Here is a 228,302-nt window from a genome sequence, read left to right as displayed (position 1 = left end):
TCGCCTGGTTGCGCGAGGCCGGCTTCGGCGCGCTGCGGGTGCCGCGCCGCCATGGCGGTCTGGGCGTCAGCCTGGTGCAACTATTGCGACTGCTGGTCCGCCTGGGCGAGGCCGACTCGAACTTACCGCAGATTCTGCGCGCGCACTTCGGTTTCGTCGAAGGACGCCTGTCGGCCCGTGACGAAGCCTCGCAGGACTACTGGTTCGCCAAGGTCGCCGCAGGCGAGCTGTGGGGCGCGGCGATGGCCGAACGTACGGACAGCACCGGCAACAGCGTGAGCCTGACGCCTGTCGCCGAGGAGGGCGAGGCCGGTTTGCGCCTGGACGGCCAGAAGTATTACTGCACCGGCACCCTCTACGCCGACTGGGTCGCGGCGGTCGCCAACGATGGCGACGACTTCGTCAGCCTGGCAGTACCGACCCGGGCCCCGGGCGTCGAGGTGGTGGACGACTGGGATGGCTTCGGCCAGCGCCTGACCGGTAGCGGCACCACCCGTTTCAGCGCCGTGCCGGTGTCGGCACAGCACGTCCTGCGCCGCTACAAGAAGGGTGAATTGCGCGCTGAGTCCTACCTGAGCGCCTTCTATCAGGCCGTGCACCTGGCGACCTTGGCCGGCATTGCCCGGGCGGTGCTGGCCGACGCGGTGGCCTTCGTGCAGGGCCGCACCCGCGCCTTCGGTATCCCCGGCCAGTCCCGTCCGGCCGACGACCCGCTGGTGCAGCGTGTGATTGGCCGCCTGTCGAGCCTGGCGTTCGCGGCCCAGGCCCAGGTCACGGCGGTCGGCCACAGCCTGCAGGCGGCCTACGAGGCCGGGCAGGCCGGTGCGGCCCCGGAGCAGGTCTACACCGATGCCGAGGTCCACGCCTACCAGGCCCAGCAGATCGTCCTGCCCCAGGTGCTGGAGGCCAGCACCTTGCTGTTCGAGGTCGGCGGTGCTTCGGCCACCAGCACCCAGCGGCGTTTCGACCGGCATTGGCGCAACGCCCGCACCCTGGCGTCACACAACCCGGCCATCTACCGCGAGCAAGCGCTGGGCAACTACTACCTCAACGGCATCACCCCCACGGCGGCCTGGCGCGCGTTGCACGCCGAGACGCCGGCAGGGCAGGGCGCTGGCGATGAAGCCAGCGCGGTCTGAACGGAGACAGCACATGAGCAAGCAGCAGCCCCAGATGAGCCTGGGCATGAACATCCTCGGTTTCGGCGCGCACTCGGCAGCCTGGCGCCAAGGCGACGCGCCGGTGGGTGCCTACCTGGACGTCGACTACTACCGCAACATCGCGCGGATTTCCGAGCGCGGTTGCCTGGACGCGATCTTCCTCGCCGACGGCCCGGCGTTGGCCGGTGATATCGCCAGCCAGCCGGGTGGACGCCTGGAGCCGACCGTACTGCTCACTGCCGTAGCGTGCGCCACCGAGCGCATCGGTGTGATCGCGACGGCATCGAGCACCTACAACGAGCCGTTCAACCTGGCCCGGCGAATCGCCTCGTTGGACCACATCAGCGGTGGCCGTGCCGCCTGGAACGTGGTCACCAACGCCGGTGACGCCGCCGCGCAGAACTTCGGCCTGGCCGGCGCTCCGCTGCACGTGGACCGCTATGGCCGCGCCGAGGAGTTCCTCGACATCACCTTGAAGCTGTGGGACAGCTGGGAAGACGACGCGATCATCGGCGACCGCGCCGCCGGCCGTTTCGCCGACCCGGCCAAGGTCCACACCCTGGACTTCAAGGGGCGGCACTTCTCGGTCAAGGGCCCGCTGAACCTGCCACGTTCGCCCCAGGGCCGGCCAGTGCTGGTCCAGGCCGGCTCCTCCGAGGGCGGCAAGGCGTTGGGGTCGCGCTATGCCGACGCCATCTTCACCACCCAGACCACCTTGCCCGACGGGCAGGCCTTCTATCGCGAGATGAAGAGCCGCGCCCGTGCCTGGGGCCGCGACCCCGCGCACCTGAAGATCATGCCCGGCCTGTCGACAGTGATTGGCAGCACCGAGGCCGAGGCCCATGCGCGCTTTGACCAGCTCAATGCCTGGCATGGCGAGCATGGCCTGCTGCAGCAAGTGGCCGGGCGCATCGGCATCGATGCTAGTGAGCTGGACCCGGACGCGCCCTTGCCCTGGTCGCGCATTGGCGCGGTGGCTGACTTCGAGCGCGGCTCGCAAGGGTTCCTCGAGGCCCAGTTGAACCTGGCGCGACGCGAAAACCTGAGCATCCGCCAGCTGTCGCGACGGATCCTGGTCGGGCACCGCTTACTGGTCGGCACTCCCGAGCAGGTCGCTGACACGCTCGCTGAGTGGTTTCTGGCAGGGGCGGGAGACGGCTTCAACATCATGCCGGACATGTTTCCGTCCGGGGTGCAGGTGTTTGTCGAACAAGTCGTGCCCCTGCTACAACGACGCGGGCTGTTCCGCCACGAGTACACGGGCCGGACCTTGCGCGATCACCTCGGGCTGCCCAAGGCGCACAACCAGTTCAGCGCAACGGCGCGGCCGCTGGCGGCGCTGACGCCTTGACCGGCGCTGGCGGCCCATGGCGGGCAAGCCCGCTCCTACAGGTGCGGTGTTGTCCATAGGGCAGGGCCACTGTAGGAGCGGGCTTGCCCGCCATGGGATGCGCAGCGGCCCGATCGAATCAACAGCCATACAGAGACCAGAAGGAATCCACCATGCTCTACCGTCGTTTAGGCCACACCGACCTTGAGGTCAGCGTCCTCAGCCTGGGCACCATGACCTGGGGCCACCAGAACAGCGAGCAGGATGCCCACCAGCAGCTCGATGCGGCACTGGCTGCCGGAATCAACTTCATCGACACCGCCGAGATGTACCCGACGCCGACCCGCGCCGAGACCTGGACCACCACCGAGCGCTACATCGGCAACTGGCTGGCGGCGCGCGGCAACCGCGATCAGGTGCTGCTGGCCAGCAAGATCGCCGGGCCCGCCCGCGACCCGGCGGCACAGGGGCATATCCGCGATGGCTTGTCGCACCATGACCGGCACAACATCGTCGCCGCCCTCGAAGGTAGCTTGCGGCGCCTGCGCACCGACTACCTGGACCTCTACCAACTGCACTGGCCCGACCGCACCACCAATATCTTCGGTGCGCGCGAATACCCCTATGTCGACGACCATCCGCAGAGCGCTGCCATCGAGGAGACGCTGGCGGTACTGGACGAACAGGTCAAGGCCGGCAAGATCCGCCATATCGGCGTGTCCAACGAAACCCCGTGGGGCGTCGCACGCTTTCTGCGCCACAGCGAAGACAGTGGCCTTGCGCGCATCGCCAGCATCCAGAACCCCTACAGCCTGCTCAACCGCCTGTACGAGAACGGCCTCTCGGAATTCAGCCACCGCGAAGGCGTCAGCCTGCTGGCCTATTCGCCGCTGGCTTTTGGCGCATTGACCGGCAAGTACCTCGACGGCGCCCGGCCAGAGGGGGCGAGGCTGTCGTCGGTGTACCGCACCTTCAACCGCTACGACAGCCCATCGGCCAATGAAGCCATCGCTGGCTACGTCGACATCGCCCGGCGCCATGGCATCGCGCCGGCGCAACTGGCCCTGGCCTTCGTCATCCGCCAACCCTTCGTGGCCAGTGCCATCACCGGACAGACCACGCTGGCCCAGTTGCAGGAAAACCTCGGTGCGCTGGATCTGCGGCTCACCGAAGAGGTGCTCGGCGAGATCCAGGCCGTGCACCGGCGCATTCCCAATCCGGCACCCTGATCGATGACCTGCCAGGAGACCCCCGCATGAGCGCGATCCTCACCGACCCAGCCTTGCCCGCCCTGGACCTCGCCAGGCCGCGCCCGAACATGCGCTGGCGCCCGGGCCGGCCTGGCCTGTGGCTGGCCTGGGCCACCCTTGGCCTGGTGCTGCTGGCCGTGGCCGTGCCCGGCTGGCTGGCGCCGTTCGATCCGCTGGCCGCCGATGCGCGGCTGGCCTACCAGGCGCCGGGGTCGTCGTTCTGGCTGGGCAGCGACGAGAACGGTCGCGACGTGCTCAGCCGGCTGATCCATGGCGCGCGGCCGTCGCTGTTCATTGGTCTTGCCGCGACCCTGGTGGGGCTGGGCATCGGCACCTTGCTGGGGTTGCTGGCAGGGCTGGCGCCCGTCTGGCTGGACAACCTGCTGATGCGCGCCGTAGACGTGCTGCTGGCGTTCCCCGACCTGCTGCTGGCCTTGGTGATCATCACCCTGTTCGGCCAGGGCACCAGCAACCTGATCCTGGCGGTGGGCATCGCAGCGGTACCGCGCTATGCCCGGTTGGTGCGCGCCCAGACCCTGGGTATCCGCCGCGCCGGTTTCGTCGAGGCGGCCATTACCCTCGGCCGGCGACCCGTCGCGGTGGTGGTCAGCCATGTGCTGCCCAACGCCGTGCAGCCTGTGCTGATCCTGGCGTGCATTGGCCTGGGCGGGGCCATCACCGCAGGCGCGGCTCTGAGCTTTCTCGGCTTCGGCGCGCCGCCACCGGCGCCGGAGTGGGGCGCGATGATGGCCATCGGCCGCAACTTCATGGCCAACGCGCCCTGGCTGATGGCCTGGCCAGCGCTGGCTATCACCTTGACCGTCATTTCCATCAGCGCCATTGGCCGTGAGTGGCTGCGGCGCAGCGAGGGCAAACCCCTATGAACATTCTCAACCCTGCAACGCCGTTGGTGGATATCCGCAACCTGCGGGTCAGTTTCGGCGCCGTGCCGGTGGTACGCAGCGTCAGCCTGCAACTGCACGCCGGGCAATGCCTGGCGCTGGTCGGCGAGTCTGGCTCGGGCAAGAGCGTCACGGCGCGCAGCCTGGTGGGCCTTGCCGGACGCGGCGCGGTCATCGAGGCCGAACGGCTGGCCTTCGCCGGCCAGGACCTGCGGGCATTGGACGAAGGTGGCTGGCAGCGTCTTCGCGGTGGCCGCATCGGCTTCGTCATGCAGGACGCCCTCGGTTCGCTCGACCCCCTGCGGCGCGTGGGGGCCGAAGTGGAAGAGCCGCTCTGGCTGCATACCCGGCTCGGCGCTGAGGCCCGCCGCCTGCGGGTGCTGGAGCTGCTGGGCGAGGTCGGCGTGCCGGAGCCCGGCGTGCGTGCGCAGCAGTACCCATGGCAACTGTCCGGTGGCCTGCGCCAGCGCGCATTGATCGCATCGGCCATCGCCTGCCAGCCGCGGCTGCTGATCGCCGATGAGCCGACCACGGCGCTCGACGCCACGGTGCAAGCGCAGATTCTGCGGTTGCTGGAGCAATTGCGCGCGCGTGACAACAGCCTGCTGATGGTCAGCCATGACCTGGCGGTGGTGGCGCGGCTGGCGGACTGGGTGGCGGTGATGCGTGGCGGCGAAGTGGTCGAGCAGGGCAGCGCCGAGCAGATCCTCCAGGACCCTGTCCACCCCTACACCCAAGGCCTGCTCAGGGCCGCGCGGGCCGTGCACTTCCAGCGCCCGGCGGCGCCGACCCTGGCACTGGTGGCGCCTGCGCGGAATGAGCAAGCAGGCCGTCCAGCGTTGCTCGAAGCCCATGGCCTGGCCAAGGCCTTCGACGGCCCGGATGGCCAGAGGCGCCAGGTGCTCAGTGACGTGTCGCTGCAACTGCAGGCCGGCCAGACCCTTGGAGTGGTCGGCGAGTCAGGCTCTGGCAAAAGCACCCTGGGGCGGATCCTGCTGGGGTTGGAGCGGCCCGACGAGGGCCATGTCCGCCTCGATGGCAACGACTGGCTGGCGCTGTCGGCCGAGCAACGCCGCCAGGCGCGCCAGGGTATCCAGGTGGTCTTCCAGGACCCGCTGGCCTCGTTCGATCCGCGCTACAGCGTCTTGCGGGTGCTCAGCGAAGCCCTGGCACAGGCCGGCGTGCCCCGGGCGCTACGCCGTACCGAAGCGGTGGCGCTGCTGGAGCGGGTGCACCTGCCGCCCAGCGTGCTCGACCGTCGGCCGCTGGAGTTGTCTGGCGGTCAACGCCAACGCATCGCCATCGCCCGTGCCCTGGCCATGAAGCCTCGGGTGCTGGTTTGCGATGAGCCGGTTTCGGCCTTGGACGTGACCGTGCAGGCGCGGATTCTCGCGCTGCTGGCCGAGCTCAAGGCGGAGCTGCAACTGGCGTGCTTGTTCATCTCCCACGACCTGGGGGTGATCGAGCAGGTCAGCGACCAGGTGCTGGTGATGCAGGGCGGCCAGGTGGTGGAGCAGGGCGCCGCCAACCAGGTGCTCGGCCATCCGCGCCACCCCTATACCCGGGCCTTGCTCGATGCTGTTCCCGCGCTGCCAGCGGCCCGCCCGGCCTGGTTCAACCGTATCGCTGTATAAGGCTCAAGGAGAGCACTGTGCCCAAGCAACTGCACGTCAATCTGTTCGAGATGAACTGCGTCAGCCACATCATGCATGGCATGTGGGTCCACCCGGACAACAACCGCCACCGCTTCAACGACCTGGACTACTGGACCGAGCTGGCCCAACTGCTCGAGCATGGCACTTTCGACGGGGTCTTCCTGGCCGATGTGGTGGGCGTCTACGACCGCTTTCGCAACGGCCCGGAAACCGCCTTGCGTGAGGGCCTGCAGGTGCCCAGCAACGATCCGCTGCTGCTAGTCCCGGCAATGGCCGCAGTGACCCGCGAGCTGGGTTTCGGCGTGACTTTTTCCACCACCTACGAGCCGCCGTTCACCTTCGCCCGGCGCATGAGCACTCTCGACCACCTGACCAAGGGCCGGGTCGGCTGGAACATCGTCACCTCCTACCTGCCCAACGCGGCGCGCAACTTCGGCCTGGAGCAGGAAGTGCCCCATGACCAGCGCTACGAGATCGCCGACGAATACCTCGACGTGCTCTACAAACTCTGGGAAGGCTCCTGGGACGACGACGCGGTGATCCAGGACCGCGAGCGGCGCATCTACACCGACCCTTCCAAGGTCCGCTACATCGACCATGCCGGCGAGCACTTCAAGGTCGCCGGGCCGCACCTGTGCCAACCTTCGCGCCAGCGCACGCCAGTGCTGTTCCAGGCCACCGGCTCGCCCGCCGGCACGGCCTTCGCCGGTCGCCATGCCGAGGTGGTGTTTACCGGCGGCGCCAGCCCCGAGGACGTGCGCCGCAACATCGCTACCATGCGCCGCAACGCCCAGGCCCAGGGGCGTGACCCGACGGGGATCAAGTTCATCGTCCAGGCCGGAGTGATCGTCGGGCGCACCGACGAGGCGGTGGCGGCCAAGCTCGACAGCTATCGGCGCCTGGTCAGCGCCGACGGCGCCATGGCCCATGCGCAGCTGGGCATCGACCTGCGCGCCTATGCGCCCCAGGAACGCCTGGCCAACATCATCAAGCGCGGCGACATCGGCTGGGGCGCGCTCAACCGCTTCGACCCGGACACCACCGTCGGCGAACTGCTGGGCAGCTTCGCCGGTTTGCAGGAGGACCGCTACTTCGCCGCCGGCACGCCCACGGTGGTGGCCGACGAGATCGAGCGCTGGCTGGACGTGGATGGCATCGACGGCATCAACCTGCGCCAGTACTTGTCGTTCGAGACCGCGCGCGACTTCATCGAGCTGGTAGTGCCGGAGCTGCGTCGACGGGGCCGTTTCCGCGAGCGCTACAGCCCCGGCGAGACCTTGCGCGAGCGGCTGTTCGGCGCAGGCCAGGCGCGTCTGCCGGGCGATCATCCGGCGGCGCGCTACCGCGACCCGACCGCGCTGGGCCAGCCTTTGCCGCCATTGCGCTTCCCGGCGGGAGTGGGTTCATGAGCGAGGGGCGCGACAGCTGGGACATCCGTCACTTGCCAGACACACCCATGGGGTTCGTCTGGACCTTCGTCCAGCGCTATCGCATGGCCTATGCCGGGATGCTCGGGCTGCAGATCGTTGCGGTGGTCTGCGCGGTGATGGTGCCCTGGGCGCTGGGGCAGATCACCCGCTTGGTCAGCCAGGGGCTGGACGCAGCGCGTGCCGTGGACGTGCTGACCTGGCCGCTGGCCGGTTTCGCCACCTTGCTGGTGCTGGAAATGCTCTGCGTACGCGGCGCCAGCAGCTTGCATGTGTACACGCTGCCGCGTCAGCGTCGGGCCGTGACCCATACGCTGTTTGCCTACCTGCAGCAGCACTCGCACCGCTACATCACCAGCGAGTTCGCCGGCGCCCTGGCCCATCGCATCAGCGAAGTCTCGCTGGGCACGACGCAGACCCTGGCGATCCTGATCTTCGACCTGATCCCGCTGCTGGCGACCCTGGCCCTGGCGGTGCTGTTGCTGGCCACCGCCAGCGGCTGGCTGGCGGCCTTCATGGGCGTCTGGGCCGTGGCCTTCCTCGGCCTGTGCTGGTTCCTCGCCCGGCGCAGCCACCCCCTGGCCCGTGCCTTCGCCGCGGCGCGCAGTACCAGCACAGGCAAGGTGGTGGACGCGGTCACCAACCTGACCAACATCCGCCTGTTCGCCCGCCACCCGTTCGAGCACCAGTACCTGGGCCAGTTCCTCGACCGCGAAGTGGCGGCGGCCAGCCGCTCGTTGGGCTACATGGAGAAGATCCGCTGGTTCCAGAACAGCTGCGGCGTGTTGCTCAAGCTCGGCATTCTGCTGTTGGCGCTGTGGTTGTGGCAGCGTGGCAGCATCGACATCGCCACCTTCGTCACGGCCACCAGCCTGTCGCTGATGATCATCACCGACGTGGCCGGGCTGTCGCGCCGGTTGCTGGAGTTCTTCGAGGCCACTGGCAACATCGCCAACGGCGTGCGCACCCTGGTGCGGCCGCATGAAGTCACCGACCCGCCCGTGGCGCGGGAGCTCAAGGTCAGCCATGGCGAGGTGCGCTTTGTCGACGTCAGCTTTGGCTATCACCCCGGCAAGCCGATCTTCCAGCACCTGGACCTGCATATCCCGGCGGGGCAGCGGGTCGGCCTGGTGGGGGCGTCGGGGTCGGGCAAATCGACCCTGCTTAGCCTGTTGTTGCGCCTGTACGACGTCAACGGCGGGCAGGTGCTGATCGATGGCCAGGATGTGCGCGAGGTGACCCAGCATTCGCTGCATCGCCAGGTGGGGCTGATCCCGCAGGAGCCGGGTCTGTTCCACCGCAGCATCCGCGAGAACATCCACTATGGCTGCCTGGAGGCCGAGGACGACGACCTGCACGCGGCCATCGAACGCGCTGGCGCGCGGGGGTTCATCGAGGCCATGGAGCATGGCTACGATTCGCTGGTGGGGGAGCGTGGGGTCAAGCTTTCTGGAGGGCAGCGGCAGCGTATCGCCATTGCCCGGGTGCTGCTCAAGAACGCGCCTATCCTCGTGATGGACGAGGCCACCTCCAGCCTGGATTCGATTACCGAGCGGTTTATCCAGGACAAACTCGACGAGATCATGGAGGACAAGACCACCATCGTTGTCGCGCATCGGTTATCGACTGTCGCCCATTTGGATCGGATTGTGGTGTTCGACAACGGCCGGATTGTCGAGGATGGCAGTCATGAAGCGTTGCTGGCGCGGCGGGGCTATTACCACCGGCTGTGGAGCCGGCAGGGGGAGGTGGCCTGAAGGGACGGGCCTGTATTACTGACCCTATTGGTCTTATTGGTGGGCGCTGAGGTGGGGTGAATATCGATTTGCTGGGGTGGCCTTAAGTCATCTTTCCACGCTTGCGCTCCCCATCGCGACACAAGGCTGCTCCCACAAGGCAAGCCCTCTGTGGGAGCGGCCTTGTGTCGCGATGGGCTGCGTAGCAGCCCCACCTGAAGGCACTCCAGTTTAAGTGAGCAGCCTTAATCCCTGGCCCTGCACCGGTACGTGTCGGCTGCAAGAGTTCGGTACAGGCCGGCGAAGCCTGTCAGCTTTGGCAGAACCGAATCCGATTACCAAAAGGATCGTAGACTTCCAATACTTGTCCCCAGCCCTGTTGAACGATATCCGGGCGACCATACCCATAGCGCTTGGCAAGTAACTCATCACGAAGCAGCTCGATATTTTGCATAGGGACAAAGATCGTCGATCCGGGGCTGGCGTCGCCATGATGCTCGGAAAGATGCAATTGCAGGCCGTCTCGGCTGAGCCCCAGGTACAGCGGCAAATCAGCTTCGAAGCGGTGCTCGAATTCGACGCTGAAGCCCAGGAAGTCTAGGTAGAACTCCCTCGCCTTGGTTTCGTCAAACATCCGCAAGATCGGGATCGGCTTATCGAAGGTAATGGTGGGTTGGGAGGGGGCATGGGGAAGCAACGCCGAAGCGGTGTTCCAGTCCTTGTATCCCAGTTGCTGCGCTACCAGCTCAAGCGCAGTGGAGTGGGGCACTTCCTGATTGCGAGCCTCCAACGCAGCGCGCAGGCGCTTGGCCATCTGCTTGGCCTTCTCGATTGACAACATCATTCCTCCTGGCGTCGAAGCAACTTGGTGCTCGCATTGCCAAACCTCGACGATCAAGAGAGATGCCATGGGGTTCGGAACAGAGATGCTTTCACCTTTCCTTTCCGGAGCGAGCGGCGGGCAGCATCGGCCGGCGTTGATAGTACACAGTCCTCCTAGCAAATAGCTATTCAGCCAACAGCCGGGCCCTTAACTGTTGCCCCAGAAACAGCCTGCCGACACTTTGCCTGTCTTCAATCATCGAGCCTCCCCTGAAACCCCGATAAATCAAGGTATTACGACCCGGCACGGTCCCTGCAACAGCTTCTGCAACGCCTTTGGGCACTGTTATCCGCAGGAGCGACCTTGAACTTCGATACCCGTCCTTTCATCCCGTGGTTCGCGGCAACGGCCTTGGCTCTGGCGCTGGCCGGTTGCGAGCGTGCGCAGCAGGTCAGCGTGCAGAGCGATGAGCCGGTAAGCGGCGGCACTTTGGTGTACGCCACCGACCGCGAACCCACTTGCCTGGACCCGCATGTGGCTGGCGATATGCCCCAGGTGTTCGTTGCCCAGCAGTACCTCGACTCGTTGGTTTCCATGGACGGCGAGGGGCGCATCGGGCCGTGGCTGGCGAAAAGCTGGGAGGTCTCGGACGATGGCTTGAGCTACACCTTCCACCTGCGCGATGACGTGCGCTTCACCGACGGTACGCCGTTCAACGCCGATGCGGTCAAGGCCAACCTCGACCACATGGCCAATCCCAAGACCCAGTCCAGTACCGCCGGGGGCTATATCCGCCAGTACCGTGGTACCGAAGTGCTGGATGACTATACGGCGGTGGTGCACTTGGCCACGCCGTATGCGGCTTTCCTTGAGGTGCTGGCCCAAGGGTTTCTCGGGATCCAGTCGCCCACGGCGTTGACCCGCAGCCGTGACGAGAACTGCGAGAGCCCGGTGGGCAGCGGGCCGTTCAAGGTGGTGCGTTGGGAGCGCCAGAACCAGGTCGAGCTGGTGCGCAACCCCGCCTACAATTGGGCGCCCCCCACGGCTCAGCACCAGGGGCCGGCTTACCTGGAGCGCATTGTCTGGAAGTTCATCCAGGAACCTTCGGTGCGTTTCGCCTCGCTGCAGGCGGGGGAGGTGGATGTGATCGAGGCGCTGCCGCCGGAGTCCCATGAGGCGGCGCGACGCAACTCGGATCTGGAGTTGATCATCGCCCAGCGCCCGGGCAACCCCACCAACGGCACATTCAACATGCTCCGCGCTCCGTTCGACGATATCCGAGTCCGCGAGGCCTTTGTGCGCAGCGCCGATGTCGAGGGGGCGTTGAAGAGTGTCTATTTCGGCGAGTTCCCCAGGGCCGGTGGGCCGCTCAGCGTGGCCACGCCGTTCTACAGCCCAGGCTTCGAGCGCAGCCAGGACTACGATCCGGCCCGTGCCGCGCAGTTGCTCGACCAGGCTGGCTGGAGCGCACGCGATGCCCAGGGTTACCGCACCAAGGATGGCAAGCGCCTGCAGGCCACGGTGCTGATTGGAACGCGCACGCCACCTTCTGAACAAACCTTGTGGGAGCAAGTGCAGGCGACCGCCCGCCAGTCCGGCTTCGACCTGGTGCTGGAGCAGATGAGCGACACCCAGTCCACTGCGCGTCAGGCGGCGTGGGACTACGACATCCGCATCGGTTACTGGAACACCAACACGCCCGATGTGCTGCGCATCATCTTCAGTTCGGCGTTTGTCCAGCCAGCTGGTGTCGGTGGCTATCACCAGAACACCGCCGGGTATTCCGATGCCGGGTTCGATGCGTTGATCGAAAGCGCCCTGGCCACCCAGGACCCTGAACAGCGCCGGCAGATCTACGAGCAGGCCCAGGCGCAGATCGCCGGGCAGTACCTGCAGCTGACGACCTATCCACAAAGTACCCGCCTGGGCATCTACAAGACCGCCCACGGCGTGCGCTTGGAGCCCTCGCTGGCGGTGACCTACCTCTACGACGCATGGGTGACGAAATGAGCACACGCGCAACGCCCCTGGGCGTGACTGACCCCCGCCGCGAACGCCTGGCCGCCCTCGGCCGTCGTGCCGCCATCCGCCTGGCCGGCGGCGTGCTGGTGCTGTGGGCGGTGGCGACCCTGACCTTCTTTGCCCTGCGCCTGATGCCGGGCGACCCGGTGCTGGCGATTCTCGGTGGCGCTAGCGGCAATCCGACGCCAGAGACCATCGAGGCCACGCGCCGGGAGTACGGCCTGGACCAGCCGCTGCCGGTGCAATACGTGGTCTACCTCGGCCGTTTGCTCCAGGGCGACCTGGGCACGTCCTATTCCCAGCACCTGCCAGTGACCCGGGTGCTGGCCGAGCAGGGCGGGGCAACCCTGGAGCTGACCTTGGCGGCACTGGCGTTGGCCTGGGTGCTGGTGTTGCTGCTGACGGTGATCACTGCCGGGCGCGGGCGCTTGATTGGCGGGGCTGCGTCCATGGCTGAGACCCTCTGTGCCGCCTTGCCGCATTTCTGGCTGGGCGTGGTGTTGCTGGCGGTGTTCGCGTTCGGTCTGCGCTGGTTTCCACCTGCTGGCAGCGACAGCCTGGCGACGCTGGTGCTGCCGGCGTTCTCGCTGGCGATCCCGTTGGCTGGCTTCATCGCCCAGGTGACCCGCGAATCCCTTGAGCTGACGCTGGAGCAACCCTTCGTGCTGAGCGCGCGGACCCGTGGCCTGAGCGACCTGGCCGTGCGCTTCAAGCATGCCTTGCGTCATGCGCTATTGCCGGGGGTGTCGCTGTCTGGCTGGGCCATTGGCGCGCTGATCAGCGGCGCGGTGGTCTGTGAGGTGGTCTTTTCCCGCAAGGGCGTTGGCCGTCAGTTGTACCAGGCGGTGCAGGCCCAGGACCTGCCGCTGGTGATCGGCATCAGCCTGGTGGTGGCGACCGCCTATGTCCTGGCCAATATCCTGGTGGACCTGCTCTACCAGTGGATCGACCCACGGCAACAGGAGCAGAACCCATGAGCGACCTGACCCTCGACCGCGCCTATGGCCCGCTGCGGCGCCAACGCCGTCTGCACCTGCCGCCCCTGGGCGCAAGCCTGGCGTTGGCCTTCCTGGCGGCGCTGGTGCTGGCGGCGCTGGTGCCGCAGTTGTTCACCCGTATCGACCCCTTGGCCATTGTCCCGCGCGAGGCGTTCCAGCCGCCGAGCTGGGCACATTGGCTGGGCACCGACCAGTCCGGTCGCGACATCTTTGCGCGGATCGTCCACGGCGCGCGCCAGAGCCTGTTCATTGGCGTTGCCGCCACTGCCTTGTCGATGAGCATTGCCATCACCCTCGGTCTGCTCGGTGGCCTGGGCGGACCGAGGGTCGATCGTGGGGTGGGCTGGGTGTTGGAGGTGCTGTTCGCCTTTCCTAGCCTGGTGCTGGCGTTGCTGTTCGTGGCGGTGTTCGGCAGTGGCATCGGCCCGTTGATCATCGCCACCGGCCTGGGCGGCGCACCGGGCTATGCGCGGATGGTGCGTGGCCAGGTGCTGGCGGTACGCAATGCCGGCTACATCGAAGCGGCCCGGGCGCTGGGCCACCCAACGTCGCGCATCGTGTTGCGCCAACTGCTGCCCAACGCCATGCGTCCGCTGGTGGTGACCCTGACCATGGGCGTGGGCCAGGCCATCGTCTGGGCTTCGGCGCTGAGCTTCCTGGGCTTGGGCGCACGGCCGCCGGCCCCGGAATGGGGAACCATGCTCTCCATGGGGCGCGACTTCATCGCCAACGCCTGGTGGCTGACCTTCTTCCCTGGCCTGTTCATCGTGCTGACCACCCTGGCCACCACCGTGACCGGCCGCTACATCCAACAACGCCTGGAGGGCCGCCTGCCATGAGTGACAAGACCTTGATCGTCGACGGCCTGAGCGTCGCCTTCGCCGGCCAGCCTGTGGTGCGCGAGTTGTCCTTTAGCCTTGCGCCAGGGCGCTGCGTGGCCTTGGTGGGCGAGTCCGGTTCGGGCAAGAGCGTCAGTGCCCGCAGCCTGGTCGGCCTGGCCGGCAGCCGCGCCGAGGTGTCCGCCCGGCAGTTGAGCTTCGCTGGGCATGACCTGCTCGGCCTCAGCGAACGGCAGTGGCGCGGCGTGCGTGGCAAGGACATCGGCTTCGTCCTGCAGGATGCCCTGGTCTCCCTCGACCCGTTGCGGCCGGTAGGCAAGGAAATCCTCGAAGTGTTGGAAACCCACCGCTTCGGTGACCGTCAGCAACGCGGCGCGCGGGTGCTGGAGCTGCTGGAGCGGGTTGGCGTGCCGGACGTGGCCCTGCGCGCCCGCCAGCGCCCAGGGCAGTTGTCAGGCGGCCTGCGCCAGCGGGCGCTGATCGCCAGCGCATTGGCCATGGACCCGGCACTGGTGATCGCCGATGAACCGACCACGGCCCTGGATGCCACGGTACAGGCGCAGATTCTCGAAGTGTTCCAGCAGATCAAGGCCCGTGGCGCCTCGCTGCTGATCATCAGCCATGACCTGGCGGTGGTGGCGCAACTGGCCGATGAGGTGGTCGTGCTGCGTCACGGTGAGGTGGTCGAGCAGGGCCCGATGCAGCAGGTGCTGCGGGCTCCTCAGCATACCTATACCCAGGCCCTGCTGGCGGCGGTACCGGCGGAGCATCCGCGTGGCAGCCGCCTGTCGCCGGAGCGTTCTACGCAGGTTGCCTTGCCACGCGTGGCGCGAGCCGCGGCGGGCGAACGGCTCCTGCAGGCCACAGGCCTGGGCAAGCGCTACCTGGGCCCGGATGGCCTGGTGCGCCAGGTGGTGCAAGGGGTGGGGTTCGAGCTGCGCGCCGGACGCACCCTAGGCATCGTCGGCGAGTCTGGCTCGGGCAAGACCACTGTCGCTCGCATTGCCCTCGGCCTGCTGCAACCCGACGAGGGGCAGGTGCTGTACCGGGACCAGCCCTGGAACCTGCCGGGCAATGCCATCGACGAAGCCCGTCGCCGCCCGCTGCGCCGGGAGATCAGCGTGATCTACCAGGACCCGCTCGGCTCCTTCGACCCACGCTGGAATGTGGCGCAGATCCTCGACGATGCGCTGCACGTTGCCGGAGTCGACGCCGCCCTGCGTCCGGCACGGATCACCCGCTTGCTCAGCCAGGTGCGGCTGCCGGCGGAACTGGCCGAACGCAGGCCGTTGCAACTGTCCGGCGGCCAGCGCCAGCGCGTGGCGATTGCCCGGGCGATCGCCAGCGAGCCGAAACTGATCATCTGCGATGAGCCGGTCTCGGCTCTGGACGTCTCGGTGCAGGCCCAGGTGCTCGATCTGCTGGCCGACCTGCAGGACGAGTTAGGTCTGGCCTACCTGTTCATTTCCCACGACCTGGGCGTTATCCGTCATGTCAGTGACGACGTGCTGGTGATGCGCCACGGTCAGGTGGTGGAACTGGCCCCGGTGGAGCAGTTGTTCAGCCAGCCCAGCCATGAATACACCCGCCGCCTGCTCGGCTCGGTGCCACGCCTGCCCGGCAGTGGCAGCGAGCTGGTGGTGCCGCCGTTGGACCCGGAACACGAAGCCTTCGACCTGTTCGATGAATCACGCCTCTGGAAAATCGCCATCTAGGCCTTAAGGACTGCTCATGACCACCTTTCAACGTTTCCCCTCCCAGGCCCCGGCCAGCAGTGTGGCGGAGCTCAAGGCGCGGATCGCCGCGTTGCTGCCGGCCATCGGTGCCGGCGCTGCTCAGCGCGAGCGTGAACGCCAGCTACCCTTCGACGCGGTGGCCCAACTGGCCGCCGCCGGGCTTTATACCGTGAGGATTCCGCAAAGCCATGGCGGCCCTGGTGGCAGCGTGCGCGATGTCATCGAGTTGTTGTTGCAGGTCGCCTCGGTGGACTCCAACGTGGCCCAGGCCCTGCGTCCCGGTTTTGCCTTCGTCGAGGGGCTGTTGGCCTCGACGGCCGAGGGCGCTGAAGAGGAGCGCAAGCGCTGGTTTGCCCGCTACCTCGAAGGCGCGGTGATCGGCAATGCTGGCTGGGAGCTGGGTGGGGCCAACGGTGCCATCGCCGCACGGCTGGTGCGCGAGGGCGATCATTACCGGGCCAACGGCAGCAAGTTCTACAGTACGGGGGCGCTGTTCGCCGACTGGGTCAGCGCTGTGGCGCTGGACGAGGACGAGCAACCGGTGTCGTTCATCCTGCCGCGTGACCGTGAAGGCTTGGTGCTGCTCGATGACTTCGACGCCATGGGCCAGCGCCTGACGGCCAGCGGCACGACCCATCTGCAGAACGTGCGGGTCGAGGCCAGCGACATCCGCACGCGCACGGTGGAAGAGGGCAAGCGCACCATTGTCACCCCCTTCTTGCAACTGTTCCTGGGCACCGTGCTGGCGGGCATCGCCCGCAACGCGCTGGACGACGCCAGCCGCTTCGCCCGCGAGCATGCCCGGCCGATCAAGCACAGCAGCGCCAAGCTGTCGGTGGATGACCCCTATGTGGAACTGGCGGTCGGCGACATCGCCGCGCGCGCCTATGGCGCCGAGGCGCTGGTACTCAAGGCGGCCGACACTCTCGATCGGGCATGGGCCGGGCAACTGGCCGAGGCCTATGTCGAACAGGCCGCGCTGGAAGTGGCGCAGGCGCAGTACCTGGTCGCCGAACTGGCGCTCAAGGCGGCCGAGACGCTGTTCGACGTGGGAGGCGCCTCGACCACCGGCCGTAGCCACAACCTCGACCGGCACTGGCGCAACGCGCGTACTGTGGCCAACCACAACCCGCGCCACTGGAAAGCCGCAGTGGTTGGCGCCTGGCAGCTCAAAGGCACCCAGCCGCCCGTATCGGGGCTGTTTTGAGCGCACTGCCGGCGCCCTTCGCCGGTACGGCCCAGGGGCCGAAGGTGCCGGTCATCATCGGCGCCGCGCTGTTCATGGAGTTACTCGACAGCACGGCGGTGATGACCGCCTTGCCGCAAATGGCCGCCGATTTCGGCGAGCCGGCCTTGCGCATGAACCTGGTGGTGTCGTTGTACATGCTGGCGTTGGCCTTGTGCCTGCCGGTCAGCGGCTGGGCGGCGGAGCGCTTCCGCCCACGCCAGGTGATGCTGTTGGCGATGGCGCTGTTCACGGCGGCGTCCATGGCCTGCGCCTTGGCCGGGTCGCTCTTCGAGCTATGCCTGGGGCGGATGGTGCAGGGCGCGGCGGGGGCGTTGATGACCCCGGTGGGCCAGGTGATCATCCTGCGCTGGTCGAGCCGCGAGCAGTTGCTCCAGGCCATGTCCTGGCTGGCCCTGCCGGCGCTGGTCGGGCCGCTGGTGGGCCCATTGCTCGGCGGACTGCTGGTGACGGTGCTGTCGTGGCAATGGATCTTCCTGATCAACCTGCCGATCTGCCTGATCGGTTGCCTGCTGATCCTGCGTCACGTGCCGGACTATCCCCCTCGCCAGGTCGCGGCGCTGGACATACGGGGGCTGCTGCTCAGCGGCGCAGCGTTGGCGTTGCTGGTGTTCGGCTTCGAGTCGCTGGGCATGGGTCAGTTGCCACGCCCAGTCGCCCTGGCCATGGTCGGTGGGGGCGTGCTGTGCGCGCTGGGGTACTGGCTCCATGCCCGGCACCGTCGGCATCCGTTGGTCGACCTGTCGCTGTTCCGCTTGCCCAGTTTTGGTTTGAGCCACGCTGGAGGCGGGCTATTCCGCCTGGGGACTGCGGCGCAACCGTTCCTGATGATCCTGCTGTTGCAGAACTGCCTGGGCATGAGCCCTTTGGCGGCAGGCTGGCTGGTGGTCAGCGGAGGCGTCGGCGCCTTGTTGATGAAGCTGCTGGCGGTGCCCTTGGTGCGGCGTTTCGGCTACCGCCGGGTGCTCAGCGGCAATGCCTTGCTCAGCGCATTGGGCATTGCCCTGTGCGCCAGCTTCGACCGTGACACGGCGGTGTGGTTGATCGCCGTGGTCCTGTTCGCCGCCGGCCTGGTGCGCTCGCTGCAATTCACCACCATGGGCGCGGTGACCTACCGTGACGTCCCGGGCGAGCGCTCGGCGGCCGCCAGCAGCTTGTCGGCGATGTCGGTGCAACTGACCATGAGCCTCTCGGTAAGCCTGGCCGGCATGTTGCTGGGCGCCATGGCCGCGGCGCAGGGGCGCAGCGAGACCGCGGTGGGCGACATTGCCGTGGTGCTGCTGTTGTGTGCACTGGTGAGCGCGACGTCGAGCCTGGTGTTTCGCAGGCTGTAGGACGAGCAAGGGAGCAACGGGAGCGACAGGTCATGTATGAACACGATCGATCCGAGGATTCGCTATCGATCCGCGATGCGACGGAACAGGATAGCGACAGCATCGCCCTGATTCATGTCCAGGCCTGGCAGGAGGCCTATGCGCACCTGCTGCCAGGCAGCTATCTGCAGGGGTTCGAGCGTGAAGAGGGCTCATCCCGGAGCCTGGAACGTGGTGGTGTGGCCTTGCTCGAATGGCGCTACCGGCGGGTGTTTTGAGGGGGCGCCATAGGGCTAGGACATGCGTCAGCAGGGCCTGTAGGAGATCACCTTGCCTTTCGGGCTACGCCGTTGCTCGAACCAGACCATCGCCGGTCCAAGGCAACCCCCTTCAGATCACCCGGGCATCATGCAGGGCCTCCAGGGCTTGGCTGCGTAGGTGCGCCAGGGTGTCGTCGCGGCGGTCCCGGGGGTAGTCCAGCGGTACGCGCAGCTCCCGGCGCACGGTGCCCGGGCGGTTGCCGATCACCAGTACCCGGTGGCTCAGGTACAGGGCTTCGTCGACGTCATGGGTGACCACCAGCAGGGCGGTCCGATGACGCTGGGCCAGGTCGAGCAGCAGGTCCTGCAACTTGAAACGGGTGAAGGCGTCGACTGCGCTGAAGGGTTCATCGAGCAGCAGCAATTGCGGTTGGCCATACAGGCCACGCGCGATGGCCACGCGCTGGGCCATGCCGCCGGAAAGCGATTTGGGCAGGGCGTCGGCGAAACCGGACAGGCCAACCTCGTCGATCAGCCCCGCGACGCGGGCACGGTCGTAGCCGTTGTCTTCACTGAAGCCGATGTTTTCGGCCACTGTCAGCCAGGGCATCAACCGTGGTTCCTGAAACACGAAGCCAACCTGTTCGGGACGGCTGTGCAACTGGCCGCTGAAGTCTCGGTCCAGTTGCGCCACCAGACGCAGCAGCGTGCTTTTGCCACAACCGCTGGGGCCGAGCAGGCTGACGATCTCGCCGGGTTGCAGGCGCAGTTCCAACTGGCCGAGTACGGCGGTGTCGCCGAAGACCTTGCGCTCGACCCGCAGGTCGAGCAGCGGCGCAAGCGAGGCAGTCGGTTGAGGTACGCGCAAGGGATGGGTCATGGGTCAGGCTCCTGAGTCCGCGCCGTCGAAGGTGTCGCGCCAGGCCAGCCAGCGTTTTTCCAGGCCGGCCAGCAGGCCATCGCTGAGCTTGCCGAGCAAGGCCAGGACAATGATTGCGGCAAGCACCAGGTCTGGCCGCGAGGTCTCCCGGCCATCGCTGAGCAGGTAGCCCAGGCCGCGGGTGGCGGCGATCAGTTCGGCGGCCACCAGGAACATCCAGCTCAGGCTCAGAGCACTGCGCAGGCCGGTGAACACGCCGGGAAAAGCCGCCGGCAGGAGGATGCGCCGGGCCAGGCGCAAGCGGCCGAAGCCATACATGCGCCCGACCTCGACCAATTTGCGGTCGATGTTGCGGATCGCTGCCACGCCATTGAGGTACACCGGAAAGAACGCGCCAATGGCGATCAGGGTGACCTTGGAGGTTTCGCCGATGCCCAGCCACAACAGCAGCAACGGCACCCAGGCCAGGCTGGGAATGGCCCGCAGGCTGGCGAAGGTCGGTTCCAGCCAGGCCTCGGCCTCGCGGCTCAGGCCCACCCAAGCAGCGAACAGCAGCCCCAGGCTGGAGCCGATGGCGAACCCCGCCAGGACCCGCGACAGGCTGGCGCCGATGTGTTTCCACAGGGCGCCATCGGCGAGCTGGAATAGGGTCGTGGCCACTTCGCTGGGGGCTGGCATCTGATAAGCGGCGATCCAGCCCAGACGCACCACGGCTTCGAGCAGCAGGATGATCGCCAGGGGCAGGGCCAGGCCCTTGGCCCGGCGCCGCCAGGGCGAGGGCTGCTGGACGGGGCGCTCTACCGGGCTGGAGGCTGACAGGGTTTTGCTGGACAGGCTCATGGCTCGATGCTGGCCTGGCCGAAGGATGGATCGATCAATTGGTCGATCACCTGGTTGACGTCGACGCCGCGCTTGACCAGTGCTTCGGAGACCAGGATCGGTGCTGCGGCCTTGGAGGCGGCGATGTCTTGGTCAGTCAGTTGCGGTGCAGAAAGGTCGGTGCGCGAGAGTTGCAGCTTGGCCACGTCCAGCGGCAGCTTGGATTCCTCCGCCAGCAGCTTGGCGAATTCGTCCGGATGCTCAAGGGCCCAGTGACGCGCTTGTTCGTAGGCCTTGATCACCGTGGCGATGGTCTGCGGGTGCTGTTTGGCGAAGGCCTCGGTAACGCTGACCACGCCGTAGCTGTTGAAGTCCTTGTTGCGGTACAGCAGGCGCGAGCCGGCCTGCAGTTCGCTGGCGGCCATGTGCGGGTCTAGGCCGGCCCAGGCGTCGACGTCGCCTTTCTCCAGTGCCGTGCGGCCGTCCGGGTGTTGCAGGTGCAGCAGTTCCACGTCGTCCTTCTCCAGCCCCGCCTGGGTCAGGGCGCGGAGGGTGAACAGGTACGGGTCGGTGCCTTTGGTGGCGGCGATCTTCTTGCCCTTGAGCGCGGCCAGGTCGTGTAGGGGTGAATCCTTGCGCACCACCAGCGCGGTCCACTCGGCGCGGCTGTAGACATACACCGACTTGATCGGGCTGCCATTGGCCCGGGCCAGCACCGCCGACAGGCTGGCGGACGAGCCGAAGTCGGCGCCGCCGCTGTTGAGGTACTCCAGGGAACGGTTGCTGCCCTGGCTAAACACCCAACTGACCTTCGACTCCGGCAGGGCCTTTTCGAGCCAGCCGAAGTGCTTGAGCACCAGGCTCACCGGCGAATAGTAGGCGTAGTCCAGGCGCACCTCCTTCGGTGTGTTTTCGGCGTAGGCGGCCGGGCTCAGGGCCAGGGCGGCCAGGCCAGCGTAGGCCAGGGTCTTGAGAGGGCGGGGGAACAGGGGCAGGGCCAGGTCGATCAGGCGCATCGCGGTATCCAGTCGGCGTCAGGAGAAAGGTTTCAGTGATGAGGGCAGGTTGCAGGTGTCATGCCAGCCGCTAGGAGCCTGTCGGAAACGGCATTTTGGGCATTCGCGCAGGGGAAGAACTGTTGCGCCAGGAGGCAGTCTGTTGCTCTGTTGTTGCTGGGCGAACAGTTGGGCGCTGGGTTGGGAGGGGCCCCAAGCCGCTCGGGTGGCCCTGCAGGGCGCCCGAGCGATGGCTTCAGATCGACAGGCGTATGACGCGGTTGTCCAGCTCGTAGTCCTGGCTACGGCGTTTGTTCACCACCAGTTCGCCGATGGCGATCAAGCGGGTGCGGGTGACGTTGCGCGACAGCCCGAGCAACTGCGCGGTGTGTACCTGGTTGTAATGGCAGAAGTGATAGGCCGAGCGCAGCAGCGCGGTCTCGACCTTCTCGTGCAGGTTGCCGGGCTGTTCCTCGTAGAGCCTGCGGAAGGCCCGTTGCAGCAATTCGTCGACGGTGTTGCCGTCGTCCTCGGAGCGTCCGGGGAAGGGCTCTTCCTGGCGGTCCAGGCGAAGGTTGGACAGGCGTAGGTCGTCGGCCTGGATATGGCCGTCGCAGCAGGTCAGCAGGCTGTGGTGGATGACGTTCTCGAGCTCGCGGATATTGCCGGGCCAGCTGTAGCTGACCAGCTTGGCCTGGGCTTCGGGGGTGAGTTCCACTTGGCCGTAGCCCAGGCGTTCGCTGTAGGTGCGGATGAAGTGCCGGCTCAGCGGCAGGATGTCGCCGGGGCGTTCGCGCAGGGCGTGCAATGACAACGTCACCACGTTCAGGCGGTAGTACAGGTCTTCGCGGAAGTGCCCGGCATTGATGGCCTTTTCCAGTTGTACGTTGGTGGCCGCCAGTACTCGCACGTTGATCGGGATGCTCTTGCGCGAGCCCAGGCGCACCACCTCGCGCTCCTGCAGCACTCGCAGCAGTTTGACTTGGATGGCCATCGGCAGGTCGCCGATCTCATCGAGAAACAGGGTGCCGCCATTGGCCTCCTCGAACCAACCGGCCTTGGCGCTCAGGGCGCCGGTGAAGGCGCCTTTCTCGTGGCCGAACAGCTCGGCCTCCACCAGCGACTCGGAGAATGCGCCGCAGTTGACCGCGACGAACGGGCCGTTGCGGCGGCCGCTGAGGTTGTGGATGTGACGTGCGACCAACTCCTTGCCCGTGCCGGTCTCGCCGATGATCAGGACGCTGGCCTCGCTGGGGGCGACCTGTTGCAGGTGGGCGAGCAGCGCCTGCGATCTGGGGTCTTCGAAGACCTGTGCGGTCGCCCTGATCGAGGTAGCCAATGTCGGGGAAGGGGGGAGGGTCAGCAATTGCATGGACTTGCCTCAGGAATAGAAGGAAGGTGCGGGGCGCTTGCCATTGAGGGCCCACTCACCCAATTCATGAATCCGGTAGTCCACCGGGTCATGCAGGGTTTGCGTCCTCAGGTTGCGCCAGTGGCGGTCGAAGCGCAGCGAGGCATGGGTGGCCCGGGCGCCGGTGACCTCGAACAGACGGTTGCAGATGTCCAGGCCATGGCGGGTGGCCGCGACCTTGGCGGTGCCGATGGCCAGCGCCAGTTGCGCGCGCTCCTCGGCGCTCAGGGTGTGTTCCTTGGACCAGGCCACATCCAGTTGCTCGGCGGCGCGTTCGATCAACAGGCGTACGCTTTCCAGGCCCACCCAGAACTCGCCGTAGTGATGCAGCACGTAGGGGTCTTCGCCGCTGTGGCTGGCGTTGGAGCGGAACCAGGGGCGGCTTTCCTTGAGGGTGTACTGGCGCGCCTCTTCGAACGCGCCTTCGGCGATGCCAAGGAACAGGTTGGCGAAGTGCAACTGGGCGATCAGCGGGCGCAGACAGGCGAACGGCGTGCTCAACGGGCCGGGGTCGAGCAGTAGTTCGTTGTGTTCCACCCGAACGCGTTCAAAGGTGGCGCTGCCGCTGTCGGTCTGGCGTTGGCCGATATTGTTCCAGTCACCGTGCAGGCTGATGCCGGTACGACCGCTGGGGATCGCGGCGATCAGCAGCTTGCCGCCGGCGCGTTCGTCCACGGCCGAGGCGATGAGCATTTCCGAATCGGTGGCGCCGGAGCAGAAACTCTTCTGCCCGGAGAACTCGTACCAGCCCTCGAAGTGCTTGACCACCGTGCGGGTGTCCAGCGGGTTCAGGGCATTGCCCCAGAACCAGTTCTTGCGCGCGGTCTGTTCGAACCAGGGCTGCCATTGCTCGGGACGCGAGAACAGGCGCACGGTGGCCAGCATCAGGTGATGGAAGCCGAAGACATGGGCGATCGAGCTGTCGACCCGGGCGAACTCGCGGACCGCCTCGAAGCTTTCGCGCCAGCTGGCCCCTAGGCCACCGTATTGGCGCGGGATGGCCAGCGCCAGCAAGCCGCTGGCGCGCAAGGCGTCACGTTCGGCTTTGGGTGTGCCGCCGCGAGCATCGCGTTCGATGGCGGTCAGGGCGAACTCCGCGGCCAACTCGCGGGCGATCTGCAGGGGCGGGTGCTGGGCAGGTTTCAGGTGAGCATTCATGTGGGCGTCCTTGCTCAAGCGGTCTTGCGCAACGCATGGTGGGCGGCGAACAGTGGCACGGCGCGCTCGGCGGCCAGGCGGATCCGCGCGGCCAGGGCCTCGCTGGTGACGCGGTAGTCTTGCAGTTCGCCCTGGCTGGCATAGACGCCGATGGGCAGGGTCAGGGCCTGCAGGAAGCTGAACAGCGGACGCAGTTGGTGATCCAGCACCAGCGCGTGGCGTTCGCTGCCGCCAGTGGCCGCGAGCAGCACCGGTACGTCGACCAGGGCGTCCTGGCCGATCAGATCGAACAGGTGCTTGAAGTGGCCGGGGAAGCTGCCACGGTAGACGGGCGCCGCCACCACCAGCAGGTCGGCCTTCTCGATCAGGCGCAGTTGCTGTTCGACCGTTTCGGGCAGTTCGCTGCGCCACAGGGCGGCACCGAGGGGGCGGGCGATGTCGCCCAGCTCGATCAGGTGAGACTTGATGTGCAACTGCTCACCCAGCTCGGCGAGGATCGCCTCGGTCAGGCTGAGGGTGCGAGAAGGACGAGAGGTGCCGCCGGAAAGGGCAACGACATTCAAAGGGGCGCTCATGGCAGGTCTCCTGTTCAGGTAAGCAAGGGACTTTGCTGGAGCAATCGTCGTGCCGGATAGGAAATTTTTATATGAATCAGATAGTTGCGTGAAATTTCGGCGGGCGGGCAGTGTTGCCTTGGAAACTTCCCTGTTGATCCGGTGTTGCGCTGCAAACAGTTTGCCAAGTGTTGGCGGCTGTACAGTTGAGAAGGTTATAGAGGATTTTGTGCTGTATTTAAAAAGAATAAGAAATCATATTCTTATTCGATAATTGACTTTAAGGTTGCCGCGAGTAACGCCCTTGAGCAGGGGGCGCGCAGGAGCCGTCTCCCTGGCCCCTGCGCAATACAGCCTTTATTGCATCCAGGGCGGAGGCGGCTCTTCGCTCTTCACTGGCCCGCGCTCGGCCTCGGCGCGGGCGGCGCGGCGGCGGGCGTCTTCGATTCGTGCCGCATCGATCTCGCGCAACACGCCACCCACATCGGCAGCGTGGTCGTCATCCTCGAACTGCCCGGTCAACGGGGTGTCTGGCAGCAGCTCACCGGCTTGATAAAGCGACCACATTTCTCGCGCATAGCGGCTGTCCTTGAGTTCGGGGGCGAAGCGGCCGAAGTATCCGGTCATGTTCGCCACGTCACGCTCCAGCATGCTGAATGCGTGATTGTTGGCCGCCGCGTCCACCGCCTGCGGCAGGTCGATGATCACCGGGCCGTCCGGGCCAAGCAGCACGTTGAACTCCGACAGGTCGCCATGCACCAGGCCGGCACAGAGCATCAACACGATCTGGCGAATGATGAACGCGTGGTATTCACGGGCCTGCTCGGGCTCCAGGTGCACGTCGTTAAGCCGCGGCGCGGCATCGCCGTGCGCGTCCGTCACCAACTCCATCAACAGCACGCCATCGTGGAAATCGTAAGGCTTGGGGACCCGCACGCCGGCGCTGGCAAGGCGGAACAACGCTGCCACTTCGGCGTTCTGCCAGGCGTCTTCGGCCTCCTTGCGCCCGTACTTGGAGCCCTTGGCCATGGCCCGGGCCTGACGGCTGTTGCGCACCTTGCGTCCTTCCTGGTACTCGGCGGCCTGGCGGAAACTGCGTTTGTTGGCTTCTTTATAGACCTTCGCGCAACGCAGCTGGGCCCCGCAGCGCACGACGTAGACCGCCGCTTCCTTACCACTCATCAAAGGCCGCAGCACTTCGTCGACCAGCCCGTCTTCAATCAGCGGTTCAATACGTTTTGGCGTCTTCATCGGTTTCTGTTCGGGGTCCTGTTCTTCTCATATACGGGTTGCCAACCATCCTCTCACAGCCAGACGCGATGTGCTTGGTCACGATACAACAAGCGCCCTCCGGGGCAGGCGGAGGGCGCCAGGATATGTCCAGGGGGCTTCTTGCTGGGGAGGGGCTCAGGCCGGGAGCCTGGCGCCTTGGGTGATGCCCAGGCATCCGGCGGGTGCCAGGCCATTGAGCAGCAGGCGGGCCGCAGTGCAGGCGGCGGCGTCATAGTCGATGTCCTGGCCCCGCAGGTTGGGTATCTGCCAGCCCAGGCTGACGCACGACTGGGCGATGGACCAAACCGTCAGCAGCACGTGCTCCGGGTCCAGCGGGGCAAGCAGCCCGCGATCGATCCACTGGCGCAAGGTGGCCAGGCAGTCCTGTGCCTGCGCTGTCCAGCGCGTGAAGTAGTCGCCGGGCAAGCGTCGGGCGCCTTCCCGAAGTTCGATCATCAGCACCTTGGCGGCGAAGGGTTGCTGCTCGAACAAGCGGATCATGCGGATAACCGTCCGCGTCAGTGCCTCCAGCGGTTGGCCATCCGCCAGGCACGGCATGCAGGCGTCCAGGTAGGACGGCGCGATGTCGCCCAGCACCTGGGTGTAAATGGCCTCCTTGGACTTGAAGTAATAGAGCACGTTGGATTTTGGCAGGCCGGCTTTCAGGGCAATGCTGGACACCGTGGTCGCGGCATAACCCTCTTGGGCAAAGGCTTCGCTCGCCGCATTGAGGATCGCCTCGCGCACCGCTTGCGCAGGCTCGCCGGGCCCGGCGCGGACTTTGCTGGCCGGCCTCTTGGCATCGAGGTGTGGATCGAAAGGCATGATGTACATCGCGTAGTCCTTGTTATGCCTGATTCCATGCAGTTGCACGCAGGGAATCGAGATGCGCAATATACAGAACTATATAGCGATGGAGTGTTGAGCGGTACCCAGTCGGGCAAACAGCGTGACAGACATGATCGGGCTTGGCCTGCCCTTGATCGAACAGGCCGTAGTGGACTCGTGCTAGCGGGCTGCGCCTTGTTCTAGCGGGGCAGCCTGCGCACTGCTGGCCGAGATTCGGATGTACGACACGTAGTAGGCCAGCCCCACGAAGACGGCGCCGCCCACGGCATTGCCGAGGAACACGGCAACGAAGTTCTCGGCGAACTGGGCCCAACTCAAGGTGCCAGCGAAAATCGCTGCCGGAATCAGGAACATGTTCGCGACCACGTGTTGGAAGCCGATGGCGACAAACGCCATGATCGGGAACCAGATACCGAGGATCTTGCCGCTGACTTCCTTGCTGGCGTAGGACAGCCAGACGCCCAGGCATACCAGCCAGTTGCAGCCAATGCCGGAAATGAACGCATGGGTGAAATCGGCATTCGCTTTCGCGGTGGCCGCCGTGATGGTCTTGGCCAGGTACGGCCCCTCGGTGAGCCCCAACAGATGGCCGAAGCAATAGGCGACGAAGAGTGCGCCAAGGAGGTTGGCAACGGTGACCAGCAGCCAATTGCGTGCCACTGCCCAGAGCCGGATCTTCCTGGCGAACATGGCCATGGGAAGGCTCATCATATTGCCGGTAATGAGTTCGCCACCGGCAAGAATCACCAGGATCAGGCCGATGGGGAACACCGCCGCGCCCAGCAAATTGCCAAATGAGGCCCATTGCGCGGGGATCATGGTGCTGACGTGGATCGCAAGCAGGAAGCCAAGCGAGATGAAGGCACCCGCCAGAAATCCCAGGATCATTACCGAAAGGGTGGGCAGGTGAGCTTTCCTCACACCGGCTTCGACGACGAGCTTGGCGATTTTGGAGGGCGTATTTACAGGCATATTGATAGGCTCAGGCTCAGAGGCGGGCACTGGCCACGCGCGAAGGCAGCGCGGCAACGGGTGGCGCCGTTAAAAATGATGTGGGGGATTCCAATCCTGATGCGCGCACTTGTTGTTTGAACAAGACGGCATGTCCCTGTGACACATGGCAGGAAAACGCAAGTGGAATGTTTCGGCCTGAAGCAGCAAGGCAGGCCTGTGTTCAGTTCGTCGACTGAATCAGACCAGGAAAACTAGCTGAGCCAAATTGTCGCAGTCCAATCGTTTGTTCCGATGGAGTGATCGACGGTCTCTATGAGCAAAGCCCCTGGAGTGATGCCAGCAGGTTTGGAACGTCTTATATATCGCAGCCTTCGCAAGGGGAGTGAGCGCGCTAGTAGATGTTGGCGGCTGTCATATAAGCCTGTGGTGGTTCGGGCATTGCAGCCAGCACGTCGCGCAGCCCAGCGGCCCATTGTATGCGGACCGCCGTGAAGTACGGATCATCGTGAGTGACGCGGTAGATTGGCATGCTTGTGAAGCTGTCCTTCCGGTACACCAGCAGATCCAGCGGTGTGCTCACCGACATATTGCTGCGCATAGTCTCGTCAAACGAGATCAGCCCACAGCGCAGGCCATCCGCGAGTGGCGTGCGGTGCGTCAGGTTGCGGTCGAGTATTGGCCTGCCGTATTTGCTTTCGCCCAGTTGCAGGAACGGCGTGTCTTCTGTCGCCTGAATGAAGTTACCTTGCGGGTAGATGCTGAAAACGTCCATGGGGCCGTCCGCGATCTGGCCGCCCACCAGAAAAGAACAGCTCAGGTCGGTTTGGCCTGCCAGCTCGGTGCTGTCCCGGGCGACCACTTCGCGGACAGTTTCGGCCACCGTTACCGTGGCGTCATACAGCGTCCGGACATTCAACAGATGTGGGCCAGGGCCGTTGCAGCGTTGTTTGAGCAAGTTCACTACCGATTGCGACGTGGCCAGGTTGCCAGCCGTTTGCAGCACGATCAGTCGCTCGCCTGGCGTGCTGAAGACAAATAACTTACGGAACGTTGAAATCTGGTCGATGCCAGCATTGGTCCGCGAATCGGAGATGAACACCAACCCGTCGGCCAGGTGCATAGCGACGCAATAAGTCATTTGCGTTAACTCGTGAATATTGGAAAGGTCGCCATGATACTGCCTCCAGTCCCATCAGGGCACTGCATGCCTTGATGCTCAAGGGCGACCCAGGGCCTGTGCAGGCGCCCGCTTACGCTGGCGCCTGCACAGGACGGGGAGATGGGTTTATTGATGCTGGGCCAGCGACGCCACCTGCACCCGCGCCAGCATCGATTCGACCCCACCGCCCCGGCGCATGCCACGCACCGGGCAGGCATCGAGGTAGTCGAGGCCCAGCGCCAGTTTCAGGTGGCGCTCGGGCCGGGCCAGGCGGTTGGTGACATCGAAGCTGTACCAGCCGTCGTCGAGCCAGGCTTCGGCCCAGGCGTGGCTGGCCAGATGGCTTTCATCTTCCGTGCACAGGTAGCCAGAGACGTAGCGGGCGGGAATCCCCAGGCTGCGTGCGCAGGCCAGGAAGGCGTGAGTATGGTCCTGGCAGACCCCGGCGCCGCCCGCGAACGCCTCGACGGCCGTGGTGCCGACGGTGGTCGCCCCAGGGCTGTATGGCATGTGGTCGGCCAGGCCGTTCATCAGGTCGATCAGCGCCACCCGGTCGCGTCGCGTACCGCAATGCTGCACGGCAAAGGCAGCCAGGGCATCGTCCGCTTTTGTCAGGTGGCTGCTGCGCAAAAACGGCAAAGGCGAATGGCTGTCGTGCTCCAGCTCGCGATCCGGATCGATGTCTACCTGGCCATGGGCTGTCAGCACCAGCGCGGCGTGGGGCTCGTCTATGGTCAGCACATGCAGGATGTTGCCGTAGGGGTCGATCTGGCTGCGAACTGGACGTGGCAATTCCAGTTGCCATTGCAGGATGTGCTGGCGCTCGCTGTTCTGGGGTGTCAGGCGCAGGAACTGGATGCTGGCGCAGACTTCATTGGCGTAGTTGTAGGTGGTGTCGTGGCGTATGGACAGTTTCATACGACCTCCAGATAGGAATGATGAACGGTCTGACCCAGGTGGCGGATCTGGGCAATGAAGTCGGTCAACCACAGGTGCAGTCCCGCTTCCAGGATCTCGTCGACCCCGGTGTAGCGCAGCCGCGCATTCAGCTCGGCGGCCAAGCGCTGGGCGGCCCGGCCGCTATTGCCCGGCAAGCCGGCGAGGATATGGTCCAGCTCCTCGATGCAGGCGTGTAGCGAGCGCGGCACATCGGCGCGCAACAGCAGCATCTCCGAGACTTGCCTGGCGTTTGGTGCGTTGCGGTAGATTTCGTTGAAGGCTTCGAAGGACGACAAGGCCCTGAGCAAGGCGCTCCATTGGTAATAGCCACGTGCCGAGTTGTCGCTGACCTCTTCCGACTCTTCGCCGAACATTTCGTAGCGCACATCCAGCAGGCGCAGGGTGTTGTCCGCCCGTTCGAGGAAGGTCCCCAGGCGAATGAAACAGTAGGCATCGTTGCGCATGATGGTGCCCGCTGTTGCACCGCGGAACAGGTGCGAGCGCTCCTTGACCCATTCGCAGAAATGGCTGATGCCATAGCGCGCCAGGCCATTGCGGGCGATGTTGCGCATCTCGAGCCAGGTGGCGTTGATGTTCTCCCACATGTCGGCGGTGATGCGTCCGCGTACGGCGTGAGCGTTGGTCCGTGCCGCTTGCAGGCAGCAATAGATGCTGCCGGGGTTGGTCTCATCGAGGGCGAAGAAGTGCAGCATGCGTTCGCTATTGAGTTCAGCGTGACGCTTGTTGTAGTCGTCCAAGGTACCGGCCGCCAGCAGCGACACTGCCAGCTCGGCTTGGCCATCGGTGCGCCCGGCCTGGGGCATCAGCGATAGCGAATAGCTGACTTCGAGCATGCGCGCCAGGTTCTCGGCGCGCTCCAGGTAACGGGACATCCAGTAGAGGTCCGAAGCGGTTCTTGAAAGCATGGCTCAGTCCTCCACCACCCAAGTGTCCTTGGTGCCGCCACCCTGGGACGAGTTCACCACCAGCGAGCCTTCGCGCAAGGCCACGCGGGTCAGGCCGCCGGGCACCAGGCGGGTTTCACTGCCCGACAGGACAAAGGGGCGCAGGTCGATGTGTCGGGGGGCGATGCCGTTTTCGACAAAGGTCGGGCACGTCGACAGGCACAGGGTGGGTTGGGCGATATAGGCTTCGGGGCGAGCCTTGATGCGCGTGCGGAAGTCCTCGATTTCCGCCGCCGTGGCCGCCGGGCCGACCAGCATGCCGTAGCCGCCGGAGCCTTGGGTTTCCTTGACCACCAGCTCGGGAAGGTGGGCCAGCACGTGGGACAGCTCTTGCGGTTTGCGGCATTGCCAGGTCGGGACGTTGTTCAGGATCGGCTCCTCGCAGAGGTAGAAGCGGATCATGTCGCCGACATAGGGATAGATCGACTTGTCATCGGCCACGCCGGTGCCGACGGCGTTGGCCAGGACCACATTGCCCAAGCGATAGACCGAGATCAGGCCGGGCACGCCGAGCATGGAGTCCGGATTGAACGACAACGGGTCGAGATAGGTGTCGTCGAGTCGTCGATAAATGACGTCCACCTGTTTCGGGCCTGCGGTGGTGCGCATATAGACATGGTCATCGCGGACGAACAGATCGGCGCCTTCAACCAGTTCCACGCCCATTTCACGGGCCAGGAACGCATGTTCGAAGTAGGCGCTGTTGAAGCGCCCCGGGGTCAGCACCACGGCGGTGGGGTTATCCAGCGGGCTGGAGCGCTTGAGGGTGTCCAGCAATAGGTTCGGGTAATGATCGATAGGCGCCACGCGCTGGGCGGCAAAGAGTTCGGGGAACAGGCGCATCATCATCTTGCGGTCTTCCAGCATATAGCTGACGCCGCTGGGGGTTCGTAGATTGTCTTCCAGCACGTAATAGCTGCCATCGCCATCACGGACCAGATCGACGCCAGCGATATGGGCGTAGATGCCCCGGTGCAGGTTCAGGCCTTGCATAGCGACCTGGTAACCATCGTTCGCCAGGATCTGTTCGGGAGGGATGATGCCTTCTTTGATAATGCGCTGGTCGTGGTAGATGTCGTTCAGGAACAGGTTCAAAGCCTGGACCCGCTGAATGCAGCCACGCTCGACCATCTGCCATTCGCTGGCCTTGATGCTGCGTGGAATGATGTCGAATGGAATCAGTCGCTCGGTGCCTTGTTCGTCCCCGTACAAGGTGAAGGTAATACCGGCGCGGTGGAACAACAGGTCCGCTTCGCGGCGACGCTGGTCCAGCACTTCCAGCGGGGTGTCGGCCAGCCAGCGCGCGAACTCCTGGTAATGGGGGCGGCAGTCACCATTGGCATCATACATTTCGTTAAAAAAAGCTCGGGACATAACCACTCCTTGCCGCAGTACAAACGGCGTTTCTTATAACTTCGCTAATCCAGCACGATGAAGCCTTACGGTGTTTGGTTAATACAGATAATGTTTCATGAGTTCGCAGTCCCTTGACGTGTCCCGACGTCATTAGGTGGGGCCATTGCGGGTTATTTGTTGGCGCCAGTAAAAGGGCGCTATTCGTCGTCTCGCCTAGTTGAAAACCCTGTGCATGTTGGTTGGGAAGAATGTAGCAAGGGCTGTGCCTAAGTCTTGCGGAGGTGGGGAAAGAGCGGGAAAGGCCTTGTCAAAGGCAGCGGAAAGGCACTTTGCGCTGATTGCGCAGATTCTGGGGCGGGCAAAAATGGTGCAGCTGAAAACACCTGCGTGTTTTTCTGCCCCCTAACGGGGAAGTTTGTATTCCGGTCGCGACATTCAATAAAAGCGCTGGTTTCACCGGCAGTCCGGATGTTTGTGCCGCCTGCCGGTGCTTCCTGGTTACCAGAAGTTGAAGGTGTAGGTGATCAGCACGCGATTTTCATCCACGTCGGTGGTCTGGCTGCCTCGGTACATGACGTTGCGCAGGCGCAGCCCGAGGCCGGAAAGCGGGCCACTTTGGACGACGTAGCCGAGGTCGATGTTACGTTCTCGCTCGGTGGCGGCCACGCCTGCGATACGGAAGTCGTCGGCACGGATGTAGCGGGCCATGAGGGTCAGGCCGGGAATCCCTATGGCGGCGAAGTTGTAGTCATAGCGCAACTGCCAGCTGTCTTCGTCGGCCCGTACGAAGGGTTGGTAGGTGCCGTTGTTGAACGCCCAGGGGTCGGCTACCAGCAGGAACGGCAGGCCGGTGTCTCCGCTCTGGTGCTGGTAGGCCAGCCCCAGCGAGTGGCCTTGGGTCGAGTAAGTGACCATCGCCCCGCGATAGCGGTTGTCCACCGTGGTGTGTCCGCGGCTATCGCTGTCGAAGTAGCGCAGGTCGGTCTTCAGCGTACGGTCGCCACCGAGGGGGAGGGTATAGACCAGGCTAGCGATGTTCTGCTCGTAATTGTCCTTCAGTTCGGAACGATAGAGCGTGCCGGTCAGGCGCGGGGTCAGGGCATATACCGCGCCGGCGTAGCGGAAGCGGTCGGTGGGGACGCCGCCGCTGGCACCGTCGGCGTACATCACCAGGTCTTCGTAGTCGCTGGAGTCGCGCTGGTGCATCTGGCGGAACTGACCGCCGGTCAGGCTCAGCCTGTCGATGTCGTTGGATTGCACTTGTACGCCTTGGTAGGTCTGCGGCAGCAGCCGAGTGTCGTTGCGTACTAGCACTGGTAGCACGGGCTCGTGGTCGCCGATAGTCAGCACGGTCTTGCCCATGCGCACCTTGCCGGTCAGGCCGAGAAAGCTGAACTCGTCGGCGGGGCTGCCTGTGAGCGGGTTGCGGCGTAGTGCGCCGGTTCCGCTGGTGCCGCTGCCAGAGTCGAGCTTCATCCCGACCAGGCCTAGGGCATCGAGGCCGAAGCCGACAGTGCCTTCGGTGTACCCCGACTGGGCGCGCAGCAGAAAACCCTGGGTCCAGTCTTCTGCCTTGCTCTGGCTTTTACCGTCGTGGCGTGGGGTGTCGGGCAGGTCGGCATCGCGGAAGTCACGGTTCATGTAGAAGTTGCGGGTTTCCAGGCGCAGGTGGCTGTCGTCGATAAATCCGGCGCTGGCCAGTTCCGGCAGCAGCAGGGCGGCGAGCAGGGAAAGTGGTCGGTAACGGGGCGATGTGATGGCGCGATGCAGCATGGTGTTTACCTGTAATTGTTTTTGTTGGTGGTAGCTGCGCAGAGCGTCTGGCGGTCATGCGCGTGGTTACAGGCTATGGTGGCATGTCGATTATATCAATATCATTACTTAAATTATCGATATGATTTGTTGGTATAAAAGGTCGACAGAGACTAACTGGCTGAATTTTCGGCGCTGTTCATGGGAAAGCATGAGGACGTTCAGAGGGGGCGAGTAAAGGTCTTTGCGCTTTTTGTCCATGGCACAGCTATGCCTGGCCATTGCGGCCAGGCGTAGGGCGTGGTGTGTCAGTCTTCGCTGGACGAAGGACTGGTGCCGCCGAGGGAGACCCTGGCCAGGTCGACATTGAGCTTGTTCAGCAGGTGCAGCAGGCTGACACTGTCATCGAAGCTGAAGCCTTGCAGGGCTTGTCGGTAGAACTCGTAGATGCGCGTCTGCAGCGACTCCCAGAACAGCTTGCCGGAGTCGGTGAGCAGCACCATGCGCGCGCGTCCGTCCTCTGGGTGCGGCACGCGCAGCACATGGTTATCTCGCTCCAGGCGCTTGAGCACGCCGTCCAGGTTTTGCCGGCTCACCACCAGGTATTCGGTGAGCTGGTTGAAGGAAACCCCTTGTTCGGCGCCTTCGCGGGACAGGGCACCGAGTACCGCCCATTGCACGGTACTGATGCCGAATTCGCTCTGGACCTGACGCTGCAGGGTGTTTCCGGTCTGGAAGAGCCGGAAGAACAACCGGTTGGGGATGCTCTTCGCCTCGTTGGTGGTCATTACCGCTCCTTGTCCGATCGGCTAACGGGTGCGCTGCCGCTCGGGCGGCGCGGGGTTATTTGGGGGTGAGTTCACGGGCGATGATATTTTTCATGATCTGCGCGGTGCCGTCACCGATCTGCAGGCCCAGCACATCGCGCAAACGCTGGGCAAACGGCAGGTCTTCGCCGTAGCCGGTATGGCCGTGGGCCAACAGGCACTGCTTGACCACGTCGAACGCCAGCTTCGGTCCCCACCACTTGTTCATGGCTGCCTCGGCATTGTGCGGCAGATTGTTGTCTTTGAGCCACAACGAGTAGTAACACTGCAGGCGTGCGGCGTGCACATAGGTCTGCAGCTCGGCCAGTGGATGGGTCAAGCCCTGGAAGGCACTCAGTGCCTGGCCGAAGGCCTGGCGTTCGGTCAGCCATTGCCAGGTTTCGTCCAGCGACTGCTGGGCCAGCGCCAGGCATTGCAGGCCGATCAAGGCACGGCTGTAGTCGAAGCCCTGCATGACCTGCTTGAAGCCCTTGCCTTCTTCGCCCATGCGATGGCTCAGCGGTACTTCGACGTTGTCGAAAAAGATCGAGCCACGGCCAATGGCGCGTTCGCCGGCGTCCTCGAAGCGTGTGGTGCTGATCCCGGGCAGGTCCATCGGCACGAGGAAAGCGCTGATGCCGCTGGCACGCTGTTCGGCAGTGCCGGTACGGGCGAAGACCACCGCCACATCGGCCTGGTCGGCCATCGAGATCGAGGTTTTTTCGCCATTGAGCACATAGGCGTCGCCGCGCCGCTCGGCTTTCAGGCGCAGGCTGGCGGCATCGGAGCCGCCACTGGGCTCGGTCAGGGCGATGCAGACCACTTTGCGTCCGGCGGTGATTTCTCCCAGCCAGTAGCGGGCCAGCTCGGGTTCGGCATGCTGGGCGATGATCTGGCCATTGAGCGAGGCCAGCAACGGAATGTAGCCGACATTGAAGTCGCCCCGTGCCAGTTCTTCGATGATGATCCCGGCGGTGACGCAGTCCAGGCCGCTGCCACCGTAGGCTTCCGGCAGTTCGCCGCCGAGCAGGCCCATGTCGCCGAGCTGGGCGATGGTGGCGCGCTCGATGCGGCCGTCGCGGTCGCGTTGTCGGTAGCCGGGGGCGAGCACTTCGCTGCTGAAGCGGGCGACGCTTTCGCGGATGGCGTTCTGTTGTTCGGTGAAGGCGAAGTTCATGATTCTCTCCAGGCCCGCTGGCGATAATGTGCCGCCCTGGGCGGGGCGGCGCAGGGGGTTACTTGTAGAACTTGCGGAAATCCGGCTTGCGTTTTTCCTTGAAGGCCGTAACGCCTTCGCGGGACTCCTCGGTTTCGTAGTACAGGCTCAGGGCCTGCATGCCAAGGCCGCCGATGCCGGCGATGTTTTCGCTGTCGGCGTTGAACGAGCGCTTGGCGATCGACAGGGCGGTGGGGCTCTTTTCCAAAATCTCGTCGCACCACTTCTGCACTTCGGCATCCAGTTGATCATGCGCTACCACGGCGTTCACCAAGCCCCATTCCAGCGCCTGGCGGGCGCTGTACTTGCGGCACAGGTACCAGATTTCGCGGGCGCGCTTTTCGCCGATCAAGCGCGACAGGTAGGCCGTGCCAAATCCCGGGTCGACCGAGCCGACCTTGGGGCCGACCTGGCCGAAGATCGCTTGCTCGGAGGCGATCGACAGGTCGCAGACCACGTGCAATACATGGCCGCCGCCGATGGCGAAACCGTTGACTCGGGCAATCACCGGTTTCGGCACTTCGCGGATCAGTCCCTGTAGCTCTTCGACTGGCAGGCCGATCAGGCCACGGCCGTCGTACTGGCCCTCATGGGCACCCTGGTCGCCACCGGTGCAGAACGCCTTGTCGCCGGCACCGGTGAAGACGATGACGCCGATGGACTTGTTCCAGCCGGCACGGTTGAAGGCGTCGATCAGTTCCATGCAGGTCTGGCCACGGAAGGCGTTGTAGCGCTCCGGGCGATTGATGGTGATGGTGGCGACGCCGTCTTTCTCTTCGTAGAGGATGTCTTCGTAGTTCATATCGGTGTTCTCTCCTGGATGTTTGGTGGGCTCAGCCGGCCATGGTCAGGCCACCGGACACACTGATGACCTGCCCGGTGATGAAGTTGGCGTCGTCGCTGGCGAGCAGGGCGATGATCCCCGGATAGTCTTCCGGCTGGCCGAGACGGCGCATCGGCACGGCGTTGCGGAAGGCTTCCAGCAGTTTCTCCGGGTTGTTCGAGGTGGCGGCCACGCTCTTGAGCAGGGCCGTGTCGGTCGGCCCCGGGCAGACCACGTTGAAGTTGACATTCTTGGTCGCCAGTTCCCGGGCCAGGGTTTTTGACAGGCCCACCAGGCCGGCCTTGCAGGCGGCGTACACGGCTTCGCCGGAGGAGCCTACGCGGGCGGCGTCCGAGGCCACGTTGATGACTTTGCCACCGCCGGCTTCGAGCATTTTCGGCAGCACCACGTGGTGCATGTTCAGGGCACCGGTGAGGTTGATCGCGATCAGTTGTTCCCAATGTTGTGGCTCAGTCTTGAGGAACGGCAGGAAGCGGTCGAAACCGGCGTTGTTGACCAGTACGGTCGGCACGCCCAGGTCGCTTTCGATGGCGGCGACAGTGCTGGCGATGGCCGCGTAGTCGGTGATGTCGGCCGCATAGGCCTTGGCCTTGCCGCCCTGTTCAAGGATCAGGTCCACGGTCGTCTGGGCTGCTACCGCGTCACGGTCGAGCACCGCGACCAGGCTGCCTTCCTCGGCGAAGCGCTGGCAAACGGCGCGACCGATGCCGCCGCCGCCGCCGGTGATGATTACAGTTTTACCGTTAAGGCCTTTCATGGTGATGTCCTCTATAAGGATGGCTTGGGGTCAGGCAGATCTGGCCGGATTCAGGCGAATGTCCCGGGCGAGCTCGCGCAGCTTGAATTTCTGAATCTTCCCGGAGGGAGTGCGGGGCAGCGCCGGCAGCACTTCGAGGTGCTCGGGCAGGTAGTTCTTGCTCAGGCGGTGTGCGAGCAGGAACTCCACCAGGGCGTCCAGGCTCAGGTCAGGTTCACCGTCGTGCAGGGTCACGTAGGCGCAGACACGCTCGCCCAGGCGTTCGTCCGGGAAGCCGACCAGGGCCACGGCGGTCACGGCTGGGTGGGCGTAGATCAGGTTTTCGACTTCCACCACGGGAATGTTCTCGCCACCACGGATCACCACGTCCTTGGTGCGCCCGGTGATGCGGATGTAGCCGCGCTCATCCATTTGCGCCAGGTCGCCGGTGTCGAACCAGCCTTCGCTGTCCACCGCGTACCACTCGGGGCGCTTCAGGTAGCCGATGAACAGGCTGGCGCCGCGCACCATCAGGTGGCCTTCGATCCCAGGGCCGGCAGTCTGGCCTTGGTCGTCGAGCACCCGCACTTCCATATAGGGCAGGGCGCAGCCATCGGTGTGTATGGCGCGCTCGACCTCGTCTTCGGGGTAGGTCATGGTCACCGCACCGGTCTCGCTCATGCCCCAGGCGGAAACGATGCGCGCTTCGATGGCACTTGCGGCCTTTTCTACCAGGATGCTGGGGATCGGCGCACCGGCGGCGGCGAACACCCGTAGCGAGGCCATCGCCGTGCGATGCTGTGGGGCAATCTCCACCAGGTCGGCGAGAAAGGGCGTTGACGCCATGGTGAAGGTCGGTCGTTCGGCGGCCGCCACCCGCACGGCGAAATGCGGGTCCCAGGTATCCTGCAGGACGGCAGTGGCCTGCAGGTAGACTGGCATCATCAGGCCGTAGAGGAAGCCGGTCTGGTGGGCCATGGGCGAGGCCATGAAGACGATGTCGTCGCTATTCAGATGCAGGCGTTCGGCATAGGGCCGCACGTTGGCGAACAGCGTGTTGGAACTGTGCAGCACGCCTTTCGGCTCGCCTGTGGTACCCGAGGTATAGAGCAGTTGCACGACATCGTCGGCATGCGGGCGGCGGGTGTCGAACAGGGCCTGGACATCGGTTTCCTGCTCCCAGGCACGTTCCAGCAGCAGCTTCGCGAAGCTGTCGTCGCCACCGATGGTCAACACATGTTCGAGGCGGGGCAGGGTCGCGCTCAGGGTATTGGCCATCTCGGCGTAGTTGAACCCGCGAAAACTGTGCGCAACGACCAGTACACGACTTTGCGCATGATCGAGGATGAAGCGCAGCTCTCGTTCGCGGAAGATCGGCATCAGTGGGTTGAGTACCGCGCCGATGCGGACGCAAGCCAGGTGCAGGGCAAACATCTGCCACCAGTTGGGCAGTTGGCAGGACACCACATCGCCTTTTTCCACGCCCATCGCAGCCAGGCCCACGGCAATCCGGGTCACGTGGCGGTCAAGTTCGCGGCGGGTCATCTCGGTGCGCTGCTCTTCGCCTACCCGGTAGGCCACCAGGGCGGTGCGCTCTGGTGCTTCTTTCAGTCCGATATCCCAATATTCTGTAATTATCTTGTCATTCCATGCTCCCGAAGCGAGCAGGTGTGGACGACGTTCAGGAAGCTGGCTTGTTTTTGTTTTCATTGTCTGTACCAGTGATTAGTACGAGGCGTTGTCGACAACGAGGGTGCGTTGGCGATGAGCAGACGATACGCTTTCAAAAAATAATATGTCAACATGTTGTCTTTATCTTTTGCTCTGGATAGACTCGCTCCAAGGTCGGCGCCTTGGCTTCAGGGTGGCGTCGAAATCAGCAGAGGGAGGAACGCCCCATGGCCTATAACAACATCCTCGTCGAGCAGCACGGCCCAGTCGGCCTGATCCGGCTTGACCGGCCGGCGGTTCATAACGCGCTCAATGGCGCCTTGATGAGCGAACTGGGAGAGGCGCTGCGCGGCTTCGAAGACGACACGCACATCCGCGCAATGGTGATTACCGGCAACGACAAAGCCTTCGCCGCCGGTGCCGATCTCGCCGAGCTGCAGTTCAAGGGCTTCGCCGACGTCTATATGGAAGAGTTCGTGACCGCCAACTGGGAGGCTGTCTGCCGTTGCCGCAAGCCGGTGATCGCCGCCGTGGCCGGCCTGGCGCTGGGTGGCGGCTGCGAGCTGGCGATGATGTGCGACTTGATCATCGCCGCCGACACGGCCCGTTTCGGCCAGCCCGAGGTGCGCGTCGGCACCTTGCCCGGGGCCGGTGGCACGCAACGCCTGACCCGCGCCATCGGCAAGGCCCGGGCGATGGACCTGTGCCTGACCGGGCGTTTGATGGATGTCGCCGAGGCCGAACGCTGCGGGCTGGTCAGCCGCGTGGTGCCGGCCGCACGATTGCTGGAAGAAGCCATGCAGGTGGCCGCGCAAATTGCCGGCTACTCGGCGTTGGCGGTCAAGCTGAACAAGGAAGCGGTCAATCGCGCCTTCGAAACCACCTTGGCCGAAGGCGTGCTCTACGAGCGGCGCCTGCTGCATGCCAGCTTCGCCAGCGCGGACCAGAAGGAAGGCATGCAAGCCTTCATGCAAAAGCGCGAACCGGTCTGGAGCCATCGCTGAGGCGAATGCCCCATATGACGGCCCCACCAGAACGAAAGCAGGTGTGTGCCTGCAGGAGCTGTTCGATGTCCTCTCCCGTTAAATTGACGTTAATCGACAACCTGGCGCTGATCTGCGTCGACAACCCTCCAGTCAATGCCCTGGGTCAGGCCGTGCGTGCAGGCCTGCTGGAGGCCTTGCGCAAGGCCGAGGCCGATGCCGCGGTGCACATGCTGCTGTTGTATTGCGCCGGACGCACCTTCATCGCCGGGGCCGATATCCGCGAGTTCGGCCAGCCACCCCAGGCGCCCACGCTGCCGGAGCTGACCCAGGCCATCGAAGCCTGTCGCAAGCCGGTCCTGGCGGTGTTGCATGGCTCCATCCTGGGTGGTGGCCTGGAAGTGGCGATGGCCTGTCATTACCGCATCGCCCAGCCTTCGGCGCGGCTCGGCATGCCCGAGGTGAAGCTTGGCCTGCTCCCTGGCGCCGGTGGCAGCCAGCGCCTGCCGCGCTTGGTCGGGGTGGCGCGGGCGCTGGAGATGATTGTCGATGGCGAACCCATCGACGCGGCGCTGGCGCAACGCTGCGGCCTGGTCGACGAGCTGTTCGAAGGCGAGCCCGCGGCGCTTGGCCAAGCCCATGCCGAGCGGCTGCTGGCCGCTGGTGCGGGACCACGGCGTAGCGGTGAAATCAGCCTCGCCGTGGATGCGGTGGATACCGCATTACTTGAAGCGCGGCGGCAGTTTGAACGCCGTGAGCGCCCCGATCTGTTTGCCCCTCTACGTTGCATTGCCGCTGTCGAAGCCGCCACCTGCCTGCCACTGGCCGAGGGGTTGCAACGGGAGCGGGCACTGTTTCTCGAATGCATGCAATCACCGCAACGCGAGGCGCTGGTGCAGCAGTTCTTTGCTGCGCGCCAGGCCGCCAAGGCCAAGCGTACCGTCGGGTAGGACGCCACCGACCTTTTCTATTGAGGAGTGCTTCATGGACATCGACTACACCCCGGACGAGTTCGACTTCCGCGATCAGGTCCGCGCTTTCCTGGCGGCCCGGCTGCCAGCTGATATCGCCGCCAAGGTGCGCCTGGGCAAACACCTGGGTAAAGCCGACCACCAGCGTTGGCAGCGTATCCTTGCCGAGCAGGGCTGGTACGCCGCCAATTGGCCGGTGGAATACGGTGGTACCGGCTGGAGCGTGGTGCAACGGCATATCTTCGAGGAAGAGTGCGCGGCGGCCGGCGCGCCACGACTGATTTCCTTCGGGGTCAATATGGTCGCGCCGGTGATCATCAAGTTCGGTACGCCGCAACAAAAGGCGCACTACTTGCCACGCATCCTCAACGGCCAGGACTGGTGGTGCCAGGGCTATTCCGAGCCGGGCGCCGGCTCCGACCTGGCCAATCTCAAGACCCGTGCCGTGCGCGAAGGGGATCACTATGTGGTCAATGGCCAGAAGACCTGGACCACCCTTGGGCAGCACGCCGACATGATTTTCTGCCTGGTGCGTACCGATCCCCAAGCGCAGGCGCAACGCGGCATCAGCTTCCTGCTGATCGACATGCACAGCCCCGGCATCACTGTCCGGCCGATCATCACCCTGGAGGGTGAGCATGAAGTCAACGAAGTGTTTTTCGACAACGTGCGGGTGCCGCTGGAGAACCTGGTGGGGACGGAGAACGAAGGCTGGACCTGTGCCAAGTACCTGCTCACCCACGAACGTACCGGGCAGGCCGGGATCGGCGGCTCCAAGGCAGCGCTGGCGCACCTCAAGCAGGTGGCGGCCTGTGAGCGTCGAGGTGGTCGACCGCTGCTCGAGGATCCGCTGTTCCGTGCCCAGGTCGCCGAACTCGAAATGCAATTGCTGGCCATCGAGATGAGCACCTTGCGCATTCTGGCTGCTGCCGAGGATGGTGGCGTACCTGGCGCGCAGAGTTCGATCCTGAAGATCAAAGGGTCGCAAATCCGCCAAGCCATCAGCCACCTGCTGCGCAAGGCGCTTGGCGTGCACGCTTTGCCTTTTGTCGAGGAGGAGCTGGAGCTGGACGAGGGCGTCGAGCCGTTGCACACCGGTTATAGCGCGGCGCCGGCCAGCCAGTACTTCAACTTGCGCAAGCTGTCGATCTACGGCGGCTCCAATGAAATCCAGAAGAACATCATCGCCAAGATGATTCTCGAGCTCTGAGAGAGGCACGCCATGGACTTCAAACTGACTGAAGAGCAGCAGATGCTGCAAGACACGCTGGCCCGTTTAGTGCGCGATGCGTATCCCTTCGAGCAGCGTGAACAGCACGCCCGCAGCGCGCTGGGGTACAGCGCCGTATTTTGGCAGCAACTCGCCGACCTGGGCTTGAGCGCGGTGCCGTTCGGCGAGGCGGTGGGCGGCTTCGGCGGCAGCGGCGTGGAGAACCTGCTGATCATGACCGAACTGGGCCGTGGCTTGTGTCTGGAGCCTTACCTGTATTCGCAGATCTACGCTGGCGGCCTGCTCGAACAATTGGGCGGCAGTGGGCCACAGGCGGCGCTGTTGGAGCAGGCGGTCGCTGGCCGGCTGCAACTGGCGCTGGCCTTCGAAGAAGCACAGAGTCATTACTGCCTCGAAGATGTCGCGACTCGCGCTGAACCCGTGGCCGGCGGCTGGTGCCTGAAGGGACGCAAGGTGGTGGTGATGGGCGGTGGCAGTGCCGGGCGCATTCTGGTGAGTGCCCGCACTAGCGGCGCCGACCGTGACGAGCAGGGCATCAGCCTGTTCTTGATCGACCCGCAGGCACCCGGTGTCAGTCGGCGTGAACATGCCAATATCGACGGGCCGAGGGCCTGCGAGCTGCTGCTTGAGGACGTGCAGGTGGCCGCCGAGCAGTTGCTCGGCGTGCCGGGCCAGGCATTACCGGCCATGCGTTACCAGCAGGGCAGAGCCATCGCCGGGCACTGCGCCGAGGCGTTAGGCAGTATGCAGGTGGCCTGCGAGCTGACCCTCGATTATCTGAAGACTCGTAAACAGTTCGGTGTGCCCATCGGCAAGTTCCAGGTATTGCAGCACCGCATGGCCGATATGCGAGCCGAGTTGGAGATGGCCACCTCGATGGCGATCCTGGCTGCCTGCGTTGCCGACCAGCCGGACAGCGTGGCGCGCAGCCAGCGCCTGAGCGCGGCCAAGTTCATCGTCACCCAGGCGGCGCGCTTCATCGCTGAGCAGGCGATCCAGTTGCATGGTGGCATTGGCATGACCTGGGAGTACGTGTTGGCGCATCACGCCAAGCGCTTGGTGATGCTCAGCCATCAACTGGGTGACGACGATCACCATCTGCAAGCCTACGCCGCGTTGTTGGACGCGGCCTGATCCATCCTGGCGAGCCTTCGGGTGCAAGGCCCGAAGGCCGGTATGTGACATGAGGATTCGTGTATGAAAGTTCTGGTTGCGGTGAAGCGTGTCGTGGATTTCAACGTCAAGGTGCACGTCAAGGCGGACAACTCCGGCGTCGACCTGGCCAACGTCAAGATGGCCATGAACCCCTTCTGCGAGATCGCCGTGGAAGAAGCCGTACGCCTGAAGGAAAAGGGCGTAGCCAACGAGGTCGTAGTGGTCAGCGTCGGCCCGGCACTGGCCCAGGAACAACTGCGCACCGCGCTGGCCCTGGGTGCCGACCGTGCCGTCCTGGTCGAAGCCAATGAAGAACTGAACTCCCTGGCCGTGGCCAAGCTGCTCAAGGCTGTGGTCGACAAGGAGCAGCCGCAGTTGGTGATCCTTGGCAAGCAAGCCATCGATAGCGACAACAACCAGACCGGCCAGATGCTCGCCGCGCTGACCGGCTTCGCCCAAGGCACCTTCGCCTCCAAGGTGGAAGTGGCTGGCGACAAGGTCAATGTCACCCGCGAGATCGATGGCGGCCTGCAGACCGTCGCGTTGAACCTGCCGGCGATCGTCACCACCGACCTGCGCCTGAACGAGCCGCGCTACGCGTCGCTGCCGAACATCATGAAGGCCAAGAAGAAGCCGCTGGAGAACATCACGCCAGACGCGCTGGGCGTTTCCACCGCCTCCACCAACAAGACCCTGCAGGTCGAAGCGCCGGCTGCACGCAGCGCGGGCATCAAGGTCAAGTCGGTGGCCGAATTGGTCGAGAAACTGAAGACTGAAGCTAAGGTGATCTGAATGACTATCCTGGTTGTCGCTGACTTTTCACAAGAGCAGGAAAACCGTGCCGTTGCACCGGCTACCCTGAACACCGTTGCCGCTGCCGCCAAGATCGGTGGTGACATCCACGTGCTGGTCGCAGGCCAGGGCGTCGGTGGTGTCACTGAAGCCGCTGCGAAGATCGCTGGCGTTTCCAAAGTACTGGTGGCTGACAATGCCGCCTATGCGCACCAACTGCCGGAAAACGTCGCCCCCTTGGTCGCGGAGCTGGGCAAGGGCTACAGCCACGTGCTGGCTGCTGCCACTTCCAACGGCAAGAACATTCTGCCACGCGTCGCTGCGCTGCTGGACGTGGACCAGATCTCGGAAATCATCTCGGTCGAATCCGCCGACACCTTCAAGCGCCCGATCTACGCCGGCAACGCCATTGCCACCGTGCAGTCGAGCGCTGCGGTCAAGGTCATCACCGTGCGTGCCACCGGTTTCGACCCGGTTGCCGCTGAAGGTGGCTCGGCGACCGTCGAAGCCGTCGGCGCTGCGCACGATGCCGGCCAGTCGGCCTTCGTTGGCGAAGAGCTGGCCAAGTCCGACCGCCCAGAGCTGACCGCTGCCAAGATCGTCGTTTCTGGCGGTCGCGGCATGCAGAACGGCGAGAACTTCAAGCATCTGTACGCCCTGGCCGACAAGCTCGGCGCTGCCGTCGGCGCTTCCCGCGCTGCGGTGGACGCAGGTTTCGTCCCCAACGACATGCAGGTCGGCCAGACCGGCAAGATCGTTGCGCCGCAGCTGTACATCGCCGTCGGTATTTCCGGCGCGATCCAGCACCTGGCGGGGATGAAGGACTCCAAGGTGATCGTGGCGATCAACAAGGACGAAGAGGCGCCGATCTTCCAGGTCGCTGATTACGGTTTGGTGGGCGATCTGTTCGAGGTCGTACCGGAATTGGAGGCAGCCCTGTAAGGAGGCCGCATGCGCACATTCAATCGGATTGGCATTATCGGTTGCGGGGCGATGGGGCGTGGTATCGCCCAGCTGTTCGCCTCTGCCGGGGTCGAAGTGCTGTTGCATGACAGCCGCCCTGACGCCATCGAACAGGCCCTGGCCGACAACCGCCAGCAGCTCGAACGCCAGGTGAGCAAGGGCAAACTGGATGCCCGGGCGCTGGATGCGATTCTGGCGCGCCTGCACCCGGCCCGCACCCTGGCCGAATTGGCTGGCTGCGATTTGCTGATAGAAGCGATCGTCGAGCAACTGGATGCCAAGCAAGCATTGTTTCGCGAGCTGGAAGCCCTGGTTGCGCCCGACGCCGTGTTGGCCAGCAACACCTCATCGCTGTCCGTCGGCGCTATCGCCAGCGTTTGTCAGCACCCGCAGCGGGTGGCGGGGTTTCATTTCTTCAACCCGGTGCCCCTGATGAAAATCGTCGAGGTGGTACGCGGTGAGCGCACCGCGCCCGGGGTGGTCCAACGGCTTTGTGCGCTGGCCGCGCAGGCCGGACACTTTGCCGCGGTAACGCCGGACTCACCTGGCTTTCTGGTCAACCACGCTGGCCGAGCCTATGGCCCGGAGGCCCTGCGTATCCTGGATGAAGGCATTGCTACGGCGGAGCAGATCGACCGCATCCTCAAGGACAGCCTGGGCTTTCGCATGGGGCCGTTCGAACTGTTCGACCTGGTTGGGCTGGATGTGGCGCATGCGGTCATGGACTCGGTGCACCGGCAGTTCTACCAAGACCCGCGCTACGCTCCCTGCGCGCTGGTGCCGGCGCGGTTGGCGGCCGGCTTGCTCGGGCGCAAGACCGGCCAGGGCTTCTACCGCTATATCGATGGGGTTATCCAGGCGCCAGTGGTCGAGCAGACCTTACCGGTGGCGATCACCCGGCCGTTCTGGCTGGACAGCCGCGACCCGTCGGTGCGCGAGCAGGTGGCCGCGGTGTTGGCCCGGGCCGGGGCGTTGTTAGAGGAGGGCGACCAACCGAGCGCGCAAGCGGTCTGTTTGGTGACGCCGTTGGGCGAAGATGCCAGCACCCTGATTTCCCGCAAGCTGCTGCCGCCCCGGCGCAGCCTGGCGCTGGAAACCTTCGCGGGGTTCGACAAGCGCCGCGTGCTGATGCGCCAGCCGGCCCTCGATGCCCAAGTGCTGGCCGAGGCCCGTACCGCCCTGGCCAGTGACGGTGTGCCGGTGGAGGTGATCAACGACTCACCGGGTTTCATTGCCCAGCGCGTGTTGGCCACCATCGTCAACCTGGGTTGCGAGATCGCCCAGCGTCGCATCGCCGATCCGCAGACCCTGGACCGGGCCGTGCAACTGGCGCTGGGGTATCCCCACGGCCCGCTGAGCTTCGGTGACCACTATGGCGCGGAGCTGATCGCGCAGATTCTCCAGGAAATCCACGGCCTGTATCAGGAGCCGCGCTACCGCATCAGCCCCTGGTTGCGCCGGCGCGTGCAACTGGGGCTGCCTCTGACCACAGCGGAGCAATGAATATGACCGCGTATCTCTACGATGGCCTGCGCACCCCCTTCGGCCGGCATGCCGGTGCTCTCGCCAGTGTGCGTCCGGACGACTTGCTGGCCGGTGTGGTGCGGGCCCTGCTGGCGCGCAACCCGTTCGCCGCTGATGCCTATGAAGACCTCATTGCCGGCTGCGCCAGCCAAGCGGGTGAGGACGGACGCAACCTGGGGCGGCATGTGGCATTGCTTTGCGGTTTGCCGGTGTCGGTGGGCGGGCTCACCGTCAACCGGCTGTGTGGCTCCGGGCTGGCGGCGGTACTCGACGCAGCGCGGGCCGTGCGTAGTGGCGAGGGCGAGTTGTTCATTGCTGGCGGGGCCGAAAGCATGAGCCGGGCGCCCTTTGTCATGGCCAAGGCGCAGAGTGCCTATGCGCGGGATATCCAGGTCTACGACAGCTCCATTGGCGCACGCTTCCCCAACCCGCGGATCGAGTCTGGATTCGGTGCCGACAGCATGCCTGAGACCGCCGACAACATCGCCCGTGAGCTGGGTATCAGCCGCGAGCAGGCAGATATTTATGCGGCGCGCAGCCAGTCACTGTACGCAGCAGCAGCCCGTGAAGGCTTTTTCAGCGCTGAGATCCATCCGGTCGAAGTGCCCCAGGGACGCAAGCAGCCGCCCAAGGTGATCGACCGTGACGAGCATCCGCGTCCGGCCAGCACCTATCAGGCGTTGGCTGCGTTGCGGCCATTGGCAGAGGGCGGAGTGGTAACGGCGGGCAATGCCTCGGGAGTCAACGATGGCGCTGCAGCAGTGCTGATCGGTTCGCGGGCGGCGGGCGAGCGGGCGGGGTTGGCGCCGCGTGCGCGCATCCTCGCCGGCGCGGTGGCCGGGGTCGAGCCGCGGCTGATGGGGTTGGGGCCAGTGCCGGCCTCTGCCAAGGCGCTGCAACGGGCCGGGTTGAACTTGTCGGACATGGATGTCATCGAGATCAACGAAGCCTTCGCCAGCCAGGTATTAGGTTGCGCCCGCCAGATGGGCCTGGCGTTCGACGATCCGCGCCTGAACCCCAACGGGGGGGCGATCGCTATCGGCCACCCGCTTGGCGCTTCCGGCGCGCGGCTGCTGTACAGCGCTGTGCGACAACTGGAGCGCAGCGGCGGGCGCTATGCCTTGGTCAGCCTGTGTATTGGCCTAGGGCAGGGGATAGCCTGTGTAGTCGAACGGCTCGGTTGAGCGCGTCATGTCGTTCACTTGAGTATCGCGTCCTCTGTAATTGGGGCTGCTTTACAGACCATCGCGGGTGCCTGCCTATTTGCCACATGCTCGGCTATGAAGACCTCAAGCGTGCTCTGGACCTGATCACCGACAACAGTGAGTGCGCGAACCTTGCACTTGGGTGAGCGCTATGGCCTGCAAGCCGGGCGCCCGGCCAACTTGTTGATCCTGTCGGCCCCGGACGACTACGAAATGATCCGCAGCCAAGGTCAGGTCTTGGTATCGGTCCGCGCCGGCAAGGTGCTCATGCAGCGCAAACCGGCACGTGTGGAGCGGTTCGTAGGTTAGGTGCTCAACCGCTGATCGAGTGGGCGCGTGTTGCCGTGTCGGTCAGTACTTGTTCGCTGCCCGCGCGCAGGATGGCCAGCCGGCGTTGTTCGTATTCCGCGTGGGACAGGCCCTGGCGCTGCAAGGCTTCGAGTTGCAGTTGCCGGGTTTCCTCGGCGGTATAGGGGCGTAGTTCAGGGTGGTTGGCGCAACCGCTCAGCACGGTGATGGCGAGAGCGGTCAGAGCGGCGAGCAACAGGCGGGCGGTGGTGTTCATCGGGCGGCTTCCATGTTTCGTGGATTCGCAGATGTGGAATCGATGAAACAAGGTTATGGGGCGCGCTCGATCAGTAGAAATTGCCTTTCTCGATAGTGACTATTGAGGCGGCTGTTGGTACGGGGGAGGCCCGTGCGCCAGAGAAGCGTCAGGGCTTGGAGCTCACGTTGGCCTCCGGGCTGTATAGCAGCCCGGGGAGCGTCGTTTTCTATTGTTCATGTGGCGAGCGATGCCCCCTCACGCCCACCCTCTTGAGTGATGTTGGCAGGAAAAGTGATCGGAGCGGGTTTTCGCCACAGGTTTGACAAGGTTTACAGCGTCATGTCGCGGTTAACGTTTTTGTACAGCAAGTATCGGGCAGTCTCCCATCCGGTGGCATAGAAAAACTGCGGACAGAAGGGCGCCATGTAGATGAAATCCTTGGTCCAGCACTCATGCCAATCCCCCTGCAAGAGATACATGCCTTGGCCCTCCAGCATGTACAGCCCGTGTTCCATGACATGGGTTTCAATCATCGGGAAGTAAGTGCCAGGCTCGAAACTGAGAATATTGACCGCGAAGTCGAACTGGATGTCATCCGGTAACAGATGCTGCCATGTCCGGCCTTGGGTGTGTTTATTCAGCTTTTCCACTTCGTCGCTATGGCCTACCAGCGCGCTGGGCAACTCGATGCCAGCGACCTGTTCGTAGGCTTTCCTGATCCAGATGACTTGACTGCCGAGATCAGTGTCGTTGTGAAGTTTGAATGGCGTGCCCGGCGGAACATAGGCAAAGGCTCCAGCGGATAAGTCATGCCTTTGCTCCGCAATGTCGAGTACCACGTCGCCTTCGATTACATAGAAGAACGATTGCAGCGGCTCATTACGTGGCGCAGTCATGCCGCCGTGGGCCTGGATATCCAAGAGAATCTGGATGAATTCGGCACCAAGGCCTTTAGAGGCTTGGACATGGATAGACGTGCGTTCGATGCCTGGAATACAACTTGGCAGGATACCCTCCGGGGGCATGACCGCATAATGAGTGGTCAGGGCAGCGCGGTGATGGGCGAAGACTCCGGGTGGCTGGATCTGTTTGTTTGACATTGTATTTACCTTGGTTAAAGGGTGAGATATGGTCCTACTGGTAGGGCCGGTGTAGTTATGCTGATGCGGGTTGTAGCGTCATGCCATCCAAGCAGTCACGCGCTTATCAGGACAAAACAGATGGACGAATCGCAGGGCAAGACCCAGCGGGTTAACATGCGGCTGGAGCGTCTTCCGGTAAGCCATTACGCAATCGAGAAAATCCAGGAACGGATCCTTAGTGGGGAATGGCCGGCAGGTCATCAGTTGCCGCCTCAGCGCGACTTGGCGGAGCAACTTGAGGTCAGTCGCAATTCGTTGCGCGAAGCCATGAGCGCATTGGAGTCGTTGGGGTTTCTGCGGGTTGAGGCCGGCAAGGGTACGTTTGTCTTGAACGACGAGCAGCGCCAGGCCCAGCTCAATGATCAGTGGCAGCCTCCCGGTAAATTCGACCTGGAGGAGATTTATCAGATGCGCTTTGGCCTCGAGGGCTTGGCGGTAATGTTGTTGGCGCGTTCTTGCAGCGATAAACAGCAAACCGAGTTGCGCCGGATTGTTGAGCATATGCACGCGGCGGCGCTGTCCCGCGATTTGCATCAATTGAGCCAATGCCATATCGATTTTCACTTGCGGATACTTCGTTGGTCTAACAACCGGATGCTCGAGCAGGCCGGCGAGAATCTCCGCTCGGCAATTGAACGCAGTAACCAGTGGGCTTTTGCCGACCAGCGTTTCAATTCCATCGTGGCCTCTATCGAAGAGATCGAAGACATCATCGAGGCGCTTGTCGAGCATGACCCACTGAAAGCTCGCATGGCAGTTGAAACTCATATCATGTATTCCGCGGAGCGAGCCGGCGTAGTGCTCGGTTTGCCTGTCGATAAAGTAGGTGCCTGACATGCACACTGATACTTTGACGCTTGAGCCCCTGACCCAAGCGCGTTTCAAACCCTTTGGCGACGTCATCGAAAGTACCGGTAAGCAGGGCTTCAGCTTGAACGACGGTATGGCTGAGCGCTTTCACGACCTGGCGACCATCGACGTGGACAAAGCCCGCGGGCGGCCGATTGTCAGTCTTCTCAATTCCAGGCCCCAACAGTTCCCGTTCGTTGTGAAGTTTCTGCAGCGGGCCCCTTTGTCCAGCCAAGCCTTTATTCCTCTGACTGCCCATCCTTTCATCACAGTCGTGGCATCCACGGACGAGCAGGGGCTGCCTGGCGAGGTGCTGGCGTTTATCAGTGATGGCCAACAGGGCATCAATTATCGGCCGGGAGTTTGGCACCATACCGTTCTGGTTCCTTATCATGCCGCGCGCTTCCTGGTTCTCGATCGGGGTGGCCCCGGAAAGAATTTCGAAGAGTTCTGGTTCGCTGAGTCGGATCGGCTGTTGTTGGGCTTGCCCTAAGGCGCCACGGGTTCTTCTGGGCGTACGAACGCCTCTTGCCCCGCCAGTACCCGGCGCGCCTTGTCCACGTCCAGATGCCCCTCCCAGCGTCCAACCGCCACGGCGCCCACACAGTTGCCAATCAGGTTGAGCGCAACCCTGAAGAAGCCCAGAAGTTTATCGATGGGCAAGATAAGGGCGATGCCGATCACTGGCAGGGAAGGGATGGCGGTTAGTGTTGCGGCCAGCACTACGGTGGCGGCCCCCGGTATTCCATGAGAACCCTTGGAAGTAAGGATCGACACCAGGAGGATCAGCGCCAGAGCCTCGAAAGTCAGCGGGGTGTTGGTTGCCTGGGCAATGAAAATCGCAGCGCAGGTGAGCCAGATCGAGAAACCGTCCAGATTGAACGAGTAGCCCATGGGAATTACCAGGGCCACGGTGGTGTTCTTGACGCCCAAGTGATCCAGTTTTTTCATGACGTTAGGCATGACGGCATCGGAAGAGCCAGAGCCCAGCGCGATCAGGATCTCGTCCTTGAAGTAAACGATGAACTTGACGAGGCTCAACCCGCATAACCTCATCACCAGGCCCAGCACGGCGAACAAGAAGAAGGCGCAGGCCAGGTAGTAAGTCAGGACCAAGGCAAGCAGTTGTTGAAGCGTGCCGAAACCGAACTTACCGACTGCGAACGCCATCGCCCCCATGACACCCAGCGGCGCCAACTTGACAATGTAGCCGATGAGGTTGAGCAGTACTTCGGTAATGCTCTCGAACAGCCGCCCAACTCCCGTGGCTTTTTCCCCTGCGGCTAGCAGGGCACAGCCAAACATTATGGAAATCAGCAGGACCTGAAGAATATCCCCGGTGACGAACGGTGCGACGAACGTACTCGGTATGATGTTCAGGAGAAAGCTTTTAATGTCCGTTACTTTATCCGCGTTACCCACGAAACTGGCGACGGAGGATGCGTCCAGTGTCGTCAAGTCGATATTCATGCCGGCACCGGGTTTGAGCATCATTGTGGCGATGACGCCGATCAGTAACGCCAGTGTGGTAATGATTTCGAAATAAACGATGGTGCGAAAGGCCACCCGCCCCGCGACCCGCAGAGATCCCGCTCGAACAATCCCATTAACGACGAAGCAGAATACGATGGGCCCCAGGCACATCTTGATCAGCTTGATGAACCCTTCGGCCAATGGCAGTAATTGCATCGCGATGGGAGGATATGAATAGCCGAGTATGCAACCTAGAACGAAACCTATCAAAACTTGCACATATAACTTTCTAACGTGTGAAAGCATTTTCAATTTCCCGGTATCAAGGCACGCTCTTATTACCTAGCGTTTTGCTGCGAATAGAATGTTCCTTGCCATACGAGAGAGCATGGCCAAGGGCTGGTCGGTGGGCAGAAATTGAAAGATGGTTCTTGTTTTAGTATTTGGTCCGACTGGTAGGACCACGGAAATAACTCTACGGCTGGCTTGATGCAGCGTCAAGGGGGCGAGTGATTGGCAAGTGCAGCGCAGGAGCGGCCATAGGTGTTTGACTTATCCAGTCTGACGCGAATGTGCGCACCAATATGGGGCCGCTAGAGTTTGAAAAAATCGAATAGACAACCAGTAGGAAGTCCGTAGGACTCAATCCAAAGCATGTCGGCGCGTCCAGTGGTCAAAGAGCTGGTTTGGTGCGAGTCAGGATAACGGCTACCCAAATAGAGGCAAATAAACCGGCACGACGTTTGTGCCGAGGGCAAAAAAATTTATCTCCATTGATAAGGCCGTCGGTAAAACCGAAAATCTGCGGGTGGGCTAAACCTTTACCAGGAAAGCCACGATGATCAGGCCCACTGAGCGTGCGCCACTACATCACACATGACGACGCAAACGACGCGACCTATTCGAGGACAACATGGCTGATGAAGCTCCAGGCATGAGCAGCAATGACAGTATCCAAGCGTCGGTCTATACCCGCTGGCATCAACTCGCGGTGCCTTTGGCCTTTGCGCTGGCTGCGGGGGGCTTCATGTTCGTGGTGTTCAACCGTGGGCCGTTGGGGCTGGCGGCCGTGGTCGCCTTGATTGGCTTGCTGCTGCCGCCCATCGTCGCTTTCAAGGGCTTTCCCACCCGCAACCAGGTCAAGGTGACGCCTGAGGGGCTGGCGTTCTCGCACCGTGCGCCGGTCGCTTTTGCTGAGCTGACCAGTTGGGGCACCGACGATTTCCTCAAACTGGTTCGCCCGGGCCATCCCACATTGCTCGTTAGCCCCGTGGACCTCCCGAGCCGCGAGCGCTTGCTGCGTGAATTCCAGGCCTCGCTCCAAGCCTGGCAGAAGCGGCAACCCGCCGGTACGCTGGCTGCGCGGCGGACTCATTTCTACGGTTCCATGGGGGCTCGCGCCATCGGTGCGATGATCGCCGTCTTGGGCTTCGGGTCGGCGATCATGGCGCTGAGTCTGCGCGAGCCATCATTCTCGCTGGCCTTGGTCGCAGGCCTGGGGGCGTTGTTCGGCGTGGTGATGTTGCTGGGCAAGCGGGCTTGAGTTGCGAGTTGTCCGGTCTTGACGGTCTTCAGCGCAGGCGTGTCATATGGAACGTCAACTTGGCCGGAATCTAGAACAGGAAGACCATGTGGCAATTTGATCCAGTTTCGCTGCGGCTCTTCATCGCGGCCTGCGAGGAGGGCAGCATCGCTGCGGCGGCAGCACGGGAGTTCATCGCGCCCTCGGCTGTGAGCAAGCGAATCTCGGATATCGAGTCGGCGTTCGCTACAGCGTTATTGAAGCGCAGCAAGAAAGGCGTGACTCCCACGCCGGCAGGGCAGGCGTTGCTTCGCCATGCGCGTAAGTTCATGCGCGATATCGAGCGCCTGCAGGGCGAGCTGAGCGAATATGCCGAAGGCGCTCGGGGTCATGTGCGGGTGCTTGCCAATGTATCGTCGCTCATGGAGTTCTTGCCGGAGGAACTCGCCCGCTTTCTGGCCGACAACGAAAATATCCAGGTCGACGTCGAAGAGCGGTTCAGCTCGGACGTGATTCGCGGCATAGAGGAGGGGCACGCCGATATCGGTATTTGCCGCAAGTCCATGGCTGAAGGTGACCTGGAGTTCCATCCGTACCGCACGGATCACCTCTCGGTCGTGGTCAATGCCGGTCATCCCCTGGCTCATCGTGAAAGCATCAGCTTCGTAGAGACACTGGATTTCCACCACCTGAACATCTCCGCCTTTTCCACGCTCGGCACCCAGATGCAGAAACTGGCCCGGGCTGCCGGCAAGGATCTGCAATATCGAACCTGTGTGTCGTCCTTCGATGCGGCGCTTCGCCTGGTGGAAGCGGGAATGGTGCTGGCCATCTTTCCCCAAGAGGCCGTCGCCCGTTACGTCGAGTTGTTTGGGCTTCGGGTCATTCCGCTGACGGACGACTGGGTGACGGGGGAGTTCGTGATCTGCGTACGGGATAGCGCCAGCCTTTCGCTGTCGGCGAGGCGTCTGCTCGATCATCTGCTGGCGGCCCCTGCGTCTGCCTAGGTCACAAGCGCTATCCATCTCAAGCGGAGATGGATAGCACCGCCAAAAACGTCTTTTCGATGGGGAGCAAGCTACTTAGGCTGGCATCACTTCCGCTCGCCCGAGAGCCCGCATGAACGAAATAAGAATAAACGAGGTGGGTATGCGTGACGGCCTGCAGAGCCTTCGCAGCATCATGCCCACCTCGGCAAAACTGAAATGGATCGACACGGCCTACGAGGCTGGTGTGCGGCATATGGAAGTCGCTTCGTTCGTGCCGCCAAAGCTGCTGCCGCAAATGGCCGACGCCGCCGAGGTCGTCGCGCATGCCCTGGCTTATCCCGATCTGACCGTGACTGTGCTGGCGCCCAACTTGCGCGGGGCGCAGAACGCGCTCGCTTCGGGCGCCCAGCGCATCATCGTACCGGTGTCCGTTAGCGCAGCCCATAGCCAGTCGAACGTGCGCTGCACTCCGGAGCAAATGGTGGAGGTGTTGGCGCGCATAGGTGAACTCCGTGATCAGGCGGGTCATCCAGTGCAGGTGATCGCCGGCATGTCGACCGCCTTCGGGTGCACCCTTCAAGGCCAGGTTCCCCTCAGCGATCTTGTTTCGTTGACTTCGAAGGTCCTGGCGGCCGGTTGTGACATCGTTTCCCTGGCGGACACTACCGGCCATGCCACCCCAGGCCAGGTCGAGAAAACGCTGCAGGCGGTGCGGGCCGTTGCGGGCGAGAAGCTTCAGTCAGTTCATTTCCATGATACCCGCGGGCTGGCCCTGGCCAACTCACTGATCGCTGTCCAGCACGGCATCCGTGAGCTGGACGCCTCCTTGGGAGGCATCGGTGGATGCCCATTCGCCCCTGGGGTTTCGGGGAATGCGGTCACCGAAGATCTGGTGTTCATGTTGCAGGGCATGGGTTTTCGAACCGGTATCGATATCGAGCGTTTGCTGGCGTGCCGAGCGCTTGTCGAGTCTGCGCTGCCTGATGAAGCACTGTATGGCCACATAGCACGTGTCGGCCTGCCCAGGAACGTCCAAACCATCGCTTGATTTCATGCAGGCCGCAATGCCTGGAACGGAGTACGTCAAATGTCAAAACTGCCGCTTGAAGGTATTCGTGTCGTCGAACTGTCTCATATGGTGATGGGGCCTGCGTGTGGCATGGTGTTGGCCGATCTGGGCGCGGAAGTGATCAAGGTCGAGCCTGTCAAAGGGGACAGCACGCGGCACCTTCCGGGGGCCGGCGCAGGTTTTTTCAGAATATTCAACCGCAACAAGAAAAGCGTTGCCGTGGACTTGAGCAGTGCGGCTGGCCGGGAAGCGATCCTTGCCTTGGTCGACACTGCCGATGTGTTCATCGAGAATTTCAAACCTGGGCGCATGGCCGAACTCGGGCTGGACTACGACGCCCTCAGCGCGCGCAACGCCGAGCTTATCTACGTTTCTCATAAAGGATTCCTGAAGGGGCCTTATGAGAATCGCCTGGCTTTGGATGAAGTCGTGCAGATGATGGGCGGGCTCGCCTACATGACAGGCCCTGTGGGGCAACCGTTGCGTGCGGGGAGTTCGGTAAATGACATCATGGGGGGCATGTTCGGTGCGATTGGAGTGCTGGCCGCACTGAATGAGCGGAACCGGACGGGTAAAGGCAAAGTGATTCAGAGCGCCTTGTTCGAGAACTGCGTACTGCTTTGCGCCCAACATATGCAACAGTACGCCGTCACCGGGCAGGCGCCCGCGCCAATGCCCAGCAGGATCAGCGCCTGGTCGATCTATGACGTTTTCAGGTTCGCAGGTGGCGAGCAGATGTTCGTTGCGGCCACCGGCGATGGTCAGTGGGCGGCCTTGTGCAAGATCCTCGGCCAGGAGGCGCTGCTGGATGACCCCAGCCTGGCGACGAACACGGCGCGCGTGGCGCAGCGCCCTCGACTGCTCGCTCACTTGGCGGAAATCTTCGCCACCCTGGATGCAAAGAAGCTGGCCGTCGAGCTGGAACTCAGCGGCATTCCATTTGCAGCGATATGCAAGCCTGAGGACCTGTTCGACGACCCCCACTTGAAGGCAAGTGGGGGGCTGGCCACCTTGCATCTGGACGACGGCTCTCGAACCGAAGTGCCGTTGCTGCCCTTGAGCTTCGATGGGGACCGGCTCCAGGCCCGCCTACCGCTCGCGCGCGTGGGCGAACATACCTGCCAGGTCATGCAAGACCTTGGTTATGACGATGTCCAGATCGAGCGCCTTCAGGCGGCGGGCGTTTTCAGGGTGGACGATAAAGGTGATGCGCTTCGCGTCGTCAAGCATACGTAGATGAACAGATGACACTGAAGTCGACTGTCTGGACTTCTACTCAGATTAGGCAAGGAAAGAGAGCAGCAACTTCTCTCAATCTCCAACAACTAGAAAAACTGGAGAAATCACATGGTCAGCGCTACCCATACATCGGCTAACCAGGCCTCGGACGAGGAGCATCTAAAAGAGTTGCTGCTCTACCGCAGGGTGGCCTGGCGTATCGTCCCTCTTGCCATCATCTGCTTCCTGTTCTCCTATTTCGACAGGATAAACATCAGCTTCGCCAAGACGCAGATGCAGGCTGAGCTGGGCCTGAGCGATACGGCCTACGGTTTAGCCGCGAGTATGTTCTTCATTGGCTATGTGCTGTTCGAAGTGCCCAGCGGCCTTGGCTTGAGGAAGTACGGCGCGCCGGCATGGATCTGTCGCATCATGATCTCGTGGGGATTGGCGACTGCCGCCCTCGTGTTCGCCTACTCACAATACACCTTGTACTTCTTGCGCTTTCTGATCGGAGTCATGGAGGCGGGGTTTGGGCCGGCCATTCTTTTCTACATGGCGTGCTGGTTCCCCAAGAAGCAGTTGGCCGGCATCAACGGGATCTGGTTTCTCGCCATACCGCTGTCTGGCGCTATTGGCGCGCCACTCGCAGGGCTTGTGCTCAATGGCATGGACGGCTTCCTGGGGCTGGCGGGTTGGCACTGGTTGTTCGTCCTATCCGGCCTGCCGTGCTGCTTGATGGGGCTTATCGTCCTGTGGAAATTGGATCGGGACATCCAGTCCGCCAAATGGCTTACCCAGGAAGAAAAAGACTTGCTGCAGAAGAATGTGGGGGTAGGGCGCGAGAACGTGCCTGAAAGCCACTCCTCATTCTGGAAGGTGCTGGTGACGCGAGAGGTGGCGGTTTTCGCGTTCGTGTATTTCGGCATCAAGATGGCGAGCTACGGTCTCAACTTCTGGATGCCACATCTGATCGCCCAGTCAGGTGTCGAGGACATGCTGCATGTCGGCGTTCTAACGGCCTTGCCTTACGCTGTCGCGTGCGTTGGCATGGTCTGGATGACGCGGCGCTCTGACCGTACAGGGGACCGCAAGTCCTATCTGATGCTGTGCATGCTGGCGTCCACGGTCGGTTATATCCTGGCCTGCTTGTTCTCCGACAGCCCGGTGGTGTTGATGGCGGCCTTGGTCCTCGCGACCTCGGGATCGTTCATCGCGATACCGATCTTCTGGTGCCTGCCTCAATCGACGTTCTCTGGAATAGCCATCGCCAGTGCCGTTGCCGCCGTGAACTCCATGGGGCAACTGAGCGGCATGATCGCACCCGCCATGGTGGGTTTCATCAACGACCTGACGGGGCAAACCTACATGGGCATGCTGGCGATCGTTCCGGTATTGATCGCCAGTTGCTATGTCATTTTCCGCTATGTGCGCAATCCGGCGCTGGGCTGATTGGCTGTTGATGCAAGGGCGGTCAGAACGTCTTGCCGACCGCCACCAGCACGGTGATCGTGAAGCCCATGTAGCTGGCGCACTCAGCCTGGGACAGGTCGGTGTCGATGTAGCTCAGCGACCAGTCCAGTGACAGTAGCGCGCCTGCAGGCCAGTGTCGTAGGGCAGTTGCGTACCATACGTAGTCGAACCCCCTAACGAGGGGTGAAAAATGATAACCAGAAGGGGCTGGTATGCGAAAACGATAATCGGGTGGGTGCGAACACGCTAACACTCACCTAAATTTGCTAACGAATCAGCTATTCGCGCCGAAAATGATAACGACTAGGCACCGTTGGACACTTGCCCTGGAGGCAATGTCAGGGGAGCTCAAGACTTGGTAGCACTTGGAGTGCTGGGTCTGCAATCGCCGAGCAAGCGGATGCGATTTGCGCAAGGTGCACCCTTGATGGAGTTCTCTCCGGCCCAGGCCGCGCTTTTCATGGAAAGCAAAGATGGCTACTTCCTGGTTGCGAACAGCTTCGGCAATGAGGCGAGCTTGTCGAAGAACGCCTCCGGAAGCTCGGGCAGCGCCTGCCTCAATGCGCTGATCGGGTCCTTCATGAAATATTCCATGCGTGATGCATCACCACCTAGCCAGGCAAAGAAGCGCTGTTCGTTCGCTGTCATTTCCTGGATCAGTCGCTCTACCGTGTCCGCTGTCGCGGAGTCGGTTTCAGCAAGCTTGCGGATGAGGGGATGGTTCTCCCCGGTTATCGGCGGCCTTGGTCCTCGGGAAGAAAAAGTGACGTAGTGCTCGCCCTGGGCGCCATCTTTCATGCGGTACTTCACGAAGTGAGTCGACTGGTTTGCCATGGCAGGCCTCCTGTTGTTCCGTATGTATCCACGAACGCTGGCCTTGGGTTGAGCGGCCCTAACCCGTGAGTGTGACGCGGGCTAGACGAACAGTGGATCACCGCCCAGTTGCAATGAAATGTTCGGATGGACGTAATCGAGCTTGAACGAGTCGCTGCCCGTCCATTTGATCGGGTCGACAGCGTTGATCATAAGCAGGTCCACGGCAGGGGAGGTGTCCTTGTTGACTGACTCGATGGTCGCCGTGGCGATTTGTGATGCTCCCAGGAGCAGCCCGATCACCAGGCCGCCGACGACGATCGATGCGCCGTCCGTGAGCGGGGCGCAGATCAGCGAAACCAGGCCAATGATGATCGACAGGATGATCTCGGTGACGATCACGCCAGGATCCTGGTGGACGGCGTACTGCTGATCCGTTGGTTGTGTCTGGATGAAGGTAATGGTTTGCCCGTTGTTGGAAGTGCCGAGGTCGAGGGTGTACCAGTTGGTGGCTGTCGTCTGCGATGTGACGCCGAAGGTGATGTAGGTGTTGGTGGTGCTGGTGACGGTGAATGTTTCGCCGTCGGTCTCGACAGTGAGGGCGGTGAGCTTCGGATAGTAGGTCGATCCGTCATGTTCCACTGGCGGCATGTCGACGGACACGCCTTGCACCAGGTAGAGGCGGGTCTTGTCGTCGCTCATCAGGAAGTTGTCGTTGGTCAGCCCCGGATAGGCGACCATGATCGCCGGTCGCACCAGGTCGTAGAGGGTTCGCTCCTGGGACACCAGAAACCCAGCTTCACTGCCCCCGGGAATCGCCGACGGAGAAATCTGTTCGCTCAGGGATTCACCGCTTCGGTCACCGGTCATGGTGAGAACGCCCAGGACACTGTCCTCGAGGGTGCTGCCGTCGAGGTAAGCGTAGCTGGTGTAGTTGGGGGTCACGAACCCCCACTGTTGCTGATCGATCATCCGGTTGAGATCGACCACCGAGAAGATGTGGTTGAACTCATCCAGATGATCATTGATCCAGTCCAGCAGCGCTTGGCCAAAGACTGCGCCGGTGACGGTCCCAGGGTCGGGAGACAACGTCACCTGCCCGACCAGGGCCGCCACGGGGGTCGAAGGGTCGTCCGAGGTGGTTTTCGCTACCAGCGCAAAGGGATTGGAGGCGACATCACCCGATGCTTCATGGGGAATGTAGTGAAGGTTGATTTCAATGACCGCGGTACCCGTGTCGCAGGTCACCCGCGCTCCACTGCTGTAGTCGACCACGATCCCGGTCATGGGGATGGAAAAGCGCACGTTCTTTCCATCCCCTCCCATGCAGACCTGCCAGTCGCAGAAATTGGCCGAAACCGTGTAGGCGTCAACCGCCGTGATCGTGAAAGCGGGCGGTGACGACTTCTGGTCGACAATGGTCTTGTTTACGTCCGGGATCGGGATGGCGAAGGCGGTATCCCAATTGTAGGTGTAGACCCCCGCAGTGCTGATCGCCATGAAGCCTCTCCTTTTCCGTGCGCCGTTGCGTTTATTTCGTTTTCAGACCGATCTGAAGTGAGTCGGCAAGCCACGCCGACGTGAGGTCATAGCCATTGATGCCAGGGAAGGTGTACGGCTCGATGGCGTCGTTGGCAAAGTCGTCGAACCCGGGCACATCATCCCATTCGTTCTTGTACGCCGCTGACATGATCGCGGAAACGGCTATCTCGACACCGTAGGCGGCGCCGATGGCGGCAGTGATGCCGCCAAACACCTTCCAGCGGGTGGAGTTGAAGGCATTCTTGATGCGGGTCATCCGGCCTGCGACCTGCTCGGCGCCATTGGCCAGGGCATTCTCCTCGTTGGCGATGTTCTGCTCCTGCGCCTGCTCGCTGCCACTGAGCTCGTCGACGAACGCGGCTTCATCGATGATCGCGCTGCCTTCATCGACGCTGGCAACAGTCACCTCCGCCGCGCCGGCCAGGCCGTCGACGATCGGACCGAGCACGGCGATCAGGGCAAGGCTGGCGGTTACAGCCCCCATCACGATCTGGAAGGTGATCTCCGCCTGGGTCTTGGTGACTTCGACGGTCATGTTGCGCACTGACTGGGTGAAGTTGAAGATCTGCTTCGTCGCACCCGTCGATGTGGTGACCGTTTTCAGGCCAAGGTTTACCTGCTCGGTGTAGTTGATGTGCACGTCGTACTGCCAGCTTTGCGAGTAGGTCAGGTCAATGAACTTGATTTCGAGGAAACTGTGCTCCAGGTTCATCTCGAACTGTCCGGCGGCGATGGTGACCTGGGTCGCCGTGTAGAACTCGAGCTGACCGTCGTTGAGGTCAACGATGTACTCGGAGCCGTTGCCACTGAGGAACCATTGGCTGCCCGCGACGTTGACCTTGACGGTATCGCCGCGCAAGTCAGGGTTGTAGTAATAGCCGCCTTGGCTATCCGAGTGCTTGAAGGCGTCGACCAGGCCCTGGGGCAGCGAGCCATTGTCCAGCTCGGCGGAGTAACCATTGTCCGCGGTGGTGGCGTCGGGGTCGTCTTCCATCTTGAAGTAGCCGTAGGTCAGCGCGTTGACGTTCTTGATGGACAAGCCATCGTTGAATATCGAGAAATCATCATCGCTGGCATCGTCGAACAGGTTCTTGGCGCCTCCGAGCATCATGTTCTTCATGAAGTTCTGCCCGCTGATCAGCAACCCCACGTCGGCGCCGTTCGCGTCGCTCCCTGAGGGAATGGCATTGGGTGATACCTGATGGTTCGAACCGGGTGTGTTGTTCTGGACCATGGTCAGTACACCCATCACCGAACTGGCCATGCTCTGCTCGTCAATGACGGCATAGCTGGTGGCTGTCGGGTCGATCCAGGTGTAGCTGGGCGACTGCTCAAGTTGGGGTGTCAGGTCGATGACCGAGAAAACGAAATTGAAATAGCTGATATTGCTGTTGAACCATTCGCTCAGCAGGTCGGGGAGCACCGCGTTGCCGATGCTGCCGGCGTTTGGCGGGTTCAGAATATTTATCACCACGACAGCTGGCGTTCCGCCGGCTTCCGTGCTCAGGGCGCGAAGCTGGCTGGTAAACGACTCGGTGTACTGATAGACAGAAAGGAACTTGTTCTGGTCCTTGTCCTCGCTGAAGAACAGGTAGTAGAACGTGTTGTCGGTGGCGGCGATCAACCAGGCGGCGTCCGGGGTAACCGTCGAAAGCTTCGACTCGCTGGTGATCGTGACACCGTTGGCCGCGAAGTCGGCAATGAGGGCCGCATCGACGATGTTTTGCTCGAGGTCGGCGACGATAGCATCCACCCCGCTGTTGATCACGAAGGACTTCTGGTCAGGGTCGGGGATCCAGTCCATGTTGATCTGGATGATTACGCTCATGCCCAGCCCGTCCAGCGAATAACTATTACTGCCGGCCTGGTAGACACCGCTGGCGATTGGAACGCTCATGTTGATGTTCTTGCCGTCACCGCCGGTGGTCAACTGCCAGGCGTCTAGGCTGGCCTGAATCTGATAGGACGGATCGTCGCTGGCTGCCTGCGAAATGGTCTTCGCCCGGCTGTCGACGCTGCTCCAGTTGTCGGTGAGCGCAGTATTGGTAGTGTCGAAATGCAGGGCCACCACCGTATCCCAGTCATAGGTATCAGCCGTTGGACGGGAGGGGATTTCTGATACGGGCTCAGGGGCGAGCGAGGTGTTGTCGGTGGAGTTTGCCATTGGCTGTTTCCTCCTGGGTGGGCGGATCTATTTCCCGGCATGGAGCCTGGGCCGGGTACTTGGAATGCTCAGGAAAGGTTTCCCCGGAAGTAGAGGGCACCGTCGAGCCCGCCGTCGGTCAACTTGAACGATTGGCCATTGGCCTGCCAGTCGAGGAGGTCGGTGACGTTCACCGCATGGTTGCCGAGGGTGGACTGCAGCGCCTTATTGATGTTCGACACGCCTGCATCGTTGACCTGGTCGCCGAAGTCGTTGACGGCATCGGTGATGTCGGCAATCAGGCCTACCAGCGTCAGGCCCAGCCCCACCAGGATGATGTAGTCGTACCAGGGAATATCCTGGTCGTGGGTGGTCTTGGGGGTCGGGTCCTGCCTGAAGATCATTGTTCCGCTCGAAATGTCCAGCGACAGCGGGTTGACCGTCTGGGCGGTCCAGCTGTAGGAGGCATCGGGGAGATTGGCCAGGCCGAAGAGGAAGGTCAGGGGGCCGCCGCCCGCAGAGGAGGTCTGCAATCCATCCCCGGCATCGGAGGGCCATAGGGAAAATCTGTTGGTGTTGATCGCGTCGCCGCCAACTTTCACGGTAAAGGAGCCATTGTTGGAAATCAGCGAATGTTGGTTCGATTGGCTGACGGAAAACGACCCTCCCGGAAAGGTAGCCTCGACACCGGGTAATAGCGTGTTTTTGAAAAAGGCCTCCTGCGAGACGAGGGCCACAGCGTTGGCGCCTGGCACCAGTGCCGTCGAGTCGAACGCGGGGGTGGACGGAAACGGCGTATCGTCGAGCATGGACAGGAAGCAGAGTGCTTCGATATCACCCGATGCAATGTAGTACTGCCATTTGTACGGGCGCAGCCATGTCGTCGCCCCGGCGGGCACCGGAACGACCCCGGCGAATACATACTGCAGGTTGTCCCGGTTCTCGTAGAAGGCCGCTTGGATGATCTGCTTGAGCATACCGATGGCGGCACTCGTCAACTCGCCGGAAGGATCTGTAACCGTGAGTACTGCAACGTAGCCGGGGTCGCCAGGTGTTGCGTCTTGAGCAGGAGAGAACACCAACTGGGTCAGTGACCCTTCACCGTTGAGTTCCTGTTGGTTACCGGGGCCCATCCAGCCCAGCGTTATCTCCAGCAACAGGGAGACCCCGGACATATCCCACTCGCCGTTGACGCCGGGGAGATTGGAAATGCTCAGGTTGCCATCCTTGATGGGCACGTTGAGCTTCATCAGACTGTTCTGGCCACCGTCAGCCATGCTCCATACATCCAGATGGACATCGAGGGTGGTGATCGCCCCGGTGATGGGGTCGTGGTCTGTATAGGCGATAGGCATCGAAACGGATGCCAAGTTCTTGCGCATGATGTCGTTGACCTTGTCCTGGGTCAACGCATAGGAATAGTCATATCGATAGGTATCCATAAGAGCATCCCTGTCTCTTGTTTTCCGCTCACCCGATGAATAACGAGTGGTGTTTCTAGGCTAGTCGCTTTCCTGTGTGGGTCAACTCTTTTCAATAATAAAAAGTGGTGCCGGTTAAGACTTGGCCGGAGGCGAAGAGGGCGGCGCAAGAGCTCTTCAGATAGAATCTGAACTATGTGGCAAGGCATCATCGCGGTTCGGCATAAGGACGCCCCATGGCCGCAGCGACGCTCGATCTCAACCAAAAAACTTTGCTTGAATGGAATAACTTAATCTCGGCGACATCCTCCTCAACAATCGCCGTTATATGACGTCAGCTGGCAGGCAGTTTCGCTTGCAATAACCCCGCCGTAAGTATCGGGGAATATGACTCATAAGGAAGACAGGATGAAATGGCCGAATATTGATCAAGTGCGCAACTTCACTCCCTTGCCCGAACATTATGTTTGGGATTTCTTGAGAGCCGATGAAATTGACGTCGCTATCGCATTTTTCGAAACGTGGTTTCCCTCCATTTCGGTGGGTTTGGGCAGCCCGTCGCTAGGTGGTATGCGCAAATTTTCAATGATGACGGGCCGGTTTCGTCGTAACAGGGGAGCAGATGAAGAGCGGATTGGATGAACTGCGCTTCCCCGCTAGCGTCGACAGCCCCCAGGAAGGTGGGTAAGGGCAGGGCGTTGATCAGGTTGTGCCAATCATCTCGCCCGCCAGGTCGGCGAGTGCGCGAAGCCGGTCCATCTGTCGCATATCGTGGTGATAACCCATCCAGATATCGCGCCCGGGCGGCGCCTCGTCGGTGTCCAGCAGCCTGAGCGCGGGCAATTGGTCACCCAGGACGCGGGGCAGTACGGCAACGCCCAACCCAAGTGCGCACATCTGAGCCTGGACCGTACGGCTACTGCTGGTGAATACGGTTCTGGCCCGCGGGTACAGCTCTTGCAACCAGAGCACGTCGGGGTAATGCGATTGTGCGATGTTCATGGTGATCAGGCCGACACCCTCACCATCAGCTCGTGGCAGGAATGGTACCCGTGCACTCGCGTACAGCCCGTAGCTCAGCGTAGTGAGCCGTCGTTGGACGATGTCGGGTTCGGTGAAGGGAACGATGCGGAATGCAATATCCGCTTCTCTGCGTGTCAGGTCGAACAACCGGTGTCCGGCGATCACCTCGGGCTCGATCAATGGATACCGCCGCAAGAGCTCGCTCAAGACGGGGCCGAGTACGTAACAGGCGAACCAGTCCGCTGAAGAGATCCGTAACAGGCCTTCAGGCTGGTCGCTTTCGCCCGCGATGCGCCGCTCGATCGTCAGCGCGCTACGTTCCATTTCCTCGGCCAGTTCGAAAATACGTTCACCACTGTCGGTCAGCACCAGTCCCGACGCAGTACGGCGAAAGAACACCTGGCCGCTGGCCTGCTCGAGCACATGCAGGCGCCGTCCCACGGTGGGGTGGCTGACGCCCAACAGCTTCGCCGCTGCGCCCAGCGAGCCGCCCCGCGCGATGGCGAGGAAGACACGCAAGTCATTCCATTCCATGGCGTACCTCGTACAAATGTGAACGGCGAAGATGCAGCAATGACAGTCCCGCCGCAACCCTTCGGTTCGCACAATGAACCCATGAACGCAGGCAACGACAGCGGGAGGTATTGATGCACATCGAATTCAATGGCATGGGGGCAAGGGGATGAGCACCGACCTCGAGAAAAGCGCGGCCATCCCGAACCGTTGCGCACAGCCGTGGTTTGACGCACCGCTGACCACCTCGCGCCGTGGCTATTTCTGGATCACCGGAGAGCGAGTGGCCAAGGCGGGTAAACATTTTCAGAAAGGGCCCATGTTCGTCGCGTGGGAGTCCCCCGAGCGCATTACCCGGCCATACCCGGTGGTTCTGGTGCATGGCGGCACACTGCAAGGCACTGAGTGGCTGGCAACGCCGGACGGCCGCCCCGGATGGGCGCAGCGCTTTATTGAAGACGGCTACGTGGTGTTTTGCGTCGATCGGCCGGGCCACGGCCGCTCACCTTACCATCCCGAGATCATGGGACCGATGGGGCCGGCCTTTTCCTATGAGCGCGCCCGCGAGGTTTACTTTCCCGAAGGTGGTGGTGAAACCCAGTGGCCGTTCGCGACAGAGGACGAGGTGGCCTTCGATGCCTTCATCGCGGCCTACGGGCCCATGCCTGCCGACCTGGCGGCGTCCCAGGCCCTCGATGCCGATCGCCTGGCTCAGTTACTGGATCGCATCGGCAAAGCCATCGTCATCACGCACTCCGCTTCTGGCCCCGACGCCTGGCTGTTGGCTGACCGCAGGCCAGGTATGCTCGCCGCCATCGTCGCGGTCGAGCCAATGGGCCCGGTGTTTGGTGAAACACCCGGTATCGGCTCCCTGGACTGGGGGCTGACGGCGGCGCCGATCACCTTCGATCCACCTTGCGCAACGCCAGCTCAGGTGCGCACAGCCGATCCCTCGGCGTTGAAGATTCCCGCGCTTAAGGGCGTTGCTGTCGGGCTGGTGACCGGGGAAACCTCCGTGTTCGCCTCCTTCGCGAGCAGCATCGTGCCGTTCCTGCGCAATGCCGGCGCCAACGTCCACCACCTGGATCTACCATCCCTCGGCATCCATGGCAACGGGCACGGGTTGATCTATGAACGTAACTGCGACGATGTCTTCAAGGTGGTTTCGCAGTGGCTGGACACAACCGTCAGCCGGGCCGAACAGGCCTGACCTATCCACTCACAGAAGAATGTAACCATGAATATTGAAACCCTGGCTGCCCGCCTGGAGGCATTGGAAAGCCGCATGGCAATCGAATCGCTGATTTCCGGTTACGCCAATGCATTCGATCTTATGGACATCGATCTCTTGCGCACCCTTTGGCATGACGACGCCACTCTGGACCTACCTGGCTTCGGCGCCGGGGGAAACCCTGAAGAGATACTGGTCATGGCCCAAAGGAGCTGGCGAAAGATGCCCCACATGCATCATTGGATGTCCAACCCCATGATTCACATCGAGGGTGCCGTGGCTGCGGCAACCGTCGCGGCCGACTGCTTGTTTCATGACATCGAAAAAGGGCCGGTGCAGGTCAGCGGCCTCTATTACGACCGCTTCGAACGCCGCGAAGGTCAATGGCGATTCACGTCGCGACGCTTCGAACTGCACTTCCTGACACCGTTGGCAAACTGGAAGCCGATTGCCGGTTCGGAAAAGTTTGAGGGCGTTTAACACATAACCCCCGTCGTGCTGTGGGTGCATCGCATGGTCAGTACGGCGATGCGCCCCTTGATTGATTCCGTATGAAGGCTGCCCATGTTCCGAGATGATGTTTCCCAACCCGACCCACGCCGCTGGGCGATGTTCGTGGTTCTATTGATGGGCGCGTTCCTGCCACCGCTCGATTTCTTTATTGTCAACGTCGCACTTCCGTCGATCCACGAAGAATTGGGCGCCTCGGCCTCCGCCGAGCAGTTGGTCATTTCCTCGTATGCCGCGCTTTATGCCGTGACGCTGATCACTGGCGGACGGCTCGGCGACCTATACGGAAGAGGCCGTGTGTTTTTGCTCGGGCTGATCGGCTTTGCGGCCGCATCGATGTTGTGCGGTTTCGCCGCGTCGCCCGGGGTATTGATCGCCGGACGCGCCTTGCAGGGCGTGACGGCTGCGGTGATGGCGCCGCAGGCGCTGGCGTCGGTGCAGGCCATCTTCCCCGAATCGGAAAAGCCGCTCGCACTTAGTCTATATGGCGCTGTCTTCGGCCTGGCCTCAGTGATTGGGCAGGCCTTGGGCGGTATCCTGATTTCGCTCGACCTCATGGGCCTGGGGTGGCGGGCAATTTTCCTCGTCAACTTGCCGGTGGCGGCGCTGGTCGTGCTGTTCGGCATTCCCTTGTTGAAAGAAACACGCGTGCGCCACGCCACCAAGCTGGACATGGGCGGCATGGCCTTGTCGATGATCTGCCTCGGTGCGCTCATCGTGCCGCTGATTGAGGGGAGGGAAGCAGGCTGGCCGTGGTGGTCGTGGCTGTCTCTCATCGCAATGCCGGTGCTGGCGTGGCTGTTCTGGCGTTATGAGGCCCGCCTGGGGCGCTTGGGCGGTGCGCCTCTACTCGATCCCGATGCATTGAAGGCTCCGGGGCTGGGACGTGCGCTGCTGATCGCATTGTTGCTCTACTCGATTGGGGTTTTCTTCCTGCTGTTCTCGATCTATCTGCAGCAGGCGCTGCACGTATCCGCGCTGAGCGCCGGGTTGGTATTCCTGCCGTTTGGTGCAGGGTTTCTGCTGGGACCGCTGCTGACGCCGTTGGGCAGACGCATGCTCGGCGCCTATGTCAACCCACTCGGCATGGCCCTGGAGTCCATCAGCTTTCTCGGCCTGGTCTGGCTCATCCTCGCGACACCGGCCGGAGTGCAGCCGGCCCCCGTACCGCTTGGTGTCGTTCTGTTCGTGATTGGTTTTGGACAAGGGCTGGCGCTGCCGACCTTGATGCGAATGGTCACCGGCCGCGTTGCGCCGGCGTATTCGGGCATGATTGCCGGCATCGCCAGTTCGACCCTGCAAGTCAGCACCGCACTCAGCGTCGCGGTGATTGGTGGAGTTTTCTACACCATCCTCGGCTCGCGCACCGATCCGGCAGCTATCACCCAGGCATTTATCGCCGCGGCCCTTTGCATTGCCTTCTGCCTGGCCGCGGGTGCGGTACTGGGCCTTACGCTCGCTCGGTGGCCCGTTGCGAGCACGCCCGGGCGCAGTACGAGTGCCGGTGTACGAGCAAGCATGGACCAGCAGTACCGGGGCGGGGCCGAGCAGAAGTTGTAGCAGGAGAGGAGCGGGGGGGCTTGCACCCGCTCCCCCGGTTTCAGCTACGGATGACGGTCAGCAGACGGTAAGGCGTTGTTCAATGAACTCGTCGACGGTGATGACCTTGAGTAGCCTTGGCTCGGCCAGATTCCGGATTTCGAAGTGGGTGTTCGCCCAATGGGTACACGTTGCCATCGTGGCTGTACACCAGGGCTGCGCTACTGGCATCGGCGGGGAGCCCAGGTCGACCTAGCCGACGGAGTTTGATTACTCACAGTTTTCAGGAGTGAACGGCGAGAACAATCTTGCCGATATGTTGGCCTGAGTCCATCAGCTCATGCGCGGAACGAGCATCCTGCAGGTCGAATGTCTTGAAAACGAGAGGTTTGATTTCGCCTTTATGGATGTGCGGCCATACCTGATCTTCCAAGGCGTCGATGATCAGCTTCTTCTCGTCGTGACTGCGTGAGCGCAAGGTCGAGCCGATGTGGGTCAGTCTCTTGACCAGCATGGGGAATAGGTTGACGTTGGTCGCTGGACCTTTGATGACCCCGATCTGCACAATGCGCCCATTCATGGCCGCGGCTTCGAAGTTGCGACTCACATAGTCGCCACCAATGATATCGACTACCACATCGGCGCCTCGTCCATCGGTTTCTCGCAGGACCTCTGCGACAAAATCCTGCTCGGTGTAGTTGATCGGGTGGTCGGCACCCAGGGATCGACTGGCGCGTTGCTGTTGTTCATTCTTGACCGTGGTGAAGATCTTCGCGGCGCCGAAGGTCTTCGCGAGCATCGTCGCGGTGGTACCTATGCCAGAGGCGCCGCCATGGATCAACACTGTTTCCCCACGCTGGAACTGGCCGCGTTGGAACATGTTGACCCATACCGTCATGAACGTTTCCGGGAGGGCCGCCGCTTCCTCCATGGTCAGGCCCTTGGGCAAGTGCAGGGACGTGCGTTCGTCCGCGACCGCATATTCGGCATAGCCGCCACCCGGAACCAAGGCGATGACCTTGTCGCCCAGGGCGAACTGCTTCACTTCAGCACCCAAGGCGACGACCTCGCCGGAAACCTCCAATCCGGGGATATCCGACGCCCCAGGTGGTGGGTCATACAGCCCCTTGCGTTGAAGTACGTCCGGACCGTTGACGCCTGCGGCCTGCACTTTGATCAGTACCTCGCGTACGTCGGGTTGGGGGACTGGTCTTCTGACCGCTGCCAGGACCTCTGGACCTCCCGGACAGCTGATCTCGATCGCAGTCATGTCTGCGGGAATGTGGGGCTGATTCATTAGGAGAACCTCCTGTACGAAATACACTGTGAAAGCGGTCTTGCTTGCGCCGACAATGGCGCCACATCCGTTCGGTGGGCATTGAGTTGACGTGCAAGGCGAGGGAGCGGGGCGGGCTTGCACCCGCTCCCCCTTGGTATCAGCTGCGGATGAAGGCCAGCAGATCGGCGTTTATCTCGTCTGCGTTGGTGGTGGGCATTCCATGTGGGAAGCCGGCGTATGTCTTCAGTGTGCTATTGCGCAGCAGCTTGGCGGAGAGTGGACCCGAGTTGTCATAGGGCACGATCTGGTCGTCATCGCCATGCATCACCAGAACCGGGACCGTTACGCTTTTCAGGCTCTCGGTGAAGTCGGTCTGGGAGAATGCGACGATCCCGTCATAGTGTGCCTTGGCGCAGCCCATCATGCCTTGCCGCCACCAGTTCAGGATCACGCCTTCTTGCGGTGTGGCGCCAGGGCGGTTGTAGCCATAGAACGGGCCTGCCGGAATGTCGTGGTAGAACTGCGCCCGATTGGCTTTGAGCTGGGCCTGGAGGTCATCGAACACCGACTTGGGTAGCCCACCCGGATTGTCGGCCGTTTTCACCATCAGTGGTGGGACTGCGCTGATGATAGCCGCCTTGGCTACGCGGTCTTCTCCATGGCGAGCAATGTAATGGATCACTTCGCCACCGCCGGTCGAATGCCCCACGTGCACGGCGCCCTCGACCCCGAGGTGTTTGACTACCGCCGCCACGTCGTCGGCGTAGTGGTCCATGTCATGCCCATCCCAGACTTGGCTGGAGCGCCCGTGGCCTCGTCGGTCGTGGGCGACGACACGATAACCTTCGGCCAGGAAGAACAGCATCTGGGCATCCCAGTCATCGGCGCTCAGTGGCCATCCATGATGGAAGTAGATCACTTGGGCATCGCGTGGGCCCCAGTCTTTGTAGAAGATCTCAACCCCATCTTGTGTTGTCACGTATCCCATTTCGCGTCTCCTGTCATAAGGCATGCAGCCGGAACATCTGCTCCGACCGTGGCCTTGCGTGAAGTAAGTTCAGCTCAGTCTTCCTCCGTGAAGGCAAGCTGATGCGGTGCGGATAGTTTCAGCAATCTGACCCCTTGGCCGCTAAACGACTTTAAGATTAAAGTAGGCTTTAAGGTCAATGCATATTTGGAAGGTGCCTCATGAGAATAGGAGAGCTGGCCAAGATCACCGGACTGGCCCCTTCGCGCATCCGTTTCTACGAGGCGAGTGGGCTGATCCAATCGGTCGAGCGCAAGGCCAATGGCTATCGTGATTATTCAGAGGAGGCCGTGTGGATGCTGGAGTTGATTACCAGTGCCCAGGCGGCAGGGTTTTCCTTGGAAGAGATCCGACAGTTGTTGCCGCTCAGTTCGAACGGTTGGCGGCATGACGAACTGCTCCACGGGCTCAAGCGCAAAGTCGAGGAAATCGAAGTGCTGCAACAGCGCCTGGCACGCAACAAGGAGCAGTTGCTGGTGGTAATCGAGGGCATTGAAAGCAAGCCTGAGGGCATGCCGTGCGTCGACAACTCCCAGCGGGTGCTTGAGCGGCTGCGGGAAGAGATCGCGTTGAACAAGGCGAGCGCCGCGCCTGCCAAATGAGCCTGGAAAGGCCTGAATCAAAGCAGGCGCCGCCCCTGGGAGGCGACGCCTGTGTCTCGTCAATCGCCGGCGTTCAGGGCCGCCAGCGGCTTGGGCGCATAGAGCGCGCTCTGGAACTCTGGCACGTATTCGTATTTCACCATCTTGCCCAGCTTCAACGAGCGAATGTAGCTCGACAGGCTGCCCTCGCCGAGCACGAGCTCTGCCGAGTCCGCGTTCGTGCTTGACCCGTGGCTGGTTTGCCGGGAGGTCGCATAGCCGTAGCTCAGTTGGCCATTGTGGTCGAGATTGGTGAAGCTGTTTGTCACCAGGCTGGCGTCGCTGGACAGGTCGTCTAGTTTCTTCGCCTTGAAGGTCACATCGACCTTGCCCGTCTGGGCATCGACGATGTCGTACGACACTGTCGCGGTTTCTTCGCGGCGGTTGATGTCCGTCAGCCACTTCGGCAGGTTGTAGCCCACCACGCCTCGAACACGGGCAAGTTCGGTGTTCACGGGCAGCTTGAGTACGTAACCCCAGAAGTCCTTGGACATCGACTGCCCGATCAGAGTGAAGGGCCCGAGATTGGACTTGCCTGGCTTGTTGGTGATGATCGACAGGGCGATTTCGTTGTAGCTGTCGTTGTCGCAATAGTCGTAGGTGTAAGCAGTGAAAGCCACCAGGCCGCGTCCCGGCCACACTTGGAGGGGCTGGACCTGTTCGAGCACTTCGGCGGGTATCAACTCGCGCAGGCGATCGAGGTCCGCCGTGTAGACCGCGGTTACCCGGCTGTTCTTGTAGTAGAAGTTCGGTGAGTACGACTCGAACCCCATGTCGACCTTGGTCTTTTCCAGGCCTTTGAACCAGCTCAAGTCCATTTCCGGCGCTTCGGCCTGGATCACAGACAAGGGAGGGTTGGAGCGATAACGGTCGTACAACCCTCCTTTGAGGATTGGTACCTGGTGGCCTGCAATATCGATCACCGTGGTCTCGGCATGCTTAGGGATGCCGCTGGTATCCGCTATAGCGGAGTTGGCGGTGGGCGTCAGGAGTACACCTGCCATGGCGGCGACGGTTCCGAGTTTCACTTTTCAGTTTCTCCAGAGAGTTGCATCACGCTTGATGAATACGGCCAGGGCATTTTGCTTGGCACCATGCTTGGGGCTTTCACGCTCACCTTAACTTTCAACTTAACTTTAATGTCAAGGCTCCGGGTTCCGGTTTTTCAGCCATTGAAGGCGACATTACGACCGCGCCCGCAGCGTGAAGGCGATGACGAACTCGGCCAGCTTGCCGAAAGGTGCCCTGAGCAAGCTGGGTAGGCTCCAGCGGCCCTGGACGAACACACCCTTGGCATGGCTCATGGAGCGCAAGCCCTCGATGCCGTGATAGGCACCCATGCCGCTGGCCCCTACGCCGCCGAACGGCAGATCGTCCACGGCAACGTGCAGCAGGGTGCTGTTGATGCCGACATTGCCGGAGGTGGTGTGCCTGAGTATTGCTTCGCTGTCGGCATCCACATTGCCGAAATAGTAGAGCGCGAGTGGGCGCGGCCTGGCGTTGATGTAGTCGATTACCTCACCGAGGGAGCGGTAGGTACGAATCGGTAGCAGAGGGCCGAAGATTTCTTCGCGCATGACCAGTGCCTCATCCCCAGCTCCCACGATCAACATCGGGGCCAGTGTCCGCGGCCGCTCTGCCGCTCGTTCGGGGACCACGCCTGCTTCGATCACATTGGCGCCCTTGGCGCGGGCGTCTTCGATGAGTGTATGCAACCGTATGTAGTGCCTGTCGTTGATGATCGAGGTGTAGTCCGGGCTGGTCGGGCCCTGCGGATAGCTACGGGCAACAGCGGCGCGGTATTGGTTGATGAACTCGTCCAGGTCGTCCTCATGGACCAAGGCATAGTCCGGCGCGACACAAGTCTGGCCGGCATTGGACAGCTTGCCGAAGACGATGCTCTCCAGTGTGCCGCGCCCGGCATGGCCTGGCGCCACCACCACGGGGCTCTTGCCGCCCAATTCAAGGGTCAGTGGCACCAGGTTGTCACTGGCGGCGCGCATCACCATTCGGCCCACCTGGGTGCTGCCGGTGAACAGCAGGTGGTCGAAGGGCAGGGCGCTGAAGCAGGCGCCTGTCTCAGGGCCACCGAGCACCACCGCAACCTCATCGACGGAAAAAACGCTCGCCAGCATGCGCTGGATTAGATCGCTGGTGCGTGGCGTCAGCTCGGAAGGCTTGATCATTACCCGGTTGCCCGCCGCGAGCGCGGTGGCCAGGGGGATGAAAGTCAGGGAAAACGGGTAGTTCCAAGGCGCCATGACGCCAATCACGCCCTTAGGCTGGTACTCCACATAGGCACTGCCGGCGCGATGGAATGCCGCGACGTGACGACGCTCGGGTTTCATGAAGCGGCGCAGGTGCCGTAATAGGTAGTCGATGGCCTGCACCACGCCAAGCAGCTCCATGATGTCTGTCTCGTGGCGCGAGCGATTACCGAAATCGGCGCTGATCGCATCCTCCACTTCACGCCGGTGAGCGAGAACTAGCGCGCGCAACTTGACCAGGTTGGCCTTGCGTCGCTCGAGGTTGGGTGGCCCGTCATTGAGAAACGCTCGTCGCTGTTGCTCAAGCGTTGTTGCTGCGTCGATAACTGATGGGGCTTCTGCGGCGATAGTCATCTTGCACCTCTCAAGATCATTGCAATGTAGACAGTGTCAACTTGATTCGGGCGGATCATAGGAAGACAATGTATTCACTGTCAACATTTGGAGGCGCTGCCGTATGTCACTCGACCCTGACTCTTGCCAGGCCAAGCCTTATCACCATGGCGATTTGCGTCGCACCATCATCGATACCGCCTTGGCGACCCTGAAGGAGCAGCAAGGTTGGCAATTCACTTTGCGTGAGATAGCCCGCCGCGCCCAAGTGAGCCACTCGGCGCCGTATCGGCATTTCCCGGACAAGGCGGCGCTGCTCTACGAGCTGGCTTTACTCGGCTTCGAGCGATTGTGCGAGGCGATGCGAGCCTCGCTGCAGCCCGCAATGCCAGCTCCCGAACGCTTGCAGGCAATGGCCTATGCCTACCTGGAGTTCGGCGCGGACAACCCAGACCTGTATCGGTTGATGTTCTCGACGCAAGCAGGAGAGCCATCGCAGCTCCATGTCGACCCCCGAGCCCAGGCGCCTTTCCACCTGGTGATCGAGGTGCTGGAGCAGGGGCAGCGGGAAGGGACGATCCGCACCCGTTCCGCCTTGGGGCAGGCCACCGCCAGTTGGGCACACCTGCATGGGTTGACCATGCTTTCGATCGATAGTCGGCTGGTGCCGGAAAAGGTCGGCGATCACGCCATCGAGGATGCGTTGACGACCTTGCTCGATGGCCTGGTACGTGACCGGGCAGATCAATGACCTGCCGCCTGGCTTCAGGGCTAACGTTAAAAGACCGTGTCGCCCCGACGCAGGGCGATGCTTGGCCATTCACATGCGATCAGGTACCTGAGCATGACTAAACGCATCTTGCACGTCGTTACCAACGTCGCCCATTACAGCGACCCAGACCAGCCCACGGGGTTGTGGCTGGGTGAGTTGACCCATGCATGGCATGTGTTCGCTGGCAGGGGCTACGCACAGCACTTGGTGAGTCCACGAGGTGGAGCGTCGCCCCTCGAGCCTCGCTCGCTCAAGTGGCCGCTGCTCGATAGCACGGCCAAGGCTTGGTTGAATGACCCGGCGGCCATGGCGCGTCTTGCCAGTACCTCGCGGCCGGAGGAGTTATTGTCATCCGATTTCGATGCCATTTACTTTACCGGTGGCCACGCGGTGATGTGGGACTTCCCCGAAGACATGGGGTTGCAGCGCCTGACCCGAGAGATCTACGAGCAAGGTGGAATCGTCTCATCGGTGTGCCATGGGTATTGCGGCCTGCTCAACACACGGCTGTCCGACGGTCGCCTGTTGGTTGAGGGGCGCCGCCTCACTGGCTATGCCTGGGTCGAAGAGGTGCTGGCGGGCGTTGCCAGCAAGGTTCCATACAACGCCGAGCAAGAAATGAAGCGCCGTGGAGCGCACTACGAAAAAGCCTTGTTGCCGTTCACCTCCAAGGTCGTCGTCGATGGCCGGCTGGTGACAGGGCAGAATCCACAATCGGCCAAAGCGACTGCCGAGCAGGTAGCGGCGCTGCTTTAGGAGGACCTGCCGACAAGGGCATTGACATTAAAGTTAACTTTAAAGCTAATGTCTGGGCACGCTCACATTGAGGTGCCCCCGATGAACGTGTTCACCCCCCTGACTCTCCCTAACGGTTCGACCGTTGCAAACCGCATTGCCAAGGCTGCCATGGAAGAAAACATGGCCGACACCAACCATGCGCCTTCTGCTCGACTGATGCGCCTTTATCAGGCGTGGGCGGACGGTGGTGCAGGCTTGATCATCACCGGTAATGTCATGGTCGATAACCGTGCGATGACGGGCCCGGGTGGCGTGGTGCTGGAAAATGACCTGCACATCGACAAGTTCCGTCAATGGGCTGGGATTGGTCGATCGAAGGGCGCGCAGTTCTGGTTGCAGATCAATCATCCCGGCCGGCAGATGCAGGCCAACCTCGGCCAGATGACTTGGGCGCCCTCTGCCGTACCGTTGGAGCTGGGCACGATGTCCCGTCATTTCGCAACTCCCCGGGCCATGACCCAGGAAGTCATCGATGATGTCATCCGCCGCTTCGCGCATACCGCGCTGCTGGGTGAGCAGGCTGGTTTTACCGGGGTGGAGATTCATGCCGCGCATGGTTACTTGCTCAGCCAGTTTCTTTCGCCGCTTACCAACCAGCGGACGGATCAGTGGGGCGGCTCCCTGGAGAACCGCACCCGCTTGCTGCTCGAGATCGTCAAGGCTGTACGTGCAGTGGTTTCGCCCGGCTTTGCCGTGGCGGTCAAACTCAACTCGGCCGACTTCCAGCGTGGCGGCTTCAGTGCTGACGACGCCAAGCAGGTCGTGCGTTTGCTCAACGAGCTCGATGTCGACCTGGTGGAGCTTTCTGGCGGCAGCTACGAAGCACCGGCGATGCAGGGCGAGGCCCGTGATGGTCGGACCCTGGCCAGGGAGGCCTACTTCCTGGAGTTTGCGCGTGACATTCGAGCGGTAGCGAAGATGCCGGTGATGGTGACCGGTGGCATTCGTCGGCGACCGATCGCGGATCAGGTGATACAGAGTGGCGTGGACATGGTGGGGATCGGCACTGCGCTGGCTATCGATCCTTCCTTGCCGCGTGACTGGCAAGACGGCAAGAGCAGTGCTCCTGAACTTCCACCGATCACTTGGAAGAACAAGGCGCTTGCCTCACTGGCCAACATGGCTGTGGTCAAGTTCCAACTGCGTAAATTGAGTGAAGACAAGGCGTCCAATCCACGCGTTTCACCCTGGTGGGCCTTGATTGTGCAGCAGGTGGCGAACGCCACCCGCACTCGCCAGTATCGTCGTCGAATGGCCCGTCGAGCCGGGTAGAACGCTCGGCTGGGTGGTGATCATGGTTCATTAACGTGCGGACCGGAGCTGTCGCCACAAGGTGGTCTGGCTGATACCGAGGCGACGCGCGGCTTCGTCGAGGTTGCCCTGGCAGCTTTCCAGCGTCTCTTGTGTGGCGTAGCTGCGCGGCCTTGCCAATGGTGTGCAGGTCCGTTTCGCGTGATGGTTTTTTCTGGACTGGCGAAAGGGATCGCTCTTCGCACAGTTCGGGTAGCACGCGAGCCAGGTACTGTTCGTTCACGACGTTGTCGTGCATGAGTTCACGGGCCGAGAGCATGGCGCGCTCGATCACGTTCTCGAGTTCGCGGACGTTGCCCGGCCAGGTATAACGTGTCAGGTAAGGCTGCAAGGCTACTGGCAAGTCCGCGGCGCCCGGAGGCTGGCCCTGGACCCAAGCGCTGGCTGATGCCGCGACTGATCAGGGCGATGTCTTCAGGCCGCTCTCGCAACGGCGTGGTCTGCAAGCGAGGGTATCGGCACGATTCATGATGTTTTCCTTTTTGTTCGTTCCCGCCAGCGATTGACACTCTTTTCTGGTGCATCAGGAAATCGCCACGGCACGCCGTGGCTGGATGGTTACTTCGTCCCTAAGCGGCTTGTGAGCCGATGAAGTTCTTGCCCCGAGAGCCCTGCATGGCGAACGCAATGATCTGCTCGGCTTCCTTCGCCGAGACTCCGTAGTCGGCGAACTCGGTCTTCACTTGGAGTGCATGGAGGAAGGCGCGCAACCGCGTCTGGGCGGTGGCTAGGTCACTGCCGAACACCTGCTGCAAGGTACGGTCGCGCGCCTCATCGCGCCCCCAGGCCAGGCCCAGGACCAGCGGCAAGGTAAAGGAACAGGCGATCCCATGGGGCAGGCCATGGCGCAGGGTCATCTCGTAGGAAATGGAGTGGGCAAGGGCCGTCTTGGTGTTGGAGAAGGCCATCCCGGCCTTAAGTGCTGCTAGTGCCATGCGTGACCGCAGTTCTTTGTTGGACAGGTCCCTGGACAATTGCGGCAGGCATTCGAGAATGTCGTGAATCGCCGAAATTGCGAAACTGTCGGAGACGGGGTTGGCATTGACGTTCCAGATCGACTCAAGCGCGTGGGACAGTGCGTCCAGCCCCGTGGAGACGGTCACGCCGGTGGGAACGGTCAGCATTAGTTGCGGATCGATGATTGCCACCTTTGGCCAGGTGCATTCCAGGTGCAGGGAGTACTTTCTCTGGCTGGCACTGTCCCAGATCGTCGCCCAGGGTGTGACTTCGCTGCCAGTGCCTGCGGTGGTAGGTACGGCGATCAATGCCTTGCAACGAGCGGGTACGAACGGCTTGCCCGTTGCCAACAAGCCCAAGAGCTCGTCGAAGGTGCCGCTTTCGGTCCCTACGATCAGTACCTTGGCTGTGTCGATGGCGCTACCGCCACCGACGGCGATCACCGTTTCACACTCCGCTGCTTCACGCCAGAAGCGCTCATAGGTGCCGCGCAGTTGAGCGACATCAGGGTTGGGCTGGACATCTTCTATGAGGTAGGCCAGGCGATCGCCCAACAGATCCTGAATGCGCCCCAGCAAGCCCAGGCCACGCGCCTCTGGAAAGATCACCAAGGCTACCTTCTGCTGATCGGTAAGGGATACCAGTTCCAGCAGGCTGTCATAGCCATAGCGTGTATCGACCGGGTTGTGAAAACGAGCAGTCATGGCGACTCCTTAGCCTGCCTGTCACGCGTCCCAGATACGCGCGAGGCAGGAAAACGGGGCAGCGGGTCAGTGACGGGTGTTGCCCTGGATGGCGTGACGCAGACGGTTGGAAACCAGATCGGCAAGCACCACCATCAGCGTGATGACCAGGATGCAGGTCGCGGTTTCCTGGTACTTGAACAGCTTCAGGCTGCTCACCAGTTCAAAGCCCAAGCCGCCGGCCCCGACCATGCCCAGCACTGTGGCTGAGCGCAGGTTGACCTCGAAGCGATAGAGCACCACGGCAATCCAGGCGGTTATCACCTGCGGCAGTACGCCGAACACGATCACCTGCAGCGGTCGCGCGCCGGTGGCCTGCAGGGCTTCGATGGGGCCCTGGTCGATTTCCTCGATGCTTTCGGCGAAGAACTTGCCGAGCATGCCTACCCCATGCAGGGCCAGGGCCAGCACGCCGGGAAAGGGGCCCAAGCCCACCGCCGAGACGAATACCAGGGCGAGGATCAGCTCGTTGATGCTGCGGATCACGTTGAGCAACTGGCGGGTGCCCTGGTAGAGCCAGCGGTTGTCGTGCAGGTTACGCGCGGCTAGCAGGCCCAGCGGCACAGCTAGGATGATTCCTAGCAGGGTACCCCAGAGGGCGATTTGCAAGGTTTCCAGGGCCGGGCGCCAGAGACTCGGCAGGATGCTCAGGTCCGGCGGCAGCGAGCGGCTGAGAAAATCAGCGATCTGTGGCATGCCGCTGGCCAGTTCGCGCCAGCTCAGTTGCGCGCCTTCGGCGCTCCAGTGCAGGCCATACAGCAACGCCAGCAGCAGCGTGGCGGTGCTTACCCAGCCGCGCGGGGTGCGCGGGGTATCGACCATCCAGCGATGGCTTTGCAGGTTCATGTTCAGGCTCCTGTTTCGCGGCTGTACAGCGCCTGGATACCGACGTCCGGTACCGGTGGCTCGCTGGCCGGCTGGCTGTGGTAGATGCGCTGCAGCGCGACATCGTCGAGTTGCTCGCGGTGCCCGTCGAATACCAGCCTGCCGTTGGCCAGGCCGATGATCCGGTCGCCAAACTCAAGGGCCAGGTCCACCTGGTGCAGGTTGCACACCAGGGTGATGCCCAGGGTGCGGGTCGCCTCGCGCAGGTAATGCATGACCAGCTGTGCAGTCTTCGGATCGAGGCTGGCCACCGGTTCGTCGGCGAGGATCACCTGGGGCCGCTGGGCTAAGGCGCGGGCGATGCCGACGCGCTGCATCTGCCCGCCGGACAGGGTGTCGGTGCGGACCTCGGCCTTGTGTTCGAGCTCCACTCGGCGCAGGCATTCACGGGCCAGGCTGATGTCCTCGTGGCGGAACAACTGCAGGATCGAGGCCAGCGTGCTGGTGTAGCCGAGCCGGCCGGTCAGCACGTTCTTCAGTACCGACAGGCGCGGCACCACGTTGTGATGCTGGAAGATCATCGCCACCCGGCGGCGCAGTTCGAGCTGGTTGCCGGCCAGCATGGCGTCCAGCCCGGCAACCTGCAGGCTGCCGCTGTCGGCCTGGGCCAGGCGGTTCATGCAGCGCAGCAGGGTCGACTTGCCGGCGCCGGACTGGCCGAGGATCACCACGAACTCGCCGGCTTCGATGTCCAGGTCGATGCCGCGCAACACCGGGTTATCGTGGTAGGTCTTGGTCAGTCGTTCGATGCGGATCATTTCAGGCTCCGCAGATCGAGGTCGAGCACCCTGGCGGTGTCGCGCACCACGTCATAGGCGCTGTCGCCGGTGGGCTGGAAGCCGTTGAGCATGCCCTGGTCGCCCCACGGCACATCCTTGATCGCGGCGAAGGCGATACGCAGTTTCTGCTGCAGGGCCGGGTCGAGGTTCTTGCGCCAGACCATCGGTGACTCGGGGATGTCGCGGGAGGTCCAGACCACCTGAAAGTCGTCCTGCTTGACCTGACCGGCGTTCACAGCGCCGCTGAAGATGCGATCGGCAACTGCGGCGGCATCGACCTTGCGATTTTCCACGGCAAGTATGCTGGCGTCGTGCGAGCCGGAGAAGATCACCCGCGAGAACAGTTGCTTGGGGTCGTGGCCGGACTGCTCAAGGCCGGCCTTGGGGAACAGGTGGCCGGAGGCAGAGCTAGGGTCGACGAAGGCGAAGGTATGGCTCTTGAGGTCGTCGAGGGTGCGGATGCCGCTGTCTTTGCGGGCGATGATCAGGCTGTGGTAAGCGCTGCTGCCGGTCTTCTTGGTGACCGCCACGGCGAAGGCTTCCGCGCCGGCGACCTGGTTGGCCAGCACGTAGGAGAACGGGCCGAGGTAGGCGACATCAAGTTTGCCCGCGCGTAGCGCCTCGATCACGCCGTTGTAGTCGCTGGCGACGAAGGGCTTGATCGGCATGCCCAGGCGCTCCTGCAACTGGTCGAGGACCAGTTGGCTGCTCTTGATCATGGCCTGGGAGTCCTCGGAAGGGATCAGACCGACGGTGAGCGCCTGCTCGGCCTGCACGGCAGGGGCGAGCAGCAATGACAGCAGAGCGAGGCGAGCGCAGCGGAACAGTCGGGTCAGGGGCGTCATGGTGATACCGGTAGGTTGTTGTCGGTAGCGTCAAACTAGGGTTGTCATGTGACAGTCACAGCACCGATTCAATATGGGTTTTCACAGCAAATCATTGATTGGAGCTATGGATGTCCAGCGCCCGTCTGCGTACTTTCCTCGCCGTCGCCCGGCACGCCAGCGTCAGCGCCGGGGCGCGGGCGATCGGCCTCACCCAGCCGACGGCGACCACCCAGATCCATGGACTGGAGCGGGAATTCAACGTCGAGCTGTTCCATCGCCGCGGCCGACGCATCGAACTGACCGCTGTCGGCCGTGCACTGCTGCCGATCGCCCAGCAGATCTCGCTCCTCGAATCCGAGGCGCACAACCTGCTGCGTGATTCCGGCAAGCTCAATCGCGGCCAGTTGAAAGTGGGGGCGGTGGGGCCTTTTCACGTGATTGAGATGGTCGACCTGTATCGCCGCGAATACCCGCAGATCGAGGTATCAATCCGCATCGGCAACTCTGCGACGGTGCTCGCCGACCTTGAGAACTACGTGATCGATGTCGGCGTGCTGGCCGGGCGGCATAACGATCCGGCGTTCGTCGCCGAGCGTTACGCGCACCATCCGGTGATTCTTTTCGCGCATGCCGATCATCCCTTTGCCCGTCACGACGTGGCACCGCTGCGCGCCTTGCAGGGGCAACCGTTGCTGCGTCGCGAACAGGGCTCCACCACCCGCCTGGCGCTTGAGCGGGCGCTGGAGGAAGCCGACGTGACGCCGCGTATCACCATGGAGATCGGCAGCCGTGAGGCGCTGCGCGAGGCGGTGATTCGCGGCATTGGCATCGGCGCGGTGTCCGAGGCCGAATACATCCCCGACCCGCGGCTCAAGGCGATCCGCATTGCCGATGACCAGGTGTTCACCGAAACCTATCTCTACTACCTGGCCGAGCGGCGCAGCAGCCAGGTGATCGCCTCCTTCCTGCGCTGTCTCGCGTGCTCAGCTAGCACGTAAGGCTTGCTCTGCGGGCTGGATGCAGGGTACTCGCGTCCCCTTCGCACGGCTTTACGGAGCTCTGTGGAATTCCGTCACAGACTATCCGGGTCGCCAAAAAACATCTGAATCCTTGACCGCAACCAACGCTCAGCCGGGTCGTTGTCCTGGGCGCCGCGCCAGGCCATGTGTAGTTCGAAGCTGCGCACTTCGATGGGCAGGTCTTCGGCGCGCAGGCCGCCGGCGGCGGTGAGGGCTTCGGCGGTGTAGTCAGGGACGGTGGCGACGATGTCGGTGCCGGCCAGCAGGCTGCCCAGGCCGTTGAACTGGGGGACGGCGAGGACTACGTGACGCTTGCAGCCGATTTCCTCCAGGGCCTCGTCGATGAAGCCAGAGAGGTCGCCGGCAAACGACACCAGGGCATGGGGGCGGGCGCAGAAGTCTTCCAGGCTGATGCTGCCGGGCATGCTGTCGGCACGCAGCAGTTTGGGCTTGCTGCGGCGCAGCACTTTGCGTTTGGCGTTGGCTGGCAGGTCGCTGGTGTAGCTCACGCCCACGGAGATTTCGCCCGAGGCCAGCAGTGCTGGCATCAGCAGGTAGTTGACCCGACGCACCACCAGGACGATGCCAGGGGCTTCGGCACGGATGCGCTTGAGCAACTGTGGGAGCAAGGCGAACTCGGCATCGTCGGACAAGCCAATGCGGAACACCGAGGTGCTGGTGGCCGGGTCGAACTCGGCAGCACGGCTGACCGCGGTCGAGATCGAGTCCAGCGCCGGGGAGAGCAGGGCGAAGATCTCATGGGCCCGGGCTGAAGGCTCCATGCTACGCCCGGTGCGTACGAACAGGGGGTCGTCGAACAGGTTGCGCAGGCGTGAAAGCGCGGCGCTGATGGCCGGCTGGCCGAGAAAGAGTTTCTCGGCCGCGCGGGTCACGCTACGCTCATGCATCAATGTCTCGAAGACGATCAGCAGGTTCAGGTCGACGCGACGCAGGTCGTTACGGTTCATCGGTGCTCTTCGCAATGAAGTGGGGCAGGGGTGAATCTTAAGGCCAAAGACTGGTAACCTGCACCGATTTCCAGGTGCCAATGCCGATAAATTCCAGGAGCCCAATCAATGACAGGCATGTCGACTATTAATAGCCACTGATGGCCGAACGCGCAAAGCCCGGATAGAGTCCATGGTATTAGAGGTTCACAAGGCGAGGTTTGCGATGTCCCGCATGATCCGTTTCCACAAGTTCGGCGCGGCCGATGTGCTCAAGTGCGAAGAGCAGGCCGAGCCGTCACCCGCTGCGGGCGAAGTGCAGATCCGCGTCGATGCGATCGGCGTGAGCTGGTATGACGTACTCTGGCGGCAGAACCTGGCGCCGTCCCAGGCGCGGCTGCCAGCCGGTATCGGCCACGAGATGGCCGGTGTGGTCACGGCGCTGGGCGAAGGCGTCGAGGATCTTGCGGTCGGCGACCGGGTGGCCAGCTTCCCGGCCACCAGTGCCAACGACCATCCGGTCTACGGCGATGTGATCGTTCTGCCGCGCACAGCCCTGACCCGTTACCCCGACATCCTCACGCCGATAGAGGCGAGCGTGCACTACACGCCATTGCTGATCGCCTACTTCGCCTTCGTCGATCTGGCCCGGGCCAAGGCCGGGCAGACCGCCCTGGTGACCGATGCCAGCCATTGCGCCGGGCCGGCCTTCGTGCAATTGGGCAAGGCCTTGGGGCTCAAGGTGTTTGCCGCCACCAAGGAGCCTGAGCAGCGCGAGTACCTGCTGGGGCTGGGTGCCGACAAGGTGATCGTCACTGAAGAGCAGGACCTGCTCCTGCAAATCGGCAAGTACACCGAAGGGCGTGGAGTGGACATGGTCCTCGATGGCTTGGGTGGCCCGCAGATGTCGCTGCTGGGCGATGTGCTGGCGCCACGGGGTAGCCTGGTGCTGTACGGCTTGCAGGGCGGCAACCAGACACCTTTCCCAGCCTGTGCAGCGTTCCAGAAGAACATCCAGTTCTTCGTCCACTGCATCGGCAACTTCACCGGCAAGCCCGAGCTGGGCATCTGCCAGGACCAGGTCGCGCTGCAGCGCGCCCTGCGCGATATCAACCAGTTCACCGCTGACAAGCTGCTGACGCCACAGATCATCAAGGTCTATCCGTTCGAGCAAGTGGTCGAGGCCCATCGCTACATGGACGAGTGCCCCTGTGGCGGCCGGGTCGTGCTGGACATGGGAAACCACTGACTTTATTGCCTCCCTCGTCTGAAGAAGCCCGAGCATTGTCTCGGGCTTTTTTTCAGCTATTTCAGGCGGCTTCTTGAGAATTTTCTTACGCGTTCGGCGCGGTTTTTCCCCAATACATCCACTATGGTCAGCGAGTGGGAAAAATCCTTTCAGCTACCGGGAATAGCGGCAGTGCTGAGAGATTGCTCAGCGAGCCGCAGTGGCGAACTGGGCAGGGAAAAGTTGGGGATGCTGAAGGAAATCAGCCATGAAGAGAGGGATGACACCATGAGCAACATGCATGACCAAGCCATGCAGTTTATCTATCAGCAGGTGTTGCAGCGCTTGCTCGAGCATATGTCACAGGCGCAACGCGCCTCGCTGCAATTGCTGATTCAGCGCTTGGTGGTTGCCGCTGGAGGTCTGGAGTACATCGATAATTTCAGGTTGCTGGTGCTGGACGGCGGCGATCGACGCAGCGCCCATGGCCTGGCCTGTCTGCGTGCGGCACAGTTGAGCATTGCTTCACGTGCCCAGGGGACCTTTGCGCTGCGGGTTGCCGTGGCCCGGCAGGCCGAAGCCGGCCAGTCGCTGCTGACCCATTGCGAACGCCGTTACGGCGCCTTGTTCCTGCATGATGACCCTCGGGTAGAACTGCTCATGATTGAGGATGGCCAGGTGTTGCCCTTCGACGCCAGGCGGCCGCTACCGGACAGCCTGCAGGCGCAGGAGCGCGAGGCGCTGCTGCTTTTGGGGCACCTGGCCCGTGGCCGGCCCATCGACCTCCTGGGCAGCCGGCGGCACCTGGCGCTGGCCGACGCTTATGGCAAGGTCCTCCAGTGGCACAACGGCGTGGATGCGCTCATCACGGTCATGTCACCCCTGCAACGGCAACGCTTTCTCGCCTGGGCCCGGCGTTGCTTGCGCGTGGCGGGACAGCCAGCGGGCTGGCCCTTGCAGCAATGCGCGCGCTCCTTGATCGATGGCTTGGGCAAGGTCCATCAGCAGCTCATCCATCACCTAAGGGGGATAGAACCTGACGAGGGCTGCGCCAGGCACTGTAAACCGGTCGAACGGCCTTTGCGGGTCATTGCCATCGATGATCTGCTGCAGGACATGACGGGGCAGGGGAGGCTCGACAAGATGCTCGGTGATACCGCTCCTTGGCCCTGTGCGCCAGCGTTGTCGCCGCCGCTCGATTCGTTATTACCGGCTCACCTACATGGCCTGCATGCCCAGTTCGTCTTGCAGCGTGGCTATCACCAGGGGCTCGGGGCGTTCGCAGGCCCTGCCCAGCAACTTGGGGCCAGGCAAGCTGCCGAGGCGTTGCGGGCCGATGCCGAAGCTCAGCTGTACCAGGCGTTTGGTGTGAATGACACGCATCTGGGTTGTCTTTTGTTCTCGCCCTTCATCGGACGAGGAGAGCAGTTGGAGCTGTTCCTGCGGCGTTGCCATCCGGCGATGCGGGTGGCCTTGCCCTACCTGCACAAGGCGTTGCAAGGCAGGGCCTGCCCAGAATCGGTAGAGCAATGGCTGGTGAAGGTCAGCGGCTTGCCTTTGCCCCGGTTGCAGATGCTCTACCGGCGGCGGCCCTGGCGAAAGACCGGTGATTCGCTGCTGGCGGTCCTGGCTCGGCGGGATATCGACTTGCGCTATGCACGGCAGGCCACCTTCGCGACCAAGTTTGAGGCCGAACCCATGGTGCCGTGCTGAAGGCGGCGATGGCCGTTCGGCGCTGGCAAGCGACCGTCGATCCGCGGCACTTGCCAGTGTAACGAGTCTGTATGTATAACCAGTGTCCGACTGCTGACCTGACCTGGACCCGTGATTGCCCATTCCGTCGAAGATCCCTTCTACTACCTGCATAACTTCCAACAGGTGCTCGAGTGGGTCGAGCTACGTTATGCCGACCTGCTGAGCAGCGACGAGCGCTCCTTCATCCAGGCGTTCGGCCCGTTGCCGCTCGCATCGCGGGCGCTGCTGGTGCGCATGGTCATGCGCAAGGGCCAGCTGTTTCGCGCCAGCAAGTTGGACTATACGGAAATCGGCAGCACCCATGAGGCATTGCAACCACTGCTGGCCCTTGGCTGGGTTGCTGTCGATGCCGAACTGAGCCTCGAGCAACTGTTCGCCCTGCTGCGCAAGGACGAGCTGGCCCTGTGTTTCGCTGACCAGTTGGCCCGACCGCGCGCGGGCAAGGCCGAGCTGCTGGCCCAACTGCAGCTACAGGGCCTGCCAGCCCGGTCGTTCGCGCAGTGGTATCCGGCGTGCCCCGACCTGATCGTCGAATGGCGCCTGCAGCCCCTGTGCGACCGCTTGCGCTTGCTGTTCTTCGGCAACCTGTACCAGGACTGGTCCGAATTCGTGCTCGCCGACCTCGGTCTGCTGCGCTACGAGCAGGTTGCTTTCAGCGATGACTCGCGGGCCTTGCGCCAACGGGCCGATCTGGAGCTGGCGATGGCCTTGCACGCTTGCGCCGAACGGCTGGAGCAGGGCGATCCACCTGATCAGGTACTGATGGCCCTGGAAGGCCTGCACAGCGACAATCCGTGGCTGGCTCGGCGGCGCTCGCGCCTGTTGTTCCACATCGGGCAGCAGTGCGAGCGGCTGGGCGACTGGGACCTGGCGCTGCGGGTCTACGCCGACTGCGCCCATCCCCAGGCGCGGATCCGCCAGGTTCGCGTGCTCGAACGCAGCGAGCAGTGGCCGAAGGCGCTGGAGCTGGCCTCGCAGTTGGCGGCGGCCCCGGCCAATGCCCTGGAGGTACAGGCCTTGGAGCGCATGCTGCCGCGTCTGCGGCGCAAGCTGGGCGGGCCGGCGCAGCCTCGACGCAGTGCCTCGGCGGTCAGCCTGATCGAGCTGCAACTGCCCGTCGAGATGGCCACGCTGGGGGTGGAAGAAGCGGTGCGGGTCTATCTGGAGCAGGAGGGTGGCCAGGTGCACTATGTGGAGAACACCTTGCTCAACAGCCTGTTCGGTCTGCTCTGTTGGGATGCACTCTTCGCCCCGGTGCCGGGCGCCTTCTTCCACCCGTTCCAGGCCGCGCCGCTGGATTTGCATGACCCTGGCTTCCAGGCACGGCGGCGTGAGTTGTTCGACGCCTGCCTGGCGCAGTTGGACGACGGTCGCTACCGCAGCAGCATTCGTCAGTGCTTCACGGCCAAGCAGGGCCTGCAATCCCCCTTCGTGGCCTGGCAGGTGCTCACCCCGCAATTGCTCGAGCACGCTTTGGCCTGCCTGCCGCCGCAGCACCTCAAGCAGTGTTTCCTGCGCCTGCTGCAGGATGTGCAGGGCAACCGTGCCGGCATGCCCGACCTGATCCAGTTCTGGCCCCAGGAGGGGCGCTACCGCATGGTCGAGGTAAAGGGCCCTGGAGACCGTCTGCAAGACAACCAACTGCGCTGGCTCGACTTCTGTCGCGAGCATGGCTTGCCGGTCGAGGTCTGTCATGTGCGTTGGTGCGATGAGACGGCATGAGCTACACAGTTGCTGTCCGCGCCCTGTGCGAGTTCACCGCCAAGGAAGGTGACCTGGACCTGCGCTTCACCCCGTCGCCCACTGCCCAGGAGGGTGTCAGTGGCCATCAGCGGGTGGTGGCGCGGCGCGACCCGGGGTATGAAGCTGAGGTTGTGCTCGAAGGCCAGTTCGCCAGCCTGCGCGTGCGCGGGCGTGCCGATGGTTATGACCCGCAACGCAACCGCCTGGAAGAAATCAAGACCTACCGCGGCGACCTGACGCGCCAGCCGGCCAACCACCGGCTGCTGCACTGGGCCCAGGCCAAGGTCTATGCCTGGCTGTTGTGTCAGCAACGCCAGTTGGCCGAGATCGAAGTGGCCCTGGTGTACCTGGATGTCGACAGCGACCGCCAGACCCTGATCAGCGAGCGCCATACAGCCCAGGCCCTGGAGCAGTTCTTCCAGCACCAGTGCCAGGTGTTCCTGTGCTGGGCCGAGGGCCAGGAGCGGCGTCTTGCCGAGCGCGACCGCGGCCTGCAGGCCCTGGGCTTTCCCTACGCCAGCTTTCGCCAGGGGCAGCGGCAACTGGCCGAGACCCTGTACAAGGCTGTCAGCACTGGCCGCTGCCTGATGGCCCAGGCCAGCACGGGCATTGGCAAGACCCTGGGCACCTTGTTCCCGCTGCTCAAGGCCATGGTGCCGCAGCGCCTGGACAAGCTGTTCTTCCTGACGGCCAAGACCCCAGGCCGCGCCCTGGCCCTGAATGCCCTGCGGCAAGTGATGGACAGCGCCCCGCAACCGGGCTTGCGCTGCCTGGAACTGGTGGCTCGCGACAAGGTCTGCGAATACCTCGGCAGCGCCTGTCATGGCGAGTCCTGCCCATTGGCCAAGGGCTTCTACGACCGTTTGCCCGCCGCCCGCGAGGCAGCGGCGCGGCAGCCGATGCTCGATCAGGCCAGCCTGCGCGAGGTGGCGTCGGCGCACCAGGTCTGTCCTTACTACCTGGGGCAGGAGATGGCGCGCTGGGTCGATGTGCTGGTGGCCGACTACAACTACTATTTCGACGCCCATGCCCTGCTGTTCGGCCTGACCCAGGCCAACCAGTGGCGGGTGGCGGTGCTGGCGGACGAGGCGCACAACCTGGTCGAGCGCGGCCGCCAGATGTACAGCGCCAGCCTCGACCAAGGGCAGTTGCAGGCTTTGCGCCAGAGCAAGCCGGCAGGGCTGGGCAGCGCCCTGGACCGTCTCAATCGCCAGTGGAATGCCCTGTACAAGGCACAACTGGCGCCTTACCAGGCCAGCGAGCAATTGCCGCTGGCCTTCCTCAAGGCCTTGCAGCAGTGCGTCGGTCTGATTCAGGAACGCCTCAACCAGGCGCCGGCCGAGGTGGAGCCGCAGGTACTGCAGTTCTTCTACCAGGCTTTGCAGTTCAGCCGTGTCAGCGAACTGTTCGATGAGCACTTCATTTTTGACATCAGCCTGCGCACCGGGCCACGCAAACGCCGCTTGGCAACGCTTTGCCTACGCAATGTGGTACCGGCCAGGCAATTAGGGCCGCGGATGCGTGCGGCGCGCAGCGTTACGCTGTTTTCCGCCACCCTCAGCCCCCGGCATTTCTACACCGACCTGTTGGGGATGCCAGAGGACACTGCCTGGCTGGACGTGGCCGCACCGTTTCGCGCCGAACAGTTGCAAGTGCGCATTGCCAGCCAGGTGTCGACCCGCTACCACCAGCGGCAGGCCTCGCTGACGCCGATCGTCGAGCTGATCGCCGAGCAGTACCAGGCTGCGCCGGGCAACTACCTGGCGTTCTTCAGCAGCTTCGAGTACCTGGACCAGGTCGCCACCCTCTTGGCTGAGCGCAACCCGGCGATCCCGCACTGGTCCCAGGCGCCGGGTATGGATGAGGGACAGCGTGAAGCTTTTCTTGCGCGTTTCGTGGCGGGCGGGCAGGGCGTGGGCTTCGCCGTGCTCGGTGGCGCTTTCGCCGAAGGGGTAGACCTGCCCGGAACGTGCCTGATCGGGGCCTTTGTCGCCACGCTCGGGCTGCCTCAGGTCAACCCGGTCAACGAGCAGCTCAAGTTGCGTATGGGGCGGCTGTTCGGCGCTGGTTTCGACTACACCTACCTGTACCCGGGCATCCGCAAGGTGATCCAGGCCGCAGGCCGGGTCATCCGGGGCGACGAGGACCAAGGCGTGCTCCTGCTGATCGACGAGCGCTTCGCCGAGCCCAGGGTGCAGCAGATGTTTCCCGCCTGGTGGCGGCTCGACGACCAATAAACCCATGCGGCCAAGTTCCGGTGCATCGCACACCGCTGCAACTCTCAGTACACTGCGCGTTCTAAATCCCCACATTCTCTTGAACTCGAGGTTTCTGCATGACGCTCAGTCCTTTGGCAGGCAAGCCGGCACCCGCCAGCGTGCTGGTCGATATCCCCCGACTGTTGACCGCTTACTACACCGGCCGGCCCGATGCCGCCGTGGCGGCCCAGCGCGTGGCGTTCGGCACCTCGGGGCATCGCGGCACATCGTTCGAGCTGAGCTTCAACGAGGACCATGTGCTGGCGATCACCCAGGCGATCTGCCTGTATCGCCAGGCCAAGGGCATCGACGGACCGCTGTTCATTGGTGCGGACACCCATGCCCTGTCGGCACCGGCCTCGGCCAGCGCCCTGGAAATACTCGCGGCCAATGGCGTGCAGGTGATGCTGTCGCAGGACGACGAGTACACTCCGACCCCGGCGGTGTCCCACGCCATCCTCTGCTACAACCGTGGCCGCCAGCAGGGCCTGGCCGACGGTATCGTCATCACCCCATCGCACAACCCGCCGCAGAGCGGTGGCTTCAAGTACAACCCGCCCAATGGCGGCCCGGCCGACAGCGACGTGACCAAGTGGATCGAAACCAAGGCCAACGAGTTGCTCGCCGCCGGGCTCAAGGACGTCAAGCGCATGGACCATGCCCAGGCGCTGCAGGCCGCTACGACCCAGCGCCATGACTACCTGGGCAACTACGTCGCGGACCTGGAGAGCGTCATCGACTTCGACGTAATCCGCGAGGCCAACCTGCGCCTGGGCGTGGACCCACTGGGCGGCGCCGGCGTGCGCTACTGGTCGGCGATCGCCGAGCGCTACCGGTTGAACCTGGAAGTGGTCAATACCGAAGTCGATCCGACCTTCCGCTTCATGACCGTGGACTGGGACGGCCAGATCCGCATGGACCCATCCTCGCCCCATGCCATGCAGGGCCTGATCGGCTTGCGCGAGCGTTTCGACGTGGCCTTCGCCTGTGACCCGGATCACGACCGCCACGGCATCGTGACCGCCGACGGCCTGCTGGCGCCGAACAACTACCTGGCCGTGACTATCGACTACCTGTTCCAGCACCGTCCGCAGTGGCGCAGCGACGCCGCGGTGGGCAAGACCGTGGTCAGCAGCGGCCTGATCGACCGCGTCACCGCGCGCCTGGGGCGGCGGCTGTATGAGGTGCCGGTGGGCTTCAAGTACTTTGCCGAAGGCTTGTTCGACGGTTCGCTGGGCTTTGGCGGCGAGGAGAGTGCGGGCGCGTCCTTCCTGCGCAGGGATGGTAGCGTCTGGACCACCGACAAGGACGGCTTGATCCCGGCGCTGCTGGCGGCGGAGATGACCGCGCGCACCGGGCGCAACCCAAGCCAGGCCTATGCCATGTTGACCGAGGCGCTGGGCACGCCGTACGCCACCCGCGTCGAGGCCAAGGCCAATGCGCAGCAGAAGGCCCAGTTGAGCAAGTTGGCGCCGGAGCAGGTCAAGTCCACGAGCCTGGCTGGCGAACCCATCGAACAGATCCTCAGCCATGCGCCGGGCAACGGCCAGGCCATTGGCGGCCTCAAGGTGATGACCGCCAACGGCTGGTTTGCCGCGCGGCCGTCCGGTACCGAGGATATCTACAAGATCTACGCTGAAAGCTTTGTCGACGAGGCGCATCTCCAGCGCCTGGTGAGCGAGGCCCAAGCGTTGGTGGATGCGGCGATCGCCTGATCATTCCGACACGCCCCCACAGGTTCCCTGCATGGACGCAGGGCCTGTAGGAGCCGTAGGGTCAGGCGACATCCACCAGGACGATCTCGCTGTCCTCCAGCGCCACGACCTTCAGCACTTCTTCCTGCTCGATGGCCACGCCATCCCGGGCTGCAGCCCGCAGTCCATTGATCTCCACCTGCCCCTTGGCGGGCACCAGGTAACCCCGGCGACCGGCGTCGAAGCGGTATTCGGCGCTTTCACCGGCGCGCAAGGTGGCTGCCACCAGACGCGCATCGGTGCGGATGCGCAGGCTGTCTTCATCCCCCTCGCGACCGCTTGCCAGGGTCACGAAGCCTTCGCCACGCTCACCTTTAGGGAAGGGCCGGGTGCCCCACGACGGCGCTTCGCCAACCCGCTCCGGCACGATCCAGATCTGGAAGATCCGTGTGTCGACCTTTTCCAGGTTGTACTCGCTGTGGACGATGCCGGTGCCGGCACTCATTACCTGTACATCGCCGGCTTCGGTACGGCCCTTGTTGCCGAGGCTGTCCTGGTGGGTGATGGCACCTTCACGCACATAGGTGACGATTTCCATGTCGCGATGCGGATGCGGTGGGAAACCGCTGCCAGCGGCGATCAGGTCGTCGTTCCAGACCCGCAGGTTGCCCCAGTGCATGCGCGCCGGGTCGTAGTACTCGGCGAACGAGAAGTGATGGTGAGCGTCAAGCCAGCCATGGTTGGCGTGGCCGAGGCTATCGAACGGTCGCAGTTGCAGCATGGCGTTGCTCCTTGAATCAGTGGAATGAAGCCATGATGCGTCATTGAAAGATCGAAAATAAGCGTAAATATCGGCTAATTATTATCTGTTTAGTGGATGTATAATCTTGCCGTTGTTTATGCGATTCATCGCCTAATCAACTGATCTGCAAGCATTCGCTGGCGATTTTCGACGGATAAGGCGAACATGGTCGCTGATTCATTCTTGAGTGTGGAGTGGCTGTGTCGCACGAGCATCCCCAGCCGCCGGTGGAGCTGACGCCGCCGGCCCAATTGCCCTGGTTTCGCCGCCTGGCCGCGCGCCTGCTTGGCCGGGGCCTGAGCCGGCTGCAGGCGCAGCATCGTGATTCCTGGTTTCTCGGCCATGCCACCGGGCAGCGCAACGGCCATGCCGATGGCCTGCGCGAAGGTTATGAGCAGGGGCGGGTGGATGGCTTCGAAGCTGGCCGCCAGGTCCTGGTGATCCGTGATACGCGCCCGCAGACCCATGGCGTGCCCGGGCAGGACGACAAGCTGTTCGACGACTGGCGCCTGCCGCTGAGCAGCGAGCTGAAGAAGCGTTTCAAGGCCGACGTCGCCCGGCGCCTGCCCGCCGAGGCCCAGCCTAGCGCGGCGCAGTGGAAGATGATCTTCAGCGACACGCCATCCACTTGCGTGATCGCTGGTGCCGGTGCTGGCAAGTCGACCTCGCTGGTGCTGCGTATCCTGCTGCTGCACCACTACCTGGGCCATGAACTGGACGCCATGACCGTGGTGACCTTCACCCGCGAGTCGCGCAAGGATTTCATCACCCGGCTGGTGCAGGTTTTCGCTCGCTGGGAACTGGCCCTGAGCCCGGCCCAGGCCCGGGAGTTGGTGCGTACCTTCCACTCGCGCATCCTGCCGTTGGTGCGCAGCCTGCCAGGCTTTGGCCAGGTGCGCGCCTTCGAAACCCTGGGCAGCGAGATGCCAGCGGGCAGCGAAGCCAACGCCCAGAGCAACCCGTTCGATCTGCGCCTGAACGACGCCCAGCGCCAGCAGTTGAACCTGTGCTACCGCGACCTGCTGCACGACAACCCGCGTTTTGCCGAGCTGATTGCCAGCCTGCGGCGCGAGGCTTTGCAACTGAAGTCCCTCGACCGTGACCATCCCGACGTGCAGAAACGCGTGGCCGTGACGCAACTGTCGGCCCAGCGCGACGAGGAGCTCTGCGACCTGATCGAGGACCTGTGGTTCTCGGCGGGGGCTTGGCCGATCAAAGGCATCGAGCCGAGCCGCCAGACCGTCGAGATCAACGGCAGCCGTTTTCACGTCCATGGCCATGTAGCCGAGCTGGACGCTTGGGTCGTGCTGGGTTTCGACCCAGGGGAGAGCCAACAGTACAAGCGTCCTGGCGCCAAGTTACCGGTCTGGGCGGAATGGGTGATAAAGCGCACCCTGTTTCAAGCTTTCTGCGATAAGCCAGTGATCTGGCTGGAAAACTATGCTGCAGCCAGGCGCCTGGCCTCATCCTTGGCCGGGGATGCAGTGGCCGGTCCCGGCTTCGAGTACAAGGTCAAGGGCGAACTTGCGGCCGTGCCCTTGCTCGATGCGTTTGTCGGCGCGGCTGGCTTCATCGAGAACCTCGGGCTGGAAGTCTCGACGGCGGTGGCCGGCATGAGCTTCCCGGCGGGGGACAACGATGCGTTGTTCTTCGAAGCCCTGAGCCTGTACTGGAAGGCCTTGGAGGCCCACCTGCTGGCGCAGTCGCCACCGATCATGAGCTACAACCGCATGTTCGCCCTGTTCGGCGAGAACAACCCGGAGAACCTGCAACTGCTGCCGGACCCGTTGCTGCGTCCACTGGCGCACCTGATGATCGATGAGTTCCAGGACGTTTCGCCGCAGATCGTCAGCTGGCTGCGCGCTTGTCTGCGCGAGATCCGCCGTCGTGGTCCGGCCTTGCACATTGGGCGTAGCGCGCAGCATTCGTCGCTGCTGTGCGTGGGGGATGATTGGCAATCGATCTATGGCTGGCGTGGCAGTTCGCCGAAGTACTTCATGGAGTTCGCCAAGGAGTTTCCGGCGCCGTCCAACACCCGGGTCATGTTGGTCGACAACTACCGCAGCCACCAGTACATCATTGACGCCGCCGAGCACCTGGTGAAGCCAGCGCCAGCGATCAGTGGCAAGAAAGCCAAGGCCTGCGGCCCGGCGGCGCAGCTGTCCCTGTCACCGGTAAAGGTGCTTGAACGCGACGACGCAAGCTTGGCGCAGACCGTGTTGGAGCATTACCAGCAAGGTGAGTCGGTGATGATCCTGTTTCGAAAAAGTAGCGATAAGTTGTTGATATCTGATCATTTAAAGTCAGTTATTAATCTGGATTCTAGCTTGCCTGCCGGTCAGCGCCGGCTGCGCCAGCTGACCTACCACAGTGCCAAGGGCCTGCAAGCCGACGCGGTGTTCATGCTCGGTGATTGCCAGCACCTGACCAGTTCTCCCTATAAGAACCAGGCCTATCGTATGGCCGGGTTGGGGCGCGACGGCGACGCCCAGGCGTTCGACACGGCGCAAAAGGACGAGGTCCTGCGCCTGGCTTATGTCGCGGTCACGCGCGCGGTCAAGCATTGTTACTGGTATGTGGAGGCGCCGAGCACAGAGGCGGCAAAGCTGCCGCGCGCGTCCAAGCAGGTGGATGGCCGGCAGGCCTTCTTCGAAGACCTGCGCAATCAGTGAAGGCGGCGGCCCCGTAACCATAGGGTAATGCGACACCTTGGAATTACCTTGACATCAAGGCAGTGACCATCCCAGAATTCCCAAAAACTTTGCGCGCAAAGTTTAGGGTCTGCCCTCGTCGTGCCAGCGATGAGCAGGGCGAGCGCACCGTATAAGAAACAAGGGAGCACCCCCATGCAGCTTTCTAGGGAAGTAGTACTGCAGGCCAAGGCACAGTTCGGCACGCCAACCTACCTGTATGATGAGGCGGTCTTGCGCAGCAGTTACCTTGAACTGCGTGACGCACTGCCCGAGTACGTAGACATCTTCTACGCGCTCAAGGTCAACCCGAACCTGTCGTTGGTCAGGCTGATCCGGTCTTACGGCGGCAATACCGAGGTCTGTTCGCTCGCGGAGCTGGAAATCGCCCTCAAGGCAGGGGTAGCACCGCAAGACATCATTTTCCTGGGCCCCTGCAAGAAGCCCGAGGAACACCGCCGGGCCCTGGAGGTCGGGGTCTACGCCATCGTCGTCGAGTCCGAGAGCGAGCTGCTCAGGCTCTCCGCCCTGGCCGGGCAGATGGGCTGCGTCGCCCCGGTGGCGATCCGTATCAACCCCAATTTCAGCGCGGCCGGCTCGCCCTGGAAAATGGGCGGTCGGCCTACCCATTTCGGTATCGAGGAAGACACAGCGGTGGCCGGCTTCGCCCGCTACCTGGCCTTGCCGAACCTGCGCATCCGCGGCATCCACGTCTATAACGGCACCAAGATCCTCGATGCCCGCGCGGTCTACGAAAACACCCGCTACATCCTCGAACTGTTCCGCAGCCTTTGCCGGACCCACGGCGTCAGCCTGGACATGGTCGATGTCGGTGGAGGCCTGGGCATCAAGTACTACGCCAATGAACAGGAGCTCGACAGCGCCGCGCTCAAGGTGCTGCTCTGGCCGTTGTTCGAGGCATTCCACCAGGACTTTCCGCGGACGCGGATCCTGCTCGAGTCCGGGCGTTTCATCGCTGGCCGTTGCGGCGCCTTGCTGGTCACGGTCGACCATCTCAAGGACAACCATGGCAAGACCTTCGCCGTGACCGACGGCGGCACCCACTGCCACGGCGCGGCGGTCGGCAGTGGCCAGGTCCTCAAGCGCAACTTCCACATCGTCCACGCCGCAGGCGGCCGAGGCGGGCCGCGGCAGCCTTATCACATCTCCGGTCCGCTCTGCAGTCCGGATGACCTGCTGGCGCGCGACTTGATGATCGAGCCTCTGCGCGAGGGCGACTTGCTTGCCGTGACCGCCTCCGGTGCCTATGGGCCGACCGCTTCGCCGACCTTGTTCCACAGCCAGGGGCACCCGGCGGAGGTGCTGGTCAGCCAGGGGCGCCTGGTGCTGTTGCGGGCGCGACAGGAAGCGCTGCAGATCCGCGATAGCCATGCCGATGTGCCGCTAACCGAGTTGCTCGGCCAGGCGCCGCAGGCGGACGTGGCCGTGCAAGCGCAGGACACCTCGGTGGCGACCCAGCAACAGTTGATGGAGATCCTGCGGGAGGTCCTCAAGTTATCGGCGCAAACGCCGATTCGCGCTGACTCGCATCTGCGTGACGACCTCGGCCTGGATTCGCTGACGTCCATGGAATTGCTGCTCAGCCTGGAGGACAGCATCGACGGCTTCCAGGTCGACCCGGACACCCTGACGCCAGCCCATTTCAACAGCGTGGCCAGCCTGGCCGCCTATATCGACAGCCACCGCCATACGGCCTCCGGCCAACCGGCCTCGGGCGAGGTTCATCATGCGTCAGCCTAACCTGCTGTCGCAGGTTCTGGAGAACACGGCACAGCTGTACCCGGACAAGGCGGCGATCATCTATGCCGATGAGACCTACACCTACGCTCAGCTCGACGAGGCCAGCACCCGTCTGGCCGCTGGCCTGCAAGGCTGCGGCCTGCAGCGCCAGGAGCGGGTGGTGATCTGCCTGGGCAACCGGGTCGAGACCGCCTGCGCTTTCTGGGGTGTGCTCAAGGCGGCCGGTGTGGTGGTCAATGTCGGCTTGGAGGCCAGCGCCGAAAGCCTCGGCCACATCCTGCGCGATGCCGAGCCGACGGTGCTGGTCACCACCTCGGAGAAGTTCGCCGCCCTGGGCCGTGACAGCGGGCGGCTGGCCAGCCTGCGCGCCATTGTGCTGCTCGATGGCGTCGCCGACGCGGTCGATACCTGCACCTTCGAAAGCCTGCTCAGCCACGAACTCAACCTGATGTCAGATGCGCCGAACCTGGACCTGGACCTGGCTGCGATCATCTATACCTCCGGCTCCACCGGCGCGCCCAAGGGGGTGATGCTGACCCACCGCAACATGTTGGCCGCGCTCGATTCGCTGCACACTTACCTGCGCTACAACGAGAGTGACCGGGTGCTCTGCTCCTTGCCACTGGCGTTCGACTACGGCCTGTACCAGATGATCATGTCCCTGGCCGTTGGCGCCACCCTGGTGCTGGAGAAAGAGTTCACCTGGCCGATCTTCCTCATCCGCAAGATCCGCCAGTACCAGGTCACCATCATTCCTTTCGTGCCGACCCTGCTGACATTGCTGCACGAATATGCCTTCCGCCGTGGCGCGCGTTTCAGCGATGTGCGCATGGTCACCAACACCGGTGCGGCGCTCAAGGCCTTGCACATCACCCAGATGAAACAGCTGTTTCCCCAGGCGCAGATCTACTCCATGTACGGTCTGACCGAATGCAAGCGCTGCACGTACCTGCCGCCGGAGGACATCGACAGCAAGCCCGGCAGCGTCGGTATCGCCATTCCCAACACCGAACTCTGGCTGGTGGATGATGAGGGCCGGCGTATTGTCCAGGCGCATCAGGTTGGCCAACTGGTGATTCGTGGCTCGACCGTCATGGCCGGATACTGGCGTAACCCCAGGGCCACGGCAGAGAAGCTCAAGCCAGGGCCCTATCCGGGGGAGAGCGTGCTCTACACCGGGGACTACTGCAGTCTCGATGAAGACGGCTACCTGTACTTCCACGGGCGCATGGACCATGTGATCAAGTCGCGGGGCATGAAGGTGCGCCCCAGCGAAGTGGAAGACTTTCTCTATGGGGTGGCCGGCGTACAGGCTGCGGCCGTGGTCGGTGTCGAACATGCCACGGTCGGCGAAGGACTCTGGGCGTTCGTCAGCCTGGAGGACGGTATCGAGCTGGATGCCGCACAATTGCTCGAGCGGTGCCGGGCTGGCCTGGAGGCGCACAAGGTACCCTTGGTGATCCGCGTCGAGCCCCATTTGCCCCGTACCCCCAATGGCAAATTCGATCTAGAACAGCTGCGTCAGGTGGCAGCCAGGGAGAGTACTCATGAGCCCACCGTCTAGTCCCCGGGACCATGCCCTGGACCTCAATGGCATCGAGTTCGCGGTACGCACCTGGGGCCCACAAGATGGAACGCCAGTGTTGGCCTTGCACGGCTGGCTGGACAACGCCGCCTCCTTCGAGCGCCTGGCCCCCTTGCTGGAGGGCTGCTTCGTGGTGGCGCCGGACTTGATCGGGCATGGCCGCTCCGATCACCGTCGTGGCGACAGCGGCTATTACCTCTGGGAGCATGCCGAAGACATGCTGGCCCTGGTCGACAGCCTCGGCTGGTCACGTTTTCATGTGCTGGCCCATTCCATGGGCACCGGCGTGGCCTCGATCCTCGCCACGCTGACCAGCGGTATCGCCAGCATGATGTTTATCGATGGCATGGGCGCGCCCTTCACCGTGGCGGAGGATGGCCGTCTCGAGCACTTGAGGCGCGCCTACCGCCTCAAGCGCCTGGCCCAGCGCACCCGGCTGCATGGGTTCTCGGCGCCGGGCAGCGTCCAGTTCGATAGCCTTGAGAGCGCGCTGCAGCAACGGCGTAGCAGCATCGATGGCAATTTGTCCCTCGAAGCCGCTCGCATCCTCGCCCTGCGCGACCTGCTGCGGGTGGGCGATGGCTACCGCTGGCGCCACGACCCACGCCTGGTGTTGCCCGAGCCCATGCCCCTGACCGAACGCGAGGCTTGCGAGCTTCTGCGGCGCATCCGTTGTCCTCTGTACCTGATGCTTGGCCGCCAGGGGTTGTTCGCCGGTGATCTGTTCGACAAGCGCCAGCCCGCTTTGCCCAGGCACGCTCAGGTGTTCTGGCATCCTGGCGGCCATCACTTCCACCTGGAATCAGCCAGCCCGGCATTAGCTGGCCAGATCCTCGGCGTGCTGACAATGCACGGCCCGGGGACTCTACGGCGCTTGGTCAATGAATGAGACCGTAGGTCCCGGCGAGGGCCGTGGACGATTCCTTCGGGGCCAAAGGCCGCGTTACCATCGGCCTTGGCCCGTGAAACTTCCGGGTTGCCTGACCGTGTCCCGTTCTTTGCCTACCCTGCGTGAGTTGACTGTCCTTGCACACTGATGACCCGACCTTCGATTTCGAGAAGATGCTCTGCTTCTCACTGTACGCGACCGCTAATGCCATGGTTCGCGACTACGCGGAGCCCCTCAGGCGCCAGGGCGTGACCTACCCGCAACTGCTGGTGATGGCCGGCCTTTGGGGGCAGGACGACCTGTCCATCAGTGCCTTGAGCGAGCTGACCCTGTTCGACCTCGGCACCCTGACGCCTATTGTCCGGCGCCTGGCTTCCAATGGTTTCGTCACCGTCTACCTGGACCCGAAAGACCGCCGTCGGCGCAACCTGCTGCTGACCGACAAGGGCCGTGCGCTGAAAGAGGAGGCGGCCAAGGTGTTCAACAGCATGGCTTGCAGGGTCGACCTGGAGGCTGAGGATGTGGAGCGGGTGCTGAAGGTGTGCAAGCGGATCCGCTCGCGCTTGCAGTAGGGCGTCGCGACGAGCTCCTGCGTCCGCTGATCAAGGCCCGGAAGCATTGACTCTGGGCCGTTGTGCGGGTCGTCCTCCCTGGGCGCCCGGCAGGGCCAGTCCCCCGATTCAGGGGAAGCCTTGGGGAATGCCCCCCAGCGCGCTCTGGTCGTTTCCATATCTTATTGATCTGAAAGGATAATTTTTCTGGCACGCGGCTTGCTCCGGGGCTTGCAGAGTTCCTGTGTCCCGGAGGCGCGCCATGATGACCCCGTTAAAAGGCTCTGTCCTGACTTCACTTGTGCTGGCCATGTTCGGCTGGCACATGACCGGCGAGGCGGCAGTGCAGTGCCAGCGCACGTTGGTCGCCAATGTGGTGGCGCTGGACCAGCCACTGATGTTCAACCGCCTGGGCGCGCAGAACGCCAATGGCATGATGTTCGCCCTGCGCCAGGACGTGGTGGACGAGCACCAGGTGCCCCTGGGCAAGGGCGGCGCGGCGGTGCCGGGCAAGGTCAGCCTGCGTCCGGACAAGCGTCCGCGCCCGATCGTGCTCCGGGTCGCGGCCGGTGACTGCCTGACGGTCAACCTCACCAACCTGCTGGCTTACCAGGCCAACCCGAACAAGCACGGCATCGGCCATGACGAGAACGAGGACGAGGAAGAGGAGGGCGCCAACAATCATGAAGGCGGCGAAGACTTCGTCGCCGACGAGCAGGTCACCGACCGTCATGTGGGCTTCCAGGTCAACGGTATGCAGGCGGTCAACAGCATCGGCGACATCGCTGCCAACACCGGTCGTAACGGCAACTTCCTGATCGCTCCCGGCGCCACCCGTAGCTACACCTTGTACGCCGAGCGCGAAGGCGCTTTCGCCGCCACCAGCCTGGGCGCCACCTTCGGCGGCCAGGGCACGGCCGGCAACGTCTCCAATGGTCTGTTCGGCCAGGTGGTGGTGGTACCCAAGGATGGGCGGACCTATCGCAATACCCTGACCGAAGAAGAAATGCGCCTGGCTACCACTGGCCGTACCGCGACCGGCCAGCCAGTGATCGACTACGAGGCCCGCTATCCGCAGCAGGCGCCATGGATCGCCGAGGGTAAGGCCGGGCGGCCGATCATTGCCATGGTCGATGGCAACGAGATCATCAACAGCGAGAGCGACGCCATTGTCATGGGCCCTAATCCCGATGGCAGCTTCCCGGCTTCGACCTACCCGCTGGAGCGCATCGGCAAGCGCAACCCGGCGCTGCCCAACCGCCTGGAAGCCTTTCGCGACTTCGCCTCGCAATTCACCGACGAGGTCGCCGCGACCCAGGCGTTCCCTGGTTACTGGGCGGACCCGGTGATGGGACATGTGCTGGAGCCGACCCGCGACTCCTTCATGATCAACTACGGCTCCGGCGGCATGGGCGCCGAGGTGGTGGCCAACCGGCTCGGTGTCGGGCCGATGCACGATTGCTTGTCTTGTGCCTACGAGGAGTTCTTCCTCAGCGCCCACACTGTGGGCGACGTGGCGATGCTGGTGGATGTACCGGCCAACGTCGGCCTGGAGAGCATCCGCCCGGGTGAAACCCCGCATGCCAGCCGGGTGGGAGTCAAGGCCAGCATGGCCCTGTACCCAGCCGAACCTGCCAACGTCAACCACAGCTATATCGGCGACTTCGTCAAGTTCCGCAACACTCACAATGGTCACGAGCAGCACATCTTCCACCTGCACGGCCATCAATGGCTGTTCAACCCCAACGACGACAACTCCGATTACATCGACGCCCAGGGCATCGGCCCGGGTGTCGGCTACACCTATGAAATCGCCAACGGCGGCTCGGGCAACCGCAACCGCGTGGCTGGCGATGCCATCTACCACTGCCACTTCTACCCGCACTTCGCCCAAGGCATGTGGGCCATGTGGCGGATCCACGACGTGTTCGAAGAAGGCACTCGCCTTGAAGTCAGCGAACAGGGCGAGCAGGGCTACCACAGTACGCCGTTCGCCCTGCGCAGCGGCAAGCCGGCTGCCGGCGCACGGGCTTTGCCGGATGGTGAGATCGTCGCGGGCACACCGATTCCGGCGGTGGTGCCGCTGCCGGGCAAGGCCATGGCGCCGATGCCGGGCAAGGTCGCGGTGGTGCCCAAGCTGGCTGAGCCGATGATCGCTGGGCATGACGATGACGACGATGATGATGAGCACGATGACGACCATGGCTACGGTTCCTCGGGCCCACGCGCCATTGGCTCCCTGGCCCTGGTGGACCGCAGCGAGAGCAACCGCAATGCCGACGGTAGCCTGAAGAACCCTGGCTTCCCGTTCTGGATAGGCGGCATGGAAAGCAGCGTCGGCCAACGTCCGCCGACCCCGCCGCTGGACATGCTTGACCCGGCCCTGGCCCAGCAGCTCAAAGACAGCGGCAACGCCCTGTGGGCCGACCTCGACCCGGCCCAGGTGGATGGCTGGGACGGCGGTTTGGGCCGGCACGCGCTGGACGGCTTCGCCTCCGGCGGCGATGCCCAGGTCACCACCACCCGGTTGGACTTCTCCAAGGTAGTGACCAAGGCCAAGGCGATCTACCTGCCGGAAGAGGGCACCGAGGTCGAGCAGGCGGCCATGAAGTTCCATGCCCAAGCTGAACACCCAAGCTTCGCCCTGTTGCCCGGCAGCCAGCCGGTGGCGCGCAACTTCCGCACCAATGGCGCGTTGCCGGCTGCGGGCGCACCGTTCTACGAGCCCTGCATGGACGACCGTGGCAAGCGCCTGACCCAGTCTTCTGGCGTCGGCGAGTACTTCAGTGGCGAGCGCCTGGACGGCATGAACTTCCGTGGCACTTCGGCGTTCACCGCCGACCGTCCGCGGATCTACAAAGGCGCCAACATCCAGTTCGACGCGGTGTTCAACAAGGTCGGCTACCACTTCCCGCAAGCCCGCATCACCGCCCTCTGGGAAGACGCCTGGCCGGTCATCACCAAGCAGCGCCCGCCAGAGCCGCTGGTGATGCGCATGAACACCTTCGACTGCACCATGTACCAGCACACCAACCTGATCCCGGCCTTCTATGAGATGGACGACTACCAGGTGCGCACCCCGACCGATGTGATCGGCCAGCACATCCACCTGCCCAAGTGGGACCTGACCGCCTCCGACGGCTCGGCCAACGGCTGGAACTACGAAGACGGCATCCTCTCGCCCGGCAGCCTGGTCGAGCGTGTCCATGCCATCCGCGAGTTCAACCAATGTACCGAAGGGGATTCGCGCGACGGCACCAGCGCCTGCCCGAAAGCCAAGCAGCACCCGTTCTTCGGCCGCTATGGGCGTGCCGACTGGCTCGGCGCACGCACGGCCATGCAACGCTGGTTCGCCGACCCCGTGGTCAACGTGTACAACGTCGACCGAGGCCTGGGCACCATCTTCACCCATGACCACTTCGGCCCATCGACCCACCAGCAACTGGGTCTGTACGCCACCGTGCTGGCCGAGCCGGCGGGCTCCACTTGGTACCATGCCGAGACCGGCGAGCAGTTGTACAACCCGGCATTGCGCCAGGATGGTGGGCCGACCTCGTGGCAGGCGGTGATCAGCACCAGCGACCTGGACGGGGACGGACGAAACGACAGCTACCGCGAGTTCTTCCTCGAATACAGCGACTTCCAGCATGCCTACGAGGCGGGCGTCTATGTCGGCGCCGGCCCTGACGGTGTCCCCGATGCTCAGGCCTACCCAGCGACCGCCGACAGCTTCCGCTTCGCGATCAACCCGCCGGTCCGGCAGAAGGCTTCCAACCTGCTGGAAGCTGTGGTCGAGTCCCGTGGCGGCCTGAGCCCGGGCTGCCCGAGCCGGCCATGCCCGCAGGCGATTTCGGTGGATGACCCGGGCATGTTCGTCGTCAACTACCGCAACGAGCCGCTGGCCCTGCGGGTGTTCGACCCGAACAAGGTGGGCCCGGACGGCAAGCGCGGCATGCAGGCCGACGGCCTGGCCGGCGACCTGGCCTATGCCATGCAAAGCCGTACCGACCGTGTCATCCCGGCGATGAACCTGGCGCCTTCAGCCGTCACCTCGGCCGTCGGCCCGACCGGTGGCACCACACTGTTCCCACCGCACATCAACAAGGGCGGCAGTGAGCCGGGCGATCCATTCACGCCAATGCTGCGTACCTACTCCGGTGACAACGTGCGCCTGCGCATGCATGCCGGCGGTCATGAAGAGGAGCACAACGTCACGCTGCACGGGGTGAAGTGGCTGCAGAACGGCTCCGGCTACGGCAGCAGCTCCAACTCTGGCTGGAAGGCCTCGCAAATGGTCGGTATCTCCGAGCAACTGGGCTTCATGGCGCCAGTGGCGATGATCTCCAGCTCCGCAGCCAGCGACGGCGACTACCTGTACTCCCTGGATGCCGCCCTGGAAGGCTACTGGAACGGAATCTGGGGCATCATGCGCAACTACACCACGGCGCGCAGCGACCTGTTCCCGCTGCCGAACAACCCGCAGCCGGTGTCTGCGCGCAACACCGTGGCCTTCGACGGCATCTGCCCGCGCTACACCGCCAACCCCACTGGCATCGGCACCCGGCCGACGGTCAAGCGCAACTACGAAATCGTCGCCGCCCTGGCCAACGATATCCTGGAGAACCGCCACGGGGTGAGCATCACTGACCCTGCCGGCAACGGCCAGCACGTCGGGGGGCCGCTCAAGGTCAACGGCGGCACCCTGGTGTTCAACAGCCGCAACACGGCCATCCCGCAAGCCACGGTGATCGACGAAGAGGACGGCGAGGTCTTCACCATCGGTGGCCACAGCGCGCCGCTGCATGATCCGACCGCCATCCTCTATGTGCGCAAGGCCGACCTCGACCTAGTCAGCGGCAAGCTCAAGCCTGGTGTGCCGGTGGAACCGCTGGTGCTGCGTGCCAATGCCGGCGACTGCATCAGCGTGACCCTGGAGAACCGCCTGCCACTGGTGATGCCTGACCTGGCCAGCACGGCGGTGATGCAGAACGTGGTCAAGCGCGACCGCAATGGCAGCGAAGGCTCCACCGCCTTCAACAACAACATGATGCGGCCGTCCAGCCATGTGGGCCTGCACGCCCAGTTGCTGAGCTATGACATCACCAAGTCCGATGGCGTCAACGTCGGCCTCAACCCGGTGCAGACCGTGCCGCCACGCAACGGCAGCAGCGGCGCCTACCCGACCAAGGTGTACCAGTACTATGCCGGGCACCTGGAACGCGAAGGCAAGCCGGTGGTCCAGCTGGGGCGCACGGTGGACAACATCAACACCACGGCCATCGAGTTCGGCGGCCTCAACCTGACCCCGGCGGATGTCATCAAGCAGCCGCAGAAGGGCCTGGTCGGTGCCATGAGCATCCTGCCGCAGACTGCGACCTGGACCGAAGACACGGCTAGCCGCGCCTCGGCCACGGTACAGCTCAGCGGGCAAGCCGCCTACCGCGACTTCGTCACCGTTTGGCAGCGTGCGCTGAACATGCGCTGGGCCGATGGCCGGCCGGTGGAAGGCATCGCCACCGAGGGCAATGGTGTGCCGGGGGATCCGAAGGACAACTCCGACATGGCCATCAACTACAAGACCGAGCCTCTGTGGCTGCGCTTCGGCCTGGCGCCGGACGCGCCATTCGGCCATGCCGATGGCCATGGTTGGGCCGATGTGCCCAATGCCCACATGGCCTACAGCAACGCCCTGGTCGGTGGCGACCCGCAGACCCCGATACTTTGGGCCAAGCCCGGCCAGCCCGTGCGCAACCATGTGCTGATGCCCAGCGGTGGCAGCCGTGGCATTACCTACCAGCTCGACGGACACCTGTGGCCGCTGCATGCCTTCCAGGCCGAGAAGAATGACCAGGACGGCTACCCCATGTGGCTGCCGGGCATCGGTTCGGTGCGCTTCGGCTACAACCCGATGTCGATGTACATCGGCGCCCAGGAGAGCGTGCTGCCAGCGGCGCACTTCAGCTTCATGCTGCCGAGTGCCGGAGGGGCCAACGCGGTGCCGGGGGACTACCTGTTCCGCGACTACGCCGCCTATGGCAATGCCGCCGGTCTCTGGGGCCTGCTGCGGGTCACCAACGAAGCGCCGCCGGCCACGGCTCCGGCGCAATAGGACACGAGGAAAAGGGGAGCATGGGCATGGACAAGAAGAATCGCCCCGCGTACCTGGGGGGGCTGTTGGGTGTGGCGTTGATCGGTCTGGGTGTGGCCTACGAGCAGCTCTGGTGCGACCCGCGCGAGCTGCTGCAACAGCCGGCGGCCGACTCCCAGGCCCTGCACCGGCTCAGCCGGGACGGCGTGACCGTCGAGTTCGAGGCCAAGCCGGCGGATGGCAGTGGGCAGTTGCGTGAAGGCGGCTTCGCCAGCATCCGCTTCAAGGTCACCGACCAGAGCAGCGGCCAGCCGCTGTCCGGCATGGCGCCAGGGGCCTGGCTGGACCCGGCACAAAGCGCGCCGGCCAGCGGCGGACGCGATGCCAGTTGCAAGGCGCGGGTGGCGCTGTTCCTCAAGAGCAGCATTGGCGCACGGCCCTTGCTCGACCTCAACAGCTACTTCCTGCTGGTGCTGAACAAGGACGCCAGTCTGACGGTGATCGATCCAACGGTGTCGGTGGGTGGGGTCACCAGCACCCTGGCGCGTATCGAGTTGCCGGGCCAGCCGATGGACTGGGTGGCCAGCAGCAATGACAAGCAGGTGTTCGTGTCCATGCCGGAGCGGGGCCAGGTGGCGTTGATCGACACCGAGACCTTCCGCCGCGTGGCCAACCTGGAGGCTGGCGAGCAGCCGTTGCGCGTGGCCCTGCAGCCGGACGAGCGCCGGCTGTGGGTTGGCAACAACAGCCAGGACCCGGCGCGAAGCGGGGTCACGGTGATCGACGTGCCCAGCCGCCGCACCCTGAAGTTCTTCGCCACTGGCACCGGCCACCATGAAATCGCCTTCAGCGCCGACTCGCGCTATGCCTACGTCAGCAACCGCGACAGCGGCACCCTGAGCATCATCGATGCCGCCGAGATGCGGGTGGTGAAGACCCTGGACGTTGGCCCGCACCCGTTGTCCGTCGCCTATTCGGCGTTGTCCCAGGCGGTGTACGTAGCCGATGGCCGCGAGGGCAGCATCCGGGTCATCGATGCCCGCAGCCACAAATTGCGCCATCAGGTTCAGGCCGGGCAGGGCCTGGGGCCGATGCGCTTCAGCAGCGACGGCCGCTACGGCATCGCGCTCAACACCCTGGAGAACCAGGCGCTGGTCATCGACGCCAGCACCGATCGGCTGATCCACCGCATTCCGGTGGCGGCCGAGCCCTATCAACTGATCTTCACCAAGGCCTATGCCTACGTGCGCGGCCTGGCGTCGCCCAAGGTCAGCATGATCAACCTGGGCAGCCTGGGCGAGGGCCGCGAGCCCATCGTCCAGGGCTTCGAAGCCGGAGCGGCGGCACCGCGCCAGGCTGGTGACCTGCCGCTGGCCCAGGGCCTGAGCGTGTCACGGGACGACAATTCGGTGTTCGTGGTCAACCCGGTGGACAACACCACCTATTTCTATGCCGAGGGCATGAACGCGCCGATGTCCGGCTATGCCAACCGTGGCCATCAGGCTCGCGCTGCGATCGTCATCGACCGCAGCCTGCGCGAGCTGGCACCAGGGGTCTACGGCTCGACGGTGAAGTTGCCGGCGGCCGGAGCCTTCGACGTGGCCTTCCTGCTCAACCAACCGCAGATCATCCACTGCTTCAGCACCGAGGTGGCTGCCGCTCCGGGGGCTGTGCAACGCAAGGGCGTGCGCGCCGAGTTCCTCAGCGACGGCCAGCCCTTACTGCAACACAGCGCCTACACCGCGCGGGTGCGCATCCTCGGCGACGATGGCCTGCCTCGCACCGGCTTGCGCGACATCAGCCTGCGCTACTTCCTGGCGCCGTCTTCGCTGGCCCGCAGCCTGCCGTTGGAGGAGGTGGGCGATGGCGTCTACCAGGCCCCGCTGGAGCTGCCCGAGGCGGGTGCCTGGTACCTGCATGTGCAATCGCCTTCCCTCGGCCGGCGTTTCGCCGAGAACAACTACACCAGCCTGCGTGTCCTGCCGGCCGCAGCGCCTACCGCTTCCCAAGGGGAACCCAGGAGTGTGCGATGAACCTCGGTCAACACGGCAAACTGCTCGGCTTGAGCCTGCTGCTGGCGAGCAACCTGGCGCTCGCCCATGCCGGTCACGATCATGACGGGCACGTCCAGCCGCCGCCCGCGGCTCATCAGGAGAAGGCCAGCGTGCGCTTCGCCGATGTCTCCCTGCTGAACCAGGACGGCATGCCAGTGCGCCTGGAAAAGGACCTGGTCGGTGACAAGCTGGTAGTGATGGGCTTCATCTACACCAGTTGCACCACGGTATGCCCGGTGGTCTCGTCGATCATGGGCAAGGTCCAGCAGCAGTTGGGCGGCCGGGTTGGCGAGGAGGTGCAGTTGGTATCGATCAGCGTCGACCCGCAGCGGGACGATCCCAAGCGTCTGCAGGGCTATGCCAGGACCTTCCAGCATGGCCCGGGCTGGAGCTGGCTGACTGGCTCGCCCTATGCGATCAGTGAGACCCTCAAAGGCCTGGGCAGCTTCAGCGCCAACCTGGCCGAGCACCCGCCGTTGATCCTCGTGGGTGACGGTCGCAGCGGCCATTGGACGCGGTTCTATGGCTTTACCGACCCCTCGGCGCTGATCAGTGAGATCGATCGCTTGAGCGCCCGCCGGGTGCATGCCCGGCACACCGCCATTGCCGGGACGGAGGTGCAACCATGAGCAGCGATGCTTGCCGGCGCCCAGGCATGCGCGGCCTCGACTGGCTGGCCCTGGTCGGTTGCCTGTGGATCCTCGCCTCGGTCGCCTTCGCCCATGAGGGCCACGCCCCGGCCACGCCCACGCTGCCAGCCGAGGCCAGCAACGCCACCGGCACCCGTGACGCCCAGACCTGGTTCACCGACACCGTGCTCAAGGACCAGAACGGCCGAGAGCTGCGCTTCTACAGCGATGTGCTCAAGGACCGGGTGGTGATGCTCAACGTCATCTTCACCCACTGCAATGACGCCTGCCCGCTGATTACCCGCAAGCTGCGCGAGGTGCGCGAGGCAATGGGCGCCGAACTGGCCAGCCAGGTGACCTTCATCTCGATCAGCAGCGACCCGCAGAACGATACCCCGGCGGTGCTCAAGGCCTTTGCCGAAAAGCAAGGGGTGGATGGGCCGAACTGGCTGTTCCTCACTGGCGACAAACCCCAGGTCGATCTGGTGCTGGGGCGCCTGGGGCACTTCCTGCCCAGCCCCGAGCAGCACTCGACCCAGTTGCTCGCCGGTGACGTGGCCGGTAAGCGCTGGAGCAAGATTCGCCCGGATGCGCCGCCAGCGGCCATTGCCCAGCGCATGCAACTGCTGGCCCAGCCTCTGGCGGGGCGGTGAACGCCATGGCCCGGCTGCTGGCGCTGTGGCTGGGACTGGCCTTGGCCTGGCCTGTCGCCGCCCTCGAGCTGAGCGCGGCGGAGCAGGCAGGCAAGCGTCTGTACCGGGAGGGGCTGTCGAGCAGCGATGCCCAGGTGGTGGCGCGGGTCGGCGCCAGCGGCATGAGCGTGCCGGCCAGCGTGTTGCCCTGTGCCAGCTGCCACGGCAACGATGGCCGTGGTCGTGCCGAGGGTGGCGTGCGGCCGGCGGTGCTCGACTGGCAGCGCCTGGCCCTTGGGCAGGGCAATCGTCAGGTCAATGGCCGTCAGTACCCGGCCTATGGCGACGCCAGCCTGGCCCGGGCCATCCAGGAGGGCGTGGACCCAGCCGGTAATCGCCTGGACCCGGCCATGCCACGCTTCGTCCTGAGCACGGCCGACCAGCGCAACTTGACCGCCTACCTCAAGCGCTTGGGCGAAGAGCGTGACCCGGGCGTAGAAGACAGCAGCCTGCGCCTGGGCACCCTATTGCCAGGCAAAGGGCCGTTGGCCGAGGCGGGGCGGGTGGTGCGCGCGGTGCTGGAGGACGGTATCGAACAGCTCAACCAGCAAGGCGGCATCCACGGCCGGCGCTTGGCGCTGCGGGTGCTCGATCCCGGCCCGGACCAGGCCAGTGCCGAGCGGGCCCTGGTGCGTTTGCTGGAAGAGGAACAGGTGTTCGCCCTGATCGCCCCGCTGGCGCCGATGCTCGACCAGCGACTGGCCGGCCTGCTGGAGCAGGCCCAGGTGCCGCTGATCGGCAGTACACCGCGAGGTGGCGGCAGTCCGCAGATCTTCGACCCGTTACCAGGCCTGCGCGAGCAACTGCTCAGCCTTGCCAGCTATGGTCGGGACGCCCTGGGGCTAGTGTCGGGGCAGGTGCGGGTGGTGTATGCCGGAGAGGAGCAAGCCGTCTTGGCCGAAGCCCTGCAGCAGCGCCTGCGACAATTGGGCTGGGCGCCTTTGCCGGTAGAGGCCTTCGACGGCCAGGCGGTGGATGGGCAGGCGCTGTTCTTTCTCGGTCGTGCCTCGGCCTTCGCCGAGCTGGCCGAGGCACTCCAGGCGGCGGACCGCAGGCCCTACCTGTTCGCGGCCTCCAGCCAAGTGGCCAGCGAACTGCCCCAGCTCTCCGCCGTTTGGTCGGAACGGGTGTTGTTGGCCTATCCGTTCGTTCCCAGTGACTGGAGCGAGCAGGGCCGGGCGGTACTGGCGGCGTTGCAGCAGCGTCAGGGCCTGGATGGTCGCCAGGCGTCGCTGCAGGTCAGTACCTGGTGCGCCCTGCGGTTGTTCAGCGAAGCACTCAAGCAGGTGGGCCGGGACGCTAGCCGGGAGCGACTGGTGCGGGCGCTGGAAGGCCTGCACGACGTCCCCACCGGACTGACCCCGGCGCTGGGATTCGGCCCAGGCCGCCGCCAGGGCTTGGCCGGCGCCCATGTGGTCACGGTGGCCATGCCCGGCCCGCGTTTCCGGGCTGTCGCCCCTTACCGGCCCGTGCCGGATAGCCCTTGATCGGAGGTTGCCATGCGCGTCCTGCTGTTGTGCCTGTTACTTGGGGTCGTACCGTTGGCGCTGGCCGAGCTGGTGCCGGCGGCGCGGGTCAATGGCGTGGATATCAGCGTCCTGCGCCTGGAGCGCTATTTCGCCGAGTACCTCCAGGCCCAAGGCCGCGCCGTGGCCAGCATCCGTAGTCCGAGCCTGTACCGGCGCCTGCGTGAACAGGCCCTGGATGAGCTGATCGACAAGGAACTGCTCTGGCAGGAAGCCCAGCGCCGCGATGTACAGGTCAGCGAGGCCGAGGTGTCGGCGCAGGTGATGCGCTTCGAGCAGGCGTTCGGCAGCGCCGAGGCGTTCGAGCGGCGGCTGGCCGCGGCCGGCTTCGATCGGGCCAGCTTTGCCGACTACACTCGTCACGAGTTGGCCGCGCAGCAGGTATTCGCTCAATTGAGCGCGGTTGACGAGCCCAGCGACGAGCAGGTACATGCCTTCTATCAGGCCAACCGGGAAAGGTTGCAGGGGGACCAGAACCAAAGTGATAACACTTTGGTCGAAGCGGAACAGGGTCTTGCAATGGCCAGGGCGACGCTCACCGGACAGTTGCAGGCCCAGGCCCGGCAGGCGGTTCGACAGCGCCTGCGGGACGCGGCGCAGGTGGAGCGGCGGGAGTGAAGCCAGCGCCAATTTCCAGGGTAGGTTGCAGGCCTTTGCCGCACCTGCGCAGCTCAAGCCACCGGGGCCTACCTGACGACAGGGTTTTCCCCAGAGTTGGGGACAGTAGCTGGGGTCATAATGCCATCATCTTCCCCGCAGTTGGGGAACGCTGTGCTGACCCTTCTGGGGGGACCCAGAAAAATCAATGACATACAGTGGTGCAACATGACACTTCATGCCTGGCACGAAGCCTGCTCAAGCCTATACAAGGCCGCACTTCACAGACCGGGTTCCCGGGCAGTTCTCAGGAGTCGACCTTGGTGAACAGAGTATTGGTAGTCGATGACGAGCAGACCCTCGCGCAGAACCTGCAGGCCTACCTGCAAGCGCAAGGCCTGGACGTCCATGTTGCCCACGACGGCGCCAGTGGTATCGAACAGGCTGCAAGCCTGGCGCCGGAAGTGATAGTGCTCGATTTCCGCTTACCCGATATGGAGGGGTTTCAGGTTCTGGAGACTGTGCGCAAGAACAGGAGCTGTCATTTCGTGCTGATCACCGCCCACCCGACTGCTGAGGTCCGTGAGCGGGCCGCCGAACTGGGTGTCAGCCATGTCCTGTTCAAGCCATTTCCCCTGGTGGAACTGGCCCGTGCCGTCTTCGACCTGATGGGCATCGAGCGTCAGCGCAGGGCAACGGACAATCCGGCCGAGGGTTTCGTCGAACGACGCCATACGAGGAACGAGACGTTCCCCCTGCAGTTGTACGATGGCAGCTGGGTCCTGGCCGACCGCCGACGCAACGGTGCCAAGCCACCGGGGCCTGACGACGACCAACTGCTCACGGGGGAATAGAGGCGCCAGCGGCGTTTCCGGCTCCCGCCGAGAAGGCTTGCGACGCGCCCTTGAGCGGAGTCGCAAGCCATGTCCAGGTCGCCTGTCGCAGTCCCCGAAGCCCCGCTGGCTGGCTACCCCCGCGAGTTGCTCGCCCAGGCCCGTGCCGAGTCTGGCGACGAACGCCTGTTGCAGTGCCTGGAGCGCCTCAGTGGCGACAGCGCCGAGTGCTTCACCCGGCGCCTGGGCATCACCCTGCATTACCCGGTGCTCGACAGCCAAGCGCTGTTCGCCACCAGCCCCTTGTTCGAACGGGTCAGCCTGGCCCACTGCCTGAAGCGCGAGTTCATCCTGGTGGAGCAGGGCGGCCAGGCCATCGGCGTGTTCGCCGACCCTTTCGACCCGGCCCGCCTGGCCTGGATCGACGACTGCCTGCAAGACGCGCCCCTGTTCCTGGTGCACGCCAGCGACCTGGCCGGCTACCTGGCCCGGCACGAAGAAAGCTTTCACGCCGTCGACTCCCTGGGCCATGAAGGCGAAGCCAGCGCCGAGGCCGACAGCCTGCAAAGCCTGTCGCTGGCCAGCATCAGCGAAGACCAGAGCCATGTGGTCAAGCTGGTCAATTCGACCCTCTACGACGCCCTGAAGATGCATGCCAGCGACATCCACCTGGGCATGACCGGCACTGGTCTGGTGATCAAATACCGCGTCGACGGCGTGCTCAACAGCGCCGGCAAGGCCAGCGGCAGCAGCTTCGCCGAACAGGTGATCTCGCGGATCAAGGTCATGGCCGAGCTGGACATCGGCGAGAAGCGCGTCCCCCAGGACGGCCGCTTCAAGGTCGCCATCAGCAATCGTCAGATCGACTTCCGCGTTTCGATCATGCCGAGCATCTTCGGCGAGGACGCGGTATTGCGGGTGCTCGACAAGCAGGACCTGGCCGACCGCGTCAGCGGCGTGCAGTTGCAGGCCCTCGGCTTCGAAGAGCAGACCCTGCGCTGCCTGCGGCGCCTGGCCGCCGAGCCCTACGGCATGATCCTGGTCACCGGCCCCACCGGCAGCGGCAAGACCACCACCCTCTACGCCATGATCAGCGAGATCAACCACGGCGTGGACAAGATCATCACCATCGAAGACCCGGTCGAGTATCAACTGCCGGGCGTGCTGCAGATCCCGGTCAACGAGAAGAAGGGCCTGACCTTCGCCCGTGGGCTGCGTTCGATCCTGCGCCATGACCCGGACAAGATCATGGTCGGCGAGATCCGCGACCCGGACACCGCGCAAATCGCCGTGCAGTCGGCGCTCACTGGCCACCTGGTGTTCACCACCATCCACGCCAACAACGTCTTCGACGTGATCGGCCGCTTCAGCCAGATGCAGGTCGACCCCTACAGCTTCGTCTCGGCGCTCAATGCCGTACTGGCCCAGCGTCTGATCCGCCTGGCCTGCCCGCACTGCGCCACGACCTGGCAGCCCGACAGTGAAATCCTGGCCGCCTCGGGACTGGCCGCCGAGGCCGTGTCCGCCTGGCGCTTCGTCCGCGCCCAGGGCTGCGGCCAATGCCGGGGCAGCGGCTACCGCGGCCGTACGGCGATCGCCGAGCTGCTGCAACTGGACGACGACCTGCGGCAGATGATCGTCGAGCGCCGTCCCCTGGCACAGATCAAGACGCTGGCCTGCCAGCGTGGCCTACGCCTGCTGCGTAGCTCGGCCCTGGACCTGGTCCGCGAGGGCCGTACCACTTTGGAGGAGATCAACCGTGTCACATTTATTGCCTGAACGGTATTGCGCCGTACTCGGCGCCGAAGGTGTCGGCCTGGGACGCTGGCACGGGCGCGAACATCAATGGCTGGGCAGCCAGGCCTTCACCTGTGGCGCTGGCCAACCCGCCTGGGAACCCGCCCTGGCCGCGCTCGCCGGCTTGCTCGGCGAGCACGCCGGGCAGGCCGGCCAGTTGCGCGTGTTGCTCTCGGCCCGCTACAGCCGCTTTTGCCTGGTGCCCTGGAGCGAGGCCATCAACCACCCGGACGAGTTGCAAGGTTATGCCCGGGCCTGCTTCGAGACCCTCTATGGCCAGCGCCTGGACGACTGGCGGATTGTCCTTTCACCTGAGCCCGCCGGCGCTGCGCGCATCGCCACGGCGTTGCCCCATGCCCTGCTGCAAGGCCTGCAGGAGCTGAGCAAGGACGCCCGGCTGAGCCTGCGCTCGGTGCAGCCATACCTGATGGCGGCCTACAACCGCTGTTCGGCGCAGTTGGGGCAGAGCGACTTCCTCTTCGTCCTCGCCGAGCCACGGCGCAGCGTGCTGCTGTTGGCCGCTGGCGGTGTCTGGCAGCAGGTGCTCGCCCAGGGCTGCGCCGACAATGACCAGGCCCTGCAGGCGCTGATCGAACGTACCTGCGAGCTGTACGGTGCGCAGCTGCCACGGGTATTCCTGCATGCCCCTGGCCGGCAGGATCTGCCTGCCGTGCCTGCCGTGCGCTTGTGCCCGCTGGCCGGCGACGCGGACCCGCTGTGCGCCATGTGGCGGGCGGTGGCCTGAGATGCGTTCCCTCGACCTGGAGTTCCAGCCCCGGCGCGATGGCCCTGTGGCCTGGTTGCTGCTTGCTCTTGGCATCGGTCTGCTGGCGCTGTTGCTGGTCGCCCGGCAGCAGTGGCAGGCGGAACAGGCCGAACTGGAAGCACAGGTACACCGCCTCGAGCAGCAACTGGGCCGGCGCTCGGCCAGCAGCGTGCCACAGAGCAGCGCCGCCAGCCGCGAACAGGCCGAACGCCTGGCGCAGATGCGCTCGGTCTCGCAGCAGCTCAAGCGCCCCTGGGAACAGCTGTTCGGCATGCTCGAAGCCTTGCCCCAGGATGACGTCGCCCTGCTGACCCTGACGCCGGACGCCCGCAAGGGCCAAGTACGCATCAGCGCCGAGGCGCGCAACCTGCAAGCCATGCTGCAGTTCCATCAGCGTCTGGAGCAGAGCGCCGAGCTGCGCGACGTGTCGCTGCTCAACCACGAGATTGTCGCCAGCCAGCCCGAGCACCCCGTGCAGTTCAACCTGTCCGCTACCTGGGAGACCGGCAATGCGCATCCCTAGCCTGATCCTGCATGAACAGGCGCGGCGCCTCGGCCGCGCCGGCTTGGCAGCTGTACTGGTGGCGACCCTGGCGCTGCTGGTCGCGTTCTTCGCGGTACTGCCGCAGTGGCAGCAAGTGCGCCAGCTGCGAGCTGCCGAGGCCGATGCCAGCCTTCAGGTCCAGCGCCTGCAGCGCGGCGAGTTGAAGATTGTCGTCAAGCCTGAGCAGCAGGCCCTGGACGACCTGCGCCAGCAACTGCCGGACCAACCCCAGGCCAGCGAACTGATCGAGCGCCTGTACCGCCTGGCCCGTGCCGAGCGCATCAGCCTGGCCCGTGGCGAATACGCCTTGGGCGTCGACCCCAAGACCCATCTGGCGCGCTACCAGATCGTGCTGCCGGTGCGCGGCAGCTACCCACAGATCCGTGGCTTCCTCCAGGCGTTGCTAGGCCAACTGCCGACCCTGGTGCTCGAAGACCTCGAACTGCAACGCAAGCGCATCGGCGACGACGAGCTCAACGGCCGCCTGCGCATGACCCTTTACCTGTCGAGGTCGTGATGAACAGCCAACGCGTGGTGATGTGGATCGGTTTCCTTGGACTCAGCGCCGCCCTGGCCTGGGCGCCCGGGCACTGGTTCGGCCAGCCGGAAGACGAGGGCCTGTTCGTCGACAAGCCGGAACGCCGCACAGATACAGCGTCGACCGCAGAAGCCGGAGCGTTGCCGGGGCCTGTGGCTGACGCGCCAGCGAATGGGCCCGTACGGCGCGCACGCAACCTGTTCCCCAGTCAGCGCTGGAGCGCGGCGCCGACCCTGGCCAAGGTCATCGAACAACCTGTGGTGCTGGCCGCCCCGGTGGTCGCCGCGCCCAGCGCGCCGGTCCTGCCATTCCAGTTCGTCGGCCGCCTGGATGACCGCCAGGACCAGCAAGTGTTCCTGCAGCACGGCGAGAAGCTCTATGTCGTGCGCCAGGGTGATGTGATCGAAGACACCTACCGGCTCGAGCAGATCTCCGCCACGGAGCTGAACCTGGTCTACCTGCCACTGCACCTTTCCCAGACCCTGTCTGTTGGGAGCGCACCATGAAGCCATCGACGCTGTGCAAGCCTGCCCCGTTCGTGCTCCTGGCCCTGTGCGTGGCCTTGGCCGGTTGCGGCTCCAATGCCGCACGCAAGGACGGCCAGGCACTGATCAAGGAAGGCCAGTACGAGGCCGGCATCGCCCGCCTGGAAGACGCCCTGCGTGACGACCCGCGCAACACCGAGCTGAACATCGCCCTGGCCCACGGCCGCCAGGAGGCGGTGGAGGCGCTGCTGACCCAGGCCGACAGCGACCGCTCGCGCCATGACTTCCCCGGCGCGCGCATGGGCTATGGCCGGGTGCTGACCCTGGAGCCGAACAACCGCCGCGCCTTGGAAGGTGTGCGCCAGATCGAGCAGATGCGCAACCTTGGCGAACGCATCGCCCTCGGCCAGGCGGCCTTGCGCCAGGGCGACCTGTTCGGCGCCGAGCGGCACATGCGCGAAGTGCTGCGCCTGGACCCACAGAACGAAGGTGGCCTGGCCCTGCGCCGCGATATCGAGACTGTCCAGGCCCGTACCGCCCAGCCTTACCCACAGTTGCGCAGCAAGCTGGAGCGCCCAGTCACCCTGGAGTTCCGCGAGGCCAACCTGAAGACCATCTTCGAAGTGCTGGCCCAAGTCGCCGGGATCAACTTCATCTTCGACAAGGACCTGCGCCCGGACATGAAGGCCACCATCTTCGTCCGCGAGGTGCGCATCGAGGATGCCGTGGCCTTACTGCTGGAGCAGAACCAGCTGCACCAGAAGATCGTCAACGACAACACCTTGTTGATCTATCCCGACTCGCCGCAGAAGACCAAGGACTATCAGGAACTGGTCATGCGCACCTTCTACCTGACCAGCATCGACGCCAACACCGCGCTGAACATGGTCAAGACCATGCTCAAGACCCGCGACGTGTTCGTCGACGAACGCCTGAACACCCTGACCATGCGCGACACCCCCGATGCCGTGCGCATGGCCGAGAAGCTGCTGCAGTCCCAGGACCAGTCCAACCCGGAAGTGGTGCTGGAGGTGCAGGTGATGGAAGTGGCGCGCTCGCGCATCCTCGACCTGGGGCTGCAATGGCCCAACACCTTCGGCGTACTCAACAGCGAAGGCAACGCGGTGACCATCCTCGACCAGTTGCGCGGCATCAACTCCGGGCGCATCACCATCTCGCCTTCGCCACAGGCCAAGATCAACGCCCAGGACAAGGACATCAACACCCTGGCGAGCCCGGTGATCCGCGTCAGCAACCGCGAGCAGGCGCGCATCCACATCGGCCAACGGGTGCCGATCGTCAGCGCCACCTCGGTGCCTTCCACCCAGGGGCCGGTGATCACCGAGAGCGTCACTTACCTGGACGTGGGCCTGAAGCTCGAAGTCCAGCCGACCGTACACCTGAACAACGAAGTGGCGATCAAGGTGGCCTTGGAGGTGAGCAACGCCACGCCGCTGGAGCCGACCCGCCAGGGCACCATCCCGGTCCAGGTCGACACCCGTAACGCCCAGACCAGCCTGCGCCTGCACGATGGTGAAACGCAGATCCTCGCTGGCCTGGTGCGCAACGACAACAACGCCAGCGGCAACAAGATCCCGGGCCTGGGCGACATTCCCGGCCTGGGGCGGCTGTTCGGCAGCCACAAGAACGACATGAACAAGTCCGAGCTGGTGCTCTCGATCACGCCGCGCATTGTCCGCAACCTGCCGTACCAGAGCCCCTCGGACATGGAGTTCGCCACCGGCACCGAGACCAGCATGCAGATCCGCCAACTGTCGCAGCCGGTGGAACTGCCCGTCGAGCCTGTGGCTGCCGTGCCCGTCGGCAGGGGCCTGTAGCCATGAAAGGGCGCATGGGTGGTTTCAGCCTGATCGAAGTGGTGCTGACCCTGGCACTGCTCGGCTTGCTCGCCTCCATGGCCGCGCCGCTCACCGAGACCGTGGTGCGCCGTGGCAAGGAACAGCAACTGCGTGAAGCGCTGTACCAGATCCGCGATGCGATCGACGCCTACAAGCGCGCCTTCGACGCCGGTTACATCGAGAAGCGCCTCAATGCCAGCGGTTACCCACCGAACCTGCAGGTGCTGGTCGACGGCGTGCGCGACGTGCGCAGCGCCAAGGGGGCCAAGTTCTACTTCCTGCGCCGCATCCCACAGGACCCGATGCTCGCCGCCAAGGCTGGGGAGCAGGGCGGCTGGGGACTGCGTGCCTACGACAGCAGCGCCGACAACCCACGCGAAGGCGAGGACGTATTCGACGTGTATTCCAAGGCCCCGGGCAAGGGCCTCAACGGTATTGCCTACGGGCAATGGTGAACAGCATGGGCCGCAACCGAGGTTTCACCCTGATCGAGCTGCTGGTGGTGATGGCGATCATTGCCACGCTGCTGACCATCGCCATGCCGCGTTACTTCAACAGCCTGGAAGCCTCCCGCGAAGCGACCCTGCGCCAGAGTCTGGCGGTACTGCGCGAGGCCTTGGACCACTACTACGGCGATACCGGGGCCTACCCCGACTCGCTGGAGCAACTGGTGGAGCAGCGCTACCTGCGCAGCACCCCCGTAGACCCGATCACCGAGCGCCGCGATGCCTGGCAGATGGTGGCGCCCCCGGAAGGCGTGGACGGTGGGGTCGCCGACATCAAGAGCGGGGCAACAGGGAGGGCGCGCGATGGCAGCCTCTATGCCGAATGGTAGCCGTGCCGAGGCCGGCTACACCTACCTGGGCACTCTGTTGCTGATCGCCGTGAGCAGCATGGCCCTGGCCGCGACGGGCACGCTCTGGGCCACCAGCGCTCAACGCGAGCGCGAGCGCCAGTTGCTCTGGGTCGGTGGCCAGTATGCCCAGGCCTTGCGCAGCTTCTATCGCAGCTCGCCAGGGCTGGCCCAGTACCCGCAGGATCTGGGCGAGCTACTGGAAGACAACCGCTTTCCCTCACCGAAGCGGCATATCCGCAGGCTCTACCCCGACCCGATCAGCGGCAGCGATGACTGGGGCCTGTTGCGCGAGATCGATGGCCGCATCACCGGCGTCTACAGCCGCTCGCAGCAGACCCCTCTCAAGCAGAGCGGCTTCACCGCTCAATGGTCCGGTTTCGAGGGATTGCAGCAGTACAGCGACTGGCAGTTCGTCGCCGAGCAGGCCTTCGCCGAAGGCGCCGCTGGAGCGCGCCGGCACAACGGTCCGGGAGGTGCGCCATGAGTCGCTGGCTGGCTGCGTGCGTCCTGGGACTGGGCTTGATGCTGGCCAACCCGCTGGCACGGGCCAATGCCGAGGACGAGATGATGGGCTTCATCGTCGACAACACCATCTCGCACATCGGCCACGAGTTCTACGCCAATTTCACCGACCGCCTGCGGGCCACCAGCCGCCTGGACTTCAACCTGGTGGTCCGCGAGCGGCCAGATGCCCGCTGGGGCAGCCTGGTCACCGTCGAGTACGAACGCGAAGTGCTGTACCGCCGCTTCCTGCCACCGAACACCACGCAATTGAAAGAAGAGGCCGTCGAGGCCGCCGACCTGGTCAAGCAGCAGATCATCCAGCGCAAGTTGCAGAGGCTGCTGCAGGACACCACCGATCTGGAGAGGGACGAGCTATGAATACCCACATTCCACGCGCTCTGGCCGCATGCGTCCTGGTTGGCGCCCTCGGCAGCCAGGCCCTGGCCACCGAGCTGGTCTACACCCCGGTCAACCCGTCCTTTGGCGGCAACCCGCTCAATGGCACCTGGCTGCTCAACAATGCCCAGTCCCAGAACGACCACGAAGACCCGAGCCTGAAGAAGCGCGCCTCGGCCTTTGCCGGCACCTCGGCCTTGGAGCGCTTCACCAACCAACTGGAGTCGCGCCTGCTGTCGCAGTTGCTGGACAACATCAACAACGGCAACACCGGCAGCCTGTCCACCGACTCTTTCATCATCAACATCATTGACGATTCCGGCGCATTGAGCATTCAGGTCACTGACCGCGCCACAGGGGAAGTGTCGATCATCGAGGTCAGCGGCCTGAACCCCTGAGAGGGACAGGTCAACGGGGAGAAACCACCATGAAACGCCTGCTGAGCACACTACTGATCCTCGCCGCCCTGCAGGGCTGCGGCACCCGCGATCCGATGCCGGCCGAACAGGACAGCGAGATTCCGACCCTCACGCCACGGGCCTCGACCTATTACGACCTGCTCAACATGCCACGGCCCAAGGGGCGGTTGATGGCGGTGGTGTACGGTTTCCGCGACCAGACCGGGCAGTACAAGCCGACCCCGGCCAGCTCGTTCTCCACCAGCGTCACCCAGGGCGCGGCGAGCATGTTGATGGATGCCCTGAACGCCAGTGGCTGGTTCGTGGTGCTCGAACGTGAAGGGCTGCAGAACCTGCTCACCGAACGCAAGATCATTCGCGCCTCGCAGAAGAAGCCCGACACCCCGGTGAACATCCAGGGCGAGTTGCCCCCGCTGCAAGCGGCCAACCTCATGCTGGAGGGGGGCATCATCGCCTACGATACCAACGTGCGCAGTGGCGGCGAGGGCGCCCGCTACCTGGGCATCGGCGTTTCTCGCGAATACCGCGTCGACCAGGTCACGGTGAACCTACGCGCCGTGGACGTGCGCACCGGTCAGGTGCTGGCCAACGTCATGACCAGCAAGACCATCTACTCGGTCGGGCGCAGCGCCGGGGTGTTCAAGTTCATCGAGTTCAAGAAGCTGCTCGAAGCCGAAGTGGGCTACACCACCAACGAACCTGCGCAGCTTTGCGTGCTCTCGGCCATCGAGTCAGCGGTGGGGCACTTGCTGGCCCAGGGCATCGAACGGCGGCTGTGGCAGGCAGCGGGGGATGAGAGTGGGGACAAGGCCGCGCTGGAGAAGTACCTGAGCCAGTATCAGCAGTGAAGCGGCATGACTCTGCAAGGGGCTTGGCCTGCGCTCAGCCCGCTTTGCGCAGGGTCAGGTTGATCCGCCGCTCTCCCAGGCGCGGGTGGGCGCCGGGCTTGAGTGGCAACACTCCATGAAAGCGCAGGCGGTCCTCGCCGCCCCAGACCAATACGTCGCCGTGGCTCAGCGGGATGCGCCGGGCCTGCTCGGAGCGTTCGAGCCCACCCAATAGGAACACCGCCGGCAAACCCAGTGAAACGGACACGATCGGTTGGCCAAAATCGCGTTCGTTGCGATCCTGGTGAAGGCTCAGGCGGGTGCCGGGACGGTAGTGGTTGATCAGGCAGGCGTCGGGATGGAAGTCGGTAAAGCCTGCGAGGGCCGCCGCACGGGTAGCCAGCTCGGCAAGCACCGGCGGCAAGGCGGGCCAGGGCAGGCCGCTGAGCGGGTCGGTCGGGCTGTAGCGGTAACCCTTCTGGTCGCTGATCCAGCCCAGGGCGCCGCAATTGCTCAGGGCGACCGCCATCGGCAGGCCGCCTGGAGTGCGCATATACCGGAAAGGCGCGGCGCGCAGCACTGGGCGCACGGCATCGAGCACGGCATCGGCCTGCGCCAGGGCAAAGCCCGGCAGCAGCACGGTTTGTGTTGCAAGCTGCAACGGCTGGGGGCCGAACAAGTCGAGGTCGGACTGGATCATGGGGCAGGCCCGGAAAGGTGGATGATAGGCACTGGTCTACCGCTCGCGCATGAAGAAGCCGGCAACGTACTTGCGAAAGGTGTCCAGGCTCTTGAAGTCGGCATAGCGCTTGAAATTCTCGGTGTCCGGTTCCGGGCCCAGGGGTTGCTGGGTGAGGGATACCGAGAGAACCCGGTCCTGGTCGGAAGTCAGCACCAGTTCATCCATCACCTGGCCACCGATCACCGGTCGGCGCATCAGCACTTTGACGCCCTTGCTGGCCATCCAGTCGATCAGCGACACCAGCATCTTCAGCGGCTCGCGCTCTTCGTCGCGGTACACCGGGAACAGCTGCCCGCGCGACAACACTGGCACGCTGGCCACGTGGATCAGCTCGTAGTAGTGGCTGCCGGCGCTGGTTGGCGAATACAGCGCCAGTGCCAGCAATGGCCCTGGCGTCTTGTTGCCGCCCCAGATCAGGTGATGGCCCTGGAAGTCGAAACCGTCTTCGCTGCGCGCGTTGAACAATTTGCGGCCCTTGATCTGCTCGACACAGTCGAGCAGCAGGCCATGGCGGCGCTGGTTGCCGAACACCGAGGCCTCGCGCAGACGGGCCTTGAGCATCATCATGTGCTTCATGTCCAGGCGGGTTTCCAGGTAATTGCTGGCAGGCACCCGCTCGATCAACGGATAGCGGCTGGCGACGCTGCGCAGCTCGGCGAACTGGCCGGTGAGGTCCTTCTTCAGGTGCGTGGCATAGAGGTTCAGGCCGCTGGTCTCGATCAGCGTCAACAGCAGTGACAGCAGGCGTTGCTGCTCGCGCCGCTCGCCGTTTTCGCCAACGCCAGGGCCGCTGCTGTCGGTGGTGCGGCGGAAATCGCCGATCAGGCGCAAAGGCGTGTCTGGCGGCAGCCAGGCCGGTGGTGGCGTGGTGTCGCTCTCACGCTCGGTCGTTTCACGTTCGTCCTTGGTGAAGGCGCAGCCGGGCGCGTGCTCGGCGGTGCCGGGGTTGTTCTTCAGGAACAGGGTGCCGGTGTGGCCGTTGAGCGTGACGTTGAGCACCGGCAGGGCATCGTTGCGGCAGTCGCAGGCCAGCCAGTGACCGGCGTTGCGCACCTTCATCAACAGTTGGTTGGCCTGCAGCAGGCGAGGGCCGCCGAGCGTGCCGAGGGCGAAGCCGCGCAGCAGCTCTTCTTCGGCCGGAGTGAGGGTGCGCACCAGCGCCGCGTTCTTCTCGATGATTCGCATAAAGCAGCTCCAAGCTTCAAGCGACAAGCTTCAAGCAAAGCCGCACCGCTTTCAACTTGAAGCTTGGGGCTTGCAGCTTGTCGGTCAGGCCCCGCCGAACAGCTTGGCGGCGCGGGCACGGATTTCTTCGACCGTGAGGTCTTCCTTGTGGGTGGCGACGAACCAGAGATTGCCGAACGGGTCCTTCAGGGTGCCGCTGCGGTCGCCGTAGAACTGGTCCTGCACGGCACTGACCTGGGTAGCCCCGGCCGCGATGGCCTGGGCGAAGCGCGCATCGACATCCTCGACGTACAAGTGCAGGCCGATGGCCGTACCGCCGAGCGACTGGCTGCTGGTCAGGCCGCCGTCCTGGTCGCAAGGGTCGGCGAGCATCAGCGAGGAGTCACCGATCTTCAGCTCGGCATGGCCGACACGGCCATCAGGGCTGTCGAGGCGGAACATCTCTACTGCGCCAAAGGCCTCCTTGTAGAATTCGATGGCCTTGCCGGCGTCCTTGATGCCCAGATAGGGAGTGATGCTGTGTTGCCCTTCGGGGATGGGTTTGGCTGCCATTTTGTTGTTCCTCCTGCGGGGTGGGCGAAACTGTATATTTGTACAGTTTTTGGCTTTGTGCAAATGGCTTTTGCCATTGGAGGACCAACGGTTTTCTTGGGGGGATCACCAAGTGCATGCCTTGAGTCTTGTGGTGCCCTGAAGACCCCGCGCCGCCCGCGCGGCGCATCGCTGTGCATGTCGAGAGTTTTGTAGCGCCCTCAAGATCCCGCGCCGCCCGCGCGGCGCATCGCGACACAAGGCCGCTCCCACATCGATTGCAACGTGCCATGGCCTGATAGACCGAAGTTTTAGCCTTTGTTTGTACGACAGAGGTATCGAGGTGGGCGTAACAAGCCCCTACATAACCTTTCGCCTAGCACCAAGGCTACTGTGGGAGCGGCCTTGTGTCGCGATGCGCCGCGTGGGCGGCGCGGGGTCTTGAGGGTGCCGAAGGGCTCAAGGCATACACCTGGTACCCTCCAGCATCCCCCTAAAAAACCTAGAAGATGTAATCCGTAGTCAAGAAACTCGACTGGCGGTTGCGGATGATCTCGCTGATCAACTGCTTGTTGGCCTCCTGGAACTTGGTCGCCACCAGGGTACGGATGGAGAAGACACGCAGGGCGTCATGCACCGACAGCGTGCCTTCGGCGCTGTTCTTGCGGCCGTTGAAAGGGTAGGTGTCGGGGCCGCGCTGGCATTGGGCATCGCGACACAAGGCCGCTCCCACATCGATTGCAACGTGCCATGGCCTGATAGACCGAAGTTTTAGCCTTTGTTTGTACGACAGAGGTATCGAGGTGGGCGTAACAAGCCCCTACATAACCTTTCGCCTAGCACCAAGGTTACTGTGGGAGCGGCCTTGTGTCGCGATGCGCCGCGTGGGCGGCGCGGGGTCTTGAGGGTGCCGAAGGGCTCAAGGCATACACCTGGTACCCCCCAGCATCCCCCTAAAAAACCTAGAAGATGTAATCCGTAGTCAAGAAACTCGACTGGCGGTTGCGGATGATCTCGCTGATCAACTGCTTGTTGGCCTCCTGGAACTTGGTCGCCACCAGGGTACGGATGGAGAAGACACGCAGGGCGTCATGCACCGACAGCGTGCCTTCGGCACTGTTCTTGCGGCCGTTGAAAGGGTAGGTGTCGGGGCCGCGCTGGCATTGGGCGTTGAGGTTGATGCGGCCGACCTGGTTGGCGAAGGTGTCCACCAGCATGCCGACGGTCTGCGGGTCGGTGCCGAAGATGCTCAACTGCTGCCCGAAATCGGAGTCCAGTACGTACTCGATCACGGTCTCCAGGTCGCGGTAGGGCACGACGGGTATCACCGGGCCGAACTGTTCTTCCTGGTATACCCGCATGTCGGCACTGACCGGATAGAGCAGGGCCGGGTAGAAGAACGAGCCACGGCTCTGGCCGCCACCTTCGTTGAGCACCCGCGCGCCCTTGGCCAGGGCATCGGCGACCAGGCCATCGAGGTAGTCGACCTTGCCCGGCTCCGGCAGCGGCGTCAGGGCCACGCCCGGTTCCCAGGGCATCCCCGGCTTGAGCGCCGCCAGTTTGCGCTGGAACTTGTCGAGGAAGCTGTCGACCACCTGCTCATGGACGAACAGGATCTTCAGTGCGGTGCAACGCTGGCCGTTGAACGACAGGGCCCCGGTGACCGCTTCGTTGACGGCGTTGTCCAGGTCCACCTCGGGCAGCACGATGCCTGGGTTCTTGGCGTCCAGCCCCAGAGCGGCGCGCAGGCGGTGCGGGCGCGGGTGCAGTTTTTTCAGGTCGCTGGCAGCCTTGTTGGTGCCAATGAAGGCGAATACGTCGATCTTGCCGCTGGCCATCAGGGCGCTGACGGTCTCGCGGCCACGGCCATAGATGACGTTGATCACCCCGGCCGGGAAGCTGTCGCGGAAGGCTTCGAGCAGCGGGCGGATCAGCAGCACGCCGAACTTGGCCGGCTTGAATACCACGGTGTTGCCCATGATCAATGCCGGGATCAGGGTCGTGAAGGTTTCGTTCAGCGGGTAGTTGTAGGGGCCCATGCACAGCGCCACGCCCAGCGGCGCACGGCGGATCTGGCCAAGGGTGTCCTGCTCCAGCTCGAAGCGGCTGGAGCGACGGTCCAGGTCCTTGAGGGCGTTGATGGTGTCGTTGATGTAGTCGCAGGTGCGGTCGAACTCCTTTTCCGAATCCTTGAGGTTCTTGCCGATCTCCCACATCAGCAGCTTGACCACTGCCTCGCGTTGCTCGCGCATGCGCGCCAGGAAGGCTTCCACATGCTGGATGCGCTCGGCCACGCGCAGGGTCGGCCAGGCGCCGCGGCCCTTGTCATAGGCTTGCACGGCGGCGTCGAGGGCTGTCAGGGCGGTGTCGGCATCGAGCAATGGCGCACTGCCGAGGATGACCTGGCGGTCGCCGTCATCCTCCTTGAGCCACACCGGGCTGCGCACCGTGGCCAGCGGACCGTCCCAGCGCCTGAGCTGGCCGCCGACCAGGTATTCACGTTGCTCCAGCGGTTCGCCCAGGCGCCAGGCCTCGGGGATCTCGTTGGCAGTGGGGAACAGCGAGTCGAGCAGACGGTCCATGGGCGCAGCACCTCTTGTATTGTGTTGATGAAGCGTTTCAGCCCGAGCATAAACCCAGCAGGGAGAAAAAGACCAGTCTGGTCCAACATTGCCGGTCGTGCGCCGCTAACGGATGAAGGACGTGCCCAGGGACGATGGCGCGCTGGCCAGCTTCAGGGGGGCGAACGCAAGTAGACAGGTGTCGCCAGACCGGCGGCCATCGGGGGGGCTATGGCTCGCTCAGGGGCAGGTCGCTTTGTCGAGGGGCGCTGTTGAGGCAGTAGCCAGTACGGCATACCCCACCCGGGGCACCCCGGCCAGTTGCTGCTCGATCAAAGCCTTCAGCGATTCCCCGCTTTCAAGGTAGGCATCGCCAAAGTCCTGCCCGCCCAATGCGCTGGGATGGGCCACCACTTCCAGCAGGCCCTCTCTGGGCGCGAGTCCTGCGCGCAGGTCGGCGGGCGTGCAGACATAATCCGCCGTCGCCCCGCAGAGCTGCCGCAAGCGTCGGTTGAGCAGTGTCTTGAACGCTCGCTTGAGCGGTCCGATGTTGTGTCCCAGGTTGCGGGCCAGGCGCACCGGCACGTCATGCTCGGCCGCAAAGCGCGCCACGATTTCGCCGATGGGCCAGATGTTGTGCACGTGCTGGTGCGAATCCAGATGGCTGGGTGTCAGCCCTCGATCCAGGCAATGCTGCCATTGGGCCTGGAGTTCTTGTTCAACGGCTTCGCGTTCGCTACGGCTCAGGCGCAGGGTACGGCGCTTGAGGCGCAGCGCGAACTCGCCATGGGCGGCGCAGAAGCGCGGTTCGGCCAGGATCGCCTGGCTCAGCGGCCGGCCATAGGTCAGGTTGAAATGCAGGCCGACCCGCCCACGCAGGGCCGCTTGCTGACTGAGCACGCAGGCCGCGGCAAAGGCCGGCATGTTGGCCATGGCCGTGGCCGAACTGATCAGCCCGGCCTGGAAGGCATGCAGGATGACCGCGTTGGTGTGGGCGCTGAGGCCGAAATCGTCAGCGTTGACTATGACCTGGGATGGCATCCGGGCGCTCCTGTGACGGGGAAAGGGGGGCGCTCGCGGGCGCCGGCTCGACCTCGCGGCGCTGGCGCAAGCGTGGCTTGAGCCACTGCCAGAGGCGCAGGACCAGGCCCAGGGCGAGGCCGTCGGGGCGCCAGCTGTAGTAGCTCAGGCGCCATTGCTCGAGTTGTGTGGTCATGCGTTCGTGCAACTGATGGCTGGAGTTCGTCAGGCTGACCCGCGAAGCGTCGACCCAGTCCCAGCCATCGTCCAGGCCCCAGTGGATCCACTCTTCCAACAACACCCGACCACTGCCCAGGTCGCGGTAGGCAGGCTCGAAGGCCAGGTTGTAGTCGTAGACCCGGCCCCGTTCGAGCAGGCCCAGGCGGTAGCTGATGCAGCGGCCGTTGAGTTCCAGCAGCACCAGGCACACCAAACCTTCGGCGGCCAGGGCGGTGAAGGCTTGGTACATCCATTGCCGGCGTTGACGGCCTGAAAAGATGCCGACCTCGTCGTCGCCTTTCCAGCTCGCCGCCTCGACGGCGCTAGCGGCATCGAGCAACGCCTGGATGTTCTGCGGCGTGGCCAGTACCCGGCGTACCTGAGCGCCGCAGGCGGCGATGCGCTTGCGCGCGCGGCGTAGCTTGTAGCGTGGGTCACCGCTGACTTCCTGGCGGTCGCTGTCGCTGATGCGGTGCACCGGCACCTTGCAGGTCAGGCGCTGTTCATGGGTGGAACTGCGCCGGGCCCAGCGGCGCAGCCAAGTGTCGCTGCCGGGGGCGGTAGGCACCTCGCTCATTTGCAACAGGGCATGGGGCAGGTGTTTGCGGATGGCCCGCAATACCTGCCCGGCGGTGCTGGCTGGCAAGTCGATCAGCAAGCCGATGCGGTCGCTGAGTGGATAGCCCAGGTGGCGGACCACCGGCAGGCGCACGGGGCCGAAGGCCTCGCGTTCGCGCACCAGGGGCAGGCACAGGCACAGCCGGCCTTGGCGGCGCCCGAGCAGGACTTGCAAGCGCTGCCCAGGCAGCAGCGCCTGCTCGGCAGCGCGCAGCCAGCCAAGGTGGTTGAACGGCGTGCTGCCGGGCAGGCGCTGGCGCAGCTGCTCGTACTCGGCGGCGGGGAAGTCGTCGGCGTGCAAGGAATCGCACCAGGTCAGTTGCACTGTCATGAGGTCAGGACACCGTGGCTGTGGCGGCTTGTGGCTCCGGTTTGCGCAGGGCATCCAGGCGTGAGCCGCTGTAGCGGGTCTCGCGATAGAACTTCCAGCGCCCGAACAGGCAATACACGTTCATGATCCGCCCTTGCTCCTTGTAACCCATGCGCAGGTGCAGCTTGAGCGCCGGGATGTTGTGGTTCTCGCAGACGTCCACTACCTTGGTGCAGCCCTGGGCCGCCATGGCTTTCCACAGCGCCAGTTGCAGGTCCACCGAGAGCTCGCTGCCCCAGTATTTGCGGATCAACTCGCCGCCGAACTCGAAGAACTCGCCAGGGCCGACCGGGAACCAGCAGCCATAGAAGTGCCGGTCATGGTAGTGGCGCGGGCTGCCCCAGATGAATGCCACGGTGTCACCAGCCTCATCGAGGAACATCAAGCCGGTGTGGCCCTCGGCGGCCAACTCGCGCATGGTCTCGACGCGGTCGCCGAAGTGCCGGGCAAACGCCTGCACGTTGTGCACGGCGATCGGCTCGACCCGCAGCGGTGGGTACGGCCTGAGCCGGTGTGGCGGAACCGGGCTCACCAGGTCGCGCTCCATCCACAGCAGCTCCCAGTGGTAGAAGACGCAGCGCTTGTAGGCGCTCTTGAGGGTGTCGCGCAGTCCCTTGCGCTGGATGCGGTCTCGGATTTTGCTCATTGCATTCATGGTGCCTCCTGTTTCTTGCAGGTCGAGGTGCCCCTTATGCCGGCCTCCGTTGCAGCATTTGGCGAAGCGGGGCGAGGTCGCTGGGCAGGATGACCAAGGTTTGCAGCAGCGGCACACCGCTGAGCCGGCAATACAGCACCAGCATGGCCAGGGTCACGACCAGGTAGGCGATGGACGAGGCTGCTGCCGCGCCGACGATGCCCCAGGTCGGGATGAGTACGATATTGAGCAGCAGGTTGAGCACGGCGCCGGCGCCCATCATCAGCGACACCGTGCCAGGACGGTTCTTGCCCAGCAGGTCCAGGCGCAGGATGCTGGCGTAGCACAGTCCCAGCAGCCCCGGCAGCAAGGCCAGCAGGGCCGGATAGGCCGGCTGGTACTCGGCGCCGAACAGCGTGACGATCAGCCATTCACCGATCAGCGCCATGCCCAGGCAGGCCCCGAGCATGACTGTGGCGGTCAGGCGCAGGGCCAGCGGCGTGAGCTTGTCCATGCCTTCGTCCTGTTGCAGCAGGCGCTTCATCAAGGGCGTGGTCACCGCTTCGGGGACGATCAGCAGCAGCTCGGCGGCGGCGCTGGCCATGGCGTAGTGACCAAGGGCCGTGCTGCCGAGCATGGCGCCGATGAGCAGAAAGTCCGAACGCAGGATCAGTTGCTGGAACAACAGGTCGGGGTGGCTCTTGACGCTGTAGGCCAGCAATTCGCGCTGGCCGCTGCGATCCCAGGTCAGGCGGATCGAATGTTGCCGACCCAGCCACCACAGGCCGAGCGCCACCACCAGGGCGATGCCCAGCAGCCAACTGATCAGCGCCGCCTCCAGGGCCTGGTCCCGCCACATCCAGAACAACCCGAGGAACAGCAACAGAGGCAGCAGCGATTCGGCCAGGCGCAGGGCGTTGAAGGCGCCGACACCGCCGCTGGCGTTGTGCAAGGTCAGCAGGCCGCTCTTGAGCACGGTCAAGGGCACCGCCAGCAGCAACAGCCAGGCCAGCAGGCCGAGCTGTACCGTCACCTCCAGGTCGGTGCCGAACTCACGCACCAGGAAAACGCAGATCAGTGTCAGCAGCGCCGCCAGCAGGGAGCCATAGACCAGCACCTGGGTCAGCAGCAGGCCCATCGGCCGCTGCTTGGCCGCCTGATAGCCGACAGCGCTGTTCAGGCCGCCGCTGGTGGCGGCGCTGATCAGGTCCGGCAGGATGCTGAGCAAGGCGAACAGGCCGCGTTCGCTGGGGCCGAGGATCCTGGCGAGCAAGACGTTGCGCAACAGGCGCAAGGCGATCATCGCCAGGCGCGTGCCCATGCTCAGCACAAGGTGACGCAAATAGTGATTGCGGCTCATGCCCGGCCTCCACGGCTGATGCGCCAGGCCAGCAATGAAGGGCGACTGGCGTTGCGCTGGCTGACGCCGATGCGCGGCAGCGCAAGGGGATCGTCATGGCCCTGGCAGATTCCGGCGCGGGTGCTCAGGGCATAGGGGTAGCGATGTGCGGCCAGGCGTTCGCGGACGCGGGCATCGTGGTCGCCGTTGGGGTAGCAGTACACCGGCAAGGGTTGCTGGCAGCCATGCTGCAAGGCCTCGTGGCTGCGCCGCAGTTCTTCTTCCAGTTGCTGGTCGTCGAGACCCGGCAGCAGGGCATGGCTGGCGCCATGGGGGCCGAAGCGGATCAGCCCGGTGTTTTCCAGCTGGCGTACCTGATTCCAGTCCAGGGCCTGGGGCAGCGACTCGGTCGGGCAGGCGTCGGTCAATAGGCGCAGGGCCTGGGGGGACAGGGACTTCAGGCTTTGCAGATAGCGGGCCAGCACCTGGCTGCGGGCGTGCGCGCGCTCATGAATGAAGTAGGTGGCCGGCACTGGCCGGCCGATCTTGCGCAGGTGTTCGATCAGGGCCCGGCGCGGCGCTTCGCCATGGCTTCCCCACAAGGTCTCGCCCAGGCTTTCCCACCAAAAGCGCTGACGGCTGCCAATGTAGTCGGTGGACAGGAAAATGCTCGCCGGCACCTGGTATCGCTGCAGCAAGGGAAAGGCGTGCAGGGCATTGTCGCGCCAGCCGTCATCGAAGGTCAGGGCGACCTTGGGACGCTGCTGGCCGCGAGGGTGTTCATGGGTCTTGAGCAGGTCCATCAGGTGCACGCAGTCGAAATGCCATTGCAACCAGCGCAGCAGGCGCTCGAAGGCCTGGGGCCCGACGCAGAGCTCGTTGCGGTGGGGCAGGGCCGCGCTGCTGTCGTCGGCCAGCACCCGGTGCAGCATGAGGATCACGCCGGCGCCACGCAGTTGACTGCGGCCCTTGGGGGAGTTCAGGTACAGCCAACCGCTGGCACGCTTGATACTGGTCTTGATCGGCATGTCAGGCACTCATCGAGTCTGGTCGGGGTTCCATTGGTTGTAGCTGTGCCCGCGCAAGAACTGCCACAAGCCGACGCTCATACCGGCCAGGGTCACCAACACGAACGCCGCCAGGCGAAATGGCTTGGGCAGGCGGTGACGCACATCCAGCAGGCCCGCCACGGCAATGGCGTAGCAAAGCAACTGGGCGGCCAGGGTCAGGCGGTAGAAGCCGTGCCCGTCGAGCAACCAGAGGTTGGCTATCAGCAAGGGCAGCAGCAGTACAGGGGCCAGGCGGCGGATCAGTTTGTGGCTGATCAGGGCAATGGCGTACAGGCCGTGGCGCAGCGGGTTGAGCAGTTCGCGCCGGGCGGCGAGGCTGATCAGGCCGCCGACGGTGACACGCTGGCGGCGGCTGAATTGCCGGCCAGCCTCGTCCACGCCTTGATCCAGCACTTTGGCCTGGTCGACATAGACAACGCGCTTGCCCGCGACCGGGGCGCAGGTGTTGATGAAGAAGTCGTCGTTGACCCGAGCCGGAATCGCTTGGTAAAGCTCGCGGCGCAACGCCTGCAGGGCACCGTCGGCCGAAACCGTGCAGCCGGTGCGGCTCTCCACCCGGCGCAGCCAGGCTTCGTAGTGGCGGTACAGACTTTCCCCCAGGCTCAGGCCCTTGCCGGCGACGGGGATGACCATCTTGCCGACGGTACCGCCGACATGCGGATCGGCAAAGGGCGCCAGGAGCGCGGCGAGGGTGCCATCGAGCCAGTGCACATCGGCATCGGTGAATACCAGGATATCGCCTGTGCAGTGTTCGACAGCGGCGTTGAGCACGCTGTTCTTGCCTTGGCGCGGCAGGTCGAGCACCAGGATCCGCGGGTCGTCGAAGCTATGGGCGAGGGGCACGGTGCGATCGCTGGAGCCATCGCTGGCCACCACGATCTGCACGCTGACGCCTGGACAGTCCTGCGCCAACAGGTTGCGCAGCTTGTCTTCGATATGACATTCCTCATTGTGCGCGGCGACCACCACGCTGACCTGTTGCGGCGGCAAGGGGCCTGGCTTGTGCCGGGGAAAGAACGGCCCGGCGGCGGTGAGCAGCAGCGGGTAGCCGAGCCAGGCATAGAAGGGCAACAACAGGCATAGCCAGAAAATGGATTCAGCCACGGGCGGGCCTCCTTGCGTTCCAGTTGAACAGACTGAGCACGAAGGCCGCTCCGGCCAGGTGCAGGCGGACCCAGTGCAGGCCCCAGAGCTGCAGGGTGAGCAACGGGTCGCGGTGTTTCAGGCTCTGGCGCAGGCTCAGCACCAGGGCGGGCAGGGCGCCGACCAGCAGCAGGAGCAGAGCGGCGTGCCCATTGCCAGCGAACAGCATCGACAGGGCCAGGGCATCGAGCAGCCAGATCGCCAGGGACAGCAGCGGGAAGCGCAGCAGGCGCAGGCTCGGGCCATTGCTGCGCAGCAGTTGCAGGTGGCTGCCCTGGCGCCAGAGTTCTTTGCCCAGCCACTCCGCCCAACTGCCCTCGAAGCCCCAGTGCAGGGCTACCGGCTTGCGCAGTACCCGCAGGCGCGCACCGGCCTGGCGCAGGCGCAAGGTGAAGTCTTTGTCTTCCCCGGTGCGCAGGCGTTCGTCGAAGCCACAGACCCGTTCGAACCACTGTCGCTGCATCAACAGGTTGGGGGTCGGCAGCCAGTTGCTGTCCTGCAGCAACTGCCCGGCGCGTAAGGTACGGCGCTGCCAGGCGTAGGCGAACCAGGGCGCCTGACTCGGGGTATCGCAGTCCAGGGCGAAGACATCGCCTTCGCCTTGGCGGTGCAGGTCGAGCAGGCGGCTGAGCCAGTCGCTGGGCACCTCGATGTCGGCGTCGAGAAACGCCAGCCATTGCCCCTGGCTGGCCCGCGCGCCGTGGTTACGCAGGGCGCCGATGGCCATGCCCGGCAGGCTCAGCACGCGGGCGCCAAGGGCCTCGGCGATTTGTGGGCCGGCGTCGCTGGAGCCGTTGTCCACCACCAGCACTTCACAGGCAAGGCCCGCTTGCTCGGCAGCGTTGTGCACAGCTTGCAAGGTCCGGGCGATGTGCCGTGCCTCGTTGAACATGGGAATCACGATGCTGACCAGGCTCATGCCGCCCCCTTCTGCGTACGTGCCTCGGCGGCCTCACGCCAGGCCACACTGGACAGCGCCATCATCAACCACAGGTACTTGAGGCTCGGAGAGCTGAGGAACATCAGGAACAGCGCGATGGCCAGCATGCTGATGGTCAGGTGGGTCATCATGTCGGCCTTGTCCTGCTCGCCGGCGGCCCGCCAAGCGGCACGTGCCTGCCAGAAGTTGCGCAGGGCCAGGGCGATCATGCCGACGAACAGCAACCCGGCCGGCAGCCCGACTTCGCTGAAGATCTCCAGATAGGTGTTGTGGGCCCGACGGTAGAGGTCGGTGGGTTGGCTGTTGACTGGGGCAAAGGCCTTGGAGAAGCCGGTGTCGGCATAATGCAAGGGGAAGGTGCCTGGGCCGGTGCCGAGCACCGGACTGTCGCTGATCATCTGCTTGCCCACCACCAGGTAGGAGGCGCGGCGGCCCAGGGACTCGTCCTTGTGCGCATTGACGCCGGACTTGAGCAGGGCCAGCGTCTGAATGCGCTCGATGTAGCTGGCCGGGATGACCGCGGCCCCCAGCGGCAGCACGATGGCCAGGCCGAGCATGGCGAAACCGAGGTGGCGCGGGCGGATGTGCTTGAGTTGCTCGCGGTAGTTATAGAGCATGATGCCCAGGCTGATCATCAGCACCACCAGGCCCGAGCGCGAATCGGTCTTGGTCATGCCGGCCAGCAGCAACAGGCAGCAGCCGGCCCAGAACAGTTTGAGCAGCAGCGTGCGACTCTTGATGGCCAGCCACAGACCCATCGGCATGGCCACGGTGATCATCATCGCGAACAGGTTCGGGTCGAGCATGGCGGTGGCCCGGCCGCCCTCCTGGTATTTGCTGGAAAAGATGCCGAACAGGCACATCACGCAGACGCTGACGGTCACCAGTCGCGCCAGCATGGCCAGGTTCAGCTCACGGCCGATCAGCAACGTGATGACGAACAGCACCAGGCCGACAGTGAGCTCGCGCAGGTGGCCCAAGGACAAGGTGAGGTTGTCGCTGGTCCACAGGCTCAGCAGGTAGAGCGCCATGAAGGCGACCAGCAGGCGCCAGTGACTGCTGCGCAGGCGTTCGCCGGGCAACTGGCGGATGGCCAGTTGCAGGGTCAGGATCAGCGCCAGGCCGATCCCGACCAGCTTGGCGCCGGAGAGCAGGCCGTCTTTGAGCAGCCCTTCCAGCGGTACCAGGGTGACGATCGCCAACACCCCCCAGGCGGGCCGCCGGTACAGCGTCAGCGCCCCGGCCAGGCCCAGCACTGCGCCTGGTGCCAGATAGGGGTAGGGACTGGCCAGCAACCCCAGGCACAGCAGGGCGACCAGGCTGACCAGCGACAGTGGAATGATCATGCGACAACCTCCTGTGTAGCGCCCCGGTAAACCTGGGCCCAGCGTTGGGCCAGGGTCGGCAGGTGGTAGCGTTCCTGTTGGGTCCGGCGGGCCCGGGCGGCCAGTTCGGCGGCCTGCGCCGGGTCATCGAGCAGGGCTTGCAGGTGCTGCTCCAGTTCGTCCACCGCCAGGGGCCTGGCCAGCAGGCCATTGCGGCCATGTTCGATGACATCGGGTATACCGCCGACGCTGAAGGCCACCACCGGCACACCATCCTGCATGGCTTCGAGCAGGATCATGGGCGTGCCCTCGGTGCGCGAGCTGATCACCAGGGCATCCAGGCGTGCCATCCAGACGCGCATGTCGCGCTGGAAGCCGGGCAGGGTGATGCGCTCGGACAGGCCCGCGGCGTCGATGCGCGCCTGCAGCGTGGCGCGCTCCGGGCCCTCGCCGAGCATCACCGCGTGGACCCGGGGCTGGCGCTGGCACAGTGGGATCAGGGTGTCGAGGAACAGGTCCGGGCCTTTTTCGCTGCTCAGGCGCCCCGCATAGCCAGCCATCCAGTGACCGTTGCCGTGGGAGCGCTCGGGCAGATCGAGGGCCTGGGGCAGGCCATTGGGTATTACTTGCAGCTTGTTTGCTGCGACACCGGCCTGACGGTGCAGGCGGGCGATGCTTTCGGCCACGCAGACGACCCGGTCCACCGTGGGAGTACGGCACAGTTGCAGGGTCAGCCAGGTATAGAAGCGCTGCTTGCGACTGCGCGGGGTGAAACCGTGTTGGGTGGTCACCAGCGGCAGGCGCCAGAGCGTGGCGCCCAGCCAGCCGTACAGCAGGCCCTTGAAATTGTGGCTATTGATCAACGGCCGCTCGCCGCGCTGCCGGCGCAGCAGCGCCAGCAACTGGCCCAGGCCCTGGCAGGACTGGCACTCGACGCCGGCCTCGCGAAAGCGCGCCACCAGCTCGGCCGGGGCACCGAGGAACAGCACTCGGTGCTGCCCCGGCGTGGCCTGGCAGTGGTCCAGCAACATGCGCTCGGCCCCATAGAAACCACCACTGCTGAGCAGGTGGAGGATCGGTGGGTGGCCGGCGGGCACGGCGGCGTTCAATTGCGTACCCAGTGCATCAGACGTGGGACCGACCACGACCGGTGCGGATTGGGCAGGGCCGGGGTCTGGTCGTTGATCACCAGCAGCACCGGCAGGTCGAGTTGCTGGGCGATCTGTGCCGGATGCTTGAAGCGGCGGTCGAAGAACTCCTTGACGTAGACCAGGGCGATCGACAGCAACATGGCGGTGAGCAGGCCGAATGGGATGATCAGGCCGGGTTTCGGGAAGGCCGCCGAGGTCGGTTCGTACGGCGCGCTGAGGATCCGGGCGTTGGACTGGCTGCCATCGAATAGGCCCTGGCCGCGGCTTTCTTCATAGCGCTGGGCGTAGGTGGAGAAGGCCTTGTGCAGGGCATCGATCTCGGTGTCCAACTGGCGGGTCTTGCTCTGGGTCTCGCGCAGTTGATGGATGCGCGCCTTGTAGTCGGCGATGCGCTGGGTCTTCTGGTCGATCACTTGCTGGGTCACGGCCAGGTCTTGTTGGCGTTCGCGGATGCGGTTGTCGACGATCTTGAGGAACTGCTGGCGGGTGCGGACGATCTGTTCACGCAGCAGCAGCATGGGTTCAGCGTTGGCTTGGAACACGGCCAGGTCGGCGCCGTAGCGGGCCACCTGAGTGGTCAACTGCTCACCCAACTGCTTGATCTCGCGGTCCTCGAAGGCAACGTTGTCGACGGTGGTGGTAAAGGTGTAGGGGAAGCTGTAGTCCGTCATCCTGGCTTTGTTGGCCAGACTCATGCTGCTCTTGAGGTAGTCCAGCCATTGCTGGTTCTGCAGCTGCCGGTCGCGGTACAGGTTCAATGCCTGTTCCTCGGTGCTGATGGCGTTGAGACGGAAGGTGATCTCCTCTTTCGGGTCCGACGATCCGACTGCTTCGAGCAGGCCGAGGCGCTGGCCCTCGAGGTCGCCGAGGCGGGCCTGGTAGTGCATTTTCTTCTGCTCGTAGAAGGCTTCCGGCAGTTCGTTGGACTGCAGGTCCTGGCGGTTCTTCAGGAAGTTGTCCAGCAACCGGGCGACGAACAAGGTGCCCAGCTTGGGATCGTCGGCGCTGTAGATCACCGAGATCACATTGGAGCCGGGCAAGGTCTCGACATTGAGGCCCTTGATCGCCTGGTCGGTGAGGCTGTCCAGCTCGGTATCGCGCTGCTCGGCCACGTCGTTGTTGAGCAGGCGCTTGAGCGGGTCGACCACAGTCTCGCGCAGAGGCGTGAACACATAGCGTTTGAGCAGGCCGGGCTCGGCTTGGTAATGGCCCTCCTTGCGCAACTGGTCGATGGTTTGGCGGATCAGGGTCGGCGAGCGCAGGATGTTGCTCTCGGTCTCCATGTCGGCCAGCGTCGGCGGAACGAAGCGGTCGGCCTCTTGCGACAGGGCCGAGCTGGTGTCGCTCTGCGAGAGCTTCTTGGACTGCACGATGACTTCGGCAGTGATGTCATAGCTCTGCTTGAGGGCCAGCGGCAGCACGACGGCGATCACGGCGAAGACCAGGAACACCCGTTTGACCAATTGGCGGTTGGCGAAGAAGATCCGGAAGAACTCATGCACATAGTTCTCTTTGGGCTGCGTAGTCATGGACCTTTCTCCGATCATTGGCCTGCGGTTCCAGCTGGAGCGCCGGAGCCATCGCTGTTGCCGTTGTTGTTACTGCCGTTGTCATCCTTGCTGTCGAGGCGGTAGCCAAAGCTGACACCGATCCCCTGGAACAGCACCACGTCGGCCAGTTGCCGGGCCAGTTCGCCGGCGCTGGCCAGCTTGGTCTTGGGCACGTAGAGCATGTCGTCGGGTTGCAGGTAGGCGATGCGTTGGTTGTCGCCCGTCAAGGCCTTGTCGACGTCGTAGTTCACCGCCTGCACCTGGTTGCCGTTGCGGCGCATGATCACCACCGAGCCGAGCTGGGCCTTGAGGGTCGGGCCACGGGCCAGGGTCAGTGCCTCGAGCACCGAGACCGGGCGACGGATGGAGAAGACGCCGGGCTGGCCGACTTCACCGAGCACATAGATCTCGTTGGCCGAGGTGGACTTGAGCAGTACGTCCACGGTCATGCGTCCGGGCAGGTTCGCGTAACGTTCGTTGAGAAAGTCGCGCAACTGGTTGACGGTCATGCCCTGCAGCGGAACCGAGCCGATCTCCGGGAAGGTGGCGCGGCCATCGTTGCCCACGGTGATGTCGCGGCTCATGCCAGTGCCAGGGTGGGTCAGGGTGTTCTTCAGGTTCACCTCGTTGCTCATGGGGCTGAGCACCCGCACCGTGACCTGGTCGCGGTTGCGCTGGAACACGCGCTTGTTGCGATAGGCCTGCTGGATGGCGTTCTCGGCTTCGCTGGCGGTCATGCCGGCGACGGGCACGCTGGCGTTGGTGCTGGGCAGGGTGATGGTGCCGTCGGGCATCACCAACTGGCTGCCATTGAGGGAGCTGGCGGCCATGAAGTTGAGGTCGACGGTGTCACCGGACTGGATGCGGTAGACGCCTGGCGTGCTGTTGCCGATATGGAAGATCACTTCCAGCACGTCCTGCGGCCGCAGCACCTGCTCGCGATGGGCGATTTCGGTGTTCTGCGCCTCGGCCGGCGGTGCGGTGAGGATCTGTACCGGCATCTGCCGGGTTTCCTGGCTGGCGCAACCGGCCAAGGCCAGCAGGCACAGGGCAATCGATGGGTATTTCATGGTGGGTTTCCTGTGCAGGCCTCAGAGGTTGTTGTACAGCCACTTGGGCATGTAGTACTTGCGCCGGTTGAAGACGCTGCCGACTAGCCGGGCGCCGGCCTGGGTCAGGCGTTGGGCCGCGGCCTGGGCCACCTCCCAGCGGGTTTCCTCGGCGCATACCACCAGGATCACGCCGTCGACCAGCGTGCTCAGTACCAGGCTGTCGGCACTGGCGTAGACGGCATCGCCGTCGACCACCACGAAGCGGTACTGCTCGCTGAGCCTGCGCAGCAGCACCCGCAGCAGGTCCGGGTTGAGCCGCTCGCGGCCACGCTTCCAGGTGCCGCCCGGGAGGATGTCGAACGGCTGGTCGGACAGCCGCACGATGCAGTCCTGGGCCAGGGGCGGAGTGTCCTGGTCGAACAGCAGGTCAGTGAATCCCGGCAACTTGTGCAGGCCCAGTTGCTGGCTGAGGTTGCTGCCACTGTTGCTGCTGTCGATCAGCAGCACGGAGCCCGCGCTCATCAGCGCCAGTTGGCTGGCGAAGGCCAGGGCACTGGTGCTGGTGCCGCTGCCGGTGTTGGCTGCGGTCAGTAACAGGATGCGCTGGTCTTCATCGAGCATCGTGGCGGTCAGGTTGGCTTCGCTCGGGGTGGCGATGCTCAGGCTTCTTGAAGTAGAACCGTCCATATCAACTTGCTCCGTGGCCGCTGAAGACTTTGAAGGGAGTCTTGAAGAGGATCTTCAGGTCCAGCATCAAGCTCTGTTCGTTGATGTAGCTCAGGTCCAGCTCGACGCGCTGGTCGAAGTCGATGTCGCTGCGCCCAGAGATCTGCCACAGGCCGGTCATGCCGGGATAGATGCTCAGACGTGCCAGGTGGTTGTCCTTGTAGCGGTAGGCGTTGAAGGACGTGGGCCGGGGACCGACCAGGCGCATGTCGCCGGTGACCACGTTGATCAGGTTGGGCAGTTCGTCGAGGCTGGTACGGCGCAGCCACCTGCCGATGGGGGTGACGCGCGGGTCCTTGTCGATCTTGAAGTCGATGGCGTCGGCGCCGTGCTTGTTCAGGTGGCGCAGCGAATCCTTCAACGCTTCGGCGTTGACGACCATGGTGCGGAACTTGAACATGCCGAAAGTGCGGCCCCGGTAGCCGGTCCTTTTCTGGACGAAGAACACCGGCCCAGGACCGCTGGACTTGACCAGTACCGCCAATACCAGCAGCAGGGGTGCGATCAGCACCAGCAGGACCAGGGCGCCGAGGCAGGACAGCAGGCGGTTGGTCCGCGACAGGGTCCAGGGCCTGCCACCGACGCGGCGGGTGAGCCAGCCGCGCCCCTGCATGTGGATCGCCGCATCGATGCGTTGCCGATGCGCCGGGTCCATGCGCTTGTCCTGGTATAGCGCCTGCAGTTGCGCGCTTTTAGGTTGTCCTGTCATACCGCCCTCCGTTGATGCCTGTGCTCGCTGGCCTCCAAGGGGTGTGCGAGTAGTAGCGATGAAACCAGGCGACGAATCGCCCGAGCCCTTCATCCAGGGAAACCTGTGGGGTGAAGCCGGTGAGCTGCTCCAGCGCGCTGGTGTCGGCGCAGGTGGCCAGCACATCGCCCGGCTGCAGTGGCAGTAGCTCGATTTCGGCTTTGCGCTGCAGGTGCTTTTCCAGCAGGGCCAGGTAGTCGGTGAGCTCCACTGGCCGCTGGCCGCCGATGTTGAACAGGCGCCAGGGGGCATGGCTGCTGGCCGGGTCTGGCAGGTCGTGGTTCCAGCCCGGGTCGGCTTGCGGTGGCAGGGGGATGAGCCGCACCAGGCTTTCGACGATGTCGTCGATGTAGGTGAAGTCGCGCTGGTGGCAGCCATGGTTGAACAACTGGATCGGTCGGCCTTCGGCGATCGCTCGGGCGAACTGGATGGGCGACATGTCCGGGCGGCCCCAGGGGCCGTAGACGGTGAAGAAGCGCAGGCCGCTGCAGGGGATGCCGAACAAATGGCTGTAGCTGTGGGCCATGGCCTCGTTGGCCTTCTTGGTGGCGGCGTACAGCGACAGCGGGTGATCGACCGCATGCTGGACCTGGTAGGGCGTGCGCTGGTTGGCGCCGTACACCGAACTCGACGAGGCGTACAGCAGGTGCCGGACCGGATGACGGCGACAACCTTCGAGGATGTTGAGGAAGCCGCACAAGTTGCTGTCGATGTAGGCCTGGGGGTTTTCCAGGGAATAACGCACCCCGGCCTGGGCGGCCAGATGCACTACCACCTCGGGTTGTTCGCGGGCGAACAGCGTGGCGATGCCATCGCGGTCGCCCAGGTCGAGGCGGTGCAGCGGGAAGGGCCCGGCCTGGCTTTCGATCCAGTCCAACCGCGCGTGCTTCAGGGCTGGGTCGTAGTAATCGTTGAAGTTGTCCAGGCCCAGCACCTGATGCCCGTCGCGCAGCAGGCGCAGGCTGGTGTGGGCACCGATGAAGCCGGCCGCGCCGGTGACCAGGATCTTCATGGTGCGCTCACCTGCGGCGGGACGTTTACCTGTGGTGGGACTTGACGCAAGCCGATCCCGGTGTAGCTCAGGCCATGGGCCGCGACCTGCTCGGGGTTGTACAGGTTGCGTCCGTCGATGATCAGCTTGGCCCGCAGTTTCTGGGCCAGCAGGGTGAAGTCGACCACGCGAAAGTTCTTCCACTCGGTGCAGATCACCAGGGCGTCGGCGTCCTGCAGGGTGTCGTCACGGGTAGCGCACAGTTGCAGGTCGTCGCGGTAGCCATAGAGGCGCCGGCATTCATCCATGGCTTCCGGGTCATAGGCGCGTACCGTGGCGCCTTCGGCCCATAGAGCTTCCATCAGGTAGCGGCTGGGGGCCTCGCGCATATCGTCGGTGTTGGGCTTGAAGGCCAGGCCCCACAGGGCGATGGACTTTCCGCTCAGCGGGCCTTGCAGGTGCTGCTTCAGCTTGTTGAAGAGGATTACGCGCTGGCGGTCGTTTACTTCGCTGACCGTTTGCAGCAGGCGCAGTGGCATGCCGCTGTGCTCGGCGGTGTGCAATAGGGCGCGCAGGTCCTTGGGGAAGCAGGAGCCACCGAAGCCGCAACCGGGGTAGATGAAGTGGTAGCCGATGCGCGGGTCCGAACCGATGCCCTTGCGCACCGACTCGATGTCGGCGTCCAGGCGTTCGCTGAGGTTGGCCAGTTCGTTCATGAAGCTGATACGGGTGGCGAGCATGGCGTTGGCCGCGTACTTGGTCAGCTCGGCACTGCGGTTGTCCATGAACATCAGCTTTTCATGGTTGCGGCAGAAGGGGGCGTAGAGTTCGGCGAGCTGGTCGCGGGCCTGGTCGTCGCTGGTGCCGATGATGATGCGGTCAGGGCGCATGCAGTCGGCCAGGGCGCTGCCTTCCTTGAGGAACTCGGGGTTGGAGACCACGCGCACGTTCAGGTGGCCCTTGCCCAGGCGCTGCAGTTCATCGTGGGCGAGGGCGATGACCTTGTCGGCGGTGCCCACCGGCACCGTGGACTTGATGATCAGGGTCCGGTCCGCTTCCATCAGGCCGGCGATCTGCCGGGTCACGCTGAGCACATGGGAGAGATCGGCCGAGCCATCCTCGTCGGGCGGTGTGCCGACGGCGATGAAGATCAGTTCGGCATGGGCCACCGCATCGCTGCCTTGGGTGCTGAACAGAAGGCGGTCTTCCTTGATGTTGTCTTCCAGCAGGCTGGAGAGGCCGGGCTCGCTGATCGGGGGGACGCCCAGGCGCAGCTGGCTGATCTTGTGTGTGTCGACATCCACGCAGAGTACGCGGTGCCCCACATCAGCCAGGGCTGCTGCTTGAACAAGACCGACATAGCCGGTGCCAAATACGCTCACATCCATGCCGGCGTGCCTCGTATGGAGTAGTAAGGGGAATGAAACAGCGGTGTGATTTCGGTATAGCTCAGCTCGACGGAATTGCGTCAAACCAATGGCATGTTTCGTTGAACTTACAAGCGCTAACGTTCCCGGCCTTTTGCCACCAACCCTTTTCTAATCCGTGCCTTAGCGACGAAAGCTACTGGCACTTAGCCGGATTACGAGGCGATAAACGGTCGTAGGCCGCGAAAATACTGGTCTCTGGGTAATAGATTGTTTCACTGGCGTATCACTTTAAGCGCCAAAATATGGCGTTGTGGTATCGCCGGAAAATTGACTATTTCCGCCTTGTGATTTGTTACAGGACTGCTACGGTTTGAGGAAGGCTCGATGACCGGGGTGGATAATCATGCGCGGATATATCAAGGGACTGCTGCTGGTCATCTACCTGGCAAGCTTCCATGACTATTACTTCGAACGTCTTCAGGCCCTCGGTTTCGGCTTGCCGCTGATGCTTTATCTGGGGGTGTTCGCGGTGCTGGTGCTGGCCCTGTTGTTGAGCGCCTGGATACGCCTGGCCGCCTTGCGCTGGTCTGTGGCCGTGGTGTTTTCGGCCAGTGCGCTGTTCTTCGATGCCTATACCCACATCACCGATTCCTACCTGACCTACAGCGCCTTCGTTTCCATGGTCTATTCCGGTGGTTTCATCGGCGAAGCGCTGCAGCAGTACCACGCGGCGATCCTCCTTGCGCTGGCCAAGGCCTGGCTCCTGCTGTTGGGCATCGGCCTGCGTCCGGCGCCTGTGGCGCGCTTGCCCCGGGGCCTGCCCTGGAGCGCGCCTGTACTGGCCTTGCTCCTGCTGATCGGCATCCTCTTCGTCCGCGCGGGCGAGGGCGCGCGCGGGTTACCGGTGATGTACACGCCGCTGGCCTACATGAGCCTGTTCACCTACGAGTCGCTGCACAGCAGCGTCGGTCCGCGCCAGCCGGTCAGCCTGGCCCGCTCGGGGCCGCCTCTTGCGCGGGATATCGTGCTGATCATCGACGAGAGCATTTCTGGCAATTACCTTGATCTGAACACTCCGGCCGGAGTGACCAGCCACCTCAACCAGCCCCAGCCCGGGGCGAGCATCTTCAACTACGGCTATGCCGCGTCCGTCGCCAACTGCAGCGCGGACACCAATGTCACCTTGCGCTATGGTGGCACCCGCGACGACTACCTGCGTATCAACTCGACCCAGCCCTCGATCTGGCAGTACGCCAAGCAGGCCGGGTTGGGCACGGTGTACATCGATGGCCAGCGCACCGCAGGCAAACTGCAGAACCTGATGACCGAGACGGAAAAGCACGACATCGATCAGTTCATCCAGTTCGACGACACCCCTGTGCTCGAACGCGATATGGCGGCGCTGGCCAAACTGCTGGAGCTGCTCAAGGACGACACGCCCCAGTTGATCGTGATCAACAAGGTCGGCGCGCACTTCCCGGTGCACGACAAATACCCCGATGACTTCATGCGCTATCAGCCGGCGTTGTCCCGTGGGCGCTTCACCGACGTCGCCGACACCGGCACCCGTGATGGCTTCGACGGCGCCACGGCGGACTGGGTGCTCTACCGCAATGCCTACAAGAACACGCTGCTATGGAACGTGGGTGAGTTCTTTCGTCGGTTGTTCGCCGAAGGCGACTTGAGCCAGGCAGTGGTGATCTACACCTCCGACCATGGCCAGGATCTGCATGAGCGCGGCAACCCTGGCTTGAACACCCACTGCGGCAGCGATCCGGCCATGGAGGAGGGCCTGGTGCCGCTGGTGGTGATCCAGGGCCAGGGGTTGCAGACCCTGGACTGGCAGGCGCACCTGGCGCAGAACCGCAATGCCTCCAGCCACTACAACATCTTCCCGACGCTGTTGCGCCTGCTGGGGTATGACAGCTCGGCGATCACGTCGCTGTATGGGTATGCGCTGGATGTGCCGACCCAGGACCCGTTCAGCTTCAATATCCGCTTCAACGCCCGCCTGGGCGCGACACCGGAGTTCCGGCATATCGACCTGCAGCAGATCGTCACGCCCGCCGATGAGCGGGTGGCACCGACCACGACACTGGGTGGCAACAAGCAGGCAGTGAAGTGAGCGCAAGGCTGCCAAAGGCAGGTCCGCTGCGCGCCCCATCGCGACACAAGGCCGCTCCCACAAGTGCGGCGGCCTTGTGTCGCGATGGGCTGTGTAGAAGCCCCAATGCGGACACTCAGCTTAAGCGAATCAGACCTCGGGCAGCGCCAGCGGATGCAGCGCCCTGAACCCTTGGGCTTCCTCCACCAGCCAGTCATGCACTGCCCGCGCTCCGGGCTGGGTCAACCCACCTGGCGGATACAGCAGCACATAGCGTTTGTGATTGGCGATCGGTACCCCGAACGGCACGATCAGCGCACCCCGTTCCAGCTCGTCATTGAGCAAGGTGCGCCGGGCAATGGCCACGCCGATCCCGGCGATGGCTGCTTCGATGGTCAGGTGGTTGCGGTTGAAGGTATGCCCGCGTCGTACGTCCAGCCCGCTGGCGCCGATGCCGTCCAGGTAGAACTCCCATTCGGCATATTCCGAACTGCCGCGCCAGGCGGTGATGTCGTGCAGCAGCGGATAGTGAGCCAGGTCGGCAGGGCCGTGCAGAGGCGGGCGGCCACGCAGCAGCGCGGGCGAGCAGACTGGGAAGATCTGTTCGTCGAGCAACGGGGTCGAGTGCATGCCCGGATAGCTGCCGTCGTTGAGGTCGATGGCCAGGTCGAAGTCGCCTTCGTCCAGGGCCTGGCTGCTGTCTTCGGCGACCAGGCGCAACTCGATGTCCGGGTAACGCTGCTGTAGCCGCGGCAGACGTGGCGTGAGCCATTTGGCCAGGAAGGAGGGCACCGAGCGCAGGCGCAGGGTGCCCCGGATCTCGCCGGCATCCAGGCGCCGCAGTTCCGCGTCGATGCTCCCGTAGGCATCGCTGACGGTTTGTGCCAGGCGCTGGCCTTCGGCGCTCAGCTCCACGCCACGGGCGCGGCGCAGGAACAGGCGGAAACCCAGGCGCTCCTCCAACTGGCGGATCTGCTGGCTGACTGCGCCAGGGGTGATGTGCAGTTCTTCGGCGCACCGGGTGAACGACAAATGCCGTGCCGCACAGGAGAACACATGCAGCCAGACGTACATCTGGCCATTCAATTGCCGTCGCATCGTTTAGTCCTGCTAAAGGCTTGCTTAGAAACTTTCGTTGGTCATCGCCGAGAGGGCACGGCAGTATCGCGTAAATTCGCGGTTCCCTTCAATTTTCCCAGAGGGCCGGTTGGCGAGATTCAACATCGCCACGGTCAGGCATTAGCATGGCTATCAGTGTTTTCGACCTTTTCAAGATTGGCATCGGCCCATCCAGCTCCCACACCGTGGGCCCCATGCGTGCGGCGGCGACCTTCGCCCAGGCCTTGCGTGAACGAGGCCTGCTGGCGCAAGTGAGTCGGGTGCAAGTGCGCCTGTATGGCTCGCTGTCGGCCACCGGTGTCGGCCATGCCACTGACCGTGCCTGCCTGCTGGGCTTGATGGGGCAATGGCCGGATCGCATCGATCCGCAGAGCATCGGTCCACGCATCGATCAACTGATGCAGGAGCGTTGCCTGATGCTCGATGGCAGCCATGCCATCGCCTTCGATTACAGCCGTGACCTGCTGTTGCTGGACGAAAGCCTGCCTTATCACCCCAACGCCATGACCCTGGAGGCGCAGGGCGAGGCTGGCAGTCTGTTCAAGCAGACCTACTACTCGGTGGGCGGCGGTTTCATCATCGAAGCCGCACAGGTAGGGGCTGCCGAGAACGACGGCGAGCAGGTGCACTTGCCTTACGACTTTTCCAGCGCTGCCCAGTTGCTGGCGTTGTGCAAGGCCCATGGCCTGAGCGTCAGCCAGTTGATGATGGCCAACGAGTGCGCCTGGCGTCCTGAAGCCGAAGTGCGTAGCGGCCTGTTGCAGCTATGGGCGGTGATGCGCGAATGCGTCGACAACGGCCTGCGCAACGAGGGCGTGCTGCCCGGCGGCCTGAACGTCAAGCGCCGTGCCGCGCGCCTGCACCGCAGCCTGCAGGAGCTGGGTAAACCCAATGTGATCGGCTCGACCCTGAGCGCCATGGAGTGGGTCAACCTGTTCGCCCTGGCGGTCAACGAAGAGAACGCCGCCGGTGGGCGCATGGTCACCGCGCCAACCAATGGCGCGGCGGGGATCATTCCGGCGGTATTGCACTACTACATGAAGTTCAACCCAGGTGCCTGTGACGAGGATGTGGTGGCTTTCCTGCTTGGGGCCGCCGCCGTGGGCATCCTGTGCAAGAAGAACGCCTCGATCTCCGGGGCCGAGGTCGGCTGCCAGGGCGAGGTCGGTTCGGCTTGCGCCATGGCCGCCGCCGGCCTGGCCGAAGTGTTGGGTGCGACCCCGCCGCAACTGGAGAACGCTGCCGAGATCGCCCTGGAGCACAACCTGGGACTGACCTGCGACCCGGTCGGCGGCCTGGTGCAGGTGCCCTGCATCGAGCGCAACGCGATCGCCGCGGTCAAGGCGATCAACGCCGTGCAGATGGCCTTGCGCGGTGATGGCGAGCATTTCATTTCCCTGGACCGGGTGATCCGCACCATGCGCGACACCGGTGCGGACATGCACGCCAACTACAAGGAAACCTCGCGCGGCGGCCTGGCCGTGGCGTTTGTCGAGTGTTGAGCCGCCACCCGGCTATGTGAGCGGGCGCGGTCGCTGCGCGGCCCCGACCTGCTGTTTGACCCCGCTGTACCCAGCAACAAAAACAACTACAAGGCGATACTGATGACTGATGTAAACAACACCACGACTGTTCGTGTGGATTCGGCTGCCTGCGAGCAATCCCAGGCCTGGAGCCGCCATGACACCACTTGGACGCTGGGCCTGTACGGCACGGCGATCGGTGCCGGGACGCTGTTCCTGCCGATCAACGCTGGGGTAGGGGGCTTCTGGCCGCTGCTGATCCTGGCGCTGTTGGCGTTCCCCATGACCTTCTACGCCCACCGTGCCTTGACCCGCTTCGTGCTGTCCGGGCGCAAGGGCACCAGCGAAGACATCACCGAGGTGGTCGAAGAGCACTTCGGCGTTGGCGCCGGCAAGCTGATCACCTTGCTCTACTTCTTCGCCATCTTCCCGATCCTGCTGGTCTACAGCGTGGCCTTGACCAACACCCTGAGCAGCTTCCTCGAGCACCAGTTGCACATCACCCCACCGCCGCGCGCGTTGTTGTCGTTGCTGCTGATCTGCGGCCTGATGATCGTGGTGCGTTGCGGCCAGGGCATCATCGTCAAGGTGATGAGCGTGCTGGTCTATCCCTTCGTCGCCTCGTTACTGCTGCTGGCCCTGAGCCTGATTCCCAACTGGAACGGCGCCTTCTTCGCCCAGGCAAGCGCCGGCATCAGCCCGTCCTCGCTGTTCATGACCCTGTGGCTGGCGATCCCGGTGATGGTGTTTTCCTTCAACCACTCGCCGATCATCTCTGCCTTCGCCGTTGACCAGAAGCACCGTTATGGCGCCCAGGCCGAGCAGAAGAGCAGCCGCATCCTGGCCAGCGCACACCTGATGATGGTGTTGACGGTGATGTTTTTCTGCTTCAGTTGCGTACTGGCCCTGAGCCCGGCCGACCTGGCGGCGGCCAAGGCGCAGAACATCTCGATCCTGTCCTACCTGGCCAACCACTTCCAGACACCGGTTATCGCCTTCGTGGCGCCGCTGATCGCCTTGGTGGCTATCACCAAGTCTTTCCTTGGCCATTACATCGGCGCCAGCGAGGGCTTCCAGGGGCTGATCGTGAAGAGCCTGCGTGGCCGTGGCAAACAGTGGCCGGCCAAGCGCCTGGAGCGCCTCACCGCATTGTTCATGGTGGTGACCTGCTGGGTGGTGGCGACCCTCAACCCGAGCATCCTGGGCCTCATCGAAGGCCTGGGTGGGCCGATCATCGCCTGCCTGCTGTTCCTCATGCCCATGTACGCGGTGCGCAAAGTGCCATCTCTGCGCCAGTACTCGGGCAAGCTGTCGAACGTTTTCGTGGTGCTGATCGGCTTGATCACCTTGTCGGCGATCCTTTACTCGTTCGCTGCCTGACGCCTCTTGCAAGACCCCGGCGCCTGGCAGGTTTGAGCAAGGCGCCGGAGCTTGGACGCAAGAAATAGCCAAAAAAATGACTGAAACTCTGGAGTAGTTAAGCGGGTTTAACAGGGCTAGGTGTACGATCGTCGGCTTTTTGACTTTTCGCCTTGGCGAGCGGTGAAATCCGGCCTACAACTGTGGGGGTGGCACATTGCCTCGAAGAGTCCGTCTTCAACACCATAGGGAAGGTCAGGCGCATGATTCGTGAAAAGTACCGCACCGATATCGATGGCTTGCGCGCGGTGGCGGTGATCGCTGTGTTCGTGCATCACCTCAATACCACGTGGCTGCCGGGCGGCTTCATCGGTGTCGATATCTTCTTCGTGATTTCCGGCTTCCTGATCACTTCCCAGGTCTTCGCTGAAGTGCGCGAGGGTCGGTTTTCCCTCAAGCAGTTCTACCAGCGGCGCATCAACCGTATCGTACCGGCCCTGGCCACGGTGCTGCTGGCCACTGTGATCGTCGGTGCTTTCCTGCTGTCGCCGGTCGACCTGATGCGGCTCAACGCCACCGCGCTGTTTTCCTTGCTGGGGGTGTCCAACCTCTATATCTGGGTCAAGTACGGCAACTATTTTGCCGCTGACGCCAGCGAAGCGCCCTTGCTGCACACCTGGTCGCTGGGTATCGAAGAGCAGTTCTACGTGGTCTGGCCGCTGCTGGTGATGCTGGTGTTCCGCCTGGCCCCCCGTCACCTGTTGCTGACCCTGGGTGTGGGCGTGGTGCTGGCAGTCGCGTTCTCCCACTACGCCACCGGTGTGTTCGCCACGGCCTCCTACTACCTGTTGCCGACGCGCTTCTTCGAACTGATGCTGGGTGGCTGGCTGGGCATCTACCTGCAACAGCCGCAGACCATCGGCCGATTGCGGGCCGGGGTGTGTACGGTACTTGGCTACCTGCTGATCGGCGTGTCGTTGGCGTTGCTCGGCGAAGGGCTGCCGTTTCCGGGGCTCAACGCACTCTGGCCCTGCCTGGGGGCGGCGTTGCTGATCTATGCGGGGGCTAGCAGCATGTCGTCGCCCTTGCTGGGCAGTCGGCCCATGGTGTTCATCGGCTTGATCTCCTACTCCCTGTACCTGTGGCACTGGCCGCTGATCGCCTACCTCAACTACCTGGGTGTGCCGATCACCCTGGGTGTGGGTTGCGCTGTGGTGGTGGTCGCGGTGGTGCTGTCTTGGCTGTCCTGGCGCTATGTCGAAAAACCGATGCGCCGCAGCGGGGTACGACTGCGCTTCGTCCAGGTCTTTACCCGGCGCTTCGCCGTGCCGGCTCTGGGGCTGCTGCTGGTGGCGGGGTTGACCCAGCAGTTCGACGGCTTTCCCCAGCGCTTCAACGCCAATGTCGAAAGCCTGGAGGCCATGACCCTGGACAAGCCGGCTGACGTGCGCCGGGGCTGTCATGTGGTCAATGCCCTGTACACCACCGGGCCGAACAGCGACTGCCGCCTGGGCGCCGAGAAGCCGGCCATCGACGGCATTCTGGTGGGCGACTCTTTCGCCAACCATTTCAGCGGCATGGTGGACATCCTGGCGCGGCCAGACAACATCAGCCTGATGGACTACACCATCGACAACTGCCTGCCGGTGCTCGGCTACAAAGGCGGCATGCCGCCGGTGTACGCGGCGCACTGCGCCTTGCGCAACGAGCGGGTGTTCGACCTGATCGAGCGCAACCGCTACCGTTATGTCGTGCTGGCCGGCAGTTGGCCACGCGACGAGGCCGCCGAAGGCATCATCGAAGCCAGCATCCGCCGCGCCGTAGAGCACAGCGGCCAGGTCATCGTCATCCTTAACAACCAACCCATCGACAAGGCGGCCACCTGCCCGATCCGCCGTCTCATGTTCGACCTGCAGCGCCACTGCGAAACCGACGAAAGCACCCGGCCACGCTACTGGACGCAGATCCGCGCCAAGTTCCCTCAAGTGCGCTTCATCGACCCCAACCAGGTGATCTGCCCCGATCAGCGCTGCAGCCCGTTGATCGACGGCAAGCTGCTGTACCTGGACAACGCCCACCTCAACGAGGTCGGCTCGCGCTTTATCGGCCAGACGTTGCTGGAGCGGGGCTATTCGCTGTTGCGGGACCCGGCGGGGCGGTCGTGATGGGAGGCTAATGCGTCGGAGGGAGCGAAGCCGCCTACGCGGCGGCTCCTTTCAGCCCAGCGCCTCCCGCAGTCGGTACCACAGCATCCCCAGCGCCAGCAGCGGCGAGCGCAGGGCCTTGCCGCCGGGGAAGGTCAGGTGCGGCACGGCGCTGAACACGTCCAGGCCCTGGCTCTGGCCGACGGCGATGGCCTCGGCCAGCAACTTGGCGGTCCAGTGGGTGACGTTCAGGCCGTGGCCTGAATAGCCTTGGGCGTAGAACACGTTGGGATGCTGGCTGAGCCGACCGACCTGGGGGAAACGGTTGGCCGTGATGCCTATCATGCCACCCCACTGGTAGTCGATGCGCACGTCGGCCAACTGCGGGAACACCTTGAGCACCTTGGGCCGCATGTAGGCGGCGATGTCGCGTGGGTCGCGGCCGGAGTAATGGCAGGCGCCGCCGAACAGCAGGCGGCGGTCGGCAGTCAGGCGGTAGTAGTCGAGGCCGACCTTCTGGTCGCACAGGGCCATGTTCTGCGGGATCAGTTCGGCAGCCACCGCTTCGGGCAGCGGCTCGGTCGCCACCACATAGCTGCCAGCTGGCAGCACCTTGCCGGTCAGACGTGGTTCCAGTTCGTCGAGGTGAGCGTTGCAGCCGAGCACCAGGCTGTTGGCCCGTACCCGACCATGGGCACAGTGCAGGGTGACCGTGCTGCCGTGCTCGATACGCAGTACCGGGCTCTGCTCGAAGATGCGCACGCCCAGGCCATGGGCTGCCCGTGCTTCGCCCTGGACCAGGTCCAGCGGGTGCAAGTGGCCCGAACCCATGTCCACCAGGCCGCCGGCATAATTGTCGCTGGCCACCACTTCACGCATTCGCTCAGGGCCGACCAGGCGGGTCTCGTGGCGGTAACCGAGTTCGGCCAGCTCTTGTTGCTCGGCCTGGAAGGCGGCGAACTGCGCCGGCGTGTTGGCCAGTTCGCAGAAGCCCCAGCGCAGGTCGCAGGCAATGCCGTACTGCTCGATGCGCTGGGCGACCAGGGCTACCGAATCGATCCCGGCCTGCTTGAGGTAGCGCACGCCATCCTGGCCGACGTAGCGGGCGAAGCCGCTGACGTCATGGCCGATGCCGCGGATCAGCTGGCCGCCGTTGCGCCCGCTGGCGCCCCAGCCGATGCGCCGGCCCTCCAGAAGGATGACCGAGAGGCCGCGCTGGGCCAGCTCCAGCGCGGTGTTGACCCCGGTCAGGCCGCCGCCGACCACGCAAACATCGGCGCTCAGGTCCTCGGCGAGCGCCGGGTAGGGCGCGGTGTCGCGAGCCGTGGCGGCGTAGTAGGAGGCAGTGTGTTGGTTAGTCTGGACCATGGGTTGTACTCGGCTCATCGATTGGACTTGATCTTGCTCCAGGAGCGGGTCATCAGGCGCATGATCTTGGGGGTTGGGGTGTTGGAGATGTACAGCTTGTCCAGCACCTCCTGGGGTGGGTAGATCTCAGGATTGGCTACCAGCTCCGGGTCCATGAATTGCTGGGCGTCCGGGTTGGCGTTGGCGTAGCCGACGCTGGCGCTGACCTTGGCGATCACTTGTGGGTCGAGCAGGTAGTTGATGAAGGCATGGGCCTGCTGCGGGTTGCTGGCATCGGCAGGGATGGCCAGCAGGTCGAACCAGAGGTTGCTGCCTTCCTTGGGAATGCTGTAGGCCACCTTCACGCCGTTCTTGGCCTCGACGGCGCGGTTGGCCGCCTGGAACACATCGCCGGAGTAGCCGAAGGCCACGCACACGTCACCGTTGGCCAGGTCCGATACGTACTTGGAGGAGTGGAAGTAGGTCACGTAGGGGCGCAACTGAAGCAGTAGCTTCTCGGCCTCGGCATAGTCCTCCGGCTTGTCGCTGCGTGGGTCCTTGCCCAGATAGTTGAGCACCGCCGGGAACAGTTCGTCGGCCGAGTCCATGAAGGCTACGCCACACTGCTTGAGCTTCTTCAGGTTCTCCGGCTTGAACAGCACGTCCCAGGAGTCGACGTGGTCGATGCCCAGCACTTGCTTGACCTTGTCGACGTTGTAGCCGATGCCATTGGTGCCCCACAGGTAGGGCACCGAGTAACGGTTGCCGGGGTCGTTTTGCTCCAGCAGCTTGAGCAGCGCCGGGTCCAGGTGTTTCCAGTTCGGCAGTTGCTCGCGGTCCAGCGGCAGGAAGGCGCCGGCCTGGGCCTGGCGCGCAAGGAAATGGTTGGAGGGCACCACCACGTCGTAGCCGGTGCGACCGGCCAGCAACTTGCCCTCCAGGGTCTCGTTGGAGTCGAACACGTCGTAGACCACCTTGATCCCGCTGCTGGCCTGGAAGTCCGCCAGAGTGGTGTCACCGATGTAGTCGGTCCAGTTGTACACGCTGACGCTGGGCTGGGCCTGGGCGGCCGCGCCGAACATCAGGGCCAGGGTTGCGGGTAACAGGGATTGCAGCAGACGCATGTCGACACCTCGTGGGTTCTTGTTGTGTTGTGCGATGTGGTTGACGCGGTACGGATCAGACGCTGAGCAGCAGGAACTCACGCTCCCATGAGCTGATCACTCGTTTGAAGTTCTCGTGCTCGGCGCGTTTGACCGCCACGTAGCCCTGGACGAACTGGCGGCCCAGGTAGCGCTGCACGGTCTCGCATTCTTCCATGTGCGCCAGGGCATCCTCGATGGTGATCGGCAGGCGCAGGTTGCGCCGTTCGTAGGCACGGCCCTGGACCGGCGCGCTGGGGTTGATCTTCTCGATCATGCCCAGGTAGCCGCACAGCAGGCTGGCGGCGATCGCCAGGTAGGGGTTGGCATCGGCGCCGGGCAGGCGGTTTTCGACCCGCATCGCCTCGGGGCTGGCGGTGGGCACACGCAGGCCGACGGTGCGGTTTTCCTCGCCCCACTCGACGTTCACCGGTGCTGAAGTGTCCGGCAGGAAGCGACGGAACGAGTTGACGTTGGGGGCGAACATCGGCAACAGCTTGGGGATGTACTTTTGCAGGCCGCCGATGTGGTGCAGGAACAGCTCGCTCTTTTGCCCTTGGTCATCGACGAAGACCGGCTTGCCGGTGGCGATGTCGATCACGCTCTGGTGCAGGTGCATGGCGCTGCCGGGCTCGTCGGCCACGGGCTTGGCCATGAAGGTGGCGGTGACGTTGTGCTTGAGCGCCGCCTCGCGCATGGTGCGCTTGAACACGGTGATCTGGTCGGCCAGGTCCAGGGCGTCGCCGTGACGGAAGTTGATCTCCATCTGCGCCGGGCCGTCCTCGTGGATCAGCGTGTCCAGGTCCAGGCCCTGGATCTCGCACCAGTCGTAGACGTCCTCGAACAGCGGGTCGAATTCGTTGGCCGCGTCGATGGAGAACGATTGCCGGCCGCTTTCGGCCCGGCCCGAGCGACCCAGCGGCGCCTGCAGCGGCAGGTCCGGGTCTTCGCAGCGTTGGGTCAGGTAGAACTCCATCTCCGGCGCGACGATCGGCTGCCAGCCTTGCTCGGCATACAACTGCAGGACCTTCTTGAGCACGTTGCGCGGCGACAGGGCGATGGGGTTGCCCTCTTTGTCGAAAGTGTCGTGGATAACGATGGCGGTCGGCTCGATGGCCCAGGGCACCAGGTAGACCGCCGACGGGTCGGGGCGGCAGACCATGTCGATGTCGGCCGGGTCGAGCAGATCGTAGTAGATGTCGTCGTCGACGAAGTCGCCGGTGACCGTCTGCAGCAGCACGCTCTCCGGCAGGCGCATGCCGCGCTCATGGAGAAACTTTGCCGTGGGGGCGATCTTGCCGCGGGCAATGCCGGTCAGGTCGCTGACCACGCATTCGACTTCGGTGATCCGGTGTTCTTTCAGCCAGGTGGACAGCTGATCGAAGGGGGCGTTCATACAGACCTCTTGGTTGGGTTTTATAGGCGTCGTTTCCGCTGGAGCTTCCCCTGCGGCGCGCTGAGGACTATCTTGGCCGCAGCACATGGATAGGATCTATCCACTTTCTTCGTCAGTAAATGCACCAAAAGAGTGCATAAAGGATGGCGCGTGACAAGCTCCAACGCCTTGCAGGTTCAGGCTTATATCACTACCGACGTAACGGAACAGGTGCGTGCCACGCCGGGCTGGCAGCAGCAGTACCGGCAGATGTCGCCTGGGCATTTCAATGGCCAGCTACGCTGCCTCGGGCTCGATGGCGTGGAGGTCTACGAAGAGCGGCTGAACACTCGGGTCGAACAATTCTTCCGGGCGCCGAGCGGTTCGCTGGCGTTTTGCTTCGACCGCAGCGAAAACAGCCTTTATCTGCTCAACGAAGAAAGCCGCAACATCTGGATCACCCCGGAGAACTACCAGGAAGTGGCGGTGGTGTTCGACCAGGCCTTCCTGCAACGCCATGGCCTGGATGTGCAGCGCCTCGAAGGCTTGTTCATGGTGCCCTTGGGCAGTGTGCAAAACGCTCTGTTCGGCGGTTGGCTGAGCGCCACCCTGACGCGCATGGCCCAAAACGCCGAGGGCCTGGATGAACAGGCCCTCGGCGAGCAACTGCTGGACGACTGCCTGTTCATCCTCGACAACGCCTGCCAGCGCTTGCAAGGCGATGCCCTGGGGCGGCGCGGCGAAGAGCGGGCGATCATGCGGCGGGTCAGCGAATGGGCCGCCGACTCACCGGAAGAAACCCTCAACCTGATGGAACTGGCCCAGGTCGCCGGGGTGTCGCTGCGTCAGTTGCAACAAGCGTTCAAGGCCTTCACCGGCATGCCGCCAGCACATTGGTTGCGCCTGCGCCGGCTCAATGGCGCGCGGCGCGACCTGCTCCGGCAGGGGCCGGGAGAGGTGACCGTGGCCGAGGTGGCCATGCGCTGGTCGTTCTGGCACCTGGGGCGGTTTTCCGAGAGCTACCGGCAGTTGTTCAAGGAGTTGCCGAGCGAGACGCTCAAGCGCGGGCGAAGGTGTCGTCCTCGCTAACCGCTAACCCTCGATTGTTGATATGGTGCGCGCCCCATCGCGACACAAGGCCGCTCCCACAAGGGGCTTGCCGATACGTAAGGCCCTTGGGTCGCGATGGGCTAACGTAGCAGCCCCACCTAAAGGCACTCCAGCTTAAGTGAACAGCATTACCCCGAGGTCCCGATGTTTTATCTGCCGTTGACCGTTGAGCAGGCCGAGCGCTTGACCGATGCCCAGTCCCCGGGCGAACGGTCCTTGACCGATGCGACCACGCTTGAAGCCGCTGCGGTGCTGTTCATCCAGAACCTGCCGCGCCAGGTGCAGGGCAAGCCTTCGCCCGAGGCGTTGGAACGCCGGTTTGCCGAGGTGGTGGCGATCGCCGATGAGGTGGAGGCCGCGGCGCCGGGACGTTTCCAGGACCAGGTGGCCCAACGCTTCGAGATCGAGACGTTCGCGGCCGGGCTCGGGCTGCTCGGCGCCCATGGCATCGGTCTGCTGTTGGCCGACGTGCCGCTGCAAAGCAGCGAACTGCGCAATGCCGATGGCCATTGGAACCTGCAGTTTTCCAGCACGTACCAACAACGGGTCACACCGTTTCACCCGGTCGAGCTGCCTTCGCTGGGCTGCAGCCTGAACCTGAGCGATCAGCAGTACCGGCTTCTGCGCGAGTTCCAGGTGGGCATGGAAGAATCGGTGGCGGTGCAGGGCTTTGCCGGTACCGGCAAGACCTTCCTCATCCAGCAATTCGCCCGCCTGTTGCCTGCGCAACGGACCTTACTGCTGGCACTGACCGAAGGCCAATTGCGGGCGCTGCAGGCCAGGGTGGCCGGTGCTGGCCAGTTCACCGCCTGTACGTTCGGCCAACTGGCCGATGAGATCCTCAACCGCAACCTGACCAGCAACGGCTGGCGCCTGCGCGACCCGCACCGCACCCGGCGCTCGTGGCGTCCGCTGGAGACGGACGTGATCCGTTGGCTGGCGCTCCCTGACATCGGTCCGCTCACCGCCCGCGCCGTGGCCGGCCTGTGCCTGAAGGCCGTGCGCAGCTTCTGCTACAGCGCTGACACGCAACTGCAGGCGCATCACCTGCCACGGGTAGGGCTGGCGCCGGGCAGTCTCGATGAGCGCGTGCTGCTGGAAAAGGCCCGGCTGTACTGGCAGGAGCTGATCCGTCCCTCGGCACGGGAGATCCAGTTGCCGGTGCGCGACTATCACCGGGTCAAGCTGCTGTCACTGACCCGTGAAGTCATCGATGAGCGGTTCACCCACATCATCGTCGACGAGGCCCATGAGCTGTCCGCGCCGATGCTGGATATCCTCGACCGTAGCCCACAGTCAGTCCTCGCCCTGGGCGACGAGTTGCAAAACCTCCAAGGGCTCTCATCGCAGCATGGTTCGTTCATCCGCCAGCGCTACATCGACCATTCGGTGCGGGCCGGCCAGGCCATGGAAACGGTGCTCAATCCCTTGATCCAGGCACACCCCGCCGCCATCAGGGCAGCGTTCAGCGGCGCCGCCGAGCACTACACGCGGGTGAGCTACTACGACGGGATCAAGGTGCCAGAGCAGCCCACCATCCTGATCGTCGAGGATGAATGGGGCTTGTTCGGCTGGTTCCAGCGCCTGAGCCACCAAGGTGTGCCGTTCGTGCTGCTCAAGGGCGCGCGCCAAGACTTCGAACTCTTCGTCGAGGACTGTATCGAGCTGTACCGGCACGGTACGCGGCCGCGTCACAACATGCTGTTCCGCCATGCCAGTTGGCAGGCGCTGGAGCAGGCCATGGGCGATGACAAGGCATTCGTCGCCGTGGCCAACATGCTGCGCAAGGGCTACACCTCGGCGCATTTCGCCCAGGCCAAGAGCCGTTACCGCTGGACCAAGGAGCCGAAGTTGTTCCTTGGACGGGTCAGGGATGTGAAGAACATGGAGTTCTCCCGGGTCATGGTGTCGCCAGAGCTGATGGTGGCGCCTGCGCCGGGGCAGGGCCGCAATGAGCTGGCCAGGTTGCTGGCAGGGCTTTACACCGCATGCTCGCGGGCGCGGCATGAGCTGATCGTGCCGGGGGACATGCTCGATTGGGTCAAGGACAGGACGCGCAATTAGCCCCGGCCCTGGGCTGCATACCTCAGTTCCTATGGCCGACGCTGTCCAGCGTCGGCCGCAGGAATTAAGGTAGGCAGGCGTCGAGCGAGAACCTCAGTTGCGATCCAGCCATACCGTCTGCACGTTGCAGAACTCCCGCACGCCGAAGTGCGACAGCTCGCGGCCAAAGCCACTCTTCTTCACACCGCCGAACGCCACGCGGGGGTCGGAGGCGCAGTAGCCGTTGATGAAGACGGCGCCGGTGTCGAGGGCCTCGGTCATGCGCTCGGCCAGGGCGGCGTCGGCGGTGTAGAGGGTCGAGGCCAGGCCGAAATCGCTGTCGTTGGCCAGCGCCACGGCGTGGTCGGCGTCACGGGCGCTGATGATCGCGGCCACCGGGCCGAACAGCTCCTGCTGGAACGCCGTCATGTCGCGGGTCACGCCAGCCAGTACGGTCGGCTCATAGAAGTTGCCCACGCCTTCGGCTTTCTTGCCGCCCAGCAGCAGGGTAGCGCCTTCGGCCAAGGTCGCCTGGACCTGGCCATCGAGTTCGTCACGCAGGTCGAAACGCGCCATCGGGCCGATGTAGGTGTCGTCCTGCAGCGGGTTGCCGACCTTCAGTTGTCGGGTGGCTTCGACGAACTTGCGGGTGAACTCGTCGATGACGCTGTCCTCGACGATCAGGCGCTTGGCCGCGGCGCAGACCTGGCCAGTGTTCTGGTAACGGCCGATGACCGCCGCCTTGACCGCCGCGTCCATGTCCGCATCCGCGAGGACGATGAACGGATCGGAACCGCCCAGCTCCAGCACGCATTTCTTCAGGGCGGCACCGGCTTGGGCACCGATGGCCATACCGGCACGCACGCTCCCGGTCAGGGTCACGGCGGCGATGCGCGGGTCGTTGATGGCGCGGGTGACGCCTTCGGGAGCGACGTTGATCACTTCGAACACGCCTTGCGGCAGGCCGGCTTGCTTGAAAGCCTCCTGCAGCAGGTAGGCGCTGCCCATCACGTTCGGTGCATGCTTGAGCACGTAGGTGTTGCCGGCGATCAGGGCCGGAACGGCGCCGCGCAGCACTTGCCAGATCGGGAAGTTCCACGGCATGACGGCAAGGATCGGGCCCATCGGGCGGTACTCGATGCGCGCCTTGTCGTTCTCCACCATCGTTGGCTCAGAGGCGAGCATGGCCGGGCCGTGCTCGGCATACCACTGGCAGAGGTTGACGCACTTGGCGACTTCGCCACGGGCCTGGGCGATCGGCTTGCCCATCTCACGGGTGATCATCTCGGCCAGGGCTTCGCTGTTGGCGGCCAGGGCGTTGGCCAGGGCCAGCAGGTATTCGCTGCGCTGGGCCAGGGGTTGGCGGCGCCAGTGGGCGAAGCCGCGCTTGGCGCGCTCAAGCGCGGCGTCCAGGGCGGCATCGCTGTCGAAGGCGTAGTGGCCGATCTGTTCGCCGCTGTAAGGGTCGACGGAGATGGCGTGGCTCAGGGGGCTGATCTCAGGCATGGCTGGGTTCCTGTTGTTGTTCGAAGTGCTGCCAGCATAGGGGCCTGTGTCTTTATTAAAAACTGAATAATAATGATCGAAACATTCACGAATGGAGAATGACCGTGGACTTGGTGCAACTGGAAATCTTCAAGGCCGTGGCCGAGCAGGGCAGCATCAGCGCCGCGGCCCAGCACATCCATCGGGTGCCCTCGAACCTGACCACGCGGATCAAACAGCTGGAGCAGGACCTGGGCGTCGAGTTGTTCATCCGCGAAAAGCACCGCCTGCGCCTGTCACCCGCCGGCTGGAACTTTCTCGAGTACACCCGGCGCATTCTCGACCTGGTGCACGAGGCGCGCTTGACCGTGGCCGGTGAAGACCCCCAGGGCACCTTCGCCCTCGGCTCGCTGGAGAGCACGGCGGCGGTGCGCATCCCGGCCTTGCTGGCCGCCTACAACCAGCGCTACCCCAAGGTCGATCTGGACCTGTCCACCGGGCCCTCGGGGACCATGCTCGAAGGTGTGTTGGCCGGTCGTCTGGTGGCTGCTTTCGTCGATGGGCCGCTGCTGCACCCGACCCTGGAAGGCATGCCGGTGTTCGAGGAAGAGATGGTCATCATCGCGCCGCTCAAGCACGCCCCGGTCACTCGCGCCAAGGATGTCAATGGCCAGAGCATCTACGCCTTCCGCGCCAACTGCTCGTACCGCCATCACTTCGAGAACTGGTTCGTTCAGGACAAGGCCGTGCCGGGCAAGATCCACGAGATGGAGTCCTACCATGGCATGCTCGCCTGCGTCAGCGCGGGCGCGGGCCTGGCGCTGATGCCGCGGAGCATGCTCGACAGCATGCCGGGTTGCAGCACCGTCAGCGTGTGGCCGCTATCGGAGGATTTTCGTTACCTCAAGACCTGGCTGGTATGGCGCCGGGGCACTGTCTCGCGCAGCCTGAGCATGTTCGTCAAGCTGCTGGAGGAACGCAGGGCAGTCGGGTAGGGAGGAGCCATTCCTGACCCCTCCCCCCCTAAGAACCGTACGTGCACCTTTCAGCGCATACGGCTCAAGCCTTTACGAAGCTCCCATGGGGAGCCGGTTTGCTCACGTGCAGACCACGCGTGTGGAGCTGGCTGTGACAGTTGGGGTGCAAGAGTACCCGATTGCCCAATTCATCGCCACCGCCCGAAGCGCGGTGAATGATGTGGTGGTCATGCCACCCTGTTTCCCTGGTTATCGGTTGCTTACACAGCAGACACAGTCCATTTTGACTGGCGAAGAGGCTGTTGATTTGTTTCCGGTACTTGAGCTTGCTCAGCATCCGGTCCATCCGCAGTTTCTCGCCTTGAGCCTCCATGGTGGGATCGTAGGGGTTATAGTCCCCACTCACCTTCCTGTGCCGTTCGATCGGAGTACTCGCGAGCGAGTACAACTCGACCTCCCTTTTACCTCCAGCTTCGTCTACTACCGTGGTGGCAAACACCCAGCTCCTGTCGCCTGAGGTCCGGAAATATTTCTTCCTTACCCAGTCGAGGGACTTGTTGGGGTGTCGCCTTTTCGCCCAACGCCAGAGTTTGATAAACACTCTGTGGTCCATTCGGCTGTACGCCTGTTTCGCGACAACTGGTTGGTGGTACAGCGCCCAGCCCCTCAGTTTCGGGTTGAGCAGTCGGATCAGATCCTCCTGCTTGACCGTCTTGTGAGAGTCAATCGCCTCTCTGATCTTGCTGTAGAACGCTTTGACGTTCTTCTTGCTCGGCTTGATCAGTAACGTTCCGTCGTACTTCCGGAAATTCCATCCAAGAAAGTCGAAGCCTTCGTCGATGTGGGCGATACGCGTTTTCTTGAGTGACAGCCGCAGCCCACGCGTTGCGAGGAACTGCTCTACCCAAGGTTTAACTTCGTTTTCCAGAACCTCCGGAGAGGCCCCTGTGATTACGAAGTCATCGGCGTATCGCACCACGTTCACCTTCAGCTTCTTCGCCCTTGTCACTCCTAGGTGCTGCTTAAGGAGTCTTTCCAGACCATCCAGTGCCAGATTCGCTAACACGGGGGAGATAATTCCCCCTTGTGGCGTACCTGCGTCCGTTGCGTGTAGCTGCCCCTTGTGGATAACTCCAGCTTTTAACCACTGCCGGAGAATCCGTGCATCCGTGGGGGCGTTCCTTAATAGCCATTCGTGGTTGATGTTGTCGAAGAATCCCTCGATGTCCGCGTCTAATACCCAGCAGGCCGAAGCCCGCTTGGATAGGCACAAGAACAATTGCGCCATCGCATCCGCCGTACAGCGTTCGATCCTGAAGCCGTAGCTGTTCGGATCTCCTCGGGTTTCAGCGATGGGAGACAGGGCCAGCATGTACAGCGCTTGCATGGCTCTGTCCGTCATGGTCGGTATTCCCAGTGGGCGTTCCCGTCCGTCCGACTTCGGGATGTAGACTCGCCGTAGTGGCCGAGCCTCGTATCCCCGCGTCTTCAACTGACCAACCGCAATCCATTTTGCGTTGGGTGTATCCCAGAGTTGCTTATCGACTCCCGCCGTGCGGCTCCCCTGATTTTCCGTGACTCTCCGTACAGCCAGGTATCTGGCCGACTTCGAGCGGGTGAGCATCCGTTGCAGAGATTTGACTCTGCGCCATTTGCCTTCCCGACAAGCCTTCGCAATTCGCATCTGCATTCCCCGGACATTCCGGTGGACTCGGCGCCAATCGACGTCGTGCCACTGTTGCGGAGTGCCGGAAAGCGCAGACTCACCTTGCTGGCTGAGCTCTTTCATGCTGCTTTCCTCTCAAAGTGAAACCACCCGAGCGGAAGGCGCACGTACCCCCTGAGGGGTGCATGCACCCCGTCAGGGTAGGATTATCAAGGGCCAATGGAGCTAGGCCCTGAGGTTAATGAGACGGTCTCAGTCAGAGTTATTGCGACGAAAGACCACGCAGAAGTCTGCCCGGTTTCCCGTGAGGTGATGTTTCAACCTCTATCCAGAATATTACGGTCTGGCATTCGCTTTCTCTGCGATCCCATACCCGCATAACTAACAGTGTTCCTTACGGTCCACCTGCCCTGAGGGCAGATATACGGGCTTACCACGTTCCCTGTCTGTCACACGACTGGGTTAGGCCCCGCCTTTTCACCGGAGGTTATGATGGCGACGTATCCCCACATCCCACAGGGATATCCAACCTCGTACCATTTTGGTTCATGCCTAACAGCAGCTTTGGCATGGTTATCCTTACGGTGTTTATCAGCGATTCACTTGTGTTGGCCGTACCAGCCAGCCTAGCGCCTCAACCCGGTACTGCTCCGAGTCTCTGCATTCTTCCTCGCGGGAGAGATGCACCCATATGGGGGCTACGTTGTCTGACGGGCTTCACACACCACCGTTGTCAGTGATGCATGCCGTCGTAGGCTACCGTTGGTCGCACAACGAGTCCGCTACTGCTCCATAGAGGCGGCAGTTGGACAATGACAGACAGAGCTTTCGCTCATGTCTCCTGGAAGACCGAACCAAGACAGCAAGATAGCCGTTGGTCGGAAAGTTGATGCCTCCTGGTTCAAAATGAGCAGGAGGAGACCCCTGCGGGGGTCAGATCCCCCGCTTGGGTTGGTATGTAGAGGGCTCTCCAAAACCGGATGTTGCTGGTTTTGCGGTCGTGCTACCGAGAGCTGAACGACCTTGGGTTTTGCCATCCGCCGCAGCGGTAAGTTCTTGAAGGCAATGAACTTCTGGGCTGGTTTTGTTTCTTGGGGATGGATACCCAAGTATTCGATTTCCTCCCGGAAATCCCATCAAGCTGACCATACAGCTTGGTGGAGGAGACACGCTACGCGTGTCGCACGGGGAGGTGGATAATAGGGCGACCAGTCCTTGATGAAGGAGCGGCCCCATGCACGATTCATCCAAGGTGGAGGCCTGCATTGGTGTTGAATAGCAGATTTCCGATAAGAGTACATCTGTACTCCTGTCGCGGCCAGGTGCCCTGCCATGAACCTTGACGCGCACCTGCAGGCGTTGCAGGACGAAGGATTCGTGTTGATTACCAGCGTGCTGGACAGCGCGCAGATCGCGCTGTTGCGCCAGGCTATCGATGCGCTGCGGCCCATCCACTGGGATTACCAAGGCCTGCTTGAACACTACAAGTGCGTGTTCAACCGGGACCCGCTGTGGTTGCCGTTTCTCGACCTGCCGCCGCTGATCGCGCTGGCCGAAGCGGCCTTGGGCGATGACTGCCACATCATCGGCCAGACGGCCTGGCGCAGCCATCCTGGCTATCCGGGCATGGGGCTGCATCTGGACTATCTGCCCATGGCGCTGCCGGCGTGGGTCTGGGCCCGACCAGGATTCAGCCTGCCCCTGCAAGTGTTCACCGCGCAGCTGTACCTCACAGATATCGACGAAGCCGTCGGACCTACCTGGATAGTACCCGGCAGCCATCGTGCCGGGCGTGCGCCGGAGGCGGATGAAAGCGGTTGGCAAGGGCAGGCCGCACGACCTGTGCTGTGCCAGGCGGGGGACGCCCTGGTGTTTCGCAGCGATGTCTGGCATGCCGGTGGCGCCAACATCAGTCCGGACCGGGTACGCGACATGCTCCAGGTGCATTACGGGCGGCGCATGGTGGCGCAGAAGTTCTCGCCATACCTGTACTGGCGGTTCAACCCTCGGGTACTGGAGGCCGCAACTCCGCGTCAGCGCCGGTTACTGGGGGAACATGGGGAGGCGGAGTACGACTAGGGGCGCACGGCCGCAGTGCGGCGATTTTTCCTACGCACTTCACACTTTTGTATTAGCCATTAGTACCAAATGACTTCCAACTTTTTGAGTAACTGATTGATAATCCGGGGACTATTACGACTTGTAAACTGGCCGGTTTCGCCAGCGTCAACAAGCTGAAAACGAGAGGCCCAAGCCTCCAGTGCCAACAGGCCAGCGCCTTGTGCGCTGGCCTGTCCGTGAAGACATCAGGAGATTGTCATTGATGAAAACCCGTCTCGCTGTTTCGTTGGCTGCTGTCCTGGCCTTTGCCGGAGCCAACGTCGCTCAGGCCGCGCAAGTCTCCGGCGCCATTGGCGCCACCGGCCAAGGTGATATGACCTATCGCATCGGCCTGTCCTTCGACTGGGACAAGAAGTGGTTCGAAAGCAGCACCGGCCACCTGGGGGGCTACTGGGACGCTGCCTACACTTACTGGGAAGGCGGTGAGGCCAGCGGCGCCCACTCGCTGTCGTTCAGCCCGGTCTTCGTCTACGAGTTCAGTGGCTTCACCTACACCCCCTTCATCGAGGCCGGTATTGGCCTGGCGGCGTTCTCCAAGACTGACGTCGGTGACCAGCGCCTGGGCTCCTCGCTCAACTTCGAAGACCGCCTGGGCTTTGGCCTGAAGTTGCCGGGCGAGCAGAAAGTCGGCTTGCGCGCCATCCACTACTCCAACGCCGGCCTCAAGCAGCCTAACGACGGCATCGAGTCGTACTCGCTGTTCTACAGCAAGAGCTTCTGACCGCCTGGCCTCCGGGTGTAGGGAGCCTGGCTCCCTGCACCCACGCTAAATGCCTTTTGCACTCGTTCAGAGCACCCCCTTGATCGCCAGCACATTGCACAGCGGATGTTCCAGCACATGTTCCGTGGTGCTGCCGAGGAAGGCCTGCATCGCATCGTGCCGGTGGTTACCCATGACGATCACATCGGTGCGGCTGTGGCTGACGAAGTCGGCGATGGCCCGGGTCGCGGTGCCTTCGAGGAAGTGCCGTCGTTCAAGTGCGATCTCATAATGATCGCCCAAGCGATTGAAAGCCTTGCGTTTTGCTGTTCGCACACTCTCATTGAAGCCCGGCATGGTGACCGTGCCAGCACCGAAGTCGGAGATGTGGGTCTGCGCCGCATCGCAGACATGCAATAGATGCAGTTCGCCGTTGCATTGCAGGGCCAGGGCATGGGCCGTGCGGATCACCTGTTCGTCCAGGCTTTCACCGTGGCCGGCAGCGATGAGGTCGACGGCAGCGGCGATCTGGCGCGGCAACGGGCAGCGGATCTCGCTGACCAAGTGCACAGCGACCGGACTGTCCTTGAGCAACTGCCAGTCCAGTGGCGTGACCAACAGGCGCTTGAGCACCGGCTCGTGTTGCACATCCTTGATCAGGAGGTCGCAGCCCAGCCGCTCGACTTGCTGCAATACTGCCGCGAGCGGGTCACGGGTCACCAGCAGGTCAGTGGACACGTCCAGGCCGTTGTTGCGCAGTTGCTCGCTTTCGTCGGCCAGCCACTGGCGATTGTCGCTCAGCAGCCGCTCGCGTTCGCGTGGGTCGCTCATCAGGCCAAAGGTGTCGACATCATCGACGCAAACATTGATATCCAGCAGCGCGCCACTGGACTCGGCCAGCGCGGCCGCCCGTTGCAGGGCGGGTGTATGGCGCATCTGTGGGCCGAGCATGACGAACAATCGTTGGAACTGGCTCATCTCACACCTCCACGTGCGGCAGCCCCCCGTTCGTGCCTGTCAATGGTCACCGGCGCCGCACGGCGCCGGTGTCCTCCTTCAGTCTAGTCTGGGTTGGGCGCAAGGCAGGTCGGCGGGGTGGTCGATGTCCATGAGGATGCCGGGATCGTCGACCTCTACGCGGTGAACCGCCTCGTGGTGCCGTTGCAGGACGGTGCGCGCGCCGCTGTCGCCCTCCAGCTGGCACAGCTGCGGCCAGAAGGCGCGGCCGAACACTACCGGATGCCCCATCCGGCCCTGGTGGCTGGGCAGGCAGATGCGCCCGGCAGCGCTGCGGGCGAGCAAGGCATCGAGGGTGCCAGGCTGGATGAAGGGCATATCGGCGAGGAAGATCGCCACGGCCTCGGCTTGTGAGGCCAGGGCAAGCTGCTCGACACCTGCGGCAATGCTATGGCCCATCCCCAGGCGGGTACTGGCGCCCTGGACGACCCGCACCCCGGGCGGCAGTTGCAGCCATGCCTCATCGGGCCGCAGCACCAGCCAGACCTCATTCAGCCGCGCGCAGGGCAGGGCAAGGCTGGCCTCCAGCAGGCGCTGGCCGTTGTCCAGGCGCTGCTGGCGCTTGTCGCTGCCAAAGCGCTGGCTGTAGCCGGCGGCCAGTACCAATGCGGCGACTTCACAGGGCATCTGGAGGCTCCTTGGCCTTGGGGATCGCAGCCAAGCCTACCGGAGCCGTGCCAAGCGATCATTAAGTTTGCCTTCATGGCGCTTGCAGGCATTCAAGGTTTCCTGTGCTCGCTGCAGTTACTACGCTTGCAGGAATCTATTGTCCAGGCAACTGACCTGGACGCCCGCCAAGAACACGGCGCCCGAGCGCCGGCATGACGTGATAGCCAACCGATAACAGGTCCGTCCGCGGACCGCGAGGAGATTGCCATGGTCCACAGGCTGATGATCAACGGCCGCGAGCATCAGGTGGATGTCGAGGACGACACCCCGCTGCTCTGGGTACTGCGTGACGTGCTGGGCATGACCGGCACCAAGTTTGGTTGCGGCATGGCCCTGTGCGGGGCTTGCACCGTGCATATGAACGGTAGCGCCATCCGTTCTTGCATGATGCCGGTCAGCGCCCTGGCGGGGGCGCAGATCACTACTATCGAAGGCATCGGCGAAACCGAGGTCGGCAAGCGTGTCCAGGCTGCCTGGCTCGCCCATGAGGTGGTGCAGTGCGGTTATTGCCAGCCGGGGCAGATCATGTCGGCCACGGCCCTGCTGGCCAGCAACGCGAAACCGGATGACAACGCTATCGACAGTGCCATGAGCGGCAATATCTGCCGCTGCGGCACCTATGTGCGCATCCGCGAGGCGATCAAGAGCGCCGCCGGCCATGCCCCGGCGCAACAGGCGGAGGCATGACCATGACCCTTCCTGAAACCATCCCGAGCCTCAGCCGGCGGGGCTTTCTCAAGGCCAGCGCCGCAGTGGGCGGTGGCCTGCTGATCAGTTTCGCCTTGCCCATGACAATGCGTGGCGCCCAGGCCGAGGAGGGGAGCTTCAACCCCAATGCCTACGTGCGTATCGACCGTGAGGGGCGGATCTTCCTGACCATCCAGCCGGTGGAGATGGGCCAGGGCACCTACACCTCGATGCCGGCGCTGATCGCCGAAGAACTCGAGGTCGGCCTCGATCAAGTGACCATCGAACATGCGCCGGCCGACGACAAGCGTTACGCCAACCCCATGCTCGGCTTCCAGGTCACGGGCGGCTCGACTTCGGTGCCGGGCAACTGGAAACCCCTGCGCGAGGCGGGCGCCGCTGCGCGCATCCTGCTGATCGGCGCTGCGGCGCAGCAGTGGAACGTCGACCCCGCGAGCTGCAAGGCCGAACAAGGCAAGGTCGTGCACACGGGGAGCGGCCGCGAGCTCGGCTACGGTGAACTGGTGGACGCCGCCGCCGGCCTGCCGTTGCCGGAGTCTATCGCGCTCAAGGACCCCAAGGACTTCAAGTTGATCGGTACCCCGGCCCGGCGTACCGATTCGCCGGTCAAGGTCAATGGCTCGGCGGTGTTCGGCATCGACGTCCACCCCGAGGGGATGAAGATCGCAGCCGTGATGCTCTGCCCGGTGGTCGGCGGCACCCTTGCCTCGGTCGATCCGGCACCGGCCATGGCGGTTAAGGGCGTGCATCAGGTGCTGCGCACCGACAACTCGGTGGCGGTGGTGGCCGACCACACGGGAGCGGCCCGCAAGGGGTTGGCGGCATTGCAACCGGAATGGGACGGGGGCGCCAATGCCGGGCTGTCCAGCGCCCAGATGCTCGAAGCCATCCAGAAAGCCTCCGAGCAACCCGGGCTCCAGGTGCGGGCCGAAGGCGACGTCGAGGCAGCCATGGCCAAGGCCGCCAGGAAGGTCGAGGTCGTGTATCAGGTGCCGTGGCTCGCCCACGCCTGCCTGGAGCCGGTCAACTGCACGGTGCATGTGCGCAAGGATGCCTGCGAGTTGTGGCTGGGGATCCAGGTCCCGGCACGGGCCAAGGCGGTGGCGGCCCAGCTCACCGGCCTGCCGGAGGATGCCGTGGTCGTGCACAACCACTTGATCGGTGGCGGTTTCGGTCGACGCCTGGAAGTGGATTTCGTCAGCGACTCGGTGAAGCTGGCCAAGCAGGTCGACTACCCGCTCAAGGTCATCTGGTCGCGTGAAGAAGATACCCGCCATAGCACCTTGCGGCCGTTCCACTACAACCACCTCAGCGCCGGTCTGGACGAGCAGGGCAGGCCCGTGGCCTGGACCCACAAGGTCACCGGTGGCTCGATCCTGGCGCGCTGGGCGCCGGCGGCCTTCATCAATGGCATTGACCGCGATGCCGCGCGCGATGCCTGTGGCCCCTATGCCTTCCCCAACCTCAGCGTGCACTACGTGCGCCATGATCCTCCGGCGGGAATATTGCCGGCCTTCTGGCGAGGTGTCGGGCATACCCAGAACGCGTTCATGGTCGAAGGCTTGATGGACGAGCTGGCGCACTTGAGTGGCAGCGATCCCTTCGAATACCGCTACCCCTTGCTGCAGGATCATCCGCGCGCGCTGAAAGTGCTGGAAATGCTCAAGGACAAGTCCGACTGGGATTCGCCGCTACCAGCCGGCCAGGGGCGCGGATTGGCCCTTACCTACTGCTTCAGTACCTATGCGGCGCAGGTGGCGCAGGTCAGCGTCGATGCCGCCGGCAACGTCAAGGTCGAGCGCATCACCACCGTGGTCGACTGCGGCATCGCCATCAACCCCGACAGCGTGGTCGCGCAGATCCAGGGCGGCACGCTGTTCGGGCTGACGGCGGCGCTGTTCGGCAATATCACCTTCAAGGAAGGCCGGGTCGAACAGGGCAATTTCGATACCTACAGGTTGTTGCGCCTGAACGAGACGCCGCAGATCGATACCTTCCGGATCGACAGTGGCGAGTCGCCGGGGGGCTTGGGCGAGGTGTCGACCGTGACGGTGGCGCCAGCGGTGGTCAATGCACTGTTCGCGGCGACCGGCAAGCGCTTGCGCAGCCTGCCGATCGACCCCGAGGCCTTGCGCCAGGCCTGACGCCGCTCAGCCGCGCAATGCGGGCAGCGCCTCATGGATGGGGGCGTTGCGCTGCTTGAGCGGGCGGCCGTCGCGGCCATTGAAGTAGCCGGTGATCTCCGCCAGCACCGACAGCGCCACGGCTTCCGGTGCCTCGGCGCCGATGTCCAGGCCCATGGGGTAGTGCAGGCGCTGTAGGGCATCGGCAGGCGCGGCGATCTCGGCCAACAGCCGTTCAGTGCGGTCCCGCGGGCCTAGCTGGCCGATATAGGCGCTGCGGTGGCGCAGTGCCTGGGCCAGCCAGTGGCGGTCCTGGCTCAGGCTATGACTCATCACCACCACCGCCGCGCCGTCGAGCAACGCCTCCAGCGAGGAGGGCTGCGCCAGGTCCAGGTGCAGCACTTGGTCTGCCTCGGGAAAGCGCTCTGGGCGGGCGAAATGGCGGCGCGCATCGATCACGCTGACCAACCACCCTTGTTGCGCCGCCATGCGCGCCAGCGGCTGGGCATCGTGACCGGCGCCGAACAACACCAGGCGGCGCGGTGGTGCCAGGTACTCGAACAGCACTTCGCAGGCTTGCCCACGCAGTTGGTAGTGCTGGGACGCAGAGCGGCGCTGGGCGAGGATGGTGTGCAGGTCACTGTCCAGCTGTTCCGCCAAGGCCACTGGAAGGCCAGGTGGCAGGTCGACTCCGCGTGGGTCAAGGCCGGCCCGCTGGCCGAGGCCGAAGCCGTCCAACTGGCCGTCGATCACCGTGGCCAGCACAGCCGCTGAGCGGGTGCTGCGGACGTGCTGCAACAACTGCGCAGGCAAGTATGGTTCGCCTGTGCGCACGCGCTCCAGCAGGATCTGCACAGTGCCATTGCACCCCAGCCCGAACGCCAGGGCTTCTTCCTCGTCGGCGTCCCCGTCCTTGATGCCGGTACGGTAGGTGCGCACCACCGGTTGCCCGGACTCGGTCAGCCACCAGGCGCGGCGCGCCAGCTCCCCCTCCAGGCAACCGCCACTGACGGTGCCCACGGTACCGCCATGACGGGCGATCAGCATGCGCGCGCCGGGGCGCCGATAGGCCGAGCCCTGGACCTTGACCACCGTCGCCATCACCCCTTCCTCAGCGTCGCGGGCCAGGGTCTCCAGAGCCGCCAGTAACCTGCAGATCTCGCTCATCTTTATGGTTTTCCGCTTGTGCAGATAAAGCTTGATTATTCACCAGGAATGGCCGGGCATTGGCCAAGCATCCTTGCAAGGGCTTTTAAGGCCGACTTCATATTGCTCAGGCGAGGCTGCGCAGGCGCGCCCGGTCCTTGAGCGGCGAGGCGCCGAATAACCGGCTGTATTCGCGGCTGAACTGGGAAGGGCTTTCATAGCCGACCTGGTATGCCGCGCTGGCCACGTCGATGGGCTGGCTCAGCAGCAAGCGGCGGGCTTCCTGCAGGCGCAGTTGCTTTTGGTACTGCAGCGGGCTCATGGCGGTGATGGCTTTGAAGCGGTGGTGCAGGGTCGAGACACCGAGGTTCACCCGCTGGGCCAGGGCCTCGATGCGCAAGGGCTCGACATAGTGGTGATTGAGCCACTCGATGGCGCGGGTGACCCGGTAGGCCTGGCTGTCGACCACGGCGATTTCATAGAGGCGTTGGCCCTGTTGCCCGCGCAGCAGGCGGTAGAAGATTTCACGCAAGGCCATGGGGGCGAGCGGGGAGATATCGTCGGGGTTGTCGAGCAGTTGCAGCAAGCGCAACAAGGCATCGAGCAATGAGCCGTCGACCTGGCCCAGGTACAGGCCGCGCCCGGCGTCCTGGCTGGGTACGCCAATCGGGCTGCTGTCGGCGATCAGTTGACTGATCTGGGCCGGGTCGATGTCAATGCGCGCACACAGATAGGGCACCGACGGCGAGGCCTGGATGACCCGACCGGCGAGCGGCAGGGTGACCGAGACCACCAAATAGTTGAGCGGGTCGTAGACATAGCGCTCACCGTGCAGATGCACCTCCTTGCGGCCTTGCACCAGCACACACAGCGCGGGCTTGTGCACACTGTGCAGTGTCTCGGTCGGGGTGTCGCTGCGAATCAGGCTGAGCGCTTCGATGGCCGTGCAGTGGACGCCGCAAGCCGGGGCGTAACGTTGGATGATCGCGGCAATCTCGGCACGGCGCGGGGCAAGGAGGTCGTCAGAGAACTGGGCTGTGTTCAGGTTGGATCCGGACATGGCGGGCTACCCCAGGAACATCGACAGAGGCAGCGTAGACCATCGAGTATGGCGTGGTCTGCAAGCAGGGCAGCCCGGACGACAAAAGGCCCGGTGTCTGCCGCCGGCTGATGTATTGCCAGTGCCGGCCCAATCGCTGCGATTGGGCCGTTACAGGATTATCCGCGGATCTTGTTGGCCAGGCGGTCCGAACCGCCTTCGGCGATGCGCTGGAAGCCTGGGGTACGGTCTGAACCACCTTCGGCAATACGCTGGAAGCCCGGGGTGCGGTCTGAACCGTCCTCGGCGACAACAGGTTGCTGGCTGCTGCGGGCTTCGCTGAGCAGAGGTTGTTCCTGACGGCTGTGGGCGGCGAAGACATTGGCGCTGAAGGCAATCAGGGTGGCGCTCAGGATGACGGACTTGATCGATTTCATGGCGGCGACTCCAGTTGGCTGAGTGAAGTGCGGGTTGCGCAGCCAGTAGAAGTTCGCTGCTGACCCGTTGCAGAGGGAGACATCCCTTGCTGCATGGGTACAGATTAATTTTCCGTATCGATTGGCGTTATCTGATAAATGCCGGTGTTTTGCCTGATCCTGCCGCGGGTGGTGACCGCTGCGGACCTTGATCATAGTTTTCGTGGCGCAGGCCTCAGCAGTCCACTAGATCAGGAGCTCTTCCCCCTGTGGCCCCCAGCTTTTTTCTTCACGCAGAAAATCGATCAACGCCCGCAGCTTGGCAGGCACCCGTCGCCGGTCCGGGTAATACAGCTGCAGGCCCGGGAACGACGGGCTCCACTCTTCCAGCAGGCGTACCAGGCGGCCCTGCTGGAGAAAAGGCTCGATGTAGCCGTTGATCATGTAGGCGATACCCAGGCCATCGAGCGCTGAACGGACAAGGATCTCCGAGTCGTTGACAGTCAACCGCCCGTGCAACTGCAACTCGAACTGCTCTTCGCCCTGGGCGAAGGCCCAGCGTTCGATCTGCCCGGTGCTGCTGTGGCGGAAGCCGATGCAGTCATGCTCCAGCAACGCGCGCGGGTGCCCTGGGCGGCCATGCACCGCCAGGTAGTCCGGCGAGGCGATGACCTGGGCTTGCAGTGCGGGCCCGACCGTCAGCGCGACCATGTCCTTGTCCACGGGCGCGCCAAAGCGGATACCGGCATCGAAACCCTGGGCGACGATGTCCACCAACTGGTTCTCGACCCGGATCTCCAGGCTGATTTCCGGGTAGCTGGCAAGGAACCGGCGCAGGATGGGCTGCAGCACGATGAGGTAGGCCGCACGCGGTACGTTCAGACGCAGCAGGCCGCTGGGATGCTCGGCTTCACGGCCCAGCTCGCGGGAAGCGCTGGTCAGTTGCTCCAGTGCGGGCTGCACACGTTCGAGGAAGCGTTCGCCGATCTCGGTCAGCGCGACACTGCGGGTGGTGCGGTTGAACAATACCAAGCCCAGGCGTTGCTCCAGGCTGCGAATGCTCTGGCTTACCGCCGAGGGTGAGATGCCGAGCCTGACGGCGGCGGTAGAGAATCCCTTCTCCTCGGCAACGGCGAGGAACGTCACCAGGCCGTCGAGGTGGTCTTGACGCATGAGAGAAATCTCCACATCCAGGTGGCCCGGCCAAGCGCCGTGCCTCTTGTAAGTAAAAACTGGCCCCCGGCCAAGTGCTAGCACCAGGTGCAGCGGGGCCGTCGGTAGCTGTAACCAAGCATTACAAAGAAGCATCCCGCTGGCTGCGGGCGAATTCGATGAAGGCCTTGAGCGCGGCGGGCACCTGGCGGCGGCTCGGGTAGTACAGGTGCAGCCCCGGATAGAAGTAGCACCAGTCGGCCAGCACTTGCTGCAGTCGCCCGCTGGCCAGGTGATCCTTGACCATGTCCTCGAACACATAGGCCAGGCCCACGCCTTCCAGGGCCGGCCCGAGCATCAGGCCGACCTCGCCGAGCACCAGTGGCCCTTGTACATCCACCTCCAGGCGCATGCCTGCGCGTTCGAACTCCCAACGGTACAAGGCACCGCTGGGAAAGCGGTGGCCAAGGCAGGGCAGTTGGCGCAGGTCCTTGGGGTGCTGTGGCACAGGGTAGCGCTCGAAGAAGGCCGGCGAGCCGACCACTACCGAGCGCATATAAGGGCCGATGGGCAGTGACACCATGTCGGCCTGCAGGCGCTCGCCCAGGCGTACGCCGGCATCGAAACCCGCGCCGACCATGTCCACCAGGGCATCGTCGCTGACGATTTCCAGGCGCACGTCCGGGTAGGCGGCGAGAAAGCGGTTGGCCAGCGGCAACAGCGCCAGTTCGGCGGCGACGCGTCCAGCGGTGATGCGCAGGTTGCCGGAGGGCGTGTCGCGAAAGCTGTTGAGGTCTTCCAGGGCATCGGCGATGTCGCGAAACGCCGGCTGCAATCGCTGGTACAGGCGCTCGCCGGCCTCGGTAAGCGCCACGCTGCGGGTGGTGCGGTTGAACAGGCGCACGTCCAGGCGGTTCTCCAGGGCACGCAGGGCGTGGCTCAGGGCTGAGGGCGTGAGGCCCAGCTCAACGGCGGCGCGACTGAAGTTAAGGTGCCGGGCGATACACAGGAAAAGGGACAGGTCGGCAGTACTGGGTGATTTCATTGCTGAACAATCCTCACAGCCTCATGCAAGATTATTGGGATTATCACAAGAATCCCGGAGTTTTACAGTGGCCTCAACTCATCGAGAAGGCCCTGCATGGTGCAGGGTCCGATACAGGAGGAGTTGACATGCGTACTTGGCTCATCACTGGCGCTTCCCGTGGTTTTGGCACCCTGATCGCACAACAGGCCTTGCAGGCCGGCGACGCGGTCATCGCCACCGCCCGCAAGCCTGAAGACATCGAGGCCCGCCTGGGCCAGCACCCGAACCTGCTGGCCGTGCGCCTCGACGTCACCCGAGAGGACGAGGCCCTCCAAGCGGTGTCCGCCGGCATCAAACGTTTCGGCCGTATCGATGTCCTGGTCAACAACGCCGGTTTCGGCGTGCTCGGCGCAGTCGAAGAGACCAGCGCCAGCGAGACCGAGCGGCTGTTCGCCACCAACGTCTTCGGCCTGCTCAACGTGACCCGTGCTGTATTGCCGCACATGCGCCGCCAGCGCAGCGGGCATGTGATCAACATTTCCTCGCTGGGCGGCTACCAATCCTACATGGGCTGGGGCGTATACGGGTCGACCAAGTTCGCCGTCGAAGGCATCAGCGAAGCGATGCATCAGGAGTTGTCGCCACTGGGCGTCAAGGTGACGGTCGTCGAGCCGGGCTTCTTCCGCACCGACTTCCTCGACGAGCAGTCGCTGGTCAAGACCGCCCTCGAACTGCCTGACTACGCTAGCACCGTTGGGGTCATGCGCGGCTTCGCCGAGGCGGCCAACCATGCCCAACCCGGCAACCCGGTGAAACTGGCCGAGGCCCTGATGACCCTGGCCAACGCCAGTAACCCACCGCTGCGCCTGGCGCTGGGCAGCGATGCCGTGGCCCGTATCGAAGCCAAGCATGGCTTCGTCGAACAGGAACTGGCGCAATGGCGTGAACTGTCGCTGTCCACTGACTTCCCCCAGTGAGCTGAGCGCACAGAGCCCACGACCCTGGACCGGGGTCGTGGGTGTTTGGCATTTAAAGAAGACGGCCACCAGGTTGATCTTCCTGACGCCCGACTCGGGTATGATGCGGGCCCCTTTCCCAGAGCGAGGCCTTTGCCCATGTCCCTGACCCGCGAGCAGATCGGCGAGTACCGCACCTTCGCCGAGCAACTGGCCGATGCCGCGGCCACCGCTATCGAGCCTTACTTCCGTGCCAGCCTGGATGTCGAGGACAAGGGCGGGCGCCTCTACGATCCGGTGACCGTCGCCGACAAGGCTGCCGAACAAGCCATGCGCGCGCTGATCCAGGCCCGTTATCCGGAACACGGCATTCTCGGCGAAGAACAGGGGGTGGCCACCGGCAGCAGCCCGTTGACCTGGGTGCTGGACCCGATCGATGGCACCCGCGCCTTCATCACCGGCCTGCCGCTGTGGGGCACGCTGATCGCCTTGAACGACGGCACCCGCCCGGTGCTTGGCGTCATGAACCAGCCGTTCACTGGCGAGCGCTTCATCGGTACGCCGGAAGGCGCCTGGCGCAGCGGCACGCCACTCAAGACCCGGGCCTGTGCAGACCTGGCCTCGGCCACCCTGATGTGCACCACGCCGGATATGTTCGATACCCCGCAGCGCAAGGCGGCGTTCGAATCGGTGGCCGGCCAGGCGCGGTTGATGCGCTATGGCGGTGACTGCTATGCCTACTGCATGCTGGCGTCCGGGTTTGTCGATGTGATCGTCGAAGCCAGCCTGCAGCCTTATGACGTGCAGGCGCTGATCCCGATCATCGAAGGGGCAGGGGGAGTGATCACATCCTGGGATGGCGGTACTGCACAGAACGGCGGTGCCGTGGTGGCGTGCGGCGACCCGGCGTTGCATGCGCAGGTGCTGGCGCTGTTGCGCCACGCGGCCTGACGCTTTGCTGCTGGCAGTCGGGGGCTAGGGCGCAGCCCCTCGTCTGAAGAGTGCACGCTCGCTCAGCGGTTCACATCGACCACCACGCGCCCACGCACCTTGCCCTGCAACAGTTCACCCGCGACTTCGATGCTTTCGTCCAGGCCGATTTCCCGGGTGATCAGTGCCAAGCGGTCCCGGTCCAGGGCTGCGCTCAAGCGCTCCCAGGCCTCGACACGCCGCGCATAGGGCTGGGTGACGCTGTTGATGCCCAGCAGGCTGACACCGCGCAGGATGAAAGGCGCCACGGTGGCAGGGAAGTCCATGCCCTGGGCCAGCCCGCAGGCCGCCACCAGGCCCTCGGCGCGGGTACCGGCGCAGACGTTGGCCAGGGTGTGGCTGCCCACCGAGTCGATGGCGGCGGCCCAGCGCTCCTTGCCCAGCGGGCGCCCTGGTGCGGACAGCTCACCACGCTCGATGATGCTGCTGGCGCCCAGGCGCTTGAGATAATCCGCTTCTTCAGGCCGGCCAGTGGCGGCGATCACTGAATAGCCGGCCTGGGCCAGCAGGCTGATGGCAAAACTGCCAACGCCGCCACTGGCACCGGTGACCAGGACCTCGCCCCGGTCCGCTGTCAGCCCATGACGCTCCAGGGCCAGCAGGCACAGCATCGCCGTATAGCCCGCCGTGCCCACGGCCATGCACTGGCGTTCGTCCAGGCCCACAGGCAGCGGGATCAGCCAGTCGCTACTGAGCCGCGCTTTCTGCGCCAACCCGCCCCAATGGCTTTCGCCCACGCCCCAGCCATTGAGCAGAACCCGGTCACCCGGCTTGTAGGCGGCATGGGTACTGGTCTCGACCGTACCGGCCAGGTCGATCCCTGGCACCATGGGAAACTGCCGGACCACCGGGGCCTGGCCGGTGATGGCCAGGCCATCCTTGTAGTTGAGCGTGCTGTAGGCCACGCGTACGGTGACGTCGCCTTGGGGAAGGCGGGCGTCCTCCAACTCGTGGATGCGGGCCTGGTACACGCCGTCGTGCTGGTCGATCAGGACTGCCTTGAACATTGCGGTCTCCTGTCTGCGTCGTTCTTGCACTGGGGCGGGTCAGGCCCCTTGGTCATGGGACATCGCACTTTTTCACATTTTGCGGCTCTATGCATGGCCAGGCCGTGCCGATTCCCGGTACGGCTGTTGATTTCACACCCGGTGCCGATGGTCGCTTCGCTCTCGACAACCCTGCTTCGAACCTCACGCCTGCCGCTGTGCGTGGCCGCGTTCATGTGCCTTGGCGCCTGCACCCAGCAGCAGGGGCGCGACATCATCACCCAGTTCGGTGAGGGCACTCCCCACGAGCTGTTCCAGACCAGCGTCGACCGCATGGCGACCCTGTCCATGCGTGACAACCTGGACAGCCTCTACCTGCTGATGAACAAACTCTACTTGCGCAATCCCAGCCAATGGAAACAGTCCGGCTTCATCGACGCCGCCACCGCCGAGCGGCAGATCCGCCAGGCCATCGAACGGCGCCAGCCGTTGCCGCAACTGGGCGACCGTCGCGATCTGGTGGCGCTGAGTTATGCCTTGAGCCCGGAGTTCCGGGGGGACCGCGTCGGTGCATTCATCTACGCCATCGGCAGCATGTTGATCACGGCCCACGGCGGGCATACCGAGTTCTACATGACCGATACCATCGACCCGCTGTTCGTCAACAACGCCGCGCGCAACATCGAAAAGGCCACTTGGATGCTCAGTCAGCGCCAGGATGCCAATGGCGTGCTGTTGCTGTTCTCCAACGAGATCTCGGAGGAGGGCCGCAACCTGAGCTTTGCCGTGGAGTTCGGCAAGATCGTCGCGCGCCTGGACCTGCTGGCGCAGATGTTGGATGAGCGCTACCGGAGGATTGGCCTCAACTACGCGCAGAGCCTGCTGCTGATGAACTTCCTGCCGGTGCAGTGAGGCTAACGCCCTTCAGGTGGCCGGCGCAGCGCTTGATGGCAACGCAGAGACATTGCTGTGCAGCAGGGCATCGATGGCCTGGCGATAACGCTGGCCGGCCAGGCTCATGCTGTTGTTGTGGCTGGCGCCGGGCACCAGTAACAGGGTCTTGGGCTGCTGCGCGGCCTCGAACAGCTGCTCACTGAAACGCGGCGGGACGTAGCGGTCGTCCAGGCCGTGAACCACCAGCAGCGGCATGGCGATGGCGCCGATCTTGTCGATGGAGTCGAACTTCTGCGACAGCAGCCAGCGCACTGGCAGGTTGGTGTTCGCTACCACGGCGGCCACATCGCCCAGGGAGGTGAAGGTGGATTCCAGGATCAGGCCCCGTGCAGGCATGGCGCCGCCGTCCTTTTCGGCCTGGCGGGTCAGCTCGGCAGCCAGGTCGACCGCCACCGCGCCACCCAGTGAGTGGCCATAGATCAGGCGTTTGCCCGGGTCGGGCTGCAACTGGCTGAAGCGCTCCCAGGCGATCCGTGCATCCTCGTAGACCGTGGCCTCCGACGGCAGGTCGCCACGGCTCTGACCGAACCCACGGTAATCGACCGCCAGCACCGAGTAGCCCATGGCATGCAACTGCTCGATACGGAACAACTGACCAGTAAGGTTCCAGCGCACCCCGTGCAGGTAGAGGATCGCCGGCGCATTGGCGCGTTTGGCCGGCCACCACCAGGCATGCAGGCTCTGGCCGTCCTGGAAGGTGCGGGGGCGCAGTTCCAACTCCTGCACCGTGCTCGGCAACCCGCGATACCAACTGGCGTTGCCGGGCTCGATGCGGAACACCAGCTCGCGCTCCTTGTGTTCGAGCACGCTGCAGCCGACCGGCAGGCCAACGACCAGGGCGGCCATGCACAATGTGGAGAGCCAGCGGCGCTTGATGCGGTCGAACAGCGATACAGCCATGGACACCTTTACCTCCGGGAATATCGAGGCGTTGTAACAGATGCCTTGGGCTTACTGTACGAAATTTCTCCCAACGGCAGGGTAGGACAGTTGCAAGCTGTGTCAGAGTCTTCAGTGTGCGGTATTCGCACGCTGATCCTTCCGGCGCATTGCCAAGGCTCGGGGATTTTGCTTAGTGTGAAGCAGCGGTGCCGACCGTCGACTGCCATTCCGACCCGGCCGCAGCTGTATAGAATGACCGTGAACGACCGCATCCACAGGCCTTGGCCGGTAGGAGGCGGCGACTAGAACAATAACGATATCGAGTGCCTTGCCTATGGAAAGCCGCCTGCTGAGCGAGCGCAGCAACGTGTTCCGACACGCCGACCCCTATGCCGTCTCCGATTACGTGAACCAGCACGTCGGCCAGCATTGCATCGGCCTTTCCCGTACCACCCATCCCCAGGCCAGCCTCAATCACCGCAAGTTCGCCGAGCTCGACCTGTGCCGCATCAGCTATGGCGGCAGCGTGCGGGTCACCTCGCCGGCGCTGGAGACCATCTACCACCTGCAGGTGCTGCTCAATGGCAACTGCCTGTGGCGCGGGCACAAACGTGAGCACCACTTGGTGCCCGGCGAGCTGCTGCTGATCAACCCGGACGACCCGGTCGACCTGACCTACTCGGAAGACTGCGAGAAATTCATCCTCAAGGTCCCGGTGCGCCTGCTCGAATCCATCTGCGACGAACAGCGCTGGCAGCGGCCCAGCGGTGGCGTGCGCTTCTTGCGCAACCATTACCGGCTGGAGGAGCTGGACGGCTTCGTCAACCTGCTGGCCATGGTCTGTCACGAGGCCGAGGTCAGCGATTCGCTGCCACGGGTGCAAGGGCACTACAGCCAGATCGTCGGCAGCAAACTGCTGTCGCTGATGAGCACCAACATCTGCCGGGAAAACCTCAGCTCGCCGACCGCCAGCCTGGAACGCATCCTCGACTACATCGAGCGCAACTTGAAGCTGGAGCTGTCCAGCGAGGCACTGGCCGAGCAAGCACGCGTGAGCGTGCGCTCGCTCTATGGGCTGTTCGACCGGCAACTGGGCACCACGCCCAAGCAGTACATTCGCCAGCGCAGGCTGGAGCGCATCCATGCCTGCCTGAATGACCCAAGCTGCCCGGTACGCAGCCTGACCGAACTGGCGCTGGACTATGGCTTCCTGCACCTGGGGCGGTTTTCCGAGAGCTACCGGCAGCAGTTTGGCGAGTTGCCGTCCGAGACCCTCAAGCGCCGGGGCTGACACCCAGCACGACACTCCCCCTGCAAGAACCAGCGTCAGTTGGCGAAGCCTTGCCGACTGACACTTGCCTCGAACCACGCATACCTCAATGTCCATGGGCCACAGGCCTTGTGCAGAAAACGGATAACGATCTGCACGAACTGGATATTGCCCCCTGACCGATCGCCCTAACCTGACCTGGCCTGAACAATAACAACGGAGGCCCTGGCCATGTCCCTGGGAATCGACTATCTGAATGCCATGCTCGAGGAAGATAGGGAAAAGGGCGTCTACCGCTGCAAACGGGAGATGTTCACCGACCCCCGCCTGTTCGACCTGGAGATGAAGCACATTTTCGAGGGCAACTGGATCTACCTCGCCCACGAAAGCCAGATCCCCAACAAGAACGACTTCCTGACCACCACCATGGGGCGCCAGCCGATCTTCATCGCGCGCAACAAGGACGGTGAGCTCAATGCCTTCCTCAATGCCTGCAGCCATCGCGGCGCCATGCTCTGTCGACACAAGAGCGGCAACCGCTCCAGCTATACCTGCCCGTTCCACGGTTGGACCTTCAACAACAGTGGCAAGCTGCTCAAGGTCAAGGACCCGAGCGAGGCCGGCTACCCGTCGAGCTTCAACTGCGAGGGTTCCCATGACCTGACCCGGGTCGCGCGCTTCGAGTCCTATCGCGGCTTCCTGTTCGGCAGCCTGAATGCGGACGTTCTGCCGCTGGTCGAGCACCTGGGCGAGTCGGCGAAGATCATCGACATGATCGTCGACCAGTCGCCGGAAGGCCTGGAAGTGCTGCGTGGCTCCAGCTCCTACATCTACGAAGGCAACTGGAAGCTGACCGCCGAGAACGGCGCCGACGGCTACCACGTCAGCTCCGTGCACTGGAACTACGCCGCCACCCAGAACCAGCGCAAGCAGCGTGAAGCCGGCGAAGAGATCAAGACCATGAGTGCCGGGGCCTGGGCCAAGCAGGGCGGCGGCTTCTACTCCTTCGATCACGGCCACCTGCTGCTCTGGACCCGCTGGGCCAACCCCGAGGACCGTCCGGCTTATGAGCGCCGCGAGCAACTGGCTGCCGATTTCGGCCAGGCCCGTGCCGACTGGATGATTGAGAACTCGCGCAACCTGTGCCTGTACCCCAACGTCTACCTGATGGATCAGTTCAGTTCGCAGATCCGCATCGCCCGGCCGATTTCGGTGAACAAGACCGAGATCACCATCTACTGCATCGCCCCCAAGGGTGAAAGCGCCGAGGCACGGGCCAAGCGCATCCGCCAGTACGAGGACTTCTTCAACGTCAGCGGCATGGCGACCCCGGACGACCTCGAGGAGTTCCGCTCCTGCCAGACCGGCTACGGCGCCGGCACCGGCTGGAACGACATGTCCCGTGGTGCCGACCACTGGGTCGAAGGCGCTGACGAAGCAGCGCGGGAAATCGAGTTGCAACCGCTGCTGTCGGGCGTGCGCACCGAGGACGAAGGCCTGTTCGTACTGCAACACAAGTACTGGCAGGACACCATGCTCAAGGCCATCGCCGCCGAGCCCACGCTGATTCCCGTGGAGGCCGTGCAATGAGCAGCACTTACGAGACCGTGCGGGACTTCCTCTACCGCGAGGCACGCTACCTGGATGACGGCGAATGGGATCAGTGGCTGGAGCTCTACGCCGCCGACGCCAGCTTCTGGATGCCGTCCTGGGACGACAACGACCAGTTGACCGAGGACCCGCAGAGCGAGATCTCGCTGATCTGGTACGGCAACCGCGGGGGGCTGGAGGACCGGGTGTTCCGGATCAAGACCGAGCGCTCCAGCGCGACCATCCCGGACACGCGCACTTCGCACAACCTGAGCAACATCGAGATCGTCGAGGAGGCCGACGGGCTGTGCCAGGTGCGCTTCAACTGGCACACCCTGAGCTTCCGCTACAAGACCACCGACAGCTATTTCGGCACCAGCTTCTACACCCTCGACCTGCGCGGCGGGCAGCCGCTGATCAAGGCCAAGAAGGTGGTCCTGAAGAACGACTACGTGCGTCAGGTCATCGACATCTACCACATCTGAATCGACCGGAAGGCGAGCGTTCGACGGTGCATCTGCGGGTACGCCGAGAACCTGCTCGCCAGCGAGGTGCAACATGAGCTTCCAGATCGCACTGAATTTCGAAGACGGGGTGACCCGCTTCATCGAGGCCGCCGGCCACGAGACCGTTGCCGACGCGGCCTACCGCCAGGGCATCAACATCCCACTGGACTGCCGTGACGGCGCTTGCGGCACCTGCAAATGCCAGGCCGAGGCGGGCCGTTACGACCTGGGCGACAACTTCATCGAAGATGCCCTGAGCGAGGAGGAGATCACCGAGGGCTACGTGCTGACCTGCCAGATGCGCGCACTGAGCGACTGCGTGGTGCGGATACCGGCGTCGTCGCAAGTGTGCAAGACCCAGCAGGCCAGCTTCGAGGCCGCCATCAGCGACGTGCGCCAGCTCTCCGAGAGCACCATCGCCCTGTCGATCAAGGGCGAGTCCCTGAGCCGCCTGGCGTTCCTGCCTGGCCAGTACGTCAACCTGCAGGTGCCGGGCAGCGAGCAGACCCGCGCCTATTCCTTCAGCTCGTTGCCGAAGGACGGCGAGGTCAGCTTCCTGATCCGCAACGTGCCGGGCGGGCTGATGAGCAGCTTCCTCACGGGGTTGGCCAAGGCCGGCGACAGCATGACCCTGGCCGGCCCCTTGGGCAGCTTCTACCTGCGCGAGATCCAGCGGCCCTTGCTGTTGCTGGCTGGCGGTACCGGGCTGGCGCCGTTCACGGCGATGCTGGAGAAGATCGCCGAGCAGGGCAGCGCCCATCCGCTGCACCTGATCTACGGGGTTACCCACGACTTCGACCTGGTCGAACTCGACCGCCTGGAAGCCTTCGCCGCGCGGATTCCCAACTTCAGCTTCAGCGCTTGCGTGGCAAGCCCTGAGAGCCAGTACCCGCAGAAGGGCTACGTTACCCAGCACATCGAGCCGCATCACCTCAATGACGGCGATGTCGACGTGTACCTGTGCGGCCCACCACCAATGGTTGAGGCGGTCAGCCAGTACATCCGCGAACAGGGCATCACCCCGGCCAACTTCTACTTCGAGAAGTTCGCCGCCGCGGCCTGAACCTTTTCATGGGGCCGCACGCATCGTGCGGGTACGGGCGGCCTCTTTTTTATTCCGAACTGTGTAGGAGCGGGCTTGCCCGCGATAGCGAACGACCATACGGCATCGCTGCTCTTGCGGACGCTATCGCGGGCAAGCCCGCTCCTACAGGGGCGTGGCGAACGGGAGAACACACATGAACAAGCGATTCCAAGGCAAGGTCGCCCTGGTCACCGGCGCGGCCCAGGGTATCGGCCGCCGGGTATGCGAACGGCTGCGGGGCGAGGGCGCGCAGGTGGTGGCGGTGGACCGCTCCGAGCTGGTCCACGAACTGGAAGGCGAGGGCGTGCTGACCCTGACCGCCGACCTGGAGCAGCACGACGATTGCGCCCGGGTGATGGCGTCAGCGGTGCAGGCCTTCGGCCGCTTGGACGTGCTGGTCAACAACGTCGGCGGCACGATCTGGGCCAAGCCGTTCGAGCACTACGAGGTGGCGCAGGTCGAGGCGGAAGTGCGCCGTTCGCTGTTCCCCACCCTGTGGTGTTGCCATGCCGCACTGCCGTACATGCTGGAGCAGGGCAGCGGCGCCATCGTCAATGTCTCGTCCATCGCCACCCGCGGCGTCAACCGCGTGCCCTATGGCGCGGCCAAGGGCGGGGTCAACGCACTGACCGCCTGCCTGGCCTTCGAGACCGCCGAACGCGGTATTCGCGTCAATGCCACCGCGCCCGGTGGCACCGAAGCACCGCCCCGACGCATCCCGCGCAACAACGCCGAGCCGAGCGCCCAGGAGCAGGCCTGGTACCAGCAGATCGTCGACCAGACCGTCGACAGCAGCCTGATGAAACGCTACGGCACGATCGACGAACAGGTCGGCGCGATCCTCTTCCTGGCCTCCGACGAGGCCTCCTACATCACCGGCGTGACCTTGCCGGTGGGTGGTGGCGATCTGGGTTGACCACGCCGCCAGCAAGGGTTTCTAGACAACAAAAACAACAGAGACAGATGCCATGCGAAAAATAGACGTGTACCCGATCATCGATAACGCCCGTTTCACGCCCTTTCACTGGATGGTCATGGGCTGGTGCGCCTTGTTGCTGGTTTTCGACGGCTACGACCTGTTCATCTATGGCGTGGTGCTGCCGGTGATCATGCAGGAGTGGGGCCTGACCCCATTGCAGGCCGGCGCCCTGGGCAGCTATGCGCTGTTCGGCATGATGTTCGGTGCCCTGGCGTTCGGCAGCCTGGCCGATCGCATTGGTCGCAAGAAGGGCATCGCCATCTGCTTCGCGCTGTTCTCCGGCGCGACCATCCTCAACGGTTTCGCCAGCAGCCCGAGCGAATTCGGCGTCTATCGTTTCGTTGCCGGCCTTGGCTGTGGCGGCTTGATGCCCAACGCCGTGGCATTGATGAACGAGTACGCGCCCAAGCGCTTGCGCAGCACCCTGGTGGCGATCATGTTCAGCGGCTACTCCCTGGGCGGCATGCTCTCGGCGGGTGTCGGCATCTACCTGTTACCGCGCTTCGGCTGGGAGTCGATGTTCTTGGTCGCCGCGCTGCCGCTGCTGCTGTTGCCGGTGATTCTGCATTACCTGCCCGAGTCCATCGGCTTCCTGGTCCGCCAGGGACGCACCGACGAGGCCCGCCGACTGCTCAAGCGCCTCGACCCGGCCTGCGATCTGCAAGCGGACGATGAACTGCAATCGCACGACGCCAAGGGCAAGGGCGTGTCGGCGCTGGCGTTGTTCCGCGATGGCCTGGCCGTGCGCACTTTGGCGCTCTGGGTGGCGTTCTTCTGCTGCCTGCTGATGGTCTATGCGCTCAGTTCCTGGTTGCCCAAATTGATGGCTAATGCCGGCTACAGCCTGGGCTCCAGCCTGTCGTTTCTGCTGGCCCTGAATTTCGGTGGCATGGCCGGGGCGATCCTCGGAGGCTGGCTGGGCGACCGCTTCAACCTGGTCAAGGTCAAGATCGCCTTCTTCATCACGGCCGCCGTGTCCATCAGCCTGTTGGGCCTGAATAGCCCCATGCCGGTGCTCTACCTGCTGATCTTCATCGCTGGCGCCACCACCATTGGCACGCAGATCCTGCTCTATGCCGGGGCCGCGCAACTGTACGGCCTGTCGATCCGCTCCACCGGCCTTGGCTGGGCCTCAGGCATCGGCCGCAACGGCGCTATCGTCGGGCCGCTGCTGGGCGGGGCCCTGATGGGCATCAACCTGCCACTGCAACTCAACTTCATCGCCTTCGCCATTCCCGGCGCCGTGGCTGCGCTGGCCATGGCCGTGCACGTGGCCAGCGGCAAACGCCAGCGCCTGACGGCAGCGGCGGCCGGGGCGCAGGCGTAACCCCATTCGCTCAACTGGAGGCCTTTACATGACACACGCACTGATCGAACGGCTGGACGCGATCATCGTCGACCTGCCGACCATCCGCCCGCACAAGCTGGCGATGCACACCATGCAGCAGCAGACCCTGGTGATCCTGCGCCTGCGCTGCAGCGACGGCGTGGAGGGCATCGGCGAGGCTACCACCATCGGCGGGCTGGCCTACGGCTACGAAAGCCCGGAGGGCATCAAAGCCAACATCGATGCGCACCTGGCGCCAGCGCTGATCGGCATGGCCGCGGACAACATCAATGCAGCCATGCTCAAACTGGACAAATTGGCCAAGGGCAACACCTTCGCCAAGTCCGGTATCGAAAGCGCGCTGCTCGACGCCAAGGGCAAGCGCCTGGGCTTGCCGGTCAGCGAACTGCTGGGCGGGCGCGTGCGCGACAGCCTGGAGGTGGCCTGGACCCTGGCCAGCGGCGACACCGCCCGCGACATCGCCGAGGCCGAGCAGATGCTCGAAGCGCGGCGCCACCGCATCTTCAAGCTGAAGATCGGTGCCAACCCGCTGGAGCACGACCTGCGCCACGTGGTGGCGATCAAGAAGGCCCTGGGCGATCAAGCCAGCGTGCGGGTTGATGTCAACCAGTACTGGGACGAGTCCCAGGCCATCCGTGGTTGCCAGGTGCTGGGCGACAACGGCATCGACCTGATCGAGCAGCCCATCTCACGCATCAACCGTGGCGGCCAGGTGCGCCTGAATCAGCGCAGCCCGGCGCCGATCATGGCCGACGAATCCATCGAGAGCGTCGAGGACGCCTTCAGCCTGGCCGCCGACGGCGCCGCCAGTGTGTTCGCCCTGAAGATCGCCAAGAACGGCGGCCCGCGTGCCGTGCTGCGCACCGCGCAGATCGCCGAGGCAGCGGGCATTGCCCTGTATGGCGGGACCATGCTCGAAGGCTCGGTCGGCACCCTGGCCTCGGCCCATGCCTTCCTCACCCTCAAGCAACTGACCTGGGCCACCGAGCTGTTCGGCCCGTTGCTGCTGACTGAAGAGATCGTCACCGAGGCGCCGCTCTACCGCGACTTCCAGCTGCATGTCCCGCGCAGTCCGGGGCTTGGCTTGAGCCTGGACGAAGAACGCCTGGCGCGCTTTGCCCGCCGCTGAACCCTCTGCCCGTTGAAGGAGAACCACCATGCTGTTCCACGTGAAGATGACCGTGAAACTACCGGTCGACATGGACCCGGCCCAGGCCGCCCGGCTCAAGGCCGACGAAAAGGAGCTGGCCCAGCGTCTGCAGGGCGAAGGTAAGTGGCGCCACCTGTGGCGCATCGCCGGCCACTACGCCAACTACAGCGTGTTCGACCTGGCCAGCGTCGAAGAGCTGCACGACACCCTGATGCAACTGCCGCTGTTCCCCTACATGGACATCGAGGTCGATGGGCTCTGCCGCCATCCCTCGTCGATCCACGCCGACGATCGTTGAGCGGCGGTTTTTCAAGCATCCCTTGTACAAGAACAACATGAGGTAAGCACCATGACCGTGAAGATTTCCCACACTGCCGAGATCCAGGCGTTCTTCGAAGAGGCCGCAGGCGTTGGCAACGACAACGGCAACCCGCGCCTCAAGCGCATCGTTCTGCGCGTACTGCAGGACACCGCTCGGTTGATCGAGGACTTGCAGATCAGCGAGGACGAGTTCTGGCATGCGGTCGACTATCTGAATCGCCTGGGTGGTCGTGGCGAGGCCGGGCTGTTGGTCGCGGGCTTGGGCATCGAGCACTTCCTCGACCTGCTGCAGGATGCCAAGGATGCGCAGGCCGGCCTCACCGGCGGTACCCCGCGTACCATCGAAGGCCCGCTGTACGTGGCCGGCGCGCCCATCGCTGAGGGCGAGGTGCGCATGGATGACGGCAGCGAGGAGGGCACCGCCACCCTGATGTTCCTCGAAGGCCAGGTGCTCGACCCGCAGGGCCAGCCGCTGGCCGGTGCGACCGTCGACCTGTGGCACGCCAACACCAAGGGCACCTATTCGTTCTTCGATCCGAGTCAGTCCGAATACAACCTGCGCCGGCGCATCATCACCGATGCCGAAGGCCGCTACCGCGCCCGCACTATTGTGCCGTCCGGCTATGGCTGCGACCCGCAGGGGCCGACCCAGGAGTGCCTGGACCAGCTCGGCCGCCACGGCCAGCGTCCGGCCCATGTGCACTTCTTCATCTCGGCGCCGGGGCACCGCCACCTGACCACCCAGATCAACCTCTCGGGCGACAAGTACCTGTGGGACGACTTCGCCTATGCCACCCGTGACGGCCTGGTGGGCGAGGTGGTGTTCCGCGAGGACGGCGCCCGTGGCGTACCGGGTCGTTACGCCGAGCTGAAGTTCGACTTCCAGTTGCAGAAGGCGCCCGATGTCGCTGCCGAGCAGCGCAGCGCACGGCCACGGGCGTTGCAGGGGGCCTAAAAACAGAAGGTTCTGCGTCGGCCACAAGAACAGAGGTATGTAGGGGCCCTGTGGCTGCTGCCGCAGCCTGCGCGATCGAGGGCGTAGCCCTCGCCGTTTTCCATAGCTTGCGAGAGGTCCCATGAAAGACCTGTTCAAGGATTGTTCGCTGTCCGCCTTGGTGGCCGGGATGATCGCCACGCTGATCTCCTACTCCGGCCCTCTGGTGTTGGTGTTCCACGCCGCCGAAGCCGCGCACCTGTCCCGCGCCATGCTGTCGTCCTGGGTCTGGTCCATTTCCATTGGCAGTGCCGTGCTGGGCGCCGTGCTCAGCTTGCGTTACCGGGTGCCGGTGGTGATCGCCTGGTCGATTCCGGGGTCGGCACTGCTGGTCAGTGCCTTGCCGCAGTTCGGCCTGGAGCAGGCGGTCGGGGCTTACCTGGTGGCCAACCTGATCCTGCTGCTGATCGGCCTGAGCGGTGCCTTCGACCGCATCATCGCGCGTTTGCCCGGTTCGATCGCTGCCGGCATGCAGGCAGGCATCCTGTTCAGCTTCGGCACCGAGGTGTTCCGCGCCTTGCCGGTACAGCCCGTGCTGGTCCTGGCAATGTGCGTGACTTACCTGCTGATGCGCAGGGCCTGGCCACGTTACGCGGTGGCGGGTGTGTTGCTGGTAGGCGCGGCGATCACCCTGGGGAGTGGCCAGTTGCGCAGCGAGGCACTGGTGCTGGAGCTGGCTTCGCCGCAATGGATCACACCTGAGTTCAGCCTGCCGGCGATGGTCAGCCTGGCCTTGCCGATGGTGCTGGTGGCCTTGACCGGGCAGTTCATGCCGGGCATGGCGGTGTTGCGCAATGCCGGCTACGCCACCCCGGCCAGCCCGATCATCAGTGCCAGCGCCATCGGCGGCGCGCTGCTGGCGCCCTTTGGCTGCCATGGCCTGAACCTGGCCGCCGTCACCGCCAGCTTGTGCACCGGCCGCGAGGCTCATGAAGATCCACGGCGGCGCTACATCGCGGCGTTGTCCGGTTGTGCCCTCTACCTGCTGCTGGGCATCGCCGGAGCGACTTTGATGTCGCTGTTCGCCGCCTTTCCCGCCGCGCTGATCGCCGCGTTGGCCGGGTTGGCGCTGTACGGAGCGATCAGCGAGGCCTTGGCACGCAGCCTGGCCGAGCCCAACGAGCGCGACGCGGGGCTGTTCACCTTCCTGGTCACGGCGTCGGGCGTGTCTTTCCTGGGCCTGTCGGCAGCCTTCTGGGGGCTGCTGTTCGGCCTGCTGGCCCATGGGCTGCTGGCCGCGCGACGGCCACCTGCCGAGGTGGCGCTGCGTCGCAGCCACTGAAAAGGAGCCATCACCACAAGCGACATCCTTGCTGTCCCGGGCCGCGTGCCAACCGGCGCGCCGCCTCGCTAGCTGCTTCCCAATAAAAACAAGATCAGAGAGCTACCGAAATGAACCACACCCCTTGCGTTGCCCTGGGCATCACCTTGCTCAGCCAACCCCTGCTGGCCGCTGAAAGCGATTTCTTCAAGGACGCCAAGGCCAGCCTGAGCGCCCGCAACTACTACTTCAGCCGCGACTTCTCCGACATCGTCGGGGCCAACCAACAGTCCCGGGCCGAGGAGTGGGCCCAGGGCTTCATCCTCGACTTCAAGTCCGGCTACACCCCTGGTGTGCTGGGCGTTGGCGTGGATGCCATCGGCGTGCTGGGCATCAAGCTCGACAGCAGCCCGGACCGGGCCAACACCGGCCTGCTGCCGGTGCACGGCGATGGCCGCGCCGCCGACGAGTACAGCCGCCTGGCGCCAACCTTCAAGGCGCGCTTGTCGAAGACCGAACTGCGCATTGGCGAACTGCAGCCGAACCTGCCGGTGCTGACCTTCAGCGATATCCGCCTGCTGCCACCGACCTACCAGGGCTTCAGCCTGAGTTCGGCGCAAGTCGAGGGCCTGACCCTGCAAGGCGGCCGCCTGCGTTCGACCCACCTGCGCAACGAAGGCGGCGACGGCAAGATGGCGGCGATGCTCGGCCATGTGCCCATGCGCCAGGCCCAGAGCGATGGCTTCAACTACCTCGGTGGCGACTATGCCTTCAATGGCAATCGTAGCAGCGCCAGCCTGTGGTACGGACAGCTCGAAGATATCTACGAGCAAGGCTTCATCGGGTTCAAGCACAGCGAGCCTGTGGGCGACTGGCTGCTCAGCGCCAACCTGGGCTATTTCACGGCCAAGGAAGACGGCGATGCGCGGCTGGGCAAGATCGACAACCAGGCGTTCTTCTCCCTGTTCACCGCCAGGCACGGCGGCCACAGCGTGCACCTGGGCTACCAGGGCATTTATGGCGACAGCCCGTTCCCACGGGTGTTCGCCAATATCACGCCGCTGGGCAACGAGGTGCCGACCTATGAGTTCGCCTATACCGATGAACGTTCCTGGCAATTGCGCTACGACTACAATTTCGCTGCCATGGGCGTGCCCGGCCTGACGGCGACGGTGCGCTACATCACCGGCAACAACGTCGACACCGGGCAGGGGTTCGAAGGCAAGGACCGGGAGCGGGATATCGATATCGGCTATGCGGTCCAGGGTGGGGTCTTCAAGGGCTTGGGCATCCGCGTGCGCAATGCCGTGGCGCGCTCGAACTACCGCAGCGATATCGATGAGAACCGCTTGATCCTGATGTACAGCTGGCAGTTGTTCTGAGGCGCTCGACAAGCCCACACGCCCAGAACACATGTGGTAGGTTTCCCTGACTGTATTCGCAGGGGACGCACAGTGGATTCATTGACGCAGGCCGTACTGGGCGCAGCCCTTCAGGGCGCGGTGTTGGGGCGGGTACAGGGCCGGCGTTCGCTGATCTACGGCGCGGCCCTGGGCACGGTGCCGGACCTGGATGTGGTGATCAGCTACGCCGACCCGGTGTCGCAGATGACCTACCACCGAGGCTTCTCCCATTCGATCTTCGTGCTCAGCGGTCTGGCCCTGGTGCTGGCCTGGCTGGTCGCCACGGTCGCGCGCAAGCGCTGGCCGAACCGGGGCTACAGCGGCCCCAGGCTGTTCTTGGCATTCTGGCTGGTACTGGTCACCCACCCGGTGCTGGACTCGTTCACCGTCTATGGCACCCAACTGTTCTGGCCGCTTCACAGCATCCCGGAAAGCTGGGCGGCGGTGTTCATCATCGACCCCCTCTACACTGTGCCGTTGCTGGCCGCAGTCATCTACGCCGCGCTCAAGGGCATGGCCGGGCGTAGCGTGCCGCTGCTGGTCGCGGCCCTGGCGTTCAGCACGGCCTACCTGGGGTTCGGGTTGACGGGACGGGTCATGGCCGAGCAGCGCTTCAAGGCGGCGCTGGACGAGCAGGGTATCGCCGTCACCGAGCTACGTGCCGTGCCCATCGCCTTCAACAGCCTGGTATGGCGGGTGCTGGCCAAGACCCCGGATGGCGGTTACTACGAGGGCGTCAGCAGTTGGTTCGACCGTGGCCCGCCGGAGTGGCAGCGCCAGCCCCTGAACCTGGACGCCGCAAGGATCTTGCACGACGACCCCCTGCACGAGCGGCTGCGCTGGTTCACCGGCGACTGGCTGCGCTATGACATCGTTGGCGACGCGCTGGTGGTGACCGACCTGCGCATGGGGATTCCCGGCAACTACACCTTCCGCTTCAACATGGCCACTCGGGATGATCAGGGGCGCTGGACGCCAAGCACGCCATCGTTGTGGATCGGCGCGGGGGCTGGCTCGATGTTCAATGCCGATGACCTGGCGTTGATCTGGCGGCGTATCGTCGCCCAGCAACCGCCGTTGCCCTTGGCCCGCTGGACCCACCAGTACCTGGACCGAGCGACACTGCCGGGCGCGGAAGAACACGGCCAGTGACCAAGCTGCCAGACACCACGCGCCGAGCCGGCCTGGACCTGCTCAAGTGGATCGCTATCGTCAGCATGATCGCCGATCACCTGCGCTACCTGTGGCCCCGGGCCGAGGCCTTGTTCGTCGTGGGTCGCCTGGCATTCCCGCTGTTCTGCCTGGCGATCGCCGCCAACGTCGCCCGCACCCGTCCGGACGCAGTCTGCACCCAAGGCAACGCCCGCTACCTGGGTTGGCTGCTGGTGTTCTCGGTGATCTCCGAACTGCCTTACCGCTGGCTGGACAACGGCTCTGTGACGCTCAACGTGATCCCCACCTTGACCCTGGGCCTGTTGGTCGCCTGGGGAGTGCATCACCGCACCGGCATGGCCGGCAGGGTGGCGCTGGCAGCGGTGCTGGTGGCGACCCTGGCCAGCGATGCGCTGATGTATGGCGTGCCGGGCGTGCTGCTGCCCTCGGCATTCCTGATCGCGATGGGGCGGGGAGGACTGTACTGGCTGCTGCCGGGGCTGCTGGCTGTGGCCGGCAACCTGACCAATGCCTGGGTGCTGGAGAATGCCAGCGAACCCTTCTCGGTCATGGTCCTGGCCAGCGCCTTGTGCTCGGTGCCGTTGGGGGCGTGGCTTCTCCGCTTGGACGACCGGCATCGCATCTGGCCTGTGGGGCGCTGGGGTTATTGGTTCTATCCGCTGCACCTCGCGGCGATCAAAGGCTTGAGCCTCCTGGCGTGAGGCCGGGAGCGCACTTGCAAGGAAACGACATGATCAGAATCTTATGGGCAGCCGCCTTGTTGCCAGCGTTGGCGATGCCAGCCATGGCCTGCGAGGTGCAATTAGCCGATGGACTGTGCAGCCAGCGATCGATCGCAAGGCGGTCGCGGTACTACAGGCGACGATCATTAACCTGAACGTAACGATCACCCACCCTGCTTGATTGATGGTCTTTCGGCCAACGGCCTAAGGTGGCTCCACGACAGCGCAACAGTGGAGCCCACAATGACAACAAGACCCAATCCTGCGCCGCAATGGTCGCGCCGGCGTGCCGAGAAGCAGCGCCGCCTGGCCCTGGTGCGCCACCTCGCCGACGGCGCGGTGCTGCCCGGAGAGCGCATCGTCGAGGCCCTCGAAGCCTTGATCGCTCCGGGCGATCGGGTGGTGCTCGAAGGCAACAACCAGAAGCAGGCGGACTTCCTCTCGCGCTCGCTGGCCAAGGCCGATCCGGGCCGTTTGCATGACCTGCACATGATCATGCCCAGCGTCAGCCGCGCCGAGCACCTGGACCTCTTCGAGCGCGGCATCGCCCGCAAGCTCGACTTTTCCTTCGCCGGCCCACAAAGCCTGCGCATCAGCCAGTTGCTCGACGACGGCCTGCTGGAAGTGGGCGCCATCCACACCTACATCGAGCTTTACTCGCGCCTGCTGGTCGACCTGATCCCCAATGTGGTCCTGGCCGCGGGCTTCATGGCCGACCGCGAAGGCAACATCTACACCGGGCCCAGCACCGAAGACACGCCAGCGCTGGTGGAGCCGGCAGCCTTCAGCGACGGCATCGTGATCGTCCAGGTCAATCAACTGGTGGACAGGGTCGAGGACCTGCCACGGGTGGACATTCCCGCGTCCTGGGTCGACTTCGTGGTGGTGGCCGACAAACCGTTCTATATCGAGCCGCTGTTCACCCGCGACCCGCGCCATATCAAGCCCGTGCATGTGCTGATGGCGATGATGGCGATCCGTGGCATCTACGAGAAGCACAATGTCCAGTCGCTCAACCATGGCATTGGCTTCAACACCGCCGCCATCGAGTTGATCCTGCCTACATACGGTGAATCCCTTGGCCTGAAAGGCAAGATCTGCCGCAACTGGACGCTCAATCCGCACCCGACGCTGATTCCGGCCATCGAGACCGGCTGGGTGCAGAGCGTGCATTGCTTCGGTACCGAACTGGGCATGGAGGACTACATCGCCCAGCGGCCGGACGTGTTCTTCACCGGCCGGGACGGCTCCATGCGCTCCAACCGCATGATGTGCCAGCTCGCCGGCCAGTACGCCGTGGACCTGTTCATCGGCGCCACCTTGCAGGTGGATGGCGATGGCCATTCCTCGACGGTCACTCGCGGTCGTTTGGCCGGCTTCGGCGGGGCGCCGAACATGGGCCACGACCCCCGTGGCCGCCGCCATGCGACCCCGGCATGGCTGGACATGACCACGCCGGACACCTTGCTCGAGCGCGGCAAGAAGCTGGTGGTGCAAATGGTCGAGACCTTCCAGGAGGGCGGCAAGCCGACCTTCGTGGAAACCCTGGACGCGGTCGAGGTGGCGAAGAAGGTCGGCATGCCCCTGGCACCGGTGATGATCTATGGCGACGACGTCACCCACCTGCTCACCGAAGAGGGCATCGCCTACCTCTACAAGGCCCGCAGCCTGGAAGAGCGGCAGCGGATGATCGCCGCCGTGGCCGGGGTGACCGCCATCGGCCTGCGCCATGACCCGAAAGACACCCTGCGTATGCGCCAGGAGGGGCTGGTCGCCTTGCCCGAAGACTTGGGTATCCACCGCAATCAGGCCAGCCGCACGCTGTTGGCGGCGAAAAGCATCGCCGACCTGGTCGAGTGGTCCGGCGGCCTCTACAACCCCCCAGCGCGTTTCAGGAGTTGGTGATGAGAGCCCTTGTCCACAACCCGGCGTTGCCACTTGGCGACGCACTGGCCGACCTCGCCGTCGAGGCGCTGATCGATGAAGCCGACCTGTCGCCCAAGCCCGGCCTGGTCGACCGCCGTGGCAGCGGCGCGCACCAGGACCTCAGTCTCGGCCTGATGCACGCCTCGGCATTGGCTTTGTGGCCTTGTTTCAAGCAGATGGCCGAGGCGGGCCAGGCGCACGCCGCCATTGGCGCCCCCTTGCGCGAGGCGCTGGGGCGTATTGGCCGCGAAGGCGAGCTGGCGATGCTGGCCACCACCGGCGGGGTCAACACCCACCGTGGCGCGATCTGGGCTCTTGGCCTGCTGGTCGCGGCCAAAGCGCTGAACCCTGCCACGACCGACGCCCGGACCCTGGCACTGCGTGCCGGGCGCATCGCCCTGATCGAAGACTCGGCTGCCCCGCGAACCGACAGCCATGGCAGCAAGGTCCGCCAACGCTACGGTGTGCGCGGCGCGCGGGAAGAAGCGCAACTGGGCTTTCCAACAGTGATCGGCCACGGTTTGCCGCAACTGTTGCGCAGCCGTGCGGCCGGGGTCAGCGAGGCCCATGCGCGGCTGGACGCGTTGCTGGCGATCATGGCGGCCTTGACCGACACCTGCGTGCTCTGGCGTGCCGGCATGCAGGGCCTGGCCGCCATGCAGCAAGGGGCCCACGCGGTGCTGGAGGCCGGCGGCAGCGCCAGCCTCGCTGGCCGTCGCCAACTGCGCGCGCTGGACGCCCGCCTGCTTGAACTCAACGCCTCACCGGGTGGTGCCGCCGACCTGTTGGCCGCCTGCCTGTTCCTCGATAACGCCGGGAGCCTGTGATATGGAAACCCTTGAATTTCAATTTCCCGCCGGCCAGCCGGCCCGGGGCCGCAGCCTGGTGGGCTGCGTCAGTTCGGGTGACCTCGAAGTACTCATGGAACCGGGCACGGCCGGAACCCTGGATATTCAGGTGACCACTTCGGTCAACGGCAGTGCGCCGCGTTGGGCGCAGGTGTTCCAGCGCCTGTTCGAAGGGCGCGCCTTGCCCGCCCTGAAGATCGACATCCATGACTTCGGCGCCACCCCGGGTGTCGTGCGCCTGCGCCTGGAGCAAGGCTTCGAGGAGATCGCCCATGACTGATACCACACGCCTGCTGCAAGCGCGCAGCTTCGTTGAACTCGGTGCCCGCCAGCGGGCCAATGCCTTGCTCGATGCCGGAAGTGGCCGCGAACTGTTGGGCCCCTTCGACCGGGTCATGTCGCCTTGGCTGTCGCAGCAGGGCATCGTGCCCCAGGCCGATGACGGGGTGATCATCGCCAAGGGCCGTATTGCCGGGCGCCCGGCCGTGGTCGCGGCCATCGAGGGCGGGTTCCAGGGAGGCAGCCTGGGGGAGGTCGGCGGCGCCAAGATCGCCGGTGCCCTGGAATTGGCCATCGAGGACAATCGTCAGGGCATACCCACCTGCGCCGTGCTGCTGCTGGAAACCGGTGGTGTGCGCCTGCAGGAGGCCAACCTGGGGTTGGCGGCCATCGCCGAGATCCAGGCCGCGATTGTCGAGCTGCGCGAGTATCAGCCTGTCGTCGGCCTGATCGCCGGGCCGGTGGGTTGTTTCGGCGGCATGTCGATCGCCGCCGGATTGTGCAGCCACCTCATTGTGACCCAAGAGGCGCGGCTGGGCCTCAACGGTCCACAGGTGATCGAACAGGAGGCTGGTGTCGAAGAGTACGACTCGCGTGACCGGCCATTCATCTGGAGCCTCACTGGGGGCGAGCAGCGCATGGCCAGCGGCCTGGTGGATGCCTATGTCGCCGATGACATCGAGACCCTCCGTACCACCTTGCAAGGCCTGCTGGCCGAGCCGGGGACAGCGCAACCGCGCAGCCGCCGGCATGCCTGGTTCCTCGAACGCCTGGCCCGCCTGGGCAACGAGTGCGAGCAACTCGACGCTACCAGCGTGCGCAACCTGTACCAAGGAGACCGGACATGAGCCGAGGACTGAACTGGCTGGCCGCCCTGGCCGGTAGCGAATCTTTGCCGGGCTTCCCAGCGTCGCTGCGGGTGGCTGATGGCGAGCTGGACAACCGCCTGGCGCGTTTCATTGCCGTGGTGCCCGACGCCAGCAATCCATTCCCACGTGCCCGCAATGGCGAGGCGGGCCTGCTCGAGGGCTGGGGCCTGGCCAAGGCGGTGGACGAGGCAATCGAGGCGGATGCCGGGCATGAGCAAAAGCGGGCGCTGGTGGCGGTGATCGATGTGCCCAGCCAGGCCTATGGCCGCCGCGAGGAGGCCCTGGGCATCCACCAGGCCCTGGCTGGCGCAGTGGACGCCTATGCCCGCGCCCGGCTGGCGGGTCACCCGGTGATCGGCCTGCTGGTGGGCAAGGCGATGTCTGGCGCCTTCCTGGCCCACGGTTACCAAGCGCAACGCCTGATCGCCCTGGAAGACAGCGGGGTCATGGTTCATGCGATGGGCAAGGCTGCCGCCGCGCGCATCACCCTGCGCAGCGTGGAAGAGCTCGAGGCCCTGGCCGCTAAGGTGCCGCCAATGGCCTATGACCTGGACAGCTACGCCTCGCTGGGACTGCTCTGGCAACGGCTGCCTGTCGAGGCGGCGGAAACGCCAACCGCCACCGACCTGGCCCGGGTGCGCGAGAGCCTGGCCCAGGCGGTGCAGGATATCGGCACCTCCAGCGACCTGTCCTGCCGCCTGGGCGGGCCCAACCGCCACGCTTCGAGCCTGGTCCGCGAACGCCTGCGGACGCAGTGGCGGGAGGCTTGAGCATGGACGCGCCACGTCCTCACGACCTGCTCTGGGGCCTGTCCCCGGAGGCGCTGCCTGACGCCGCGCCGACCTGGGCGCGCCAGGTGCTGGCCGACGGGCAGCCGGTGGTGGTGCGGCGTGCCCGGTGTGCCCCAGGCTGGGTGGCGGTGGGCGTGCGCGGGGGCTGCCGCGAGCAGCGCCTGGCCTGGCAGATGGCGGTGGAGGATATCCAGCGCCTGGTCGCCCCCGAACACCTCAGGCAGGAACGCCCTGGCGGCTTGCCGGCCTTGCAGGCGCTGGCCCATGTCGCGCCGTTGCTGGACTCGACCGGGCTTGCCTGGGGGCCGACAGGTGGCGCGGGCTATCAGCTCGCTACGGGTGTCGCGGTGTTGCATGCCGCCAGTGACCTCGACCTTGTTCTGCGCACGCCGTGCGTGTTCGACCGGCAGCAGGCCCGGCGGCTGTTGGCCAAGCTCGATCCGGCGCCGTGCCGGGTCGATCTTCAGTTGGAGACGCCACAAGGCGCCGTCGCTCTGCGGGAGTGGGCCGGCGGCGCTCGCCGTGTCTTGCTCAAGTCTGCACAGGGAGCACGTTTGGTCGCTGATCCTTGGCAGGCGTTGGAGTGCGCGGCATGAGCAGCCTGTTCGCCTTCCCGGGCCAGGGCGCCCAGCAGCCGGGCATGCTGCACCGCCTGCCCGACGAGGCCTCGGGGTATCTGGAGGAGGCCAGCGATGTGCTGGGTGAAGCGGTCCTGGCCCTGGACAGCGCCGAGGCTTTGCAGTCGACCCGGGCGGTGCAGCTCTGCCTGCTGGTCGCTGGCGTTGCCAGCGCGCACTGGCTAATGCAGCGCAGCCCTGAACCGGATTACGTGGCGGGGCTGTCCATCGGCGCCTATGGTGCCGCCGTAGTGGCCGGCGCCCTGGGTTTCGCCGATGCCGTGAGGCTGGTGGCCTTACGCGGGGAGCTGATGCAACGGGCCTATCCCCAGGGGTACGGAATGACCGCGATCGGCGGCCTGGACCTGGGGCAGGTGGAGCGACTGCTGGCCGAGGTGGGCGGCGAGGTGTTCATCGCCAACCTCAATGCCGACAACCAGATCGTCATCGCGGGCAGCGAGGTGGCAATGGCCGCGGTGGCTGAACGTGCGCGTCAGCGTGGGCCGGGCGTGGCCAGGCGCCTGGCGGTGAGCGTGCCTTCCCATTGCCGGTTGCTGGCAGCACCGGCGCGGGAGCTGGCCCAGGCTTTCGCGCAGGTGGCGCTACGCCGACCCGGCATCGCCTACCTGAGCGGCAGCACAGCGCGGCTGTTGCTCGACCCTGAACGCCTGCGCGAGGACCTGGCGTTCAACATGGCCAGGGTCGTCGACTGGCGTGGTACGTTGCGCAACGCCTATGAGCGCGGCGTGCGCCTGCACATCGAGATGCCGCCCGGCAACGTGCTCAGCGGCCTGGCGCGGCGGGTGTTGGAACAGGGCAGGGTGGTCGCTTTCGACGGCACCCGGGCCGATACGCTGGACGCCCTGTTGCGTCAGGAGGTGAACCAGGAGCGATGACCGCGTTGCAACTCGAAGGACAAGAACAAGCAACTTCGACCTAAAACCGAGGACAACAACAATGATCATTTATGGTGTGGCCCTGTTGGCCGTCTGCACGCTTGCCGGTGTCATCGTCGGCGACTTCCTGGGCGTGCTGCTGGGTGTGAAATCCAATGTGGGTGGGGTCGGCATCGCCATGATCCTGCTGATCTGCGCGCGGCTCTACATGCACCGTCATGGCGGCATGAGCAAGGAATGCGAGTTCGGCGTCGGCTTCTGGGGCGCCATGTACATTCCTGTGGTGGTGGCCATGGCCGCCCAGCAGAACGTGGTGACCGCGCTGCACGGCGGCCCTGTGGCCCTGATCGCGGCGGTGGGCGCGGTGCTGCTCTGTGGTGTCACCATCGCGGTGATCAGCCGGACCCACCGTGGCGAACCCTTGCCGCAAGCCGAAGAACCGGGCCAATCCACCGCGCACGCCGCGCCTGCAGGAGGTCGCTGATCATGTGGTCGCTCATCGAAAACGCTTTGGAACACAACGGCCTGGTCACCGCCTTCGCAGCGGTGGGCGGGATCATGTGGCTGTCGGTCGTGCTGTCGAAGTACCTGACCTTCGGCCGGGTGCATGGCTCGGCCATCGCCATCGTTATCGGCCTGGTGCTGGCCTGGGTCGGCGGTACCCTTACCGGAGGGCAGAAAGGCCTGGCCGACCTGGCCCTGTTCTCCGGCATCGGCCTGATGGGCGGGGCGATGCTCCGGGACTTCGCCATCGTCGCCACGGCCTTCGAAGTGCAGGCCACCGAGGCGCGCAAGGCGGGCTTGGTCGGCGCGGTGTCCCTGTTGTTGGGCACGGTGCTGCCCTTTATCGTCGGTGCCGCCGTGGCTTGGGTCTTCGGCTACCGTGACGCGGTGAGCATGACCACCATCGGCGCGGGCGCGGTGACCTACATTGTCGGGCCGGTGACCGGGGCGGCGCTGGGCGCCAGTTCCGATGTGATGGCGCTGTCGATCGCCACCGGGTTGATCAAGGCGATCCTCGTCATGGTCTTCACCCCGGTCTCGGCGCGCTTGCTAGCCTTGGACAACCCGCGCTCGGCGATGGTCTTCGGCGGCCTGGCTGGCACCGTGTCCGGTGTCACCGCAGGCTTGGCGGCGACCGACCGACGCCTGGTGCCGTATGGCGCCTTGACCGCCACGTTCCATACCGGGCTGGGTTGCCTGATGGGGCCGTCGATCCTGTACTTCTGTGTGCGGGGGCTGGTGGGCGGCTAGGCCTGGCGCAGCATCAGGCAGGAGCGGCGGTTCGGCGCTCCTACAGATTCATCGCCAGCTCACGCTGGCTGCTACGGGGATAGCGTCGGCGCCAAGAGGTCCCGCTCGCGGCTGTACATGCGGCATTCGGCAACCAGTGCCAGCAGGTTGGGGTCGCGTTCCCGGGCCTTGAGGAAGACCACGCCGATGTGCTGCTGCAGGTGATAGCGGCGTTGCAAGCGGATCAGCCTCACCCGGTTCTCATAGACCGCCGCGATGCGCCCCGGCAGCAGGGCGTAGCCCACACCGGAACTGACCATGCTCAGCAAGGTGAAGATGTCGTTCACCTGCATCGCCACCTTGGGCTCGAAGCCCGCCTGCTCGAACACCCGCACGCCATCGCGGTGGGTGGCGAAGCCCTGGGTCAGGGTAATGAAGGTGGAGTCGGCGAGGTCGGCCAGGTCGACTTCATCCTGCAGCGCAAAGGGCGAGTCGGTCGGTACGGCGAGGAAGATGTCGTCGGAGAACAGTGGCAAATGCTCGCAGGCAGGGTCGTTGACGCTTTCGTTCAGCGACACGAGGATGGCATCGAGCTCGAAGTTCTTGAGCCGGTACATCAAGTCCACGTTGGAACCCAGGGTCAGGTCGATATTGAGCTCGCTGCGCCGCAGCTTCAGGCCCATGATCAGCTTGGGCACGGTCTTGACCGTCAGCGAGTAGAGCGCGCCGAGCTTGAAGCGCTCGGAAGAGAAACCAGCGGCTTCACGGGTCAGGCGCACCATCTCGCCGGCATCCTGGATCAACTGGCGGGCCTGTTTTTCCAGAACATAGGCGCTTTCCAGCGGTATCAGGTTGCGCCCCTCGTGCTTGAACAGCGGGCAACGCAGTGCGCTTTCCAGCGAGTGGATCGCCCGGTGCACGCTGACATTGCTGGTCTGCAGCTCGCTGGCGGCCCGAGCCAGGTTGCCGCTGTGCATGAAGGCGAGGAAGATCTCCAGCTTTTTCAGGGTCAGTTCTTCGTCGATGAGCATGGGCTGCATCCGGCCAGGGTGAACCCCGATAGTGCCAGAATGCAGCCTGCTGTGGCATCGAAGCGCATCCTTCTATTGCGTCACAGCGCGGTTCTCTTCGCGGCGCAGGGCCAGGTGTTCGGCCAGCGGTGTCCTGCGGATCACCAGTTTCTCAAGCTCAACCACTGTGTAGACCAGCGCGCCCGCGGCAATCACTTGAGCCCATTGCGCCCATGTCAGGTCGGTGGAGCCGAAGATCTCCTGCATGATCGGTGCATGGGTGAAGAGCAGCTGCAGCGGGATGCAGGCGGCGATGGCCAGCAGCAGGTAGGGGTTGCCGGTCAGTCCTTCACGGTTGGTGACCGGTTCGATCAGCGAGCGCGAATTGATCAGGTAGAGCATTTCGGCGGCGACGACGGCGTTGACGGCCATGGTCCGCGCTGTCTCGATGCTCGAGCCTTCGCTGAGCTGCCAGAGGAACAGACCCAGCGCGCCGCACATCATCAGCACCGACACCATGAGTATGCGCCAGATGAAAAAGCCGGAGAGCAGGGCTTCGTTCGGCGCGCGCGGGGCGCGGCGCATGATGCCGCGTTCCGCCGGCTCGAAGGCGAGCGCTAGCCCCAGGGTGCTGGAGGTCACCATGTTGATCCACAGGACCTGCGCCGGGGTCAGCGGCAAGGCCAGCTCGAACAGGATGGCGGCAATCACCACCAGCGCTTCGCCGCCGTTGGTGGGCAGCATGAACAGAATGAATTTCTTCAGGTTGTCGTAGACCGCGCGGCCTTCGCGCACGGCGGTGGCGATGGTGGCGAAGTTGTCGTCGGCCAGGACCATATCGGCGGCTTCCTTCGCCGCTTCCGAACCCTTCATGCCCATGGCGATGCCGACATCGGCGCGCTTGAGCGCGGGCGCATCGTTCACGCCGTCGCCGGTCATGGCCACGATCTGGCCGTTGTCCTGCAAGGCGGTCACCAGGCGCAGCTTGTGTTCCGGGCTGGCCCGGGCGAACACATCCACGCCGGTGACTACCTGGCGCAAAGCTTCGTCGCTGATCATCGCCACCTCGGCGCCGGTCATGGCCGGCTTGCCCACGCCGATGGCGAGTTGGGCGCCGATGGCCCGGGCCGTCTCGGCGTGGTCGCCGGTGATCATCTTCACCCGGATACCGGCGCGGTGGCATTCGCCAACCGCCTTGACGGCCTCCTCGCGCGGAGGGTCGACGATCCCGACCAGGGCCAGCAGGGTGTAGCCGCTGTCCATGTCTTGCAGGCTCAAGCCGCCATCCCGTGGTGCTGAGCGCTTGCAGGCCAGTGCCAAGAGGCGCAAGCCTTGGGCCGCGGTGTCGGTGGTCATGCGCCGCCAGTAGTCGACGTCGAGTGGCTGCTCGCCCTCGCGGCCCCATTGCAGGGTGCACATGTCGAGCAGACGTTCGGGGGCGCCCTTGACGAAGATCCAGGACTGGCCATCGCCGTCGCGGTGGTGGGTGGCCATGAAGCGGTGTTCCGACTCGAACGGAATGGAGTCCAGGCGTGTCCAGGCCGAGGGCTCGAAGCCGGTCTTTTCGCCGAGTACCAGTAGGGCGCCTTCCGTGGGGTCACCCTCCACACGCCAGGTGTCGTTTTCATTACGCAGGTGCGCGTCGTTGCACAGCACGCCGGTGCGGATGGCCAGGGCCAGCGCCGGGTACTGAGCTGGGTCGACGATACGGCCCTCGATGCTGCAATCACCCACCGGCGCATAGCCCACTCCACCGATGTCGAACACATGCCCGGCGCACACCACCCGCTGCACGGTCATTTCATTGCGGGTCAAGGTGCCGGTCTTGTCGGAGCAGATCACCGTGACCGAGCCGAGGGTTTCCACCGCAGGCAGCCGGCGGATGATCGCGCTGTGCCGGGCCATGCGTTGCACGCCGAGTGCCAGGGTCACGGTCATGATCGCTGGCAGGCCTTCGGGAATCGCCGAGGCGGCGAGGGCGACGACCATCATGAACATGTCCGCCGCTGGGTGGCCGCGCCATAGGGTGCCCAGGACGAAGGTCGCGGCGCAGGCGCCGAGGATCGTCACGGCCAGGGCCCGGCCGAAGCGGTCGACCTTGCGCAGCAGCGGCGTGGCCAGGCCGCGGATGTCGGCCAGCATCTGGTTGATCTTGCCGAGCTCGGTCGCCGTGCCTGTGCCGACGACGATGCCGGTGGCCTGACCATAGACCACCACCGTGCCCGAATAGGCCATGCCATGACGGTCCCCCAGCGGGGCATCGGTTTCCACGGCGTGGGTGTCCTTTTCCACTGGCAGGGACTCGCCGGTTAACGCGGCTTCTTCGACGCGCAGGTCCTTGACGCTCACCAAGCGCACGTCGGCAGGTACCCGGTCACCGGAGGCGAGCAGCACCCGGTCGCCGGGCACCAGGTCGGCGGCATCGATTTCGCGTGGGTTGCCGTCGCGCACCACGGTCGCATGGGGAGCGAGCATTGCGCGGATGGCGTGCAGGGCGCTTTCGGCTTTGCCTTCTTGAATGAAACCGATGATTGCATTGATCACCACGGCGGCCAGCAGGACGCCGGTGTCGACCCAATGGCCGAGCAGCGCAGTGATAACAGCCGCCGCGATGATCACATAGAGCAATATGTTGTGGAACTGCGCCAAAAAGCGCATCAGCGGGCCACGGCGCTTGGGAGGGATCAGCTTGTTCTGGCCATACTGGGCGATACGGCTTGCCGCTTCCGCCTCCGGCAACCCACCGGGGCCTGTCTGCAGGTTTTGCTCGACTTCTTCGACGCTGAGCGAATGCCAGGCGGCGGGCGTCTGGACAGGAGGAGGGGTAAAGGGAGCTGTCATGGGATCAGGCCTTTTCCGTGCCGGGAAGTTGAACGGTGCTTGCGTTTACAGTAAAGGCCGAAATGTCCGAAAGTACTGACAGATATCAGTGAATAGATTGGAATAGGCACCGGCGCCCATGGATGCCGGTGCCTGGCGCATCAGAGGAACCAGCGATATTCCCGGGCGCTGACCTCATGCATGAACGCCAGGTGGTCCTGGCGCTTGTTCTCGCAGTACACCATCACGAACTCCTCTCCTAAGCCCTCCAGCAGCGGCGGGTGATCGCGCATCGCCGCCACCGCGCTCAGCATGTCCTTGGGGAAGTCGATGCCGCTGCCACGGTCTTCATTGAGGGGCGCAATAGGCTCCTGGCCGGCATCCAGGCCATGCTCCATTCCGCAGAGGATTGCCGCCAGTACTAGGTACGGGTTGGCGTCGGCGCCGGCCAGGCGGTGCTCGATGCGCAGGTTGCGTGGCTCCGACTCGGGGATACGGATGCAAGCATCGCGGTCTTCGAACCCCCAACTGGCACGGCTGGCGGCATTGACCATGGCGCCATAGCGGCGGAAGGCATTGTGGTTGGCGGCGAAGACCGGCATGCAGTGCGGCAGCAGCGACAGGCAGCCCGCCACCGCATGGCGCAGCGGCCGCTGTCCGTGCGCCGCCAGCAGGTTGTTGCCGGCGTTGTCGTAGAGGCTGACGTGCACATGCATGCCACTGCCCGGCGCCTCCAGGTAAGGCTTGCTCATGAAGCTGGCACGTAGCCCATGCTTGAGCGCCACGCCACGGGTGCTGCGGCAGAACAGCGCCGCCCAGTCCGCCGCCCGCAAACCATCGTCGCAGTGGCCGAAATTGATCTCGAACTGGCCGGGGCCCAGTTCGGCGGTCATGACATTGGCGTCCACCCCTTGCTCGTTAGCCGTGTCGACCATGTCCCGGAGCACGTCGGAGAACCGCGAAAGGCGTTCGATGTGCATGTTCGGCTGGTCGTCCGGATCGTCGCTGAACGGGTCGCGGGGAAACTGCGGCAGACCGTCCCGGAGGGCGCGGTCGAACAGGTAGAACTCCAGCTCGAAGGCCACCACCGGGTGGATACCGCGCCGCTGCAGGCGTTGCAGGACACGGGCGAGCACCTCGCGCGGCTCGAACTCGATGGGCGCCGCAGTGCCGTCGGAGGTGATCAGCATCTGCCCCAGGGGCTGGCTCTCCCAACTCACCGGCTTGAGGGTGCCGGGGACCAAGCGCCGTGGCGCGTCCGGGTCGCCATCGTTGAAACAGTAGTCGCCAATCGGGAAGAGCCCGCCCTGAACGCCGAGCAGCACGCAGTTCTGCGGCAGTTTCAGGGGGCTACCGGCGGCCACCTTCTCGAGCATGTCCACGGGATAGCGCTTGCCGTAGAAATGCCCCGGAATATCCAGGCTGATGAGGTCGACATGACGCACCTGGGGATGGCGGGCGCGGAACGCGCGAACTTCACTGAGCAGATCGGGGGAGCCTTTTGTTGTTGTCATGGCGTGCAATCCTGCGGCATGGGGTCATCGGAATACCCAGAGGACCCGGGTCGGTTGGTCGGTCAGGTTGGCGTAGCGGAACTGGCTGTGCGCCGGGAGCTGGAAACTGTCGTTCGGACCGAGGGTGACCGGGTCGTCCTGGCCCTCGAGCCACAGGCTCAGGTAGCCCTCGAGAACGAACCCGCCTTGTTCGGAGCTGTCGTCCAGATGGCCCTCGCCACTGCTGGCGCCGGGTGCCAGATGGCTCTCGAGCATGGAGAATTTGCCGGTAAGCGTGGGCGAGACCAGCACGTCGGTGATGCCGCTGGCGTAGTAGAGCGTGCGCCGCTCGCCGGGGCGGGTGACCCAGTCCAGCGCGCGCGGCTTGCTGGCTTGGTAGAAGTAGGTGGTGGGCACGTTCAGGGCTTCGCTGATCGCGGTCAGGTCAGCCACGGTCGGCCTCGACAGGCCGCGCTCGACCTGGGACAGGAAGCCGAGCGAGCGCTTGACCCGGCTGGCCAGCTCGCCGAGGGTCAAGCCCCGGTGCTTGCGCAGGTCGCGGATCAGGATGGCCAGGCCTTCGATTTCATCTTGCATGTGTGGGGGTGTCCTTGGTTCAGACATGGTCACGCAGCCGGTACCAGGCCTTGGCGGCCGCTTCCAGCGGGGCGGCCATCAACTCGCCGCCGGGGAAGCGACCATTGTCGATGCCTTGGTATAGCGCCAGGAGGTCCTCGTCACCGAGGATCGCATCGGCGACCGCCCGTGCCCCGGCCAGGGTCGGTAACACGCCATGGCCGGAAAAACCCTGCAGCCAGTAGCGCTGACCCTGGCGGCCGATATCCGGGGTGCGACGGATGCTGCAGTCGATGTGACCGCCCCAGGCGTAGTCGATGCCGACGCCCTTCAGTTGCGGGAATACCCGCTCCAGGTAGGGACGGGTGGCGCTGGCGACGTCCTTGGGAATACCGCCCAGGTAGGTGCAGCCACCGCCGAACAGAAGACGGTGATCCGGCGTCAGGCGGAAGTAGTCGGGCACGAATTGGTTGTCGATCACGCAACTGTTGCGTGGCAGCAACGACTGGGCCAGTGCCGGGTCCAGGGGGGCGGTCGCCACCTGGTAGGACCCCACCGGCAGCAGCCGGCGCGAAAGGGTGCGGTCCAGGCGGTCGATGTAGGCATTGCAGGCCAGCACCAGCACGTCGCTGCGCACCTCTCCCTGAAGGGTGTGGGCGACGAAGCCGGTGGCGGTTTGCTGATAGTCCTGGACCTGGCTCTGCTCGAAGATGCGTCCGCCGGCGGCCTCGATGGCGTTGGCCAGGCCCTGGGCCAGTTTCAGTGGATTAAGGTGCGCGCCGTTGGGGTCATAGAGGGCGGCCTGGTAGCGTGGGCTGTCGATCCATTCGGGCAAGGCGTCGCGCTCGATCAGACGCAGGCAGTCGTAACCCCATTTCGCTTCGGCTTCGCGCTGGGCCTCCTGCAACTGCTTCACCCGGCGGGGCAGCACGGCGGTCCACAGGCTGCCTGGCCGGTAGTCGATATCGAAGCCGTGCCGCTGAGGTAGCTCGCGCATCTCGGTGGCGGCCCAGCACATGCTGTCCCAGAGCCGTCGGGCACGCTCCTGACCCAGGGACTTCTCCAGCGGGGGCATGTCGCAGGACCAGCCCAGCAGCGCCTGGCCGCCATTGCGCCCGGAGGCCGCCCAGGCCACGCGGCTGGCTTCCAGCAAGGTCACGCGCTTGCCAGCCAGGGCCAGGCGCAGCGCGGTGTGCAGGCCGCTGAAACCGGCGCCGATGATCAGCACCTCGGTTTGCGCGCAGCCTTGCAGGGTCGGGCGCAGGGGGATGGCCGACGGGTAGGTCTGGGCGTAATAGCTGCCAACGTGTTGCGCGGATTGCTTGAACATGGCGGGCCTCGTGAAATTCATCTTGTTTTATTTCATGAAAAAATAGCAAAGAAATTTCACGGCGCCAATTGTGTTTCTTGCCAAGGCGTCAGCTGACGCTGGCGCCTACATCCGTCCCAAGACAGGCACTTGCGAGTATGATCGGCCCCTGGTCTCGCTTGGATGTTCTACCCACAGGAGTGCGACATGCGTCGGCTGCCGTCCCTCACCGCTTTGCGTACCTTTGAATGTGCTGCCCGGCATGGGCATTTCGGCCGTGCGGCGGCCGAGTTGTGCGTCACCGACAGCGCCGTCAGCCACCAGATTCGCCAACTGGAAGAGCAACTGGGCGTCGCTTTGTTTGAACGGGTGGGGCGTCAGGTGCGTCCGAGCACCGAGGCCGAGCGCTTGCTGCATCACCTGCAGCAGGCCTTCGAGCTGATCGGCAAGGCCTGCGACGAGCTGCGCGATCCGGCGTCCCAGGCTGTCCTGCGGGTAGCGGTGACCGCGGAGCTCGCGCAGAAGTGGCTGGTCGCCCGGCTCGCCGACTTCAGCAGCCGCTACCCCCATATCACCTTGCACCTGCACGAACAGCCGATCAGTGCCGGGGCGCCGGCGCTGGACATCGATATCGCGATCACCTACGGCACCAGCGCCCTGGACGCGAGCACCCACTTCGTCCGGCCATTGCCGCTGTTGCAATTCTTTCCGGTGTGCAGCCCAGGGTTGTTCAACCAGGGCGGGCTCAAGCGTCCGCGTGACCTGGTACGCCACTGCTTGCTGCACGACGACCAGGATGGCAGGACCTGGACCACTTGGCTGGCCACCCATGCCGACGATGCCTTGCCGACTCGCCAGTTGTATTTCCCCCACGCGGCGCTGGCCCTGGAGGCGGCGGTGCTGGGGCAGGGCGTGGCCATGGGCGATAACCTGACCTGCCAGGGCGACTTGCAGGGAGGCCGCTTGGTGCGCCCATTCAGCGCCAGCGTGACGGCGCAGGGGCAATACGCGCTGGTCTGTGAACGCTTGCGCCTGGAGCGGGGCGCTGTGGCGCAGTTCATCGAATGGTTCACCGAACAGATCAGCGAATCGTGAATTAAATTCAACTATCGCTTAGTTTTCATCGTTGGAAGCCCATGCCAGGGCGGCGTAGCGTTCAGTCATCCCTATCGATGACGAGGTTCAGCATGGCACGTTCGCTCACCACCACCCCCAAGGCCGATGGTTTCCGCTTGCCCGGCGAATTCGAACGCAAGGCCGGCTGCTGGCTTGGCTGGCCGGAGCGCCCGGATGTCTGGCGCAACGGTGCCAAACCTGCACAGAAGGTTTGGGTCGAGATCGTCAGTGCCATCGCCTCTAGCGAACCGGTGACCGTTTGCGCCTCTGCCGCGCAGTACGCCAACGCCCGGCGCCTGCTGCCAGCCCATGTGCGGGTGGTGGAAATGACCTGCAACGACACCTGGTTCCGTGACAGCGGGCCTTGCTTCGTGGTCAATGACAGCACCGGCGAGGTGCGCGGCGTGGACTTCGAGTTCAATGCCTACGGCGGGCTGGATGGCGGCCTTTATTATCCTTGGGACAAGGACGACCAGATCGCCCGCAAGATCCTCGAGATCGAGAACCTGGACCGCTACCGCGCCCCGCTGATCGCCGAGCTCGGCGGCATCCAGAGCGACGGTCAGGGCAGCCTGCTGACCACCGAGCAATGCCTGCTCAACCGCAACCGCAACGCCCACCTGGGCAAGGAGGAGGTGACCCGCAGGCTGCAGGACTACCTGGGCGCCGAGCAGGTGATCTGGCTGCCCCGTGGCTGCAAGTTCGACGAGACCGACGGCCATGTGGATGATCTGGCCTGCTTCGTGCGCCCGGGTGAAGTGGTCCTGCAGTGGACCGACAACCGCGATGACCCGCAGTGGGAAATCTACCAGGAAACCTACGACATCCTGCGCAGCACCCGCGACAGTCGTGGCCGCGAACTCAAGGTGCACAAGCTGCCACAGCCCGAGGTGCTGCAGTGGACGGCGGAAGAGGCGGCGGGCCTGGACCATATCGAGGGCACCCATGTGCGCGAAGCGGGCACCCGGATCTGCGCGTCGTACATCAATTACTACGCGGGCAACTCGGCCATCGTGGTGCCGCTGTTCGGCGACCGTAACGACAGCGTGGCCCAGGCAACCCTGGCAGACCTGTTCCCCGGCCACCGCATCATCGGCATCGAGAACTCCCGGGAGATCCTGCTGGGGGGCGGCAACGTAGCCTGCATCACCATGCCTCAATATGCCGGAGAACGCCGCTGATGAAGACCCTTGCCCTTGCTATCGCCCTGGGCTGCGCAGCGTCGGCGGCCCAGGCGGCCGACGCACAACAGCCGACCGTCAACCTGTACATCTGGGGCGAGTACCTCGCCCCGGATACCCTGGCCAACTTCGAGAAACACAGTGGGATTCGCGTGGTGGCCGACCATTTCGACTCCCTGGAAACCGCCGAGACCAAGCTGCTCACCGGCCGCAGTGGCTACGACCTGGTGCTCAGTGCCGGCCAGCACCTGAGCCGAGCCATTGCCAGCGGCGCGCTACAGCCGCTGGACAAGGAAAAGCTGCCGCACCTGCAGGGCGTGGGTGAGGAGTTCCGCCAGCACATGGCGGTGTTCGACCCGGGCAACCGTTACGCCGGCACCTATGCCTGGGGCACCACTGGCGTGGGTTTCCAGGAGCAGGCGGTGGCGGCGCGGCTGCCGGATGCGCCGCGTGACAGCTGGGCGATGCTGTTCGATCCGCAGGTGGTGGAGAAATTCGCCAACTGTGGGGTCAGTCTGCTCAACGACCCCAACGAGGTGTTCGCGGCAGTGATGCGCTACCTGGGCCTGGACATCAACCAGCAGCGCCTCGAGGACCTCAAGGTGGCCGAGGCGCATTTGCAGAAGATCCGCCCTTACATCCGTTACTTCGACAACGACCGCAACATCAACGACCTGGCCAACGGCGAGACCTGCGTGGCGATGTCCTGGAATGGCAACGTGGCTATCGCCCAAGCCCAGGCGCAACAGGCCGGCAAGGCCTTTACCCTGGACTACAGCATTCCCCGCGAGGGCACGCTGATCTGGCTAGATGCGCTGGTGGTGCCCAAGGACGCGCCGCACCCCGAGGCGGCCTGGGCCTTGATGGACTACCTGATGCGGCCGGAGGTGATCGCCCCGGTCACCAATACGATTCACTACGCCAATGCGATCAGCGCAGCCGATGCGCTGGTCGATCCGCAGATTCGCAATGCCCCCGGGACTTATCCGCCAGCCGAGGTGCGGGCGCGGTTGTATACCAAGAATGACAATAGCAAGGCGTTCAATCGGGCGTTGACGCGGGCGTTCAGTCGGTTGAAGAGCGGGACTTAGTGCTCGCTGTACTGGGCAGGAGCGGCGGTTCAGCGCTCCTGCAGGCTCAGTATTGACGCGATTGCGAATAGGCCGTTGCACCGGCCCATCGCTTCCGCTCCGTCACAGCTGCTGCGCTGCCTTGCGCAACAGCGCTTCGGTCGATGCCCAGCCCAGGCAACCGTCGGTGATCGACACCCCGTACTTCAGCGCGCCCTTGCCCAGCGCCTGGCATCCATCGAACAGGTGACTCTCCAGCATCACCCCCACCAGCGAGCGATCACCGGCCACGCGCTGGGCCAGTACCTCTTCGAGCACCGCCGGCTGACGCGCCGGGTCCTTGCCACTGTTGGCGTGGCTGCAATCGACCATGATGCGCGCTGGCAACCCGGCCTTGGCCAGCCCCTGGCGCGCCTGCTCGACACTTGCCGCATCGTAGTTGGGGCCTTTGTGCCCACCACGCAGCACCAGGTGAGTGTCGCCGTTGCCGAGGGTTTCGACGATCGCCGGGTGGCCTTGGGCATCCAGGCCGAAGTGGCGGTGCGGATGCGCGGCGCTGCGGATCGCGTCGCAGGCGATGCCCACGCTGCCGTCTGTGCCGTTCTTGAAACCCACCGGCAGGCCCAGGCCACTGACCATTTCACGGTGGATCTGCGACTCGGTGGTGCGCGCGCCGATGGCCGCCCAGCTCAGCAGGTCATCGAAGTAGCCGGCGGCCATTGGCTGCAGCAGTTCGGTGGCGATCGGCAGGCCGCGTTCGAGCATGCCCAGCATCAGGCCACGGGACAGGCCGAGGCCGGCGTGCATGTCATCGCTGCCATCGAGGTGCGGGTCGTAGGCCAGGCCTTTCCAGCCCACCGTGGTGCGGGGTTTTTCGACGTAGGCGCGCATCACCAGCAGCAGCCGGTCGCTGACTTCTTCGCTGAGCGCCGCGAGGCGGTCGGCGTATTCCAGTGCCGAGCGTGGGTCGTGGATCGAGCAGGGGCCGACGATCACCAGCAGGCGCGGGTCGCGGCCTTCGAGAATGGCGCGTACGGCCTGGCGGTGTTGTTCGACCTGGAGGGCAAGGGCAGTGGAGAGCGGCATCTGCTGCTTGAGCAGGTGCGGGCTGGGCAGACGCTGGCTGACAGCGGTGTTGGCAGCTTGGGGCTGGGTCAGGGGCAGAGCGAGAGAAGACGATTGCATGGCGATTGCTTCCTGGGCGGACGGCGGGTTCATGCCCGCGCTGCCGGTCCTATCGAGGTGTTCGACAATTGGCCGGATTGGCATTCAGTGTTGTGGTGCCACCAGTGACGGACCGAACGGAGGCGGCAGGCTGGCCCGAACGGGATTGGCTAAATCGCCAGGCGTAGGTGCGGTAAGCGCGGTAGGTGACGTAGTTCATGGTTCGATCCTCGGTGTGAATGCGTTATGGACGGCCTGAAAAGCAAAACCCCCGGTCGGGGAGCCGACCGGGGGTTGAGTATTCTCGTATTCGGCGGCCCCTCGAAAGTGGGCGCCGTTGTGGGTATCAGCGGCGCCTGTGGCTAAACCAATACCCAAAATAAAAGCTGGCAGGAGCGACCGCCTGGCAACCGACGACAGCCAGCACAGGACGCGCGGTGCGACCAGTGTGACGAGCGTGGTTGAGGATGGCGTTTGACATGAGGCTCTCCAGTTGATGGCTCCGAGCTTACTGCAGCCTGGGCACGGCTTTCAATGGCTAATTGCGATGGCGGTAATTATTTACGCCTATCGTCGTAGGTAGGCGCTGAAGTCGATGTCACCGGCGCTGAGGATCGCCTGTACCCGATTGTGCACGTTGAGCTTGCGCAAGATCGCCGAGACATGGGCCTTGACCGTGGTTTCGGCGATGTCGAGGTGGTAGGCGATCTGTTTGTTCGACTCGCCCTTGGTCATGCGTTCGAGCACCAGCAGTTGCTTGCGGGTCAGGGCTTGCAGCAACTCGGGGGCGAAACCGTGGGGTTCGCTGAGGCTGCGACGGCTGCCAGGCTTTTGCGTGCGGATGATGTCGGGTGGCAGGTAGACGTTGCCGTTGAGGATCTGCTCGATGGCCTCAGTCATCTGCGAGCGCGGCGAGGACTTGGTGATGAAGCCCACCGCGCCGTAGGTGATGGCCTGTAGCACCACCTGTTTGTCTTGCTCGGCGGAGACGATCACCACCGGAATGGTCGGCGCCTCGTTACGCAGGTTCATCAGCCCGCCCAGGCCGTGCATGCCGGGCATGTTGAGATCGAGCAGGATCAGGTCGAGGTCGTCATGGGCCTGGGTCAGTTCCAGGGCGCTGTCCAGGTCGGCGGTTTCCATCACCTCGCTGCCGGGAAAACCGTCCGCGATCACATTGTGGATGGCCTCGCGAAACAGCGGGTGATCGTCGGCGATCAGGATCTTGTACATGGCTTTGCACCTTATTGTTGTGGTTGTACCTGCCAGCATCGTGTTGCCGGTGCTTCGGGCTACGGTAGCAGCAAGGCAAGGGTCAGCCCAGCGCGGACGCACGCGTGTCCACCTATAGGGTATTAAGGGCGAGTAGCAAGGCTTTGTGAATGCGACCATCGACAGCCGAAGCAGTACCAAAGTAGTAGAGGATGCCGGGCCACCCACTTTTAGCATGGAGGTCGTCCTTGAATTAGGGAGAGACAGGACCATGGCCATCCTGCTGGTCGACGATCATCCGCTGCTGCGTCTGGGGCTGGCCACCAGCCTGGCGCAGGCCTTGCCCGAGGTGCCGCTCGCCCAAGTCGGCAGCGGGGAGGAGGCATTGCATTGGGTGCAGGCGCAAGTTCCAGGGCTGGTCATCATGGATTTCGACCTGCCCGGTATCAGCGGCCTGGAAACCACCCGCCGCCTGCGCCAGCGCCTGCCGCAACTGCGTGTGTTGTTTCTCAGCGAACATACCGAGCTGGGCCTGGTACGCCAGGTGCTGGAGGCGGGCGCCTGTGGCTTCCTGTCCAAGGGCGTGGCACCCGAGGTGCTGGTCGAGGCGGTGCGGCGAATCCTGGCAGGACACGCCTATATCGAACAGGCCCTGGCCACTGCGCTGGCCTGCCAGCCGCAACAGGCCGGTACGAGCCGCTTGCAAGGGTTGACCCAGCGCGAAACCGAAATCTTCCTGATGCTGGCCAAGGGCACCTCGACCCGGCTGATCGCTGAACAGCTGTGCATCAGCAGCAAGACCGTGTCCAACCACCTGACCTTGCTCAAGAGCAAACTGCAGGTCAGTTGCCAGGCGGAGTTGGTACACCTGGCGATCGAGGCGGGGCTGCTCAAGGTCGCGGCCTGACGGTTTGCCAGTCAGTTCCAGCTGTCGGGGCAGCCCTGGCAGCCTTCCATGTTGCTGTCCTGGAAGTTCGCATAGTGCTGCCGGCTGCCGCGCAGGTCGGCATTCTCCAGGTTGCTCTCGCCCAGTTTGGCTTCCTGCAGATTGGCATCGGCCAGGTTGGCGCCCTTGAGGTCAGCCTTGCTCAGCCAGGTCATCTCCAGGTCCGCCGCCTGCAGGTTGCTGCCGTGCAGTTTGGCCCCGGAGAGACGGCCGAACTCCAGGTAAGCGGCGCGCAAGTCGGCCTGGTCGAAGTTGGCGCCCTGGGCGAACACGCCCCAGGCCTGGGTCGCCACGAGGGTGGCACCTTGCAGTTGGGCTAGGCGTAGGTTGGCCTGCTGCAGGCTTGCCCGGGTCAGGTTGGCGCCACGCAAGTCGGCCTTTTCCAGGTTGGCCAGGTCCAGTTGCGCATGGCGCAGATTGGCCTCACGCAGGTCGGCGCCCGCCAGGTTTATCTTGCGCAGGTCTTGGTTGCTCAGGTCGGCGCCACGCAGGTTGGCGTTGGGGCACTGGCTCTCCGGAGCGATGATGCAGCCGTTCACAGTCAGCGGGGCATCGCCTTGATCGTCGGCCAAGGCGGAGGAGAGGGCGAGGGTGAGGAGCAGGGGCAGGTACTTCATAGCAGATCTCCTTCGGAGTTGTCGCAGCCGGGCTTGACGCAAAACCTATGGGAGCGGTCTTGTGTCGCGATCGAGGGCAAGGCCCTCCCAGGGCACCGGCTCAACGTCGGATCAGGGCCAGCCCACCCATCCAGGGCGAGCTGGCCTCGGAGCCCTTAGCGCTGGGCGGTCTTGGTGTCCCAGGCGGGGATCTTGAACACCCAGAACGAACCACCCTGGGCCACCGGCTTGGTCAGCTCGGCCATGTCGCCACCCCAGAGCGGCACGGCGCCGCCGTAGCCTACGGTCACGCCGATGTACTGCTCACCGTCCTGTTCCCAGGTGATGGGCGGCGAGACGATGCCGCTGCCGGTCTGGAATTTCCACAGTTCCTCGCCGGTCTTGGCGTTGAAGGCCTTGAAGTAACCGTCGCCGGTGCCGGTGAACACCAGGTTGCCCTTGGTCGCCAGGACCCCGGCCCACAGCGGCAGGCGCTCCTTGTGCTCCCAGACCATCTTGCCGGTGGCCGGGTCCATGGCACGCAGAGAGCCGACATGGTCGTCGTACATGCGCTTGATGCGGAAGCCCATGCCCAGGTAGGCCGAGCCCTTCTTGTAGCTGACTTCCTCGGTCCAGTACTCCTCCTTCCACTGGTTGGAGGGCACATAGAACAGCCCGGTGTCCTGGCTGTAGGCCATGGGGTTCCAGTTCTTGCCGCCGAGGAAGGGCGGCGAGACCTCCACCGCCTTGCCACGGCTCTCGCCGGGTTCAGGCTTAGGCGGACGCTGGCCTGGGTTCTCCACCGGACGTCCGGTCTTGAGGTCGATATGGCTGGCCCAGGTGATGTTGTCGGCGAAGGGGAAGGCGTTCTTCAACTTGCCGTTGGTGCGGTCGACCACGTAGAAGAAGCCGTTGCGGTCGGCGTGGGCGGTCGCTTTGTATTGCTTGCCGTCCTTGTCCTTGTAGTCGAACAGCACCAGCTCGTTGTTGCCAGAGAAGTCCCAGGCATCGTTCGGTGTGTGCTGGTAGAACCATTTCACTTCCCCCGTGCTCGGGTCGACGCCGACCTGGCCGGAGGTGTAGAGGCTGTCGTAGTCGTGCGGGTTGCCGTCTTTCGAGGTGCGGGCCCAGGTGTTCCACGGGCCGGGGTTGCCGGCGCCGACGATGATGGTGTTGGTCTCGGCGTCGAAGCTCGCGCTCTGCCACGGGGCGCCGCCGCCATGGCTCCAGGCTTCGACCTTGCCGGTCTCGGTGTTCGGGTCGTCCGGCCAGGACGGGGCCTTGACGTCACCGGTGGGGGTGCTGTCCTTGCCGTTGAGGCGACCCATGTGGCCCTCGACGAAAGGCCGCATCCACACCTCTTCACCGGTGTCCGGGTCACGGGCGAACAATTGGCCGACCACACCGAACTCATCGCCGGAGCTGCCGTGGATCAGCAGCACCTTGCCGGTCTTCTGGTCCTTCACCAGGGTCGGTGCGCCGGTCATGGTGTAGCCGGCGCTGTGGTCGCCGAACTTCTTGTTCCACACCACCTTGCCGGTGTCTTTGTTCAGCGCCACGACCCGGGCGTCGAGGGTGCCGAAGAAGATCTTGTCGCCATAGATGGCGGCGCCACGGTTGACCACATCGCAGCACGGACGGATGTTGTCTGGCAGGCGGTGGTTGTAGGTCCACAGGCGCTTGCCGGTCTTGGCGTCGAGGGCGAACACCCGCGAGTAGGAACCGGTGACGTAGATCACCCCGTCGTTGACGATGGCCTGGGATTCCTGGCCACGCTGCTTCTCGTCGCCGAAGGAGAAGGACCAGGCCGGGGTCAGTTTGAATACGTTCTGGTCGTTGACCTGGGCCAGCGGGCTCCAGCGCTGGGCATTGGTGCCCATGCCGTACTGCAGCACGTTGTGGGTGGTCTTGTGGTCATCGGCGATGTCTTCCCAACTGACCGGCTTGGCCTGCACAGCGCCAGCGAGGGCAAGGCTGCCGACCAGCAGTACGGTGTGCACGGCAGCGGACAAGGGCGAAAGCGTGGCGGGTAACGATCTTATTGTCATGGTTGGAGTTCCCAGTGAGGTTGTGGCCTGCATAGCCTGGAGCGCCACCGCTGACCGGGATACGGAAAACTTCCCGCCTGTGCCGGGAAAACTTCCCAGTCCGGGCATGATTTGGCACTGCCCCTCAAGCGCTACTACCAACGGAGGAGGGCGCGGCCACCAAAGCAGCATGGGGACTGGCCTGGAAGCTTTCTAGGATGCTTGCACCGCCTTTCAGCCGAGAGGTGGCTGCGTGCAACCTGAGAAGTCGAGGGCAGAATAATGACAATCGTGAAGAACGCCTGGAACAGCGCCCTGCTGGCCGTATGCCTGTGCAGTGCCGGGGCGGTCCTGGCCCATGGCAACGTGACCCCGTCCGCGGTCAATACCGACGGCCTGGAACCACTGGGGAGCGAATGGCGCGAGGAAAACCCCTACCGCAACAGCAAGGACCACGACAAGGCACTGGCCATCGGCGCCTCGGCCTATAACCAGAACTGTGCGGCCTGCCATGGCCTGGAAGCGAAGTCTGGCGGAATCGCGCCGGACCTGCGCCTGCTCGATGAAGGCGCCGCCGGTGACGAGTGGTTCGTCGAACGCGTGCGCAATGGCGCGGTGCGCGACGGTCGGGTGTACATGCCGAAGATGGCTGACTTCCTCAGCCAGGAAGCCTTGTGGGCCGTGCGCACCTACTTGGACAGTGTCCATGTGGACGAGTGAGCGGCGCGCCTGCCGGCAAGGCCGCTAGCGCACGGCCCTGCCTGCTGGACCCGGCGTCACAGCGAATAGTGCTTGAGCTCCCGGGCAATCAGCATCCGCTGGATCTCGCTGGAGCCTTCGTAGATCTGGGTGATGCGCGCATCGCGGTAGTAGCGTTCCACCGGGTAGTCCTCCAGGTAGCCGTAGCCGCCGTGCACCTGAATCGCCATGGAGCAGACCCGCTCGGCCATTTCCGAGGCGAACAGCTTGGCCTGGGAGGCTTCGCTCAGGCAGGGTTTGCCGGCGCTGCGCAGGCGGGCGGCATGGAGGATCATCAGGCGAGCGGCATTGACCTGAACCTGCATATCGGCCAGCAGGTTGGCGATGCTCTGGTGCTCATTGATCGGCTTGCCGAACTGGATACGGTCGCGCGAATACACCAGCGCCGCTTCGAACGCCGCGCGAGCGATGCCCAGGGCTTGGGCGGCGATGCCGATGCGCCCCCCTTCGAGGTTGGACAGGGCGATGGCCAGGCCCTTGCCGCGCTCGCCGAGCAGGTTGGCGGCGGGGATGCGGCAGTTGTCCAGGGTCACCGCACAGGTGTCGGAGGCGCGGATGCCCATCTTGTGTTCGCTGCGTTCGACTACGAAACCTTCATTGGCGGTCGGCACGAGGAAGGCTGACAGGCCTTTCTTGCCCAGCTCCGGGTCGGTGACGGCAAAGACGATGGCCAGGCCCGCACGGCGGGCATTGCTGACGAACTGCTTGGCGCCGTTGATCACCCAGTGGTCGCCCTGCAGCTCGGCACGGGTACGCAGATTGTGCGCCTCCGAGCCGGCCTGGGGTTCGGTCAGGCAGAAGCAGCCGATCACCTCGCCACTGGCCAGGCGCGGCAGCCAGGCCTGTTGCTGTTCCGGGCTGCCGTAGGCCAACAGCGGGCCGCAACCGACCGAGTTGTGGATACTCATCATGGCGCCGGTCGCGCCGTCGCCGGCGGCGATTTCCTCGACCGCGAGGGCATAGGCCACATAGTCGGTGTAGCTGCCGCCCCAGTCCTCGGGCACCACCATGCCGAGCAAGCCCAGCTCGCCCATCTTTTTCACCACGTCATCGTCGATCCAGCCGGCCTTCTCCCAGGCCTGGGCATGGGGGGCGATCTCGCCACGGGCAAAGTCCCGGGCCATGTCGCGGATCATGATCTGTTCTTCGCTCAGTTCCAGGTCTTGCATCTGTGTACTCCCTTGCTCACAGGCCTTCGAAGAATTGCTCGACCCGTTGGCGACTGACGCCGGACAGGGTCGGTGGATTCCAGCGTGGTTGCTTGTCCTTGTCGATGATCAAGGCCCGCACGCCTTCGATGATGTCACCGTGTTCGAACCACTGGCGGTCCAGGTGCAGTTCCATGGCGAAGCAGTCTTCCAGGCTCAGGTGACGGCCACGGCGCAACATCTCCAGGGTAACCGCCATGGCCAGGGGCGAGCGGGTTTCCAGCTGATCGGCGAGTTTCACCGCCCACTCGTGGCTGTCCGCGACGGTCACCGTGCGCAGTTGCTCGACGATGCTGGCGACATCGGGGAGGGCGAAGAAGTGGTCGATCGCCGGGCGCAACTTGGCCAGCGGGGCGTCTTCCAGCACCTGGGAGCCGAGTTTCGCCAGCAAGCCCTGGAGGTCCTTGAGCGGGTGCTCGCCGAAACGCAGGCGGTCGAGGCCGTCATCCAGGTTGGCGAGTTTTGCGCTGTCCAGGTACCAGTCGGCCAGGCCGCAGTACAGCGCGTCGGCGGCCTGGATCTGGTTGCCGCTGACCCCCAGGTAGGTTCCCAGCTCGCCGGGAAGGCGCGACAGGAAATAGCTGCCGCCGACATCCGGGAAGTAACCGATGCCCACCTCGGGCATGCCCAGACGGCTGCGCTCGGTGACGATGCGCAGGTCGGCGCCCTGGGCCAGGCCCATGCCGCCGCCGAGGGTAAAGCCATCCATTAGTGCCAGCACGGGCTTGCGGTAGTGGTGCAGGCACAGGTCGAGGGCGTATTCCTCGACGAAGAAGTCCTTATGCAAACTGTCCCCGGTCTTGAAGCTGTCATGCAGGGAACGGATATCTCCCCCGGCGCAGAAGCCCTTGGGGCCTTCGCCACGCAGCATCACGGCATGCACTTGCGGGTCATCGGCCCAACGGTCTAGGTGGCGTTGCAGGTCGCGGACCATATCCAGGGTCAGGGCATTGAGGCCTGCGGGGCGGTTGAGGGTCAAGTGACCGATATGGTTGCGGACTTCGGCCAGGACCTGGTCCGGCGCTGGGGTATGAGCTTGCGCGGTCATCGCGGTCTCCCTGCTTTGTTATTGATTTTCCAGGTGAAGTCTGGGGGCGCTGGAGGATCGAAGGATCCTAACAGTGCAATTTTGCCTAGCACAATTGGCAAAACTGCAGTGGCTTTCTGCATTTTTACCTCAGGCTGCGCCTTCCGGACGGGGTAGTGCCACTTTAGCGCTGTGACACCAGCGGACAAGGTATTACTTCACCCCGCCCCCTGTCCGGGCCTCCCGGCCAAGGCACTGGCGTTGTGCTGCCAAGGCAGCGTATGGCCGTTGCCCGGGCCTTTCGATAATCGCCTCCGACACCCGTCCCCAAGAATGCGGAGCGCGCCATGTACAACAATAACAATGCCCAACGCCGTATCCTGCCGCTGGCCACTGGCTTGGCGGTGCTTGCCCTGAGCCCCCTGGCCAATGCCGAGATCATGCTCTACGACAAGGACCAGACCACCTTTTCCACCGATGGCTATATCAACGCCTTCTACGTCAACAGCGATATCGACCGCGCCGGCGAGCAGTACGACCGACGCCAGTCGCGAGTGAAGATGGGCTTTTTGCCCAACACCCTCGGCTTCAACATGACCCGGCAGATGGACGCCCTCAAGCTGGGAGGGCGTGCCTCGTTCTGGGTGACCATCAACGATAGTGAAACCAACGGCACCGACACCGACATCGATGTGCGCCAGTTCTACGGCACCGTGGCCAACCCGGAATGGGGCGAGGTGCTGATCGGCAAGGACTTCGGTCTCTTCGCCCGCTCCAACATCCTGCTCGACGAACTGCTCGCCGGTTACGGCCAGGTCAGCGACACCCTGGGGCTGGTGGATGGTGGCGGGGTGTCTTTTGGCAATATCGGCAGCGGTTACCCCTATCCGTTCCCGACCTCGCAGATCACCTATCGCACGCCGCTCATGGAGGGCCTGCGTATCGCCGTAGGTATCATGGACCCGGTCGACACCAACGACGACAGCGCCGTGGGCAAGGCCTACCAGAAGAACCCGCGCACCGAGAGCGAGATCACCTATCAGTTCGACCTGGGGGGCGCGCAGATCTACAGCTGGCTCAACGGCAGCTACCAGACCTCGGACAATACCGACAGCAACGTCGATTCGGTGACGTCCAAGGGCCTGGGTTATGGCGTGCAGGCGAAAATGGGCGCCTTCTCCCTGACCGGCTCGGGCTTCACGGCCAAGGGCATCAACCCGTTCTTCACCAACAACGCCGGTGAAGCGACCCTGCGCGAGGTGGACAGCAAGGGGTATCTGCTTCAGGGCTCCTACCGCTTCGGCAAGAACCGCCTGGCGCTGTCCTATGGCAAGACCAAGGACGACGGCAACGGCGCGGTCAACACCGGCGCCGACTATGAAACCCGCGGCATCGCCCTGTTCCATGACATCAACGACCACCTCAAGCTGGTCGCCGAGTACAACCAGTTCGAAATCGACGGGCACCAGGGGGATGCGCAGAACGAAGACACCGATACCTTTGCCGTGGGGGCGGTGCTGACCTGGTAGAGAGACTCAGCGCAGGCCTCGACTCATTCCCCGAAAGGCTCAGGGGCAATCGCCTTGGCCGCGGCCAGCACCAGGCTGCGCAGCCACTTCGAGGCCTGCGAACGATGTTTGCGCGCGTGCCACAACTGGTAGTACCTCAACGGTTGGGCCGGAACCGGAAAAGGTTCGATACGCAGTGGCAACAACTCGGTGTAGTGCTTGGCAAACGACCGCGTGGTGGTGAACAGCAGATTCGATTTGACCAGGGCGTAGGGCGCCAGGCAGAAGTAGGGCAGGGTCGTCGCCACCCGCCTTGCCAGGCCGCTTCTTGCCAGTTCCGCACCGATCGTGCCTTGCCCAGAGGCGTTGTGGGTCATGACATCAAGGTGGTCCGCCTGGGTGTAGGCGTCCCGGGTCAGGTCGCCTGGGCGGATGGGGTGCCCCTTGCGCATCAGGCACACCAAGTCATCGTCACACAGCGGCTGCAGATGGAGATGTTCCGCCGGGGTTCTCCAGTTGCCTATCACCAGGTCCAGATAGCCGTCCTCCAGGCCGCGCGAGTATCCACCCTCTGCCTGCAGGTGCTTCAGCTCCAGCGTGGCGAAGGGGGCCTGGGCATGGAACAGCTCGATGATGGCCGGCACGAAGAACACGCTCAGGTAATCCGGTGTGCTGATGCGGAAGGTCTGCCGGGTTGTGGTGGGATCGAAGTGGTCGACCGGATGCAAGATCTGCTCGATCCCGCTCAATGCCTGCGAAACAGGATCGATCAAAATCTGCCCATGGGTAGTCAGCACCATGCGACTGCCACTGCGCACTAGCAATGGGTCGCCGGTAATCTCACGCAGCCGGCGCAAGGCGACACTGACTGCAGGTTGGGTCTGTCCAAGCAGTTCGGCAGTGCGCGAAACGCTGCACTCCGTGAGCAGGGTGTAGAGCGTCCGGATCAGTTGGACGTCGCAATGTGGTACGGGCTTGGGCACTGCAGCCTCTATTGTTATGGGGTCAACGGCAAGATGGTCCTTCATCTCGAGTTGGGTAGGGGAATTACGCTATATAAAGATTTATATAGCGTAATTCCCGAGCGCGGTCTATGCAGGCCGCTACCTCCAGTCCGGCAAACTTTTCAGCAGTTCGGCTTTTTCCTGAGTCGCAGCCCCCATCAGCACAAAGCCTTGCATCCGGCTCTGCCGATCATGGTAGATGGCGCGCACATCCGCGATGCCCTTGTGGCAGCGGCCCACCAACTCGGTCGACCACAGCCCTTCGTTGTCCATCGGCGATGCCACGACCGTGGGCAACACGCTGGTCTTGATGGTCACCGGCATGGCGGGGTAGGTGACCGGCGTTGGCTGACCGGCCAAGGTTCGGGCCAACGCGCGCGCTTGCAGCATGATCGGCATCACGTAAGGCAGCACCAGGTCGTGGACCTGCGCGCAATCACCCAGGGCATAGACGTTCCTGGCGCTGGCACGCAGGTAGGCATCGGTGACGATGCCGCTGGAAACCTCCATGCCTGCCGCACGTGCCAGCTCGACCCGTGGCGCCAGGCCAATGGCGCAGAGCACGTAGTCCACCTCGAGCACACGGTCGTCAGCCATCTGCAACTGGAGCCCCTTGCCGTTGCGATGGACTGCGACAGGAGCATTGCCAAGCTCCAGGCGCACACCAATGGACTGCAGCGCATTCGCCATCTCTTCGCCGGCCTCCGAAGGTAGCAGGCGACTCAACAGCCAGGTGGCGCGGTCGACTATGCATACCTCATGGCCGGCATGGCGCAGATCATTGGCGAACTCACAGCCGATCAGCCCACCACCGAGGATGGCGATTCGGCTGTCTACGCCGATCTGTTGGCGAAAGCCCCGGTAGTCTTCCAAGTCGTTCACGGTGACGATGGCGTCCACCCCCTCGCCTTGCAGGGCAGCCCGGCGCGCATCGGCACCCACTGCCAGCACCAGCGCGCTATAGCCATGTGGTTGGCCATCGATATAGACCCGCTGCGCGTCGGCGTCGATCCGTTGGACTGCGGTGTGGGTCCAGATTTGCGCTTGTAGTTGGTTCGCCATCTGCTCGGCGCTGGAGGTGACCAGTTGATCCGGCAGGCGTCCGGTCTGGAAGGCGTTGGATAGCGCCGGCTTGGAGTAAAACTCCCCACCATCGCGGGTTACGATCACGATCGGGGTGTCGGCATCCAGCTTGCGCAGCTCACGTGCGACGGTGTACCCGGCAAGCCCGGAGCCCAGAATGATCACCGGGTCAGGCGGTGCTGGGGATTGCGCTACCGTTTGGTTTGCCTCGGCACTCCCTGAGACCTGAACCATTTCAAAGTCAGCTTTGCCTACGCCGCACTCCGGGCAATACCAGCTGTCCGGCACATCCTCCCAGCGGGTACCCGCTGGGATATCGTGCTCTGGCATGCCCAAGGCTTCGTCATAGATGAAGCCACACACAAGACATTCCCACTTATACATGGTCGATACTCCCTTCAATCGGTCCGCAGCCAGGTCATCAGCTCGTGAAAGCTCGACCCAGGCCAAGTGCGCTCAGGGCGCGGCGGTAAGCGGTGGAGGAACGATCGGCGGGAATGTGGATTTCCAGCGAAAGGTCCAGTGGCAGGTCCTCCGGACGGCACAGTTCAACGATATCGCGGTCCTCTTCGAATACCTGTTGGTTGAAGGCGTACACGTCCTCCAGCGGCATCTCCTTGTCGAAGTTGCGTGTGATGGCGCAGAACATGCGTGTCTTGCGAGCCGAGATCGGGCTGGCCGCGTTGAGAATCACCAAGCGGTGTTCCGGGTCGGGGAAGTTGACGGTCAGACGCGCGGTAAAGGGTGCGAAGACATCGAAGGTGCGGGTCCAGAGAAAGTCGCTCGGTGCACGGTGCTGCATCTGCTTGGGGAAGTTGCTGACGCTGCTGACGTATTCGGCGCGTATCCCGTAGGGTGTGACTTCGGCCTTGTAGGTCGGCACCACGGGATTGTCGCGCTCGGCAAAGGCCTCGTGGTGAATCCAGGCGAAGTGGGCGACATCGATGAAGCCTTCTACCTGGCGACCGGCCGAGGCGGCGATGTCGATCGACGGCGGCAGGATGCGCTGGAAGTTGTCGTCATGCCACGAAGGCATCTCGGCGAAAGGGGCGCTGGTACCGGACATCAGCACCCAGATCAGCCCGTAGTCTTCGCGGGTCGCGTACATCTGGATGCGGTGGCGCTCGGTCAGGTTGGCGTTCGGCTCCGAGGGGATGCGGGTGCAGCGGCCATCGGTGCCGAAGTGCAGGCCGTGATAAGGACAGATGATGTTCTCGCCCTGCACCCAGCCCCTGCTCAGCGGTGCGCCACGGTGGCTGCAGATATCACGCGCGGCATTCACCTTGCCGCCGGCGCGGTAGAGCACGACAGGCTCATCCAGAAGGGTGACGGCGTATGGCTTGTCGGTAACCTCCGCTGAAAAGGCGACGGGGTGCCAGTGCCGGCAAAGGATCTCGCGATCGTGCGCCGTGAATGTACTGGTCTTGGTGATCGGGTTCCAGGTAACGGTCTGGCAGGCTATGGCGGCAGTGGACATTTCGGTTCTCCTTATTATGGAAATGGCACCGGGGTAACGCGTCCGTGAAGTGCCTGGCAGGTGGCTTGCCCAGCCAGGTGGACACCGAATGCGAAATCCATGCTAGAGAACCGGGGCAAGCGTGCCCATGGCGTGGGGAACATAGTGGTTATGTGGAATGGGTTATGTAGGTTCGGCTCTAGGGGGGGTGAGACTCATCGAGAGTTGGCTTGGACGCTTGGCGGCCATCACCCAAGGGGACGGCAGAAGGCATGGACCTGCTGGCCATCTCAGTGGATGTCGCTCGCTCATCGCCTGAACTTCGCCGGTTCTCCCAGCAACATCTTTTGTCGCCAAGCCGGTGCGCTGGTAGGGAAAAGTACTTCGGCCGGGCGAAAGCGGGCAATGCCACAGGCGGCGGCAATGCGCTGGCGTTGCTGGCCCCGGGCAAGCGCTCGCTGAAAGCTGCTTTCGCTCTGCTGCAGCCCCAGCACATAGCCGACGCCCGCCTGGAAATCGCCTCCATGGGCCTGCCACCAGGCTGCGATTGGCTGCGGGTCAGGCCAGGGCAGATCCTCATCGGGGTCCATGACGACATTGGGATCCTCAGGGGCATCGCTCGGGCCGGCATCGAAGTCGGGCAGGTCCTGCAATTCCAGATCGAGCAGCACCAGGTCAGCGCCGGTAATCAGGCTGAAGGCTTCCCCGGCGACGCGAGCATAGGGCAGATTGTTCATCTGCTGGATCAGCCACGGCACGCTGACCGGATCACCCAGCAGCCCAATGGCCTGGATACCAATGCGCCGCTGCTCAGGGTTCTGTATCAATTGGTGTATCCAGGCGATGCTGCGCTCGCGCTTTTGCCAGGCCAACAATACACAGAGCGCGCGGTACTGGAACTCGCCCGGTCGCTCGGCGAACTGTCGCAGCGGTTCCAAGGCGTGCTCATCGCCCATCTGTGCGGTGGCCCAGTTGGCCCAAAAGCGTGTGGCGGCATCCTCATGTAGACGGTGGGCACGAATCGTTGGCATCAGGTCGCGCCGACGCAACTCCCCAGCAGTACGGGCGGCACGTGCCAGTACGCCTGGGTCGGCATGGGAAAGCTCGGAGAGTAGGGTGGGGCCAGGATCGTGGCGATGCATACCACAGGCGGCCAGGCCGAGGCGGCGGAACAAGGGAGCAGGGGAGGCGAGCATGCGATCGATCCAGGGAGATACCCGCTCCCAGTCGAGCCACCCCAAGGCCATCAAATAACCGCGCTCCGTTTCCACGGTGCTTTTCAAGTGCTCGCTGAGGCGCGACAACACTTCCGCATTTTTCGTCTCGAAGGCCAGTAACGCACTGGCGAACATTTCGCCAAGAGCGTGCGGACCAAGCTGGGCCAGCAGAGTCTCCAGGCCCACGGGGTCGGCGATACGCAGGCCATCGAGATGAGCGTCGATGCGTTCGTCCAGTTTGCTGAGGTCATCAAGGTCGTAGTGGGGCGCGTGCACGGCGTAGTCGTGAAGAAGGATGAGGAAGCAAGCTTCTTCGGCGTGCTGGTCTATCATTGATGGAATTGGGACCATGACGTCTCTGCTTCCTGCTTGTTACGGAACCAGGTTACCAAAGAAGTAACGCTCTCCTACTTCAAAGTGCATGGGGGAAGCCATGTATCGATCTAGAATAGCTGTTGCATTAAGAGGTTGGAAATCACCGTTTTTTCCGTAGAAGCTAGAGCAGTCCACTCCAGAATACACCTCGAATTTACGCCTCCAGATCAGGAAGTCGCTCCAATTAACCCAGTCGTCATTGTCTTTGGGGATCAGGGACTTTCTCATGAGCCAGACTTGTTTGTTCATATCGACAGGCACTCCCCCAAGGATCGAGAATCTATCGCTCCCATAGGTGTCCTGCAACTTGGCAAGTCGTGAGTCGACCGCGGCCCTGTATTCGGTTTCGGTCGGGTTATCACCGTAAAGCTCGGGCTCACCCTCGATGGGTTCAAGGAGGTTTGATATATTCGCTTCTACGGCTTCTCGGTCGGCTAGACGATCGAGCATACTCCAAGCCTCAACCATGAAAGGTACCAACCAGAGAACACCAGACCACTGGGCGGCCAGGCAAGCCTCAATGCGCACATAGTCTGGTCCCTCGATCATGAGTTCGGCAAGAAAGTCCAAGTCTGTATCAAGTCCTGCATCAGCCGTAAGACCTAGACAGGCAGACACCAGCGTCGGCGCGCTATCCTTGTCTAATATCCACTTTCTCAGTTGGGATATGTGACTGTAATCTGCATGCTTTGCACCTTCCAGGATCGAAGCAAGCGCAATCCAAGGGTCATTATTCTGCCACCCGTCAGGTGACAATATTTCTCTAGGTGCAGGGCTAGAGTAGTGGTATCCGCGTCCTTTCCAATAGAAGCAGCCTTGAAGAAAATTTGGCCTGTCAGGGTGTTTATAAGTGGTGAAATTCATCGTTAGCTCCCTCGGAAACTATTAGAGCACTTGCCTTGAAGCGAACTTAACTCTAATTCGAGTTTGGCACATTTACGTCCAGTGGGCGCAAGATTGCCTTGCCCGGCCGGACAACCTCCGGCCGCCTTGGGTACTCTATGCGCAACAGGGGCTCCCTGGCTCATTCCTTTCCAGTAAGTATAGCTTGGCTTATTCATTGCCCAGTCGTTTTCAATGTTCTTTTTCTCCCGCTTACTAGTTTTATAATATTTATTACATCCGCTCGGTGGTTTCCCGGCGGGTGGTAGAAGGTGCCTGCACTTGGGGTTCGCACGGACTTTGGCGAGGAGGGCGGCGTTATCAGGATTTTGTGCTGTATCGTAGAATTCATCTTCCGACATATACTCCCCCTTCGCTTGCGCGTCGGTATGCGCTGCGCCGCCACAACACTCACATTTATGTTTGCCCTGCACCTTGGCGTCTTGTTGCACCGGGGCATATTTAGCGGTATTTACCATGGGGACTGCAGCGTTTGCCGCAGGGCTGGCATGATTTGATGTCGTGATATCCGTATGTCGGTCTATGTTCTGGCCTTCGAAAAGAACATCCATTGACCACGAAACAAAATATGTCTTGCCGGTGATAACGTGGG

General features: G+C 63.9%; 198 protein-coding genes and 4 pseudogenes (2 of these 202 cut by a window edge). 110 read left to right on the top strand and 92 right to left on the bottom strand.

The genetic code is table 11. From position 1 onward, the window contains the following. From ACYU03_RS14030 to ACYU03_RS14000, 7 genes are all read left to right on the top strand, one after another. On the top strand, positions 1–1,139 hold the 3' portion of the coding sequence (locus tag ACYU03_RS14030) for an acyl-CoA dehydrogenase family protein (protein ID WP_461885171.1). 127 nt of this gene lie to the left of the window's left edge; the window shows 1,139 of its 1,266 coding nt (coding positions 128–1,266); its start codon lies off the left edge, out of view; its stop codon occupies positions 1,137–1,139. Positions 1,140–1,152: 13 nt separating this feature from the next. Next, the gene (locus ACYU03_RS14025; RefSeq protein WP_461885170.1) at positions 1,153–2,511 is read left to right on the top strand and encodes an LLM class flavin-dependent oxidoreductase; all 1,359 of its coding nucleotides are present in this window, start codon (positions 1,153–1,155) and stop codon (positions 2,509–2,511) included. Between the two features lie 152 nt (positions 2,512–2,663). Beyond that, positions 2,664–3,719, top strand: coding sequence for an NADP(H)-dependent aldo-keto reductase (locus ACYU03_RS14020; RefSeq protein WP_461885169.1), 1,056 nt, complete (start codon positions 2,664–2,666; stop codon positions 3,717–3,719). An 89-nt stretch (positions 3,720–3,808) separates the two neighbouring features. Further along, a complete protein-coding gene (locus ACYU03_RS14015; protein WP_461891466.1) occupies positions 3,809–4,624 on the top strand; it encodes an ABC transporter permease in 816 nt (271 codons plus the stop codon). Continuing rightward, positions 4,621–6,276 (top strand): dipeptide ABC transporter ATP-binding protein, encoded by a 1,656-nt coding sequence (locus tag ACYU03_RS14010; protein ID WP_461885168.1) that lies wholly within the window; start codon positions 4,621–4,623, stop codon positions 6,274–6,276. Before ACYU03_RS14015 ends, ACYU03_RS14010 begins: the two co-directional genes overlap by 4 nt. 17 nt (positions 6,277–6,293) lie before the next feature. After that, on the top strand, positions 6,294–7,706 hold the full coding sequence (locus ACYU03_RS14005) for an LLM class flavin-dependent oxidoreductase (protein ID WP_461885167.1): 1,413 nt from the start codon (positions 6,294–6,296) through the stop codon (positions 7,704–7,706). After that, complete coding sequence (locus tag ACYU03_RS14000) at positions 7,703–9,481, top strand: ABC transporter ATP-binding protein (protein ID WP_461885166.1); 1,779 nt, start codon at positions 7,703–7,705, stop codon at positions 9,479–9,481. The genes ACYU03_RS14005 and ACYU03_RS14000 overlap by 4 nt, the downstream gene beginning before the upstream one ends. A 289-nt stretch (positions 9,482–9,770) precedes the next feature. Here ACYU03_RS14000 and ACYU03_RS13995 read toward each other — a convergent pair whose 3' ends face one another. Then, a complete protein-coding gene (locus tag ACYU03_RS13995; RefSeq protein ID WP_461891465.1) occupies positions 9,771–10,301 on the bottom strand; it encodes a glyoxalase superfamily protein in 531 nt (176 codons plus the stop codon). 393 nt (positions 10,302–10,694) lie between these two features. Here ACYU03_RS13995 and ACYU03_RS13990 point away from each other — a divergent pair, with 393 nt between their 5' ends. The 7 genes from ACYU03_RS13990 to ACYU03_RS13960 are packed head-to-tail and all read left to right on the top strand — an operon-like array spanning position 10,695 to position 18,715. Continuing rightward, on the top strand, positions 10,695–12,293 hold the full coding sequence (locus ACYU03_RS13990) for an ABC transporter substrate-binding protein (protein WP_461891464.1): 1,599 nt from the start codon (positions 10,695–10,697) through the stop codon (positions 12,291–12,293). Beyond that, positions 12,290–13,282, top strand: a complete 993-nt coding sequence (locus ACYU03_RS13985; RefSeq protein WP_461885165.1) for an ABC transporter permease — start codon at positions 12,290–12,292, stop codon at positions 13,280–13,282. The genes ACYU03_RS13990 and ACYU03_RS13985 overlap by 4 nt, the downstream gene beginning before the upstream one ends. Beyond that, the gene (locus ACYU03_RS13980) at positions 13,279–14,142 is read left to right on the top strand and encodes an ABC transporter permease (RefSeq protein ID WP_461885164.1); all 864 of its coding nucleotides are present in this window, start codon (positions 13,279–13,281) and stop codon (positions 14,140–14,142) included. The genes ACYU03_RS13985 and ACYU03_RS13980 overlap by 4 nt, the downstream gene beginning before the upstream one ends. Next, on the top strand, positions 14,139–15,857 hold the full coding sequence (locus ACYU03_RS13975; RefSeq protein ID WP_461885163.1) for a dipeptide ABC transporter ATP-binding protein: 1,719 nt from the start codon (positions 14,139–14,141) through the stop codon (positions 15,855–15,857). Before ACYU03_RS13980 ends, ACYU03_RS13975 begins: the two co-directional genes overlap by 4 nt. A gap of 16 nt (positions 15,858–15,873) precedes the next feature. Continuing rightward, the gene (locus ACYU03_RS13970) at positions 15,874–17,085 is read left to right on the top strand and encodes an acyl-CoA dehydrogenase family protein (RefSeq protein ID WP_461885162.1); all 1,212 of its coding nucleotides are present in this window, start codon (positions 15,874–15,876) and stop codon (positions 17,083–17,085) included. Further along, positions 17,082–18,458 carry an MFS transporter gene (locus tag ACYU03_RS13965; protein ID WP_461885161.1) on the top strand — a complete coding sequence of 459 codons (1,377 nt, stop codon included), beginning with the start codon at positions 17,082–17,084 and terminating at the stop codon, positions 18,456–18,458. Before ACYU03_RS13970 ends, ACYU03_RS13965 begins: the two co-directional genes overlap by 4 nt. A gap of 32 nt (positions 18,459–18,490) precedes the next feature. Continuing rightward, positions 18,491–18,715 carry a hypothetical protein gene (locus tag ACYU03_RS13960; protein ID WP_461885160.1) on the top strand — a complete coding sequence of 75 codons (225 nt, stop codon included), beginning with the start codon at positions 18,491–18,493 and terminating at the stop codon, positions 18,713–18,715. A 112-nt stretch (positions 18,716–18,827) separates the two neighbouring features. Here the strand turns inward: ACYU03_RS13960 and ACYU03_RS13955 are convergent, their stop codons facing one another. From ACYU03_RS13955 to ACYU03_RS13865, 19 genes are all read right to left on the bottom strand, one after another. Next, positions 18,828–19,577 carry an ABC transporter ATP-binding protein gene (locus ACYU03_RS13955; protein ID WP_461885159.1) on the bottom strand — a complete coding sequence of 250 codons (750 nt, stop codon included), beginning with the start codon at positions 19,575–19,577 and terminating at the stop codon, positions 18,828–18,830. Between the two features lie 3 nt (positions 19,578–19,580). Continuing rightward, positions 19,581–20,417 carry an ABC transporter permease gene (locus ACYU03_RS13950; RefSeq protein ID WP_461885158.1) on the bottom strand — a complete coding sequence of 279 codons (837 nt, stop codon included), beginning with the start codon at positions 20,415–20,417 and terminating at the stop codon, positions 19,581–19,583. Beyond that, positions 20,414–21,412: an aliphatic sulfonate ABC transporter substrate-binding protein gene (locus tag ACYU03_RS13945; protein ID WP_461885157.1), complete on the bottom strand. Its 999-nt coding sequence runs from the start codon at positions 21,410–21,412 to the stop codon at positions 20,414–20,416. Before ACYU03_RS13945 ends, ACYU03_RS13950 begins: the two co-directional genes overlap by 4 nt. 235 nt (positions 21,413–21,647) lie before the next feature. After that, on the bottom strand, positions 21,648–22,763 hold the full coding sequence (locus ACYU03_RS13940) for a sigma-54 interaction domain-containing protein (RefSeq protein ID WP_461885156.1): 1,116 nt from the start codon (positions 22,761–22,763) through the stop codon (positions 21,648–21,650). Positions 22,764–22,772: 9 nt separating this feature from the next. After that, the gene (locus ACYU03_RS13935; protein ID WP_461885155.1) at positions 22,773–23,960 is read right to left on the bottom strand and encodes an acyl-CoA dehydrogenase family protein; all 1,188 of its coding nucleotides are present in this window, start codon (positions 23,958–23,960) and stop codon (positions 22,773–22,775) included. A gap of 14 nt (positions 23,961–23,974) precedes the next feature. Next, a complete protein-coding gene (msuE, locus tag ACYU03_RS13930) occupies positions 23,975–24,535 on the bottom strand; it encodes an FMN reductase (RefSeq protein WP_461885154.1) in 561 nt (186 codons plus the stop codon). Positions 24,536–24,871: 336 nt separating this feature from the next. Continuing rightward, positions 24,872–25,765, bottom strand: a complete 894-nt coding sequence (locus ACYU03_RS13925; RefSeq protein ID WP_461885153.1) for a PA4780 family RIO1-like protein kinase — start codon at positions 25,763–25,765, stop codon at positions 24,872–24,874. A gap of 156 nt (positions 25,766–25,921) precedes the next feature. After that, positions 25,922–26,620, bottom strand: a complete 699-nt coding sequence (locus ACYU03_RS13920) for a TetR family transcriptional regulator C-terminal domain-containing protein (RefSeq protein WP_461885152.1) — start codon at positions 26,618–26,620, stop codon at positions 25,922–25,924. Between the two features lie 174 nt (positions 26,621–26,794). After that, a complete protein-coding gene (locus tag ACYU03_RS13915; protein WP_461891463.1) occupies positions 26,795–27,607 on the bottom strand; it encodes a formate/nitrite transporter family protein in 813 nt (270 codons plus the stop codon). 373 nt (positions 27,608–27,980) lie between these two features. Further along, positions 27,981–28,727: a peptidase gene (locus ACYU03_RS13910; RefSeq protein WP_461885150.1), complete on the bottom strand. Its 747-nt coding sequence runs from the start codon at positions 28,725–28,727 to the stop codon at positions 27,981–27,983. Positions 28,728–28,874: 147 nt separating this feature from the next. Beyond that, positions 28,875–29,666, bottom strand: coding sequence for a transglutaminase family protein (locus ACYU03_RS13905; protein ID WP_461885149.1), 792 nt, complete (start codon positions 29,664–29,666; stop codon positions 28,875–28,877). Next, positions 29,663–30,613, bottom strand: a complete 951-nt coding sequence (locus tag ACYU03_RS13900; RefSeq protein WP_461885148.1) for an alpha-E domain-containing protein — start codon at positions 30,611–30,613, stop codon at positions 29,663–29,665. The genes ACYU03_RS13905 and ACYU03_RS13900 overlap by 4 nt, the downstream gene beginning before the upstream one ends. Positions 30,614–30,616: 3 nt before the next feature. After that, positions 30,617–32,026, bottom strand: a complete 1,410-nt coding sequence (locus tag ACYU03_RS13895) for a circularly permuted type 2 ATP-grasp protein (RefSeq protein ID WP_461885147.1) — start codon at positions 32,024–32,026, stop codon at positions 30,617–30,619. Between the two features lie 480 nt (positions 32,027–32,506). Next, positions 32,507–33,781: an OprD family porin gene (locus ACYU03_RS13890; RefSeq protein ID WP_461885146.1), complete on the bottom strand. Its 1,275-nt coding sequence runs from the start codon at positions 33,779–33,781 to the stop codon at positions 32,507–32,509. 287 nt (positions 33,782–34,068) lie between these two features. Next, a complete protein-coding gene (locus tag ACYU03_RS13885) occupies positions 34,069–34,548 on the bottom strand; it encodes a MarR family winged helix-turn-helix transcriptional regulator (protein ID WP_461885145.1) in 480 nt (159 codons plus the stop codon). Between the two features lie 55 nt (positions 34,549–34,603). Beyond that, positions 34,604–35,743, bottom strand: coding sequence for a cyclohexanecarboxyl-CoA dehydrogenase (aliB, locus tag ACYU03_RS13880; protein WP_461885144.1), 1,140 nt, complete (start codon positions 35,741–35,743; stop codon positions 34,604–34,606). Between the two features lie 58 nt (positions 35,744–35,801). Further along, positions 35,802–36,584, bottom strand: coding sequence for a 2-ketocyclohexanecarboxyl-CoA hydrolase (gene badI / locus ACYU03_RS13875; protein ID WP_461885143.1), 783 nt, complete (start codon positions 36,582–36,584; stop codon positions 35,802–35,804). A 31-nt stretch (positions 36,585–36,615) separates the two neighbouring features. Then, positions 36,616–37,383, bottom strand: a complete 768-nt coding sequence (locus ACYU03_RS13870) for an SDR family NAD(P)-dependent oxidoreductase (protein ID WP_461885142.1) — start codon at positions 37,381–37,383, stop codon at positions 36,616–36,618. A gap of 30 nt (positions 37,384–37,413) precedes the next feature. Next, a complete protein-coding gene (locus ACYU03_RS13865; protein ID WP_461885141.1) occupies positions 37,414–39,072 on the bottom strand; it encodes an AMP-binding protein in 1,659 nt (552 codons plus the stop codon). 188 nt (positions 39,073–39,260) lie between these two features. Between ACYU03_RS13865 and ACYU03_RS13860 the strand changes: the two genes are divergently transcribed. From ACYU03_RS13860 to ACYU03_RS13820, 9 genes and pseudogenes are all read left to right on the top strand, one after another. Beyond that, positions 39,261–40,037, top strand: coding sequence for an enoyl-CoA hydratase (locus ACYU03_RS13860; RefSeq protein WP_461885140.1), 777 nt, complete (start codon positions 39,261–39,263; stop codon positions 40,035–40,037). Positions 40,038–40,102: 65 nt separating this feature from the next. Further along, positions 40,103–40,945 (top strand): annotated as a pseudogene (locus tag ACYU03_RS13855) (enoyl-CoA hydratase-related protein); the annotation flags it as partial. Between the two features lie 55 nt (positions 40,946–41,000). Further along, positions 41,001–42,197, top strand: coding sequence for an acyl-CoA dehydrogenase family protein (locus tag ACYU03_RS13850; protein ID WP_461885139.1), 1,197 nt, complete (start codon positions 41,001–41,003; stop codon positions 42,195–42,197). A gap of 12 nt (positions 42,198–42,209) precedes the next feature. After that, a complete protein-coding gene (locus tag ACYU03_RS13845; RefSeq protein ID WP_461885138.1) occupies positions 42,210–43,352 on the top strand; it encodes an acyl-CoA dehydrogenase family protein in 1,143 nt (380 codons plus the stop codon). Positions 43,353–43,415: 63 nt separating this feature from the next. Next, positions 43,416–44,165 (top strand): electron transfer flavoprotein subunit beta/FixA family protein, encoded by a 750-nt coding sequence (locus ACYU03_RS13840; protein ID WP_461885137.1) that lies wholly within the window; start codon positions 43,416–43,418, stop codon positions 44,163–44,165. Beyond that, positions 44,166–45,107 carry an electron transfer flavoprotein subunit alpha/FixB family protein gene (locus tag ACYU03_RS13835; RefSeq protein WP_461885135.1) on the top strand — a complete coding sequence of 314 codons (942 nt, stop codon included), beginning with the start codon at positions 44,166–44,168 and terminating at the stop codon, positions 45,105–45,107. 9 nt (positions 45,108–45,116) lie between these two features. Further along, complete coding sequence (locus tag ACYU03_RS13830; protein ID WP_461885134.1) at positions 45,117–46,631, top strand: 3-hydroxyacyl-CoA dehydrogenase; 1,515 nt, start codon at positions 45,117–45,119, stop codon at positions 46,629–46,631. Positions 46,632–46,633: 2 nt separating this feature from the next. After that, positions 46,634–47,836, top strand: a complete 1,203-nt coding sequence (locus ACYU03_RS13825) for a 3-oxoadipyl-CoA thiolase (RefSeq protein WP_461885133.1) — start codon at positions 46,634–46,636, stop codon at positions 47,834–47,836. Positions 47,837–47,907: 71 nt separating this feature from the next. Further along, positions 47,908–48,166: pseudogene (locus ACYU03_RS13820) on the top strand (cytosine deaminase); the annotation flags it as partial. Positions 48,167–48,170: 4 nt separating this feature from the next. On the opposite strand, the gene ACYU03_RS13815 reads toward ACYU03_RS13820, so the two are convergent. Together ACYU03_RS13815 and allE are read right to left on the bottom strand one after the other, a co-directional pair. Continuing rightward, positions 48,171–48,422, bottom strand: coding sequence for a hypothetical protein (locus ACYU03_RS13815; protein ID WP_461885132.1), 252 nt, complete (start codon positions 48,420–48,422; stop codon positions 48,171–48,173). 311 nt (positions 48,423–48,733) lie between these two features. Continuing rightward, the gene (gene allE / locus ACYU03_RS13810) at positions 48,734–49,504 is read right to left on the bottom strand and encodes a (S)-ureidoglycine aminohydrolase (protein WP_461885131.1); all 771 of its coding nucleotides are present in this window, start codon (positions 49,502–49,504) and stop codon (positions 48,734–48,736) included. A 120-nt stretch (positions 49,505–49,624) separates the two neighbouring features. Between allE and ACYU03_RS13805 the strand changes: the two genes are divergently transcribed. Together ACYU03_RS13805 and ACYU03_RS13800 are read left to right on the top strand one after the other, a co-directional pair. Further along, positions 49,625–50,380: a FadR/GntR family transcriptional regulator gene (locus ACYU03_RS13805; protein ID WP_461885130.1), complete on the top strand. Its 756-nt coding sequence runs from the start codon at positions 49,625–49,627 to the stop codon at positions 50,378–50,380. A gap of 1 nt (position 50,381) precedes the next feature. Next, on the top strand, positions 50,382–50,888 hold the full coding sequence (locus tag ACYU03_RS13800) for an ureidoglycolate lyase (protein WP_461885129.1): 507 nt from the start codon (positions 50,382–50,384) through the stop codon (positions 50,886–50,888). Here ACYU03_RS13800 and ACYU03_RS13795 read toward each other — a convergent pair. Beyond that, the gene (locus ACYU03_RS13795; RefSeq protein ID WP_461885128.1) at positions 50,885–52,174 is read right to left on the bottom strand and encodes a cation:dicarboxylate symporter family transporter; all 1,290 of its coding nucleotides are present in this window, start codon (positions 52,172–52,174) and stop codon (positions 50,885–50,887) included. The genes ACYU03_RS13800 and ACYU03_RS13795 overlap by 4 nt on opposite strands. 607 nt (positions 52,175–52,781) lie before the next feature. Between ACYU03_RS13795 and ACYU03_RS13790 the strand changes: the two genes are divergently transcribed. From ACYU03_RS13790 to ACYU03_RS13770, 5 genes are all read left to right on the top strand, one after another. After that, on the top strand, positions 52,782–53,411 hold the full coding sequence (locus ACYU03_RS13790) for a hypothetical protein (protein WP_461885127.1): 630 nt from the start codon (positions 52,782–52,784) through the stop codon (positions 53,409–53,411). An 86-nt stretch (positions 53,412–53,497) separates the two neighbouring features. Continuing rightward, positions 53,498–54,397, top strand: coding sequence for a LysR substrate-binding domain-containing protein (locus ACYU03_RS13785; RefSeq protein WP_461885126.1), 900 nt, complete (start codon positions 53,498–53,500; stop codon positions 54,395–54,397). Between the two features lie 112 nt (positions 54,398–54,509). Next, positions 54,510–55,427, top strand: a complete 918-nt coding sequence (locus ACYU03_RS13780; RefSeq protein WP_461885125.1) for a hydroxymethylglutaryl-CoA lyase — start codon at positions 54,510–54,512, stop codon at positions 55,425–55,427. A 39-nt stretch (positions 55,428–55,466) separates the two neighbouring features. Beyond that, positions 55,467–56,684, top strand: coding sequence for a CaiB/BaiF CoA transferase family protein (locus ACYU03_RS13775; protein ID WP_461885124.1), 1,218 nt, complete (start codon positions 55,467–55,469; stop codon positions 56,682–56,684). 111 nt (positions 56,685–56,795) lie between these two features. Next, positions 56,796–58,118 carry an MFS transporter gene (locus ACYU03_RS13770; protein WP_461885123.1) on the top strand — a complete coding sequence of 441 codons (1,323 nt, stop codon included), beginning with the start codon at positions 56,796–56,798 and terminating at the stop codon, positions 58,116–58,118. Positions 58,119–58,616: 498 nt separating this feature from the next. Here the strand turns inward: ACYU03_RS13770 and ACYU03_RS13765 are convergent, their stop codons facing one another. From ACYU03_RS13765 to ACYU03_RS13750, 4 genes are all read right to left on the bottom strand, one after another. Beyond that, complete coding sequence (locus ACYU03_RS13765) at positions 58,617–58,973, bottom strand: hypothetical protein (RefSeq protein WP_461885122.1); 357 nt, start codon at positions 58,971–58,973, stop codon at positions 58,617–58,619. Between the two features lie 81 nt (positions 58,974–59,054). Next, a complete protein-coding gene (locus ACYU03_RS13760) occupies positions 59,055–60,452 on the bottom strand; it encodes a TULIP family P47-like protein (protein ID WP_461885121.1) in 1,398 nt (465 codons plus the stop codon). A gap of 31 nt (positions 60,453–60,483) precedes the next feature. Continuing rightward, a complete protein-coding gene (locus tag ACYU03_RS13755) occupies positions 60,484–62,658 on the bottom strand; it encodes a TULIP family P47-like protein (protein WP_461885119.1) in 2,175 nt (724 codons plus the stop codon). A gap of 68 nt (positions 62,659–62,726) precedes the next feature. Next, entirely contained in the window at positions 62,727–64,079 is a 1,353-nt protein-coding gene (locus tag ACYU03_RS13750; protein WP_461885118.1) for a TULIP family P47-like protein, read from the bottom strand. A 387-nt stretch (positions 64,080–64,466) separates the two neighbouring features. Between ACYU03_RS13750 and ACYU03_RS13745 the strand changes: the two genes are divergently transcribed. After that, positions 64,467–64,700 (top strand): hypothetical protein, encoded by a 234-nt coding sequence (locus ACYU03_RS13745; RefSeq protein WP_461885117.1) that lies wholly within the window; start codon positions 64,467–64,469, stop codon positions 64,698–64,700. A gap of 60 nt (positions 64,701–64,760) precedes the next feature. Here ACYU03_RS13745 and ACYU03_RS13740 read toward each other — a convergent pair whose 3' ends face one another. Beyond that, positions 64,761–65,615, bottom strand: a complete 855-nt coding sequence (locus ACYU03_RS13740) for a LysR family transcriptional regulator (RefSeq protein ID WP_461885116.1) — start codon at positions 65,613–65,615, stop codon at positions 64,761–64,763. Between the two features lie 148 nt (positions 65,616–65,763). Here ACYU03_RS13740 and ACYU03_RS13735 point away from each other — a divergent pair, with 148 nt between their 5' ends. From ACYU03_RS13735 to ACYU03_RS13725, 3 genes are all read left to right on the top strand, one after another. Continuing rightward, positions 65,764–66,804 carry an alpha/beta hydrolase gene (locus ACYU03_RS13735; RefSeq protein ID WP_461885115.1) on the top strand — a complete coding sequence of 347 codons (1,041 nt, stop codon included), beginning with the start codon at positions 65,764–65,766 and terminating at the stop codon, positions 66,802–66,804. Positions 66,805–66,831: 27 nt separating this feature from the next. Next, a complete protein-coding gene (locus ACYU03_RS13730; RefSeq protein WP_461885114.1) occupies positions 66,832–67,305 on the top strand; it encodes a nuclear transport factor 2 family protein in 474 nt (157 codons plus the stop codon). 84 nt (positions 67,306–67,389) lie between these two features. Next, positions 67,390–68,895 carry an MFS transporter gene (locus ACYU03_RS13725; protein WP_461885113.1) on the top strand — a complete coding sequence of 502 codons (1,506 nt, stop codon included), beginning with the start codon at positions 67,390–67,392 and terminating at the stop codon, positions 68,893–68,895. Between the two features lie 262 nt (positions 68,896–69,157). Here the strand turns inward: ACYU03_RS13725 and ACYU03_RS13720 are convergent, their stop codons facing one another. Both ACYU03_RS13720 and ACYU03_RS13715 read right to left on the bottom strand, forming a co-directional pair. Beyond that, positions 69,158–70,144 (bottom strand): NAD(P)H-quinone oxidoreductase, encoded by a 987-nt coding sequence (locus ACYU03_RS13720; protein ID WP_461891462.1) that lies wholly within the window; start codon positions 70,142–70,144, stop codon positions 69,158–69,160. A 166-nt stretch (positions 70,145–70,310) separates the two neighbouring features. Next, the gene (locus ACYU03_RS13715; protein WP_461885112.1) at positions 70,311–71,141 is read right to left on the bottom strand and encodes an alpha/beta fold hydrolase; all 831 of its coding nucleotides are present in this window, start codon (positions 71,139–71,141) and stop codon (positions 70,311–70,313) included. Positions 71,142–71,341: 200 nt separating this feature from the next. Here ACYU03_RS13715 and ACYU03_RS13710 point away from each other — a divergent pair, with 200 nt between their 5' ends. Next, entirely contained in the window at positions 71,342–71,782 is a 441-nt protein-coding gene (locus ACYU03_RS13710) for a MerR family transcriptional regulator (RefSeq protein WP_461885111.1), read from the top strand. Between the two features lie 59 nt (positions 71,783–71,841). Here the strand turns inward: ACYU03_RS13710 and ACYU03_RS13705 are convergent, their stop codons facing one another. Together ACYU03_RS13705 and ACYU03_RS13700 are read right to left on the bottom strand one after the other, a co-directional pair. Next, the gene (locus tag ACYU03_RS13705) at positions 71,842–72,849 is read right to left on the bottom strand and encodes an acetoacetate decarboxylase (ADC) (protein WP_461885110.1); all 1,008 of its coding nucleotides are present in this window, start codon (positions 72,847–72,849) and stop codon (positions 71,842–71,844) included. A gap of 156 nt (positions 72,850–73,005) precedes the next feature. After that, positions 73,006–74,442 carry a coniferyl aldehyde dehydrogenase gene (locus tag ACYU03_RS13700; RefSeq protein WP_461885108.1) on the bottom strand — a complete coding sequence of 479 codons (1,437 nt, stop codon included), beginning with the start codon at positions 74,440–74,442 and terminating at the stop codon, positions 73,006–73,008. Positions 74,443–74,545: 103 nt separating this feature from the next. On the opposite strand from ACYU03_RS13700, the gene ACYU03_RS13695 reads away from it, so the two are divergent. The 3 genes from ACYU03_RS13695 to ACYU03_RS13685 all read left to right on the top strand — a co-directional run bounded on the left by ACYU03_RS13695 (position 74,546) and on the right by ACYU03_RS13685 (position 77,263). Beyond that, a complete protein-coding gene (locus ACYU03_RS13695) occupies positions 74,546–75,172 on the top strand; it encodes a TetR/AcrR family transcriptional regulator (RefSeq protein WP_461885107.1) in 627 nt (208 codons plus the stop codon). 93 nt (positions 75,173–75,265) lie between these two features. Further along, positions 75,266–75,949, top strand: a complete 684-nt coding sequence (locus tag ACYU03_RS13690; RefSeq protein ID WP_461885105.1) for a type 1 glutamine amidotransferase domain-containing protein — start codon at positions 75,266–75,268, stop codon at positions 75,947–75,949. Between the two features lie 81 nt (positions 75,950–76,030). Next, positions 76,031–77,263 (top strand): NADH:flavin oxidoreductase/NADH oxidase family protein, encoded by a 1,233-nt coding sequence (locus ACYU03_RS13685; RefSeq protein ID WP_461885104.1) that lies wholly within the window; start codon positions 76,031–76,033, stop codon positions 77,261–77,263. Between the two features lie 30 nt (positions 77,264–77,293). Here the strand turns inward: ACYU03_RS13685 and ACYU03_RS13680 are convergent, their stop codons facing one another. The 6 genes and pseudogenes from ACYU03_RS13680 to phnD all read right to left on the bottom strand — a co-directional run bounded on the left by ACYU03_RS13680 (position 77,294) and on the right by phnD (position 81,511). Further along, positions 77,294–77,422, bottom strand: coding sequence for a helix-turn-helix domain-containing protein (locus tag ACYU03_RS13680; RefSeq protein ID WP_461885103.1), 129 nt, complete (start codon positions 77,420–77,422; stop codon positions 77,294–77,296). Between the two features lie 163 nt (positions 77,423–77,585). After that, positions 77,586–77,633, bottom strand: a pseudogene (locus ACYU03_RS13675) (hypothetical protein); the annotation flags it as partial. A 238-nt stretch (positions 77,634–77,871) separates the two neighbouring features. Continuing rightward, the gene (gene psrA / locus ACYU03_RS13670; RefSeq protein WP_461885102.1) at positions 77,872–78,963 is read right to left on the bottom strand and encodes an iron-containing alcohol dehydrogenase PsrA; all 1,092 of its coding nucleotides are present in this window, start codon (positions 78,961–78,963) and stop codon (positions 77,872–77,874) included. A 66-nt stretch (positions 78,964–79,029) separates the two neighbouring features. After that, on the bottom strand, positions 79,030–79,848 hold the full coding sequence (phnE, locus tag ACYU03_RS13665; protein ID WP_461885101.1) for a phosphonate ABC transporter, permease protein PhnE: 819 nt from the start codon (positions 79,846–79,848) through the stop codon (positions 79,030–79,032). Between the two features lie 2 nt (positions 79,849–79,850). Then, positions 79,851–80,645, bottom strand: coding sequence for a phosphonate ABC transporter ATP-binding protein (phnC, locus tag ACYU03_RS13660; protein WP_461885100.1), 795 nt, complete (start codon positions 80,643–80,645; stop codon positions 79,851–79,853). Continuing rightward, on the bottom strand, positions 80,642–81,511 hold the full coding sequence (gene phnD / locus ACYU03_RS13655; RefSeq protein WP_461885099.1) for a phosphonate ABC transporter substrate-binding protein: 870 nt from the start codon (positions 81,509–81,511) through the stop codon (positions 80,642–80,644). The genes phnC and phnD overlap by 4 nt, the downstream gene beginning before the upstream one ends. 110 nt (positions 81,512–81,621) lie before the next feature. Here phnD and ACYU03_RS13650 point away from each other — a divergent pair, with 110 nt between their 5' ends. After that, the gene (locus ACYU03_RS13650; protein ID WP_461885098.1) at positions 81,622–82,491 is read left to right on the top strand and encodes a LysR substrate-binding domain-containing protein; all 870 of its coding nucleotides are present in this window, start codon (positions 81,622–81,624) and stop codon (positions 82,489–82,491) included. 74 nt (positions 82,492–82,565) lie between these two features. Here the strand turns inward: ACYU03_RS13650 and ACYU03_RS13645 are convergent, their stop codons facing one another. After that, on the bottom strand, positions 82,566–83,480 hold the full coding sequence (locus ACYU03_RS13645; RefSeq protein ID WP_461885097.1) for a LysR family transcriptional regulator: 915 nt from the start codon (positions 83,478–83,480) through the stop codon (positions 82,566–82,568). A gap of 205 nt (positions 83,481–83,685) precedes the next feature. Between ACYU03_RS13645 and ACYU03_RS13640 the strand changes: the two genes are divergently transcribed. From ACYU03_RS13640 to pgm, 5 genes are all read left to right on the top strand, one after another. Further along, a complete protein-coding gene (locus ACYU03_RS13640) occupies positions 83,686–84,708 on the top strand; it encodes a zinc-dependent alcohol dehydrogenase family protein (RefSeq protein ID WP_461885096.1) in 1,023 nt (340 codons plus the stop codon). A gap of 228 nt (positions 84,709–84,936) precedes the next feature. Beyond that, complete coding sequence (locus ACYU03_RS13635; RefSeq protein WP_461885095.1) at positions 84,937–86,400, top strand: hypothetical protein; 1,464 nt, start codon at positions 84,937–84,939, stop codon at positions 86,398–86,400. 111 nt (positions 86,401–86,511) lie between these two features. Then, positions 86,512–88,164 carry a VRR-NUC domain-containing protein gene (locus ACYU03_RS13630; protein WP_461885094.1) on the top strand — a complete coding sequence of 551 codons (1,653 nt, stop codon included), beginning with the start codon at positions 86,512–86,514 and terminating at the stop codon, positions 88,162–88,164. Next, positions 88,161–90,422, top strand: coding sequence for an ATP-dependent DNA helicase (locus ACYU03_RS13625; RefSeq protein WP_461885093.1), 2,262 nt, complete (start codon positions 88,161–88,163; stop codon positions 90,420–90,422). Before ACYU03_RS13630 ends, ACYU03_RS13625 begins: the two co-directional genes overlap by 4 nt. 98 nt (positions 90,423–90,520) lie before the next feature. Next, entirely contained in the window at positions 90,521–92,158 is a 1,638-nt protein-coding gene (gene pgm / locus ACYU03_RS13620) for a phosphoglucomutase (alpha-D-glucose-1,6-bisphosphate-dependent) (RefSeq protein WP_461885092.1), read from the top strand. Between the two features lie 61 nt (positions 92,159–92,219). On the opposite strand, the gene ACYU03_RS13615 is transcribed toward pgm, so the two are convergent. Beyond that, complete coding sequence (locus ACYU03_RS13615; RefSeq protein WP_461885091.1) at positions 92,220–92,918, bottom strand: pirin family protein; 699 nt, start codon at positions 92,916–92,918, stop codon at positions 92,220–92,222. Positions 92,919–93,139: 221 nt separating this feature from the next. Here ACYU03_RS13615 and ACYU03_RS13610 point away from each other — a divergent pair, with 221 nt between their 5' ends. From ACYU03_RS13610 to ACYU03_RS13495, 24 genes are all read left to right on the top strand, one after another. After that, positions 93,140–95,611, top strand: a complete 2,472-nt coding sequence (locus ACYU03_RS13610) for a UvrD-helicase domain-containing protein (RefSeq protein ID WP_461891461.1) — start codon at positions 93,140–93,142, stop codon at positions 95,609–95,611. A gap of 174 nt (positions 95,612–95,785) precedes the next feature. Further along, positions 95,786–97,390, top strand: a complete 1,605-nt coding sequence (locus tag ACYU03_RS13605) for a phosphopantetheine-binding protein (RefSeq protein ID WP_461885090.1) — start codon at positions 95,786–95,788, stop codon at positions 97,388–97,390. Then, on the top strand, positions 97,377–98,954 hold the full coding sequence (locus ACYU03_RS13600) for a class I adenylate-forming enzyme family protein (RefSeq protein ID WP_461885089.1): 1,578 nt from the start codon (positions 97,377–97,379) through the stop codon (positions 98,952–98,954). Before ACYU03_RS13605 ends, ACYU03_RS13600 begins: the two co-directional genes overlap by 14 nt. Continuing rightward, the gene (locus tag ACYU03_RS13595) at positions 98,938–99,864 is read left to right on the top strand and encodes an alpha/beta fold hydrolase (RefSeq protein WP_461885088.1); all 927 of its coding nucleotides are present in this window, start codon (positions 98,938–98,940) and stop codon (positions 99,862–99,864) included. Before ACYU03_RS13600 ends, ACYU03_RS13595 begins: the two co-directional genes overlap by 17 nt. Positions 99,865–100,001: 137 nt before the next feature. Beyond that, a complete protein-coding gene (locus tag ACYU03_RS13590; protein WP_461885086.1) occupies positions 100,002–100,436 on the top strand; it encodes a MarR family winged helix-turn-helix transcriptional regulator in 435 nt (144 codons plus the stop codon). Positions 100,437–100,677: 241 nt separating this feature from the next. Next, positions 100,678–106,524: a manganese-oxidizing multicopper oxidase MnxG gene (gene mnxG, locus ACYU03_RS13585; protein WP_461885085.1), complete on the top strand. Its 5,847-nt coding sequence runs from the start codon at positions 100,678–100,680 to the stop codon at positions 106,522–106,524. 26 nt (positions 106,525–106,550) lie between these two features. Next, on the top strand, positions 106,551–108,536 hold the full coding sequence (locus tag ACYU03_RS13580) for a YncE family protein (protein WP_461885084.1): 1,986 nt from the start codon (positions 106,551–106,553) through the stop codon (positions 108,534–108,536). Continuing rightward, positions 108,533–109,186: an SCO family protein gene (locus ACYU03_RS13575; protein ID WP_461885083.1), complete on the top strand. Its 654-nt coding sequence runs from the start codon at positions 108,533–108,535 to the stop codon at positions 109,184–109,186. The genes ACYU03_RS13580 and ACYU03_RS13575 overlap by 4 nt, the downstream gene beginning before the upstream one ends. Beyond that, positions 109,183–109,839, top strand: coding sequence for an SCO family protein (locus ACYU03_RS13570; RefSeq protein ID WP_461885082.1), 657 nt, complete (start codon positions 109,183–109,185; stop codon positions 109,837–109,839). The genes ACYU03_RS13575 and ACYU03_RS13570 overlap by 4 nt, the downstream gene beginning before the upstream one ends. A gap of 5 nt (positions 109,840–109,844) precedes the next feature. After that, entirely contained in the window at positions 109,845–111,365 is a 1,521-nt protein-coding gene (locus tag ACYU03_RS13565; protein WP_461885081.1) for a cytochrome c/ABC transporter substrate-binding protein, read from the top strand. 12 nt (positions 111,366–111,377) lie between these two features. Continuing rightward, positions 111,378–112,022: a SurA N-terminal domain-containing protein gene (locus tag ACYU03_RS13560; RefSeq protein WP_461885080.1), complete on the top strand. Its 645-nt coding sequence runs from the start codon at positions 111,378–111,380 to the stop codon at positions 112,020–112,022. A 299-nt stretch (positions 112,023–112,321) separates the two neighbouring features. Then, positions 112,322–112,855 (top strand): response regulator, encoded by a 534-nt coding sequence (locus tag ACYU03_RS13555; protein WP_461885079.1) that lies wholly within the window; start codon positions 112,322–112,324, stop codon positions 112,853–112,855. A gap of 69 nt (positions 112,856–112,924) precedes the next feature. Further along, entirely contained in the window at positions 112,925–114,613 is a 1,689-nt protein-coding gene (locus ACYU03_RS13550) for a GspE/PulE family protein (RefSeq protein WP_461885078.1), read from the top strand. After that, positions 114,594–115,376, top strand: a complete 783-nt coding sequence (locus ACYU03_RS13545; RefSeq protein WP_461885077.1) for a hypothetical protein — start codon at positions 114,594–114,596, stop codon at positions 115,374–115,376. The genes ACYU03_RS13550 and ACYU03_RS13545 overlap by 20 nt, the downstream gene beginning before the upstream one ends. A gap of 1 nt (position 115,377) precedes the next feature. Next, positions 115,378–115,920, top strand: coding sequence for a PilN domain-containing protein (locus ACYU03_RS13540; protein WP_461885076.1), 543 nt, complete (start codon positions 115,378–115,380; stop codon positions 115,918–115,920). After that, complete coding sequence (gene pilO / locus ACYU03_RS13535) at positions 115,907–116,458, top strand: type 4a pilus biogenesis protein PilO (RefSeq protein WP_461885075.1); 552 nt, start codon at positions 115,907–115,909, stop codon at positions 116,456–116,458. Before ACYU03_RS13540 ends, pilO begins: the two co-directional genes overlap by 14 nt. Next, positions 116,458–116,985 (top strand): hypothetical protein, encoded by a 528-nt coding sequence (locus ACYU03_RS13530; RefSeq protein ID WP_461885074.1) that lies wholly within the window; start codon positions 116,458–116,460, stop codon positions 116,983–116,985. The genes pilO and ACYU03_RS13530 overlap by 1 nt, the downstream gene beginning before the upstream one ends. Beyond that, positions 116,982–118,802, top strand: a complete 1,821-nt coding sequence (locus ACYU03_RS13525) for a secretin N-terminal domain-containing protein (protein ID WP_461885073.1) — start codon at positions 116,982–116,984, stop codon at positions 118,800–118,802. Before ACYU03_RS13530 ends, ACYU03_RS13525 begins: the two co-directional genes overlap by 4 nt. Positions 118,803–118,804: 2 nt before the next feature. Then, positions 118,805–119,278: a prepilin-type N-terminal cleavage/methylation domain-containing protein gene (locus ACYU03_RS13520; protein ID WP_461885072.1), complete on the top strand. Its 474-nt coding sequence runs from the start codon at positions 118,805–118,807 to the stop codon at positions 119,276–119,278. Positions 119,279–119,283: 5 nt separating this feature from the next. Further along, positions 119,284–119,658: a type II secretion system protein gene (locus tag ACYU03_RS13515; protein ID WP_461885071.1), complete on the top strand. Its 375-nt coding sequence runs from the start codon at positions 119,284–119,286 to the stop codon at positions 119,656–119,658. After that, positions 119,633–120,163: a type II secretion system protein gene (locus ACYU03_RS13510; protein ID WP_461885070.1), complete on the top strand. Its 531-nt coding sequence runs from the start codon at positions 119,633–119,635 to the stop codon at positions 120,161–120,163. The genes ACYU03_RS13515 and ACYU03_RS13510 overlap by 26 nt, the downstream gene beginning before the upstream one ends. Beyond that, on the top strand, positions 120,160–120,561 hold the full coding sequence (gene csgE / locus ACYU03_RS13505; RefSeq protein WP_461885069.1) for a curli production assembly/transport protein CsgE: 402 nt from the start codon (positions 120,160–120,162) through the stop codon (positions 120,559–120,561). Before ACYU03_RS13510 ends, csgE begins: the two co-directional genes overlap by 4 nt. Next, entirely contained in the window at positions 120,558–120,977 is a 420-nt protein-coding gene (locus tag ACYU03_RS13500) for a curli assembly protein CsgF (RefSeq protein ID WP_461885068.1), read from the top strand. The genes csgE and ACYU03_RS13500 overlap by 4 nt, the downstream gene beginning before the upstream one ends. 29 nt (positions 120,978–121,006) lie before the next feature. Continuing rightward, positions 121,007–121,846 carry a CsgG/HfaB family protein gene (locus tag ACYU03_RS13495; RefSeq protein WP_461885067.1) on the top strand — a complete coding sequence of 280 codons (840 nt, stop codon included), beginning with the start codon at positions 121,007–121,009 and terminating at the stop codon, positions 121,844–121,846. 34 nt (positions 121,847–121,880) lie between these two features. Here ACYU03_RS13495 and alkB read toward each other — a convergent pair whose 3' ends face one another. The 20 genes and pseudogenes from alkB to ACYU03_RS13395 form a co-directional block, all read right to left on the bottom strand. Next, a complete protein-coding gene (gene alkB / locus ACYU03_RS13490) occupies positions 121,881–122,525 on the bottom strand; it encodes a DNA oxidative demethylase AlkB (RefSeq protein ID WP_461885066.1) in 645 nt (214 codons plus the stop codon). Positions 122,526–122,561: 36 nt separating this feature from the next. Next, complete coding sequence (locus tag ACYU03_RS13485) at positions 122,562–123,752, bottom strand: hypothetical protein (RefSeq protein WP_461885065.1); 1,191 nt, start codon at positions 123,750–123,752, stop codon at positions 122,562–122,564. A gap of 84 nt (positions 123,753–123,836) precedes the next feature. Beyond that, complete coding sequence (locus ACYU03_RS13480) at positions 123,837–124,304, bottom strand: VOC family protein (RefSeq protein ID WP_461885064.1); 468 nt, start codon at positions 124,302–124,304, stop codon at positions 123,837–123,839. A gap of 481 nt (positions 124,305–124,785) precedes the next feature. After that, positions 124,786–124,995 (bottom strand): annotated as a pseudogene (locus ACYU03_RS13475) (NADP-dependent glyceraldehyde-3-phosphate dehydrogenase); the annotation flags it as partial. A gap of 250 nt (positions 124,996–125,245) precedes the next feature. Beyond that, positions 125,246–126,865 carry an NADP-dependent glyceraldehyde-3-phosphate dehydrogenase gene (locus ACYU03_RS13470; RefSeq protein WP_461885062.1) on the bottom strand — a complete coding sequence of 540 codons (1,620 nt, stop codon included), beginning with the start codon at positions 126,863–126,865 and terminating at the stop codon, positions 125,246–125,248. A 219-nt stretch (positions 126,866–127,084) separates the two neighbouring features. Beyond that, positions 127,085–127,885: a ChbG/HpnK family deacetylase gene (locus tag ACYU03_RS13465; RefSeq protein ID WP_461885061.1), complete on the bottom strand. Its 801-nt coding sequence runs from the start codon at positions 127,883–127,885 to the stop codon at positions 127,085–127,087. Next, positions 127,857–129,032, bottom strand: a complete 1,176-nt coding sequence (locus ACYU03_RS13460) for a GNAT family N-acetyltransferase (protein ID WP_461885060.1) — start codon at positions 129,030–129,032, stop codon at positions 127,857–127,859. Before ACYU03_RS13460 ends, ACYU03_RS13465 begins: the two co-directional genes overlap by 29 nt. 4 nt (positions 129,033–129,036) lie before the next feature. Further along, complete coding sequence (locus ACYU03_RS13455) at positions 129,037–129,726, bottom strand: GNAT family N-acetyltransferase (protein ID WP_461885059.1); 690 nt, start codon at positions 129,724–129,726, stop codon at positions 129,037–129,039. A gap of 34 nt (positions 129,727–129,760) precedes the next feature. Next, on the bottom strand, positions 129,761–131,065 hold the full coding sequence (locus ACYU03_RS13450) for an oligosaccharide flippase family protein (protein WP_461885058.1): 1,305 nt from the start codon (positions 131,063–131,065) through the stop codon (positions 129,761–129,763). Then, the gene (locus ACYU03_RS13445) at positions 131,062–132,072 is read right to left on the bottom strand and encodes a polysaccharide deacetylase family protein (RefSeq protein ID WP_461885057.1); all 1,011 of its coding nucleotides are present in this window, start codon (positions 132,070–132,072) and stop codon (positions 131,062–131,064) included. Before ACYU03_RS13445 ends, ACYU03_RS13450 begins: the two co-directional genes overlap by 4 nt. A 9-nt stretch (positions 132,073–132,081) precedes the next feature. Next, a complete protein-coding gene (locus ACYU03_RS13440) occupies positions 132,082–133,218 on the bottom strand; it encodes a glycosyltransferase family 2 protein (RefSeq protein ID WP_461885056.1) in 1,137 nt (378 codons plus the stop codon). Beyond that, positions 133,211–134,176 (bottom strand): glycosyltransferase family 2 protein, encoded by a 966-nt coding sequence (locus tag ACYU03_RS13435; RefSeq protein WP_461885055.1) that lies wholly within the window; start codon positions 134,174–134,176, stop codon positions 133,211–133,213. Before ACYU03_RS13435 ends, ACYU03_RS13440 begins: the two co-directional genes overlap by 8 nt. Then, entirely contained in the window at positions 134,173–135,543 is a 1,371-nt protein-coding gene (locus ACYU03_RS13430; RefSeq protein WP_461885054.1) for an O-antigen ligase family protein, read from the bottom strand. The genes ACYU03_RS13435 and ACYU03_RS13430 overlap by 4 nt, the downstream gene beginning before the upstream one ends. After that, positions 135,540–136,631 (bottom strand): glycosyltransferase family 4 protein, encoded by a 1,092-nt coding sequence (locus tag ACYU03_RS13425; protein ID WP_461885053.1) that lies wholly within the window; start codon positions 136,629–136,631, stop codon positions 135,540–135,542. Before ACYU03_RS13425 ends, ACYU03_RS13430 begins: the two co-directional genes overlap by 4 nt. Then, positions 136,628–138,202, bottom strand: coding sequence for a GumC family protein (locus ACYU03_RS13420; RefSeq protein WP_461885052.1), 1,575 nt, complete (start codon positions 138,200–138,202; stop codon positions 136,628–136,630). The genes ACYU03_RS13425 and ACYU03_RS13420 overlap by 4 nt, the downstream gene beginning before the upstream one ends. 14 nt (positions 138,203–138,216) lie before the next feature. After that, a complete protein-coding gene (locus ACYU03_RS13415) occupies positions 138,217–139,293 on the bottom strand; it encodes a polysaccharide biosynthesis/export family protein (RefSeq protein WP_461885051.1) in 1,077 nt (358 codons plus the stop codon). Between the two features lie 21 nt (positions 139,294–139,314). Next, entirely contained in the window at positions 139,315–139,962 is a 648-nt protein-coding gene (locus tag ACYU03_RS13410) for a CpsD/CapB family tyrosine-protein kinase (protein WP_461885050.1), read from the bottom strand. 1 nt (position 139,963) lies between these two features. Beyond that, positions 139,964–140,710 (bottom strand): sugar transferase, encoded by a 747-nt coding sequence (locus ACYU03_RS13405; protein ID WP_461885049.1) that lies wholly within the window; start codon positions 140,708–140,710, stop codon positions 139,964–139,966. After that, on the bottom strand, positions 140,694–141,761 hold the full coding sequence (locus tag ACYU03_RS13400; protein WP_461885048.1) for an NAD-dependent epimerase: 1,068 nt from the start codon (positions 141,759–141,761) through the stop codon (positions 140,694–140,696). Before ACYU03_RS13400 ends, ACYU03_RS13405 begins: the two co-directional genes overlap by 17 nt. Beyond that, a complete protein-coding gene (locus ACYU03_RS13395; protein ID WP_461885047.1) occupies positions 141,758–143,128 on the bottom strand; it encodes a UDP-glucose dehydrogenase family protein in 1,371 nt (456 codons plus the stop codon). Before ACYU03_RS13395 ends, ACYU03_RS13400 begins: the two co-directional genes overlap by 4 nt. Before the next feature lie 385 nt (positions 143,129–143,513). Between ACYU03_RS13395 and ACYU03_RS13390 the strand changes: the two genes are divergently transcribed. Next, a complete protein-coding gene (locus ACYU03_RS13390; protein ID WP_461885046.1) occupies positions 143,514–145,235 on the top strand; it encodes a sulfatase-like hydrolase/transferase in 1,722 nt (573 codons plus the stop codon). A gap of 129 nt (positions 145,236–145,364) precedes the next feature. Here the strand turns inward: ACYU03_RS13390 and ACYU03_RS13385 are convergent, their stop codons facing one another. Further along, positions 145,365–146,312: a LysR substrate-binding domain-containing protein gene (locus ACYU03_RS13385; RefSeq protein ID WP_461885044.1), complete on the bottom strand. Its 948-nt coding sequence runs from the start codon at positions 146,310–146,312 to the stop codon at positions 145,365–145,367. A 146-nt stretch (positions 146,313–146,458) separates the two neighbouring features. Between ACYU03_RS13385 and ACYU03_RS13380 the strand changes: the two genes are divergently transcribed. The 3 genes from ACYU03_RS13380 (at position 146,459) to ACYU03_RS13370 (ending at position 151,380) form a co-directional block, all read left to right on the top strand. Further along, positions 146,459–147,835 carry an L-serine ammonia-lyase gene (locus ACYU03_RS13380; RefSeq protein ID WP_461885042.1) on the top strand — a complete coding sequence of 459 codons (1,377 nt, stop codon included), beginning with the start codon at positions 146,459–146,461 and terminating at the stop codon, positions 147,833–147,835. A gap of 102 nt (positions 147,836–147,937) precedes the next feature. Continuing rightward, positions 147,938–149,236: a serine/threonine transporter gene (locus tag ACYU03_RS13375; RefSeq protein WP_461885041.1), complete on the top strand. Its 1,299-nt coding sequence runs from the start codon at positions 147,938–147,940 to the stop codon at positions 149,234–149,236. A 242-nt stretch (positions 149,237–149,478) separates the two neighbouring features. Beyond that, complete coding sequence (locus ACYU03_RS13370) at positions 149,479–151,380, top strand: acyltransferase family protein (protein ID WP_461885040.1); 1,902 nt, start codon at positions 149,479–149,481, stop codon at positions 151,378–151,380. A 51-nt stretch (positions 151,381–151,431) separates the two neighbouring features. Here ACYU03_RS13370 and ACYU03_RS13365 read toward each other — a convergent pair whose 3' ends face one another. From ACYU03_RS13365 to ACYU03_RS13355, 3 genes are read right to left on the bottom strand one after another with little or no spacing between them, the layout of a single operon-like run. After that, on the bottom strand, positions 151,432–152,727 hold the full coding sequence (locus ACYU03_RS13365; protein ID WP_461891460.1) for an NAD(P)/FAD-dependent oxidoreductase: 1,296 nt from the start codon (positions 152,725–152,727) through the stop codon (positions 151,432–151,434). A 14-nt stretch (positions 152,728–152,741) separates the two neighbouring features. Beyond that, positions 152,742–153,830, bottom strand: a complete 1,089-nt coding sequence (locus ACYU03_RS13360; protein WP_461885039.1) for a polyamine ABC transporter substrate-binding protein — start codon at positions 153,828–153,830, stop codon at positions 152,742–152,744. Between the two features lie 55 nt (positions 153,831–153,885). Further along, positions 153,886–155,244: a glutamine synthetase family protein gene (locus ACYU03_RS13355; RefSeq protein WP_461885038.1), complete on the bottom strand. Its 1,359-nt coding sequence runs from the start codon at positions 155,242–155,244 to the stop codon at positions 153,886–153,888. 150 nt (positions 155,245–155,394) lie between these two features. Here ACYU03_RS13355 and ACYU03_RS13350 point away from each other — a divergent pair, with 150 nt between their 5' ends. Next, the gene (locus ACYU03_RS13350; protein ID WP_461885036.1) at positions 155,395–156,312 is read left to right on the top strand and encodes a helix-turn-helix domain-containing protein; all 918 of its coding nucleotides are present in this window, start codon (positions 155,395–155,397) and stop codon (positions 156,310–156,312) included. Between the two features lie 165 nt (positions 156,313–156,477). Continuing rightward, on the top strand, positions 156,478–158,397 hold the full coding sequence (locus ACYU03_RS13345; RefSeq protein WP_461885035.1) for a DEAD/DEAH box helicase: 1,920 nt from the start codon (positions 156,478–156,480) through the stop codon (positions 158,395–158,397). 93 nt (positions 158,398–158,490) lie between these two features. Here the strand turns inward: ACYU03_RS13345 and ACYU03_RS13340 are convergent, their stop codons facing one another. Continuing rightward, positions 158,491–159,882 carry an aldehyde dehydrogenase family protein gene (locus tag ACYU03_RS13340; protein ID WP_461885034.1) on the bottom strand — a complete coding sequence of 464 codons (1,392 nt, stop codon included), beginning with the start codon at positions 159,880–159,882 and terminating at the stop codon, positions 158,491–158,493. Between the two features lie 104 nt (positions 159,883–159,986). Between ACYU03_RS13340 and ptrR the strand changes: the two genes are divergently transcribed. Further along, entirely contained in the window at positions 159,987–160,856 is an 870-nt protein-coding gene (ptrR, locus tag ACYU03_RS13335; RefSeq protein ID WP_461891459.1) for a putrescine utilization regulator PtrR, read from the top strand. A gap of 64 nt (positions 160,857–160,920) precedes the next feature. Here ptrR and ltrA read toward each other — a convergent pair whose 3' ends face one another. Then, positions 160,921–162,627 (bottom strand): group II intron reverse transcriptase/maturase, encoded by a 1,707-nt coding sequence (ltrA, locus tag ACYU03_RS13330; protein ID WP_461885033.1) that lies wholly within the window; start codon positions 162,625–162,627, stop codon positions 160,921–160,923. A 1,209-nt stretch (positions 162,628–163,836) separates the two neighbouring features. On the opposite strand from ltrA, the gene ACYU03_RS13325 reads away from it, so the two are divergent. Both ACYU03_RS13325 and ACYU03_RS13320 read left to right on the top strand, forming a co-directional pair. After that, positions 163,837–164,583 (top strand): phytanoyl-CoA dioxygenase family protein, encoded by a 747-nt coding sequence (locus tag ACYU03_RS13325; RefSeq protein ID WP_461885032.1) that lies wholly within the window; start codon positions 163,837–163,839, stop codon positions 164,581–164,583. Between the two features lie 244 nt (positions 164,584–164,827). Then, a complete protein-coding gene (locus ACYU03_RS13320) occupies positions 164,828–165,346 on the top strand; it encodes an acyloxyacyl hydrolase (RefSeq protein WP_461885031.1) in 519 nt (172 codons plus the stop codon). 66 nt (positions 165,347–165,412) lie between these two features. On the opposite strand, the gene ACYU03_RS13315 is transcribed toward ACYU03_RS13320, so the two are convergent. Together ACYU03_RS13315 and ACYU03_RS13310 are read right to left on the bottom strand one after the other, a co-directional pair. Next, the gene (locus ACYU03_RS13315) at positions 165,413–166,303 is read right to left on the bottom strand and encodes a universal stress protein (protein WP_461885030.1); all 891 of its coding nucleotides are present in this window, start codon (positions 166,301–166,303) and stop codon (positions 165,413–165,415) included. A gap of 78 nt (positions 166,304–166,381) precedes the next feature. Beyond that, on the bottom strand, positions 166,382–166,969 hold the full coding sequence (locus ACYU03_RS13310) for a nucleotidyltransferase family protein (protein WP_461885029.1): 588 nt from the start codon (positions 166,967–166,969) through the stop codon (positions 166,382–166,384). A 249-nt stretch (positions 166,970–167,218) separates the two neighbouring features. Here ACYU03_RS13310 and ACYU03_RS13305 point away from each other — a divergent pair, with 249 nt between their 5' ends. Further along, positions 167,219–167,698 carry a (2Fe-2S)-binding protein gene (locus ACYU03_RS13305; RefSeq protein ID WP_461885028.1) on the top strand — a complete coding sequence of 160 codons (480 nt, stop codon included), beginning with the start codon at positions 167,219–167,221 and terminating at the stop codon, positions 167,696–167,698. A 2-nt stretch (positions 167,699–167,700) separates the two neighbouring features. Then, positions 167,701–169,863, top strand: a complete 2,163-nt coding sequence (locus ACYU03_RS13300; RefSeq protein ID WP_461885027.1) for a xanthine dehydrogenase family protein molybdopterin-binding subunit — start codon at positions 167,701–167,703, stop codon at positions 169,861–169,863. Positions 169,864–169,869: 6 nt separating this feature from the next. On the opposite strand, the gene ACYU03_RS13295 is transcribed toward ACYU03_RS13300, so the two are convergent. The 5 genes from ACYU03_RS13295 to ACYU03_RS13275 all read right to left on the bottom strand — a co-directional run bounded on the left by ACYU03_RS13295 (position 169,870) and on the right by ACYU03_RS13275 (position 174,640). Continuing rightward, a complete protein-coding gene (locus ACYU03_RS13295) occupies positions 169,870–171,009 on the bottom strand; it encodes an XdhC family protein (protein WP_461885026.1) in 1,140 nt (379 codons plus the stop codon). A 106-nt stretch (positions 171,010–171,115) separates the two neighbouring features. Continuing rightward, complete coding sequence (locus tag ACYU03_RS13290; RefSeq protein ID WP_461885025.1) at positions 171,116–172,048, bottom strand: AraC family transcriptional regulator; 933 nt, start codon at positions 172,046–172,048, stop codon at positions 171,116–171,118. Positions 172,049–172,206: 158 nt separating this feature from the next. Beyond that, entirely contained in the window at positions 172,207–172,464 is a 258-nt protein-coding gene (locus ACYU03_RS13285) for a hypothetical protein (RefSeq protein WP_461885024.1), read from the bottom strand. A gap of 225 nt (positions 172,465–172,689) precedes the next feature. Then, positions 172,690–173,616: a LysR family transcriptional regulator gene (locus ACYU03_RS13280; protein WP_461885023.1), complete on the bottom strand. Its 927-nt coding sequence runs from the start codon at positions 173,614–173,616 to the stop codon at positions 172,690–172,692. 121 nt (positions 173,617–173,737) lie between these two features. Next, positions 173,738–174,640 (bottom strand): LysR family transcriptional regulator, encoded by a 903-nt coding sequence (locus ACYU03_RS13275; protein ID WP_461885021.1) that lies wholly within the window; start codon positions 174,638–174,640, stop codon positions 173,738–173,740. A 128-nt stretch (positions 174,641–174,768) separates the two neighbouring features. Here ACYU03_RS13275 and ACYU03_RS13270 point away from each other — a divergent pair, with 128 nt between their 5' ends. Both ACYU03_RS13270 and hisN read left to right on the top strand, forming a co-directional pair. Further along, on the top strand, positions 174,769–175,599 hold the full coding sequence (locus ACYU03_RS13270) for an oxidoreductase (RefSeq protein WP_461885020.1): 831 nt from the start codon (positions 174,769–174,771) through the stop codon (positions 175,597–175,599). A 138-nt stretch (positions 175,600–175,737) separates the two neighbouring features. After that, positions 175,738–176,529 carry a histidinol-phosphatase gene (hisN, locus tag ACYU03_RS13265; RefSeq protein ID WP_461885019.1) on the top strand — a complete coding sequence of 264 codons (792 nt, stop codon included), beginning with the start codon at positions 175,738–175,740 and terminating at the stop codon, positions 176,527–176,529. 62 nt (positions 176,530–176,591) lie between these two features. Here the strand turns inward: hisN and acuI are convergent, their stop codons facing one another. Further along, positions 176,592–177,575 carry an acrylyl-CoA reductase (NADPH) gene (gene acuI, locus ACYU03_RS13260; RefSeq protein WP_461885018.1) on the bottom strand — a complete coding sequence of 328 codons (984 nt, stop codon included), beginning with the start codon at positions 177,573–177,575 and terminating at the stop codon, positions 176,592–176,594. 213 nt (positions 177,576–177,788) lie between these two features. Here acuI and ACYU03_RS13255 point away from each other — a divergent pair, with 213 nt between their 5' ends. Then, entirely contained in the window at positions 177,789–178,466 is a 678-nt protein-coding gene (locus ACYU03_RS13255; protein ID WP_461891458.1) for a hypothetical protein, read from the top strand. Positions 178,467–178,478: 12 nt separating this feature from the next. On the opposite strand, the gene ACYU03_RS13250 is transcribed toward ACYU03_RS13255, so the two are convergent. Continuing rightward, entirely contained in the window at positions 178,479–179,408 is a 930-nt protein-coding gene (locus ACYU03_RS13250) for an alpha/beta hydrolase (RefSeq protein ID WP_461885017.1), read from the bottom strand. Positions 179,409–179,724: 316 nt separating this feature from the next. Here ACYU03_RS13250 and ACYU03_RS13245 point away from each other — a divergent pair, with 316 nt between their 5' ends. From ACYU03_RS13245 to madM, 22 genes are all read left to right on the top strand, one after another. Beyond that, the gene (locus tag ACYU03_RS13245; RefSeq protein WP_461885016.1) at positions 179,725–180,681 is read left to right on the top strand and encodes an AraC family transcriptional regulator; all 957 of its coding nucleotides are present in this window, start codon (positions 179,725–179,727) and stop codon (positions 180,679–180,681) included. 210 nt (positions 180,682–180,891) lie between these two features. Next, positions 180,892–182,250: a benzoate 1,2-dioxygenase large subunit gene (benA, locus tag ACYU03_RS13240; protein ID WP_461885015.1), complete on the top strand. Its 1,359-nt coding sequence runs from the start codon at positions 180,892–180,894 to the stop codon at positions 182,248–182,250. Beyond that, positions 182,247–182,735, top strand: a complete 489-nt coding sequence (gene benB, locus ACYU03_RS13235; protein ID WP_461885014.1) for a benzoate 1,2-dioxygenase small subunit — start codon at positions 182,247–182,249, stop codon at positions 182,733–182,735. The genes benA and benB overlap by 4 nt, the downstream gene beginning before the upstream one ends. A gap of 73 nt (positions 182,736–182,808) precedes the next feature. Next, on the top strand, positions 182,809–183,819 hold the full coding sequence (benC, locus tag ACYU03_RS13230; protein WP_461885013.1) for a benzoate 1,2-dioxygenase electron transfer component BenC: 1,011 nt from the start codon (positions 182,809–182,811) through the stop codon (positions 183,817–183,819). Between the two features lie 175 nt (positions 183,820–183,994). After that, the gene (locus tag ACYU03_RS13225; RefSeq protein WP_461885012.1) at positions 183,995–184,756 is read left to right on the top strand and encodes a 1,6-dihydroxycyclohexa-2,4-diene-1-carboxylate dehydrogenase; all 762 of its coding nucleotides are present in this window, start codon (positions 183,995–183,997) and stop codon (positions 184,754–184,756) included. Positions 184,757–184,808: 52 nt separating this feature from the next. Beyond that, a complete protein-coding gene (locus tag ACYU03_RS13220; protein WP_461885011.1) occupies positions 184,809–186,146 on the top strand; it encodes an MFS transporter in 1,338 nt (445 codons plus the stop codon). A gap of 28 nt (positions 186,147–186,174) precedes the next feature. Beyond that, positions 186,175–187,296, top strand: coding sequence for a muconate cycloisomerase family protein (locus ACYU03_RS13215; protein ID WP_461885010.1), 1,122 nt, complete (start codon positions 186,175–186,177; stop codon positions 187,294–187,296). 28 nt (positions 187,297–187,324) lie between these two features. Beyond that, complete coding sequence (catC, locus tag ACYU03_RS13210) at positions 187,325–187,615, top strand: muconolactone Delta-isomerase (RefSeq protein WP_461885009.1); 291 nt, start codon at positions 187,325–187,327, stop codon at positions 187,613–187,615. Positions 187,616–187,666: 51 nt separating this feature from the next. Next, positions 187,667–188,593 carry a catechol 1,2-dioxygenase gene (gene catA, locus ACYU03_RS13205; RefSeq protein WP_461885008.1) on the top strand — a complete coding sequence of 309 codons (927 nt, stop codon included), beginning with the start codon at positions 187,667–187,669 and terminating at the stop codon, positions 188,591–188,593. 121 nt (positions 188,594–188,714) lie between these two features. Then, complete coding sequence (locus tag ACYU03_RS13200; RefSeq protein ID WP_461885007.1) at positions 188,715–189,914, top strand: benzoate/H(+) symporter BenE family transporter; 1,200 nt, start codon at positions 188,715–188,717, stop codon at positions 189,912–189,914. A gap of 110 nt (positions 189,915–190,024) precedes the next feature. Then, complete coding sequence (locus ACYU03_RS13195) at positions 190,025–191,275, top strand: OprD family porin (RefSeq protein WP_461885006.1); 1,251 nt, start codon at positions 190,025–190,027, stop codon at positions 191,273–191,275. Between the two features lie 72 nt (positions 191,276–191,347). Next, entirely contained in the window at positions 191,348–192,448 is a 1,101-nt protein-coding gene (locus tag ACYU03_RS13190) for a metal-dependent hydrolase (protein WP_461885005.1), read from the top strand. Continuing rightward, complete coding sequence (locus tag ACYU03_RS13185; protein WP_461885004.1) at positions 192,445–193,170, top strand: TraX family protein; 726 nt, start codon at positions 192,445–192,447, stop codon at positions 193,168–193,170. The genes ACYU03_RS13190 and ACYU03_RS13185 overlap by 4 nt, the downstream gene beginning before the upstream one ends. Positions 193,171–193,434: 264 nt before the next feature. Beyond that, the gene (mdcA, locus tag ACYU03_RS13180) at positions 193,435–195,096 is read left to right on the top strand and encodes a malonate decarboxylase subunit alpha (protein ID WP_461885002.1); all 1,662 of its coding nucleotides are present in this window, start codon (positions 193,435–193,437) and stop codon (positions 195,094–195,096) included. After that, the gene (locus ACYU03_RS13175; protein ID WP_461885001.1) at positions 195,096–195,944 is read left to right on the top strand and encodes a triphosphoribosyl-dephospho-CoA synthase; all 849 of its coding nucleotides are present in this window, start codon (positions 195,096–195,098) and stop codon (positions 195,942–195,944) included. Before mdcA ends, ACYU03_RS13175 begins: the two co-directional genes overlap by 1 nt. A 1-nt stretch (position 195,945) precedes the next feature. After that, positions 195,946–196,245: a malonate decarboxylase subunit delta gene (locus ACYU03_RS13170; protein WP_461884999.1), complete on the top strand. Its 300-nt coding sequence runs from the start codon at positions 195,946–195,948 to the stop codon at positions 196,243–196,245. Next, complete coding sequence (locus tag ACYU03_RS13165; RefSeq protein ID WP_461884997.1) at positions 196,238–197,092, top strand: biotin-independent malonate decarboxylase subunit beta; 855 nt, start codon at positions 196,238–196,240, stop codon at positions 197,090–197,092. The genes ACYU03_RS13170 and ACYU03_RS13165 overlap by 8 nt, the downstream gene beginning before the upstream one ends. Beyond that, positions 197,089–197,883, top strand: coding sequence for a biotin-independent malonate decarboxylase subunit gamma (gene mdcE / locus ACYU03_RS13160; RefSeq protein ID WP_461884995.1), 795 nt, complete (start codon positions 197,089–197,091; stop codon positions 197,881–197,883). Before ACYU03_RS13165 ends, mdcE begins: the two co-directional genes overlap by 4 nt. Positions 197,884–197,885: 2 nt before the next feature. Then, positions 197,886–198,500: a malonate decarboxylase holo-ACP synthase gene (locus tag ACYU03_RS13155; protein ID WP_461884993.1), complete on the top strand. Its 615-nt coding sequence runs from the start codon at positions 197,886–197,888 to the stop codon at positions 198,498–198,500. Then, on the top strand, positions 198,497–199,417 hold the full coding sequence (gene mdcH / locus ACYU03_RS13150) for a malonate decarboxylase subunit epsilon (RefSeq protein WP_461884991.1): 921 nt from the start codon (positions 198,497–198,499) through the stop codon (positions 199,415–199,417). Before ACYU03_RS13155 ends, mdcH begins: the two co-directional genes overlap by 4 nt. Before the next feature lie 61 nt (positions 199,418–199,478). Further along, on the top strand, positions 199,479–199,901 hold the full coding sequence (gene madL / locus ACYU03_RS13145; RefSeq protein ID WP_461884990.1) for a malonate transporter subunit MadL: 423 nt from the start codon (positions 199,479–199,481) through the stop codon (positions 199,899–199,901). A gap of 2 nt (positions 199,902–199,903) precedes the next feature. Then, positions 199,904–200,671 carry a malonate transporter subunit MadM gene (madM, locus tag ACYU03_RS13140; protein WP_461884988.1) on the top strand — a complete coding sequence of 256 codons (768 nt, stop codon included), beginning with the start codon at positions 199,904–199,906 and terminating at the stop codon, positions 200,669–200,671. A 71-nt stretch (positions 200,672–200,742) separates the two neighbouring features. Here the strand turns inward: madM and ACYU03_RS13135 are convergent, their stop codons facing one another. From ACYU03_RS13135 to ACYU03_RS13115, 5 genes are all read right to left on the bottom strand, one after another. Then, positions 200,743–201,681 carry a LysR family transcriptional regulator gene (locus ACYU03_RS13135; RefSeq protein ID WP_461884987.1) on the bottom strand — a complete coding sequence of 313 codons (939 nt, stop codon included), beginning with the start codon at positions 201,679–201,681 and terminating at the stop codon, positions 200,743–200,745. Positions 201,682–201,753: 72 nt separating this feature from the next. Further along, on the bottom strand, positions 201,754–204,501 hold the full coding sequence (locus ACYU03_RS13130) for a cation-transporting P-type ATPase (RefSeq protein WP_461884986.1): 2,748 nt from the start codon (positions 204,499–204,501) through the stop codon (positions 201,754–201,756). A gap of 140 nt (positions 204,502–204,641) precedes the next feature. Further along, positions 204,642–205,994 carry a glutamine synthetase family protein gene (locus tag ACYU03_RS13125; RefSeq protein WP_461884985.1) on the bottom strand — a complete coding sequence of 451 codons (1,353 nt, stop codon included), beginning with the start codon at positions 205,992–205,994 and terminating at the stop codon, positions 204,642–204,644. Between the two features lie 24 nt (positions 205,995–206,018). After that, positions 206,019–206,570, bottom strand: coding sequence for a helix-turn-helix domain-containing protein (locus tag ACYU03_RS13120; protein WP_461884984.1), 552 nt, complete (start codon positions 206,568–206,570; stop codon positions 206,019–206,021). 19 nt (positions 206,571–206,589) lie between these two features. Further along, positions 206,590–207,879, bottom strand: a complete 1,290-nt coding sequence (locus ACYU03_RS13115) for an NAD(P)/FAD-dependent oxidoreductase (protein WP_461884983.1) — start codon at positions 207,877–207,879, stop codon at positions 206,590–206,592. A 186-nt stretch (positions 207,880–208,065) separates the two neighbouring features. Between ACYU03_RS13115 and ACYU03_RS13110 the strand changes: the two genes are divergently transcribed. The 3 genes from ACYU03_RS13110 to ACYU03_RS13100 all read left to right on the top strand — a co-directional run bounded on the left by ACYU03_RS13110 (position 208,066) and on the right by ACYU03_RS13100 (position 211,246). Beyond that, the gene (locus ACYU03_RS13110; protein ID WP_461884982.1) at positions 208,066–208,953 is read left to right on the top strand and encodes a LysR substrate-binding domain-containing protein; all 888 of its coding nucleotides are present in this window, start codon (positions 208,066–208,068) and stop codon (positions 208,951–208,953) included. 92 nt (positions 208,954–209,045) lie between these two features. Then, the gene (aguA, locus tag ACYU03_RS13105) at positions 209,046–210,155 is read left to right on the top strand and encodes an agmatine deiminase (protein WP_461884981.1); all 1,110 of its coding nucleotides are present in this window, start codon (positions 209,046–209,048) and stop codon (positions 210,153–210,155) included. Next, positions 210,155–211,246 carry an extracellular solute-binding protein gene (locus ACYU03_RS13100; protein ID WP_461884979.1) on the top strand — a complete coding sequence of 364 codons (1,092 nt, stop codon included), beginning with the start codon at positions 210,155–210,157 and terminating at the stop codon, positions 211,244–211,246. Before aguA ends, ACYU03_RS13100 begins: the two co-directional genes overlap by 1 nt. A gap of 102 nt (positions 211,247–211,348) precedes the next feature. On the opposite strand, the gene ACYU03_RS13095 is transcribed toward ACYU03_RS13100, so the two are convergent. Both ACYU03_RS13095 and ACYU03_RS13090 read right to left on the bottom strand, forming a co-directional pair. Continuing rightward, the gene (locus ACYU03_RS13095; protein ID WP_461884978.1) at positions 211,349–212,410 is read right to left on the bottom strand and encodes a 3-deoxy-7-phosphoheptulonate synthase; all 1,062 of its coding nucleotides are present in this window, start codon (positions 212,408–212,410) and stop codon (positions 211,349–211,351) included. 546 nt (positions 212,411–212,956) lie between these two features. Beyond that, positions 212,957–213,622, bottom strand: a complete 666-nt coding sequence (locus ACYU03_RS13090; protein ID WP_461884977.1) for a response regulator — start codon at positions 213,620–213,622, stop codon at positions 212,957–212,959. A gap of 250 nt (positions 213,623–213,872) precedes the next feature. Here ACYU03_RS13090 and ACYU03_RS13085 point away from each other — a divergent pair, with 250 nt between their 5' ends. Further along, on the top strand, positions 213,873–214,508 hold the full coding sequence (locus ACYU03_RS13085; RefSeq protein WP_461884976.1) for a response regulator: 636 nt from the start codon (positions 213,873–213,875) through the stop codon (positions 214,506–214,508). A gap of 11 nt (positions 214,509–214,519) precedes the next feature. On the opposite strand, the gene ACYU03_RS13080 is transcribed toward ACYU03_RS13085, so the two are convergent. Both ACYU03_RS13080 and exaA read right to left on the bottom strand, forming a co-directional pair. Next, a complete protein-coding gene (locus ACYU03_RS13080) occupies positions 214,520–215,164 on the bottom strand; it encodes a pentapeptide repeat-containing protein (protein ID WP_461884975.1) in 645 nt (214 codons plus the stop codon). Between the two features lie 155 nt (positions 215,165–215,319). Continuing rightward, positions 215,320–217,191 (bottom strand): quinoprotein ethanol dehydrogenase, encoded by a 1,872-nt coding sequence (gene exaA / locus ACYU03_RS13075; protein ID WP_461884974.1) that lies wholly within the window; start codon positions 217,189–217,191, stop codon positions 215,320–215,322. Between the two features lie 261 nt (positions 217,192–217,452). Between exaA and pedF the strand changes: the two genes are divergently transcribed. Further along, the gene (pedF, locus tag ACYU03_RS13070; protein WP_461884973.1) at positions 217,453–217,890 is read left to right on the top strand and encodes a cytochrome c-550 PedF; all 438 of its coding nucleotides are present in this window, start codon (positions 217,453–217,455) and stop codon (positions 217,888–217,890) included. Positions 217,891–217,946: 56 nt separating this feature from the next. On the opposite strand, the gene ACYU03_RS13065 is transcribed toward pedF, so the two are convergent. Together ACYU03_RS13065 and ACYU03_RS13060 are read right to left on the bottom strand one after the other, a co-directional pair. Further along, entirely contained in the window at positions 217,947–219,098 is a 1,152-nt protein-coding gene (locus ACYU03_RS13065; RefSeq protein ID WP_461884972.1) for an acyl-CoA dehydrogenase family protein, read from the bottom strand. A gap of 16 nt (positions 219,099–219,114) precedes the next feature. Next, entirely contained in the window at positions 219,115–220,185 is a 1,071-nt protein-coding gene (locus ACYU03_RS13060) for an enoyl-CoA hydratase/isomerase family protein (RefSeq protein WP_461884971.1), read from the bottom strand. A gap of 326 nt (positions 220,186–220,511) precedes the next feature. On the opposite strand from ACYU03_RS13060, the gene ACYU03_RS13055 reads away from it, so the two are divergent. Then, positions 220,512–221,693 (top strand): porin, encoded by a 1,182-nt coding sequence (locus ACYU03_RS13055; RefSeq protein WP_461891342.1) that lies wholly within the window; start codon positions 220,512–220,514, stop codon positions 221,691–221,693. A 23-nt stretch (positions 221,694–221,716) separates the two neighbouring features. On the opposite strand, the gene ACYU03_RS13050 is transcribed toward ACYU03_RS13055, so the two are convergent. The 6 genes from ACYU03_RS13050 to ACYU03_RS13025 form a co-directional block, all read right to left on the bottom strand. Further along, complete coding sequence (locus ACYU03_RS13050) at positions 221,717–222,655, bottom strand: LysR family transcriptional regulator (protein ID WP_461891340.1); 939 nt, start codon at positions 222,653–222,655, stop codon at positions 221,717–221,719. Positions 222,656–222,775: 120 nt separating this feature from the next. Further along, entirely contained in the window at positions 222,776–224,143 is a 1,368-nt protein-coding gene (locus ACYU03_RS13045) for an FAD-dependent oxidoreductase (RefSeq protein ID WP_461891338.1), read from the bottom strand. Between the two features lie 37 nt (positions 224,144–224,180). Beyond that, positions 224,181–225,236, bottom strand: a complete 1,056-nt coding sequence (locus tag ACYU03_RS13040; RefSeq protein ID WP_461891336.1) for a Rieske 2Fe-2S domain-containing protein — start codon at positions 225,234–225,236, stop codon at positions 224,181–224,183. Between the two features lie 287 nt (positions 225,237–225,523). Beyond that, positions 225,524–226,783, bottom strand: coding sequence for a TIGR02270 family protein (locus tag ACYU03_RS13035; RefSeq protein ID WP_461891334.1), 1,260 nt, complete (start codon positions 226,781–226,783; stop codon positions 225,524–225,526). 21 nt (positions 226,784–226,804) lie between these two features. Next, a complete protein-coding gene (locus ACYU03_RS13030) occupies positions 226,805–227,671 on the bottom strand; it encodes a hypothetical protein (RefSeq protein ID WP_461891332.1) in 867 nt (288 codons plus the stop codon). A gap of 2 nt (positions 227,672–227,673) precedes the next feature. After that, positions 227,674–228,302, bottom strand: partial view of a DUF4150 domain-containing protein gene (locus ACYU03_RS13025; RefSeq protein ID WP_461891330.1) — the 3' portion only. Its footprint extends 283 nt past the window's final position; 629 of the gene's 912 nt are visible here — the last part of the coding sequence; its start codon lies beyond the right edge, outside the window; its stop codon occupies positions 227,674–227,676.

The organism is Pseudomonas sp. X10, from assembly GCF_054889225.1.
This window is presented reverse-complemented; position numbering and strand designations above follow the sequence as displayed.

Coding starts and splice junctions, on each gene's coding strand:
- ACYU03_RS14025 (WP_461885170.1), top strand. CDS start 1,153: ATGAGCAAGCAGCAGCCCCAGATGAGCCTGGGCATGAACATCCTCGGT.
- ACYU03_RS14020 (WP_461885169.1), top strand. CDS start 2,664: ATGCTCTACCGTCGTTTAGGCCACACCGACCTTGAGGTCAGCGTCCTC.
- ACYU03_RS14015 (WP_461891466.1), top strand. CDS start 3,809: ATGCGCTGGCGCCCGGGCCGGCCTGGCCTGTGGCTGGCCTGGGCCACC.
- ACYU03_RS14010 (WP_461885168.1), top strand. CDS start 4,621: ATGAACATTCTCAACCCTGCAACGCCGTTGGTGGATATCCGCAACCTG.
- ACYU03_RS14000 (WP_461885166.1), top strand. CDS start 7,703: ATGAGCGAGGGGCGCGACAGCTGGGACATCCGTCACTTGCCAGACACA.
- ACYU03_RS13995 (WP_461891465.1), bottom strand. CDS start 10,301: ATGTTGTCAATCGAGAAGGCCAAGCAGATGGCCAAGCGCCTGCGCGCT.
- ACYU03_RS13985 (WP_461885165.1), top strand. CDS start 12,290: ATGAGCACACGCGCAACGCCCCTGGGCGTGACTGACCCCCGCCGCGAA.
- ACYU03_RS13980 (WP_461885164.1), top strand. CDS start 13,279: ATGAGCGACCTGACCCTCGACCGCGCCTATGGCCCGCTGCGGCGCCAA.
- ACYU03_RS13975 (WP_461885163.1), top strand. CDS start 14,139: ATGAGTGACAAGACCTTGATCGTCGACGGCCTGAGCGTCGCCTTCGCC.
- ACYU03_RS13970 (WP_461885162.1), top strand. CDS start 15,874: ATGACCACCTTTCAACGTTTCCCCTCCCAGGCCCCGGCCAGCAGTGTG.
- ACYU03_RS13960 (WP_461885160.1), top strand. CDS start 18,491: ATGTATGAACACGATCGATCCGAGGATTCGCTATCGATCCGCGATGCG.
- ACYU03_RS13955 (WP_461885159.1), bottom strand. CDS start 19,577: ATGACCCATCCCTTGCGCGTACCTCAACCGACTGCCTCGCTTGCGCCG.
- ACYU03_RS13950 (WP_461885158.1), bottom strand. CDS start 20,417: ATGAGCCTGTCCAGCAAAACCCTGTCAGCCTCCAGCCCGGTAGAGCGC.
- ACYU03_RS13945 (WP_461885157.1), bottom strand. CDS start 21,412: ATGCGCCTGATCGACCTGGCCCTGCCCCTGTTCCCCCGCCCTCTCAAG.
- ACYU03_RS13940 (WP_461885156.1), bottom strand. CDS start 22,763: ATGCAATTGCTGACCCTCCCCCCTTCCCCGACATTGGCTACCTCGATC.
- ACYU03_RS13935 (WP_461885155.1), bottom strand. CDS start 23,960: ATGAATGCTCACCTGAAACCTGCCCAGCACCCGCCCCTGCAGATCGCC.
- msuE (WP_461885154.1), bottom strand. CDS start 24,535: ATGAGCGCCCCTTTGAATGTCGTTGCCCTTTCCGGCGGCACCTCTCGT.
- ACYU03_RS13925 (WP_461885153.1), bottom strand. CDS start 25,765: ATGAAGACGCCAAAACGTATTGAACCGCTGATTGAAGACGGGCTGGTC.
- ACYU03_RS13920 (WP_461885152.1), bottom strand. CDS start 26,620: ATGTACATCATGCCTTTCGATCCACACCTCGATGCCAAGAGGCCGGCC.
- ACYU03_RS13915 (WP_461891463.1), bottom strand. CDS start 27,607: ATGCCTGTAAATACGCCCTCCAAAATCGCCAAGCTCGTCGTCGAAGCC.
- ACYU03_RS13910 (WP_461885150.1), bottom strand. CDS start 28,727: ATGACTTATTGCGTCGCTATGCACCTGGCCGACGGGTTGGTGTTCATC.
- ACYU03_RS13905 (WP_461885149.1), bottom strand. CDS start 29,666: ATGAAACTGTCCATACGCCACGACACCACCTACAACTACGCCAATGAA.
- ACYU03_RS13900 (WP_461885148.1), bottom strand. CDS start 30,613: ATGCTTTCAAGAACCGCTTCGGACCTCTACTGGATGTCCCGTTACCTG.
- ACYU03_RS13895 (WP_461885147.1), bottom strand. CDS start 32,026: ATGTCCCGAGCTTTTTTTAACGAAATGTATGATGCCAATGGTGACTGC.
- ACYU03_RS13890 (WP_461885146.1), bottom strand. CDS start 33,781: ATGCTGCATCGCGCCATCACATCGCCCCGTTACCGACCACTTTCCCTG.
- ACYU03_RS13885 (WP_461885145.1), bottom strand. CDS start 34,548: ATGACCACCAACGAGGCGAAGAGCATCCCCAACCGGTTGTTCTTCCGG.
- aliB (WP_461885144.1), bottom strand. CDS start 35,743: ATGAACTTCGCCTTCACCGAACAACAGAACGCCATCCGCGAAAGCGTC.
- badI (WP_461885143.1), bottom strand. CDS start 36,584: ATGAACTACGAAGACATCCTCTACGAAGAGAAAGACGGCGTCGCCACC.
- ACYU03_RS13870 (WP_461885142.1), bottom strand. CDS start 37,383: ATGAAAGGCCTTAACGGTAAAACTGTAATCATCACCGGCGGCGGCGGC.
- ACYU03_RS13865 (WP_461885141.1), bottom strand. CDS start 39,072: ATGAAAACAAAAACAAGCCAGCTTCCTGAACGTCGTCCACACCTGCTC.
- ACYU03_RS13860 (WP_461885140.1), top strand. CDS start 39,261: ATGGCCTATAACAACATCCTCGTCGAGCAGCACGGCCCAGTCGGCCTG.
- ACYU03_RS13850 (WP_461885139.1), top strand. CDS start 41,001: ATGGACATCGACTACACCCCGGACGAGTTCGACTTCCGCGATCAGGTC.
- ACYU03_RS13845 (WP_461885138.1), top strand. CDS start 42,210: ATGGACTTCAAACTGACTGAAGAGCAGCAGATGCTGCAAGACACGCTG.
- ACYU03_RS13840 (WP_461885137.1), top strand. CDS start 43,416: ATGAAAGTTCTGGTTGCGGTGAAGCGTGTCGTGGATTTCAACGTCAAG.
- ACYU03_RS13835 (WP_461885135.1), top strand. CDS start 44,166: ATGACTATCCTGGTTGTCGCTGACTTTTCACAAGAGCAGGAAAACCGT.
- ACYU03_RS13830 (WP_461885134.1), top strand. CDS start 45,117: ATGCGCACATTCAATCGGATTGGCATTATCGGTTGCGGGGCGATGGGG.
- ACYU03_RS13825 (WP_461885133.1), top strand. CDS start 46,634: ATGACCGCGTATCTCTACGATGGCCTGCGCACCCCCTTCGGCCGGCAT.
- ACYU03_RS13815 (WP_461885132.1), bottom strand. CDS start 48,422: ATGAACACCACCGCCCGCCTGTTGCTCGCCGCTCTGACCGCTCTCGCC.
- allE (WP_461885131.1), bottom strand. CDS start 49,504: ATGTCAAACAAACAGATCCAGCCACCCGGAGTCTTCGCCCATCACCGC.
- ACYU03_RS13805 (WP_461885130.1), top strand. CDS start 49,625: ATGGACGAATCGCAGGGCAAGACCCAGCGGGTTAACATGCGGCTGGAG.
- ACYU03_RS13800 (WP_461885129.1), top strand. CDS start 50,382: ATGCACACTGATACTTTGACGCTTGAGCCCCTGACCCAAGCGCGTTTC.
- ACYU03_RS13795 (WP_461885128.1), bottom strand. CDS start 52,174: ATGCTTTCACACGTTAGAAAGTTATATGTGCAAGTTTTGATAGGTTTC.
- ACYU03_RS13790 (WP_461885127.1), top strand. CDS start 52,782: ATGGCTGATGAAGCTCCAGGCATGAGCAGCAATGACAGTATCCAAGCG.
- ACYU03_RS13785 (WP_461885126.1), top strand. CDS start 53,498: ATGTGGCAATTTGATCCAGTTTCGCTGCGGCTCTTCATCGCGGCCTGC.
- ACYU03_RS13780 (WP_461885125.1), top strand. CDS start 54,510: ATGAACGAAATAAGAATAAACGAGGTGGGTATGCGTGACGGCCTGCAG.
- ACYU03_RS13775 (WP_461885124.1), top strand. CDS start 55,467: ATGTCAAAACTGCCGCTTGAAGGTATTCGTGTCGTCGAACTGTCTCAT.
- ACYU03_RS13770 (WP_461885123.1), top strand. CDS start 56,796: ATGGTCAGCGCTACCCATACATCGGCTAACCAGGCCTCGGACGAGGAG.
- ACYU03_RS13765 (WP_461885122.1), bottom strand. CDS start 58,973: ATGGCAAACCAGTCGACTCACTTCGTGAAGTACCGCATGAAAGATGGC.
- ACYU03_RS13760 (WP_461885121.1), bottom strand. CDS start 60,452: ATGGCGATCAGCACTGCGGGGGTCTACACCTACAATTGGGATACCGCC.
- ACYU03_RS13755 (WP_461885119.1), bottom strand. CDS start 62,658: ATGGCAAACTCCACCGACAACACCTCGCTCGCCCCTGAGCCCGTATCA.
- ACYU03_RS13750 (WP_461885118.1), bottom strand. CDS start 64,079: ATGGATACCTATCGATATGACTATTCCTATGCGTTGACCCAGGACAAG.
- ACYU03_RS13745 (WP_461885117.1), top strand. CDS start 64,467: ATGAAATGGCCGAATATTGATCAAGTGCGCAACTTCACTCCCTTGCCC.
- ACYU03_RS13740 (WP_461885116.1), bottom strand. CDS start 65,615: ATGGAATGGAATGACTTGCGTGTCTTCCTCGCCATCGCGCGGGGCGGC.
- ACYU03_RS13735 (WP_461885115.1), top strand. CDS start 65,764: ATGAGCACCGACCTCGAGAAAAGCGCGGCCATCCCGAACCGTTGCGCA.
- ACYU03_RS13730 (WP_461885114.1), top strand. CDS start 66,832: ATGAATATTGAAACCCTGGCTGCCCGCCTGGAGGCATTGGAAAGCCGC.
- ACYU03_RS13725 (WP_461885113.1), top strand. CDS start 67,390: ATGTTCCGAGATGATGTTTCCCAACCCGACCCACGCCGCTGGGCGATG.
- ACYU03_RS13720 (WP_461891462.1), bottom strand. CDS start 70,144: ATGACTGCGATCGAGATCAGCTGTCCGGGAGGTCCAGAGGTCCTGGCA.
- ACYU03_RS13715 (WP_461885112.1), bottom strand. CDS start 71,141: ATGGGATACGTGACAACACAAGATGGGGTTGAGATCTTCTACAAAGAC.
- ACYU03_RS13710 (WP_461885111.1), top strand. CDS start 71,342: ATGAGAATAGGAGAGCTGGCCAAGATCACCGGACTGGCCCCTTCGCGC.
- ACYU03_RS13700 (WP_461885108.1), bottom strand. CDS start 74,442: ATGACTATCGCCGCAGAAGCCCCATCAGTTATCGACGCAGCAACAACG.
- ACYU03_RS13695 (WP_461885107.1), top strand. CDS start 74,546: ATGTCACTCGACCCTGACTCTTGCCAGGCCAAGCCTTATCACCATGGC.
- ACYU03_RS13690 (WP_461885105.1), top strand. CDS start 75,266: ATGACTAAACGCATCTTGCACGTCGTTACCAACGTCGCCCATTACAGC.
- ACYU03_RS13685 (WP_461885104.1), top strand. CDS start 76,031: ATGAACGTGTTCACCCCCCTGACTCTCCCTAACGGTTCGACCGTTGCA.
- psrA (WP_461885102.1), bottom strand. CDS start 78,963: ATGACTGCTCGTTTTCACAACCCGGTCGATACACGCTATGGCTATGAC.
- phnE (WP_461885101.1), bottom strand. CDS start 79,848: ATGAACCTGCAAAGCCATCGCTGGATGGTCGATACCCCGCGCACCCCG.
- phnC (WP_461885100.1), bottom strand. CDS start 80,645: ATGATCCGCATCGAACGACTGACCAAGACCTACCACGATAACCCGGTG.
- phnD (WP_461885099.1), bottom strand. CDS start 81,511: ATGACGCCCCTGACCCGACTGTTCCGCTGCGCTCGCCTCGCTCTGCTG.
- ACYU03_RS13650 (WP_461885098.1), top strand. CDS start 81,622: ATGTCCAGCGCCCGTCTGCGTACTTTCCTCGCCGTCGCCCGGCACGCC.
- ACYU03_RS13645 (WP_461885097.1), bottom strand. CDS start 83,480: ATGAACCGTAACGACCTGCGTCGCGTCGACCTGAACCTGCTGATCGTC.
- ACYU03_RS13640 (WP_461885096.1), top strand. CDS start 83,686: ATGTCCCGCATGATCCGTTTCCACAAGTTCGGCGCGGCCGATGTGCTC.
- ACYU03_RS13635 (WP_461885095.1), top strand. CDS start 84,937: ATGCTGAAGGAAATCAGCCATGAAGAGAGGGATGACACCATGAGCAAC.
- ACYU03_RS13625 (WP_461885093.1), top strand. CDS start 88,161: ATGAGCTACACAGTTGCTGTCCGCGCCCTGTGCGAGTTCACCGCCAAG.
- pgm (WP_461885092.1), top strand. CDS start 90,521: ATGACGCTCAGTCCTTTGGCAGGCAAGCCGGCACCCGCCAGCGTGCTG.
- ACYU03_RS13615 (WP_461885091.1), bottom strand. CDS start 92,918: ATGCTGCAACTGCGACCGTTCGATAGCCTCGGCCACGCCAACCATGGC.
- ACYU03_RS13605 (WP_461885090.1), top strand. CDS start 95,786: ATGCAGCTTTCTAGGGAAGTAGTACTGCAGGCCAAGGCACAGTTCGGC.
- ACYU03_RS13600 (WP_461885089.1), top strand. CDS start 97,377: ATGCGTCAGCCTAACCTGCTGTCGCAGGTTCTGGAGAACACGGCACAG.
- ACYU03_RS13595 (WP_461885088.1), top strand. CDS start 98,938: ATGAGCCCACCGTCTAGTCCCCGGGACCATGCCCTGGACCTCAATGGC.
- mnxG (WP_461885085.1), top strand. CDS start 100,678: ATGATGACCCCGTTAAAAGGCTCTGTCCTGACTTCACTTGTGCTGGCC.
- ACYU03_RS13580 (WP_461885084.1), top strand. CDS start 106,551: ATGGACAAGAAGAATCGCCCCGCGTACCTGGGGGGGCTGTTGGGTGTG.
- ACYU03_RS13575 (WP_461885083.1), top strand. CDS start 108,533: ATGAACCTCGGTCAACACGGCAAACTGCTCGGCTTGAGCCTGCTGCTG.
- ACYU03_RS13570 (WP_461885082.1), top strand. CDS start 109,183: ATGAGCAGCGATGCTTGCCGGCGCCCAGGCATGCGCGGCCTCGACTGG.
- ACYU03_RS13565 (WP_461885081.1), top strand. CDS start 109,845: ATGGCCCGGCTGCTGGCGCTGTGGCTGGGACTGGCCTTGGCCTGGCCT.
- ACYU03_RS13560 (WP_461885080.1), top strand. CDS start 111,378: ATGCGCGTCCTGCTGTTGTGCCTGTTACTTGGGGTCGTACCGTTGGCG.
- ACYU03_RS13550 (WP_461885078.1), top strand. CDS start 112,925: ATGTCCAGGTCGCCTGTCGCAGTCCCCGAAGCCCCGCTGGCTGGCTAC.
- ACYU03_RS13540 (WP_461885076.1), top strand. CDS start 115,378: ATGCGTTCCCTCGACCTGGAGTTCCAGCCCCGGCGCGATGGCCCTGTG.
- pilO (WP_461885075.1), top strand. CDS start 115,907: ATGCGCATCCCTAGCCTGATCCTGCATGAACAGGCGCGGCGCCTCGGC.
- ACYU03_RS13530 (WP_461885074.1), top strand. CDS start 116,458: ATGAACAGCCAACGCGTGGTGATGTGGATCGGTTTCCTTGGACTCAGC.
- ACYU03_RS13525 (WP_461885073.1), top strand. CDS start 116,982: ATGAAGCCATCGACGCTGTGCAAGCCTGCCCCGTTCGTGCTCCTGGCC.
- ACYU03_RS13520 (WP_461885072.1), top strand. CDS start 118,805: ATGAAAGGGCGCATGGGTGGTTTCAGCCTGATCGAAGTGGTGCTGACC.
- ACYU03_RS13515 (WP_461885071.1), top strand. CDS start 119,284: ATGGGCCGCAACCGAGGTTTCACCCTGATCGAGCTGCTGGTGGTGATG.
- ACYU03_RS13510 (WP_461885070.1), top strand. CDS start 119,633: ATGGCAGCCTCTATGCCGAATGGTAGCCGTGCCGAGGCCGGCTACACC.
- csgE (WP_461885069.1), top strand. CDS start 120,160: ATGAGTCGCTGGCTGGCTGCGTGCGTCCTGGGACTGGGCTTGATGCTG.
- ACYU03_RS13500 (WP_461885068.1), top strand. CDS start 120,558: ATGAATACCCACATTCCACGCGCTCTGGCCGCATGCGTCCTGGTTGGC.
- ACYU03_RS13495 (WP_461885067.1), top strand. CDS start 121,007: ATGAAACGCCTGCTGAGCACACTACTGATCCTCGCCGCCCTGCAGGGC.
- alkB (WP_461885066.1), bottom strand. CDS start 122,525: ATGATCCAGTCCGACCTCGACTTGTTCGGCCCCCAGCCGTTGCAGCTT.
- ACYU03_RS13485 (WP_461885065.1), bottom strand. CDS start 123,752: ATGCGAATCATCGAGAAGAACGCGGCGCTGGTGCGCACCCTCACTCCG.
- ACYU03_RS13480 (WP_461885064.1), bottom strand. CDS start 124,304: ATGGCAGCCAAACCCATCCCCGAAGGGCAACACAGCATCACTCCCTAT.
- ACYU03_RS13470 (WP_461885062.1), bottom strand. CDS start 126,865: ATGGACCGTCTGCTCGACTCGCTGTTCCCCACTGCCAACGAGATCCCC.
- ACYU03_RS13465 (WP_461885061.1), bottom strand. CDS start 127,885: ATGCCATCCCAGGTCATAGTCAACGCTGACGATTTCGGCCTCAGCGCC.
- ACYU03_RS13460 (WP_461885060.1), bottom strand. CDS start 129,032: ATGACAGTGCAACTGACCTGGTGCGATTCCTTGCACGCCGACGACTTC.
- ACYU03_RS13455 (WP_461885059.1), bottom strand. CDS start 129,726: ATGAATGCAATGAGCAAAATCCGAGACCGCATCCAGCGCAAGGGACTG.
- ACYU03_RS13450 (WP_461885058.1), bottom strand. CDS start 131,065: ATGAGCCGCAATCACTATTTGCGTCACCTTGTGCTGAGCATGGGCACG.
- ACYU03_RS13445 (WP_461885057.1), bottom strand. CDS start 132,072: ATGCCGATCAAGACCAGTATCAAGCGTGCCAGCGGTTGGCTGTACCTG.
- ACYU03_RS13435 (WP_461885055.1), bottom strand. CDS start 134,176: ATGAGCCTGGTCAGCATCGTGATTCCCATGTTCAACGAGGCACGGCAC.
- ACYU03_RS13430 (WP_461885054.1), bottom strand. CDS start 135,543: ATGATCATTCCACTGTCGCTGGTCAGCCTGGTCGCCCTGCTGTGCCTG.
- ACYU03_RS13420 (WP_461885052.1), bottom strand. CDS start 138,202: ATGACTACGCAGCCCAAAGAGAACTATGTGCATGAGTTCTTCCGGATC.
- ACYU03_RS13415 (WP_461885051.1), bottom strand. CDS start 139,293: ATGAAATACCCATCGATTGCCCTGTGCCTGCTGGCCTTGGCCGGTTGC.
- ACYU03_RS13410 (WP_461885050.1), bottom strand. CDS start 139,962: ATGGACGGTTCTACTTCAAGAAGCCTGAGCATCGCCACCCCGAGCGAA.
- ACYU03_RS13405 (WP_461885049.1), bottom strand. CDS start 140,710: ATGACAGGACAACCTAAAAGCGCGCAACTGCAGGCGCTATACCAGGAC.
- ACYU03_RS13400 (WP_461885048.1), bottom strand. CDS start 141,761: ATGAAGATCCTGGTCACCGGCGCGGCCGGCTTCATCGGTGCCCACACC.
- ACYU03_RS13395 (WP_461885047.1), bottom strand. CDS start 143,128: ATGGATGTGAGCGTATTTGGCACCGGCTATGTCGGTCTTGTTCAAGCA.
- ACYU03_RS13390 (WP_461885046.1), top strand. CDS start 143,514: ATGCGCGGATATATCAAGGGACTGCTGCTGGTCATCTACCTGGCAAGC.
- ACYU03_RS13385 (WP_461885044.1), bottom strand. CDS start 146,312: ATGCGACGGCAATTGAATGGCCAGATGTACGTCTGGCTGCATGTGTTC.
- ACYU03_RS13380 (WP_461885042.1), top strand. CDS start 146,459: ATGGCTATCAGTGTTTTCGACCTTTTCAAGATTGGCATCGGCCCATCC.
- ACYU03_RS13375 (WP_461885041.1), top strand. CDS start 147,938: ATGACTGATGTAAACAACACCACGACTGTTCGTGTGGATTCGGCTGCC.
- ACYU03_RS13370 (WP_461885040.1), top strand. CDS start 149,479: ATGATTCGTGAAAAGTACCGCACCGATATCGATGGCTTGCGCGCGGTG.
- ACYU03_RS13365 (WP_461891460.1), bottom strand. CDS start 152,727: ATGGTCCAGACTAACCAACACACTGCCTCCTACTACGCCGCCACGGCT.
- ACYU03_RS13360 (WP_461885039.1), bottom strand. CDS start 153,830: ATGCGTCTGCTGCAATCCCTGTTACCCGCAACCCTGGCCCTGATGTTC.
- ACYU03_RS13355 (WP_461885038.1), bottom strand. CDS start 155,244: ATGAACGCCCCCTTCGATCAGCTGTCCACCTGGCTGAAAGAACACCGG.
- ACYU03_RS13345 (WP_461885035.1), top strand. CDS start 156,478: ATGTTTTATCTGCCGTTGACCGTTGAGCAGGCCGAGCGCTTGACCGAT.
- ACYU03_RS13340 (WP_461885034.1), bottom strand. CDS start 159,882: ATGCCTGAGATCAGCCCCCTGAGCCACGCCATCTCCGTCGACCCTTAC.
- ltrA (WP_461885033.1), bottom strand. CDS start 162,627: ATGAAAGAGCTCAGCCAGCAAGGTGAGTCTGCGCTTTCCGGCACTCCG.
- ACYU03_RS13325 (WP_461885032.1), top strand. CDS start 163,837: ATGAACCTTGACGCGCACCTGCAGGCGTTGCAGGACGAAGGATTCGTG.
- ACYU03_RS13320 (WP_461885031.1), top strand. CDS start 164,828: ATGAAAACCCGTCTCGCTGTTTCGTTGGCTGCTGTCCTGGCCTTTGCC.
- ACYU03_RS13315 (WP_461885030.1), bottom strand. CDS start 166,303: ATGAGCCAGTTCCAACGATTGTTCGTCATGCTCGGCCCACAGATGCGC.
- ACYU03_RS13310 (WP_461885029.1), bottom strand. CDS start 166,969: ATGCCCTGTGAAGTCGCCGCATTGGTACTGGCCGCCGGCTACAGCCAG.
- ACYU03_RS13305 (WP_461885028.1), top strand. CDS start 167,219: ATGGTCCACAGGCTGATGATCAACGGCCGCGAGCATCAGGTGGATGTC.
- ACYU03_RS13300 (WP_461885027.1), top strand. CDS start 167,701: ATGACCCTTCCTGAAACCATCCCGAGCCTCAGCCGGCGGGGCTTTCTC.
- ACYU03_RS13295 (WP_461885026.1), bottom strand. CDS start 171,009: ATGAGCGAGATCTGCAGGTTACTGGCGGCTCTGGAGACCCTGGCCCGC.
- ACYU03_RS13290 (WP_461885025.1), bottom strand. CDS start 172,048: ATGTCCGGATCCAACCTGAACACAGCCCAGTTCTCTGACGACCTCCTT.
- ACYU03_RS13285 (WP_461885024.1), bottom strand. CDS start 172,464: ATGAAATCGATCAAGTCCGTCATCCTGAGCGCCACCCTGATTGCCTTC.
- ACYU03_RS13280 (WP_461885023.1), bottom strand. CDS start 173,616: ATGCGTCAAGACCACCTCGACGGCCTGGTGACGTTCCTCGCCGTTGCC.
- ACYU03_RS13275 (WP_461885021.1), bottom strand. CDS start 174,640: ATGAAATCACCCAGTACTGCCGACCTGTCCCTTTTCCTGTGTATCGCC.
- ACYU03_RS13270 (WP_461885020.1), top strand. CDS start 174,769: ATGCGTACTTGGCTCATCACTGGCGCTTCCCGTGGTTTTGGCACCCTG.
- hisN (WP_461885019.1), top strand. CDS start 175,738: ATGTCCCTGACCCGCGAGCAGATCGGCGAGTACCGCACCTTCGCCGAG.
- acuI (WP_461885018.1), bottom strand. CDS start 177,575: ATGTTCAAGGCAGTCCTGATCGACCAGCACGACGGCGTGTACCAGGCC.
- ACYU03_RS13255 (WP_461891458.1), top strand. CDS start 177,789: ATGTGCCTTGGCGCCTGCACCCAGCAGCAGGGGCGCGACATCATCACC.
- ACYU03_RS13250 (WP_461885017.1), bottom strand. CDS start 179,408: ATGGCTGTATCGCTGTTCGACCGCATCAAGCGCCGCTGGCTCTCCACA.
- ACYU03_RS13245 (WP_461885016.1), top strand. CDS start 179,725: ATGGAAAGCCGCCTGCTGAGCGAGCGCAGCAACGTGTTCCGACACGCC.
- benA (WP_461885015.1), top strand. CDS start 180,892: ATGTCCCTGGGAATCGACTATCTGAATGCCATGCTCGAGGAAGATAGG.
- benB (WP_461885014.1), top strand. CDS start 182,247: ATGAGCAGCACTTACGAGACCGTGCGGGACTTCCTCTACCGCGAGGCA.
- benC (WP_461885013.1), top strand. CDS start 182,809: ATGAGCTTCCAGATCGCACTGAATTTCGAAGACGGGGTGACCCGCTTC.
- ACYU03_RS13225 (WP_461885012.1), top strand. CDS start 183,995: ATGAACAAGCGATTCCAAGGCAAGGTCGCCCTGGTCACCGGCGCGGCC.
- ACYU03_RS13220 (WP_461885011.1), top strand. CDS start 184,809: ATGCGAAAAATAGACGTGTACCCGATCATCGATAACGCCCGTTTCACG.
- ACYU03_RS13215 (WP_461885010.1), top strand. CDS start 186,175: ATGACACACGCACTGATCGAACGGCTGGACGCGATCATCGTCGACCTG.
- catC (WP_461885009.1), top strand. CDS start 187,325: ATGCTGTTCCACGTGAAGATGACCGTGAAACTACCGGTCGACATGGAC.
- catA (WP_461885008.1), top strand. CDS start 187,667: ATGACCGTGAAGATTTCCCACACTGCCGAGATCCAGGCGTTCTTCGAA.
- ACYU03_RS13200 (WP_461885007.1), top strand. CDS start 188,715: ATGAAAGACCTGTTCAAGGATTGTTCGCTGTCCGCCTTGGTGGCCGGG.
- ACYU03_RS13195 (WP_461885006.1), top strand. CDS start 190,025: ATGAACCACACCCCTTGCGTTGCCCTGGGCATCACCTTGCTCAGCCAA.
- mdcA (WP_461885002.1), top strand. CDS start 193,435: ATGACAACAAGACCCAATCCTGCGCCGCAATGGTCGCGCCGGCGTGCC.
- ACYU03_RS13175 (WP_461885001.1), top strand. CDS start 195,096: ATGAGAGCCCTTGTCCACAACCCGGCGTTGCCACTTGGCGACGCACTG.
- ACYU03_RS13170 (WP_461884999.1), top strand. CDS start 195,946: ATGGAAACCCTTGAATTTCAATTTCCCGCCGGCCAGCCGGCCCGGGGC.
- ACYU03_RS13165 (WP_461884997.1), top strand. CDS start 196,238: ATGACTGATACCACACGCCTGCTGCAAGCGCGCAGCTTCGTTGAACTC.
- mdcE (WP_461884995.1), top strand. CDS start 197,089: ATGAGCCGAGGACTGAACTGGCTGGCCGCCCTGGCCGGTAGCGAATCT.
- ACYU03_RS13155 (WP_461884993.1), top strand. CDS start 197,886: ATGGACGCGCCACGTCCTCACGACCTGCTCTGGGGCCTGTCCCCGGAG.
- mdcH (WP_461884991.1), top strand. CDS start 198,497: ATGAGCAGCCTGTTCGCCTTCCCGGGCCAGGGCGCCCAGCAGCCGGGC.
- madL (WP_461884990.1), top strand. CDS start 199,479: ATGATCATTTATGGTGTGGCCCTGTTGGCCGTCTGCACGCTTGCCGGT.
- madM (WP_461884988.1), top strand. CDS start 199,904: ATGTGGTCGCTCATCGAAAACGCTTTGGAACACAACGGCCTGGTCACC.
- ACYU03_RS13135 (WP_461884987.1), bottom strand. CDS start 201,681: ATGCTCATCGACGAAGAACTGACCCTGAAAAAGCTGGAGATCTTCCTC.
- ACYU03_RS13130 (WP_461884986.1), bottom strand. CDS start 204,501: ATGACAGCTCCCTTTACCCCTCCTCCTGTCCAGACGCCCGCCGCCTGG.
- ACYU03_RS13125 (WP_461884985.1), bottom strand. CDS start 205,994: ATGACAACAACAAAAGGCTCCCCCGATCTGCTCAGTGAAGTTCGCGCG.
- ACYU03_RS13120 (WP_461884984.1), bottom strand. CDS start 206,570: ATGCAAGATGAAATCGAAGGCCTGGCCATCCTGATCCGCGACCTGCGC.
- ACYU03_RS13115 (WP_461884983.1), bottom strand. CDS start 207,879: ATGTTCAAGCAATCCGCGCAACACGTTGGCAGCTATTACGCCCAGACC.
- ACYU03_RS13110 (WP_461884982.1), top strand. CDS start 208,066: ATGCGTCGGCTGCCGTCCCTCACCGCTTTGCGTACCTTTGAATGTGCT.
- aguA (WP_461884981.1), top strand. CDS start 209,046: ATGGCACGTTCGCTCACCACCACCCCCAAGGCCGATGGTTTCCGCTTG.
- ACYU03_RS13100 (WP_461884979.1), top strand. CDS start 210,155: ATGAAGACCCTTGCCCTTGCTATCGCCCTGGGCTGCGCAGCGTCGGCG.
- ACYU03_RS13095 (WP_461884978.1), bottom strand. CDS start 212,410: ATGCAATCGTCTTCTCTCGCTCTGCCCCTGACCCAGCCCCAAGCTGCC.
- ACYU03_RS13090 (WP_461884977.1), bottom strand. CDS start 213,622: ATGTACAAGATCCTGATCGCCGACGATCACCCGCTGTTTCGCGAGGCC.
- ACYU03_RS13085 (WP_461884976.1), top strand. CDS start 213,873: ATGGCCATCCTGCTGGTCGACGATCATCCGCTGCTGCGTCTGGGGCTG.
- ACYU03_RS13080 (WP_461884975.1), bottom strand. CDS start 215,164: ATGAAGTACCTGCCCCTGCTCCTCACCCTCGCCCTCTCCTCCGCCTTG.
- exaA (WP_461884974.1), bottom strand. CDS start 217,191: ATGACAATAAGATCGTTACCCGCCACGCTTTCGCCCTTGTCCGCTGCC.
- pedF (WP_461884973.1), top strand. CDS start 217,453: ATGACAATCGTGAAGAACGCCTGGAACAGCGCCCTGCTGGCCGTATGC.
- ACYU03_RS13065 (WP_461884972.1), bottom strand. CDS start 219,098: ATGCAAGACCTGGAACTGAGCGAAGAACAGATCATGATCCGCGACATG.
- ACYU03_RS13060 (WP_461884971.1), bottom strand. CDS start 220,185: ATGACCGCGCAAGCTCATACCCCAGCGCCGGACCAGGTCCTGGCCGAA.
- ACYU03_RS13055 (WP_461891342.1), top strand. CDS start 220,512: ATGTACAACAATAACAATGCCCAACGCCGTATCCTGCCGCTGGCCACT.
- ACYU03_RS13045 (WP_461891338.1), bottom strand. CDS start 224,143: ATGTATAAGTGGGAATGTCTTGTGTGTGGCTTCATCTATGACGAAGCC.
- ACYU03_RS13040 (WP_461891336.1), bottom strand. CDS start 225,236: ATGTCCACTGCCGCCATAGCCTGCCAGACCGTTACCTGGAACCCGATC.
- ACYU03_RS13035 (WP_461891334.1), bottom strand. CDS start 226,783: ATGGTCCCAATTCCATCAATGATAGACCAGCACGCCGAAGAAGCTTGC.
- ACYU03_RS13030 (WP_461891332.1), bottom strand. CDS start 227,671: ATGAATTTCACCACTTATAAACACCCTGACAGGCCAAATTTTCTTCAA.